This is a genomic window from Bradyrhizobium sp. SZCCHNS1022, assembly GCF_032484835.1.
Lineage (GTDB): Bacteria > Pseudomonadota > Alphaproteobacteria > Rhizobiales > Xanthobacteraceae > Bradyrhizobium.
On sequence record NZ_JAUETT010000004.1, the window covers coordinates 230,393 to 461,078 of the forward strand.

Annotated in this window: 201 protein-coding genes and 1 riboswitch (2 of these 202 cut by a window edge); of the genes, 106 read left to right on the forward strand and 95 right to left on the reverse strand. The window is 63.7% G+C overall.

Annotated elements, in window-relative coordinates:
• A protein-coding gene (locus QX071_RS23920; RefSeq protein WP_315706251.1) for an alpha/beta hydrolase crosses the window boundary here: on the reverse strand, positions 1–226 show its start. 470 nt of this gene lie to the left of the window's left edge; only the first 226 of its 696 coding nucleotides appear in the window; it begins with the start codon at positions 224–226; its stop codon lies beyond the left edge, outside the window.
• 503 nt (positions 227–729) lie between these two features.
• On the opposite strand from QX071_RS23920, the gene QX071_RS23925 reads away from it, so the two are divergent.
• Complete coding sequence (locus QX071_RS23925) at positions 730–1,725, forward strand: MBL fold metallo-hydrolase (protein WP_315706250.1); 996 nt, start codon at positions 730–732, stop codon at positions 1,723–1,725.
• A gap of 33 nt (positions 1,726–1,758) precedes the next feature.
• Complete coding sequence (locus tag QX071_RS23930) at positions 1,759–2,892, forward strand: J domain-containing protein (protein ID WP_315706249.1); 1,134 nt, start codon at positions 1,759–1,761, stop codon at positions 2,890–2,892.
• Between the two features lie 48 nt (positions 2,893–2,940).
• Here the strand turns inward: QX071_RS23930 and QX071_RS23935 are convergent, their stop codons facing one another.
• Entirely contained in the window at positions 2,941–4,479 is a 1,539-nt protein-coding gene (locus tag QX071_RS23935; RefSeq protein WP_315706248.1) for an acetyl-CoA acetyltransferase, read from the reverse strand.
• 177 nt (positions 4,480–4,656) lie between these two features.
• Between QX071_RS23935 and yghU the strand changes: the two genes are divergently transcribed.
• On the forward strand, positions 4,657–5,532 hold the full coding sequence (gene yghU, locus QX071_RS23940; protein WP_315706247.1) for a glutathione-dependent disulfide-bond oxidoreductase: 876 nt from the start codon (positions 4,657–4,659) through the stop codon (positions 5,530–5,532).
• A 380-nt stretch (positions 5,533–5,912) separates the two neighbouring features.
• On the opposite strand, the gene QX071_RS23945 is transcribed toward yghU, so the two are convergent.
• Positions 5,913–6,524 (reverse strand): flavin reductase family protein, encoded by a 612-nt coding sequence (locus tag QX071_RS23945; RefSeq protein ID WP_315706246.1) that lies wholly within the window; start codon positions 6,522–6,524, stop codon positions 5,913–5,915.
• Between the two features lie 175 nt (positions 6,525–6,699).
• Between QX071_RS23945 and QX071_RS23950 the strand changes: the two genes are divergently transcribed.
• Positions 6,700–6,987, forward strand: a complete 288-nt coding sequence (locus tag QX071_RS23950; RefSeq protein ID WP_315706245.1) for a hypothetical protein — start codon at positions 6,700–6,702, stop codon at positions 6,985–6,987.
• Between the two features lie 69 nt (positions 6,988–7,056).
• On the opposite strand, the gene QX071_RS23955 is transcribed toward QX071_RS23950, so the two are convergent.
• Positions 7,057–7,350 carry a hypothetical protein gene (locus QX071_RS23955; protein ID WP_315706244.1) on the reverse strand — a complete coding sequence of 98 codons (294 nt, stop codon included), beginning with the start codon at positions 7,348–7,350 and terminating at the stop codon, positions 7,057–7,059.
• Positions 7,351–7,694: 344 nt separating this feature from the next.
• Between QX071_RS23955 and QX071_RS23960 the strand changes: the two genes are divergently transcribed.
• Positions 7,695–8,795, forward strand: coding sequence for an IS4 family transposase (locus tag QX071_RS23960; RefSeq protein WP_315701243.1), 1,101 nt, complete (start codon positions 7,695–7,697; stop codon positions 8,793–8,795).
• Positions 8,796–9,075: 280 nt separating this feature from the next.
• On the opposite strand, the gene QX071_RS23965 is transcribed toward QX071_RS23960, so the two are convergent.
• The gene (locus tag QX071_RS23965) at positions 9,076–9,918 is read right to left on the reverse strand and encodes an alpha/beta hydrolase (protein ID WP_315706243.1); all 843 of its coding nucleotides are present in this window, start codon (positions 9,916–9,918) and stop codon (positions 9,076–9,078) included.
• A gap of 228 nt (positions 9,919–10,146) precedes the next feature.
• Complete coding sequence (locus tag QX071_RS23970) at positions 10,147–10,926, reverse strand: SDR family oxidoreductase (protein ID WP_315706242.1); 780 nt, start codon at positions 10,924–10,926, stop codon at positions 10,147–10,149.
• 171 nt (positions 10,927–11,097) lie between these two features.
• On the opposite strand from QX071_RS23970, the gene QX071_RS23975 reads away from it, so the two are divergent.
• From QX071_RS23975 to QX071_RS23985, 3 genes are read left to right on the forward strand one after another with little or no spacing between them, the layout of a single operon-like run.
• A complete protein-coding gene (locus QX071_RS23975; RefSeq protein ID WP_315706241.1) occupies positions 11,098–11,889 on the forward strand; it encodes an enoyl-CoA hydratase/isomerase in 792 nt (263 codons plus the stop codon).
• Positions 11,886–12,872: a phosphotransferase family protein gene (locus QX071_RS23980; RefSeq protein WP_315706240.1), complete on the forward strand. Its 987-nt coding sequence runs from the start codon at positions 11,886–11,888 to the stop codon at positions 12,870–12,872. The genes QX071_RS23975 and QX071_RS23980 overlap by 4 nt, the downstream gene beginning before the upstream one ends.
• Positions 12,873–12,874: 2 nt before the next feature.
• Entirely contained in the window at positions 12,875–13,255 is a 381-nt protein-coding gene (locus QX071_RS23985; RefSeq protein WP_315706239.1) for a DUF6285 domain-containing protein, read from the forward strand.
• A 127-nt stretch (positions 13,256–13,382) separates the two neighbouring features.
• On the opposite strand, the gene QX071_RS23990 is transcribed toward QX071_RS23985, so the two are convergent.
• The gene (locus QX071_RS23990; protein WP_315706238.1) at positions 13,383–14,162 is read right to left on the reverse strand and encodes an enoyl-CoA hydratase-related protein; all 780 of its coding nucleotides are present in this window, start codon (positions 14,160–14,162) and stop codon (positions 13,383–13,385) included.
• Between the two features lie 181 nt (positions 14,163–14,343).
• Here QX071_RS23990 and QX071_RS23995 point away from each other — a divergent pair, with 181 nt between their 5' ends.
• Complete coding sequence (locus tag QX071_RS23995; protein ID WP_315706237.1) at positions 14,344–15,618, forward strand: acyl-CoA dehydrogenase family protein; 1,275 nt, start codon at positions 14,344–14,346, stop codon at positions 15,616–15,618.
• 17 nt (positions 15,619–15,635) lie between these two features.
• Here the strand turns inward: QX071_RS23995 and QX071_RS24000 are convergent, their stop codons facing one another.
• Positions 15,636–16,511: an SDR family oxidoreductase gene (locus QX071_RS24000; protein WP_315706236.1), complete on the reverse strand. Its 876-nt coding sequence runs from the start codon at positions 16,509–16,511 to the stop codon at positions 15,636–15,638.
• Positions 16,512–16,612: 101 nt separating this feature from the next.
• Here QX071_RS24000 and QX071_RS24005 point away from each other — a divergent pair, with 101 nt between their 5' ends.
• On the forward strand, positions 16,613–17,422 hold the full coding sequence (locus QX071_RS24005; protein WP_315706235.1) for a crotonase/enoyl-CoA hydratase family protein: 810 nt from the start codon (positions 16,613–16,615) through the stop codon (positions 17,420–17,422).
• A 99-nt stretch (positions 17,423–17,521) separates the two neighbouring features.
• Positions 17,522–20,326: a phosphoenolpyruvate carboxylase gene (gene ppc, locus QX071_RS24010; protein ID WP_315706234.1), complete on the forward strand. Its 2,805-nt coding sequence runs from the start codon at positions 17,522–17,524 to the stop codon at positions 20,324–20,326.
• 59 nt (positions 20,327–20,385) lie between these two features.
• Here ppc and QX071_RS24015 read toward each other — a convergent pair whose 3' ends face one another.
• The 4 genes from QX071_RS24015 to QX071_RS24030 form a co-directional block, all read right to left on the reverse strand.
• Complete coding sequence (locus tag QX071_RS24015; RefSeq protein WP_315706233.1) at positions 20,386–21,498, reverse strand: SMP-30/gluconolactonase/LRE family protein; 1,113 nt, start codon at positions 21,496–21,498, stop codon at positions 20,386–20,388.
• 131 nt (positions 21,499–21,629) lie between these two features.
• Positions 21,630–22,544: an SDR family oxidoreductase gene (locus tag QX071_RS24020; RefSeq protein ID WP_315706232.1), complete on the reverse strand. Its 915-nt coding sequence runs from the start codon at positions 22,542–22,544 to the stop codon at positions 21,630–21,632.
• A 99-nt stretch (positions 22,545–22,643) separates the two neighbouring features.
• Positions 22,644–23,783, reverse strand: coding sequence for a thiolase C-terminal domain-containing protein (locus tag QX071_RS24025; protein WP_315706231.1), 1,140 nt, complete (start codon positions 23,781–23,783; stop codon positions 22,644–22,646).
• A 4-nt stretch (positions 23,784–23,787) separates the two neighbouring features.
• On the reverse strand, positions 23,788–24,201 hold the full coding sequence (locus tag QX071_RS24030) for a Zn-ribbon domain-containing OB-fold protein (protein ID WP_315706230.1): 414 nt from the start codon (positions 24,199–24,201) through the stop codon (positions 23,788–23,790).
• A 225-nt stretch (positions 24,202–24,426) separates the two neighbouring features.
• Between QX071_RS24030 and QX071_RS24035 the strand changes: the two genes are divergently transcribed.
• The 8 genes from QX071_RS24035 (at position 24,427) to alkB (ending at position 32,023) form a co-directional block, all read left to right on the forward strand.
• Positions 24,427–25,674, forward strand: coding sequence for an ABC transporter substrate-binding protein (locus tag QX071_RS24035; protein ID WP_315706229.1), 1,248 nt, complete (start codon positions 24,427–24,429; stop codon positions 25,672–25,674).
• 43 nt (positions 25,675–25,717) lie between these two features.
• Positions 25,718–26,644: a branched-chain amino acid ABC transporter permease gene (locus QX071_RS24040; protein ID WP_315706228.1), complete on the forward strand. Its 927-nt coding sequence runs from the start codon at positions 25,718–25,720 to the stop codon at positions 26,642–26,644.
• Between the two features lie 16 nt (positions 26,645–26,660).
• Entirely contained in the window at positions 26,661–27,557 is an 897-nt protein-coding gene (locus tag QX071_RS24045) for a branched-chain amino acid ABC transporter permease (protein WP_315706227.1), read from the forward strand.
• Positions 27,547–28,278, forward strand: a complete 732-nt coding sequence (locus tag QX071_RS24050) for an ABC transporter ATP-binding protein (protein ID WP_315706226.1) — start codon at positions 27,547–27,549, stop codon at positions 28,276–28,278. The genes QX071_RS24045 and QX071_RS24050 overlap by 11 nt, the downstream gene beginning before the upstream one ends.
• Positions 28,268–28,978 (forward strand): ABC transporter ATP-binding protein, encoded by a 711-nt coding sequence (locus QX071_RS24055; RefSeq protein WP_315706225.1) that lies wholly within the window; start codon positions 28,268–28,270, stop codon positions 28,976–28,978. The genes QX071_RS24050 and QX071_RS24055 overlap by 11 nt, the downstream gene beginning before the upstream one ends.
• 125 nt (positions 28,979–29,103) lie before the next feature.
• Positions 29,104–30,456, forward strand: coding sequence for an amidase (locus QX071_RS24060; RefSeq protein ID WP_315706224.1), 1,353 nt, complete (start codon positions 29,104–29,106; stop codon positions 30,454–30,456).
• 166 nt (positions 30,457–30,622) lie between these two features.
• Positions 30,623–31,363 (forward strand): 2OG-Fe(II) oxygenase, encoded by a 741-nt coding sequence (locus tag QX071_RS24065; protein WP_315706223.1) that lies wholly within the window; start codon positions 30,623–30,625, stop codon positions 31,361–31,363.
• A 6-nt stretch (positions 31,364–31,369) separates the two neighbouring features.
• A complete protein-coding gene (gene alkB, locus QX071_RS24070; RefSeq protein WP_315706222.1) occupies positions 31,370–32,023 on the forward strand; it encodes a DNA oxidative demethylase AlkB in 654 nt (217 codons plus the stop codon).
• 6 nt (positions 32,024–32,029) lie between these two features.
• On the opposite strand, the gene QX071_RS24075 is transcribed toward alkB, so the two are convergent.
• From QX071_RS24075 to hpaH, 5 genes are read right to left on the reverse strand one after another with little or no spacing between them, the layout of a single operon-like run.
• On the reverse strand, positions 32,030–33,655 hold the full coding sequence (locus tag QX071_RS24075; RefSeq protein WP_315706221.1) for a thiamine pyrophosphate-dependent enzyme: 1,626 nt from the start codon (positions 33,653–33,655) through the stop codon (positions 32,030–32,032).
• 23 nt (positions 33,656–33,678) lie between these two features.
• Entirely contained in the window at positions 33,679–34,554 is an 876-nt protein-coding gene (locus tag QX071_RS24080) for a fumarylacetoacetate hydrolase family protein (RefSeq protein ID WP_315706220.1), read from the reverse strand.
• A gap of 10 nt (positions 34,555–34,564) precedes the next feature.
• Positions 34,565–36,103: a 5-carboxymethyl-2-hydroxymuconate semialdehyde dehydrogenase gene (gene hpaE, locus QX071_RS24085; RefSeq protein WP_315706219.1), complete on the reverse strand. Its 1,539-nt coding sequence runs from the start codon at positions 36,101–36,103 to the stop codon at positions 34,565–34,567.
• On the reverse strand, positions 36,096–36,494 hold the full coding sequence (locus QX071_RS24090) for a 5-carboxymethyl-2-hydroxymuconate Delta-isomerase (protein WP_315706218.1): 399 nt from the start codon (positions 36,492–36,494) through the stop codon (positions 36,096–36,098). Before QX071_RS24090 ends, hpaE begins: the two co-directional genes overlap by 8 nt.
• A 38-nt stretch (positions 36,495–36,532) precedes the next feature.
• Entirely contained in the window at positions 36,533–37,339 is an 807-nt protein-coding gene (gene hpaH, locus QX071_RS24095) for a 2-oxo-hept-4-ene-1,7-dioate hydratase (RefSeq protein ID WP_315706354.1), read from the reverse strand.
• Between the two features lie 113 nt (positions 37,340–37,452).
• Here hpaH and hpaR point away from each other — a divergent pair, with 113 nt between their 5' ends.
• The 4 genes from hpaR to QX071_RS24115 all read left to right on the forward strand — a co-directional run bounded on the left by hpaR (position 37,453) and on the right by QX071_RS24115 (position 41,690).
• The gene (gene hpaR / locus QX071_RS24100; protein ID WP_315706217.1) at positions 37,453–37,974 is read left to right on the forward strand and encodes a homoprotocatechuate degradation operon regulator HpaR; all 522 of its coding nucleotides are present in this window, start codon (positions 37,453–37,455) and stop codon (positions 37,972–37,974) included.
• A 142-nt stretch (positions 37,975–38,116) separates the two neighbouring features.
• On the forward strand, positions 38,117–39,202 hold the full coding sequence (locus QX071_RS24105; RefSeq protein ID WP_315706216.1) for a malate/lactate/ureidoglycolate dehydrogenase: 1,086 nt from the start codon (positions 38,117–38,119) through the stop codon (positions 39,200–39,202).
• A gap of 73 nt (positions 39,203–39,275) precedes the next feature.
• Positions 39,276–40,055, forward strand: a complete 780-nt coding sequence (locus tag QX071_RS24110) for an HpcH/HpaI aldolase family protein (protein WP_315706215.1) — start codon at positions 39,276–39,278, stop codon at positions 40,053–40,055.
• A 111-nt stretch (positions 40,056–40,166) separates the two neighbouring features.
• The gene (locus QX071_RS24115; protein ID WP_315706214.1) at positions 40,167–41,690 is read left to right on the forward strand and encodes an altronate dehydratase family protein; all 1,524 of its coding nucleotides are present in this window, start codon (positions 40,167–40,169) and stop codon (positions 41,688–41,690) included.
• Between the two features lie 120 nt (positions 41,691–41,810).
• Here QX071_RS24115 and QX071_RS24120 read toward each other — a convergent pair whose 3' ends face one another.
• Complete coding sequence (locus QX071_RS24120) at positions 41,811–42,008, reverse strand: hypothetical protein (protein ID WP_315706213.1); 198 nt, start codon at positions 42,006–42,008, stop codon at positions 41,811–41,813.
• A gap of 751 nt (positions 42,009–42,759) precedes the next feature.
• Here QX071_RS24120 and QX071_RS24125 point away from each other — a divergent pair.
• The 4 genes from QX071_RS24125 to QX071_RS24140 all read left to right on the forward strand — a co-directional run bounded on the left by QX071_RS24125 (position 42,760) and on the right by QX071_RS24140 (position 50,008).
• Complete coding sequence (locus tag QX071_RS24125) at positions 42,760–46,068, forward strand: transglutaminase family protein (protein ID WP_315706212.1); 3,309 nt, start codon at positions 42,760–42,762, stop codon at positions 46,066–46,068.
• A gap of 30 nt (positions 46,069–46,098) precedes the next feature.
• Positions 46,099–48,642 (forward strand): circularly permuted type 2 ATP-grasp protein, encoded by a 2,544-nt coding sequence (locus QX071_RS24130; protein WP_315706211.1) that lies wholly within the window; start codon positions 46,099–46,101, stop codon positions 48,640–48,642.
• Positions 48,639–49,517, forward strand: coding sequence for a transglutaminase family protein (locus QX071_RS24135; protein ID WP_315706210.1), 879 nt, complete (start codon positions 48,639–48,641; stop codon positions 49,515–49,517). The genes QX071_RS24130 and QX071_RS24135 overlap by 4 nt, the downstream gene beginning before the upstream one ends.
• Positions 49,518–49,627: 110 nt before the next feature.
• Complete coding sequence (locus tag QX071_RS24140) at positions 49,628–50,008, forward strand: hypothetical protein (RefSeq protein ID WP_315706209.1); 381 nt, start codon at positions 49,628–49,630, stop codon at positions 50,006–50,008.
• Between the two features lie 837 nt (positions 50,009–50,845).
• Here the strand turns inward: QX071_RS24140 and QX071_RS24145 are convergent.
• The 8 genes from QX071_RS24145 to QX071_RS24180 all read right to left on the reverse strand — a co-directional run bounded on the left by QX071_RS24145 (position 50,846) and on the right by QX071_RS24180 (position 59,859).
• Complete coding sequence (locus QX071_RS24145) at positions 50,846–51,355, reverse strand: methyltransferase family protein (RefSeq protein WP_315706208.1); 510 nt, start codon at positions 51,353–51,355, stop codon at positions 50,846–50,848.
• The gene (locus QX071_RS24150) at positions 51,355–52,251 is read right to left on the reverse strand and encodes an SMP-30/gluconolactonase/LRE family protein (RefSeq protein WP_315706353.1); all 897 of its coding nucleotides are present in this window, start codon (positions 52,249–52,251) and stop codon (positions 51,355–51,357) included. The genes QX071_RS24145 and QX071_RS24150 overlap by 1 nt, the downstream gene beginning before the upstream one ends.
• A gap of 354 nt (positions 52,252–52,605) precedes the next feature.
• Positions 52,606–54,657, reverse strand: coding sequence for a PQQ-dependent sugar dehydrogenase (locus QX071_RS24155; RefSeq protein WP_315706207.1), 2,052 nt, complete (start codon positions 54,655–54,657; stop codon positions 52,606–52,608).
• Between the two features lie 12 nt (positions 54,658–54,669).
• On the reverse strand, positions 54,670–55,950 hold the full coding sequence (gene nhaD / locus QX071_RS24160) for a sodium:proton antiporter NhaD (RefSeq protein WP_315706206.1): 1,281 nt from the start codon (positions 55,948–55,950) through the stop codon (positions 54,670–54,672).
• Between the two features lie 88 nt (positions 55,951–56,038).
• The gene (locus tag QX071_RS24165; RefSeq protein ID WP_315706205.1) at positions 56,039–56,629 is read right to left on the reverse strand and encodes a sigma-70 family RNA polymerase sigma factor; all 591 of its coding nucleotides are present in this window, start codon (positions 56,627–56,629) and stop codon (positions 56,039–56,041) included.
• Between the two features lie 70 nt (positions 56,630–56,699).
• A complete protein-coding gene (locus QX071_RS24170; protein ID WP_315706204.1) occupies positions 56,700–57,359 on the reverse strand; it encodes a ChrR family anti-sigma-E factor in 660 nt (219 codons plus the stop codon).
• Positions 57,356–57,901 carry a sigma-70 family RNA polymerase sigma factor gene (locus QX071_RS24175; RefSeq protein ID WP_315706352.1) on the reverse strand — a complete coding sequence of 182 codons (546 nt, stop codon included), beginning with the start codon at positions 57,899–57,901 and terminating at the stop codon, positions 57,356–57,358. The genes QX071_RS24170 and QX071_RS24175 overlap by 4 nt, the downstream gene beginning before the upstream one ends.
• A 230-nt stretch (positions 57,902–58,131) precedes the next feature.
• Positions 58,132–59,859 carry a HAMP domain-containing methyl-accepting chemotaxis protein gene (locus QX071_RS24180; protein WP_315706351.1) on the reverse strand — a complete coding sequence of 576 codons (1,728 nt, stop codon included), beginning with the start codon at positions 59,857–59,859 and terminating at the stop codon, positions 58,132–58,134.
• Between the two features lie 328 nt (positions 59,860–60,187).
• Here QX071_RS24180 and QX071_RS24185 point away from each other — a divergent pair, with 328 nt between their 5' ends.
• From QX071_RS24185 to QX071_RS24200, 4 genes are all read left to right on the forward strand, one after another.
• A complete protein-coding gene (locus tag QX071_RS24185; protein WP_315706203.1) occupies positions 60,188–61,570 on the forward strand; it encodes an ethanolamine ammonia-lyase subunit EutB in 1,383 nt (460 codons plus the stop codon).
• A 179-nt stretch (positions 61,571–61,749) separates the two neighbouring features.
• Entirely contained in the window at positions 61,750–63,336 is a 1,587-nt protein-coding gene (locus QX071_RS24190) for a B12-binding domain-containing radical SAM protein (RefSeq protein ID WP_315706202.1), read from the forward strand.
• A gap of 7 nt (positions 63,337–63,343) precedes the next feature.
• On the forward strand, positions 63,344–64,174 hold the full coding sequence (gene eutC / locus QX071_RS24195) for an ethanolamine ammonia-lyase subunit EutC (RefSeq protein ID WP_315706201.1): 831 nt from the start codon (positions 63,344–63,346) through the stop codon (positions 64,172–64,174).
• A gap of 243 nt (positions 64,175–64,417) precedes the next feature.
• Entirely contained in the window at positions 64,418–66,775 is a 2,358-nt protein-coding gene (locus tag QX071_RS24200; RefSeq protein WP_315706200.1) for an efflux RND transporter permease subunit, read from the forward strand.
• 181 nt (positions 66,776–66,956) lie between these two features.
• On the opposite strand, the gene QX071_RS24205 is transcribed toward QX071_RS24200, so the two are convergent.
• On the reverse strand, positions 66,957–67,454 hold the full coding sequence (locus QX071_RS24205; protein WP_315706199.1) for a hypothetical protein: 498 nt from the start codon (positions 67,452–67,454) through the stop codon (positions 66,957–66,959).
• Positions 67,455–67,880: 426 nt separating this feature from the next.
• On the opposite strand from QX071_RS24205, the gene QX071_RS24210 reads away from it, so the two are divergent.
• The 5 genes from QX071_RS24210 (at position 67,881) to QX071_RS24230 (ending at position 72,371) form a co-directional block, all read left to right on the forward strand.
• The gene (locus tag QX071_RS24210) at positions 67,881–68,123 is read left to right on the forward strand and encodes a hypothetical protein (RefSeq protein WP_315706198.1); all 243 of its coding nucleotides are present in this window, start codon (positions 67,881–67,883) and stop codon (positions 68,121–68,123) included.
• Positions 68,124–68,310: 187 nt separating this feature from the next.
• The gene (gene hpnC, locus QX071_RS24215) at positions 68,311–69,189 is read left to right on the forward strand and encodes a squalene synthase HpnC (protein ID WP_315706197.1); all 879 of its coding nucleotides are present in this window, start codon (positions 68,311–68,313) and stop codon (positions 69,187–69,189) included.
• The gene (gene hpnD, locus QX071_RS24220; protein WP_315706196.1) at positions 69,186–70,025 is read left to right on the forward strand and encodes a presqualene diphosphate synthase HpnD; all 840 of its coding nucleotides are present in this window, start codon (positions 69,186–69,188) and stop codon (positions 70,023–70,025) included. Before hpnC ends, hpnD begins: the two co-directional genes overlap by 4 nt.
• A complete protein-coding gene (gene hpnE / locus QX071_RS24225; RefSeq protein ID WP_315706195.1) occupies positions 70,025–71,287 on the forward strand; it encodes a hydroxysqualene dehydroxylase HpnE in 1,263 nt (420 codons plus the stop codon). Before hpnD ends, hpnE begins: the two co-directional genes overlap by 1 nt.
• A gap of 319 nt (positions 71,288–71,606) precedes the next feature.
• Positions 71,607–72,371: a phosphorylase gene (locus tag QX071_RS24230; RefSeq protein ID WP_315706194.1), complete on the forward strand. Its 765-nt coding sequence runs from the start codon at positions 71,607–71,609 to the stop codon at positions 72,369–72,371.
• 28 nt (positions 72,372–72,399) lie between these two features.
• On the opposite strand, the gene QX071_RS24235 is transcribed toward QX071_RS24230, so the two are convergent.
• From QX071_RS24235 to ispH, 8 genes are all read right to left on the reverse strand, one after another.
• Positions 72,400–73,137: a TonB family protein gene (locus QX071_RS24235; RefSeq protein WP_315706193.1), complete on the reverse strand. Its 738-nt coding sequence runs from the start codon at positions 73,135–73,137 to the stop codon at positions 72,400–72,402.
• 27 nt (positions 73,138–73,164) lie between these two features.
• A complete protein-coding gene (locus QX071_RS24240) occupies positions 73,165–73,548 on the reverse strand; it encodes a biopolymer transporter ExbD (RefSeq protein ID WP_315706192.1) in 384 nt (127 codons plus the stop codon).
• Positions 73,541–73,969, reverse strand: coding sequence for a TonB-system energizer ExbB (exbB, locus tag QX071_RS24245; protein ID WP_315706191.1), 429 nt, complete (start codon positions 73,967–73,969; stop codon positions 73,541–73,543). Before exbB ends, QX071_RS24240 begins: the two co-directional genes overlap by 8 nt.
• Before the next feature lie 30 nt (positions 73,970–73,999).
• Positions 74,000–75,724: a ShlB/FhaC/HecB family hemolysin secretion/activation protein gene (locus tag QX071_RS24250; protein ID WP_315706190.1), complete on the reverse strand. Its 1,725-nt coding sequence runs from the start codon at positions 75,722–75,724 to the stop codon at positions 74,000–74,002.
• A gap of 56 nt (positions 75,725–75,780) precedes the next feature.
• A complete protein-coding gene (locus QX071_RS24255) occupies positions 75,781–79,152 on the reverse strand; it encodes a beta strand repeat-containing protein (protein ID WP_315706189.1) in 3,372 nt (1,123 codons plus the stop codon).
• A gap of 242 nt (positions 79,153–79,394) precedes the next feature.
• Positions 79,395–80,255: a molybdate ABC transporter substrate-binding protein gene (gene modA / locus QX071_RS24260; RefSeq protein WP_315706188.1), complete on the reverse strand. Its 861-nt coding sequence runs from the start codon at positions 80,253–80,255 to the stop codon at positions 79,395–79,397.
• A gap of 500 nt (positions 80,256–80,755) precedes the next feature.
• A complete protein-coding gene (gene hpnH / locus QX071_RS24265) occupies positions 80,756–81,910 on the reverse strand; it encodes an adenosyl-hopene transferase HpnH (RefSeq protein WP_315706187.1) in 1,155 nt (384 codons plus the stop codon).
• A 34-nt stretch (positions 81,911–81,944) separates the two neighbouring features.
• The gene (gene ispH, locus QX071_RS24270; RefSeq protein ID WP_315706350.1) at positions 81,945–82,871 is read right to left on the reverse strand and encodes a 4-hydroxy-3-methylbut-2-enyl diphosphate reductase; all 927 of its coding nucleotides are present in this window, start codon (positions 82,869–82,871) and stop codon (positions 81,945–81,947) included.
• Between the two features lie 460 nt (positions 82,872–83,331).
• Between ispH and QX071_RS24275 the strand changes: the two genes are divergently transcribed.
• Positions 83,332–85,923: an MMPL family transporter gene (locus QX071_RS24275; protein WP_315706186.1), complete on the forward strand. Its 2,592-nt coding sequence runs from the start codon at positions 83,332–83,334 to the stop codon at positions 85,921–85,923.
• A 75-nt stretch (positions 85,924–85,998) separates the two neighbouring features.
• Here the strand turns inward: QX071_RS24275 and QX071_RS24280 are convergent, their stop codons facing one another.
• Positions 85,999–86,604 carry a DUF2147 domain-containing protein gene (locus QX071_RS24280; protein WP_315706185.1) on the reverse strand — a complete coding sequence of 202 codons (606 nt, stop codon included), beginning with the start codon at positions 86,602–86,604 and terminating at the stop codon, positions 85,999–86,001.
• A gap of 101 nt (positions 86,605–86,705) precedes the next feature.
• Between QX071_RS24280 and hpnO the strand changes: the two genes are divergently transcribed.
• The gene (hpnO, locus tag QX071_RS24285; protein WP_315706184.1) at positions 86,706–88,097 is read left to right on the forward strand and encodes an aminobacteriohopanetriol synthase HpnO; all 1,392 of its coding nucleotides are present in this window, start codon (positions 86,706–86,708) and stop codon (positions 88,095–88,097) included.
• Positions 88,098–88,276: 179 nt separating this feature from the next.
• Here hpnO and QX071_RS24290 read toward each other — a convergent pair whose 3' ends face one another.
• From QX071_RS24290 to QX071_RS24305, 4 genes are all read right to left on the reverse strand, one after another.
• On the reverse strand, positions 88,277–89,041 hold the full coding sequence (locus QX071_RS24290) for an anti-sigma factor (RefSeq protein ID WP_315706183.1): 765 nt from the start codon (positions 89,039–89,041) through the stop codon (positions 88,277–88,279).
• The gene (locus QX071_RS24295) at positions 89,038–89,592 is read right to left on the reverse strand and encodes a sigma-70 family RNA polymerase sigma factor (protein ID WP_315706182.1); all 555 of its coding nucleotides are present in this window, start codon (positions 89,590–89,592) and stop codon (positions 89,038–89,040) included. Before QX071_RS24295 ends, QX071_RS24290 begins: the two co-directional genes overlap by 4 nt.
• A 91-nt stretch (positions 89,593–89,683) precedes the next feature.
• Entirely contained in the window at positions 89,684–90,016 is a 333-nt protein-coding gene (locus QX071_RS24300; RefSeq protein ID WP_315706181.1) for a cupredoxin family copper-binding protein, read from the reverse strand.
• Positions 90,017–90,027: 11 nt separating this feature from the next.
• Positions 90,028–90,972 (reverse strand): metallophosphoesterase family protein, encoded by a 945-nt coding sequence (locus tag QX071_RS24305; RefSeq protein WP_315706180.1) that lies wholly within the window; start codon positions 90,970–90,972, stop codon positions 90,028–90,030.
• A gap of 504 nt (positions 90,973–91,476) precedes the next feature.
• On the opposite strand from QX071_RS24305, the gene QX071_RS24310 reads away from it, so the two are divergent.
• On the forward strand, positions 91,477–93,213 hold the full coding sequence (locus QX071_RS24310) for an adenylate/guanylate cyclase domain-containing protein (RefSeq protein ID WP_315706179.1): 1,737 nt from the start codon (positions 91,477–91,479) through the stop codon (positions 93,211–93,213).
• A 65-nt stretch (positions 93,214–93,278) separates the two neighbouring features.
• Here QX071_RS24310 and QX071_RS24315 read toward each other — a convergent pair whose 3' ends face one another.
• Both QX071_RS24315 and QX071_RS24320 read right to left on the reverse strand, forming a co-directional pair.
• Positions 93,279–94,235 carry an IS110 family transposase gene (locus tag QX071_RS24315; RefSeq protein ID WP_315701447.1) on the reverse strand — a complete coding sequence of 319 codons (957 nt, stop codon included), beginning with the start codon at positions 94,233–94,235 and terminating at the stop codon, positions 93,279–93,281.
• Positions 94,236–94,487: 252 nt separating this feature from the next.
• Complete coding sequence (locus QX071_RS24320; RefSeq protein ID WP_315706178.1) at positions 94,488–96,107, reverse strand: GMC family oxidoreductase; 1,620 nt, start codon at positions 96,105–96,107, stop codon at positions 94,488–94,490.
• A 170-nt stretch (positions 96,108–96,277) separates the two neighbouring features.
• Between QX071_RS24320 and QX071_RS24325 the strand changes: the two genes are divergently transcribed.
• Positions 96,278–97,447 carry a M20 aminoacylase family protein gene (locus QX071_RS24325; protein ID WP_315706177.1) on the forward strand — a complete coding sequence of 390 codons (1,170 nt, stop codon included), beginning with the start codon at positions 96,278–96,280 and terminating at the stop codon, positions 97,445–97,447.
• Positions 97,448–97,548: 101 nt separating this feature from the next.
• Here the strand turns inward: QX071_RS24325 and QX071_RS24330 are convergent, their stop codons facing one another.
• From QX071_RS24330 to QX071_RS24340, 3 genes are all read right to left on the reverse strand, one after another.
• A complete protein-coding gene (locus QX071_RS24330) occupies positions 97,549–97,788 on the reverse strand; it encodes a hypothetical protein (RefSeq protein ID WP_315706176.1) in 240 nt (79 codons plus the stop codon).
• Between the two features lie 373 nt (positions 97,789–98,161).
• On the reverse strand, positions 98,162–99,664 hold the full coding sequence (locus tag QX071_RS24335; protein WP_315706175.1) for a UdgX family uracil-DNA binding protein: 1,503 nt from the start codon (positions 99,662–99,664) through the stop codon (positions 98,162–98,164).
• 106 nt (positions 99,665–99,770) lie between these two features.
• Positions 99,771–101,009 (reverse strand): putative DNA modification/repair radical SAM protein, encoded by a 1,239-nt coding sequence (locus QX071_RS24340; protein ID WP_315706174.1) that lies wholly within the window; start codon positions 101,007–101,009, stop codon positions 99,771–99,773.
• Between the two features lie 163 nt (positions 101,010–101,172).
• Here QX071_RS24340 and QX071_RS24345 point away from each other — a divergent pair, with 163 nt between their 5' ends.
• From QX071_RS24345 to QX071_RS24365, 5 genes are all read left to right on the forward strand, one after another.
• Positions 101,173–101,967, forward strand: a complete 795-nt coding sequence (locus tag QX071_RS24345; RefSeq protein WP_315706173.1) for a DNA repair protein — start codon at positions 101,173–101,175, stop codon at positions 101,965–101,967.
• On the forward strand, positions 101,861–103,453 hold the full coding sequence (locus QX071_RS24350; protein ID WP_315706172.1) for a DNA polymerase Y family protein: 1,593 nt from the start codon (positions 101,861–101,863) through the stop codon (positions 103,451–103,453). Before QX071_RS24345 ends, QX071_RS24350 begins: the two co-directional genes overlap by 107 nt.
• Positions 103,450–106,977, forward strand: coding sequence for an error-prone DNA polymerase (locus QX071_RS24355; protein ID WP_315706171.1), 3,528 nt, complete (start codon positions 103,450–103,452; stop codon positions 106,975–106,977). The genes QX071_RS24350 and QX071_RS24355 overlap by 4 nt, the downstream gene beginning before the upstream one ends.
• 140 nt (positions 106,978–107,117) lie before the next feature.
• Positions 107,118–108,644 carry an FAD-dependent monooxygenase gene (locus QX071_RS24360; protein ID WP_315706170.1) on the forward strand — a complete coding sequence of 509 codons (1,527 nt, stop codon included), beginning with the start codon at positions 107,118–107,120 and terminating at the stop codon, positions 108,642–108,644.
• A gap of 505 nt (positions 108,645–109,149) precedes the next feature.
• Positions 109,150–109,788: a VOC family protein gene (locus QX071_RS24365; RefSeq protein ID WP_315706169.1), complete on the forward strand. Its 639-nt coding sequence runs from the start codon at positions 109,150–109,152 to the stop codon at positions 109,786–109,788.
• 72 nt (positions 109,789–109,860) lie between these two features.
• Here QX071_RS24365 and QX071_RS24370 read toward each other — a convergent pair whose 3' ends face one another.
• The 4 genes from QX071_RS24370 to QX071_RS24385 are packed head-to-tail and all read right to left on the reverse strand — an operon-like array spanning position 109,861 to position 116,599.
• Positions 109,861–111,981, reverse strand: coding sequence for a tetratricopeptide repeat protein (locus QX071_RS24370; RefSeq protein ID WP_315706168.1), 2,121 nt, complete (start codon positions 111,979–111,981; stop codon positions 109,861–109,863).
• Positions 111,974–113,215 carry a hypothetical protein gene (locus QX071_RS24375; protein ID WP_315706167.1) on the reverse strand — a complete coding sequence of 414 codons (1,242 nt, stop codon included), beginning with the start codon at positions 113,213–113,215 and terminating at the stop codon, positions 111,974–111,976. The genes QX071_RS24370 and QX071_RS24375 overlap by 8 nt, the downstream gene beginning before the upstream one ends.
• A gap of 28 nt (positions 113,216–113,243) precedes the next feature.
• Positions 113,244–114,371 (reverse strand): serine protease, encoded by a 1,128-nt coding sequence (locus QX071_RS24380; RefSeq protein ID WP_315706166.1) that lies wholly within the window; start codon positions 114,369–114,371, stop codon positions 113,244–113,246.
• Positions 114,372–114,409: 38 nt separating this feature from the next.
• The gene (locus tag QX071_RS24385; protein ID WP_315706165.1) at positions 114,410–116,599 is read right to left on the reverse strand and encodes a DNA/RNA non-specific endonuclease; all 2,190 of its coding nucleotides are present in this window, start codon (positions 116,597–116,599) and stop codon (positions 114,410–114,412) included.
• A gap of 519 nt (positions 116,600–117,118) precedes the next feature.
• Here QX071_RS24385 and QX071_RS24390 point away from each other — a divergent pair.
• The 4 genes from QX071_RS24390 (at position 117,119) to QX071_RS24405 (ending at position 124,041) form a co-directional block, all read left to right on the forward strand.
• Positions 117,119–118,336: an efflux RND transporter periplasmic adaptor subunit gene (locus QX071_RS24390; protein WP_315706164.1), complete on the forward strand. Its 1,218-nt coding sequence runs from the start codon at positions 117,119–117,121 to the stop codon at positions 118,334–118,336.
• A 45-nt stretch (positions 118,337–118,381) separates the two neighbouring features.
• Entirely contained in the window at positions 118,382–121,504 is a 3,123-nt protein-coding gene (locus QX071_RS24395) for a CusA/CzcA family heavy metal efflux RND transporter (RefSeq protein ID WP_315706163.1), read from the forward strand.
• Between the two features lie 183 nt (positions 121,505–121,687).
• On the forward strand, positions 121,688–123,127 hold the full coding sequence (locus QX071_RS24400; protein ID WP_315706349.1) for a hypothetical protein: 1,440 nt from the start codon (positions 121,688–121,690) through the stop codon (positions 123,125–123,127).
• An 11-nt stretch (positions 123,128–123,138) separates the two neighbouring features.
• A complete protein-coding gene (locus QX071_RS24405) occupies positions 123,139–124,041 on the forward strand; it encodes a hypothetical protein (protein WP_315706162.1) in 903 nt (300 codons plus the stop codon).
• Positions 124,042–124,423: 382 nt separating this feature from the next.
• Here QX071_RS24405 and QX071_RS24410 read toward each other — a convergent pair whose 3' ends face one another.
• Positions 124,424–125,524, reverse strand: coding sequence for an IS4 family transposase (locus QX071_RS24410; protein ID WP_315701243.1), 1,101 nt, complete (start codon positions 125,522–125,524; stop codon positions 124,424–124,426).
• Positions 125,525–126,098: 574 nt separating this feature from the next.
• Positions 126,099–127,064, reverse strand: a complete 966-nt coding sequence (locus tag QX071_RS24415; protein ID WP_315706161.1) for an amidohydrolase family protein — start codon at positions 127,062–127,064, stop codon at positions 126,099–126,101.
• 378 nt (positions 127,065–127,442) lie between these two features.
• Between QX071_RS24415 and QX071_RS24420 the strand changes: the two genes are divergently transcribed.
• The 3 genes from QX071_RS24420 to QX071_RS24430 all read left to right on the forward strand — a co-directional run bounded on the left by QX071_RS24420 (position 127,443) and on the right by QX071_RS24430 (position 130,548).
• Positions 127,443–127,895, forward strand: a complete 453-nt coding sequence (locus QX071_RS24420) for a (2Fe-2S)-binding protein (protein WP_315706160.1) — start codon at positions 127,443–127,445, stop codon at positions 127,893–127,895.
• 1 nt (position 127,896) lies between these two features.
• A complete protein-coding gene (locus QX071_RS24425; protein WP_315706159.1) occupies positions 127,897–130,212 on the forward strand; it encodes a xanthine dehydrogenase family protein molybdopterin-binding subunit in 2,316 nt (771 codons plus the stop codon).
• Between the two features lie 72 nt (positions 130,213–130,284).
• Complete coding sequence (locus tag QX071_RS24430; protein WP_315706158.1) at positions 130,285–130,548, forward strand: hypothetical protein; 264 nt, start codon at positions 130,285–130,287, stop codon at positions 130,546–130,548.
• 52 nt (positions 130,549–130,600) lie between these two features.
• On the opposite strand, the gene QX071_RS24435 is transcribed toward QX071_RS24430, so the two are convergent.
• The 3 genes from QX071_RS24435 to QX071_RS24445 form a co-directional block, all read right to left on the reverse strand.
• Complete coding sequence (locus QX071_RS24435; RefSeq protein WP_315706157.1) at positions 130,601–132,019, reverse strand: TolC family outer membrane protein; 1,419 nt, start codon at positions 132,017–132,019, stop codon at positions 130,601–130,603.
• 289 nt (positions 132,020–132,308) lie between these two features.
• Positions 132,309–133,088 carry an enoyl-CoA hydratase gene (locus QX071_RS24440; RefSeq protein ID WP_315706156.1) on the reverse strand — a complete coding sequence of 260 codons (780 nt, stop codon included), beginning with the start codon at positions 133,086–133,088 and terminating at the stop codon, positions 132,309–132,311.
• Positions 133,089–133,199: 111 nt separating this feature from the next.
• Positions 133,200–133,604: a hypothetical protein gene (locus QX071_RS24445; protein WP_315706155.1), complete on the reverse strand. Its 405-nt coding sequence runs from the start codon at positions 133,602–133,604 to the stop codon at positions 133,200–133,202.
• A 283-nt stretch (positions 133,605–133,887) separates the two neighbouring features.
• On the opposite strand from QX071_RS24445, the gene QX071_RS24450 reads away from it, so the two are divergent.
• Both QX071_RS24450 and QX071_RS24455 read left to right on the forward strand, forming a co-directional pair.
• The gene (locus QX071_RS24450) at positions 133,888–134,433 is read left to right on the forward strand and encodes a sigma-70 family RNA polymerase sigma factor (RefSeq protein ID WP_315706154.1); all 546 of its coding nucleotides are present in this window, start codon (positions 133,888–133,890) and stop codon (positions 134,431–134,433) included.
• Between the two features lie 2 nt (positions 134,434–134,435).
• The gene (locus QX071_RS24455; RefSeq protein ID WP_315706153.1) at positions 134,436–135,074 is read left to right on the forward strand and encodes a DUF1109 domain-containing protein; all 639 of its coding nucleotides are present in this window, start codon (positions 134,436–134,438) and stop codon (positions 135,072–135,074) included.
• Positions 135,075–135,082: 8 nt separating this feature from the next.
• Here the strand turns inward: QX071_RS24455 and QX071_RS24460 are convergent, their stop codons facing one another.
• On the reverse strand, positions 135,083–136,198 hold the full coding sequence (locus QX071_RS24460; RefSeq protein ID WP_315706152.1) for a DUF2336 domain-containing protein: 1,116 nt from the start codon (positions 136,196–136,198) through the stop codon (positions 135,083–135,085).
• A 485-nt stretch (positions 136,199–136,683) separates the two neighbouring features.
• Between QX071_RS24460 and QX071_RS24465 the strand changes: the two genes are divergently transcribed.
• From QX071_RS24465 to QX071_RS24475, 3 genes are all read left to right on the forward strand, one after another.
• Complete coding sequence (locus QX071_RS24465; protein WP_315706151.1) at positions 136,684–137,253, forward strand: sigma-70 family RNA polymerase sigma factor; 570 nt, start codon at positions 136,684–136,686, stop codon at positions 137,251–137,253.
• Positions 137,250–137,996 carry a hypothetical protein gene (locus tag QX071_RS24470; protein ID WP_315706150.1) on the forward strand — a complete coding sequence of 249 codons (747 nt, stop codon included), beginning with the start codon at positions 137,250–137,252 and terminating at the stop codon, positions 137,994–137,996. The genes QX071_RS24465 and QX071_RS24470 overlap by 4 nt, the downstream gene beginning before the upstream one ends.
• 548 nt (positions 137,997–138,544) lie before the next feature.
• Complete coding sequence (locus QX071_RS24475) at positions 138,545–139,072, forward strand: TIGR03809 family protein (protein ID WP_315706149.1); 528 nt, start codon at positions 138,545–138,547, stop codon at positions 139,070–139,072.
• Between the two features lie 5 nt (positions 139,073–139,077).
• On the opposite strand, the gene QX071_RS24480 is transcribed toward QX071_RS24475, so the two are convergent.
• Positions 139,078–140,451 carry a TIGR03808 family TAT-translocated repetitive protein gene (locus QX071_RS24480; protein WP_315706148.1) on the reverse strand — a complete coding sequence of 458 codons (1,374 nt, stop codon included), beginning with the start codon at positions 140,449–140,451 and terminating at the stop codon, positions 139,078–139,080.
• Positions 140,452–140,705: 254 nt separating this feature from the next.
• Here QX071_RS24480 and QX071_RS24485 point away from each other — a divergent pair, with 254 nt between their 5' ends.
• Entirely contained in the window at positions 140,706–140,993 is a 288-nt protein-coding gene (locus QX071_RS24485; protein ID WP_315706348.1) for a GlsB/YeaQ/YmgE family stress response membrane protein, read from the forward strand.
• An 18-nt stretch (positions 140,994–141,011) separates the two neighbouring features.
• Here the strand turns inward: QX071_RS24485 and QX071_RS24490 are convergent, their stop codons facing one another.
• The 11 genes from QX071_RS24490 to QX071_RS24540 all read right to left on the reverse strand — a co-directional run bounded on the left by QX071_RS24490 (position 141,012) and on the right by QX071_RS24540 (position 150,722).
• Positions 141,012–141,710, reverse strand: a complete 699-nt coding sequence (locus QX071_RS24490; RefSeq protein WP_315706147.1) for a pyroglutamyl-peptidase I — start codon at positions 141,708–141,710, stop codon at positions 141,012–141,014.
• Positions 141,707–142,702, reverse strand: coding sequence for a methylmalonyl Co-A mutase-associated GTPase MeaB (gene meaB / locus QX071_RS24495; RefSeq protein WP_315706146.1), 996 nt, complete (start codon positions 142,700–142,702; stop codon positions 141,707–141,709). The genes QX071_RS24490 and meaB overlap by 4 nt, the downstream gene beginning before the upstream one ends.
• 31 nt (positions 142,703–142,733) lie before the next feature.
• On the reverse strand, positions 142,734–143,510 hold the full coding sequence (locus QX071_RS24500; RefSeq protein WP_315706145.1) for a DUF3298 and DUF4163 domain-containing protein: 777 nt from the start codon (positions 143,508–143,510) through the stop codon (positions 142,734–142,736).
• A gap of 130 nt (positions 143,511–143,640) precedes the next feature.
• Entirely contained in the window at positions 143,641–145,797 is a 2,157-nt protein-coding gene (gene scpA, locus QX071_RS24505; RefSeq protein ID WP_315706144.1) for a methylmalonyl-CoA mutase, read from the reverse strand.
• An 18-nt stretch (positions 145,798–145,815) separates the two neighbouring features.
• A complete protein-coding gene (locus QX071_RS24510; protein WP_315706143.1) occupies positions 145,816–146,280 on the reverse strand; it encodes a GFA family protein in 465 nt (154 codons plus the stop codon).
• A 2-nt stretch (positions 146,281–146,282) separates the two neighbouring features.
• The gene (locus tag QX071_RS24515; RefSeq protein WP_315706142.1) at positions 146,283–148,151 is read right to left on the reverse strand and encodes a methylmalonyl-CoA mutase subunit beta; all 1,869 of its coding nucleotides are present in this window, start codon (positions 148,149–148,151) and stop codon (positions 146,283–146,285) included.
• A gap of 95 nt (positions 148,152–148,246) precedes the next feature.
• A complete protein-coding gene (gene folK, locus QX071_RS24520; protein WP_315706141.1) occupies positions 148,247–148,741 on the reverse strand; it encodes a 2-amino-4-hydroxy-6-hydroxymethyldihydropteridine diphosphokinase in 495 nt (164 codons plus the stop codon).
• Positions 148,741–149,106 carry a dihydroneopterin aldolase gene (gene folB, locus QX071_RS24525; RefSeq protein ID WP_315706140.1) on the reverse strand — a complete coding sequence of 122 codons (366 nt, stop codon included), beginning with the start codon at positions 149,104–149,106 and terminating at the stop codon, positions 148,741–148,743. Before folB ends, folK begins: the two co-directional genes overlap by 1 nt.
• The gene (gene folP / locus QX071_RS24530) at positions 149,103–149,966 is read right to left on the reverse strand and encodes a dihydropteroate synthase (protein ID WP_315706347.1); all 864 of its coding nucleotides are present in this window, start codon (positions 149,964–149,966) and stop codon (positions 149,103–149,105) included. The genes folB and folP overlap by 4 nt, the downstream gene beginning before the upstream one ends.
• Before the next feature lie 72 nt (positions 149,967–150,038).
• The gene (locus QX071_RS24535) at positions 150,039–150,446 is read right to left on the reverse strand and encodes a DUF4332 domain-containing protein (protein WP_315706139.1); all 408 of its coding nucleotides are present in this window, start codon (positions 150,444–150,446) and stop codon (positions 150,039–150,041) included.
• Between the two features lie 39 nt (positions 150,447–150,485).
• A complete protein-coding gene (locus QX071_RS24540) occupies positions 150,486–150,722 on the reverse strand; it encodes a hypothetical protein (RefSeq protein WP_315706138.1) in 237 nt (78 codons plus the stop codon).
• A gap of 341 nt (positions 150,723–151,063) precedes the next feature.
• Between QX071_RS24540 and QX071_RS24545 the strand changes: the two genes are divergently transcribed.
• The 4 genes from QX071_RS24545 to QX071_RS24560 all read left to right on the forward strand — a co-directional run bounded on the left by QX071_RS24545 (position 151,064) and on the right by QX071_RS24560 (position 156,348).
• Positions 151,064–152,674 (forward strand): helicase HerA-like domain-containing protein, encoded by a 1,611-nt coding sequence (locus QX071_RS24545; RefSeq protein WP_315706137.1) that lies wholly within the window; start codon positions 151,064–151,066, stop codon positions 152,672–152,674.
• A gap of 34 nt (positions 152,675–152,708) precedes the next feature.
• Positions 152,709–154,034 (forward strand): glycosyltransferase family 87 protein, encoded by a 1,326-nt coding sequence (locus QX071_RS24550; RefSeq protein WP_315706136.1) that lies wholly within the window; start codon positions 152,709–152,711, stop codon positions 154,032–154,034.
• Positions 154,035–154,048: 14 nt separating this feature from the next.
• The gene (locus QX071_RS24555; protein ID WP_315706135.1) at positions 154,049–155,452 is read left to right on the forward strand and encodes a M20/M25/M40 family metallo-hydrolase; all 1,404 of its coding nucleotides are present in this window, start codon (positions 154,049–154,051) and stop codon (positions 155,450–155,452) included.
• A 149-nt stretch (positions 155,453–155,601) separates the two neighbouring features.
• Entirely contained in the window at positions 155,602–156,348 is a 747-nt protein-coding gene (locus tag QX071_RS24560; protein WP_315706134.1) for an SDR family oxidoreductase, read from the forward strand.
• A gap of 85 nt (positions 156,349–156,433) precedes the next feature.
• Here the strand turns inward: QX071_RS24560 and QX071_RS24565 are convergent, their stop codons facing one another.
• Both QX071_RS24565 and QX071_RS24570 read right to left on the reverse strand, forming a co-directional pair.
• Entirely contained in the window at positions 156,434–157,651 is a 1,218-nt protein-coding gene (locus tag QX071_RS24565; protein ID WP_315706133.1) for a GGDEF domain-containing protein, read from the reverse strand.
• 154 nt (positions 157,652–157,805) lie between these two features.
• Positions 157,806–158,903 carry a trypsin-like peptidase domain-containing protein gene (locus QX071_RS24570; protein ID WP_315706132.1) on the reverse strand — a complete coding sequence of 366 codons (1,098 nt, stop codon included), beginning with the start codon at positions 158,901–158,903 and terminating at the stop codon, positions 157,806–157,808.
• Positions 158,904–159,238: 335 nt separating this feature from the next.
• Between QX071_RS24570 and QX071_RS24575 the strand changes: the two genes are divergently transcribed.
• From QX071_RS24575 to QX071_RS24585, 3 genes are all read left to right on the forward strand, one after another.
• A complete protein-coding gene (locus tag QX071_RS24575) occupies positions 159,239–159,688 on the forward strand; it encodes an Hsp20 family protein (RefSeq protein ID WP_315706131.1) in 450 nt (149 codons plus the stop codon).
• Between the two features lie 73 nt (positions 159,689–159,761).
• Positions 159,762–160,256, forward strand: a complete 495-nt coding sequence (locus QX071_RS24580) for an Hsp20/alpha crystallin family protein (protein WP_315706130.1) — start codon at positions 159,762–159,764, stop codon at positions 160,254–160,256.
• 85 nt (positions 160,257–160,341) lie between these two features.
• Positions 160,342–160,887 carry a hypothetical protein gene (locus tag QX071_RS24585; protein ID WP_315728563.1) on the forward strand — a complete coding sequence of 182 codons (546 nt, stop codon included), beginning with the start codon at positions 160,342–160,344 and terminating at the stop codon, positions 160,885–160,887.
• A gap of 123 nt (positions 160,888–161,010) precedes the next feature.
• Here the strand turns inward: QX071_RS24585 and QX071_RS24590 are convergent, their stop codons facing one another.
• A complete protein-coding gene (locus QX071_RS24590; protein ID WP_315706128.1) occupies positions 161,011–162,006 on the reverse strand; it encodes an NAD(P)-dependent oxidoreductase in 996 nt (331 codons plus the stop codon).
• Positions 162,007–162,217: 211 nt separating this feature from the next.
• On the opposite strand from QX071_RS24590, the gene QX071_RS24595 reads away from it, so the two are divergent.
• A complete protein-coding gene (locus QX071_RS24595; RefSeq protein ID WP_315706127.1) occupies positions 162,218–163,609 on the forward strand; it encodes an NAD-dependent succinate-semialdehyde dehydrogenase in 1,392 nt (463 codons plus the stop codon).
• An 82-nt stretch (positions 163,610–163,691) separates the two neighbouring features.
• Here the strand turns inward: QX071_RS24595 and QX071_RS24600 are convergent, their stop codons facing one another.
• Positions 163,692–165,344, reverse strand: a complete 1,653-nt coding sequence (locus QX071_RS24600; protein ID WP_315706126.1) for a glycosyltransferase family 39 protein — start codon at positions 165,342–165,344, stop codon at positions 163,692–163,694.
• A gap of 447 nt (positions 165,345–165,791) precedes the next feature.
• Here QX071_RS24600 and QX071_RS24605 point away from each other — a divergent pair, with 447 nt between their 5' ends.
• Positions 165,792–166,658, forward strand: a complete 867-nt coding sequence (locus tag QX071_RS24605) for a hypothetical protein (protein ID WP_315706125.1) — start codon at positions 165,792–165,794, stop codon at positions 166,656–166,658.
• Positions 166,659–166,887: 229 nt separating this feature from the next.
• Positions 166,888–167,304, forward strand: coding sequence for a MucR family transcriptional regulator (locus QX071_RS24610; RefSeq protein ID WP_315706124.1), 417 nt, complete (start codon positions 166,888–166,890; stop codon positions 167,302–167,304).
• Between the two features lie 4 nt (positions 167,305–167,308).
• Here the strand turns inward: QX071_RS24610 and QX071_RS24615 are convergent, their stop codons facing one another.
• Positions 167,309–167,734: a SufE family protein gene (locus QX071_RS24615; RefSeq protein WP_315706346.1), complete on the reverse strand. Its 426-nt coding sequence runs from the start codon at positions 167,732–167,734 to the stop codon at positions 167,309–167,311.
• 72 nt (positions 167,735–167,806) lie between these two features.
• A complete protein-coding gene (locus tag QX071_RS24620) occupies positions 167,807–168,259 on the reverse strand; it encodes a DUF5330 domain-containing protein (RefSeq protein WP_315706123.1) in 453 nt (150 codons plus the stop codon).
• Between the two features lie 384 nt (positions 168,260–168,643).
• On the opposite strand from QX071_RS24620, the gene QX071_RS24625 reads away from it, so the two are divergent.
• From QX071_RS24625 to QX071_RS24635, 3 genes are read left to right on the forward strand one after another with little or no spacing between them, the layout of a single operon-like run.
• Positions 168,644–170,473 carry a PAS domain-containing sensor histidine kinase gene (locus QX071_RS24625; RefSeq protein ID WP_315706122.1) on the forward strand — a complete coding sequence of 610 codons (1,830 nt, stop codon included), beginning with the start codon at positions 168,644–168,646 and terminating at the stop codon, positions 170,471–170,473.
• Entirely contained in the window at positions 170,466–171,158 is a 693-nt protein-coding gene (locus QX071_RS24630) for a peptidoglycan-binding domain-containing protein (protein ID WP_315706121.1), read from the forward strand. Before QX071_RS24625 ends, QX071_RS24630 begins: the two co-directional genes overlap by 8 nt.
• Positions 171,159–171,210: 52 nt before the next feature.
• Positions 171,211–171,552 (forward strand): DUF1491 family protein, encoded by a 342-nt coding sequence (locus QX071_RS24635; RefSeq protein WP_315706120.1) that lies wholly within the window; start codon positions 171,211–171,213, stop codon positions 171,550–171,552.
• Positions 171,553–171,627: 75 nt separating this feature from the next.
• Here the strand turns inward: QX071_RS24635 and QX071_RS24640 are convergent, their stop codons facing one another.
• The 3 genes from QX071_RS24640 to QX071_RS24650 all read right to left on the reverse strand — a co-directional run bounded on the left by QX071_RS24640 (position 171,628) and on the right by QX071_RS24650 (position 173,207).
• Positions 171,628–171,924, reverse strand: coding sequence for a hypothetical protein (locus tag QX071_RS24640; RefSeq protein ID WP_315706119.1), 297 nt, complete (start codon positions 171,922–171,924; stop codon positions 171,628–171,630).
• 129 nt (positions 171,925–172,053) lie between these two features.
• Positions 172,054–172,605, reverse strand: coding sequence for an inner membrane-spanning protein YciB (locus tag QX071_RS24645; RefSeq protein WP_315706118.1), 552 nt, complete (start codon positions 172,603–172,605; stop codon positions 172,054–172,056).
• 26 nt (positions 172,606–172,631) lie between these two features.
• Complete coding sequence (locus QX071_RS24650; protein ID WP_315706117.1) at positions 172,632–173,207, reverse strand: hypothetical protein; 576 nt, start codon at positions 173,205–173,207, stop codon at positions 172,632–172,634.
• Positions 173,208–173,473: 266 nt separating this feature from the next.
• Between QX071_RS24650 and QX071_RS24655 the strand changes: the two genes are divergently transcribed.
• Positions 173,474–174,205: a TetR/AcrR family transcriptional regulator gene (locus QX071_RS24655; protein WP_315706116.1), complete on the forward strand. Its 732-nt coding sequence runs from the start codon at positions 173,474–173,476 to the stop codon at positions 174,203–174,205.
• 43 nt (positions 174,206–174,248) lie between these two features.
• On the opposite strand, the gene QX071_RS24660 is transcribed toward QX071_RS24655, so the two are convergent.
• Positions 174,249–174,884 carry a hypothetical protein gene (locus QX071_RS24660; RefSeq protein ID WP_315706115.1) on the reverse strand — a complete coding sequence of 212 codons (636 nt, stop codon included), beginning with the start codon at positions 174,882–174,884 and terminating at the stop codon, positions 174,249–174,251.
• Positions 174,885–175,032: 148 nt separating this feature from the next.
• Between QX071_RS24660 and QX071_RS24665 the strand changes: the two genes are divergently transcribed.
• Positions 175,033–175,662: an SET domain-containing protein gene (locus tag QX071_RS24665; protein ID WP_315706114.1), complete on the forward strand. Its 630-nt coding sequence runs from the start codon at positions 175,033–175,035 to the stop codon at positions 175,660–175,662.
• Positions 175,663–175,756: 94 nt separating this feature from the next.
• On the opposite strand, the gene QX071_RS24670 is transcribed toward QX071_RS24665, so the two are convergent.
• Both QX071_RS24670 and QX071_RS24675 read right to left on the reverse strand, forming a co-directional pair.
• Positions 175,757–176,374, reverse strand: a complete 618-nt coding sequence (locus tag QX071_RS24670) for a class I SAM-dependent methyltransferase (protein WP_315706113.1) — start codon at positions 176,372–176,374, stop codon at positions 175,757–175,759.
• Between the two features lie 96 nt (positions 176,375–176,470).
• Positions 176,471–176,695, reverse strand: coding sequence for a hypothetical protein (locus QX071_RS24675; RefSeq protein ID WP_315706112.1), 225 nt, complete (start codon positions 176,693–176,695; stop codon positions 176,471–176,473).
• 100 nt (positions 176,696–176,795) lie between these two features.
• Between QX071_RS24675 and QX071_RS24680 the strand changes: the two genes are divergently transcribed.
• Both QX071_RS24680 and QX071_RS24685 read left to right on the forward strand, forming a co-directional pair.
• Positions 176,796–177,614 carry a helix-turn-helix transcriptional regulator gene (locus tag QX071_RS24680; RefSeq protein ID WP_315706111.1) on the forward strand — a complete coding sequence of 273 codons (819 nt, stop codon included), beginning with the start codon at positions 176,796–176,798 and terminating at the stop codon, positions 177,612–177,614.
• A 66-nt stretch (positions 177,615–177,680) separates the two neighbouring features.
• Positions 177,681–178,358 (forward strand): DsbA family oxidoreductase, encoded by a 678-nt coding sequence (locus QX071_RS24685; RefSeq protein WP_315706110.1) that lies wholly within the window; start codon positions 177,681–177,683, stop codon positions 178,356–178,358.
• Between the two features lie 9 nt (positions 178,359–178,367).
• Here QX071_RS24685 and QX071_RS24690 read toward each other — a convergent pair whose 3' ends face one another.
• The 3 genes from QX071_RS24690 to QX071_RS24700 form a co-directional block, all read right to left on the reverse strand.
• Complete coding sequence (locus QX071_RS24690; protein ID WP_315706345.1) at positions 178,368–179,552, reverse strand: GNAT family N-acetyltransferase; 1,185 nt, start codon at positions 179,550–179,552, stop codon at positions 178,368–178,370.
• A 145-nt stretch (positions 179,553–179,697) separates the two neighbouring features.
• Positions 179,698–180,747 carry an HD-GYP domain-containing protein gene (locus QX071_RS24695; RefSeq protein WP_315706109.1) on the reverse strand — a complete coding sequence of 350 codons (1,050 nt, stop codon included), beginning with the start codon at positions 180,745–180,747 and terminating at the stop codon, positions 179,698–179,700.
• Positions 180,748–180,910: 163 nt separating this feature from the next.
• Positions 180,911–181,345 (reverse strand): hypothetical protein, encoded by a 435-nt coding sequence (locus QX071_RS24700; RefSeq protein ID WP_409977698.1) that lies wholly within the window; start codon positions 181,343–181,345, stop codon positions 180,911–180,913.
• A gap of 372 nt (positions 181,346–181,717) precedes the next feature.
• Between QX071_RS24700 and QX071_RS24705 the strand changes: the two genes are divergently transcribed.
• Complete coding sequence (locus tag QX071_RS24705; protein WP_315706108.1) at positions 181,718–183,187, forward strand: caspase family protein; 1,470 nt, start codon at positions 181,718–181,720, stop codon at positions 183,185–183,187.
• A gap of 122 nt (positions 183,188–183,309) precedes the next feature.
• Complete coding sequence (locus tag QX071_RS24710; protein ID WP_315706107.1) at positions 183,310–183,543, forward strand: hypothetical protein; 234 nt, start codon at positions 183,310–183,312, stop codon at positions 183,541–183,543.
• A gap of 52 nt (positions 183,544–183,595) precedes the next feature.
• On the opposite strand, the gene QX071_RS24715 is transcribed toward QX071_RS24710, so the two are convergent.
• The 3 genes from QX071_RS24715 to QX071_RS24725 all read right to left on the reverse strand — a co-directional run bounded on the left by QX071_RS24715 (position 183,596) and on the right by QX071_RS24725 (position 185,782).
• A complete protein-coding gene (locus QX071_RS24715) occupies positions 183,596–184,771 on the reverse strand; it encodes an aminotransferase class V-fold PLP-dependent enzyme (protein WP_315706106.1) in 1,176 nt (391 codons plus the stop codon).
• A gap of 96 nt (positions 184,772–184,867) precedes the next feature.
• Complete coding sequence (locus QX071_RS24720) at positions 184,868–185,122, reverse strand: PilZ domain-containing protein (RefSeq protein ID WP_315706105.1); 255 nt, start codon at positions 185,120–185,122, stop codon at positions 184,868–184,870.
• A 219-nt stretch (positions 185,123–185,341) separates the two neighbouring features.
• Positions 185,342–185,782 (reverse strand): PaaI family thioesterase, encoded by a 441-nt coding sequence (locus QX071_RS24725; protein WP_315706104.1) that lies wholly within the window; start codon positions 185,780–185,782, stop codon positions 185,342–185,344.
• 319 nt (positions 185,783–186,101) lie between these two features.
• Between QX071_RS24725 and QX071_RS24730 the strand changes: the two genes are divergently transcribed.
• Together QX071_RS24730 and QX071_RS24735 are read left to right on the forward strand one after the other, a co-directional pair.
• The gene (locus QX071_RS24730; RefSeq protein ID WP_315706103.1) at positions 186,102–186,395 is read left to right on the forward strand and encodes a hypothetical protein; all 294 of its coding nucleotides are present in this window, start codon (positions 186,102–186,104) and stop codon (positions 186,393–186,395) included.
• A 135-nt stretch (positions 186,396–186,530) separates the two neighbouring features.
• Positions 186,531–186,728, forward strand: a complete 198-nt coding sequence (locus tag QX071_RS24735; protein WP_409977536.1) for a hypothetical protein — start codon at positions 186,531–186,533, stop codon at positions 186,726–186,728.
• A gap of 410 nt (positions 186,729–187,138) precedes the next feature.
• Here the strand turns inward: QX071_RS24735 and QX071_RS24740 are convergent, their stop codons facing one another.
• The 3 genes from QX071_RS24740 to QX071_RS24750 form a co-directional block, all read right to left on the reverse strand.
• Positions 187,139–187,378 (reverse strand): DUF6894 family protein, encoded by a 240-nt coding sequence (locus QX071_RS24740; protein WP_315706101.1) that lies wholly within the window; start codon positions 187,376–187,378, stop codon positions 187,139–187,141.
• A gap of 189 nt (positions 187,379–187,567) precedes the next feature.
• Entirely contained in the window at positions 187,568–187,762 is a 195-nt protein-coding gene (locus tag QX071_RS24745; RefSeq protein WP_315706100.1) for a hypothetical protein, read from the reverse strand.
• Positions 187,763–188,618: 856 nt separating this feature from the next.
• Positions 188,619–189,401 (reverse strand): IclR family transcriptional regulator, encoded by a 783-nt coding sequence (locus QX071_RS24750; protein ID WP_315706099.1) that lies wholly within the window; start codon positions 189,399–189,401, stop codon positions 188,619–188,621.
• A 181-nt stretch (positions 189,402–189,582) separates the two neighbouring features.
• Between QX071_RS24750 and QX071_RS24755 the strand changes: the two genes are divergently transcribed.
• The 10 genes from QX071_RS24755 (at position 189,583) to QX071_RS24800 (ending at position 201,481) form a co-directional block, all read left to right on the forward strand.
• Positions 189,583–190,410 carry a transporter substrate-binding domain-containing protein gene (locus tag QX071_RS24755; RefSeq protein ID WP_316172089.1) on the forward strand — a complete coding sequence of 276 codons (828 nt, stop codon included), beginning with the start codon at positions 189,583–189,585 and terminating at the stop codon, positions 190,408–190,410.
• A gap of 17 nt (positions 190,411–190,427) precedes the next feature.
• Positions 190,428–191,144, forward strand: a complete 717-nt coding sequence (locus tag QX071_RS24760) for an amino acid ABC transporter permease (RefSeq protein WP_315706097.1) — start codon at positions 190,428–190,430, stop codon at positions 191,142–191,144.
• A gap of 2 nt (positions 191,145–191,146) precedes the next feature.
• Positions 191,147–191,959, forward strand: coding sequence for an amino acid ABC transporter permease (locus QX071_RS24765; protein WP_315741452.1), 813 nt, complete (start codon positions 191,147–191,149; stop codon positions 191,957–191,959).
• Positions 191,956–192,702 (forward strand): amino acid ABC transporter ATP-binding protein, encoded by a 747-nt coding sequence (locus tag QX071_RS24770; RefSeq protein ID WP_315706095.1) that lies wholly within the window; start codon positions 191,956–191,958, stop codon positions 192,700–192,702. The genes QX071_RS24765 and QX071_RS24770 overlap by 4 nt, the downstream gene beginning before the upstream one ends.
• A gap of 114 nt (positions 192,703–192,816) precedes the next feature.
• Complete coding sequence (locus QX071_RS24775) at positions 192,817–194,133, forward strand: FAD-binding oxidoreductase (protein WP_315741450.1); 1,317 nt, start codon at positions 192,817–192,819, stop codon at positions 194,131–194,133.
• A gap of 1 nt (position 194,134) precedes the next feature.
• Positions 194,135–195,583: an aspartate ammonia-lyase gene (locus tag QX071_RS24780; RefSeq protein WP_315807317.1), complete on the forward strand. Its 1,449-nt coding sequence runs from the start codon at positions 194,135–194,137 to the stop codon at positions 195,581–195,583.
• A 34-nt stretch (positions 195,584–195,617) separates the two neighbouring features.
• Positions 195,618–196,934 (forward strand): FAD-binding oxidoreductase, encoded by a 1,317-nt coding sequence (locus QX071_RS24785; RefSeq protein WP_315706092.1) that lies wholly within the window; start codon positions 195,618–195,620, stop codon positions 196,932–196,934.
• 1,090 nt (positions 196,935–198,024) lie between these two features.
• Complete coding sequence (recA, locus tag QX071_RS24790) at positions 198,025–199,116, forward strand: recombinase RecA (protein WP_315706091.1); 1,092 nt, start codon at positions 198,025–198,027, stop codon at positions 199,114–199,116.
• Between the two features lie 250 nt (positions 199,117–199,366).
• Entirely contained in the window at positions 199,367–200,398 is a 1,032-nt protein-coding gene (locus tag QX071_RS24795; RefSeq protein WP_315706090.1) for a hypothetical protein, read from the forward strand.
• Between the two features lie 27 nt (positions 200,399–200,425).
• Positions 200,426–201,481 carry a DUF1835 domain-containing protein gene (locus QX071_RS24800; protein WP_315706089.1) on the forward strand — a complete coding sequence of 352 codons (1,056 nt, stop codon included), beginning with the start codon at positions 200,426–200,428 and terminating at the stop codon, positions 201,479–201,481.
• Between the two features lie 5 nt (positions 201,482–201,486).
• On the opposite strand, the gene gcvP is transcribed toward QX071_RS24800, so the two are convergent.
• The 3 genes from gcvP to gcvT all read right to left on the reverse strand — a co-directional run bounded on the left by gcvP (position 201,487) and on the right by gcvT (position 206,037).
• Positions 201,487–204,360 (reverse strand): aminomethyl-transferring glycine dehydrogenase, encoded by a 2,874-nt coding sequence (gene gcvP, locus QX071_RS24805; RefSeq protein WP_315706088.1) that lies wholly within the window; start codon positions 204,358–204,360, stop codon positions 201,487–201,489.
• Positions 204,361–204,510: 150 nt separating this feature from the next.
• Positions 204,511–204,876, reverse strand: coding sequence for a glycine cleavage system protein GcvH (gene gcvH, locus QX071_RS24810; protein ID WP_315706087.1), 366 nt, complete (start codon positions 204,874–204,876; stop codon positions 204,511–204,513).
• A gap of 9 nt (positions 204,877–204,885) precedes the next feature.
• Complete coding sequence (gene gcvT, locus QX071_RS24815; protein WP_315706086.1) at positions 204,886–206,037, reverse strand: glycine cleavage system aminomethyltransferase GcvT; 1,152 nt, start codon at positions 206,035–206,037, stop codon at positions 204,886–204,888.
• Between the two features lie 140 nt (positions 206,038–206,177).
• Positions 206,178–206,289: riboswitch (glycine riboswitch) on the reverse strand.
• 178 nt (positions 206,290–206,467) lie between these two features.
• On the opposite strand from gcvT, the gene alaS reads away from it, so the two are divergent.
• From alaS to QX071_RS24865, 10 genes are all read left to right on the forward strand, one after another.
• Positions 206,468–209,152: an alanine--tRNA ligase gene (gene alaS, locus QX071_RS24820; protein ID WP_315706085.1), complete on the forward strand. Its 2,685-nt coding sequence runs from the start codon at positions 206,468–206,470 to the stop codon at positions 209,150–209,152.
• A 23-nt stretch (positions 209,153–209,175) separates the two neighbouring features.
• Positions 209,176–210,402, forward strand: coding sequence for a cyclic nucleotide-gated ion channel (locus tag QX071_RS24825; protein WP_315706084.1), 1,227 nt, complete (start codon positions 209,176–209,178; stop codon positions 210,400–210,402).
• Between the two features lie 964 nt (positions 210,403–211,366).
• Positions 211,367–211,810, forward strand: coding sequence for a hypothetical protein (locus QX071_RS24830; protein ID WP_315706083.1), 444 nt, complete (start codon positions 211,367–211,369; stop codon positions 211,808–211,810).
• Between the two features lie 201 nt (positions 211,811–212,011).
• Positions 212,012–212,494 carry a flavodoxin family protein gene (locus QX071_RS24835; protein ID WP_315706082.1) on the forward strand — a complete coding sequence of 161 codons (483 nt, stop codon included), beginning with the start codon at positions 212,012–212,014 and terminating at the stop codon, positions 212,492–212,494.
• Between the two features lie 261 nt (positions 212,495–212,755).
• Positions 212,756–213,133 (forward strand): hypothetical protein, encoded by a 378-nt coding sequence (locus tag QX071_RS24840; RefSeq protein ID WP_315706081.1) that lies wholly within the window; start codon positions 212,756–212,758, stop codon positions 213,131–213,133.
• Complete coding sequence (locus tag QX071_RS24845; protein ID WP_315706080.1) at positions 213,130–213,327, forward strand: hypothetical protein; 198 nt, start codon at positions 213,130–213,132, stop codon at positions 213,325–213,327. The genes QX071_RS24840 and QX071_RS24845 overlap by 4 nt, the downstream gene beginning before the upstream one ends.
• Positions 213,328–213,746: 419 nt before the next feature.
• The gene (locus QX071_RS24850) at positions 213,747–215,090 is read left to right on the forward strand and encodes a carbohydrate porin (protein WP_315706079.1); all 1,344 of its coding nucleotides are present in this window, start codon (positions 213,747–213,749) and stop codon (positions 215,088–215,090) included.
• A 142-nt stretch (positions 215,091–215,232) separates the two neighbouring features.
• A complete protein-coding gene (locus QX071_RS24855) occupies positions 215,233–216,432 on the forward strand; it encodes an adenylate/guanylate cyclase domain-containing protein (protein ID WP_315706078.1) in 1,200 nt (399 codons plus the stop codon).
• Between the two features lie 279 nt (positions 216,433–216,711).
• A complete protein-coding gene (locus tag QX071_RS24860) occupies positions 216,712–216,921 on the forward strand; it encodes a cold-shock protein (protein ID WP_315706077.1) in 210 nt (69 codons plus the stop codon).
• A gap of 211 nt (positions 216,922–217,132) precedes the next feature.
• Complete coding sequence (locus QX071_RS24865; protein WP_315706076.1) at positions 217,133–218,236, forward strand: fatty acid desaturase; 1,104 nt, start codon at positions 217,133–217,135, stop codon at positions 218,234–218,236.
• An 83-nt stretch (positions 218,237–218,319) separates the two neighbouring features.
• Here the strand turns inward: QX071_RS24865 and ilvD are convergent, their stop codons facing one another.
• A complete protein-coding gene (gene ilvD / locus QX071_RS24870) occupies positions 218,320–220,161 on the reverse strand; it encodes a dihydroxy-acid dehydratase (RefSeq protein WP_315706075.1) in 1,842 nt (613 codons plus the stop codon).
• Between the two features lie 342 nt (positions 220,162–220,503).
• Between ilvD and QX071_RS24875 the strand changes: the two genes are divergently transcribed.
• Positions 220,504–220,866 carry a copper resistance protein CopC gene (locus tag QX071_RS24875; RefSeq protein WP_315706074.1) on the forward strand — a complete coding sequence of 121 codons (363 nt, stop codon included), beginning with the start codon at positions 220,504–220,506 and terminating at the stop codon, positions 220,864–220,866.
• A gap of 10 nt (positions 220,867–220,876) precedes the next feature.
• On the forward strand, positions 220,877–222,535 hold the full coding sequence (locus QX071_RS24880) for a copper resistance D family protein (protein WP_315706073.1): 1,659 nt from the start codon (positions 220,877–220,879) through the stop codon (positions 222,533–222,535).
• 4 nt (positions 222,536–222,539) lie between these two features.
• On the opposite strand, the gene QX071_RS24885 is transcribed toward QX071_RS24880, so the two are convergent.
• Together QX071_RS24885 and QX071_RS24890 are read right to left on the reverse strand one after the other, a co-directional pair.
• A complete protein-coding gene (locus tag QX071_RS24885; RefSeq protein WP_315706072.1) occupies positions 222,540–223,040 on the reverse strand; it encodes a DUF3455 domain-containing protein in 501 nt (166 codons plus the stop codon).
• Positions 223,041–223,136: 96 nt separating this feature from the next.
• On the reverse strand, positions 223,137–224,351 hold the full coding sequence (locus QX071_RS24890; protein ID WP_315706071.1) for an NADP-dependent isocitrate dehydrogenase: 1,215 nt from the start codon (positions 224,349–224,351) through the stop codon (positions 223,137–223,139).
• A gap of 327 nt (positions 224,352–224,678) precedes the next feature.
• Between QX071_RS24890 and QX071_RS24895 the strand changes: the two genes are divergently transcribed.
• The 5 genes from QX071_RS24895 (at position 224,679) to QX071_RS24915 (ending at position 229,975) form a co-directional block, all read left to right on the forward strand.
• A complete protein-coding gene (locus tag QX071_RS24895; protein ID WP_315706070.1) occupies positions 224,679–225,878 on the forward strand; it encodes a TrmJ/YjtD family RNA methyltransferase in 1,200 nt (399 codons plus the stop codon).
• Positions 225,879–226,176: 298 nt separating this feature from the next.
• Positions 226,177–227,241: a tetratricopeptide repeat protein gene (locus QX071_RS24900; protein ID WP_315706069.1), complete on the forward strand. Its 1,065-nt coding sequence runs from the start codon at positions 226,177–226,179 to the stop codon at positions 227,239–227,241.
• Between the two features lie 398 nt (positions 227,242–227,639).
• Positions 227,640–228,374 carry a hypothetical protein gene (locus QX071_RS24905; protein ID WP_315706068.1) on the forward strand — a complete coding sequence of 245 codons (735 nt, stop codon included), beginning with the start codon at positions 227,640–227,642 and terminating at the stop codon, positions 228,372–228,374.
• 233 nt (positions 228,375–228,607) lie between these two features.
• On the forward strand, positions 228,608–229,726 hold the full coding sequence (locus QX071_RS24910; protein ID WP_315706067.1) for a DUF2336 domain-containing protein: 1,119 nt from the start codon (positions 228,608–228,610) through the stop codon (positions 229,724–229,726).
• A gap of 30 nt (positions 229,727–229,756) precedes the next feature.
• Positions 229,757–229,975, forward strand: coding sequence for a hypothetical protein (locus tag QX071_RS24915; protein WP_315706066.1), 219 nt, complete (start codon positions 229,757–229,759; stop codon positions 229,973–229,975).
• 154 nt (positions 229,976–230,129) lie between these two features.
• Here the strand turns inward: QX071_RS24915 and QX071_RS24920 are convergent, their stop codons facing one another.
• A protein-coding gene (locus QX071_RS24920) for a TetR/AcrR family transcriptional regulator (RefSeq protein ID WP_315706065.1) crosses the window boundary here: on the reverse strand, positions 230,130–230,686 show its 3' portion. The gene runs 124 nt beyond the window's last position; only the last 557 of its 681 coding nucleotides appear in the window; the start codon falls outside the window, past its right edge; it ends in the stop codon at positions 230,130–230,132.

Consider the following 230,686-nt stretch of genomic DNA (forward strand, 5'->3'; position numbering starts at 1 on the left):
GACTGGAGTGCGCAAGATGCCCTGAGCTGTCGCCGTGGCCGGAGAAGTCAAAGCAGAACAGGCTCGATCCGCCCGAGACTAAATGTTCCGCTAGATACCTGATGCGCTCACGGCCCGCAGGACCCGCGCCATGCAACGAAAGCGCCACCTCGTGAGGGGCGTTCGGTGGGATATAGTGTGAATAGGCGAGGGTCTCGCCGTCGGCCTGAAAAATTCCGGTCAACATGTTCTAGATTTCGGAGTGTTAGGCGGCGGTCGATCCTCGCGGAAGCACCTTACCACTCGTTGCTCTGGTGCGCCATTGCCGGTCACGATGATCTCTAACCAGACCGGCGCGCGAACCATGCTCAGCGGATATGCGAGTGCGATCTTATGACCCGCTGGACTATGACGAAAACGTCAGCGCTCGACGCGCCGAAGGCAAGTTGATCGGCTGCGAACGTAATGAAGACCCCCACTACGCTATCGAGCGCCGTCCAAGTCTCGGAGGATCGACTACGTATACTCCTCACTAATCTCGCCGATTTGAAGGCAAAGCCGTGCTGATCGCGATCGCTACCGGTTGATCGCATCGATCGGCATGGACCTGCATAAGCGTGTGATGAGCACGCGGCCAACAACCTTCTCGTCGAAGGGCCGCCATGGCGCCATATTCCCGGTTACGTTGCGAGCTTGCCTCCCAAGTCGGGGCCTATTCGATTGACGGTCCAATATTCGTGGTAGTGGCTCATGACATATTGTCCTTCGCGACGGAGGCTGCTGCTGTCGGCTTCCAGCGCTGCGGCCGCATTCGGCCTTGATGCGCAGCTAGCGGTCGTTGCGGCGCGGCCGCATCGTCGTACCGAGGATCCGGAGCCGGGCTATTTCCGCGCGCGGATCGGCGAGGCAGAGATCATTGCATTGTACGATGGCGTCTGGGAGAAGCCGCACGAAACGGGCTTCATCAGCAACGCGAGCGTGAGCGAGACCAAGCAGGCGCTCGCCGCGGCCGGCCTGCCATCCGCATTCGTCACGATCCCGATCACGACCTATGTCGTCAGGTTGAAGGGCAAGACCGTGCTGTGTGATGCCGGCGGCGGGGGCCAGGTGCAGGGCTTCAATCCCGATTCGGTGTTCGTGTCCGGCCGCATGCTCGGCAATCTGAAAGCGGCCGGCATCCAGCCCAGGGACATCGACACGATCCTGGTGTCGCATTTTCATCCCGATCATATTTTCGGTCTGCTCGGCGAGGACACCAACGCGCCGGTCTTTCCCGATGCCGAGATCATCGTCGCTGCGACGGAATACAAATGGTGGACCGATGCGTCACTCACTGGCCGGTTGCCGCCGGGCCGGCAGCCGCTGGCCCACCGCATCCAGACCGTGATGCCGAACTGGAAGAATATCTTGCCGGTCGAGGGAGAGGATGAGGTCGTTCCCGGCATTCGCTTCGTCAGCGTGCCCGGCCATACGCCTGGGCACACGGCCTTTCATCTCAGCTCCGGAAACGAGCAGCTGATGATCTCGAACGATACCGCCTACGTGCCGGCGCTGTGCGCGCGGCATCCCGGCTGGCACGGCGCATTCGATCAGGACGGCCCGATGGCGGAGGCCAGCCGCCGCAAGCTGCTCGACCGTGTGGTGGCGGAGCAGATGCTGATCTGCGGTTCGCACTTCCCTTGGACCGGCTTCGGCCGGCTCACGCGCGACGGCGGCAGCTATGCGCTCGACATGCTCCACGCATGACCCCATGCGGGTCGTTGGAGCAGGGTGCCGCGCATGACGATGAAAACCCACTACGAGGTTCTCGGCGTCTCGCCATGTGCCGATATCGAGACCATCAAGCAGGCTTTTCGCAAGGCCGTGAAGGCGCATCATCCGGACCTGCGCCGCGGCCATGACGCCGATGCCGATCGGCACGTCAAGATGATCATCGCCGCCTACAGGGTGCTGCGCGACGCTGGTCTGCGCGCGGAATACGACGGCCTGCTTGCCGAGGCGCGCGAGCGCGCGCGACTGGAGCGTTGGAACGCGATCGTCCAGTTCACGGCGATGGCAGCCGTCCTGAGCATCATCCTGATCGGATTGGAAGTTCTGTTCCTGCCCTCGATCCGGGACTGGGTCTCGATCGACTCGATCCGGTCAATGGCGTTGCGATTGCAACTGCAGTCGCGGTCCGAGCCTGCGCATGAGCCGAGCGCCGACGCGGCATCGGCCTGGAGCGCGCAGGAGACCGGTGCTGTGCCGCCGGCGGCGCACCGAGCGGAGACCGATGATCACGATCTTGCGCGAACGCCGAGGTTTCCGCTCGGTGTCGCACCGGCGCAAGACATGCTCATGAGCCTCAGTGTGGAGGAGCCTTCCACGGCTGCCGCCTTTCTCGAACGGGCTCTGGATTTCAGCCGCAAGGGTGAGCTCGATCGCGCCATCGCCGACTTCGACGCGGCGATCCGCCTCGCGCCCGCCAATGCGGAAGCCTATGGCGATCGCGCCCGCGGATGGAGCCGCAAGGGCGACCTCGATCGCGCGCTCGCCGATTACGATCAGGCGATCCGGCTCGATCCCAAGAATCCGGGGCTGTTTCACGATCGCGCCCTGATCCGGCAGCAGAGAGGGGAGTTCGACGAAGCTCTGCTCGATCTGGACCACGCCGTGCGAATGAGCTTCAGCGATGCCGACGTCTATAGCGATCGGGGCGCGGTGTGGCTCGCCAAGGGCCGCTACGATCGCGCGTTGGCCGATCTGGACCGGGCGCTCGCGCTCAACCCGCAGCTACCGAGTGCGCTGGCGCGTCGCAACGCGGCGCTCGCGCGCAAGCGCGAACTCGCGGGCAGTGGCCGCGAGCCGCCTCCGGCGCCCGGTACTGATATGACCAGCTCGGTGCCGAAGACGACACCGGGCGGAATGCGTTGAACCGACGGCGACCTGACACGGGAGACGTGAGGTAAACCGAAGCTGCAGCTACGACAGCTGCCACTCCGGCACGCCGTCCCCGGCGGTGGTGATCTCGCCGATCGACCCGACCGGCGTGCGATCGAGATCCATCAGCGCTGCGAGTGTCGTCGTGTCTCGTCCCGGCACGCGGGCGAGCGTTCGTGCATTCGCTTCGGTGCGCAGCATGACGGCGCCATGCTCGATCTCGCCATCGCGATCATAGAGTACGGTGAAGCTTTCGACCTTGCCCTTGCCGCTCGCCTCGGTCACGAAGTCCGGCACCGCGCCGCGGCTGCGGTCGGCGATGGCCTGCACGCTCGTCTCCTGCGCAAGCGGCGCGCGCGGCGCCTCGCGCGACAGCACCAGCGCGTGGTGCTTGGTGACGAAGCCGCCCTGGCCGTAGAGCAGGCCGCGCCCGGCGCCGCCGCGCACTCGGCGCACCATCGCACAGGCGGCATGCGTCATGTAGGTGTTGAGCGGCGCGCCGAAGAAGGTCAGGCCGCCGGTCACGGTCGGCTCGACATCTGTCCCAAGGCCGAGCGTCCGCCGCGCCATCTTCGGCACGCAGGGAAAGCAGCTATAGAGTTCGATGACGTCGAACGCGCTGCCGTTATTGCCGCCTTGGCCATCGACCAGATCCAGTGCCGCGTGCAGCACAGCGTTTTGCGGATGGCTTTCCACGAACTGGTCGCGGGCGAGGTAGTCGCGCGGGTCTTCGGCGGCCGCGCCGCCGAGCGGATACACCATGCGGTTCTCGGCAATCCCGGCGGCACGTGCGCGGGCGAGGCTGGTCAGGATCAGCGCCGCGCCCATGTTGACCATGGGATTGGCCACCATGAGCTTGGTATAGGGCCAGGCGATCGGACGGTTGTCGGCGGAGGGCGTGATGATTTCGTCGGACGAAAAATGCCGCTTCAGCCAGGCATTCGGACTGTAGGCCGCCACCGCCGAGTAGCGCGACCACAAGTCGCCGGATTCCTGCAGCGCTTTGCGCGGAGTCTGGCCCCAGGCCGCCGAGGTCGCGACCTCGTAGAAGGGATAGACCGATACCGGGCGGAAGACGCCGAGCTTCACCGCAAGCGGCTTCTGGAATGCAGCGCCGCGCTTGGGCTCCTCGACATCATGCGCGAACGGGGTCCAGGGCAAAGTCACTCCGGCGCGCTCGGCCTTGGTCGCGGTCGATTGCGCTTCCGCGCCACAGACCACCGCCACCTCGCATTCGCCGCGCGCGATGCGCAAGGCGGCCTCGTGCAGGAAACGGATCGGACTCTCGCCGCCGACCGGGCCGTAATGGGAATGCGCGGGCGTCATACCCAACCGCTGCGCCAGGAGCTTGTCCGGATCGCGGTAGCGCCAGCTCAGGAAATTGACCACGTCGAGCGAGCCGGTGTCGCCGATCAGCTTTGCCCCGGCGTCGAGCTCGGCGCGCCGCGCTGCCTGTTCGAGCAGGGCGAGCGGCTCGAGTCCCTCCAGGATGTCCTTGGGGCGGTCGACGATCTCGCCGACGCCGACGATGACGGGAATGCGCTCGGCAGGAAGCGAACCGGCGGCCGAAGTGGTCAACATGGCGTTTCCAAAGGTGCGGCCGATTGCGGCCGTCATGTTCTGTCGTTACATCGTTCTGTCATTGCGATGCGGCGCAGGCAATGCAGAAATGCGCAACGCAGACGCGCAAGCCGGACTTCCGCCTGGTCCGGTCAGCGCATAAAACGAGGCTCACGCCCGTGATGTCCGGAGGATGCCGTGTCGGAAGAGAACGTCTACATCCCGCCCAAGGTCTGGACCTGGAACAAGCCGAGCGGCGGCCGCTTCGCCAACATCAATCGGCCGATCGCAGGTCCGACGCAAGAGAAGGAATTGCCGGTCGGTCGTCATCCCTTGCAACTCTATTCCCTGGCGACGCCGAACGGCGTCAAGGTCACGGTGATGCTGGAGGAGCTGCTCGCCCTCGGCCACTCCGGCGCCGAGTACGACGCCTGGCTGATCCGCATCGGTGAGGGCGACCAGTTCGGCTCGGGCTTCGTGGCGGTCAATCCGAATTCGAAGATCCCGGCGCTGATGGACCGCAGCGGCGAGGTGCCGATCCGCGTCTTCGAAAGCGGCTCGATCCTGGTCTATCTCGCCGAGAAGTTCGGCGCCTTCCTTCCGACCGCGGCCGCGGAGCGGGCCGAATGCTTCAACTGGCTGTTCTGGCAGATGGGCGCCGCACCCTATCTCGGCGGCGGCTTCGGTCACTTCTATGCCTATGCGCCGACCAAGATCGAATATGCCATCGATCGTTTTGCGATGGAGGTGAAGCGCCAGCTCGACGTGCTCGATCGTCGCTTGGCGGAGAGCGAATATCTCGCCGGCAGCAACTACACGATCGCGGACATGGCGGTGTGGCCGTGGTACGGGGCGCTCGCCAAGGGGCTGCTTTATGACGCTGGCGAATTCCTCTCGGTTCATGAATACAAGAACGTGCAGCGCTGGACCGACCAGATCGCGCAGCGACCTGCGGTGAAGCGCGGCCGCATGGTCAATCGCGTCTCCGGCGACCCGAAGAGCCAGCTGCACGAGCGGCACGAGGCGAGCGACTTCGAGACCAAGACGCAGGACAAGATCGGGCAGGGCGGGTAGTCATTGCGTAGGGTGGGCAAAGCGCCGGCGTAAGGCGGCGCCTGCCCACCGACTTGCATCACGCCTGCAATGGTGGGCACGCTGCGCTTTGCCTCCCCTGCCGACCAGAGCGATCGCATATGGGGGAAAACTCGGCCGACGATCTCTCCCGCGGCCGTCCTTCGAGACGCTCGCCTCCGGCGAGCTCCTCAGGACGAGGGCTCGTTTGCGGCAAAATGGCAGACCCTCATGGTGAGGAGCGCCGCATGCGGCGGCGCGCCTCCGGACGATGCTACGCATCGCCGGGAGAACCATGAGGCCCCGGTCCAGTTTGCGCCATATGCGATCGCCCTGCCTACCGACCGGATCCCGCCTTCCCAGGGATGACAGCCCGTATGCTGCTATTCCATCCCCTTCGCCGGCGGGAAATCCATCCGCTCATTGGTGCGGCAATAGCGGTCGGCGAACATGCGCCCGACCGGGTGGAATAGCTCCATGTGCACCCGCATCTTGTCGCGATCCCATAATTCGTCACGAATGTAGAAATTGACGCCTTCGCCGAACACCAGCTGACGGTCGCCGTTGACGTCGATGATCTTCCAGGTCCGGCATTCCATTGCGAACGGGGCGTCGGCCAGCCGCGGCACCAGCACCGTGCTGGAGGGCGCTAGCTTCAGGCCGAGGTGATCGGGCTCGCTGATCTCGGGCGGGAAGTCGCCGCCGGTATCGTGCATCGCCTGCGCCAGCGGCTCGTCGGTGATGTGCACCACGAATTCCCCTGAGCGGCGGATGTTGACCAGCGTGTCCTTGATGCGGCCGTCCGGGCGCAGATTGATCGCGAACACGCAGAGCGGCGGGTCCTCGCCAAGCACGTTGAAGAACGAAAATGGCGCCGCATTGACTACGCCGGTCTCGCGCATGCTCGTCACCCAGGCGATCGGCCGCGGCAGCACGAAGGAGGTCAGGATCTTGTAGCGCTCGCGCGGGGACAGATCGGCGGGAAGATATTCCATGGTAGGTCCTGTTTGCTTGCGACGCCGGCGAGCGTAGTGCGCCGCAGCGTGGCGACCAAGCCGATAAAGCGGGCAGGAGCTGCGCGGAACGGAGCCGCTTAATTTGCCGCTTGCCGGAACGCTGCGGCGGCCGCGACGTTCGAAACTGCACAGAACACAGATCTGGAGGATCGCCATGAAAGCGATGATCAGTGCAGTTGCGATTGCGTGTCTGCTGGCGGCAGGCGCGGCGTCGGCACAGAGTGGATCGCAAAGCAATCCGCCGAGCGCGCAGAATTCCGGTGCCGGCATCCAGGGCGCGCCGGGGAACAAGAACGGGCCGCCGGCGGACAAGGGCACGGTCGGCTCCAGCACGTCGATGGATCGCCACAATCCTGACGTCAGCAACCAGGATCCGGCCAACGTCAAGGGCATGCCGGGCAACAAGAGCGGCCCGGCGGTCAAGTCGCCGTCGAAGCAGTGACCTGTCGGTCCGTCAGTCCGGGCGCGCGCGTTTGCTCGCGGCCGGACTGACAACAGGTAGGCGTCGCCATCAAACGCAAACGCTGCCTGTCAGGCAAATCACTTGCTCAGTCTCCTGCCGAGTGCGGGTGACCTTCGTGGCCGTGGCCCCGGCGATCGGAATGCGTGGAAAGCCGGATTTTGCCAATCGCTCCAAGCCGATCACCCATCCGAGCCTAGCCGTCACATCCGGCGGTGAAAATTCTTCTTTCGTTTTTTCAGAAATCATGTTTAACTCGCGCTGTCCCGCCTCATGCAGAGGGCGTATCGCGATCGTCACGGCACGTAGGGCGCGGGATGCGGTGGGCGCATCGGGCTGCAGCATGATCCGATCATGCGGACGAACAGCCTGGTGCGTAACGTGAAGTCGTGTGGTCCTGGCGTCCCGGTGCTGACGCCGTGCGCAACGTGTTCAACGCGTTGCCGCAGACGCGGTGATGCTCGCATCGTCGCGGATACGGGGGCAAGAAAGCCGGTCCCCGGGGAGATCACGTATAAACGTTCAAACCATCGCGCAGGGAAGGCCGGTCGATCCCGGTTGGACCTGTGGTGACTGCCGCCTGCTTTTTTTCTGCAGGCGGGCCGCAGGGCGTCAACCGGCGCCCGGCCTTCCCCATAGGCGTTAAGTTTATGCTTGAGTGTTGGAATCCGCCGTGATTCGAACAGGGGATGGCAGACGAATCGCTCCTGAACGAGGACTGGACGAGAGTGGTTGCGCAGCTGGGCGGGGCTGCGCAGCTCGAGAAAACTGCGCGCCAGACGAAGGCCTTCGCGCGTCGGCGGCAGATTCCAGATGCGGTGACGTTACTTCGGCTGATGCTGGCCTATTGTTTGGGTGAAAGAGGGCTGAGATCGACAGCCGCATGGGCGGCTTCTGTTGGCCTTGCCGACCTCACCAGCGTGGCGTTGTTCTATCGGCTGCGTCAATGTGGTGATTGGTTTGCGGTGCTGGTGGAGGGCTTGCTCGCTGCGGCAGCTCCGAAGGCGAGCCAAGGCCGCCTGATCCGCATCATCGATGCGACGACAGTGCCTCAGGCGGGACCGGCTGCGCGCAAGAACAGTGAGCTTTGGCGCGTTCATAGCGCATTTGATCTGCCCTATGAGCGCTTTGGTCACTTCGAGCTGACAGATCAGCAAGAGGGCGAAACGTTTGACCGGATACCAGTGGTCAAGAACGAGATCCGCATTGCTGACCGCGCTTATCTGCAACCTGACCGCATTGCGGCCGTCCGCGAAGCCGGGGCCGACGTTTTGATCCGAGCGGGCTGGAAGAACGCACGTTGGCTTGACGCCAAAGGCCTTCCGTTCGATCTGATGGCCCAATTGCGTGCCGCGAAGGCGCGCGGACTGGTCGATCGGGAGATTTGGATCAAGCGCAAGGGCGGCGCGCCTCTGGCTATGCGTCTGGTCGCAATCAAGAAGCCCACCGGTGCGGCTGCTGCTTCTCGGCGTAAAGCCCGGCAAGACGCAAAAGATGAAAACCGCATCATCTCCAAAGAAACTTTGGAGGCTGCGGATTGGGTCATTCTGATCACGTCGCTCGCGCGGGACGAGTTCTCCACCAAAGATGTGCTTGCGCTCTATCGATTGCGATGGCGGATCGAGCTTGGGTTCAAGCGACTGAAGAGTCTGATTGGCCTCAAGACGCCGCCAGGAACCGATCCGCGCTCTGCCAAGCCCTACCTGCTGGCCCACCTCCTGATCATCCTGTTGCTCGAGCCGCTTGCCAGCGACTTCGAGGACTCTCCCCACTGGACGCAGGCCGCTTAACGACGCCTGGCGCTTGGCGGGTCCTGCAGCAGCTCGTTGCATCCTTGCTGCAAGCAATCATTCCACAACCAACCATCCGTTGCTTGCGCCGCAGAAAACGCGCGTTGGGGCGCCACCTTCGCGAGCCTCCTCGAAAACGCAAGTATCAATCGATGCTCGCGCTACCTTAACGCCTATGCGGCCTTCCCTGCGCCCTCTCGCTCCCGAGTGGGTCTTGATCAGAACAACTCGGGCGCTCGAGCCGCGCCGCGGGGAGGTGGACGCGCGTCCGCGCCTTGCATCATGGCAGCGCGGCTGCAGCGTTGCTGACGAGCAGGTTGCTCGGGTCGGTCGGCGCGGGTGCGAGATCGCTGGATGTGTCGCCGCCCAAGAAGTTGTCGAGCGTCGCCTGGATGCGCTCCTTGACGGTGGTGGGGCCCCGGTCGCTCATCCAGGTGTGCTGGAACTCGGTTTTGACGATGTCGATTCCGTCCTTCTTTGCCACCTGGGGGGCCGGCAGCACACCCGGGTCGGTCTTGAACACGGGGTCATCGGAGCGGAACGACAGGATCTTGAGCTTGTCGCGGATGACGAAGGGAACCCGCAGATTATCGAGCGTCACGATCTGAGAGACGATGTCCGGATGTTCCTTGGCGAAATACATCGCAGTGTCGCCGCCATTGGAATGGCCGACCAGGGTCAGATGCTTGTAGTCGGCATTGGGGTGTCTTTTCTTCAGCTCGTCCAGCACGAACAGGATGTTGGCTTCCCCCTTCTTGTAGACAGGGAGCCGTCCGACATAGGGCAGGCCGATCTTGGTCACGAGCGGCGGATCGGTCGGCAGATCCTGCTGGATGCTGGCGACGAGATAGCCTCGCGCGGCAAATACGTTGGCCAGGAAGGAATATTCCGTGTTTCTGACAGTATTGCCATTACTGATGACGGCGACCGGCAGCCGCCAGACGCCGGCATCGGCCTTCATCTGGTAGTCCTTGCGCACGGCGACATCGACCGTGACCGGCCGTTGTCGTGCTGCGTCATAAAGGTCGAGGCTCTCATGCTCGATCCCCAATTTGCTCATCGCGACATAGCCCGCAACCGCCAGGGCAGAGACGCACGCCAGAACCGTTATTCCCCGTCTCATCGCTTCCGTCCCGATCAAATCTTCTTCTTATCTAAGAGGAGGAAACGCGGAGATCACGGAGCCGTCACACCGCGATGTTCATTAAATTTACGAAACGTGACGGAACGTCGCAGGAACTGCCGGCTGTTCCGAGAATGTCGATATGAACGCCCGGGGATATCGGAAAGGAGTGCGCGCGACCAGCCCGGCGGGGCTGGCTGCGTTCCTGCTCGTGTTTCAAGTTCGGGGTCAAAAGGCGGTGTAGCCGCCGTCGATCACGAAACAATCGGCTGTGTGATAGGACGAAGCCTTGCTCATCAGGTAGACGGCGATACCGCCGAAATCCGAAGGCTCGCCGAAGCGGCGCATCGGAATCCGCGGCATGACATTGGCGACGAATTTGTCGTTTGCCATGAGGCCCGCGGTCATGTCGCTCTTGATCCAGCCGGGCAGGATCGCATTGGCGGTGATGCCGTAGCGCGCGAGCTCGACCGCCAACGCACGGCAGAGCGCGTTGATCGCGGCTTTGGTGGCGGCATAGTGCTCGTTACGCGCCGTGCCGAACAGCGAGGCGAGGCTGGAGGTCGCAACCAGCCGGCCGAATGCGTCGCCTTTTTCTGCGCGCTCGGTCATGTGCTTGGCCGCGGCCTGGAACGCATGGAAGACGCCATCCAGATTGGTGGCGAACATCGTGCGCCATTCCTCCTCGCTGCGCTCGATGAAGGGTTTTCGGCCACCGCCGCCGATGCCGGCATTGGCAAAGCAGCCGTCGACGCGACCGAACCTGTCGAGCGTCGCTTTCATGGCCTCGTTCACGGACACAGGATCGGTGACGTCGCAGACGCGGGTATCGACCTGGCCCGGAGCTGCCGCCATCGAGGCCGCCGCCGCCAGGTTCTTCTCGGCATTGCGGCCCCAGATCGAGACATTGCAGCCACTCGACGCAAGTGCCTGCGCGATGCCGAGGCCTATGCCACCATTGCCGCCGGTGACGACGGCCACGCGGCCGGTGAGATCGAATATGCTCATGGGCGATCCTCCGAATTGATGGCGCGTCTCAGCTGCGCGCTTTCGCAACTCTCTTCCGATAGTCCGACCATGGACAAGGTGCGTACAAAAATCAAATATGCAGAAGGATCCGGCTGACCTTGGAATTCCACCACGGAGAATGCAGCCTTGGAAATGCTTTGAGAGGAAACCATGCAGTTCAAGCACGTCACGCTCGATTTCGACGGTTCGGTCGCCGTTCTGACGCTCGACCATCAGGAGGTCATGAACGCGGTCTCGATCGACATGCTCGGCGGCCTCGTCGAGGCGCTTGAGGAGATCGAGGACAGGAAAGCGGAGGTTCGTTGCCTGGTTTTGACCGGCGCCGGCCGTGCCTTCTGCACCGGCGCCAATCTGCAAGGGCGCAATCAGCAGAAGCCCGGCCGCAGCAATGCCGGTGCGGCGCTGGAGACCGCGTTTCATCCGTTCCTGCGTCGCTTGCGCAACCTGCATTGCCCGATCGTCGCCGCGGTGAACGGCCCCGCCGCGGGCGCCGGGATGAGCTTCGCGCTGATGGGCGACATGATCCTGTGCGCGAAGTCAGCCTATTTCCTGCAGGCGTTCCGCCGCATCGGTCTGGTGCCCGATTGCGGCTCGACCTGGCTGTTGCCGCGCCTGGTCGGCAAGGCGCGCGCGATCGAGCTGTCGCTGATGGGCGAGAAGCTGCCGGCGGAGAAGGCGCTCGAATGGGGCCTCGTCAATCGCGTCTTTGAGGACAGCGTGCTGATGGACGAAGCCATGAAGCTCGCCCGTGAACTCGCCAATGGTCCCACGGTGGCGCTCGCACTGATCCGCAGGCTCTATTGGGACAGCCCGGAGAATTCCTTCGAGGATCAGCTCAACCTCGAATATCAGCTGCAGCGCGTGGCTGGCGCGACCGGCGATTTCAAGGAGGGCGTCAGCGCCTTTCTGGAAAAGCGTCCTGCCAAGTTTCAGGGCCAATGATCGAGGCGGCGCTGTCCCTCTGCGTGGCGCGCTTCATGCCGGCGGCGACCGGCGTGAGGGGCGCTGTGAAGCTGTCGGGCGGCGCCAGCCAGGAGACCTGGCGCTTCGACATTCTTGGTCCCGGCGGCGATGTCGGCGCGATCCTGCGCCGCGCGCCGAAGGGCTATGGCGCCGCGCCGGGACGTGCGGCGGGCCTCGCCAATGAAGCGGCGCTGATGCAGCTGGCTTATGAAGCCGGTGTGCCGTCGCCGCGTGTATTGCACGTGCTGACGCCGGAGGACGATCTCGGCACCGGATTCATCATGCTGCGGGTCGAAGGCGAGACCATCGCGCGCAGGATCCTGCGTGATGCCGAATTCGCGGCCGTGCGCCCGCGACTTGCGCGCCAGCTCGGCGGCATCGCGGCCGGCATTCACGGCATCCCCCGCGACAAACTGCCGAGCCCGCGCGAAATGACGTCCGCGAGAGAGCTTGCCGAGCTGAGACGCGAATACCAGAGCTTCGGCTGGCCGCGTCCGGTGTTCGAGCTGGCCCTGCGCTGGCTCGCCGACCACGATCCCGGACCGCCTGACGAGGTGACGTTGGTGCATGGCGATTTTCGCCACGGCAACCTGATCATCGGGCCCGGTGGTGTTCGTGCCGTGCTCGACTGGGAGCTCGCTCATCTCGGCGATCCCATGGAGGATCTCGGTTGGATCTGCGTCAACTCCTGGCGCTTCGGCGAAATCGACAAGCCGGTTGGCGGCTTCGGCTCGCGTGAGGATCTTTTTGCCGGCTACGAGGCTGCGGGCCGCAAGGTCGACCCTGCGCGTGTGATGTTCTGGGAAGTGATGGGGACCCTGCGCTGGGGCGTGATGTGCTGCGGCATGATGCAGCGCTTCCGGGAAGCGCCTGATCATTCGATGGAGCGCGCGATGATCGGTCGCCGCGCTTCGGAGACGGAGATCGATCTGCTGCGGCTGATAGCGCCGAGGGGAGCCTGATCATGCAGGATGAACCGACACCGGCTGAACTCGCCAAGGCGGTCGCCGACTTCCTGCGCAGCGACATCATCCCGCTGATCTCCGGCCATGAGGCGTTCAAGCTGCGCGTCGGCATCAACGCGCTTGATCTTATCGTGCGGCAATTGGCAAAGGCCGGGCAGGACGAGGTCATGGAGCTGGAGCGGCTCAAGGCTTTGCTGGGTTCGGACGGCTCACTGTTCGAATTGAACCGTTCGCTCGCCGGGAAGATCGCCACTGGCGCGATCGATCTTTCGACCCCCGGGCTGAAAGAGCATCTCTGGCAGACCACGCTCGACAAGCTCGCCGTCGATCAGCCGAACTATGCGTCGTATAAGCGGGAGACAGAGAGGGAGAATGGCTAGCGCATCTCTCTCGCCTGTCATTCCGGGGCGCCGCGCAGCGGTGAGCCCGGAATCCATAACCACGATCGCGAGTATGGATTCCGGGCTCGCCCTCCGGGCGCCCCGGAATGACGAGATCCTGGAGAGCTTACCTCCCCAGCCATTTCGGCGGACGCTTCTCGGCGAAGGCCTTCGGACCCTCGACGTAATCCTGCGAATGGATCATCGCTTGCACCGCCGGATAATCGCGCTGCTCGGTGATGGCCTGCTCCAGCGATACGGCAAGGCCTTTTTCGATCGCCTGCTTCGACGCGCGGATCGACATCGGCGAGTTCTTGCAAATCGTCTCGGCCCAGCGTTCTGCGGCCGCCAGCGCCTCGCCTTGTGGCACGACCTCGTTGACGAAGCCGAGCTCGAAGCCTTCGCGCGCGCTGACATGGCGCGCGGTCAGGATCATGCCCATCGCGCGCTTGAGCCCGATCTGTCGGGGCAATCGCTGCAGTCCGCCGGCAAGCGCGGCGAGACCGACCCGCGGCTCGGGCAGGGCGAAGGTCGCATTCTCCGAGGCAATGATCAGGTCGCAAGCGAGTGCGATCTCGAAACCGCCACCCATCGCGACGCCATTGACGGCGGCGATCAGCGGCTTGTCGCAGTCGAACCGCGAAGTCAGCCCGGCGAAGCCGCCCTTGTCCCAGCCGCGCGCGCCGCCGGCGGCTTGCCATTTCAGGTCGTTGCCGGCGCAGAAGGCCTTGTCGCCTTCGCCGGTGACGATCGCGACCCATTGCTCGGGATCGGCGGCAAAGTCGTCGAACACCCTGTTGAGCTCGTAATGGGCCTCGATATGCAGCGCATTGTACACCTCAGGACGCGCCAAGGTGACGATCGTGATCGGGCCCTTGCGGGTTACTTTCGAATATTTCAGCTCCATCGGCGGTCCCTCCAGTTTTTTGATGATGCGAAACGATTACACGCGACACTAGCGCAAGCGTGGCTCGTGTGGAGCTGCAAATACGCAAGGACGTCGCGCGTCACGAGCAGACCGCCGCTGATCACCTTAAGATGCGCCGACCGCGCGGCGAAGCGAACAACAAAATGCCGGGAGATACGCCATGGACTTTTCCTTGCCTCAGGATCTCGTCGCCTATCTCGATGAGCTCGACCGTTTCATAGCGGCCGAGATCAAGCCGCTGGAAGAGTCCGATGACAACATCCGTTTCTTCGATCACCGTCGCGAATGGGCGCGCACCGATTTCGACAATGGCGGCCTACCGCGGCACGAGTGGGAGGTGCTCTTGCGTCAGGCCAAGGACCGTGCCGACGGAGCCGGTCACCTTCGCTTCGCGATCCCAAAACGCTATGGCGGCAAGGACGGCTCCAATTTGTGGATGGCCGTGATTCGTGAGCACTTCGCCTCGAAGGGGCTCGGCCTGCACAACGATCTGCAGAACGAGCATTCCATCGTCGGCAATTTTCCGATCGTGACCATGCTCGACCGCTACGGCACCGATGCCCAGAAGGAGATGATCGATGGCGCGATCACCGGCAGATATCGCATCACCTTTGGGCTCACCGAGCCGCATCACGGCTCCGACGCCACCCATATGGAAACCCGGGCGGTGCCGGCTGTGCGCGACAGCGTCAAAGGCTGGCTGATCAATGGCGAGAAGATGTGGACCACCGGCATGCATGTCGCGACGCATTGCGCGCTGTTCGCCCGCACCTCCGGCCATGACGGCGACGCCCGCGGCATCACCTGTTTCCTGGTGCCGGCAAAAGCGGAGGGGGTGAAGGTCGAAGAATATCTCTGGACCTTCAACATGCCGACCGACCATCCGCGTGTCTCTTTCACCGATGTGTTCGTGCCGGAAGACGCTGTGTTCGGCGAGGTCGGCCGCGGCCTGTCGCTCGCCCAATGTTTCGTGCACGAGAACCGCATCCGCCAAGCCGCGAGCTCGCTGGGCGCCGCGGTCTATTGCATCAATGAGAGCGTGAGTTACGCGCGCGAGCGTAAACCGTTCGGCAAGGCGCTGGCCGAGAACCAGGCGATCCAGTGGCCATTGGTAGAGCTCGCCACCCAGGCTGAGATGCTGAGACTTCTGATCCGCAAGACGGCCTGGGAGATGGACCGGATGACGCAGGCGGAGGTGGAGCACTCGCTGTCTGACAAGGTCTCGATGTGTAATTACTGGGCCAACCGTCTCTGCTGCGAGGCCGCCGATCGCGCCATTCAGGTCCACGGCGGCATGGGCTATTCGCGCCACAAGCCGTTCGAGCACATCTATCGCCATCACCGCCGCTACCGCATCACCGAGGGCAGCGAGGAGATTCAGATGCGCAAGGTCGCGGGCTTCCTGTTCGGCTATATGGGAGCGGCAAAACGGTGAAGCCGGGCGCGGTCACCTCAACCGTTTCGCGCCGCGCGGTCCTTCTCATTCTGCGCCTTGATCGATTCCTTGGCCTTGGTCCAGTCGTCGTCGGTCCAGTCGCGCAGCTGATAGAAATTGCCGCCCATCGCGAGTGCCTGGCCGCCATCCATCGCGATCGTCTCGCCATTGATCCAGTCGCAGCCGCCGGAGATCAGGAACACGGCAAGGTTCTGCAATTCCTCCATCGTGCCGACCCGGCCCATCGGGTTCATCGCCTTGGTGCGCGCGCCGGCCTCGTCGCCGGGCTTGATGCGCTTGCTCATGCCCTCGGTCGGAATCTCGCCCGGAGCGATCGTGTTGAGGCGGATGCCGTAGCGGCCCCATTCGGTCGCCAACGACATCGTCATCGCGTGAATAGCCGATTTGCTCATCGCCGACGGCACCACATAGGGCGAGCCGTTGCGCACCCAGGTCACGGTGATCGAAACGACATTGCCCGGCTGCTTGGCCGCGATCCAGCGCCGGCCGACCGCATGCGTGACGTAGAAGGTGCCGTGCATCACGATGTTCGCGACCGCGTCAAAGCCGCGTGGACTGAGATCCTCGGTGCGGGAAATGAAATTGCCGGCGGCGTTGTTGATGAGATCGGTGAGGCCGCCTTCCTGGAAGATGTTTTCGATCATCTCCTCGACGGCCTGAGCGTTCCGGATGTCCACGCCATGGCTGGTGACGCGGCCGCCATGGAGGTCCATCAGTTCGGTCGCCGTCTCGTCGCAAACGATTTTCCGTCGCCCGCAAATATGCACTTCGGCGCCGAGCTGCAGGAAACGCGCGGCCATGGCCTTGCCGAGCCCGGTGCCGCCACCCGTCACAAGAATCCGTCGACCTGCGAGGAGATTGTCCTTGAACATCGTTCCTGCCTCAAAATCCCATCGTTAATTGGTTGATTGACTAAATCGCTCTGCCGGTTTCCTGTAAAGCCGGAAAGAAGATGAACAGGGAGAGCCGTTCGATGGAACGAGTCGCGATCGAGATCAAGGACGGCGTCGCCGACGTCCGGTTGGTCAGGGTCGACAAGATGAATGCGCTGGACATGGCGATGTTCGAGGCGCTGGTGAAGGCGACCGAGCGGCTGTCCAAGGAGAAGGGCCTGCGCGCGGTCGTGCTCTCGGGCGAAGGGCGGGCGTTCTGCGCCGGCCTGGACATGGGGCGCTTTGCGGCGATGAACGAGAACGGCGGCAACGGCATTGCCGGCGGCGAGACGCGCGATCTCACCGTCCGCACCCATGGTCAGGCCAATTTCGCCCAGCAGGCGGTGTGGGGCTGGCGCCAATTGCCGGTACCGGTGATTGCTGCGGTGCATGGCGTGGCGTTTGGCGGCGGCTTCCAGCTCGCGCTCGGCGCCGATATGCGCTACGTCGCGCCCGACACCAGGATGTCGATCATGGAGATCAAATGGGGCCTGGTGCCTGATATGGCGGGTACGCCGATCCTGGCGACGCTCATGCGCGACGATATCCTGCGTGAGCTGACCTATACGGGACGAGTCTTTTCCGCTGAGGAAGGGCAGTCCTACGGCCTGGTGACGCGCATCTGCGACGATCCGCGCGGCGCCGCGCTCGCGACGGCGCTTGAGATCGCGGGCAAGAGCCCGGATGCGATCCGCGCCGCCAAGCGCATGTTCAACAGCCTCTCGGTCGATCCCGGTCCGGCGCTGCTGGCCGAGTCGGTCGAGCAGCAGAAGCTGATTGGCAGCCCGAACCAGCTCGAGGCCGTTCGCGCCAATATCGAGAAGCGGGCGCCAAGGTTCGTTGACGTCTGATGCCCCTAGGCCTTCCCGAGCGGCCTCCATCTTCATCTTGCGCTGCGGCAAAAAAGTTGCAGACTGAGTGTTGCCGGGCCGCTTCTGGGGAGAAGAGCCATGTCGCCGCAGCCCATGCCTTCAGACGTTGATCCTTCCGACGCCGAGATCAGGCGCGATCGGGCCCAAGAGGCTCAGGCGATGGAGGACGATGCGAGGCTGCGGGAGGATATCCGGTTGCTGGGACGGATCCTCGGCGACACCGTCCGCGACCAGGAAGGTGCCGACGTGTTCGATCTGGTCGAGCGTATCCGGCAGACGTCGGTACGCTTCCACCGCGATGAGGACCGCCAGGCTAGGCGCGAGCTGGAGCAGATCCTCGACAGCATGACGATCGCCGAGACCGTGCGCATCGTCCGCGCGTTCAGCTATTTCTCCCATCTCGCCAACATTGCCGAGGATCAGAACAACATCCGCCGCATGCGCGCCCGCGCCGATTCCAATGGCGGGGGCGGCATGCTCGCCGAGACCTTGTCGCACGCGAAGGCAGCCGGCTTTGGCGCGGCCGATTTGCGCAAGTTCTTTGCGACCGCCTTGGTCAGCCCGGTGCTGACTGCGCATCCGACCGAAGTGCGCCGCAGGAGCACGATGGATCGCGAGATGGAGGTCGCCACGCTGCTCGATCGCCGCGAGCGGGTCCAGCTCACGCCCGACGAGCGCGAGGCCAATGACGAAGCGCTGCGGCGCGCGGTGCTGACCCTGTGGCAGACCAACCTGTTGCGCCGGACCAAGCTCACGGTGCTCGACGAGGTCACCAACGGCCTGTCGTTCTACGACTATACCTTTCTCCGCGAGGTGCCGGCACTGTTGTGCTCGCTCGAGGATCGCCTCAACGACGGCGAGGCCCTGGCCGGCGATCTCGCCTCGTTCTTGCGGATGGGCAGCTGGATCGGCGGCGATCGCGACGGCAACCCGTTCGTGACCGCTGAGGTCATGCGGGGGACCTTAAAGCTGCAGTCCAGTTTGGTGCTGCATTACTATCTTGAAGAGCTGCATTTGCTCGGCGGCGAGCTGTCGATCGCCGCGCATCTGGCGGAGATCTCCGAGGATCTGCGGGCGCTTGCCGAGCGTTCGCCGGATATCTCGCCGCATCGCAGCGGCGAGCCCTACCGGCTGGCGGTCTCCGGCATCTATGCGCGGCTGGCCGCGACCGCGAACAAGCTCGGCATTCAGATCAGCCGGCCGCCTGTCGGCGAAGGCGCGCCCTACAAGAGCGTCCGGGAATTCCAGGATGACCTCGATGTGCTGCATCGCTCACTGATCGCCAACAACGCCCGGGTGATCGCGCGCGGCCGCCTGAGGATGCTACGCCGCGCGGTCGATTGCTTCGGTTTCCATCTGGCCCGGCTGGATATCCGGCAGAACTCGGCCGTCCATGAACGCACCGTCGCCGAGCTGTTCGACACCGCGATGCCCGGGATGTCATATCTTGCACTGAGCGAAGAGGCTCGCATCGCGCTGTTGACGAGCGAGCTGCGCAATGCACGGCCGCTGGTGTCGCAATTCATCAAATACAGCGACGAGACGGTCAGTGAGCTTGCGGTGTTCCGTGCCGCCGCCGAGGCACATGCTACGTTCGGCGCGGACGTAATACCGCAATGCATCATCTCGATGTGCAAGGGCATGTCGGACATGCTGGAAGTCGCGCTGCTCTTGAAGGAGGTCGGGTTGATCGACCCCGCGGGGCGCAGCGCCGTCAACATCGTGCCGTTGTTCGAAACGATCGATGATCTGCAGGCCTCCAGCGGCATCATGGACCGAATGCTGGCGCTCCATGATTATCGCCGGCTGGTCGACAGCCGCGGCGCCGTGCAGGAGGTCATGCTCGGCTATTCCGACAGCAACAAGGACGGCGGTTTCGTCACCTCAGGCTGGGAGCTCTACAAGGCCGAGATAGGTCTGGTCGAGATCTTCGAACGCCATCATGTGCGGCTGCGTCTGTTTCATGGCCGCGGCGGCTCGGTCGGCCGAGGTGGTGGACCGAGTTATGATGCGATCATCGCGCAGCCCGGCGGCGCGGTGAATGGTCAGATCCGGATCACCGAGCAGGGCGAGATCATCTCCAGCAAATATTCCAACGCCGAGGTCGGCCGCAGCAATCTGGAAATCCTTGCGGCGGCCACCTTGGAGGCGAGCTTGCTGCACCCGCGGCAGCCGGCGCCGAAACGCGAATATCTGACCGCGATGGATCGATTGTCGGAACTCGCCTTCAAGGCCTATCGCGGCCTCGTTTATGAGACCGACGGCTTTGTCGAATATTTCTGGGCCTCGACCGTCATCAACGAGATCGCGACGCTCAACATCGGCAGCCGGCCGGCCTCGCGCAAGAAGACCCGCGCCATCGAGGATTTGCGTGCCATTCCTTGGGTGTTCTCCTGGGCGCAGTGCCGCTTGATGCTTCCCGGCTGGTACGGGTTCGGCAGCGCGGTCGAGGCCTGGATCGCGGAGCATCCGGACCAGGGGATGCCGTTCCTGAAGGAGCTCTATCGCGAGTGGCCGTTCTTCCGCATGCTGCTGTCGAACATGGACATGGTGCTGGCCAAGAGTTCGATCGCGATCGCCTCGCGCTATGCCGAGCTGGTGGCGGACGAGGACCTGCGCGAAAAGATCTTCGGCCGCATCCGCCGCGAATACCATCTGGCGATCGAGACGTTGCTCGACATCATGGGGCAGGACCGGCTCTTGCAGGGCAATTCGCTGCTTGAGCGCTCCGTGCGCAACCGCTTTCCTTATCTCGACCCGCTCAACCACGTGCAGGTCGAACTTCTCAAGGAGCACCGCGCGCAGAATCCCGATGAGCAGATTCTGCGTGGGATACAGCTCACGATCAACGGCATTTCGGCGGGCTTGAGGAACACGGGATAGTCGCGAAGGGCGAGTAGCGAATGGATCGTCCGCTATTCGCTCTTCTCGTTCGCTATTCGCTAACAGAAATGCGCGCCCATCGTCTCCACATAGACCGCGTAGAGTGACTGGCTCGCAGCCATGAACAGGCGATTGCGCTTCTTGCCGCCGAAGCAGAGATTGGCGCAGGTTTCCGGCAGGCGGATCTGGCCGATCCGTACGCCGTCCGTCGGCGCAAACACCTGTACGCCGTCATAACCCTCGCCGACCCAGCCGGAACCGACCCAGATGTTGCCGTCGATGTCGACGCGTACGCCGTCGCCAAGCCCTGACTTGCCGTCGAGCGTCATGTCGATGAACTGCTTCGGATTGGAGAGTTTATCGCCATCAATGTCGTACGACCACACAACGTTCTTCGCTTGCGGATAATGCGTGCTGCCGGTATCGCAGACATAGAGCTTCTTGTAGTCATTGCTGAAGGCAATGCCGTTGGGCTTGAAGGGATCGTCGGCGACCTTGCTGATCTGGCCGGATTGCGCGTCTATGCGATAGACCGCTTCCTTCTGGTAAGGTTGCACGGAACCCATGTTCACGCGCTGACCTTCGTAGATGCTGAGCGCGCCATAACCCGGATCGGTGAACCAGATCGACTTGTCGTTCGGGTGCACGACCATGTCGTTCGGCCCGTTGAGTGGCTTGCCGTTGGCCTGCTCGGCCAAGGTCGTGACGGAGCCGTTATGCTCGTAGCGGACCAGGCGGGTGCGCTCGGCGGTAATCTGCCGGAACTCGGTATCGAAGGTGCTCCCATTGGCTTCGTTCGACGGCTTGTGGAACTGTTCGGAGATGTGGCCGTCGTCATCGAGATAGCGCAGTTGTCGATTGGCCGGGATGTCGCTCCAGACCAGATATTGCCCCTGCGCATTCCACGCCGGCCCTTCAGCCCATAGGCAGCCGGTATAGAGCCGGTGAATCGCGGTGTTGCCGACCTTCGCCTTGAAGCGCTTTTCGTCGATCACAACGATGTCAGGATCAGGATAGCGCTGCGGCTGCGTGCCTCTCCCGTAGTCGCGCGCGGTGGCGGGCGAGACCGCCGCGGCCGCGGCGGCAAAAGCCGCTGCGCCCTTCAGCAGGGCACGGCGGTCGAAGTGATCTGCTTCGCCCGCCGCGTCGGAGTCGTGTCGTGGATTTGTCATATGTGTCCTCCCACGTTCTTGTTGGGAGGAGATCATACGCCATAATTCGGCACAAAGCGGGCAGTGTGAGAATAAAACAACTTATGATAGTTTGCGCTGCAAGGAGCCGTCGACGGCGCATCGGGCGCCAATCAGATCGGATCCCAGCTGAAGATGTCGGCGGAGCGGTCGAGCTTGTAGAAGGACGGCCTCAGGGCCGGCATCGCGTGTTCCGCGACGGTCTGCGGTGTCCACCCTTCGCCGCGGTGGACAGAGCGGATCGGGCGCGACTGGCTCATCAGGAAGATCTCGTTCATGCGCACCGCAAAAACCTGTCCGGTGACATCCTTCGCTTCCTCGCTCAGCAGATAGGCGACGACGGGTGCGATCTTCTCCGGTCCCATCCGCTTCATCCGCTCCACGCGCTCCTGTTCGGCGTCTGTTTCGGTCGGAATGGTGCCGATCATCCGGCTCCAGGCGAAAGGTGAGACGCAGTTCGACCGCACATTGAAGCGGTGCATGTCGAGCGCGATCGATTTGGACAGTCCCACGATGCCGAGCTTGGCGGCAGCGTAATTGGCCTGTCCGTAATTGCCGACCAGGCCGGAGGTGGACGTGAAGTGCACGAAGGAACCGCTTTCCTGCTCCCGGAAGAGCCGCGCAGCGGCATGGGCCACGTAGAAGGAGCCCAACAGATGTACCTTGATGACGGCCTCGAAGGCTTCGACGCTCATCTTGTGGAAGATCATGTCGCGCAGGATGCCGGCATTGTTGACCACGCCGTCGAGCCGGCCGAAGTGATCGGTCGCGGTCTTGACGATCCGGCTCGCCGGAATGGCTTCGGCGACCGACTCGAAATTGGCGACCGCCGTACCGCCGCGCTTACGGATCTCCTCGACCACTTCCTCGGCCGGCGCGGCGCTGGTGCCGGAACCGTCGGAGGCGACTCCAGGATCATTGACGACCACCTTGGCGCCCTCGGCGGCGCAAAGCAGGGCGATCGCACGACCAATGCCGCGGCCAGCGCCGGTGACGATGATGACTTTGTCTTGAAGTAGTTTGGTCAATGCTGCCTCCTGCTGTCGTTCCGGGGCAAGCGAAGCGTGAACCCGGAATCTCGAGATTCCGGGTTCGGTCCTGCGGACCGCCCCGGAATGACGAGCGTGCTACTTCTCATTCGTAAAGATGATCGTTCCCGACGCGGCGAACATGCCGCCGACACCGTGGCAAACCGAGATCTTCGCGTTCGGGACTTGGGCCGGGGCAATGCCGCGCATCTGTCGCACGCTCTCCTGCAACGCGTACATGCCGTACATTCCGGAATGCATGTAGGAGAGGCCACCTCCGTTGGTATTGAGCGGCAGCTTGCCGCCGGGGCGCGTATGGCCCGCCGCGATGAATGGCCCGGTTTCCTCATGCGGCATGAAGCCGAGATCGCCAAGCCCGAACAAGGGCAGATGCGCGAAGGCGTCATAGATCATCAGGTGATCGACGTCGCGATGCGTGATCCCGGCCTCCTTGAAGGCGAGGGGACCTGCGACCTTGAACGCGCGCGAGGAGGTGAAGGTCTCCATCTGGCTCACCATCGGCGTCTCCACGCTCTCGCCGGTGCCGAGAATATACACCGGCTGCTGCGGGAAGTCCTTGGCGCGGTCAGCGGAGGCCAGGATCAGCGCGCCGCCGCCGTCGGTAACGAGACAGCACTGCAAGAGCCGAAACGGATAGGCGATCATCCGCGAATTGAGCACGTCCTCGACGGTGATCGGCTCCTTCATCATGGCGCGCGGATTTTTCGCCGCCCATTCCCGCTGCACGACCGCAACCATCGCCAGCTGCTCATGGGTAATGCCGTAGGTCTTCATGTAGCGCAGTACGGGAATCGGAAACATGCTGGGCGGCCCGAATATGCCGAACGGCGCCTCGAATTGCCCCTGTAGGCTGTCGGCCGGAATCGACCGCGGCGGCTTGCCGATCATCGACCTGCCGCTCTCGGCATGCGTGATCAGCACGGTCTTGCACAGACCGGCTTCGATCGCGGCTGCGGCATGACGGACATGCAGCATGAACGAGCAGCCGCCGACCGAAGTGCCGTCGACCCAGGTCGGGGTGATGCCGAGATAATGGCAGATCTGCTGCGGCGTTTCGACGGCGGTGGCGAAACCGTCGATGTCGGACAGCTTCAGGCCGGCATCGGCCAGCGCGTTCAGCGCCGCGTCCGCATGCAACTGGATCTGCGACATGTCGGGGATCACGCCGAGCTTGGTGGTCTCTGCCGCGCCCACCACGGCAACCTGGTTTCTGCGCATGCGCTTACCCCTTGGCCGGTCGGAACAAGGGCAGGGTGATCTGCTCGTCGAGCTTTTCGAAGGTCACCTCGAGCGGCATGTCGAGTTCAAGTGCCTCCGGCGTTTGCGGGCAGCCGGTGATGTTGCTCATCATGCGCGGGCCTTCATCCAGTGCGACGACAGCGATCGCATAAGGCGGCGTGAAGCCGGGTGCGGTCGGGCGATGATTGATGACATAGCTGTAAAGCGTGCCCCTCCCGGAGGCCTTGAACACGCTGACCTCGCGGCTGGCACAAGACGGACAGAACGGCCGCGGCGGGAAGTAGACATGGGCGCAGGCGTCGCAGCGCTGCAGCCGCAATTCGCCAAGCCTCGTGCCGTCCCAAAAGTGCTGCGTCTCGGGTGTCGGTTTCGGGCGCGCACGCGCGGCTTCGGCCATCTGTCTCGTCCTCCCGAAAGGCGGGCTCGGCCACCCGCTTGTTTGCAAAGGTGATGCGCCATTTGACTATTGGGCGTCAACGGTCCATCACTGCATGCATGCCGGCCAACGGCATGCGCATAAGCGGACGACACGGCGCGCCTGTCACCTGACAAGCGCACGCTCAATTGCCGCCATGCGAAAAAAGACCAAAAGGTCATACAAAAAAGATCAAGGGAGGAACGGATGTTCAAGCTGATCGGTGCGGGCTTGGCCGCGTGCATCGCGTTCGCGGGTTCGGCTTTCGCTGCGCATGCTCCGGCCGAAATCAAGATTGGCACGCTCTATGCTTCATCCGGCCGTTATGCCTCGATCTCGATGCCCGTCCATAGCGCACTGAAGCTCTGGGCCGACCAGAAGAATGCCGAGGGCGGCGTCTACGTGAAGGCCTTCGACAAGAAGATCCCGGTCAAGCTGGTCGCCTATGACGATCAGAGCAACACGGCCACGGCGTCGACGCTCTATAATCAGCTCGTCACCCAGGACAAGGTCGACCTTCTGGTCGCCGATTCCGGCTCGGTCCTGACGGCACCGGCGGTGACGATCGCCCGCGACCACAAGATGTTCCTGTTCGATCAGACCGGCACCGGCGCGAGCTTCTTCTCCAAGGACAATCCCTATATCGCGCTGATCGCAGACCCCGTCTCGACCGTCTGGCCGAAGCCGGTCGCCGATTTCATCACCCATGACGGGCCCGGGCTCGGCATCAAGAAGATCGCGATCCTCTACGCCACCAACGAGTTTACGGGAACGCAGGCCAACGCATTCCGCAAGTTCGTCAAGGACTCCGGTGCGCCGATCGAGATCGTCTATGATCAGGGCGTGCCGACCGAGACCACCAACTACACGGTGATCATCAACAACATCAACAACGCCAATCCGGATGCCGTGATCCATTTTGGCTACGCCCCCAACGACATCGCTTTCCTGCGCAATGTCCAGGACGTCGGCGTCAATTTCAAGATGCTGTTTGCAATCTATGCCGGACTGGAAACGGAGCTGTTGGAGAAGAACATCGGCGCCAAGGGACTCGAGCACATCTGGACCTATGTGCCGCCTTCCGAGATCGACTATCCCGTCAATTTCGGAATGACGATGAAGGAGTACAAGGCGGCCTGGAACAAGAAATATCCCGACGGCAAGATCGAGTTCGGCTTCAACGCGGTCGCCGGCTACACCACCGGCCTTGTGATCGAGAAGACGCTTTCGGTCGCCTCCTCGCTCGATCAGATGGAGTTGCGGCGCGCGGTGTTCTCGCTCTCCAATCAATTGAAGACACTCGACGGCACCTTTGCGCTCGACGAGATGGGCGGCCAGATCGGCGAGTTGACGCCGCTGGGCCAGCTTGCGCTGGACGAGCATGGGCACATCAAGTTCGTGTCCATCTATCCGCACGAGACCGCCACCGGCAAGCCGGTCTACCCGGCGCCGTAACGCCGCAAGAGCGGAGAAAGGACGCCGGGGGGCTGGGCTGGAGATGCTGAGTTACGCGCTGATCGCCGGCGTTCTGTTCGGCCTTTATTTCAGCCTGGTTGGTATAGGCCTCAATCTGGTGTTCGGCGTCATGCGCATCGTCAATCTCGCGCATGGCGATACCATCATGCTGGGCGCCTTCATCGCGCTCGGCGTGGTGACGCTCGCCGGCATCGACCCACTGTTCGCGGTGCCGCTCGCCTTCGTCGTATTCCTGCTCGCAGGCGTGCTGCTCTATTGGGTGCTGGTGCCGCGGCTGCAGGGCTCGGCCAATCCGGAGATGCTGTCGATCATCCTGTTCTTTGGCCTGTCGCAGGTCATCGAAGCCATCACCACGATCTTCGCCGGCACCAGCGAGCGTTCGATCCAGAGCCGGCTGCTCGGCACCGTCTTCACCACCATCAAGGTCAAATGGTTCGGCGGCACGCCGGGCCGCGGCGGGCCGATCCAGATTTTCGGCCAGGGGTTTCCGGCGCCATGGGTGATTGCGGCCGTCACCAGTCTGGTCGCGATCGGCCTCGTCTATCTCTATCTCTATCGGACCCGGCTCGGGACGTTGACCCGCGCGGTGATGTCCCGGCGTGACGAGGCCTTTGCAACCGGTATCGATGTCGACCGTGTTTCGGCCGTTGCGTTCGGCATCGGGCTGGGACTTGCGGCGATTGCCGGCGTGTTCGCGCCGTTCATGTTCGGCTCGATCACGCCGGCGTTCGGAGCGGATGCGACCGTGACATCGTTTGCGATCGTCGTGCTCGGCTCACTCGGAAATCCGCTCGGTACCGCCCTCGGCGGTGTCGTGTACGGCGTCTGCTACATGCTGGTGCAGACATATTTGAGCTCTTGGGCAGACCTTCTGCCCTATGTGCTCCTGATCCTCATTCTTCTCTTGCGCCCGAGTGGACTGCTCGGAAGGCGGGTGCGCGTTGCATAGCGGCCTCAAGCACACGTTGACCATTCTGGCTCCGTTGCTCATCCTGTTCGCGATCGCGCCCGGGGTCTATCAGAACCATTTGTTGCTGTTCAACTTCGTGATCTTCCTGATCCTCGCTCAGGGCGTGAACATCATCTATGGCTTCTCCGGTTATCTGCCGTTCGGCTATGTCGGCTTCTTCGGGGCGGGCGCCTATGGCTTTGCCATCATGGTGATGCATTTCCAGGCGCCTGCGGTTGCGGCTGTGCTCGCCGCAGGTCTGGTCGGCGTGGCGCTTGGGCTTGTGCTGACGCCGCTATTGCGGCTGACCGGGGCTTATTTCGCGATCGCCAATCTTGCAGCCTCCTTGGCGGTGCTGCATCTCGTAGCCAATCCGGCGCTGGAGAGCATCACCAAGGGGCCTTACGGCGTCTCGTTGAGCGGCACGTTCGATCCGGCCTTCGCCTATGATGCCGCGCTGGCCGTGCTCGCACTGACCGTCGGCGTCGTCATCTATTTGCGCAATTCGAGTTTCGGCCTCGCGCTGCAGGCGGTGCGCGAGGACTCCGTCAGCGCCGCGATGGCCGGGGTCGATGTCGTGAAGATGCGGGTGATCGCCTGGCTTGCCTCGGCGCTGGTGGCGGGTCTCGCCGGCGGCGTTTACGCTTGGTATGTCTCGGTATTCTATCCCGACAACGTGTTCTCCGGCGAGTTCTCGATCTTCGCCATCGTGTTCGCGCTGTTCGGCGGGGTCGCCACCATCCTTGGCCCCATCGTCGGCGTTCTCATTCTCTATGGCATCTACAATCTGATCGGCTTCACCACGCCGCAATATTTCCAGCTCGTCTACGGGCTCTTGATCATGGGACTCGTGCTGTTCCTGCCGGCCGGCCTGATGTCGCTGGCAACGCGGAGGGGATGGCATGTCCCCTGAGGCCAAGCCGATCCTCGAGGTCAGCAAGCTTGTGAAGCGCTTCGGTGGCTTCACGGCGCTCGACGGCCTGAGCTTTCATGTCGTGGCCGGCGAGATCCTCGGGCTCGTCGGTCCCAATGGTTCCGGCAAGACGACCGCAATCAACGTGATCTCCGGCCTCTACGCGCCCGATGGCGGCGAGCTCACTTTCGACGGTGGCGCGATTGGCGGCGTCGCTTCGCACAAGCTGGTCCATCGCGGCATCAACCGCACCTTCCAGGTGCCGAAACCGTTCATGTCGCTCTCGGTGCGCGAGAATGTCGAGGTGGCGCTCGCTTATGGCCGCGCGGACGGCACGCCGCCGTCGCTGGATGCGCTGCTCGAGGAATACCGGCTCGCCGATGTCGCCAACCGACCGGCGGCCGATCTCAACAGCGCTCAGCAGAAGATGCTGGATCTGACCCGGGCGCTCGCCACCGCGCCGCGCCTGCTGCTGCTCGACGAGCTCGCAGCTGGCCTCAACCCGGCCGAGCTCGATTGGATCGCAGGCCGGATCAAGGCGCTCGCCGCCAACGGCATGGCCATCATCGTGGTCGAGCATCTGATGGGCTTCATCGAGCACATCACCGACCGCGTCATCGTGATGAATGCCGGCAAGGAGATCTTCGAAGGCAAGCTGGCCACGGCGGTGAAGCAGCCGCAGGTGATCGAGGTGTTCCTGGGAGGCGAGCATGCCGCCTGATACGCCATTGCTCCAGGCTTCCGGGATCGACGCCGGCTATGGCACCATGCAGGTGCTGTGGGGCGTCGACCTCGACGTGCGCGCCGGCGAGACGGTGCTGCTGCTGGGCGCCAATGGTGCCGGCAAGACCACCTTCTTGAAATCGCTGGTCGGTCTGATCGAGGCGCGTCATGGCAGCATCCGGCTCGGCGGCGACGACATCACGCGCATGCGTTCCAGCGACCGGATGCGCCGCGGCATGACCTATATGTCGGAGCTTGCCGTCTTCCCGGATCTCTCGATCGAGGAGAACATCCGCATCGGGGCGCAGGCGCTGGGACACCGCGCTGCGGATGTGGAGCAGCTCTATGCGCAATTCCCGGTCTTGCGCGACAAGCGAAAGGATCCGGCGTCCAGCCTGTCGGGTGGCCAGCGCAAGATGCTCGGCATGGCCAAGGCACTCGCCGCCGAACCGAAGCTGCTGGTGCTGGATGAGCCGTCCGCCGGCCTGTCGCCGCTATTCGTCAAGGAGGTGATCCGGATCCTGAAAGAGCTGCAGAGCCGCGGCATCGCGCTCCTGGTGGCGGAGCAGAACATCGGCTTTCTCGAGGTCGCGACGCGGGTGTTTGTTCTGGAGGGCGGACATATCCGCTTTTCCGGCACGGTGGCGGAGATGACCGACAACGAGGCGCTCCGGCGGGCCTATTTCGGGCTGAAGTGATCCGCCCCGGTCAGGCGAGGGTTCCGCGGGGCTAGGTCCCATCTACCGGCATTGTCGCGGGCAAACCGGTCCGCTATGAGCAGCCGAACGTTGCGGCGCAGCCGCGGATTGGGACGATGGGAATCATGACCGCAGCAAATCCGACCCTTGTTTCGTTGGCCGACGACCTCGAAGCTGGCCGCACCACATCCCGCAAGCTGGTCGAGGAGTGCCTGGCCCGGATCGCCGATCCGGCGGGGGAGGGGGCGCGTGCCTTCGTCCATGTCGACAAGGACGCGGCCCTTGCCGCTGCCGACGCCATGGACGGCCTGCGCAAAGCCAATGCGGTGCCGTCGCGCTTTGCCGGCATTCCTGTCTCGGTCAAAGACCTGTTCGATATCAAGGGGCAGGTGACCCGCGCCGGCTCGCGCGCGCTGGAGGATTCCGCACCGGCAGACGCCGATGCGCCCGTTGTCGCGCGGCTGCGCCGCGCCGGCTTTGTGGTGATCGGCCGCACCAACATGACCGAGTTTGCTTATTCCGGCATCGGCATCAATCCGCATTATGGCACGCCGAAGAGCGCCTGGAAGCGCGAGATCGGCTTTGTTCCGGGTGGCTCGTCCTCGGGTGCGGCGGTCTCGGTCGTTGACCGCATGGCTTACGGCGCGCTCGGCACCGACACTGGTGGCTCCTGCCGCATTCCGGCGGCCTTCAACGGCATTGTCGGCTACAAGCCGACGCAGCGTCGCGTGCCCCTGGAAGGCGGCGTACCGCTCTCGACCTCGCTCGACAGCTTCGGGCCGCTTGCCAACACGGTCGAATGCTGCGCGATCCTCGATGCGGTGCTTGCGGATGAGCCGATCAGGCCGTTGCCGCGGCGACCGGTGAAGGGACTGCGGCTGGCGGTTCCCACCACGGTCGTGCTCGATCAGCTTGATGCGGAGGTCGCGCAGACCTTCGAGCGTGCGCTGCAAGCGCTCTCCAGGCAGGGCGCGCTGGTTGAGCGCATCGAATTTCCCGAGTTCCTCGACGTCGGCATCATCGGCATGAAGGGAGGCTTCGCGGCCGCCGAGAGCTACGCCTGGCATCGTTTCCTCATCACCAGCAAGGGGGATGTGTACGATCCGCGTGTCTCGGTCCGCATCATGCGCGGCGAAGCCATCACCGTGCCGGAATATATCGAGATGCAGGCCGGCCGGCGCTCGCTGGTGGCGCGTGCCGCTGCGCGCATCGCCCCCTATGACGCATTGGTGCTGCCGACCACCGCCAATGCACCGCCGAAGATCGCCGACCTCGAAAGCGACGAGGCGTTTGGCCGCGAGAACATCCGCGCCTTGCGGAACTGCACCATGATCAACATGATGGACGGTTGCGCGATCTCGCTGCCGGCGCATCGCGCCGGCGAGGTGCCGGTCGGCTTGATGCTGGCGCAGTCTGGAGGCAACGATCGCAAGCTGTTCGAGGTGGCCGCGGCGATCGAGGGCGTGATCCGGGGCTGACCTGCGCTGGTTCTGTGATCGCGAGCGAAGCAACCCTGCTTAGGATGAAGGGACTGGACCGGTCGCCTTTGGCGTCTCCCGGTGAGGGAGGGGGGCGCGGACCTGCAGGCTCAATTTTGCCGGAAATCGGGTGGCGCCGCGTTCTTGCCGGTGCCATCTTGTCGGTATGAGAGCCGCAACGAAGACAGTTAGTCCGACTCCAGATGCTTTCTCCCGCATCGACACGCTCGACTGGGCGCAGGTCGAACGTGATCTCGACGCACAAGGCTGCGCGGTCCTGGCGAGCCTGCTCTCGCCGGACGAATGTCAGGCACTGGCTGCGCTCTATCCCGATGACTCCCGTTTCCGTAGCCGTATCGTCATGGCGCGGCATGGCTTCGGCCGCGGCGAATACAAGTATTTCTGCTATCCCTTGCCGGAGCCGATCACGAGTTTGCGCCCACGGCTCTATGCGCGCCTGGTGGGGATCGCCAACCGCTGGAACCGGACGATGGGGATCGAGATCGAGTACCCTCGGGATCACGAGGCATTCCTCGCTCGCTGCCATGCGGCAGGGCAGACGCGGCCGACCCCATTGCTGCTGCAATATGTGGAAGGCGACTACAACTGCCTGCATCAGGATATCTATGGCGAGCACGTGTTCCCGATCCAGGTCGCGATCCTGCTCTCCGAGCCCGGATGCGATTTCGAGGGCGGCGAGTTCGTGCTGACCGAGCAGCGCCCGCGCATGCAGTCGCGTGCCGAGGTGGTGCCGCTCAGGCGGGGCGATGCGGTCGCCTTCGCCGTGCATGTCCGCCCCGTGCAGGGCACGCGCGGCAGCTACCGCGTCAACATGCGCCATGGCGTCAGTCGGCTCAGGTCTGGGCGGCGTCACACACTCGGCGTGATCTTCCATGATGCGAAGTGATCCGCATTGACCGCCGATCTGTTTGAAAACCTCGATGCCTCGGCGCCGATCCGCGAGCAACTCGCGGTCGGCGCGGTGCTGCTGCGTGGTTTCGCCCGTCCGCGCCAGCATGAGTTGGTTGCGGCAATCCAGACGATCACTGCGCAGGCGCCGTTCAGGCGCATGTTCACGCCTGGCGGCCACCAGATGTCGGTCGCGATGACCAATTGCGGAGAGGTCGGCTGGATCACCGATCGCAGCGGCTACCGTTATGACGCGATCGATCCTGACAGCGGCCGGCCCTGGCCATCGATGCCGCCGCTGCTTCGTGACCTCGCTGAGCAAGCCGCAGCCGAGGCCGGCTTCGCAGGTTTCGCGCCTGACGCCTGCCTCATCAATTGCTATGAGCCGGGCGCGAAGATGTCGCTGCACCAGGATCGTGACGAGCGCAACATGGGCGCGCCGATCGTGTCGGTCTCGCTGGGCCTGCCGGCCACGTTCCTGTTCGGCGGGCTGAAGCGCAGCGACAAGCCGCAGCGCTATCGGCTGGCGCATGGCGATGTCGTGGTGTGGGGCGGACCGGCGCGGCTGGCCTTCCATGGTGTTGCGCCGCTCGCCGATGGCGAGCACGGGTTGCTCGGCCGCAGGCGGATCAACCTGACCTTCCGCCGCGCGCGTTGATCCCGGTCACGGCTTCGCCGGGTGAATGAACGCCCACGGCGAGACTTCGCTGTCTTTGGGAACCTCGATATCGATAAGATACGGTCCGCCATGCTCCAAGGCCTTCTCCAATGCCGGGCGGAACTGATCGGGCGCAGTGACCCGGCTCGCGGCGACGCCGAAGGACTCGGCGAGCTTGACGAAGTCGGGATTGACGAGGTCGGAGGCGACGACGCGGCCATCGAAGCGTTCGCGCTGGTCGCGTCGGACATTGCCATAGGCATTGTTGTTGAACACCAGCGTCACTACGCCGATGTTGTATTGCACGGCGGTCGCGAGTTCTTGTACGGCGAACATGAAGCCGCCATCGCCGGTGATGGCGACGACCGGCTTGTCGGGGCAGGCGACCTTGGCGCCGAGTGCAGTCGGAAAGCCCGCGCCGAGCGTGCCCTGATAGCCTGAGGTGATGAAGGTGCGGGGCTCATAGACCGGGAAGCCGTACCACGAGGCGAAACCGACCTGCGACAGCTCGTCGGTGACGATGGCATCGTGCGGCAGCACCTCGCGCAACACATTCAGGTAGGCCATCTGCGGCTGTACCTTCTGGATCTCCTGCTGGGTCATAACGGTGGCCTCGCGAATTGTTGCGCGTCGGCCGGCGGTCTTCTTATGACCCGCCTTACTGACGGCGCTGACGAGCGCAGCCGTCCCGGTCTTGGCATCGCTGACGATGCCGACGTCGACGGTGACTCGCCGCATTTCGGCCGGATCGATATCGATGCGGATGGACTTCAGCCCGTCGGGCCGGAACGGCCAGCGGAAGGTGGTCGGCAGCTCCATGCGACTGCCGATGCCGATCATCAGGTCGGTCTGCGGCCAGAGTCTATAGGCCGCCGCCATCGTCAGGCCGAGCTCATGCGCGTTGGAGACGATGCCGCGGCCGGAGCGGAAGGCGACCACCGGCGCGTCGATCATCTCGGCCAGTTCGAGGATCTCCTCGCGCGCATCGATCGCGCCGGCGCCAACGAAGATCATCGGCGCCTTCGCGCTGGCAATCAGGGCTGCTGCTTTTGTGATGCGATCCGGATCGGGCATCGGTGCCGGGAACGGCGCAAATGGCTTGGCTGCTGCCGTCTCGGCCCGCTGCGTGAATACGTCCCACGGCATTTCCAGCGCGGCCGGTCCGCGCCGGCCGGAGAGCATCTCCTGAAAAGCGCGTGCCACCAGCGTCGGCGCGGCATCCGGGTATTCGATCCGGTCCGCCCATTTGACGAAGGTGCGCAAGGTCGCGAGCTGATCCGGCATCTCGTGAAGGTGGCCGCGGCCCTTGCCGAGATAATCGGTCGGCACCTGGCCGGTCAGGCACAGCACCGGCTCGTTGCAGCCGAACGCGGTGAGCAGCGCAGCGCCGGCGTTGAGCACGCCGGGGCCAGGCACCACGCTGAACACGCCGGGGCGGCCGCTCGCACGCGCATAGCCGAACGCCATATAGCCGCAGGCCTGCTCGTGACGGGCGCCGATCACCTTCAACTGGGCTTGGTGAAAGGCATCGAAGAGGCCATAGACCTGCGCGCCCGGCAGGCCGAATACGGTGTCGACGCCGTGGACGAGGAGGCCGCTGACGATCGCTTCGCCGCCGGTCATTGTGGTCATGGGCAGTTCCAATTCGAAGGGGGTTACAGAGGTTCGTCGATGACGCCGTTGCGCAGGATGCCCATGCCTTCGGCTTCGATCTCGACGATGTCGCCGGGCTTCAGATAACGCGGCGGATCGAAGCGCGCGCCGGCTCCGGTCGGCGTGCCCGTCACTATGACGTCCCCCGGCACCAGCGTGGTGAAGGTCGAGATGTAGTTGATGAGATAACGGAAGCCGAAGATCAGCCGCGAGGTGCGGTCATCCTGGCGCAGTTCGCCATTCACGCGGGTGGTGAGCCTGATGTCCGCGATCTGCGCCTCATCCGTATAGGGCACGATCCATGGCCCGAGGCTGCCGGTCGAATCGAAATTCTTGCCTTGGGTGACGTTGAATTTGGCATGTCGGACCCAGTCGCGGATCGTGCCTTCGTTGCACAGCGTCAGCGCGGCGACGTGGTCGAGCGCATCCTTCTCGGCGATATGGCGGCCGGCCTTGCCGATGACGATGACGAGCTCGCCTTCATAATCGAGCTGCAGCGAGGCGTGTGGGCGCACCAGGGGCGTGTTGTGGCCGACGAACGAGCGCGGCGTGCGCATGAACATCGATGGATATTTCGGGGCGTCCTGGCCGTCCTTGTACTCCGCATTGCGATCGGGATAGTTGACGCCGATGCAGATGATCTTTTCGGGCGACGGGATCGGCGGCAGAAAGGTGATCGCCTCGAGCGGGTGATCCGGCGCGCGGCCAGCCGCGGCCTCAGCCAGCTGCTGCAGGGTGCCGGCGGCGATCACCTCGCGCAGGCTCGGATAGTCCTTGGCAAAGCGCGAGGAGAGGTCGACGATGCCGCCGTCCGTAACGGCCCCGTAATGAACGGTCCCATCGATGGCGTAGGTTGTGAAGCGGGCAGGGGCGGGCATGGGTTTCTCCTTACACGCCGAGCCGCTGGATCTTGTGGGTGCCGCGCGCCAGCGAGACGTGCTTGGTCTCCATATAGAAGTCGAAGGAGTAGTCGCCGCCGTCGCGGCCGATGCCGGACGCCTTCATGCCGCCGAACGGTGTCGGCAGATGGCGCACATTCTCGGAATTCAGCCAGATCATGCCGGCCTCCAGCGCGTCCGCCACGCGCAACGCGCGGCCCATGTCATTGGTCCAGACATATCCAGTCAGGCCATATTTGATATCATTCGCGATCTCGATCGCATCCGCCTCGTCGCGGAACGGGATGACGGTGAGAAACGGGCCGAACACCTCTTCCTGCGCGACGCGCATCTTGCTGTTGGCGCCGGTGACCAGGGTCGGCTGCACATAATGTCCGCCACCCGGTCCATCATGCGAGCGACCGCCGACGGCGATGGTCGCACCATCCTGCCGCGCGATCTCGAAATAGGAGCACACCTTCGCAAGATGCCGCTCGTGGATCAGCGGCCCAATTTCGGTAGCAGGGTCGAGCGGATGGCCGACCTTCAGCGCCTTCACGCGTGACGCAAGCTTATCGATGAAAACATCGGCGATGCCTTGCTGGATCAAGAGGCGGCTCGACGACGTGCAGCGCTCGCCATTCAGCGAGTAGATCATGAACATCACGGCGTCCAGTGCGCGATCCAGGTCAGCGTCGTCGAACACGATGACCGGGTTCTTGCCACCGAGCTCGAAATGTACGCGCTTCAGGGTCGGCGCGCCTTGCGCCATGATGGCCGAGCCCGTCGCGCTCTCGCCGACAAAGCCGATCGCCTTGATCGCGCTGTGTTGTGTCAGCGCCTTGCCGGCCTCTTCGCCGAAGCCGTGCACGGTGTTCAGGACACCATCGGGAATATCGGCCTCTTTCACGATCTTCGCCAGCCAATACGCTGTGATCGGCGACCATTCCGCCGGCTTGTGCACGACCGTGCAGCCGGCCGCCAGGGCCGGGGCGATCTTCCAGGTCGATAGCATGAACGGTGTATTCCAGGGCGTGATCACCCCGACGGGGCCGATCGGGACGCGTGTCGAGACATTCCAATGTTCCTCGCTCGGCATGTTGCGGCCGTCGCGGGCCTCCGTACATTTGTCGGCGAAGAAGCGGAAGTTCTCGGCGGCGCGGATCGCAGCCTTGGCCATGAAACGGTAGGCTTGTCCCGTGTCGATGCATTCGAGCACCGCGATGTCTTCGGCGTGATTCTCGATCCCGTCGGCAACGCGGTGCAGGAGCTTGCGTCGAAGCGATGGTGTCATTTCGCGCCAGCTTCTGAAGGCCAGTGCGGCGGCTGTCGCGGCGCGATCGACGTCCTCTGCATTGCCGCGTGCCACGGTCGTGAGCAATGCGCCGTCGATCGGAGAGCGCGTCTCAAAGGTCGCGCCGGAGACCGAAGGCACGACCTTGCCCTCGATGAGATGGCCGATGCCGTCGGCCTTCAGCTTGGCGAGCAGGGGAGCCGCGCGGTCCAGATTGGCCTTGAAGATGTCTTGTTTGGGCGTGGCTTTATCCATGGGCTGCGTCCGCTTTCAGGGCGTCGTGGATGTTGTTGCGCTTCCAGCTCGTCGCAGCATCGTTGATCTGCATGTCGAATGACAGCGCGAATTTGCTGCTTGCAAAGATGGGCTCGAGATGGCCCGAGAGAGCCTGGAAGACGTGTTCGCCGGCCTTCTGGCGGGCGGGGAGATCGCGGCCTTCGCCGAGCCGCAACAGCATCGCAAGGAAGCCGTAGTCCGGCTTGCCGTCGGCGATCGCATAATGCTCGCAGCGGATGGCGCGGACGCGGATGCCGCCGACCGGAAAGATGCCGGTTTCCGCTGCCGCTTTGCGGACGACCTCGCAGAGGTCCCTCATATCGACGCGCGGCTCAAGATTGGCGGAATATTCGATGCTGAAATGCGGCATGATTGGATCGCTCCAGGAAACCTCTCAAGCGAAAACGCTCAAGCGAAGTAACAGCTCACAGTCCCATACGCTCCATAGTCGGCCTGGATCGTGTCACCTTTCCGCGCCTCGATCGCGCGGATGAACGAGCCCGCCAGCACCACCTGGCCCGGCTCCAGCGCGAGCCCCTGGGCGGCAATCCTGTTGGCGAGCCAAGCCACGGCGATGGCGGGATGATTGAGCACGCCGGCGGCAAGCCCGGTCTCTTCGATCTGGCCATTCTTGGAACACAGCGCGCCCACCCAGCGCAGATCCGCGTCCAGGGGCCGCAGCGGGCGGCCGCCGAGCACGATGCCGGCATTGGCGGCGTTGTCGGCGATCGTGTCGAAGATCTTGCGCGTGGTCTTGGTATCCGGGTCGACCCGCTGAATTCTCGTATCGAGGATCTCCAGCGCCGGCACCACGAAATCGGTCGCATTCAGGACGTCGAACAAGGTGCAGTCCGGACCCGAGAGCCGCTGCTTCATGACGAAGGCCAGCTCGGCTTCTATCCTGGTGGCGATGAAGCGATCGGAGGGAACAATCCCGCCATCCGCAAAGAACATGTCATCGAGCAGGACGCCAGAATCCGGCTCGTCGATGCCGAGCGCGCTCTGCATCGCTTTCGAGGTCAGTCCGATCTTGTGGCCTTTGACGGTCCGGCCTTCGGCAACTTTGATCTCGATCCACGCCTTCTGGATGGCGTAGGCGTCTTCGATCGTGATCTGCGGATATTCCTGCGACAGCTGGCGGATTTGGATGCAGCTTTTCTCCGCTGCGTCCAAGCGTTTGGCAGAGAGCGCGATATCGTGAGATGCGAGTGCCATGTGCGGATATTTTTGCTGGCTGAACTTGACCGGTCGGAGCTGCGGGCACATGATTAACATGTTAAGTTTATTGAGGCAAACCGACCGTTTGTTGTGCGGTGCAAACTCTTGTGATGGCGAAGAAATCAAAAAACATAAAAGCCGCGATTGCAAAGGACGCGCATCCGGTTCCAATGCGGGACTTTTCGCGCTCGCTGCCGATGGCGCTGTTGCGGGCGAGGGAAGCCGTCATGCGGCAGTTTCGTCCCAATTTGCGCAGACACGATCTCACCGAGCAGCAATGGCGGATTCTGCGCGCGCTGGCGGCCGTCGATGCGATCGAGGCGACCGAGCTGGCTCGCGTTGCCTTTCTGCTCGGACCGAGCCTGTCCCGCATTTTGCGCGACCTCGAAGGTCGCGGCCTGGTCGCGCGGACGGTTGACGAGAACGATCTGCGCCGCCGGTTGCTGACCATTTCACCGAGAGGGCTCAAGCTGATAGCGAAGGTCGCGCCGGACTCCGAGGCCGTCTATGGCGCCATCGCCAGCCGCTACGGCGCGCGCAGGCTTGCCGCGTTGCACAAAATGCTTGAGGCGCTGGAACGGAGCGTTGAGGGGTTCGATGATGCAAGGGACGACGCAAAGAATGAGGACTGAGCGGCATTGCCGTTGCTGCGCTTGGCAGGTTCTTGACCAGTTTGATAAGAAGCAATGCAACTGAGCGGAGACCGGCTGCGTCGCCTGCATGGGCATTCATGCTAACCGTGTTCTGTCTGCCCGATCGTCTCAGCGAGTTCTCATGGTCACCATCAAGGTCGCAAACCTCATCGATTTCGTCGCCGACATTTTTGAGCATGCCGAATCCTCGTCGGATGAAGCGCGTCGGATCGCAACCTACCTCACCACCGCGAACCTCACAGGACATGACAGTCACGGCGTCATCCGCGTGCCCGTCTACATCCGATGGAAGAAGATGGGCTCGATCGTGCCCAACCAGACGCCCGAGATCGTGGTTGATACGCCCTCGCTCGTGGTCGTCGATGGCAAGTTCGGCTACGGGCAGACGGTGACGCCGCAGGCCGTGAAACTCGGCATCGCGAAGTGTAAGAAGGCAGGGTTGGCCGCGCTCGCGCTACGCAATTCCGGCCATCTCGGCCGGGTTGGCGATTGGGCCGAGATGGCTGCGGCCGAGGGGCTGGTGTCCGTGCATTTCGTGACCGCCGCCGGCTCGCTTCTGGTCGCGCCGTTTGGCGGCGTCGAGAAGCGGTTTTCCACCGCGCCTTATTGCGTCGGGATCCCGCGCCCCGGGCAGGACCCGATCGTGCTGGATTTCGCGACTTCGGTCGTCGCCGAAGGCAAGGTGCTGGTCGCAAGCCGTGGCGGCAAGAAGCTGCCGGAAGGCGCGCTGATCGATGCGGACGGCAGCTTGAGCGAAGATCCAGCCGTGCTTTATGGACCCTATGAGGCGGAAGGACCGCGCGACCATACCAAGGGGACCGGCGCGATCCGCGCCTTCGGCGAGCACAAGGGCTCGGGGCTGGCGTTCATCTGCGAATTGTTGGGCGGCGCGCTGACTGGTACTGGAGCAACCTCCGCCAATCGACGTTTCGCCAACGGCATGCTGGCGTTCTATATCGACCCCAAGGTGGTCGACCCGTCCAGCTTCTTCGACGAGGAGGTCACGCGCTACACGGATTTCATTCGGGCGACCAAGCCGATCGCAGGCGTCGATCAGGTGCTCGTTCCCGGCGATCCCGAGCGGAAGATGCGCGCAGAGCGTACCGCGAACGGCGTGCCCTTGCCGGATGACACCTGGGCGGCGATAGTGAATGCGGCGCGCGAGGTCGGCGTCAGCGAAGCGAGCATCCAGCGGGCAACCGCGTAGCGCCTCCATTATGCACGGATCGAAGTCATCTGCGCAGTGACCGCGGAGACAATAGGGGAAGGAAATACGGAAAGTGGCAAATAACAACGTCAAGCAACTCTGGGCGCAGGGCAAAGCCGTCGTGAACGCATGGCTTGCAATTCCCTCGGGCTTCTCTGCAGAGGTCGTGGCGCAATGCGGCTTCGATAGCGTCACAGTGGATATGCAGCACGGGGTGCAGGACTATCTCTCCATGGTGCAGTGTTTCCAGGCCATGCACGGCCACCCGGTGACGCCGATGGTGCGTGTGCCCTGGAACGAGCCCGGCATCATCGGCAAGGTGCTGGATGGCGGCGCCTATGGGGTGATTTGCCCGATGGTGAACACGCCGCAGGAAGCCAAGAATCTCGTCTCGTACTCAAAATATCCGCCGCATGGCGTGCGCTCGAACGGACCGATCCGCTCCGGCATGTATGGTGCGGCCGGCGCGTATCAGAAGACGGCGAATGACGAGATCGTACTGCTGCCGATGATGGAGACCAAGACGGCGGTCGAGAACATGGAAGCCATCCTCGACGTCGAGGGCATCGACGGCGTCTATATCGGTCCGTCCGATCTTGGCTTCTCCTATGGCTTGGTGCCGAAGCTCGATCGTGAGGAGCCGGAAATCCTCAAGATCTACGAGAAGATCGTGAAGGAATGCGGCAAACGCGGGCTCAATCCTGGGATTCACTGCAGCGGGGCTGAGGGCGCGGTGCGCGCGATCAACATGGGCTTCAAGCTTGTCACCCTGTCGAACGAGGTCGGGCTGATGGCGACCTACGCGAAGATGCAGGTCGCGCAGACGCGGAATGATTCCGGCGGCAAGGCTTGAGAGGCGAATTGCGAATAGGCGGTAGCGAATAGGGAGGCTCTTCCATTCGCTACTCGCTACTCACCATTCGTCGGCGTTCGGCGATCTATGTATCTACTGAGAGATCTCTCCATGGCACCCGTTCCCGTTATCCATCTGCATCCCGACGACAGCGTGCTGATCGCGCGCGCGAGCCTGCCACCCGGCACGGTCCTTGCCGATGGAATCGTGGCCTCAGAGCGGATTCCGGCCGGCCACAAGGTTGCGATCCGGCCGATTGCGCAGGGCGAGCCGATCCGTCGCTACGGCCAGATCATCGGCTTCGCAAGCGCGCCGATTGGGCCGGGGCAGCACGTCCATACCCAGAATTGCAGCATGGGGGATTTTGCCAAGGACTACGCGTTCGGTGTTGACGTTAAGCCGACACCGAATTTCGATCTGCCGGCAACCTTCGATGGCATTCGTCGGCCGGACGGCCGTGTCGCGACCCGCAACTATATCGGCATTCTCACTTCGGTGAACTGCAGCGCTCATGTCGCGGGTCTGGTCGCAGACGTGTTCAAGAAGAACCCCTTCACCGGCGACAATCCATTGGCGGACTATCCAAATGTCGACGGTGTCGTGGCGCTGACCCACAAGACCGGCTGCGGCATGACACTCGACGAGCCCTTGCGGCTGTTGCGACGAACGCTCGGCGGCTACGCGCGTCACGCGAATTTCGCTGCCGTGATCGTGCTGGGGTTGGGCTGCGAGGCCAATCAGATCGGCGGGCTGATGGAGGAGCAGAAGCTTGCGGGTCGGCTTCGTGCGATGGACATCCAGGAGGTCGGTGGTACCCGCAAGACGGTGGAAGCCGGCATCGCCTTCGTGAAGGAGGCGCTGACTGACGCCAATAAGGTCAGGCGCGAGCCGGTCCCCGCGAGCGAGTTGACCGTAGCCCTGCAATGTGGCGGCTCCGACGGATATTCCGGTATCTCAGCCAATCCCGCGCTCGGCGCGGCGAGCGATCTTTTGGTCCGCCACGGTGGCACCGTGATTCTGTCGGAAACGCCTGAAACCTATGGCGCCGAGCATCTCCTGACCCGGCGCGCGGTGAGCCGCGAGGTCGGCGAGAAGCTGGTCTCATTGATGCGCTGGTGGGAAGAATATACCGCGCGCGAGGGCGCGGAAATGAACGCCAATCCGAGCCCGGGAAACAAGGCAGGCGGGCTCACGACCATTCTGGAGAAGTCACTGGGGGCCATGGCCAAGGCCGGCAGCAGCAACCTGGTCGATGTCCTGCATTACGCCGAGCCCGTCACCAAGAAGGGCTTCGTGTTCATGGATACGCCCGGCTACGATCCCGTCGCAGCCACCGGTCAGGTTGCGGGTGGCGCCAATCTGGTCTGCTTTACCACCGGACGCGGCAGCGTTTTCGGCTGCAAGCCTGCGCCGTCGATCAAGCTTGCCACCAACACGCCGATGTATACGCGGATGGAAGACGACATGGACGTCAACTGCGGCACCATCCTCGATGGTGAGGAGACGGTGCAGGAGTGCGGCCAGCGCATCTTCGACTTGATGCTGAAAACCGCCTCCGGTCAGCCGACCAAGAGCGAAAGCTTCGATTTTGGCGGCGCCGAATTCGCTCCCTGGGTGCTGGGAGCGACGATGTAACCGAGAGCCATGTAACTCAGGCCCGACGTAACTGCGGCGTGGCCCGGTAGCTGCCGCGTGGCCTAGTAAGGAGCGGCGCAGCCCGGCGCAATGTCCGGGCTGCCGCGCGCCCCCAAAGCTTCAGCGCTGGTGACCGAGGCCGATTCCGAGCGCCAGGGCCTTCTGCCGCAGCGAGCCTTCGGTCCGCTTCATCTGCTTGGCGATCTTCGAGACCGGGGTCTTTGATTTCGAATGCTGCTTCAACAGCTTGATGTCGGCTGCCGTGTAGGGTTTACGCGCCAGCTTCTTCTTCGCTGCCTTCTTGGTTGCCTTGGCCACCTGATTCTCCTTTGATGGTTCGCTCTAAATAACACGCCTTTGCCGGCTATCAAGCAACTGAGGCGCGTGAAATCGCTATTAGTCGCTGTTAGTTGGTGTCATGGTTGTTGATATAACACCAGAGGACGAGGTCAATCTTATGTGAGGGGCGGTCTCCGCCTGTGGACAACTCGCCTTCGGCCGGGACACTGGTAATTCCATCTTCGAACCAGATCAACTCCAATATGTTACCATAGGCCGTGCCGTAACCTGCGATGGCAGGCGCTCATTTCCGGTCTAATTAGATGGAACCGGCGCGGCAGGTCGGCAATTTCGGCTGTGCTTTAACCATCCATCTCGCCGGCCAGTGAGTTACGAACTACACTGTTACTCGATCTTCCGGGTATGAGGATGGCGGCCGGGAATTAGCTTCGGTTCCTCGAGCCAAGCTCCTGCAAGCTACCGGCGAGCTAACGTCTGAAACAAATCAGCCCGGATTTGAGGACTTCTAAGGCCGCCGTTCGATCCAGGAGCGCGCTTCCGAGGTCGCTGCGAGGTCGGCGAATCCCGAATTCCGGATCCCGGCAAACTTATGATTTTAGTAACGCTTTTCGATCTGACCTCCTGGAAAGCCAGGGAAGCTCTTCGCGGAGCGGAGTTGGGAGCGGCGGTACCGGAGCGGGTAGTTCGTAGGCAGGATTGCCCGTTGTTAATGCTTGATCCTGCGGCACGGCAATGTTCTGCTTAAAAAAGCTGCTGGAGCAATCAGTCCGTGTCAATCTACGTCGCGTTACATCACGTTACTCATTATAAGTATGACCGTTCAATCGACGTTGGCCCACAGACCATCCGATTGAGGCCGGCGCCGCACACCCGTACGCCGATCCTGAGCTACTCGCTCAAGGTGACCCCGCCGAACCATTTCGTGAATTGGCAGCAGGACCCTCAGGGCAACTGGCTGGCCCGCTATATCTTTCCGGAAAAGGTGAATGAACTCAAAATCGAGGTCGATTTCACGGCCCAGATGACCGTGATCAATCCCTTCGACTTTTTCGTCGAGCCTTATGCGGACAGCTATCCTTTCAACTACCCGGATGGGCTCAAGGCGGAGCTCGCCCCCTATCTCGAGACCACCGAGCCTGGTCCCTTGCTTGCGGACTATCTGAGATCGATTCCGCGCGAGGCGAGTAACACGGTCAGCTTCCTGGTCGATCTCAATGCCGAGCTGCAGAAGAAGATTCGTTACATCATTCGGATGGAGCCGGGCGTTCAGACTCCGGAGGAGACGCTGTCGACCTCGGCCGGATCCTGCCGCGATTCCGCCTGGCTCCTGATCCAGATCTTGCGGCACCTTGGATTGGCGGCGCGCTTCGTGTCCGGCTATCTGATTCAGCTCCGCCCCGACATCGACCCGGTCGAGGGACCGCGCGAGGTCGAGAGCGACTTCACCGACCTGCATGCCTGGGCCGAGGTCTACCTGCCCGGCGCCGGCTGGATCGGCTTCGACGTGACCTCCGGCATGCTGGCGGGCGAGGGCCATATCCCGGTGGCTGCCACGCCGCACTACCGATCGGCCGCACCGATCTCGGGCAGTGCCGGCATCGCCGAGGTCGAATTCAGCTTCGAGATGAATGTGAGACGCATCCGCGAAGCGCCGCGGATCACCAAGCCGTTCTCCGACGAGGCCTGGACCAAGCTCGATCGGCTTGGCGAAGCCGTCGATGCCGATCTTGCTGCGCATGACGTGCGCCTCACCATGGGCGGCGAGCCGACCTTCATCTCGATCGACGATATGGAATCGGCGGAATGGAACACGGCGGCGGTCGGCCCGGCCAAACGCGGGCTGGCCGACGATCTCATCAGGCGGTTGCGGACACGCTTCGCGCCCGGCGGCCTGCTGCATTACGGCCAGGGCAAATGGTATCCGGGCGAGAGCCTGCCGCGCTGGGCGTTCGGGCTCTATTGGCGCAAGGACGGACAGCCGATCTGGCGGAATGGCGATCTGATCGCAAGCGTGGACGGCCCGCGCAATGTCACGATCGAAGACGCCGAGCAATTCCTCGATATGGCCGCCGAGACGCTCGGGCTCAGTCCTGATTACGTGCAGCCGGCCTTCGAGGATCCCGCACATTGGCTGCAGAAGGAAGCCGCGCTGCCGGAGAATGTCGACGTCCTCGATTCCAAGCTCGCCGATGCTGAGGAGCGCGCGCGCATGGCGCGGGTGTTCGACGAAGGCTTGCATATTCCGCGCGGCTTTGTGCTGCCGATCCAGCGCTGGAATGCGGACGCCCGCCGCTGGCGCAGCGAGCGCTGGAAGCTGCGGCGCGGCCGGCTGTTCCTGGTGCCGGGCGACTCGCCGCTCGGCCTGCGGCTGCCGATCGGCTCGCTGATGTACATCCCGCCGGAGGATTATCCCTACGTCCACCAGCAGGATCCGCTCGAGGCGCGCGGTCCCTTGCCGGAGTTTATGTCTGGGCGCACGGCGATCGCCCCCTCGATCCCGCCGCTGGAAAGAGTAGACCGTCCGCCGCAGCAGGACGTGCAGTATCAATCGTGGACCGGGCCAGGGGTGCGCACCGCGATGTCGGTCGAAATTCGCGACGGCGTCCTCTGCGTGTTCATGCCTCCGGTCGAAAATATCCAAGATTACTTGGAGTTGATCGCAACTGTCGAAGCGACGGCAGAGGCGATGCAGATCAAGGTTCATGTGGAAGGTTATGCGCCGCCTTACGATCCTCGCATCGAAGTGATCAAGGTCACGCCCGATCCCGGCGTGATCGAAGTCAACATCCAGCCGGCGCAAAACTGGCGGCAGGCGGTCGACATTACGTTTGGCCTTTATGAGGACGCGGCCAAAGTCAGGCTCGGCGCCAACCGCTTCCTGATCGACGGCCGCCACACCGGCACCGGCGGCGGCAATCACGTCGTGGTCGGCGGGAGCAGTCCGCCGGACTCGCCGTTCCTGCGCCGGCCCGACCTGTTGAAGAGCCTGGTGTTGTATTGGCAGCGCCACCCGTCGCTGTCCTACCTGTTCTCCGGCATATTCATCGGACCCACCAGCCAGGCGCCCCGGATCGACGAGGCCCGGCATGACAGCCTGTACGAACTCGAGATCGCGCTCGCCCAGGTGCCGCCGGCCGGTCAGAGCGTGCCGCTGTGGCTGGTCGACCGTCTGTTCCGGCATCTGCTGGTCGATATCACCGGCAACACCCATCGCGCCGAGATCTGCATCGATAAGCTCTATTCTCCGGAAGGCCCGACCGGCCGGCTCGGCCTGGTCGAATTCCGCGCGCTCGAGATGCCGCCGGATCCCCGCATGTCGCTGGCGCAGCAGCTTCTGATCCGGGCGTTGATCGCAAAGCTGTGGCGCGAGCCGCAGGAGGGCAAATTCGTGCGCTGGGGCACGGCGCTGCATGACCGATTCATGCTTCCGCATTTCATCTGGGAAGATTTTCTTGATGTGTTGGATGAACTGCGGCAGTCCTGCTACGAGTTCTCGCCGGAATGGTATCTGGCGCAGCTGGAGTTCCGTTTTCCGACCTTCGGCCGGGTGCAGCATGGCGGCGTGACGTTGGAACTGCGCCAGGCGCTCGAGCCCTGGCACGTGCTGGGCGAGGAGGGCGCGGCCGGTGGCACTGTCCGCTATGTCGATTCGTCGGTCGAACGGCTGCAGGTGAAGGCGGAAGGTTTCGTCGAGGGGCGCCACGTCGTGACCTGCAATGGCCGGCGGCTGCCGATGACCCCGACCGGCCGTTCGGCGGAAGCGGTGGCAGGCGTCCGCTTCAAGGCCTGGCAGCCGGCTTCGGGCCTCCATCCGACGGTCCCGGTGCATTCGCCGCTGACATTCGACCTCATCGATACCTGGAACGGCCGCTCGCTCGGGGGCTGCGTCTACTACGTCGCCCATCCCGGCGGTCGCAACTATGACACCAAGCCGGTCAATTCCTACGAGGCGGAGGCCCGCCGACTGGCGCGCTTCCAGGATCACGGCCACACGCCCGGCAAGGTCGATTCGCCGCGCGAGGAACGCACAATTGAATTTCCGATGACCCTCGACTTGCGACGGCCGCTCCGTCATTGAGATGAGACAGCTTTGTGCAGGAGAGCAGGCATGGTCGATGCGACCGGCCCGAAGCAGCAGGGGAACCGTCAGGCCGCCAACAGCCTGGCTGCCGAGGCGCGTCCGGCCTCGCGGCGGGTGGCGCAATGGTTGCGCGACTATCATCCGCTGCCTGGAATCCCCGACGAGTTCATCGCCGGCGATGGCAGGGCACGCCCGGTGTGGTCCCGCTTCATCGATAGCTTTGCTGCGCTCGCGCCTGCCGACATCGAGCGGCGCTTCGCTTCCGCCGACCGCCATCTGCGCGAGGCCGGCGTCACCTATCGCGCGCCGGGCGAGGGCACCGAGCGGCTGTGGCCGCTCAGCCATCTGCCGCTCCTGATCGACGAGGCGGAGTGGGCTCAGCTCTCCGCCGGCATCATCCAGCGCGCCGAACTGCTCGAACGCATCCTGCAGGACCTCTATGGCGAGGGGCGGCTGGTGGCGGAAGGCGCCATTCCCGCGGCCGCCGTTGCCGGCTCCAGCGAATATCTGCGTCCGATTGCGGGCATGAAGCCGCCCGGCGGGCGGTTTCTCGGCGTTTACGCCGCCGATATCGGTCGCGGGCCCGACGGGCGCTGGTGGGTGTTGAGCGACCGCACGCAGGCCCCGTCGGGAGCCGGCTATGCGCTGGAGAACCGCTTGGTGCTGTCGCGCGCTTTCTCCTCGCTCTACAAGTCCATGAACGTCGCTCGGCTGGCGCCGTTCTTCGAAGCCTTCCGCGATTCCTTGCGCGCCAGCGCCGACCGGGACGAGCCGCGCATCGGCCTGCTGACGCCGGGTGCGTTCAGCGAGACCTATTTCGAGCACGCGACCCTGGCGCGTTATCTCGGTTTCCTGCTGGTCGAGGGTGACGATCTTACCGTCAGTGGCGATCGCGTTCATATCCGCACCGTTGCCGGTCTGAAGCGCGTCGATGTGCTGCTGCGGAGGGTCGATTCCAACTCGCTCGATCCGCTCGAACTCGATGCCGCCTCGCGGCTCGGCGTGCCCGGGCTGGTCGACGTGCTGCGCAAGGGCGGGGTGGTGGTCGCCAACATGCCCGGCTCCGGCGTGCTGGAGGCGCGGGCGCTGCTCGGCTTCCTGCCGAGCTTGTGCCGGCGCGTCCTCGGCGAGGAGCTGAAGGTGCCGCATATCGCGACCTGGTGGTGCGGCCAGAAGGCCGCGCGTGAGGAGGTGTTGGCGCGGCTCGATGACTTCGCCATTGCTGGCGCGTACGGGCGCGGCGTGCCGGGCTTCGCCACGGACGGTCCAGTGCTTCCGGGCGAATTGTCGGCTGCTGACCGTGAGCGGCTGCGGGCCGCCATCGCCGAGCGGGGCGTCGACTATGTCGGCCAGGAGGTGGTGCGATTGTCGACGACGCCGGTCTGGGAGCAGGGCAAGATCACGCCGCGGCCGTTCGTGCTCCGCGTGTTCGCTGCCGCTACCGCCGACGGCTGGGCGATCATGCCGGGCGGCTTCTGCCGGATCGCCGACAAGTCCGATGCGCGCGCGGTCACGATGGGGGACGGCGCCCGCGCCGCGGATGTCTGGGTCGTCGCTGACAAGGCGGTAGCGGCGCATACGCTTTTGCCTGGTTCGGACAGCGTGCACATCCGGCGCATTGCCGGCGTGCTGCCGAGCCGTGCCGCCGATAATCTGTTCTGGCTCGGCCGCTATCTCGAACGCGCGGAAGCCACGTTGCGGCTGATCCGCGCACTCGGCGCGCAGCAGCGCGATCCCGGCAGGGGCTCGCCCGCAACGCTCGCGGCCGCCGAACGCATCCGCCGGCTGCTGCTCGCCTGGGGCGCGATCGCGCAAGGCTCGCGCGGGCAGGATCCGCGCGCCGCCGCCGAGGCGCTGCAAGCCGAGGCGCAATTCGGCTCGGCGCTGTCGCTGTTGCGCGCGGCCCAGCGGACCGCGACCTCCTTGCGGGAGCGGCTGTCGCCGGATGCCTGGCAGGTGATCGCCGAGATGCCGACGCTGCTCACGCAGGAGATCGTCGATGATGACGGCCTCGTCAGCGCGACCGAGGCGACCCTCAGCGCGCTCGCGAGCTTTGCGGGGCTTGCGCAGGAGAACATGAATCGCGCTGCCGGCTGGCGCTTTCTCGAGATCGGCCGCCGCGTCGAGCGCGGCATCAACACGCTGCGCTTCGCCCGCCAATTCGGCTATGACGAGGCCACGCCCGAGGATCTTGACGTCCTGCTCACGCTGGTGGATTGCCAGATCACTTATCGTTCGCGCTACCTGATCGGACCATTGCTCGCGCCGATCAGGGATCTCGTCGTGCTCGATCCCTATAATCCACGCTCCGTCGCGTTCCAGGTCGAAGCTTTGAACGAGCACATCGCGAGCCTGCCGGTCCTGAAGGAGAACGGACTGATCGAGCGCCCGCAGCGGCTCGCCGTTTCGGTTCAAGCGGCGCTGACCACGGCGGAGGCCGCGCATCTCGATACCAGGATCATGTTCGCGCTGGAGCAGGATCTGCTCGCGCTCTCTGACGCGATCGGGCAGCACTACTTTCCGCATGGGGCTCATGCCAGTCGCCCGGAAAAGCTGACGGGACTGGCGTGATCTACGACATCCGGCATGTCACGACCTATGAGTACGAAAGCGCGGTGAGCTTCGCGCGCTGCACGCTGCGGCTGGAGCCCTCGAGCGGCAGCGGCCAGGAGCTGATCTCGCATAGCGTCGACATCCGCCCACGCCCGGTCGAGCGCACCGCGCGGCGCGATTTCTTCGGCACGCTGACCGAAAGCATCGTGATCGACAAGTCGCATCGCAATTTGCGCATCGATTCTCGTTCGCGCGTGAAATTGTCGCGCACGCCGCCTGAACGCAGCGCCCCGAGCCCCGCTTGGGAGACCGTGCGCGACGCCGCGTTCGCCGCGACCAGCCTCGGCCCGTCGTCGCCGATCGGATACGTCTTCGCCAGCGCGCTGGTGCCGATCCAAAAGCCGGTCACCGACTACGCGGCTGTGAGCTTCCCTGTGGGCGCCGGCATCATTGCCGGAGCTGCCGAATTGATGCACCGCATCCGCAGCGAGTTCAGATACGATCCCAAGGCGACCGTGATCTCGACGCCGCTTCGCGAGGTGTTCGCCAACCGCCACGGCGTTTGCCAGGATTTCGCTCACGTGATGATCGCCGGCCTGCGCGGGCTCGGTCTGCCGGCCGCCTATGTCAGCGGTTACCTGCGCACGACTGCGCCGGAAGGACAGCCGCGCCTGCAGGGCGCCGACGCGACGCATGCCTGGGTGTCGCTCTGGTGCGGCGAAGAGCTCGGTTGGCTCGGCTTCGATCCGACCAATGACCTCATCGTTGCCAACGATCACATCATCCTCGGCACGGGTCGCGACTTTGCCGACATTTCACCGGTGGACGGCGTCATCGTCGGCTCGCCCAAGCAGAAGCTCGGCGTTGCCGTCGACGTGATTCCCGTGGCGTAGGCGCGCCGCAAAGTCGGTTTCGATCGCCGGAACCGGCGGAACGAATTGCTGCAGTCGCGCTTGATCAGGCCGAGGGCGGGGGACCGCCAGGTTCCATTCCGAACAATGGAGTGATCGTCATGACACGTGTATCGGTTGTAGTTGGCTTGTTGGCCGCCTGTGTTGCCGGCAGTGCGTCCGCGCAACCTCTTCCCAATCTCACCGGCACCTACCGCTGCATCCAGATGTGCCGCGACGGCATGATCGGTGCGCCGGCCTTCGTGACCCAGAACGGAGATGCTGTGAATCTCACCACCGAGACCGGTGAATCCTATCAGGCTTGGCCCGACTGGAATGCTCCGGACAGCCGGCTGTGGATCGATGCCCGCGACGAGGGCGCCGTCTATTCGCCCGATGGCGTGCGCATCCAGTTCGATGACGGCCGCGTCTGGCAGCGCGACCTGCCGCCGCCAATGATCGTGCGGCGCGCGCCGGTCGTGTACGGCCGGTAGATCATACATGACGGCGGAGCCTGATAGAGACGGCACGAATTGAGTCGACACGACGAGTACCTGCGTTCTCGCGACGCGACGCGTCCGAGTGATGCTGATCGGCTCGCCCCTCTTGTCAGGAAGAGGGTGCAGGGAATGCCGGGTGATGGCCTCACCCATGGCCCGCCTGCGAAAAAAATGCAGGCGGCAGGTACCACAGGTGCAGCCGGATCAACCCGGCATTCCCTGCGCGATGGTCTGACGGCTTATACGTGGTCTCCCTGGTGCGCCGGGCTTTCTGGTCACCATGTCCGCGCGGAGCGAAGCTCCGTCGCGTCAGCGACAACGCGCCGAGAGCGCGTTGCGCTGGATACCAGCGTCGGGGTATCAGGACATCACGATTTCACCGTGCGCGTCGTGCTGTTCGTCCGCGTGCATGATCACGCTGCAGCCAGATGCGCCCACCGCTCCCCGCACTCAACGTTCGTGACGATCGCGATACGCCCCCTCAATGAGCGCGGGATGCCGAATAAGAACACGATTTCTGAAAAAAAGAAATCTAAAAATTTTGGCCGATCGGCTTGACTGCCACAATCAAATTGATCGGCTTGAATAAATGAGTTTTTCGGCGCGGGAAAAATGAAGCCTCGGCGACGTGTTTACAGGGCGGTTTTACGCGTCGTTCGCAGGAATCCCCAGCATCGATTTGGCCGACGGGCAATCGCAGAACAGGTGTTGTGCCGCGCTTGTTCCTCTCGCTTGTCGGGCGGCAGCAGAACGAGCCCCATGGGGCCGCGACGTATCGTCATAGTACGAACGGCAGCAGCATCTTTGTCCGCTGCATGTAAGCCGGGGGAATTATTCGGACATCAGCGCCTCCTCGCGGCGGGCGCTATAGATGCAATAGGGGGCCGACAGCAACAGTGGCAGCAGCCACACCAGACCGTATCCGATCGCCGAGCCGAGCAGGGCCAGGAGAATGCCGGCGTAGATCGGATGCCGGACGATCGCGTAGGGGCCGCCGCTCACCAGTTCGGGATCTTCCTTCCGCGACATCGGCATGCCCCAGTTGTGCCCGATATAGATCCGCGCCGCAATCGCAAAGCCGATGCCAAGTCCGGCCAGCAATGTTCCGATCGCTTGCACCAGCATGCTGCGCGGATATTCGCGCAGTGCCGCCTGAAGGGCATGGCGAATGGTAGGGACCTGGACTGCGATGATGATCAGCACTGCGGCCGCCAGCCGAACGGCCAAGTGTCGCCACCAGATCGTGCCGCCGACGCTGCGCTTGGCGCCCAAGGCCGCTATCGCCCAATAGACGATGAACACGAGCCAGAGGGCGAGGATGATCCAATGAAAGATCGGCATCAGCACGCGCCTCTCTGCAGGCAATGTTCACGGCCCTCGACGTCGGTACGGAAGGATTCGATGAAGCCGCCCTGGCGCTGACTGACGAACACGGTCTTGCCGTCCTCGCCGCCGAAGGCGAGATTGGTCGGCTCTTTTGCCGTCAAATGAATCTCGCGCAGCGGGTGGCCGTCCGGCGTCAGCACGGCGATGGCGCCCTTGAGGATGCGGGCCACGAACAGACGGCCGCTGAGATCGGTGCGCAGGCCATCGATCGTGTTCGGCTCGAACGTCTTGATCAGCTGCGGGTTGAGCAACGCGTTGCCGGCCAAGGTGTAGGACCAGATCTCGCCGCTGTTGGATTCCCCGACATAGAGCGTGCGTCCGTCCGGACTGAGATCGATGCCGTTGGTCGTGCCCATCGCACGCGGCGCGGTCATGACCATGCCTTGCATGGCGCCGTCTGCATCTCTCGCGATGCGCCAGATCTGGCCGCTACGGCCCTTCCAGTTCGGATCGCTCGCATAGATCGCGCCGTCATGGCCGAGCGTGATGTCGTTGGGTTGGCTCATCTGGTCGGAATGAAACACGACCCGAGGCTCGGTGCTGCCCTTCTCGATCGCAAAGATGTTGTGCTTCTTGTAGTCGGCGATGAACATCGTGCCGCTGCGATCAAACCGGATCGCATTGCCGATGCTGCCCTCGGGCAGCGCGGTGAAGCTCTGCGAGACCGTGGCTCCCGGCGCCAACTTTCCGATCGTGCCGGGCTTGCCGAGATTGACGACGAAGAGATTGCCGTCGCTGTCGACCGCCGGGCCTTCGATGCCGAAGGTGTATTCGCCCGACGGGGTGAGTTGCTTGCTCTCGAACAATTTCGGTGCGGCTGTCGCGGGAATGGCTGCTAGCACGAGGACCATGAGCAACGTAAAGCGCGGGATGCGCAGCGTGGGCAAAGGCGCGATGCGATGCTGCGTTCGCTTGAAGGCGGTGCGTGGATGGCTGTCGCGCATCGGGGCCTCATGGTTCTCCCGGCGATGCGCAGATCGTCCGGATACGCGCGGCTTGGCCGCGCCCTCACCATGAGGCTCTGTCATGTTACCGCAAAACCGGCCCTCGTCCTGAGGAGCTCGCCGGAGGCGAGAGTCTCGGAGGACGGTTGCGGGAGAGATCATTGGCCGAGTTTTTCCCATATGCGAAGGCCCTGTCCGCAAGGGGGAGGGGAGCGCGACGCGCTTGTGGATGGTGCGTGCCTGATGGGATCGCCGAGTCCGTCACAATGGCACCAGAAATTGCTGCTGGATGTAGTAGCCATCGTCGTCCGTGCAGGTGCCGTTCAGGTAAGTGTCGGCCGGCCGGAAGAACCGGCTGAACCCGGGCTTACCGTCAGCGCTTCTTTGTGTCACCACGACGACCTTCCCGAAGGGAATCTCGCCGCACTCCTTGCCGTCGCGCGCGAAGAATTTGCGGTGTGGCGGGCCGCCGGATTTCACCCGCATCCGGACGCCCGGCACCATCGTCGCGATCAGCTCATCGGCGACATCAAGCAGCTTGGTGTAGCCGGGTTCCGTCCTGGGGAGATTTTCGCCACCCGGCGGCATCAGCCGTTCCGCGCCGAGCCCGCGCAGTCGCTGGCGTAGGCGGCCGGCGTCGGGATCGCCAGGATAGATCCAGCCGTCCTGGGCCAGCATGAAGCGCAGCACGGTCTGATCCTTGTCCTGATCGGACTGGCCGGGCTTCAGGCCGAACTCGGAATGGCAGCCCGCACAATGTGTCTCGATCAGGCCCTTGCGGATGGATGTGAGCCGGGCACGGTTTGCCACGTCATCGGCAACGAAGCGCGCAAGCTGATCGATCAGCGCGGCGCTCCTGGTGTCGCAGGGCAGGGCGGGCGGCGGATCATCGCTGGTGCGGTCGATGCGGATCACGGTCTGGTTCTTGTCCTCGACCAGCCAGATCGCGCCGTCATCGGCGACCGTCATGCCGACCGGTGCGCCTTGCGGCCTGATGCCGTTGACACGGTGCCAGCCCGAGATGATCTCGTCAAAGGCGGCCGCGGGGACGAGACCGGATTCGGTCTGGAAGGCGCGTGTCGGCTCGGCGGCGCAGCTGACATGATAGCGCACTGGCGCTGGGCTCAGTTTCGGAAAGCCGTGGTCATCGACCTCGTAGGCGAGCAGGCGGCTGCCGGTCGGCCGATAGCCGTGCAGGCCGACGAGCAGCCTGCCGTCGAGCTCGGGGAATTTGTCTCCTTTGTAGTACAGCATGCCGAGCGGCGCGCCATGTGGCGGCAGCAGCGAGAAAGGCCGTTTGTACACGGCGCTGGTGCTGCAGAAATTTTTGTAAGGTCCGGCCTGCAGCACGCGCTTGAACTCCGGGCTCGGCGTGGTCAGGTCGTAGCAATAGGGCCAGCCATAGTGCCGGCCGGGCTCTATCGCGTTGATCTCCTCGTTGGGGGCGAAGATGTCCTGCAGGTCGCGGGCGTTCTCCGCTTGCAGAAAAGCGTAGCCGTCGTCGGGAAAGCGCGGATGCAGCGCGAGCGCCATCGAGTTGCGCAAGCCCCGCGCGTAGACCTCGTGCAGCGGATTGGGGTCGGTCGCCTTGAGTGCAGGGAAGATGCCGCCCGCGGGCGGTGTGAACATCCAGATCGCGGCGAGTGGCGCGTTACCTTCGGTCACCGCGCAAGGCTGCGTGATCGGTGCCGGCGTGAGGCAATTGTCGCTGTGCGAGCCGACATTGACGAACAGCCGTCCGGTCCTGTCGAACACGAACTGCTTCAACGGGTGCGCGCTCTCCTCGATCTGGGTGCCGTCAGGCAGGGTCAGCCGCCGGCCGGGGAGATCGTGGACGATGGTCTCGATCGTGGTCTTCGGCTGCGCAGCCAGCGGATCGAAGCGGAAGATGCTGGTGTCGGTCGAAGCATAGACCCTCCCGTCCGGCCCGGTCGCCAGGCCGAAGGGGTAGGCGATGCGCGTGATCAGCTCCTTGAGGCGCTGGCCTTCCGCTGCGGTCGGATCGAGCAGCAGCAGACGGCCGTCCTCATGGCCCCAGCCACCCATGTCCGCGACCACGAACAGCTTCTGTCCTGGAACCTGGAGGATGGCGCGCGGGAATTTCAAGCCGTCGTCGCGGCTCGCGACGAGGCCGGCGCAGAAGCCGGCCTTCATATCGAGCTGGAGCCGTGGGAAGGCCAGGGCGGCGCTGCCGCATTGCGCCGGGCCGAGCGCATAGCCGTTCTTGGCCGGCTGTGCAGAGGCGAGACCGCTCGCTGTCGCGAGCAAGGCGAGCGCGCCGCCGAACACCAGCTGCTGCCATGTCCGGCTCATCGGCCATCGCCCTCAATGGATGAGATGGTATTGCAGGATATAGGCGCCGGCGCCCGCGAGATAGCCGAGCAGCGCCAGGGCGCTGATCCGCCTGACGTACCAGAAGAAGTGAATGTTCTCGAGACCCATCGCCGCGACGCCTGCCGCCGAGCCGATGATCAGGATCGAGCCGCCGGTGCCGGCGCAATAGGCGACGAACTCCCAGATGAAGCTGTCGGGCGGATACTGGGCCAGGCTGTACATGCCCATCGAGGCCGCGACCAGCGGCACGTTGTCGATCACGGCGCTGGCCAGGCCCAGCACGATGACGATCAGATCAAGCCGCCCCACGGTCTTGTTGAGCCAGGCCGCGAGGGCCTCGAGGATGCCGGTGTGTTCGAGCGCCGCCACCGCCAGCAGGATGCCGACGAAGAACACGATCGAGGGCATGTCGATCCGGGTCAGCGCATGGGCGAGCGTCAGCCGGTGCTTGTGTTCGTGCGGCTTTTCGCGATGCACGATCTCGCCGACCATCCAGAGGATACCCAGCCCGAACAGAATGCCCATGAAGGGCGGCAGATGGGTGAGCGCCTTGAACAACGGGACCAGGACCAGAATGCCGAGACCGAGGAAGAACATCAGGTTACGCTCGAACAGGGCGATCGGACTGGTCGTCGGCCGCTCCGCGGCGGGCGGAGCGAGATGCTTGCCGCGCAGCGCGAAGCTCACCACCAGGAGCGGGACCAGCAGATTGAACAGCGACGCAATGAACACGCCCTTCATGATCGCCAAGGGCGTGATCTGGCCGCCGATCCACAGCATGGTGGTGGTGACGTCGCCGATCGGTGACCAGGCACCGCCGGCATTGGCCGCGATGACGATGATGGCCGCAAAGAACAGCCTGTCCTCGTCGCGCCCCGACAGCTTCTTCATCAGCGAGATCATCACGATCGCGGTCGCGAGATTGTCCAGCATCGCGCTCAGGAAAAACGTCACGATGCCGATCATCCAGACCAGCGTGACCTGTCTGGAGGTGCTGACCAGCGAGGTCACGACCTCGAAGCCGTTATGGGCGTCGATGACCTCGACGATGGTCATGGCGCCGATCAGGAAGAAGATGACCTGGGCCGTCGCGGCGACGGAGTCGTTGAGCTGACCCGTGACGTCATGCGTATCGCCGCCCAGGACCGCGTAGATCGTCCACATCAGGCCGGCGCCGACCAGCGCCGTGGCGGCCTTGTTGACGTTCAGCGGATGTTCCAGCGCCACCACGGCGTAGGCGAGCACAAAGACGAGGACGACGGCTGCGGTCATGGCCAGGCGGGTTCGAGGGACGCTCGCCGCAGGTATGACCGATCAGGGTGCGAGCAGCAAGCGGCGCAGGGCGGCCTGCGCGTGCCGCTCAGGCTGCCGCAAGCTCGGGCGCGCTGGAAAGGCAGTCCTGGCGCACCGCGCGCAGGCTGCGATGCAGCCAGGTCTTGATGGTGCCCACCGGGACGCCGAAGCGCTGCGACAGCCGGGTCCGGCTTTCGCCTTCGAGATAGGCCGCCGCCAGGAGCTGCCGCCGCTCTTCGGGAAGCCGCAGCAAGGCCTGGTGCGCGATCGGCTCGGCCCGCGCGTAGTCGAAGTCGTCGTCGTTCTCATCCGCAGGATCGGGCACCGACAACGCCTGGTCGAGCTCGGAGGTCGGAACGCCCCCGCTGCGCATCGCATCGATCGCGGTGTTTCGCATGATCGTGCACATCCAGGTGATCGGGGAGGCGCGGGCCGGATCGAAGCTCCTGGCGTGGCGCCAGATCTTCAAATAGCCGTCCTGCAGGACGTCATCGATATCGGCCAAGGCGGGCAGCAATGCGCGTACCGTCTTGCGCATCTTGGTCTTGGTGAGCGCGTGGAGCTCGGCGAAGGCCGCGTCGTCACTGGCCGCTACGGCCTTCAGCAACGCACCCAGATGTGCCACGCCTCCGGGCGGCGCCAACAGCTCCGATCGCATCGTCCGTCTCCCTCATTTCTCGATACGAAACGAGCGGGGCGGCACCGTGGATCACTACGGCGCGGACTGGTCAGAGCCGGACGAAGGGGCTGATCAACCGCCCGAGCAGGCCGTGAATGCGCAAATCGCCGGTCATGGCCACCAGGCACAGACACGGCCCTTCGTCGCCCACGATGGGACGATGATCGACCTCGTCATCGCCATAATCGAAATCACCCGGACCGTAGCGGCGGCCGGTGTGACTGAAGCTGCCCCGCAGCACGCAGGTGAGCTCGGTGCCGGAATGGGTATGGTCGAGCATCCGCGTACCCGGCTCGGCCCGCAGCAGGAAAGCGCGCGAGTTGCCCCCTCCGGAGAGCAGGATCGGCCGCATGCTGAGGCCCGGCGCGACGCGCCTGCGCTTGCCGATCGTGCAGCGCCGAACCAGTTCCGGCAGATCGGCCAGCTCGGGATCGAGGCTCGCGGGCTCGCTGATCCGCGGCGCGATCTTCGGGGCTTTCGGCCCGTTCTCGATGCGGGCCATGACCGCATCGAAGGCGCCGCTGGCCATCGCGACCGGCGGGGCGGCCTCGAGCGAAGCGCCGGCGAGCTGTTCGATGGCGTGCACGAAACGCCGGCATCGCGGACAGCCCGCGACATGGACGCCGACCACGAGCTGCTCGGCTTGGTCGAGCTTGCCGGCCGCGAAGTCGGCGAGCAGGTCTTCCGGCGGGTGATGGCTGATCGTCATGTCGGCTCGTCCAACAGTTCTCTCAGGCGATTCATCGCCAATCTGATCCTCGACTTGACGGTCCCCAGCGGCAGGCCGAGCACCGTTGCAATTTCCGAATGGGGCCGCTCCTCGACGAACGACAGGCGGATCACCGTGGATTGCTCGGTGGACAATCTTTCGATCGCTGCGGCAACGTGCCTCGCGTCTTCAGCCCGCGACATGATCAGATCCGCCGCCAGGGCCGGGTCGGCCTCATCGTCCAACGCTTCTGCGTCGACGAGTCGGCCAGCGCGCGCCGCGCGCCTTGCCGCATCGATCCGCAGGTTGCGGGCGATGGTGAAGATCCAGGCGGATGCCCCGGCGCTCGCCGGATCGAACTGGGCGGCCTTGGTCCAGACCGCGACCATCGCGGACTGCGCAATCTCCTCGGCGTCGTCGGCGTTCGAGCCGGTCTTGATCAAAAACCCTCTGATCCGCGGCGCAAAGTACTCGAACAGGGTTTTGAACGCCTCGCGGTCTCCGCGCGTTGCGACGCGTCCAATCAATTCCGCCCAGTCCACCTTAGCCTTCGGCCTTCTGCTCACGTCGCGCAACCGTGCGCCTAGAGGCGAACGTGGCGCTCTCCGCCGGGGGGATGCGATGTTCCATCCCGCAAGTTTAGCAGCTCGAACTCCGGTGGTCATCGTCCTGGCGCGCCTGGTTCCATCTGCCCAGAACGCGTGAATGCGTGGGTTGGATCACCGAAGCCGGGATTTTGTCGGGCCTCGGTCGGGCACCCAGGCCAGGGGGTCTAGCTGGCCTTGCGGACGTCCTGCGGACCGGACCGGAGGTTCTGGAAGAACTTCTCCACCTCGCGTGCCAGGCTTTCGGCGGTGGCGTCGAGGTCGCCGGACGCGGTCAGTACCGAGACCGCGGCGCTGCTGGTCTCGCCGATCGCATCGCGCAGCGAACCGATATTGACGACGAGGGTCTGGTTTCCTTGCGCGGTCGACTGTGCATTGACCGAAATCTCGCGCGTGGCGGTGTCCTGCTGCGCCACCGCATTGGCGATATTGGACGTGATCTCGTTGATGCCGCGCACGGCGTGACCGATCTCGCGCACGGCGTCGACGGCGGTCTTGGTCGAGGTCTGGATCTGGCCGATATTGGTGCTGATTTCCTCGGTGGCCTTGGCGGTCTGGCCGGCCAGCGCCTTCACCTCGTGGGCGACGACGGCAAAGCCGCGCCCGGCCTCGCCGGCCCGCGCCGCCTCGATGGTTGCATTCAGCGCCAAGAGATTGGTCTGCTCGGCGATGGTCTGGATCAGGGTCAGGACGCCATCGATGCGCTGGGTCGCGGCGGCGAGCCCCTCGATCTCCGAGATCGACCGCTCGGTGCGCTGGCCGGTCTGCTCGACCGCACTGGCAGACTGCCGGATCTGCCGTCCGATCTCCTCGACCGAGGCCGACAGCTCTTCGGCAGCGCTGGCAACGGCCGAGACGTTGCTGGAGGCTTGCGTGGTGGCGCCAGCGGCCGCCGCCGCGCGCTCATTGGCATTGGTGGTGAGCTGGTTGATGGTCTCGGCGGTGCGGCGCATCGCAGCCGCGTTCTGGTTGACCGTCTGCATCACGGTGCCGATCGCCTGCCTGAACTCCTCCACTGCCTGCTCGATGTGACGGGCACGGGCCTCGCGAATCTTGGCGTCATCGGAGACTTGCGCGTTGAGGTCGCGGTTGTGCGCCATCGCCTCCTGGAACACGCGGATCGCGCGGGCGAGCTCGCCGATCTCGTCGGCGCGCTCGGCGTGCGGCACGACGATGTTCTTTGCCCCGGTTGCAACCTGACGGATCGTGGTGGTGATCACCGACAGCGGCTTGGCAATCGAGCGTGCGATGATGACGACGCCGGCCACGACCAGCAGCATGGCGAGCCCGCCGAGGCCGGTCAGCAGCAGGGAGAATTTCCGATTGGTCTCGGTGTCGTCGGCGATGCGGCGGCCGCGTTCGGCATAGACCTTGGAGAGCGCCTCGAGATCCTTGTTCAGCGCGGAACGCACCGAACGATTGGCGTCGTTGTCGCCCCATTCGCGACCTGCCGCCGGGCTGATCTCGTTGGCACGGCGCACCAGCTCCTTGCGGAACTCCACGAACTGCTCGATGCGCTTCTTGAAGGTGGCGAACTGCTCGGCGTCATCTGTCTGAACGATCGCCTCCCATTTGCCGACGACGTCGAGAATTTCCTTGTTGAACTTCAGCAGACCCTCGCCGTACTTGCGGACCACGGCAGGGTCGGTCGACATGTAGACGCCGCGCGATTCCATCACCACGGCATAGACCAGCGAATTCACGCGCTCGACATTGAGCGCGGCGAGATTGGCGGTCTGGATCGCGTGCGTCAGTTCGCCGGCGCGGCGCGAATTGTAGTCGGACAGCCAGGTGATCGCGGCAGTGAGCAGTGCAAACAAGGCGAAGATCGCATAGAGCTTCACCGCAAGCGAGTGACGGGGCGGGATTGCTGAGGTCGACGGACTGGACATCATGGGCTCGGTCATGCGGGCTCGCTTCCGGGGCCGGGCAAGCTCGGTCGTCAAGACCTTATGCATCGGTGGTCATGGACAAAGCGTTAAGGTGAGTGCTCCACTACCATGCAACCATAAGATCTTTTTGGAAGCAGTTTCAGTCGCTTCGGCGGGGCGCGAAGGCGTAGGGATGAGCCCCGGCCTGGCCTGTTCGGAAAGCCGGCAATGCAGCTTGTGGAGGCCGCCATCGCATCGCATCGCATCGCATCGCTGCGCTGCGGTCATGACCAGATGATAGGCTGCGGCCTTGATCCGTCGCGCGACGCCTTTCGAAGATGGATGAGAACCCATGGTCTATCGCCACGTCATCGCCTCCACCGTCCATGTCTTCGACGATCTTCGCGATCTGTTGGCCAAGGCGACGCCGCCGCGTTCCGGCGACCGGCTCGCCGGCGTCGCGGCCGATAGCGCCGAACAGATGATCGCGGCGCGGATGGCGCTGGCAGACTTACCGCTCGCGCAATTTCTGCAGGAGCAGGTGATCCCTTACGAGCGCGACGAAGTGACCCGGCTGATCGTCGATTGTCATGATGCGACGGCGTTCGCGCCGCTGGCGTCGATGACGGTCGGCAGCTTTCGCGACTTCCTGCTCTCGGACGCCGCGACATCGGAGACGCTGGCGCGGCTTGCGCCCGGCATCACGCCGGAAATGGCGGCGGCGGTGTCCAAGTTGATGCGAAACCAGGATCTGATCCTGGCCGCGAAGAAGTGCCGGGTGACCACCGCCTTCCGCAACACCATCGGTCTGGCGGGTCGCATGAGCGTGAGGCTGCAGCCCAACCATCCATTTGACGATGCCAAGGGCATCACGGCCTCGATCGTCGACGGCCTCGTGCTGGGGGCGGGCGACGCCTGCATCGGCATCAATCCGGCCAGCGACGATCCCGCCGTGATCGGCGGTCTGCTGCGCCTGCTGGACGAGATCATCGCGCGCGGCGCGATTCCGACCCAGGCGTGCGTGCTCACGCATGTGACCACGACCTTGCGGCTGATCGAGCAGGGCATGCCTGTCGATCTGGTATTCCAGTCGATCGCCGGCACGGAAGCTGCGAATGCGAGCTTCGGCGTCAGTCTCGCGCTGCTGCGCGAGGGGCTGGATGCGGCGCACGCGCTGCGCCGCGGCACGGTCGGTGACAACGCGATGTATTTCGAGACCGGGCAGGGCTCGGCGCTGTCGGCCAATGGACATCACGGCGTCGACCAGCAGACCTGCGAGGCGCGGGCTTATGCAGTTGCACGCGCCTATCAGCCGCTGCTCGTCAACAGCGTGGTCGGCTTCATCGGGCCGGAATATCTCTATGACGGCAAGGAGATCATCCGCGCGGGGCTGGAGGACCATTTCTGCGGCAAACTGCTCGGCCTGCCGCTCGGCGTCGACATCTGCTACACCAACCATGCTGAGGCCGATCAGGACGACATGGACGTGCTCCTGACCTTGCTCGCGGCCGCCGGCGTCACGTTCATCATGGGGGTTCCCGGCGCCGATGACGTGATGCTGAACTACCAATCGACCTCGTTCCAGGACGCGCTCTATGTGCGCGATTTGTTCGGCCTCAAGCGCGCCCCTGAGTTCGAGGAATGGCTGGTGCGGGTCGGCCTCTGCGACGGCAACGGCCGGCCTGCCGCGGGCAACGGCCTGTTGCCTGATTTCGCCGCGCGCCTGATCGCCTGATCCGCGGGGTGCAGGTCTTAGTTCCGAACGGCAATGAACATAGGCTATTCGTCGTGCGTCAAAGCGTCGCCGAGCCGCTGTCGAATCTCCCGCAAGTCAAATCTCAAGGAAGTGGTGGCGCGTCGGGCGTGACGGCCTTATGCTGGCGTTGCTTTGCATGATGTCGCAAGGGACGATCGATGAGATTCGAATGCATCGAGACCGTACGTCGCATTCTTTGCGTGTTCCCGCGCTATACGTCCTCATTCGGCACATTCGAATACGCCTATCCGCTCACCGACGGCGTGCAGGCCTTCATGCCCCCGCAGGGGCTGCTCCTGATCGCGGCCTATCTGCCGAGAGAATGGCAAGTCCGTTTCATCGATGAGAACATCCAGCCCACGAGCAGGGATGATTTCGAATGGGCGGACGTCGTGTTCGTCAGCGGCATGCATATTCAACGGCAGCAGATCAACGATGTCTGCAGCCGTGCCCACGATTTCAATCTGCCGGTCGCGCTCGGCGGGCCCTCGGTGAGCGCCTGTCCGGATTATTATCCCGATTTCGACTATCTGCATGTCGGCGAACTCGGCGACGCGACGGACGAACTGATCAGACTGTTGTCGCACGACGTGTCGCGGCCGGCGCAACAGGTCGTGCTGCAGACCAAAGAGCGCGTGGCCATGACCGATTTCCCGGTCCCTGCCTACGAGCTTGCCGAGGTGACGAAATATTTCCTCGGTAGCATCCAATATTCCAGCGGGTGCCCATACCAGTGCGAGTTCTGCGACATCCCGGGCCTTTACGGCCGCAATCCCCGCATCAAGACGCCGCAACAGATCATCGCCGAGCTCGACAAGCTCAGGGAGTGTGGTGTCACCGGCTCTGTCTATTTCGTCGACGATAATTTCATCGGCAACCGCAAGGCGACGTTGGAGCTGCTGCCGCATCTGATCGAGTGGCAGAAGCGCACGGGTTATGTGATGCGGCTCGCCTGCGAGGCCACGCTCAACATCGCCAAGCGACCCGAGATCCTGGAGAAGATGAAGGAGGCTTATTTCATCACCATCTTCTGCGGCATCGAGACGCCTGATCCCGACGCGCTGACGGCGATGCAGAAGGACCACAACATGATGGTCCCGATCATGGAGGGCATCAAGACCATCAACAGCTACGGCATGGAGGTGGTGTCCGGGATCATCATGGGATTGGACACCGACACGCCGCAAACTACGGACGCGCTGTTGCAGTTCATCGGGCAATCGCAGATCCCGCTGCTCACGATCAACCTCTTGCAGGCGCTGCCGAAGACACCGCTGTGGGACCGCCTGGAGCGTGAAGGCCGTCTGGTTCACGACGACGGCCGCGATTCCAATGTCAAATTCCTGATGCCCTATGAGCAGGTGCTCGACTCCTGGCGCCGCTGCATGGAGGAGGCCTACGAGCCGGAAAAACTGTTCGCACGTTTCCAGTATCAATGCGATCACACCTATGCCAACCGGATCAAAGTCCCGGTCAGCGACGAGATGAAGAGCTGGCCGAACGTCAGGCGCGGCCTCATCATGATCGCAAAGATCGTTTGGAAGGTCGGCGTGCTAGGCGACTATAGGCGGCCGTTCTGGAAGTTCGCTCTCGGCCAGCTCAAGCGCGGCGAGATCGAGAATTTCATCGCGGTGTCGCTGATTTCCCATCATTTGATCATGTTCGCGCGCGCCGCCTCCCGCGGTCACCAGAACGCCTCGAACTACTCGCTTCGGCTACGCGAGGCCGCCGTTCCCGCCGAATGAGCCGCCGGTGAAAGACACACCCGCATCATCGACGTCGGACGGGCCGGAACCGGTCGCCCAGGCCCCTAAGGCAGCATCGGTCAAGCCGCTCTCCTTGGCGGATCTGCGTCACCTGACGCCGGCACGCCTTGCGCTGGGACGCGCCGGCGCCAGCCTGCCGACCCGGCCCTTGCTCGCGTTCACGCTCGATCACGCGCGCGCTCGCGATGCGGTGCATGCGCACTTCGATGCTGCTGCGGTTGCTGAAGATCTGGCGCAGCTCGATCTGACCGCGTTCACCGTTGCAAGCCGTGCCGCGAACCGCAGGGATTATCTCAGCCGCCCTGATCTCGGCCGCCGGCTCGATCCTGCTTCGGCTCAGGCGCTTTCAAGTCAAGCCCTGACCGGGGGACGAGCAGGGGATGTCGTGATCGTGATCGGCGACGGGCTGTCCCCGAAAGCGGTCCAGGGGCACGCCGTCGCCCTGATCCGGGCGCTGGCGCCCCGGCTGGCTGCCGCCAAGCTCACGCTCGGGCCGATCGTGATCGCCACGGGCGCGCGCGTCGCGCTGGGCGATGAAATTGGCGAGCTGCTGGGGGCGCGGTTGGTCGCGATGCTAATCGGCGAGCGGCCGGGCCTGTCGGCGCCGGACAGTCTCGGTGCGTACATCACCTTCGCCCCTCGAATCGGCCGCAGCGACGCCGAGCGGAACTGCGTCTCCAACATCCATCGCGCCGGGCTCAGCTATGACGAGGCTGCAGCCAAGATCGCCTGGCTGATCCGCGAGGGCTTGGCACGCCAGCTGACCGGCATTGCATTGAAGGACGAGAGCGACGGTACGCCGCAACTATCGGCTTAAATCCGCAGTGGCCGAATCGCGACGTAGGCGGAAATTATGGCCTCTCTCCGACTTGTGTCGCGGTGTGCGCTTGCGAGCAGCGCGAGAGACCTGCTAAACGGGCCGAAGAATTTTCGTATGTTTTCAAGGGTTAAGATCGGCTTCGGGCCATAATGCGGCCAATCATTCTGCGCTGAGCGGCCCTATTTTCGCCCTCTCTGCTCAGGCTTGAGCCAGGACCGAGCTTCAACGACTGGACAGGGCATGCTCGAAGTCAGACGCGACAATGAAGTCCATGTCGAAAAGGTCGAGACGCGGCCGCTTGGCAGCATCGCCTTCGGCCTGGAGCGGATTGGCTTGCTCGCGGTCAAGGCGCCGGTCATCTCCTGCATCGTGCTCTTGGTCCTGATCGTCGGCGCCGTGTTCGGCATCCACCGAATCAAGATCGATGATTCGCTCAGCCAGTTGTTCCGGTCCGACACCCAGGAATTCCACCAGTACGAAGAGGTGACGAAGAAATTCCCGGCGGAGGAGTTCGACGTCCTGGTCGTGGTCGAAGGCAAGAACCTGCTGTCGCGCGACAATCTGCAGAAGCTGCGCGACTTCGTCACCGACCTGCAATTGGTCGATGGCACGCGCGGCCTTGTCTCGCTGTTCTCGGCCCGCCAGGCGCCGGCGCCCGGCAAGCTGCCGGCAGCGCTGTTTCCCTCCGACCTTCCTGAAGGGGAGGCCTACGACAAGTTCATCGAGACGGTGAAGTCCAACGAGATCATCCGCGGCAAGCTGCTCTCCGAGGACGGTACGCTCGCGCTGGTCGTGCTGTCGCTCGATCCCAAGGTGGTTGCCAGCAGCGAACTTGGCAAGGTCGTCGGCGACATCCGCAAGCTGATGACGGAGGATCTGGCCGATACCGGCCTCAATGCGGATCTCTCCGGCGTTCCGGTCATGCAGCTGGAAATCCGCAACGCGGTCGAGCGCGACGGGCTCACCTACAACGTGCTCGGGATCCTCGCCGGCTGCATCATCGCGATCATCTTCTTCCGCAAGATTTCCTTCATGATCGTGGCGGCGTTTCCGCCGCTGATCGCGATTCTGCTGGCGCTCGGCGCGCTCGGCTGGGCCGGTTTCAATCTCAACATGTTCCTGAACGTGATGACGCCGCTCATCATGGTGATCAGCTTCTCCGATTCGATGCAGCTGACTTTCGCGGCGCGCGACCGGCTGATCGCGGGGCAGGACAAATATACCGCGTTCAAGAATGCGGTCCTGGTCGTCGGCCCGGCCTGCGTGCTGACCCATGCGACGGCCGGCATTTCCTTCATCGCGCTGCAATTCTCCGATTCCGACCTGATCCGGAAATTCGGCGAGGCGGGGCTCGCCGCGACGATCATCGCGCTGCTCGCGGTGTTGTCGCTGGTGCCGGTGTTCGGCGTGCTGCTGGTCCGCAATGAGCGGATCTTTGCCGTCAAGTTCCAGAGCGCGGACGCCGGCGTGCAGGGGCTGCGCAATTTCTGCTACTGGATCGCGGTCCGCATGGTCGGCCGGCCGGGGCTGTTCAGCTTGATCGCGGTGCTGTTCGTAGGTTCGCTCGCCGTGATCTATGCCAATCTCCAGCCGCGCTATCGGCTGGCCGACCAGGTGCCGGACAAGCGGCAGGCGGTCGCCGCGAGCAACCGGCTCGACGCAAAGCTGACCGGCGCCAATCCCGTCAACGTGCTGATCCAGTTTCCGAAGGGCGCTTCGCTCTATGCGCCGGAGACATTGCAGACGATCGCCGACGTCCACGCCACCGTGGAGAAGGCGGCCGGGGTCGGCAATGTGTGGTCGGTCGAGACGCTGCGACGCTGGCTCGCCGAGAAGGCGGGAAGCGACGACGTCGCGACGCTCAAGGAATATGTCAACCTGATCCCCGAGCATCTGGTACGCCGTTTCATCGACGCCCAGCAGGATGCGGTCGTGGTGGCGGGCCGGGTGCCCGACCTTGACTCCAGTCAGCTCCTGCCCGTGGTCGATAAGCTCGACCATGAGCTCGACGCGGTCAGGAAGAAGCATCCGGGTTACGAGGTCGCAGTCACCGGGCTGGCTGCGATTGCCGCACGCAACTCCGCCAGCATGATCGAGAAGCTCAACCATGGCCTGACCATCGAGTTCGCGCTGGTGGCGATGTTCATCGGGCTTGCCTTCCGCTCCTGGGTGGTGATGCTCGCCTGCATCCTGCCCGGCATCTTCCCGGTGGTGATGTCCGGTACCCTGCTGTGGGCGATGGGGGAGGGCCTGCAGTTCGCCAGCGTCGTGGCCTTGACCGTGTCGTTCGGCCTCGGGCTGTCGGCGACCATCCATTTCCTCAACCGCCTCCGGCTGGAGGGCAGGCCGGATGTCAGCGCGGCGGTCGCGGTAGAACGCGCCACCGTGCTGGTCGGACCCGCGCTGATCCTGACCACGGTGGTGCTGGCCTGCGGCTTGGTCGTGACGGTGTTTTCCGATCTGCCCTCGCTGCGCCTGTTCGGCTGGCTCAGCGCCTTCTCGATGGTCGCGGCACTGTTCGCCGACCTCTTCATCCTGCGCCCGACGGCGATGTTCCTGATCAACATCGCGCAGAAGTTCGGACGCAAGGCAGTGTGATCGCGGCCGCTCGAATGACGGGGCCGATGGGGGATATCGGCGGCGTACGCCCGCGCAGATGTGACAGGTTGAACGAAGCGCTTGGCCGCAGGCGTTGAGCAAACCACCGCTAAAAACGAACGGCCCTGACGAGGTCAGGGCCGTTGGCGAATTCGGATGTGTCGGATCGCGTCCGGGACCATCAGGTCTTCGACATCGTGATATTGACGCCGCGGATTTCGCCCTTCGAGCTGATGCTCACGGTCTGCTTGTTGCCGCTCGTCCGCAGCGACAGGCTGGCGGCAAAGCCGGCGGCCTGCACGAACACCTCGATCTGGCCGCGGCCGGCGGTGCCCTGCAATTCGCCGTTCAAGTTGCGGCTGGCCTCGCTCCAGTTGCCGGAAATGCGGTCGCCCTCGCTGGTCACGTCGCTCGACAGGATGAACTTGTAGCTGTCGCTGGCGCATTGCAGGCTCTGCTTGAGGGTCACGCCGGCCACTCGGTAGTTGGCCTTGCAGCGGATACGCTCGGTGGTCCCATCCGACAGCGCGACCGTCCCGATGCCCGACCAGTTGCCGTCGAAGCCGGCAAACGGGCCGCCGGATTGGGCGTAGCTTGCGGACACGGACAGCATCAACGCAGCGGACAGACCTGCGGCCTTGATCACGCGTCCAGAGAGACTTGAGCCAAACAGTTTCATATCGAGTTTCCCATCCAAATTGACGCTCTTCCGCAAGACACGTCTCGCCGCATCGACCACTTAGTGTCTCCGCACCCAGTGAGGTTCAAATGACGGACGAGCGGCGCGGTTCGAAGGCTGCGGTTGGCGAAGCCGCAAACCGCTCCTCGTGGTTTCGGCGGCGGCGCATCTAACGGTGTGCGCGGCATGCATGCAACAGCCAAATGCGAAAAACCGCGACTGTAAAATAATGCCCTAGTATCAAAAGCTTGTTTATGCGAAATGATCGACCCCGAGCCGGTTCGGTTCGGAACTTTTGGACGCAAATCTGGCCGCATTTGGCAGCGTTTCGGGCGCTGGGAGGGCGTGCGGCTCTTGCAAACCGAACGGTCGTTTCCTGACGCCATCGGTCGTCGGGAATGTCCGGCTGTCGAATGAAGGAACAAGATGCGTAAGATCTTTCTTGCACTTTCCCTGCTGTCGCTCTCCGTCTCCACCGGTGCTTACGCACAGCAGGCCGCTGGGCGCAGCGGTACTCCCGAGGAACAGGCGGCTTGTACGCGTGACGTGCAGAAATACTGCCGGCCCGTGATGGATCAGGGCGATTTCACCGTCTTGGCCTGCCTGAAGGAGAATCGCACCAAGATCAGCCAGGCTTGCGATCAAGTCCTGAAGACCCACAACCAATAAGCCCTCGTCTTCCGAAGTTGGGTTAACGGCCCGCCCGCACCGTTTGAGGCGCCGGCGGGCCGGATTGTGCAGTTTGCATTGGTTTTGGCTGCATCTTCGCCTATATGAGACCGGCAATCCTTCGCGATCGGCGAGGGACGGGCATTGTTCGCCACTGCGCCTGTCAACCTGATAGTTTGTTTTCCCTATGACCACCGCGAGCGATTTGCGATCCGGCAAGACACACCGGGACGAGAACTTTCCAGTGGCCTCCTGGATCATCCGCCCAGAGCACCGGCCGCTGATCCTCTCCTTTTACAACTTCGTCCGAACCGCAGACGACATCGCCGACCATCCGACGCTCGCGGCCGATGAGAAACTGCGGCTGCTCGATCTGCTCGAGGCCGAACTGACCGGCACGGGCGACACGCAGGACGTCGCGGTCAATTTGCGTCGCGCCTTCGCCGAACGGGCGATGTCGCCGCGCCATGCGCTCGATCTGTTGGCCGCCTTTCGCATGGACGTGACCAAGCTGCGCTACGAAAACTGGGACGAACTCATTCACTACTGCCGTTATTCCGCCATGCCGGTCGGGCGCTTCCTGCTCGATGTCCACGGCGAGAGCACCGCGACCTGGCCGGCCTCGGACGCGATCTGCGCGGGCTTGCAGATCAACAACCATCTTCAGGACTGCGGCAAGGATTATAGGGCGCTCAACCGCATCTATCTTCCGCAAGACGTGCTGGCCGACCATGGCGCCACCGTCGAGATGCTGGGCGAGCCGAAGGCGCCGGCGCCGCTGCTCGCCTGTCTGCACAAGCTTGCCGAACGCAATGAAGCGCTGCTCGACGAGGGCAGGGATTTGAACAGCGGCGTGAAGGATTTCCGGCTCGGGCTCGAGATCGCCCTGATTCAGGCCTTTGCGGATCGTATCGTGCGCATGTTGAAGGAGCGCGACCCCTTGAGCGAACGCGTCCATCTCAGCCCGCTCGAACTACTTGGCTGCAGCGTCGGCGCCGTCACCGGCGAAATCGGCCGTCGCCTGGCCGGACGTCATCCGGCCTCGAAAACGGCGGCCGGCGCATGACGTTCGAAGCCACTGCCGAGACTCCCGATTACGAGGCTGCCGCGTCCGGCAGCTCGTTCTACGCGGCCATGCGGATCCTGCCGCGCGCGCAGCGCGAGGCGATGCTGCAGATCTACAGCTTCTGCCGCCAGGTCGACGACATCGCCGACTCCGAGGGGCCACGCGACGAGCGGCTCGCCGCCCTGCAGCGCTGGCGGGAGGATATCGACGCATTGTATCAGGGCCATCCGCCGGCGCGGCTGCGCGATTACGTCCGCACGGTCAAGACGTTCGGCCTGAAGCGCGAGGACTTCCTTGCGGTCATCGACGGCATGGAGATGGATGTGCCGCAGGACATCCGCGCGCCCGATTTCGCGACCCTCGATCTCTATTGCGATCGGGTGGCGAGCGCCGTCGGACGCCTCTCTGTTCGTGTGTTCGGCATGCCGGAGCAGGACGGCATTCTGCTTGCGCATCATCTCGGCCGCGCGCTGCAGTTCACCAACATCCTGCGCGATATCGACGAGGACGCGCAGCTCGGAAGGCTTTATCTGCCGCGCGAAGCGCTCCTGCATGCCGGCATCACCGGCGACGATCCGGCCAAGGTGACCGCAGAGCGCGCCTTGCCGAAGGTCTGCAACTCGCTCGCCGTTCACGCCAAGGCACATTTCGAAAAATCCGACGAGATCATGCAGCGCAATCGCCGCCGGGCGGTGCGCGCGCCGCGGATCATGTCCAAATACTATCGTGCCGTGCTCGATCTGCTGCTCGCGCGCGGCTTCAATGCCCCTCGCGAGCCGGTGCATGTGAGCAAGCTCACCAAGCTCGGCATCATCCTCCGTTACGCCCTCATCTGATGCAGAAAACCGCTCACATCATCGGTGCCGGGATCTCCGGTCTTTCGGCCGGCGTGCGGCTCGCCAATGCCGGCTATGTCGTGCATGTCCACGAGGCGACGCAGCAGATCGGCGGTCGCTGCCGCTCCTATTATGATGCCGCGACCGATCTGGTGATCGACAACGGCAATCACCTTTTGCTGTCGGCCAACCATCATGCGCTGGCTTACGCGCGCACCATTGGTTCGGAGGCGGGCCTGGTCGGGCCCAAACAGGCGCAATTCGCCTTCGTCGACATCAGGACGGGTCAGCGCTGGCTGCTCGATCTCGGCGATGGCCGGTTGCCGCTGTGGGTGTTCGATGCGAGCCGGCGCGTGCCGGATACGGCCTTGCGCGACTATCTCGCGCTGTCGCCGCTGATTTGGGCCGGCACGAACAAGACGATCGGCAGCACCATTCCCTGCAAGGGCACTTTATACGATCGCCTGGTTCAGCCGCTGCTGCTGGCGGCGCTGAACTGCGACCCGCCGGAAGGCTCGGCCGGACTTGCCGGCGCGATCGTGCGGGAGACCTTGCTCGCCGGCGGGCAGGCATGCCGGCCGCTGATCGCGCGCGACGGTCTCTCCGGCGTGCTGATCGATCCTGCGGTCAAATTCCTGGAAAGCAGAGGCGGCAGCGTGCGCACCGGGCGCGAGCTGCGCAGCTTGGAAACCTCCGGCGGCCGCGTGTCGGGGCTGGCCTTCGGCGGGGGCGAGACCATCGCAGTGGGTCCGAACGATGTGGTCGTGCTGGCAGTGCCGCCGAGGGCGGCGCAGGCGCTGCTGCCGGGCCTGCCGGCGCCGACCAAATTCCGCGCGATCGTCAATGCGCATTTCCGCGTCGACCCGCCGCGCGACGCCGCGCCTATCCTGGGCGTGGTCGGCGGCCTGGTCGAATGGCTGTTTGCTTTTCCGCAGCGGTTGTCGGTGACGATCAGCAATGGCGACCGCCTGGTCGACCAGCCGCGCGAGGAGCTCGCCGCGGCGATCTGGGCCGATATCCGCAAGGCCGCCGGGATTTCGGCCGACCTGCCGGCGCAATTGCCCCCTTGGCAGATCGTCCGCGAGCGGCGGGCCACCTTCGAGGCGACCCCGGAACAGAACGCGCTCCGGCCGGGCCCGAAGACCGCGTTCCAGAATCTGGCGCTTGCCGGTGATTGGACCGATACCGGGTTGCCAGCCACCATCGAAGGCTCGGTGCGCTCCGGGGACCGCGCGGCGGATCTCATGCTGGCGAGCGGTTGAGCTCGGCTACCCTCGGGCCGGTATTGGCGACGCCTGAGTCGATTTTGCGGCTCGGTTCTGCTAGAATGGCATGAATTTTGCTATATAACGGGCCGGGCGCTGATGAAGGCATGCCCTCCATCGCTTTCGCACAGCACGCAGGACCAAATGGCAACACCGGGCAAAAAACGCATGTCGGACGGCCGCACTGCGGCGTAAACGGGGTTTCCTGACGAATTCTTTCTGCGTAATCGTAGGATTTGTGAATGCTTCTCGCTTCGGGTGTCCCCCGCGGCGGAGAAATTGGGACAAGAGATAGCAGGGTGTCAGGGGTCGGATTGTGAAATTGGGGACGGGGGACAGAACGTCCGCGGATCGCCCGATCGATCCGCGGCCAGTCTTGGTTGTGACTGGCCTGGTACAGGAAGCCCGTATCGCGGCTGGTCCTGGGATGATGGTCATCTGCAGTTCGAGCGATCCGCAGCAATTGCGCTCGCTGCTCACCGTGTTCGACCCGACCTCGATTCGCGGCGTCATCAGCTTCGGCGTGGCTGGCGGACTGGATCCGTCACTGAAGGCCGGCGATATCGTCGTGGCGACGGAGGTCACCGCCGGTGACGCGCGCTGGTTTGCCGGGCTGTCCTTGAGCGAGTCGCATATCGCGCGCGCGGCCCTCGGCCGACGCCGGGTGGTTCGCGGCGTGCTTGCCGGGGCCGAGGAGGTCGTGGTGGCGCAGGCGCGCAAGGCGGCGCTGCGGATGAGCACGGGCGCGGCTGCGGTCGATATGGAGAGCCATATCGCGGCGGCCTATGCCACCGAATACGGCCTGCCTTTCGCGGCGCTGCGCGTGATCTCCGATCCTGCCCACCGCACGCTGCCGTCGCTGGCCAAGGACGCCATCAAGCCGAATGGCGACATCGATCTGCCGTTGATCCTGCGCGGTGTAGCGCGCAATCCCGGCGTGCTGCGGGGCTTGGTCTCGACCGGCATCGAGTTCAATCTTGCTCTGCGGTCGCTGCGCGGTTGCCGCGATTTTCTACTGAACAGCCTCTTGGGGGCTGAGGCATTTGCCGGCACCACGGAGCTTGCTGCCGCCGAGGGCTGAGTTCAGTCCCGGCCTTCGGAGCGGGACGTCAACGCTGGCGCCCGAACTCGACGGCAATGGCGATGGGCATCTCGGCCGGTGCGGGATCGAAAGGCACGCTGGCGCGAATGGTCTTCAGCGCGCTGGTGTCGAGAAGCGGTTGGCCGCTGCTGGTAACGATTTTCAGGGTTTCCGGACGGATATCTCCGCTTGGCAGAACGACGAAGGATACCTTCGCGGTGCCCTGAAGCTTGGCCTTGCGAGCGTCGTCGGGATACACCAAGTGGGCCTGCACTCTCTTCGACAACCGCGCGCCATATTCGCGGCGCAGAGCGATCTCCGCCTTGCGATCGGGCTGGACGGTATGGGCGACCTGACCCTCCTGAGCACCAGCGATGGTGTCGTCGCTGGTGCCGGCTGATTTTGTGTCGGCCTGCGGCTCCGGCTTCTGTTCCGTCGGTCGAGGCGCGGGCGGCGGCATCGCCGCATCCTGGTCATCGATCGGATGTTGTTCGGCGGCTTCCGAAGCGGGCGTTTGCGCGGGCTTCGTCGGTTCTGGCTTATCCTGCTCGACGGAGCCCTTGATCTCCTGCTGCACGATCGCTTCGGTTTGAGTGTCCGCGACGGCGCCTTGCAATTCGACCACCAGGCTCGACGGTTCGTCCGGTGGTGCGGCCCACGTGGACCAGACGTACGAAGCGGCCGGCGCGGCATGGAGCAGCAGCGAGGCTGCAAGACCATGCCAGATCGTGAACCAGGATCTTCGGCTGGTGTTGTCTGCAGGCATGGCGGTCTTCCTTCCCGGAGAACGCCGCTACCGGGACAGAGTCTGGGTCTGCACGGCGGTCTTGCTGAAGTTGAGCCGCTTGAGAAGGTCGGCGACGTCCACGAAGTTCTGGAACGGCGTGGCGCGATCGGCGCGGATCAGGAACGACGTCTCGGGCGGCAGCGCCTTGATCCGGCTTTCCAGCTCGTCCTTCGTCACCAGCGCGCTGTCGAATGCCAGCGCGCCGGTGGCGGAGATCTCGATGATGATGTCCTTGTGCTTTTCGACCTTGGTCTGCGAAGCCTGAGGCAAGGCGAGGGGAATGCGTCCGGTGGCGATGAAGTTCGCCGTCGTCAGCACCATGGTCAGCAGCACCAGCATGATGTCGACGAAGGGAATGACGTTGAGGGTCTCGAATGGTTTCTCATCCATGGGCGATCTCCCACCGCACGAGCAATACCTTGGTCTTGCGCAGCAGCGCGTTGTAGGAGACCACCGACACCAGGGCGACCACGAGGCCGACCGCGGTGGCCTTCAACGCCAGTGCAAGGCCGACCATGATCTTGCTGGCATCCGCCGAGGCATCGAGTCCCATGTTGTAGAACGTCAGCATGATGCCGAGTACGGTGCCGAGCAGGCCGATATAGGGAGCGTTGGAGGCGACGGAGGCGACGACGATAAGGCGCCGGGTCAGTTCCAGTTCAAGCGCCTTGATATTCGTGAAGCTGTCCAGATCCACGGCGCGGAAGAAGAAGATCCGCTCGAGCACGATGGCGACGACGACGACGCTCAGCGCGATCAGAACCCCGATGATGCCGTAGTCGATTGCGGCCGACAGCCATTGCATCTCCATGTGGATCTTCCCGGAGGTTGAGCGGTTTGGTCAGAAGGTCACGCCGATCTGCACCAGGGCCTTGGTGCCGCGGTCATAAGTTTGCGCGCCGGCATTCGAGCCATAGCTGTGGGCGACCTGGGCCTTGAGCAGCACCAGCCGCCTCGGCGAATATTCGTAATTCGCGTAATAGCCGAGGCCGACGGCATTGAGTTGGGTGTAGCCCTTCTGCAGCGTCGTGAACGCCGGGTTCTCCAGCCAGACCGCACCGACATCGGTGAACAGGCCGACCGAGTGGCGATAACTCTGAATCTCGGGCAGGGCGTATCTCAGCTCTGGCGTGAACAGATAGCCGCTATCGCCGGCCAATCCCTCGTCATAGGACCGCACGCCGTAATAGCCGGTCAGGCCGAGTTGTTCGCTGGAATCCAGATTGCCGCGCAGGAATTTTTGCGCCCGGACGCTGGTCGCAAGCGACAGCTTGTCCGTGAAGGCCAGCACCGCATTGAGGTTCAGATTGATCTTCGCAAAGTCGCCCGCAGTGTGGACGCCGGCAAGATTCGTCGCCCGTTGCGCCGGATCGGGAAAATCCACCGTGCCTCCGGAGATGGAAAACATCGCACTGGTGATCAATGGCAGCCCTGCAAGGGCGCCTACTGTGTCGCGGGTGACGCTGAGGAGTCCGACGTCCATGTTGCGGTCGGCGATGGACACGCCGAGGACGTTGTCGTTCAGCTTCTTATGGGTGTATCCGCCTGAGATATAGATGCTCTCGTCGCGTCCGCGCAGTACGGGATAAGTCAGGGCGGCGCTGAACGCGTCGGCAGTGCCGGTCGCGTTGAGGCTCTGATAGATGCTTCCGAGCGTATAGGTGGTACGATAGGCTGCGATCTCGCCGCGCAATCCATTATAGCCAAGCGGAGCAGAATAGGCGATCCGCCCGTTCAAGAGATGTTTGTCGTCCGTCACGATCCCGAACGCCGAGAGCCGGTCGCCGAAGCCGAGCGGCGAGTTCAGGTTGATGCCGCCGGTGAGCCGGTCGCGGCCGGTGTAGGGCGAGCCGAAATTGTCAGCGAGCAGGTAGCCGTCGACGCGCCGCGCTTCCGGCACGCCGAACACGAAATCGGACGTCTCAGGCTGCTGCCCGCGCGCGATCGCAACCCGCGGCATGCCGGCGCCGGGCAGATCGGAGGTCAGCAGCATGGCCCGTTCGAGCTCGTCCTGGTGGATGAACGGCGAGGCGGCCAGCGCCTGATCGATCACGCCGCGCAGGAAATCGTCCCGGACCAGCGACTCGTTCTTCAGGGTGATGGTGCCGTACTTGCCGACGACGATCTTGAAGCGCAGCACGCCTTTGCGCGCGTTCTGGGCCGGAACATAGGTCTTGGCGACGAGATAGCCGCGGTTGCGGTAAAGCAGCGTCACCTTGTCGGCGGCCTCGTAGATTTCGGCCAAGGTGAGCCTGCGGTTCTCGTAGGGCGCCAGGATCGCGCGCAACTCGGCCTCTCCCGTCAGTTTCGGGCCGTCGACCTGAATCGAGCGGACCAGCAGCTTTTCGTGGTCGTTGAGCGTGAATGGCGGGTCGACCAGCCGCGGCAGCACGGGCTCGGCATTGGTCTGAGGGGACGGAGCATGCTTGCGGGTTTCGTCCGCCTGCCGCACCGCGTCGCCAATGCCCGGCAACGTCTGTGCTTGTGTCTGCGCCTGCGACGGTTGGGCTGAGATCAGCGTCGTGGAGAGCACGCCACAGCAAACGAGAATTGCGGCTGACTTCATGGACCAACTACCTTTGGAATTTGCTGTGATGAGGACGGCCGGTTCACCAATGGCGGTCATTGGGGCTTCTCAGCCGGAGCGCCTTTCTTGCCGCCGCCCTGCAGGTCGAACCGCTCGCCGTCGACCTCGATGCTGCGGATGGTCGCGCCCAGATCGGAACCGCCATTGCCATTGTTGCCACGGCCGCGGCGTGCAGCTAACGCGCCGGCGACTGCCGCGGTCGTGCGGCGGCGGGCGCGATCGTCGTCGGCCTTGACGCGGTTCCCGATTGTCTTGAGGCTGTCGTCCATCCTCTCGCCGGCCGGAGAGCTCGTTGCCTGCGTGCCGGCCGTGGAAGACGCCGGGTTTGGCGGTGTCGCGGCGGACGTTGCTGCATTGCTCGCCACAGTGTTGGCGGATCGCGAAGCGGCCTGGGCAGTTTGGGCAGCTGCTTCCTTGGCAGCTGCCTCCTTGGCAGCGGCTTCCTTGGCAGCGGCTTCCTTGGCTGCTGCTTCCTTGGCGGCAGCGGCCCTGGCGGCTGCCTCCGCCGCAGCCTGGGCAGCGGCATCTGCTGCGTCCTGCGCTCTGCTGGCAACGGTCGACACGCGCCCAGATCCGGCCGAGTTGGTGACGGTTGTGTTGTCGGACATGCCGACCAGGCTGCCGGTATTTGCACTGTTTGGATCGTTCGACGTGACGTTTCCCGAGGCGTGATCCCCGCTGAACGTGCTACCCTTGCCGCTCGGGAAAGCCACGCCCGTACTTCTGCCAACGAGTCCGCCGACTGCCGATCGCCCGATAACGTTGCCCGTCGCATACGAATCCACGATGGTGACTCCGCCGGTGTCGCCCACCAGGCCGCCGACGGAACTGCTGTCTGGCGCCGTCACATTGCCGGTCGCGTGCGAGCCCGAGATGGTGCTTCCGCCGCCGAGGATGCCGACAAGGCCGCCGATGCCGCAACGGTTGTTCGGACAAGATCCCGCGGCCGCCCCTGTCACGGTAACGTTGCCGCTCGCATAGGAATCGGAGATGGAGGTGGAGCCCGAACTCGTCCCGACCAGTCCGCCGATCCCTGTGCCACCGGAAACTGCGGCGACGACGGTTATGTCGCCAGTGGCGTGTGAACCTGTGATCGTAGCTGAGTTGTAGCCGACAAGACCTCCGACGTTGAGGCTGTTCGTCGCAGAAATGGCAGTGTCCGCGTAGGAGTTGCTGATCGAACCGGATGCGCCTCCAGCGAGCCCGCCGACGGCATTGCCGCCTGTGACGGTGATTTGCGCCACATCGGAGTGGGAGTTCGAGATCGTACCGACGCTATAACCGACCAGTCCTCCGATCCCTACAACGGTCGAACTGACTGCGTTCACGGTCCCTGTTGCGTAGGTGTTGTCCAAAGTGCCGGCATTGGATCCCGCAAGCCCGCCGATGTACTGTTTGCCAGAAACTGCCGCGCTGGTCGCGTGACTATCCTTGACAGTACTGCGTGCAGACGTGGCCCCGACCAGACCGCCGACGGCAGTCGCGGTCCCGGCCACCGTGACACCATCCGCGTAGCTGCTTTGGATCACGCCGCCCGAATTGTTCCAGCCGACCAAGCCGCCCAGATTGCCGCTCCCGGATATATTCGAGACCGCGATGTAAGAATTACTGATCGTCCCACTATTTTTTCCGGCGAGACCGCCCACAGTGCCGGCGGACCCCACAATCGTGGCATTTGTGATGCCGATGTCGTGGACTGCCGCGTTCAATCCGACTACGCCGAACAGGCCGACATTGGAGGTCGCCGCGTTGATGGTCAGGCCCCTGATGGTATGGTTGCCGCCGTCGAAAACGCCTGAGAACGCCGTCGTCAAGTTTCCGATCGGCGTGAAGCCGGCACCGCTGTTCCAGCTTGCCGTTCCGCTCGCGTCCACGTCATTGGCCAGCACGACCGAACTCCCCAACAGGGAGGTCGAGCCGATACCCTGCAGGCCGTAGACGTCGGCGATCTGATACGGGTTGGCGCTGCTGCCATCGCCGCCCAACGCACGAATGAATGTCCCGCCGGCTATCCGGAAGTCAGCCGCGCTGAAGCTTGCCAGGGCCGTGCCGACCTGTCGCCATGTGCCGCTCGCCAGCGTGAAGGTGCCGACATTGACGGCGGCGATCGTGCTGATCTGGCCGGTCGCATTCAATGTCAAGCCGCCGCTGGCGGCCGTGATGGCCGAATTGATGTTGATGCCGTTGGTGGCATTCAGCACGAGGTTTGAGTTGGTCGACCAGCTGATCGTGTCGTTGACGTTGATGTTGCCGTCCGTCCCGTTCCCGCTGGTCGAAGCAATAGTCACCGTTCCGTTGGTGGCGAGCAGGGCTGATAGGGCGGCGCCCGTGGTGTCGCCACCGCTCGATGCGATGGTGTAGCCATCCGGATCGATCAGCCACGTTCCGCTCTTGCCGCTCGGAGCCAGAGTGGTGATGACCGCGTCATCCGCGATCTTCACCTTGTTGCCGCTGGTCTCGATCGCTCCGCCGTCGCCGCCTTTCGGCGCCGAGGCGTCGAGCTTGCCCGAGACTGTGGTGGTGCCGCCGTCGGCGATCAGCTTGATCGAACCGGTTTTGGCGGCGCGCGTCTTGCCCGAGCCGCCCGTGAGGGCGGCCATGGTGCGCGCCTGGATGATGCCGGAATTGTTGACCTGCGCCGACAGCACGCCATCTGCCGCCTTGGCGGTCATGATGACTTGCCCGCCGTCGGCGATGATGGCGCGCTTGTTCTCGACCAGCGCATTCAAGGTGCCGCGGTCGATGGTGACGTCGAGCAGCGAGTTGCCGCCGAAATTGAGGGTGATCTGGCTGCCGGCGGCCATGGCGACGGTGCCGAGCCTTGCGGAAATCACGCCGTCGTTCGCAACCGTGTTGCCGAGCAGCGCGACGTAGCCGCCGCCATGGGCGTGGATGCTGCCCTGGTTGACGACGGACGCCGCCGAATTGCCGGAGAAGGTGTACTTGCCCGCCATGAAATTGGCGTTGGAGATATCGAGCGTCGACGCGACCAAGCCGCCGACATTGACCTGGGCGTTCTTGCCGAACAGAACGCCGGCCGAATTGACGATGAAAACCTGTCCATTGGCATTGAGCGCGCCCGAAATGACACTGGTCTCGTTGCCGATCACCCGGTTGAGGGTGACTGACGAACTGCCTGGCTGGTTGAAGTTGACGGTTTCACCCGTGCCGATTGAGAAGCCTTGCCAGTTGATGATCGCTTTATTGGAGGATTGATTGATGTTGGTGGTGCTTCCGGCCTGGGAGATGCCGGCTGAGCCTTCGACCACTGTGCCGCCGAGGGGAGCGGCGAATGTCGCGCGTTGTCCGATCAATAACGCCGTCACCGCAGTCATGGTGGCGAAACAAACGGGAGGCCGGCGACGCTCTGTCCGGCGGATGCGGACAGTCAGGAACTGATCGAACATCACGGAAACTCACTACTAACGACATGCGCTATATATAAGTAAACATATCGTTAAAGGAGCTGCGGTGGGTAAGTCAATACTCAGTCGGCAACACTGCTCGTCAGATACTGCTGATTTTTTCCGCCGACAGCTGTGTTCATCACAAAGGTACGCGCGCGCATGCGATCATGCCATGATGTGCCTCGAAGACGAGCTACAGCGTTGCCGAAGCAGCGCCGTAGCTCGATGCGGACGGCTGTTTGCTATGGAGTGCTGTAGCAATAGTTCGTCAGGGTGGTGATCATCTGCGACGGCGGCAACGTCGTATAATCGGTCAGATAGGCGACAAAAGCGTCAAGTTCGGTGTTCTGGTCCGTCGTGCGGGTACGCGCAATTCTGATGCCGGCTTGCACGATAGGGTTATAGTTGAAGATGACAGGAGATACGCTGGTATCGGTCGGCGGATAGACCAAGGCGCTGCCCGATGTCGGGTAGCTTCCGTTCTGGCAGATTTGCGACAAAGCCACGAAACCGACAGTCGCAGTCTGGTTCTTCACGGCGGCAAGTGTCGTGTCGATGTTGCTGTACTCGCTGACCAACGGATTGGTCGAAAGCGGCGCTGTCAGGCCGTAGCGACCGGTCAGCACCGTGTTGGCCGCGAGGCCATAGGGAGCCGTGCTCGGATTGGCGATCGCCACGTTGTGATAGGTGCTCGAATTATAGCCACAGCTTCCGCCGCTGCTGCAGGTCACGTTCACATTCGGCGTATTGCTCCAGAACACGAGCGTGCCGACGGCGTAGTTGAATGGGCTGCCGACCACCAGTGATGAATAATTGGTCGCGAGATCCTGGGGATGCGCGGTGTCGGCGGCCAGGAAGAGGTCGACGCCGAGCCCATTGCCGCCCGTGATTTGACTTTCGAGCGTGCCGGTCGCCCCGTTTTGGACGACTGTGACCGTGCTTCCAGGGTTGGCGGTCTGGAAGGCGGCGATGAGATCCGCGATCGCGCTGCTGCCGGCCTGGCCCGAATTGTAGAAATTCGATGCAACCGCGATGTTGATATTGGCTGCCTGTGCCCCGAACGACGATGTCGCCAGCAAAGCCGCGGCGAGGCCGCCTTGCATGACACGCCTTATATTATTGCCTCTGTTCAACGTGATTCCCTTTCATTTCTTTCCATGCGCCCAAGGTCAGTATCAATCCTTGGAGCCACCAACGGTAGACTCAACCCCAGGGTCTACCTAATTAGTTACATATACCGCTATAGTTGCGCTTATATGACGGTAAGCAATGCGGGTGCGGGAGATATCGCTATATCACAGCATATATAATGGGCAGCGCGGTGCCGGCTCGCGTCGTCACGAGCTTGGATAGTGGGTCGGTGAGGCGATGATCGCGTTGGGGGGCGGGCGGCCGTGTTGCTGAGCGCCGGCTACGCTCTGCTGTCGTCGTCAGGGCGATCGAGATGTCCTGGCGGACAGCCTCCTTGGCCTGACGCATTGATGGGGGCGGGCTGAGTTGGCGCGACGGATTTCTGCTGGCACACGAAAAAAGCCGCCGGTTTGCCGAGATCGTCTCGGCAAACCGGCGGCCCGTGTGGCTCGCGGACCGTTGCGTCGTGGCTTTAGGCCGCCGTCGATGCCTTTTTCGGCTGCTGCGCTTCCAGCGCTTCGTCGCGGCGGATCTCGGACAGGCGCTTCTGCACCTCGGCCGAGAACACGTACTGCGCCGGGCGCTGCTTGGAGAGGTCGATCTCCGGTGCCATCGGGCCCGTGGTCTTGATGCCGCGCAGGCTGACCCACATCGCCTTCAGCGGGTTGGTCAGCGCGGCGTTGGCTGCCGTCGCCTCGTAACCGCAATGGGCCATGCAGTCGGCGCACTTCTCGTACTTGCCGGTGCCGTAGGAATCCCAATCGGTGGTTTCCATCAGCTCCTTGAAGGTCTTCGTATAGCCCTCGCCGAGCAGATAGCAGGGCTTCTGCCAGCCAAAGATGTTGCGGGCCGGCATGCCCCAGGGCGTGCACTCGAATTCCTGATTGCCGGCCAGGAAGTCCAGGAACAGGCCGGAGTGCATGAAATTCCACTTCTTGCCCTTGCCGCGCGCGAACACGTCGCGGAACAGCTGCTTGGTCTTGGTGCGGTTCAGGAAGTGCTCCTGGTCCGGCGCGCGCTCGTAGGCATAGCCGGGCGACATGGTGACGCCGACGCCGAGCTCGGTGGTGAAGTCGAGGAACTTGGCGATCTCCTCGGCCGGATGACCGTCGAAGACAGTGGCGTTGACGTTGACGGTGAAGCCGCGCGCCTTCGCCGCCTTGATCGCGGACACCGCGCGATCGAACACGCCCTTCTGCGACACCGCCTTGTCGTGGTGGTCGCGCAGACCGTCGAGATGCACCGAGAAGAAGAGGTAGGGCGAGGGCTCGAACAGGTCGAGCTTCTTCTCCAGGAGCAGGGCGTTGGTGCACAGCGAGACGAACTTCTTGCGCGCCACCAGGCCGCGCACGATCTCGCCGATCTCCTTGTGGATCAGGGGTTCGCCGCCGGGGATCGCCACCATCGGCGCGCCGCATTCGTCGGCGGCGTCCCAGCACTCCTGCGCCGTCATGCGACGGTTCAGGATCGCATCCGGATAATCGATCTTGCCGCAGCCGGCACAGGCGAGGTTGCAGCGGAAGAGGGGCTCCAACATCAAGACCAGCGGGTAGCGTTTGCGGCCGAGAAGCTTCTGCTTCATCAGATAGGCCCCGATGCGCAGTTCCTTATGGAAGGGGATTGCCATTGCGTGTCTTCTTTCTGGACCAAACGGATTGCGATTAGCCCGCGACCAGCTCGGCCGGCAGGCGGAATTCGATGTTTTCTTCCCGTCCCGGGAGCACGGAGACCTCGACCGGTCCGATGCGCCGCAGGGCTTCGATGACGTCGTCGACAAGAACTTCCGGCGCCGAGGCGCCGGCAGTGATGCCGACGGCCTTGGCCTCCTTCAGCCATTCAGGATTGAGCTCGCTCCCGTCTGCGATCAGATAACTCGCGACCCCGGCCTCGGTACCGATCTCGCGCAGCCTGTTCGAGTTGGAGCTGTTGGTGGCGCCGACCACCAAGATCACATCCACCAGCTTAGATAGGTCCCTTACCGCAGATTGGCGGTTCTGTGTCGCATAGCAGATATCCCGGATATCCGGACCTTGAATGTCTGTAAAGCGGGCCTGGAGGGCGGCGATGATATCCTTGGTATCATCGACGCTGAGTGTGGTCTGGGTGATATAGGCCATTGGCGTATCGGCCGGCATCGGCAATTCCGCCACCTCTGCCTCATTCTGGACCAGGTGGACCGGGCCGGGAACCTGGCCCATGGTGCCCTCGACCTCGGGATGCCCGGCGTGGCCGATCAGGACCAGGGTCCGGCCTTTGGACATGTAACGCTTGCCCTGGTTGTGGACCTTGGTTACGAGCGGACAAGTTGCATTGAGCACCGGCAGGCCCCGGACGGCTGCTTCCTCTTCCACCGAGCGGGCCACGCCATGGGCGCTGAACACGGTCACCGCCAGCGGCGGCACTTCGGAGAGGTCCTCGACGAAGATGGCGCCCTTGTTCTTCAGGTTTTCGACGACGTATTTGTTGTGCACGATCTCATGGCGCACATAGACGGGCGGCCCGTATTTCTCCAGCGCGCGCTCCACGATCTCGATCGCGCGCACGACTCCTGCACAAAAACCGCGTGGTTGCGCGAGATAGACCTGCATCGGACGTCCGTTACCCACGTTGCCTCACTGTCATCCGTCACCCCGCGGCCGGATCAACGCTTGACGGGGTGCAATATCCACACCAGCGATGTGCCCCGGTTTAGGCCAGTTTCCGGCCGTTCAAGCGCAATGGAGGCGCAGGGCTTTGTGTCAAAATTTCCGGGAAGAGGGAAGTCTGTTTGCAAATGGCTCGCATGTGACTGGAAATACACAGTCGGATCAATTGTGGTATTTTAATAAGGATGAATAATATAAGTAATTACAACATATTATAATCTCACCCGTTCGTCACTTTACCGCCGAAGAGCGCCGCTATATCAGCCGCCCCGGGCAGGGCCGTCCGTGTGTGATCCAGCCCGCCTTCCGCAGCAGAACATCATCCTGTTGGGCTAGCCCGGACGATGGAACTCCGATAGGCAGCGGACGTTTCAGCCGAGCTCAAATATGAGAAAGTCAAGAAGTGCTCACAACTATTGTTGTCTCGATCGTCAGGGCCAGTACCCGGTTTGCATGGCCGACCTTGATTGTGGGACTCCTCCTTGCGGTGGGCGCCGGGTTTTATACGGCGCATCATTTCGTCATCAATACTGACATCAATACGCTGATTTCCCCCAATCTGGACTGGCGTCAGCGCGATCAGCAATACGAGCAGGCCTTCGATCGCGATCGCTCCATCCTTGCCGTGGTGGAAGCGCCGACACCGGAGCTGACCGGCGTTGCGGCCAACGCGCTGGTGGAGAAACTCAAGGGCGATACCACGCATTTCTCCTCGGTCGAGCCGCTCGGCACCGGCGAGTTCTTCGCCAAGAACGGCCTGTTGTTCCTGCCGACCGACGAGGTCAAGCAGTTGACCGAGCAGTTCACATCGGCTGCGCCGCTGCTCGAGATCATGGCGGGCGACCCTTCGATTCGCGGGCTGACCGGCGCGCTGGAGACCGGCCTTGCCGGCGTCAAGCGCGGCCAGGTCAAGCTCGACAGCACGGCGCGGCCGTTCGACTACATTTCGGAGACCGTCGAGACCGTGCTGAACACGGGTGACGCCACGTTCTCCTGGCGTCAGCTGATCAGCGACAAGCCGCTTCAGGACAGCGACAAGCGCGCCTTCATCCAGTTCAAGCCGATCCTCGACTACCAGGCCCTGGAGCCTGGCAAAGCGGCCACCGATGCCATCCGCCAGGCGGCGGCCGAGCTCGACTTTGCCGGCAAGTACAAGGCGCGAGTGCGCCTGACCGGGCCGGTCCCGATTGCGAACGAGGAATATGCCACCGTGCAGGAAGGCGCGGTCACCAACGGCATCGGCACCGTCGTGGTGGTGCTGGTCATTCTCTGGCTGGCGCTGCACTCGGCCAAGATCATCTCGGCCGTGTTCGTCAACTTGTTCATCGGCCTGTCGCTCACCACCGCGGTCGGGCTGATGATGGTCGGTTCGCTCAATCTGTTGTCGGTGGCGTTTGCGGTGCTGTTCATCGGGCTGGGCGTCGATTTCGGCATCCAGTTCAGCGTGCGCTACCGCTCCGAGCGCTACAAGAACGACAATCTGCCGGAGGCGCTGGCGGAAGCCGCGCGCCGTTCGGCGGTGCCGCTGTCGCTCGCGGCGATGGCGACTGCGGCCGGCTTTCTGTGCTTCCTGCCGACCGACTACAAGGGCATTTCCGAGCTCGGCGAGATCGCCGGCGCCGGCATGCTGATCGCTTTCATCTCCTCGATCACGGTGCTGCCGGCGTTCTTGAAGATCCTCAATCCGCCCGGCGAAATGGAGCCGGTGGGCTACGCGTTTCTCGCGCCGTTGGACCGCTTTCTGGAGAAGCACCGCGTGCCGATCATCGTCGGCACGCTGGGCATCGTGATCGCAGGCCTGCCGCTGCTCTACTACATGAAGTTCGACTTCAACCCGATGAACCTGCGCAACCCGAAGGCGGAATCGATCGCGACCTATCTCGATCTGCGCAAGGACCCCAACACCGGTGCCAATGCGATCGACGTGCTGACGCGCTCGGAGGCGGAGGCCAAGGCGATCGAAGACAAGCTGTCAAAGCTGCCGGAAGTGGCGCGTGTGACCTCGCTCGACACCTTCGTGCCTGCAGACCAGCCCACCAAGCTGAAGCTGATCGCACAGGGGGCGAAGGTCTTGGGGCCGGCGATCAATCCGGATCAGATCGACGCTCCGCCGACCGACCAGGAAAATGTCGAGGCGCTCAACTCGACGGTCGCCAATCTGCGCCGGACGGCGGGCGAGGATAAGGGACCGGGTGCGGTGGCCTCGCGACGGCTGGCCGACGCGCTGGCCAAGCTTGCATCCTCCAATGAAACGGTGCGCAATAAGGCGCAGGCGGTGTTCGTCGAGCCGCTCCGCATCGTGCTGGAGCAGCTGAACATGGCGCTGCAGGCCCAGCCCGTCAGCCTCAGCAACCTGCCGCACGAACTGGTCTCGCAATGGAAGAGCAAGGATGGCCTGATCCGGGTGGAAGCGGAGCCGAAGGGCGATCCGAACGATAACGACAATCTGCGCCGCTTCGCCAATGCGGTGTTGGCGGCGGAGCCGATGGCGATCGGCGGGCCGGTGTCGATTCTCAAATCCGGCGACACCATCGTAAAGGCGTTCATCCACGCCGGCATCTATGCGCTGGTCGTGATCAGCCTGCTCTTATGGGCGACGCTGCGGCGCCTGACCGATGTGCTCATGACCATCGTGCCGCTGTTGGTGGCGGGGGCTGTCACGCTCGAGATCTGCGTGCTGATCAAGCTCCCGCTCAACTTCGCCAACATCGTTGCTTTGCCGCTGCTGCTCGGCATCGGCGTGGCGTTCAAGATCTATTATGTCGTGGCCTGGCGGTCAGGCAGGACCAACCTGCTGCAGACCAGCCTCACGCGCGCGATCTTCTTCAGCGCGCTGACGACGGCGACGGCGTTCGGCAGCCTGTGGCTGTCGAGCCATCCGGGGACGTCCAGCATGGGCAAGCTGCTGGCGCTGTCGCTGGTGACCACGCTGGCTGCCGTGCTGCTCTTCCAGCCGGCGCTGATGGGCAAGCCGCGCGTGATCAAAGAAAATTAGCGCCGAAGAGCTAACCAAAAAAATGAAAGCGGTCGAGGATCTCGGCCGCTTCCACCTCTTGAGCATCGGCCCGTCTTAGTGGGTGTGCTCGATTTCCGGAAGCAGACAGATATCGCCGATCTGATCGCCCGGTTTTTTGGCTGCCGTCGTCGCCGCGCCAGTGGTTTTCGGCGCCGGAGCGATCGGTTTCTGCGTACCTTTGGCCATGCTGTTGACCGGGCTCGACGGGATCGGCGGACCGACGCGCGTCCAGGTTTCGCCGCCGCACAGGAAGCCGAGCACACATCCCTGGATTTCAAGGTGGTCTTGATCAGTCGGGGTGATTGTAGAGCTGTAGAGCTGGCCGTCCTTGGCGTTGTAGACTTGGCCTTCCCACTGATCCGTGCCTGCCTTTTTCTTCATGTCGATCAGAATCGACATGCCCAGCGTCGGCCGGCTCTGCTTGGCCGGATCGGGGTTGTGGGTATCGCGGCCACCGGGTGTCTTTTCCCAGGCCACCACGCCCCACATGCTGCCATTACATTGTGCGACTCGGATGTTAGCGACGCCATCTGCCACTCGCCAGTCTCCGGTCGGATCGGCGGCCAAAGCGGGCGACAGAAAGGAAGAAAATCCTACTGCGAACAGCACACCAGAACATGATATGACTGTGCGCATGAGAGATTTGGGGCGATGCAACATTGGCTGAAACCCGTGCTTGCTTTGATGGTGCGAATGGGGGCAAAACGCCGCATTGCGCGTTTTCAGTTGACGAAGCGTCCATCAACCGAAGTATGTAGCCGATGCTAAAATCCAATCTAGACGTTTCCGAGATGTTTGTGGAGCGCCAAGCGCAGCGCAGTTCCATGCATTCTCGGCATCTGAACGAGCAGTTGGTCCGCGTTCTCAAAACGATCGGATACGATGTCGGTTTCAAAAGAGGGCAGGGGCAGTACCTCTACGACCGCGAGGACGTCCGTTATCTCGATCTTTTGAGTGGATTTGGCGTTTTCGCAATCGGCCGCAATCACCCGACGCTCCGTGATGCGCTCAAGAGCGTGCTCGACAGCGACCTGCCGAACCTGGTGCAACTCGACGTTTCGACCTTGGCCGGCGTGCTCGCCGAGCGCCTGCTCGAACATGTGCCATACCTGGACAAGGTGTTCTTTGCCAATTCCGGCGCCGAGACGGTGGAAGCGGCGATCAAGATCGCGCGTGGCGCGACTGGCCGCCCCGGGATCGTCTATTGCAGCCATTCCTATCACGGTCTGACCTATGGCGCGCTGTCGCTGACGGACGATTCGAACTTCCGCGCGGGTTTTGAGCCGTTGCTGCCGGGCTGCACCGCGATCCCTTTCAACGATCTCGCAGCACTCGAGCAGGCGCTGTCGTCACGCGAGATCGCGGCCTTCATCGTGGAGCCGATCCAGGGCAAGGGCGTCAATATGCCCACCGACGAGTTCCTGCCCGGGGCTGCGGCGCTCTGCAAAAAATACGGCACGATCTTCATCGCCGACGAGATCCAGACCGGCATGGGCCGCACCGGCCGGTTCCTTGCCGTGGAACACTGGAATGTCGAGCCCGATATGGTGCTGCTGTCCAAGGCGCTGTCGGGCGGGCACGTCCCGGTCGGCGCGCTGCTGACGCGCAAGGCGATCTTCGACAAGATCTTCAACCGCATGGATCGCGCCCTCGTGCATGGCTCGACCTTCGCGAAGAACGACCTCGCGATGGCCGCGGGTATCGCCACACTGGAAGTGCTGAAGGCCGAGAAACTGATCGAAGCCGCCGCCAAGCGCGGCGCCGAGCTCCGTCTGGCACTGACCCGCATGGTGCCGGGTTATGAGCTGCTCAAAGAGGTGCGCGGCAAGGGCCTGATGATCGGCGTCGAGTTCGGACCGCCGAAATCGCTGCGGTTGAAGGCGTCCTGGAACGTGCTGGAAAGCGCCAACAAGGGGCTGTTCGTGCAGCTGATCACGGTGCCGCTGTTCAAGGATCACAAGATCCTGACTCAGGTTGCCGGTCACGGTCTGCACACGGTAAAGTTGTTGCCGCCACTCACCATCACCGAAGAGGATTGCGCCTGGATCGAGCGCGCCTTCGACGACGTGATCGCCCAAAGCCACAAGGTGCCCGGCGCGATCTGGTCGCTGGGCAAGACCCTGGTCGACAACGCCATCCGCAAATCGGCGTGAGGCGGATTTGATCGTAGGGTGGGCAAAAGCGCGAAGCGCTGTGCCCACCGCAGAGTCTCCTGAAACGGCGCTGTAACGTAACGGTGGGCACGCTTCGCTTTGCCCACCCTACGAATATGACCAGGATGACTTCGCCCTTGGGATGCGGCGGAGAAGCGATTTTGCTTACCCTGCGTTTTTCACCCCTCCTTATTCCCCCGCATCGCGGTCTCGAATTTCTCGCCGAACTCGTTGAGCTCGTCGGCGCCGATGTCGCTGATCGCCCAGAATTTCAGCCCGCGCTCGCCCCAGCGGCGGATGTTGAAGCCCTGAATGGTATCCATCTTCGCGGCGTGTTGCGCGGTGTCGGCGGTCTGCGCGACGAACAGGTTGATGATGTGCTGCCGACGGCGATAGATCACGGCCCCGATCGGGCGGGCATCGACATAGTCGAGCCGGCCGCCGATCAGGGTGAAGCCGAGCGCGGTCAGGTCGATCACCGGCGGAGCCACGTCGAGTTTGCCGTTGAACCAGGGCTTGACCGTATGCTGGTCGGTCGACAGCACGTCCGCGAGATGGCCGGCCTGCAGCGAGCGCAGATGGGCCGAGACGATCTCGGCCTCGATGCGCTGCTGACCGTCCTGGCGCAGCACGATGGCGACCAGCCCGGTCGCGGCCAGCGCCGACACCGCGGATCCCAGGGCAAAGCCCTTCAGCACCGAGCGGCGGTTCGGCGGCGTGGCTACCGCCGGCAGCGCATCTTCGATGCGACGGCGCAATTGCGGCGGCGCCTTGAAGCCGAGATCGGCGCGAGCGATGGCCTCCTTCATCTCTCTGATGGCCGCTAACTCGGCCGTGCAGCGTGGGCAGCCGGCGACATGGGTTTCCACCTCGCTGGCGTGGCCGGCGTCGAGCTCGCCGTCGGCGAGGGCATGGATCAGGATGTCGGCCTCCTCGCAGGTCATTCCGAAGACTCCTCTTCCGCGAGCCACGCAGTGCGCAGCATCGCGCGGGCGCGGGCAAGCCGCGACATCACCGTGCCGACCGGCACGCCGGCGCTGTCCGCGATCTCGCGATAGGACAGGTTGTTGATCTCGCGCAGCACGAAGGTCTCACGAAATGGTTCGGCGAGCCGGTCGATCAGCTTGCGGATCGCCGAGGCGTCGCGCTCGCGCAGGACGGTGCCTTCCGGCGTCTCCTGGGCTTCGTGCCAGAGCGGCGGCTTGTCCTCGGCTTCCGGCGCGTCGTCGATCGCCTGGATCTTCGCACTGCTGCGGCGGGTGAATTCAGTGTGGCAGACATTGCGCAGGATCGCAAACAGCCAAGGTTTCATCGCCGGGCCGCGATAGGTGTCGAAATGCTTGAAGGCGCGCAGGTAGCATTCCTGCACGGCATCCTCCGCATCCGTCGGATCGCGCAACAAATAGCGCGCCAGCGTATAGACGTCGTCGAGATAGGGCAGCGCCAGCTCGCGGAAGCGCCGGTTACGCGCGGCATCGTCGGTGTTCAGCGGCATCGTCTGCGGACCGGCTTTTGGGGAAGCGGGAGACGCCTGGCCGGAGGCGAGCCTCCGGCCAGGGAATATGCTGATGCCCTGGTTTGGCGCGCTACTCAACCCTGATCAGCCCGGTCATGTGCGGGTGCAGCGAGCAGAAATATTTGTAGTCGCCGGCCGCGGTGAAAGTGAAGGAGAAGCTGTCGTCGCTGTCCAGCGCCTTGGAGCGGAACTTTCCTGCGGATACCACCGTGTGCGGAATGTCGTCATGGTTGGTCCAGGTCACGGTGTCGCCGAGTTTCACGGTCAGCTCGGGCGGATTGAACGTGAAATTGTCGATCACGACCGCAGCCGTCTGGGCGTTCGCCTTGCGGGTTTCCGATGGCAACAAAATAGCGACCGCGGTGAGACGCACGCCGCGGAGGAGAACATCGCGTCGGTTCATGGGAAGGTCCTTCAGCCCTGCAGCGGCGTGTCGATAATGGCGAGCCGTTCGTCGCCGAGCTTGAAATTGATGCTGGCGATGCCGAGCAGGCTGCGCAGCCTGGCATCCTCCACCTTCATCGGGCCGGGCGAGGGCGCCGTGCCGGGCGCCGGCTGCGGGAAGGCGGTGGAGCGCGCGGTGTGGAAGGTGACGTTGCCTTCGACCTTCTGCATCACTTGGTGAATATGGCCGTTGAGCACGGTGACCGAGCCGAAGCCCTTCAGATAATCGAGCGCCCGCGCGCCGTCCTCGGTGCCCCAGCCCCATTGCGGATAGACGGTCCACAGTGGGATATGCGCGAACACGACGATCGGCGTCGATTTCGAACGGCCCTTCAGATCGCCCTCGAGCCATTCGAGTTGCTCGGCACCGAGATTGCCGAGGCCACCGGCCTTGAGGTCGACGACATTGACGAGACCGATGAAATGAACGCCGCTGGCGTCGAAGGAGTACCAGCCCGCGCCGCGCGTCCCCTTGCCGTAACGTTCCTTGTAGAGCTTGACCTCCTCGTCGAGGAAATCATGCTCGCCCGGCACATAATGCACGTCGAGCCTGGCCTGCGAGATGATGCGGTCGGCGTCGTCGAACTCGGACGCCTTGGACAGATGCGAGATGTCGCCGGTGTGGATCATGAAGGAGGGCTTGACCGGTATCGCGCCGACTTTCTGGATCGCTTCCTCCAGCGTGCCCAGTGCATTCGGATTGGCGGGTTTGTCGAAGCCGACATGGCTGTCGCTGATCTGCAGGAAGGTAAGGGGGGAGGCCTGTTGGGCGGCTTTGGCCGCATCGACCAGTCCAAGCGAGCGCGGCACGCCTCCCGCGATGGTCCAGAGCACGCCGGTACCGGCCCAGGTCATGCATTCCAGCACTTTGCGGCGGTTGACGCCGCTTTCCTCGTCGTGATCGTGATGGCTCATCGCGCTCTCCTTCGGCCCAGCATTGGGCTAGCGGGCGAGGAGATCGGTCGGAGAGCTGCTTTATTCCCGCCCGGCTGCTTTGAGCCGCGGATGACGTGCTTGTGAGGTAACGCGGACCTCAGGTCAAAGGAGGTGGGCCCGCCAGGCACATCTCGTTGACATGCCGATGATGGACGAGGTCTTTTCCCCGATCTTCTCGTCAGTCTGCCGGCCTCCCGCCTGTCGTGCAATTGTCAGCCGATTGTCAGCTCCGTCGGCTAAGCCTCGCGCGTTCGGAGCTCAGTATCGCGTCATGCCGCCCGTGTCGTACGGGCGGCATTGTCGTCTGGTCCAGGCTGCTGCGCTCGTTTGGCGCTGACGGGTCGGTTATCAGGGAAGCCGCGGCGAAGGCACGGTCCCAATCGATCTTCCTTAACGATCAATGAGTTGTTAGCGCTCTTCGATAGTTCGCAAACGGGTTTGCCGCGATAGGATGCGAACCTCGGAATCGGGGGGGCGCTCGTCATGTTTCGCAAATCGATCAGGCAGAAGATCATCGGCATCGCGGCCGGACTGATCGTCCTCGCGGTGATCACGTCCATCCTGTCGATGGTGTTGGCCAGCAGGGTCGGCCATCTGCTCGAAGAGCTGACCGGCAGATACATTCCGGCCTACGGCCATCTGGCGCGGGTGAACATCAAGTCGCTCGAACGTTCGGTTGCGCTGCGTCGCATGATGGGCGCGCGGATGATGGAAGCCGCACCGGACCAGGCCTCCTATGCCGAGCAATTGAAGCGATTCCAGGAGCTCGATGCCGATGTTGCCCGTGAGGCCGCGGCGGCGCGTCAGCTCATCAACGCGATCATCGAGGATCCCAGCACGCCATCGGACAACGCCGCGCTGGGGCGGCTGGACGCCCGGATCGAGGCGACCATGAGCGATCTGCGCCGCCGCGTGAACGAGGACAGTGCGCGGGTGATCGAGCGGCTCGACGCGCATGATTTTCCCGAGGCCGCTCGCATGATGGCGGAAGTCGACCAGTTACGGGACGAGTTCAACGGCCGGATCGACGGCATCCGCGCCGACATGCTGGGCCAGGTCGAAGCCAGCGCCGCCACCGTTGTCAGTGAACAGCGGCACGCGATCGCGATTTCGGCCGCGGTGACGGCGATCGCCTCGGTGCTGGGCTTCGTCTTCGCGATGCTGGTCGGCAGCGGCATCACCCAGCCGGTGATGCGGCTGCTCGAAGGGACGCGGGAGGTCGAAGCCGGCCGGCTCGATCAGCCGATCAGCATCACCACCAGGGACGAGATCGGCCAGCTTTCGGCCGCCTTCAACCGCATGATCGAACGTCTCAGGCAGAATCAGCAGATCAGGGAGACCTTCGGCAGGTATATCGACCCGCGGGTCGCCGAAGGATTGCTCGATCAGCCGGCACTTGCGGCCGCCGACGGCCAGCGCCGCACCATGACCGTGATGTTCTGCGACATGAAAGGGTTCACGACGCTCAGTGAAGGCGTGACGCCGCAAGGCCTCGTCAAGATCATGAACCTGTATCTGTCGACGATGTCGGAGCCGATTCACGCCCATCGCGGCATCATCGACAAATATATCGGCGACGCGATCATGGCCTATTGGGGCCCGCCCTTCGTTGAAGAGGCTGAGCAGGCAAACCTCGCCTGTCTTGCGGCGGTTGACATGGTGGGACGCGTCGCCGGCCTGCGCAAGGCGCTACCCGAGCTGCTCGGCGTGCGTACGATTCCGGCCGAGTGCGACCTTCGGATCGGGATCGCGACCGGTGAGGCCCTGGTCGGCAGCATCGGCTCGGCGTTCATGATGAACTACACGGTCATGGGGGCCACCGTGAATCTGGCCTCGCGCCTGGAAGGTGCCAACAAGCTCTACGGCAGCCGCTGCCTGATCTCGGAGGCGACCGCCGAAGCGGGGGAAGCAGTGATCGAGGTCCGGGAGATCGACAGGATCGTCGTGCTCGGCCAGACCCAACCGCAGACCGTGTTCGAGATCATGGGCGCGAAAGGCGGCCTGACGCCGGAGCAGGAACTGTTGCGCGACCATTACGACGAAGGCCTCGCCGCCTACCGGGCGCAGCGCTGGGATGAGGCGCTCGCCGCTTTTACGGCCGCGCTCGAGGTGGCGCCTGGAGATGGTCCCTCGCTGGCTTTGGTCGCGCGCATCGAAGGCCTGAAGCAAAATCCGCCCGGGTCGGACTGGGACGGGGCCTGGAGGCTGGAGCGGAAATAGGGGGCTGGCGGAGCTTTTTGAGATCGTCATTCCGGGGCACGCGAAGCGTGAACCCGGCGACTGTCTTAGCTGTCAAGCGATTGCTGGGTATATCGGGTGTTGTTTTTGACCATGGTGTTTGCGGTGACCAACAGCTTTCGGGCGATGGCAATGAGGGCGAGCTTGGCGGGCTTGCCCTGTTCTCGCAGGGCTTGGTAGGCGGCTTTCATTCGGGGATTGTGACGGCTGGCGACGAGGGCGGCCATGTAGAGCGCCGTGCGCACGCAAGGGCGGCCGCCCGAGATGGCGGCACGGGGCGGCGCATTGCCGGACTGGCTGACATGCGGCGCGAGGCCGGCCAGGCTGGCGACAGCCTTGCGATCGACGCGGCCAATCTCAGGCAGTTCGGTGATCAGCACAGTGGCCACGCGCTCGCCGATCCCGGGGATCGAGGTGAGGATCTCGAAGCTGCAGGCAAGCTGCGGATCGGCGGCGATCCGGCGGTCGAGTTCGGTCTCGATCTGGCGGCACTGGGTCGTCAGAACAGAGATGGTGGCACGGTGATTGTCCAATAGGAGTGGCTCGGCGGTTTGTTTCAGCCGTGTCTTCTCCATGGCGATCATTTCCGTGAGCTGGCGACGACGTGTGGTGAGGGCCTTGAGCGTCAGCTGCTCGGCGGATGGCAATGGGCGAATGGCGTCGGTCATGGCGAGAGCGAAGCGCGCAATCAGCCGCGCGTCCAGCCTGTCGGTCTTGGCACGGCGCCCTTCAAACTCACGGAATGCCTTGATGCGGCGCGGATTGACGAGACCGACCTCGAACCCGGCCGCGCCGAGAGCGCTGACGAGTTGCCGGGCATAGGGGCCGATCGCCTCCAGCACGACACGGCCGACGCCGGCCTGGGTCAACCGCTCGACCACGGCGGCAACGCCTTCGGCAGCGTTGGCAACCCGGAAAGTCTTGCCCGAGGGAGCAAGGCCGACATCAAGAAAGCGCTGACCGACATCGATGCCGGCCGCGAGCGCAAGAGACTGAGCTGTCATGGGGATCAGACCTGTATGCGAGCTACCGGAAATCGGCGCTCATGCGACTGTTCGATCAGACAAGGCAAGCGGAGACGCCCAAGCCGGGTTACGGTCGCCGAGGCAACCGGGAATCCAACGAGCTGTCTCTACCCGCCGCCACTATGACAGTGACACCCGGTCAGATACAGGAATCCATTTGGCCTTGCAGACGGTGGTGAAATGGATTCCGGGTCCGCCCTGCGGGCGCCCCGGAATGACGATCGAGAGAGACTACTTCGCATCCTCCAAAATCATTGCCGCGGCTTTCTCCGCGATCATCGCGGTCGGCGTGTTGGTGTTGCCCGAGGTGATGGTCGGCATGATCGAGGCGTCTGCGATCCGAAGCCCCGCGATGCCATGGAAGCGCAGACGTTCGTCGACGACGGCCATGGGATCGTCGCGGGTGCCCATCTTGGCCGTGCCCACGGGGTGGAAGATCGTGGTGCCGATATCGCCGGCCGCCTTCGCCAGCGACGCGTCGTCGTCGCCGACGGCAGGGCCGGGGAGGAATTCGACCGGGTTGAAGCGCGCCAGCGTCTTCTGCTTCATCAGCCTGCGCGTGACGCGGATGGCGTCGGCCGCGACCTGGCGGTCTTCTTCGGTCGCCAGATAGTTCGGCGCGATCGACGGCGCCTCATCCAGCTTGGCCGAGCGGATCCGCACGGTGCCCCGCGAGGTCGGACGCAGATTGCAGGCGCTGACCGTGATCGCGGGGAAGCGGTGCAGGGGATCGCCGAACTTGTCGAGCGAGAGCGGCTGCACGTGAAACTGGATATTGGCGCGGTCGCGCGTCGAGTCCGAGCGGGTGAAGATGCCCAGCTGCGATGGCGCCATGGTGAGCGGGCCGCGGCGGCGGAGGGCGTAGTCCAGCCCCATCAGGCCGCGGCGGAATAGCGAGTAATAGGTCTCATTCAGCGTGCGGACGCCCGTGACCTTGTAGATCGCGCGCTGCTGCAGATGGTCCTGCAGGTTGCGCCCGACGCCAGGCTTGTCGAGCGTCACGTCGATCCCCAGCGGGCTGAGCCACTCCGCCGGCCCGATGCCGGAGCGGTGCAGCACCTGGACCGACCCGATCGCGCCGGCGCTGAGGATGACTTCTCCTCGCGTGCGTGCCTCGATCGTCTCGCCGTTCTGGATGAAGCGCACGCCGACCGCGCGTCCGTTCTCGACGATCAGCTGCTCGACCAGCACATGCGTCTCCAGCCGCAAATTGGGACGGCTCAGTGCCGGCTTGAGGAAGCCCCGTGCTGACGACCAGCGCCGCCCGCGCTTCTGGTTGACATGGAAATAGCTGACGCCCTCGTTGTCGCCGGTATTGAAATCAGGAATCCGGCGGATGCCCATCTCCTCCGCGGCGTCGCCGACCGCGTCAAGGACGGCCCAGGACAGGCGCGGAGCCTCGATCCGCCAGCCGCCGCCGGTGCCATGGTGTTCGCTTTCGCCGAGGAAGTGGTCCTCCAGCCGCCGGAATACCGGCAGTACGTCCTGATAGGACCAGCCGGCCAGGCCGAGCTGGCGCCAATGGTCGTAATCGGCCGCCTGGCCGCGCATGGAGATCATCGCATTGATGGCGGAGCAGCCGCCGATCACCTTGCCGCGGGGATAGGCCAGCGAGCGGCCGTTGAGCCCCGGCTCCGGCTCGGTCCGGAACATCCAATCGGAGCGGGGATTGCCGATCGCAAAGAGGTAGCCGACCGGAATATGGAACCAGATCCAGTTGTCGTTGCCGCCGGCTTCCAGGATCAGGACGCGCTTGGTCGGGTCGGCCGAGAGCCGGTTCGCCAGGATGCAGCCGGCCGTGCCGGCGCCCACGACGATATAGTCGAATTGTCCCTCGAGCTGCCTTGGCATCGGCGTCCTTCCCTGGTCTGCTTGCGGCGGTTTTAGTCAGCGGGATGGCCGGGGGACAAGTCCATCTTCATGCGCATGGCCGCATTGCTCGCGGACGTCTATCGGTTGGGCGGTGTGCATCTTGCATGCTACACAGGCCTCAATGCCAACAGGGATCACGAGAATTTCCTATGCCTATCGTCAATCGCGTCGCCGATCTGCAGCCCGATATCCAGGCCTGGAGGCGGGATATCCATTCTCATCCGGAGCTGCTCTACGACGTGCATCGGACCGCGGCGTTCGTGGCCGAGCGGCTGCGCGAATTCGGCTGCGACGAGGTCGCCACGGGCCTCGGCCAGACCGGCGTGGTCGGCGTGATCAAGGGCAGGAAGCCGGGCAACGGTGAGGTGAAGGTGATCGGCTTGCGCGCCGACATGGACGCGCTGCCGATCGAGGAGGCCACCGGCCTGTCTTATGCCTCCAAGACACCCGGCAAGATGCATGCGTGCGGCCATGACGGCCACACCGCGATGCTGCTGGGCGCGGCCCGCTACCTCGCCGAGACCCGCAATTTCGCCGGCGAGGTCGCCGTGATCTTCCAGCCGGCCGAGGAGGGTGGCGGCGGCGCCCATGCCATGATCAAGGATGGCCTGATGGAGCGCTTCAAGATCGACCAGGTCTATGGAATGCACAACGGCCCCGGCATCCCGGTCGGTGCGTTTGCGATCCGGCCGGGTCCGTTGATGGCCGCGACCGACAACATCGACATCACCATCGAAGGCCATGGCGGCCACGCGGCCAAGCCGCACAACTGCATCGATTCGCTTCTGGTCGGCGCGCAGCTGGTCACGGTGTTGCAGCAGATCGTCTCGCGCAATGTCGACCCGCTGGAGTCGGCGGTGGTCTCGATGTGCGAATTCCACGCCGGCAACGCCCGCAATGTCATTCCGCAGACGGCGACTTTGCGCGGCACGGTGCGAACGCTGACGCCGAAGATCCGCGATCTCGTCGAGAAACGCGTGCGCGAGGTGGTTGCGGGCACGGCCCAGATCACCGGCGCCAAGATCAACCTCACCTATACGCGTGGCTACCCGGTGACGGTCAATCATGCCGAGCAGACCGAGATCGCGTTGCGCGCCGCCAAGGAGGTCGCGGGCGAGACCAATGTACATGAGATGCCGCCGATGATGGGCGCGGAAGATTTCTCCTACATGCTGGAGGCGCGGCCCGGTGCCTTCATCTTCATCGGCAATGGCGACTCGGCCGGGCTGCATCACCCCGCCTACAATTTCAACGACGAGGCGATCGTCTACGGCACGTCCTACTTCATCAAGCTCGTGGAGAACACGCTGGCGGCGTGAGCCGGAGCGGTCTCAAGCTCGCCATCACCTTGCGACGTCCCGTCGGCATCGTAGCGGTGCCGATGGGGTCGATCGCTTTGTCGGTCCGAGGAGTCGCGCACTCACGCCGCGTTCTTGATCTTGTCGTCCAGTTCGCCGCGCTCATGATGATGCACCAGCTGCGAGAGCGACTCCTCGTCGATGCGGTGTAGCACGTCTGCGAGCCTGTCCGAGTCGGCGGCTCCCTTCGCAAAGCCGGGGCCGTAGATCGTGCGCAGCGTGCGGATCAGGGTGTTGCCGTGCTTTCTGCTGATTTCGCCATTCTTGTCACGATGGCGGTGATCCAATCCAGGCTGTCTCATCCGTCTCTCTCCGCTGATTCGCTGCTCATGTGAAAAGGCGCCGAGACTCGCACAGTGGCTCCGCGCGGCCGTCGTGCCCGGATGCTGATGACGCGCTTACTCTGGACTGCTCGTGGCAGATCGCACGGCGGAGCTCCCGGCGAACAGCAGGCGAGCTGCATCGAAGCCAGCCTCGCCCGTGTGCCATTCGCCCTGTCCTGCGGTTCGGAATGATCCGACCCCGCGATCCGAGCACCTTGCAGGCCGTTCGGATCTGAACTGGACGATAGTTCGTGCTGGCGGCGGGGTTTTGACCCAACTCAAAGATAAAGACCGAACAGGACACGGGCCGGCGAGCTCATTCCCGGTATTTGGCTACGAAGATTTTCGACGACTACGCTGCCCGAACCGACCGCTTCATCGCATGCGCAGCGATCTGCAGGTCCTCGACGAAGCGCTGATATTCGCGCGCCTTGGCATCCGCGTCGGGCAATCGCAACAAATAGGAGGGATGGACCGTCACCATCGCCTTGACCCCGTCGGGCAGGTCCACCACATGGCCGCGGCTCTTGTTGACCGGAGTGATCTTGCCGAACACGGATTGCGCGGCGGTCGCGCCGAGCGCGACGACGAGGGCTGGGCGGATTGCGGCAAGCTCGCGCTCATACCATTGCCGGCAGGCCTTGATCTCCGGCGTCGTCGGCTTCTGATGCAGGCGGATCTTGCCGCGGGGCACGAATTTGAAATGCTTCACCGCGTTGGTGACATAGACCTTGGTGCGGTCGATACCGGCTTCGTCCAGCGCGCGGTCGAGCATCTGCCCGGCCGGGCCGACGAACGGCTGGCCCGCGAGGTCTTCCTTGTCGCCGGGCTGCTCGCCGACCAGCATGATCGGGGCGTGCGCCGGCCCTTCCCCGAACACGGTCTGGGTGGCGTTCTTCCACAGTGGGCAGGCGCGGCAAGAGGCAGCTTCTTCACGCAACGTCTCAAGAGCGGCGGCATCGGTCTCGTGCGGCTTGGATGCATGAGCCTTAGTTTCGTGAGCCTTAGTTTGAGCTTTGGGCTTGCGGGCCATCACTGTCTCCTCAACCCGTTTCTGCGCTTTGTGCGCTTCGGTGCCGGGCTCGGCGATCATCGCGCTCGCCCGCTGGGCGGCGGTTTCGATCAGCGGCTTGATCAGGGAGGCTTCGGGCAGGTTGTGCCAATATCGCTTCGGCATCTCCTTCTCCATCGCCTTCACTTTCAGCCGTGCAGGATTGAAAATGCTCGCATAATAGCGCCGCCAGACCTCCTCGAGCCGATCTTCAGACGGCGCCTCAGCTTTGCTCACGCCGGGCGTGAAGCTGACTCGGCTGCCGTCCCAATGCGCGCAGAGGTCGGGGGTGAGGATAGACCAGGGCATGTCGGCGAAGCGGCGGGCGAAGAAGGGGGCGGCGAGTTCGACGATGTGGTGCTCCGGCTCGAACCAGGCGACGTAACGCGTCTCGCGTTCCCGGCCGATCTCGCGGAAGCGGACGAAGGCGTGCATCTTGTGCTCGTCGCGGCGCACCGCCCGCGCTATCGCATTGACCTGGGCGACATCGGGATCGGTCGCGATGGTCATGAGGTCGTGATTGGCGCGCAAGCGCCACAACAGCCGATAGAGCAGGCCGAAGCGATTGGGATCGCGATGCAGGATGGCGGATTGCGCCAATTCGACGAATGACGCCGGCACCGAGAACGTGCCCTCCGGGACCTCCGGCAGCGTCGTCTCGGCCTGATCGTCGAACAGGTCAGCCGTCGCGCCTCGCACGCGCCAGGTCACCTCCGCCGGCTTGACGTCGTTCGTCGCCAACGCCCGCGCCGCCTTGCGCCAGCCGTCGAAGTCGGTGTTGCTGTCGAGGGTGACGATGTGCATCTGTCTCCTCCCGTCATTCGAGGAGCCGAAGGCGACGAAGCAATCCAGAATCGTTGTCTGGCTCCTGGATTGCTTCGGGGCTTCGTCCCTCGCAATGACGGCTCGGTTAGAATCCAAATCCCAATTGCTGCGGCTTCGGCTGAAGCCTCGTCCGCAGCCCGGCGGCATCAAGCAGCCCGCGAGACGGACGATGGTCTGAGAGAACGATGAACGGCAGCGCCTTGTTCCGGGCCACGTGCAGTCGGGTGAGGTCGGCGAGCCGGATCGAGGTCGCGCGGCGCATGGTGAGAATGCGCTCGACCGTGCGGGTGCCGAAGCCCGGCACGCGCAACAGCTCCTCGCGGCTCGCCGTGTTGATGTCGAGCGGAAAGCGGTCGCGGTGGCGCAGCGCCCAGGCGAGCTTGGGGTCGATGTCGAGCGGCAGCATGCCTTCGCCTTCGTCGACGATTTCCTCGGCGTCGAAGCCGTAGAAGCGCATCAGCCAGTCGGCCTGGTAGAGCCGGTGCTCGCGCGCGAGGGGCGGCGCCTGCAACGGCAGCGCGCGGCTGGCATCCGGGATCGGACTGAAGGCGGAATAGTAGACACGCCTCAGCTTGTAGGCGCCGTAGAGATTGGCCGAGGTCGCCAGGATGGTGCGGTCGTTAGCGCTGTCGGCGCCGACGATCATCTGCGTGCTCTGGCCTGCGGGCGCAAAGCGCGGCGGCCGGGCCTTGCGGATCGCCTTTTTGGCTTCATCCGCTTCGTCGAGCTTGAGCCGGAGCCGCCCCATGGTGCGGCGGATCGCGCGCTGGTTCTTTTCCGGTGCGAGTTTGGCGAGGCTCGTCTCCAGCGGCATCTCGATATTGATGCTGAGCCTGTCGGCATATTTGCCGGCTTCCGCGATCAGCGCTTCGTCCGCTTCGGGAATCGTCTTCAGATGGATGTAGCCGCGGAAACGATGCTCCTCGCGCAATTTGCGCGCGACCGACACCACTTGCTCCATCGTGTAGTCGGGGCTGCGGATGATGCCGGAGGAGAGGAACAGGCCCTCGATGTAGTTGCGGCGATAGAAGTCGATGGTGAGCTTGACGATCTCATCCACCGTGAAGCGTGCGCGAGGGACGTTGGAGGAAGCGCGATTGACGCAATAGAGGCAATCGTAATTGCAGGCATTGGTAAGAAGGATCTTGAGCAGCGAGATGCAGCGGCCGTCGGGCGCATAGGAATGACAGATGCCCATGCCGGGCGCGGTCGAGCCGAGACCCTTGCCGTCGCTGGAATCCCGCATCTCGGTACCGCTGGAGGCGCAGGAGGCATCGTATTTGGCGGCATCGGCCAGGATCTCCAGTTTGCGTAGCAGCTCCATCGGCCTGAATCCCTTTGATTCCGTTGCGTGAATCTCGTCCGGGTCAATCCCGATTGACTCATCGCAAGGCGTTAGCTTTATATTAGAACGTATCATGAACAAAGAGGTTCGTTGCGGGTTCAACCGCAAGGACCTGTAACGGGGCGAGAAGGAGCGGCGACGCATGACCGGCGCACGCATGGACACGCTTGCGCGCCTGCGCAGCGGCATCGCCCGCCTCGAGGCGGGCGAGGGCACGCTGGAGGGGCGCCGTGTCGCGCTCGGCCATGACGAGGTCGACGCGACCTTGCAGGGCGGGCTCGCCACCGGCGCATTGCACGAAGTGTTTGCGCCGAGCGGAACGCAGGCGGCAGCCGCAACCGGCTTTGTCTTTGGGCTTGCGGCGCGCGTCTCGGCGCGGCGGCCGCTGATCTGGATCAGGCAGGATTTTGCCGAACGGGAGAGCGGCGCGCTGTCGCCATGTGGATTGGCCGAACTCGGCCTCGATCCACGCCTGCTGGTGACGGTGCGTGCGCCCGATCTCGAAACGGCGCTGCGCACAGGCGCGGATGCGCTCGCCTGCGATGCGCTCGGCGCCGTGATGATCGAGGTCTGGGGCGAGACCAAGAAGTTCGATCTCGTCGCCAGCCGCAAGCTGACGCTGGCGGCACAAGCGTCCGGCGTCGCCGGGTTGATGTTGCGGATCGCCGCCGAGCCCGTCCCTTCGACCGCCGAAACGCGCTGGATGTTGCGCACCGCGCCGTCTTTGCCCGGGGCGTCTTGGACCGCGTGGGGCGCGCCGCGCTTCGATGCCGAGCTTGTTCGCAACCGTCACGGCCAGACCGGGCGATGGATCATGGAGTGGACCTGCGATGACCAGTGTTTCAGCCAACCGGCGGCGGATCCTCAGCCTGTGGCTGCCGCGCCTGCCGATCGATCGCATCAAGCGAAAGCTGGCATCCACAAGCGCCACGCCTGATGACGGCAAGCCGAACGTCGTCGTCATCAAGGACGGCAACGCGCTTTTGATCCATTCGCTCGACGAGGCGGCGGCCCGCTGGGGCCTGACGCATGGCCTGCCGCTCGCCAATGCCCGCGCCATCTGTCCGGACCTCCTGGTGCACGAAGCCGATACCGCGGCGGATACCAAGACGCTGGAGGACATCGCCGATTGGTGCGACCGCTTCACGCCGCTGGTGGCGCTCGACCCGCCGCATGGTCTGGCGCTCGATGTTACCGGCTGCGCCCATCTGTTCGGCGGTGAGGCCATGCTGATGAAGCTCTTGTGCGACGCGCTGACCGCGCGCGGCTTCACCGTGTCGGCTGCGATCGCGTCGAATGCGATCTGTGCGCGCACCTTGAACCACCATGTCCACGGCCGCATCGTGCTTGACGGTGAGGAGGCGGCTGTCGTCAGTCCGTTGCCGGTGGTGGCACTCGGCGCCGGCGAGGCGATCACGCTGGGGCTGCGCCGCGCGGGGTTGAAGACCATCGGCGATGTCGCATCCCGCGGCCGCCACGAGATCACCGCGCGCTTCGGCGCGGTCTTCACGCGCGTGCTGGCCCAGGCGTTGGGCGAAGCGGATGCGCCGATCAGTCCGCGCAAGCCGCCGCCGGACTACATCGTCGAGAAGCGCTTTGCCGAACCGGTGGCGACCGACACCGTCATCGCCGCGAGCCTGTCGAGCCTCGCATCCATGCTGGTGGCTGCGATGGCGCAGCAAGGCAAGGGCGCGCGGCGGCTGGAGGCTTATTTCTTCCGCACCGACGGTGTGGTGCGCATGATCGCGGTCGATACCGGCCGGCCGGTGACGGAGATGCGCGTGATCGACCGGCTGTTTCGCGAACGGCTGGACGCCTTGAGCGATCCGCTCGATCCCGGCTTCGGCTTCGACCTGATCCGGTTGTGCGCCAGCCGCAGCGAGCTCGTGGTGCAGGAGCAGCGCGATCTCGACGCCCATGTTCATGATAATGACGAGATCGCCGCGCTGATCGATCGTATTGCTGCGCGGATCGGGGGCAAGCGCGTCATCGTGCATCTGCCTGTGGATACCCACATTCCCGAGCGCGCAAGCCTGCCGGCTCCAGCGCAGCAGCAGCTTGTTGCGGCTTCGAAGGCCGACTGGCCCGCGCGCGTCGAGGGCGAGCCGCCGCTGCGGCCCTTGCGGCTTTTTGACTGTCCTGAGGAAATTCAGGTGATCGCGCAGGTGCCGGATGGGCCGCCCGCGCGCTTCGTCTGGCGGCGTGCCGCACATGCGATCGTGCGTGCCGAAGGGCCGGAGCGGATCGCGATGGAATGGTGGCGGCCGGATGGGCAGGGGCTGACGCGCGACTATTTTCGCGTCGAGGACGAGAACGGTTTGCGGTTCTGGCTCTATCGCGACGGCCTCTACGACCGCGAGATCGAGCAGCAGCCGGGCAGAGTCGTGCAGCCCGCCTGGTACATGCACGGTCTATTCGCATGAGCATCGAATATGCCGAGATCGGCATCACCACCAATTTCTCCTTCCTGCGCGGCGGCTCCCATCCGCAGGACTATGTGCAGCAGGCCGCCATCTATGGCTTGAAGGCGATCGGGATCGCCGACCGCAACACGCTCGCCGGTATCGTCCGCGCCTATGCCGAACTCGACAATGACAAGCTCCCTTACCGGCCGAAGCTGCTCTATGGCGCGCGCATCGTCTTCACCTGCGGCACGCCAGACATCCTGGTCTATCCGCGCGATCGCGCCGCCTATGGCCGGCTGTGCCAGCTCCTGACCCGCGGCAAGCGCGGCGACGACACCGACAAGGTCGAGAAGGGCGCCTGTTATCTCGCTTTCGATGATCTCCTGGAGTTTGCCGAAGGCCAGCTCCTGGTGGTGATGCCACCACATCGCTTTGAGGAAGCCGGCTTGCGCAAGGTCCTGGTGCGCCTGCAAGAGAGCCAGGCTGAGGGCGTGTGGTTGGCGGCAAGTTTGCTCTATCGCGGCGATGACCGCCGGCGTTTGGCTCGGCTTGCGCGGCTTGCCGCCTCAGCTCACGTGCCGCTGATCGCGACCAATGACGTGCTCTATCATCATCCCGCGCGACGTCCGCTCCAGGATGTGCTGACGTGCATCCGCGAGAAGACCACGATCGAGGCGGGCGGCCGCAAGCTCGAGGCCAATGCCGAGCGTCATCTCAAGCCGGCGCAGGAGATGGCGCGGCTGTTCCGCGACCACCCGGATGCGATCGCGGAGACCGTCCGTTTTGCCGACCGCATCACCTTTTCGCTGGATCAGTTGAAGTATCAATATCCGGACGAGCCCGTGCCGCCCGGCAAGACCGCGCAGCAGCATCTGGAAGACCTGACTTGGGACGGCGCGGAAAAATATTTCGGTGACGGAATCGACGAGAAGCTGCGCGCCACCTTGAAGAAGGAGCTCGCGCTGATCGCCGAACTCAACTACGCGCATTACTTCCTCACCGTCCACGACATCGTGCGCTACGCGCGCAGCCGTGGCATCCTGTGCCAGGGCCGCGGATCTGCGGCCAATTCCGCGGTCTGCTACGTACTCGGCGTGACCTCGGTCGATCCCACCAAGGTCGATCTGTTGTTCGAGCGCTTCATCTCCAAGGAGCGGCTGGAGCCGCCTGACATCGACGTCGATTTCGAGCATTCCCGGCGCGAGGAGGTGATGCAATATGTCTATCGCCGCTATGGCCGCCACCGCGCCGCGATCATCGCCACCGTGATCCATTATCGCCCACGCAGTGCGATCCGCGATGTCGGCAAGGCGCTGGGCTTGACGGAAGACGTCACATCGCTGCTTGCCGACACCGTGTGGGGCAGCTGGGGCGACGGGCTGTCGGAGATGCAGGTGCGGCAGGCCGGGCTCGATCCCAAAAATCCGATGGTCGGCCTTGCGGTCGAGCTCGCCGCCGAGCTGATCGAATTTCCCCGGCATCTCTCCCAGCATGTCGGCGGCTATGTGCTGACCCAGGACCGGCTCGACAGCTACGTGCCGATCGGCAATGCCGCGATGGAGGACCGCACTTTCATCGAATGGGACAAGGACGATGTCGACGCGCTGAGCATGATGAAGGTCGACGTGCTGGCGCTTGGCATGCTGACCTGCATCCGCAAGAGCTTTGACCTGATCGAGCGGCACAAGGGCGAACGCCACGAGCTTGCGACCGTGCCGCGCGAGTTGCCGGCGGTCTACGACATGCTGTGCAAGGGCGAGTCGCTTGGCGTATTCCAGGTCGAGAGCCGGGCGCAGATGAACATGCTGCCGCGGCTCAAGCCGCGCAAGTTCTACGATCTCGTCATCGAGGTCGCGATCGTGCGCCCCGGGCCGATCCAGGGCGACATGGTGCATCCCTACTTGCGTCGTCGCAACGGTCTCGAAAACGTCAGCTATCCGTCGCCATCACCCGATCGAGGCCCAAAGGACGAGCTCTACAAGGTACTGCACAAGACGCTCGGCGTGCCCTTGTTCCAGGAACAGGCGATGCGGATCGCGATCGAAGCCGCGAAGTTCTCGCCCGAGGAGGCCAACGGCCTGCGCCGCTCGATGGCGACCTTTCGCAATGTCGGCACCATCGGCTCCTATGAGGACAAGATGGTGAACAGCATGATCGCGCGCGGCTACGACCCGGCCTTCGCGAAAAGCTGCTTCGACCAGATCAAGGGCTTCGGCTCTTACGGCTTTCCGGAAAGCCACGCGGCGAGCTTCGCGCAGCTTGTTTACATCTCCTCCTGGCTGAAATGCTTCCATCCCGACGCATTCTGCTGCGCGCTCCTGAACTCGCAGCCGATGGGCTTCTACGCGCCAGCGCAGATCGTCGGCGACGCCCGCAAGAACGGCGTCGAGGTGTGCGACATCGACGTGTCCTACAGTTTCGCGCAGAACACGCTGGAGGAGGGAGACGGCAAATATTGTGCCGTGCGGCTCGGCTTTCGCCAGATCGACGGCTTTTCCTGGATCGATCCGGACGAGGAGGGGTTGAAACGATCGAAGCAGCTCCAGGCATCATTCGGGGATAAGGCTCCCGCTATCTCCACGTCGCCATTCCTGGGCGATGCGCCGCAACAAAATGGCGGAGCTATTTTGCAAGGCGCATCGAACCGGGAAGCTCGAGGTTCCGGGGGCGCACTGCATGCGTCCCGGAACGACGAAGTGAACACAGCGCACAACGACAACCACGATCTCGACGACTGGGGCGAGCGCATCGTCAAGGCACGTGCGCGCCGGCCGTTCACCTCGCTGGAGGATTTCGCCCGCGACACTGGCTTGCCCAAGCGTGCGCTCCTGCTGCTCGCCGATGCCGATGCGTTCCGCTCGCTCGGGTTCGACCGCCGCGCCGCGCTATGGGCTGTCCGCCGGCTGCCGGATGACGTGCCGCTGCCCTTGTTCGAGGCTGCGGTGGCGCGCGAGCAGCCGGACGAGTGCGCAAAGCCGCTGCCGCAGATGCCGCTAGCGGAGCAGGTGGTCGCCGATTATCAGACCATCCGCCTGTCGCTGAAGGGGCATCCGATGGAATTCTTGCGGCAGCGCTTCGCGCGTGAGGGTGTGATCGCCTGTCGCGATGTCAATGATGCCAATGACAGGCGCTTCATGCGCTGCGCCGGCGTGGTGCTGGTGCGCCAGCGGCCCGGCAGCTCCAAGGGCGTCGTATTCATGACCTTGGAGGACGAGACCGGCATCGCCAACATCGTGGTGTGGCCGAAGGTGATGGAGCGCTTCCGGAAAGAAGTGATGGGCGCGCGGCTCGTGCTGGTCGAGGGCCACATCCAGAGCAGCCCCGAAAAGGTCGTACATCTTGTCGCTGAACGGCTGATCGATCGCTCCGCCGATCTGTCATTGCTCTCAGACGATCGCCTCGGCCCACAGGCCGTGCCGCATGGTCCGATGCCGGCCGAACCGCTGCAGGATGATCGCCGGCAGCATCACGACAATCCCGCCCAGAAGGTCGGCCATCCCCGCAACGTTCGCATTCTGCCGCGCTCGCGCGATTTTCATTAGCGGGGGATCGTCTCGATCGCGGCATCGCGGAGAGAAGCATCGCTCCTCCCAGCTTGATATGGGGCGTGCAAGGGGCTTGCTTCAAGCCCCGGCTCATCCCGTAGAACCGCCGCCCCTGCCACAACCCATGGGGTGACGAAATGCGTGCATCATTGTCGACGTCTGCAGCGCGCGCCGCAGAGCGGAGCGACGTGACCAATCATGCGGTGGTGATCGTCGGCGCAGGCCCGACAGGGCTGATGCTGGCGGCCGAACTGGCGCTGGCGAAGGTCGACGTCGTGATCGTCGAACGTCGCGCCAGCCAGGATATTGTTGGCTCCCGCGCAGGCGGTCTGCATGCGCGCACCATCGAGGTGCTCGATCAGCGCGGCATCGCCGATCGTTTCCTGGCACAGGGCCAGATCGCGCAGGTCGCAAGCTTCGCCTGGATCCGGCTGGACATCAGCGACTTTCCCACCCGGCATCCTTACGGGCTCGCGCTGGGGCAAAGCCATATCGAGCGCATCCTGGCCGACCGGGTCGGCGAACTCGGCGTTGAGATCCAGCGCGGACGCGAGGTGACTGCGATCGCGCAGGACGACACCGGCGTCGATATCGCGCTGGATGACGGCCGCTCGCTGCGGGCGGATTATCTTGTCGGCTGCGACGGCGGGCGTAGCCTCATTCGCAAGTCAGCCGGCATCGATTTTCCCGGGTGGGATCCGACCATCAGTTGTCTGATCGCCGAGATCGAAGTGACGAAAGAGCCGGCGTGGGGCTTACGCCGCGACGACAAGGGCATTCATTCCTTCTCGCGCCTGGAAGACGGCAAGCGCGTGCGCCTTCTCGTGACCGAGCCGCACGTCGGACAGCGTGGATACGTCAGCGAGCCCGGCTTGCGCGATCTCAGCGAGGCACTCATCGCTGTCTATGGGACAGATTACGGAATCCGCACCCCGACCTGGATCTCCAGGTTCACCGATATGACGAGGCAAGCGGCATCGTACCGGAATCGACGGGTCCTGCTGGCCGGCGACGCCGCCCATGTGCATTTTCCGGTGGGCGGGCAGGGGCTCAACGCCGGTGTGCAGGATGCGGTGAATCTCGGATGGAAGCTGGCCCAGGTGGTCAAGGGCACATCGCCGGACAGCCTGCTCGACAGCTACCACGCCGAGCGTCATCCGGTCGCGGCGCGCGTCCTGCGCAACACGATGGCGCAGACCCCGCTGCTAGGCCACGGCGACCGCATCGATGCATTGCGCGATACCGTGTCCGAATTGTTGACGATGGACGAACCGCGCAAGCGGATCGCCGGCATGATCTCCGGTCTCGACATCCGTTACGATCTCGGCGAGGGACATCCGCTCCTCGGCTGCCGCATGCCCGATCTCGATCTCGTTACCGCCAATGGATCGCTGCGGCTCTACGCTCTGTTGCACGACGCCCGGCCGGTGCTGCTCAATCTCGGTGAGCCCGCGGGTCTCGACATCACAGCCTGGGCTGACCGGGTGCGACAGATCGATGCCGCATATGCCGGTGCGTGGGAGCTTCCGGTCCTCGGCGCTGTCACTGCACCCATGGCTGTTTTGATCCGGCCCGACGGATATATCGCGTGGGTGGGAGATCGGGCCGGGCACGGGCTTGCCGATGCGCTGACCACTTGGTTCGGAGCGCCCAGCCGCGTATAGCGCAGCGCAGCTTCTTACTCGGCAAGCTCTTTCAGGATGCGGTCGCGGTCTTGCAGATGCAGGGCCTGACTTGTCCGAAGCGTCTGCAGAATGGCTCTGGCGTCCTTCGTATCGTGGCCGTCCCGGTCCAGCTCCGCGATCAATTCCTCTTGCCGCACGAGATGCCATACTTGCTCAGGTCAGGCTTGTCCTCCGATTTCGACGTCCTCGGCGCGCGCGGACCCATCCGCAGCGCGCGGGGGAAACTCGCGAATCGAATTGGGATTGTGGCGAAAATACAATTGGCTCGCGCAGGATATTCCTCATACTCATGAGAATGATTCGGGGGGTGAGGCGTCAAATGATGATCCAGTGGGACAAGGTCTCGACGACCGAAATTCTATTCATCGCAGTCATGCTCGTCAGTGTCGCCGCGATCGTCGGTACCGGCCTTGAATGGGCCATGCTGCGTTAGTCGCTCCGCGACAGGCTACTGTCCGTCACCGCTGCTGGCGGTCCGGCAGACATGCTCAAGCTCGACCATCTCACCGTTATTGCTCCGAATTTGGCCGAAGGTGTCCTGCACGTTCGAAACTGCCTCAATCTCGATGTCCCGTTTGGGCAACGCCACGCCTATATGGGCACTCACAATCACCTGCTTCAGCTGGGTGACACGGTCTACCTCGAGATCGTTGCTCTCGACCCGGAGGCGGGGACGCTGAGTCGCCGACGCTGGTTCGGTCTGGATGACCTGGCCAAGGTCGAGTTGGATTGGGACGAGGGCCGGCGTTTGCGAGCCTGGGTCGCGCGAACCGATGCGATCGACGCGATCTTGGCAACCCACGGGCACATCTTTGGAGAGAAGGTCCCGCTTCCGACCGTCGACTCGTCCTTTGATTTCGCCATTCCGGACGACGGCTCTCTTCCCTTGGACGGAGCGGCGCCTTCCATTATCGATAGGCGTGGCAGGCCACGTGCGATGGCGACAATTGCCGATCTCGGTGCGCGCCTGCGATCCTTCGCTCTCGAACATCCGAACCCCGCCGCCATAGAGACGCTGTATCGCGCGCTGAAGGTGGACCGCGCGCCCGACATCGTGAGAGGTTCCAAGCTGCGGTATCGTGCGCAGATCGAAACACCGGCCGGGGTGAGGGAACTCACGTGAGCATAAGGCCGCTCAGGTCAAGAGGTTCAACGGGGCTCGGGTGAGGCCAAAGCCCGCGCACGTCTTGCAGCTTCACTGCGCGATTGATGTCAGAGCATCCATCTTCTTCCGCAGCCGGTCGCGCGCCGGTTCCAGGCGGCTGCCCGGGTCCTTGCGCAGGAATGCTTCAATGACGGTCAGTCCGGCTTGATAGGCATCGCCAGCATCCCGGAGGTCAGATTGACTCTTCTGCGCCTTTCCTCGTGTCGCCAGCGCGTCCCCTTTATGCTCATATGCGGTGGCGAACTGAGATTGGCGACTGCGATCGTCGGGAAACTTCGCCGCGAGGTCTTTCCGCTGCTCAAGAGCCGCGTCGTATTCCTTCAACGCGCTATCAAATTGCTGATCCTGCATAAGAGCGCTGGCCAATCCATCATGGGTGCTGGCAAGATTCGCTTTCCACGCGGCGTTATTGGGATCTTTGACGACCAGTGCCTGCCGAATATCGAGCGCCGTTCGGTACTTTTCCATGGCTCCCGCCAGGTCCTGCTTCCGTAAGAGCGCGTCCGCAATCGCGAGTTCCTCTTGCTGGAGCGAATCCTGCCAGGAGGCATTGCCGGGATCCACGTTCGCACGCGCCTGCCTGATCTTGAGCGCTGCACCATATTGTTGCAGCGCCTTGTCCAGCAGGTCATCATTCTTGGTCGCGCTGTAATAGTTCCGATATACGCCGCCCATGAAATGATAGGCCGCTGCAAGATTGCCTTGATATACGCCTTCCTCCGGATGCTCGTCGGCCAAGGACTTCCGTATGTTGAATGCTTCCTGATATTGCTTGAGGGCCTCGTCATAACGTCCCTGGGCGGCGGAAAGTCCTCCGAGTCTCGCCCACGCGTCGCCTACGATCTTTCGCGCGGCAGGATTTTGCTGCGGCTCCCCTCCCTTCAACGCCTTGCCGATATCGAGTGACTTTTGGTACCGGGACAGCGCAGAATCCCAGTTGCCCTTCATAAGGTCAAGGTCGCCTTCCTTGTTCATCACCAAGGCGACGTCCGCCTGTCGGTCGACGTTGCTGGGATCCTTGTCTGCAAACGTTTCCGCGACCTTGAGCGCAAGGTCATATTTTACTTTCGCTGCTCCAATATCGTAGTTCACGACGATGTCCCCGATACGAAATGCGGTCTTGTAAACCAGGCTCTGCCAGGCGTCGTTGCCGGGATCTTGCCCGGTAAGTTGGCCCGCCAGTTTCTCCGCTTGTTCGGCGAGCGCAAGCGCCGTCCGGGAATCGCCTGCATCCAGGTATACATCCGAAAACTGTATGAGCAGCTTGGCGTGCGCTTCGATCACTTCAGGCCGCTTTCCGTCGGGCTCCTGGTCGCCGGACGAAAGAATACTCTCTGCGCCCTTGAACAATTCCGCTGCGGCCGCAATCGGGATGGCTCGGTCACTGGTTTGCTTGGACAGCACCTTCAGGATGCGTTCGACGGCGTTGATGGACGTGGCCGCGCTCAGTTCTGCTTCACGCGTACGTAACTCCTGAGCGGCTGCTTTCCTATCCGCCTCACGCAGGCGGGACTCTTGAAAGAGCGTGACCCCAAGCATCCCAATGATCATCAGGCCCAGAATTCCGACGATGGCGAGGAAGCGCTGGGTCGTTCGTTTCTTGCTGAGGGCGATCTTGCTCTCCGCGACCAGTTCGAAGACATCCGGGTCCTGGTGTTTGAAGCGCGACGCCTGAGCAATGGATTCCTCGTCGTTCAGCAGATAGCCGGGCTGCCTGTCAGAGTCTCGCCACAGCCGCGCGGTGGCCACAAAGCGGATCAGCTCGCGCGCTTCTTCCTCCGGCAATTTCTCTGAGCGGGTCGGCTCGCCGGCGGCGGGAGGAGTCTGCGAGCTATCGAAGGGCTCCAGCAGCGCCGGAGTGAAGTCCTCTGCCGCCGCAGCCGGAAGGCTGAGCAGTTCGGTCGACCAGTAGTCCAGGATGCCTTGAGCGGTCTGACGTTCGTTCTTGTCCGTAAGAATGGTTCCGGTCGCGCGCGCGTGCACGATGAACGCGCGAATGTCGGATGCCGTCCGAGGTGCCTCCGCAGCACCCCTTTCGGCATTCGAGAGGGTGTATCGCAAGTCGAGATGCGCGCGCCAGAGTTCGGCCATCGATGAAAAGGGTTTGTTCAACGCTGCCGCGCGCGCTGCATCGCCGGGTAGTTCAGACATCGCCGATCTCCTCGACTATCGATTTCAGCGGCTCGTGGAATTTGCCGAGCGAACCGCAATCTTCCTTCAGCTTGGCATCGACCTCGAAGAAATGGAATTTGAGGACACGACAGAAGGCGTCGAACGATGGCTTCATCGTATCGCTGAGTGTCTCCCGGGTCAGCTCCGTGTCGACGCGGTCCGAATAGGTCATCGCCTCCTTCGCCCACGCGGCCCCGGGATCGAGCGAGGCGAGCAACTGGACGTGCGAGTGCAGCCGGTACCAATTCTGCGCGATGAGTTTCTGGGCGCTCGTTGCGGGCGTGCTGAGCACATCCTCGACCAGCGAGAGCTCGTTTTCGGCATCCTGCCAGATTTTGTGCACCAGTGCGCGTGCCATGACCGTAGCCTTCAGGTCACGGATCGCATGCGACAGTTGCTCAAAGGACTCTTCGAGCATGATCACGCTCGGCAAGACGAGAATCAACTCGTCGAGCGACAGCTTGTCAGCGGCATCGAAGATCCGTGCGTTCAGGCGTGAGAGCTGAAGGCGGACGAGGCGTTGCACGCCGCCGAATCCTTCTTGCGTGGCGGACGAATTCGCCGTCTTGATCGCCGGGCCGAGCCCATCCGCCAAGCGGTCGAGCTCGGCAATCCAGACGAGTTCGGCGCTTGCGGCGGCGCCGAGCGGCACCGCTGCGGCGCGCGCGGCCGTACAAGTGTTCCCGATGTTCTTCAGGCCCTCGAGATCGTCGACGGCGACGGACCTGAATGCGAGCTTGAGATGAAGCGCATGCAGGCATTCGTGCAGGTTCTTGAAAGCCGCTAGCGTGCGTATCTGCTCGGATATGGCGGCTATCTTGTCGCGCGACGGCTGGAGTTCGGGCAGGAATTCGGGTTTCAACACCATCGCCGTCACGAGAGTGAGGCTTTGCAGGGCGCGATCGACCCCGTTATCCACCTTCGGCAGCGCCGCGAGCGTCTCCGGCGAGGCCTTGATGATCAGTCGACGCAGTTGCTCGTTGGCGACCGCGGATACGAGCACTTGGATAAGCAGCCAGCGTTCCGTTCCATCCTCGATCAAGCGGTCCAGCGTCCGGCGGACCGCGCGATGGAGAGGATCGGTGGGGCTGGCATATTCCTTGTAAAGTTCGTGGCCGGTCGCGGCCAGCACGATCTCTGCGAATTGCTCCGTGGAAAAGGCCTTGGCAATCTCGTCAGACACGAGATCGAGATATTTTGCCGGTATGGCCATCGCTTGCTCTCCCCGCGATTGCACGTCCTCACTTGCCGAGCGCGTTCCCGAAGCCCTGCGCCTCGATGCGCTGGCGGATCAGGTTGATCGGCACCCCTTGATTGAACAGCGGCCTCTGCCAGTTCGGGTCGCCATAATGATGCATGGCGACGATCTCCCACTCCATCGTGAAGCAGGGGGAACCCGACGAGCCCGGATCGGTGTTCGCTAGGTATTTGATCCGCGTTCCATTGGCGTTCGGACCGATCACGGCCTGTGTATCCATCGCCATCTTCATCGGCCCGCCTTCAGGATGCTGCACGATCAAGAGTGGCGCGTCCCGCGGTAGTGGAGCTGCATCACGCGGCAGCGCGATCCATCCGCGACACGCACCATCAACCTGCTGCTGCCCGGCAGTGGCTTCCAACTGCAGCAGCGCAAAGTCGAGCTCTTCTGGGGTCGGCGAGGGTACCTCGGGATTGGCCGTCGTTTCAGCATTGCTGTAAGGCGAGAACGTGAGGCAGCCGTCCGGGCGTAGCGCCACGAGGTGACCGGGATTCAGCGTGCCGTTCGCAAGCCTGACGTAGTCGAACCGGCAGCCGATCTCCGCCAGCTTGCCCTCGGCCTTGATATCCTTGACGACGTGCCAGTTGGTCAGCACGGTATCCGGGCCGACCAAAAACCCGGTGCCGAGGCCATTTCCGCCGCGCTCGATCCGGCAGACGCGGTGGTAGATTTCAATTGCCCGCTCGAGCCACACGCGCACGTCGGGCTTGGCGAGGTAGGGCCGTATGTTGCGCTGCAGGCCCGGAGCGAGGGCGTTTGCCGGTGCATCGGCCTGCACCTGACCTGCCTTCTGCAATGACAGCGTAATGCTTTGGTCCGGTACTGCGCCGATCGCTTCCGGACAGAGCTGTTCGATCAGGTGCTGCAGATCGGGTTTCCCGGGGCGGCGCGCATGAACGTAGTGAAGGAAAAGCGGGGTCGTGCCGTGCTCTTCGAGCGCGTTGAGCAGATCGCTGATCGTTGGCCTTAGTGGCTTTCCCTTACCGACATATTCCACGTAGAGGCGGTCGCCCGTGCTGGCTTGGACGAAGTCCTCGAGATCGTCGAAATTCAGGGAGCTTGCGAGCGACTTGCTGAGCTTCGTGATGTCCTCGCCGCGCAACTCGGGCATCTGGCTTCCTCCATCGCCTCGGCACGGATCGCCGGCTTTCAACGTCGCTCGAGCCGCCGGCGCTTGGCGCCTGAGCGCATCGACACCTCGGCGCCGCGCAGCGTGTCGTACTGGTCGGCAGCGCGCACGTTGGCTGGAAACCGCACACCCGTCATCGCCTCGATCTCGGAGAGCGGATACATGTGCGGCGCGAACTCGGCGGGCACGACGAATTCGAACTCCACGGAGGACAGGTCCTGCTCGAGCACGAAACCGAACGCCGCCAGCCCGTCGGCCGTCGAGGCCACGATGACTTTCCAGAAGCGCGCCGGAATCTTGGCTCTGATCTTGTTGCGGCCGCCGCCCGCTCCGACAAACACCTCGTCTGCTGCATCGAGAACCGGCCCGGCAAATTGCGCGAGCTTCTCGCTGGCGGCGGATGCCAGAACATGGTTTTCGAGATCACCCCAATTGTCCACGCCGCTGCCCGACCGGTTGTATTCGGCGGTCTGCGGCGAACAGTTGGTCACGTGATAGCTATCCCCATTGCCGCGCCGCAGATCATCATAGGTCTCGCCCCAGGCGACATCCTCACGGCGGACGATATGCCCCTTGTCGAAGGCGCCGCGATCGCGCGTGAAGAATACGTCCGGAAGTTGGAACTTCTCTTCGAGTCTCGGATCGACGAACCAGCGCTCCTGGTCGCGGTCGCCGAGCCCGGACAATGCCTTGCGGGTGTACTTCTTGCTGGGATCCGGGCGCTTCAGCCGTGGGTCGGCGGTGACGTTGGAGGCCGTGAACAGCGCAAGGCGGCGCGCGGCATGCATTGCTATCGAAAAGTTCTGATAGGGCAGGATGTTTCCACCGAGACGCGTTGTGGCCAGCACGCTCGGATCGGCCGCTTCCGGCATCGGGATTTCGGCGCCGAGAAAGTCTTTGTCATATCCGGTGCGGGATGCGTAGTTCGTATCCCGGAACGGTTCCACCATGGCCTCGGTGAGGGCCCCGCCGCCGGCCGGGGCAGCCTCAGTGCCGCTCGGCTTGCCGACGATGGATGGCGCGCCGAGCCGTATCGTGATCTGCAGCGGTACTTCCAGCGTGATCCCGTCAGCCGTCGCCCGTACCACGCTCTGACTCACGTCGGCGGATGGGCGCGGTGCGGGCGCCTGAGCAGTCTGATCCGCCGTCACATCTTCATCGGAAAACCCGGCGAGATCGGCCTTGCTCCACCAGTCGGACCAGGCCGGCGTCCCGCCCGGCGCGCCGCTCGCAAAATTGACTCCCAGATCAACCACGCGTCCGTCGCGCGCCAACTCGAACATCGGCACCGCGTAGTTCTTGTCCTGGTAGCGGCCGCCGAAATGCAGCGCGACAATCTCACCACTCGCGAGGTCGATGACGCATGAACCCGAATTGCCGCCGAGGGTGGAACAATCGTGCGTTCCCGCAGAAACAATCTTGCCGAAACTCTCGGTCGGCGACACCCCGTGGAGTTGTCCCGGCTGGAGACGTTTGACCCCATACTCCTTGTCGAACAGTTGGTCCTGCTCCGCCGCATCGTTGCGCGGGTCGAAGGCCGGGTAGCCGATGACGGCGATCTCGTGTCCGTCCATATCGGAAATATCTGCAAGCGACATCTTCAGCGGCTTGCGGCCGGCCGGCAAGTTCTCGACTTCCAGGATTGCCATGTCCCAATAGGGATGGATCATCACTACGCGCCGCACCACCAACGTCGGTCCGGTCGGCCGGCCGCGTTCGTGCAGGAAATCGACCCCAGCCTTGCAGCCCGTCCGGAAGGCGATCGCCCGATTGCCCAAGCCGCGAGCAAAGATCGCGGCAACGTGGCGATTGGTCATGATGAGGTTGGTGCCGACCACGAAACCGGTCCCGCCATAGGGATAATCCGGGTTGTCCGGCAGTTCGATGCGGCCGACCGACGGGATCACATCCTCGATGCGGGTGCGGATCGCCGCGTCGGTCGTGAGCTTCTGCCACAGATGGTGGGAGACCTCGAACTTGCCGTCGATGATATCGATCGCGGGTCGAAGCTTGGGAATGATAATGGCCTCCATGCCGACCAGTTGATCGGGGGAGGGCTCGCGCTTGTTCAGCAGCATCTCGAAGCCGGCTCGCGCATTCCTCGCTTCGGGGGCTTCGGCCATTTCGAGGCCACTCACCGCCGGTTCCGCCGCTTTCAAGAGGCTGTCCGGATCCTTCTTGCGCGAAATCAGCTCCAGGTACGACTTCACTCGCTCTGCATTCGAACGCTGCATAGTTCACCTTCGGTGCGAATCCTAAGGTTGAGCCTCCATACTAATGCAATCTTCAATTTGACGTGGATCAATAGTTAGTCGTGAGACAATGCGAGTTGGAATTAAACGACTTGGTCGTTGCGCCTTTGAGTTCGAGGCAACGGACTTTCGGATGCAAACTCGCTCCGCGCGGCACCTGCGGGTCGACGCTGATGGAGGGAGAGACGTTCGAATCCGCCGCCTATACCGCCGGCGACGTGGCCGCCCCGAGGCGTTCGCGTGATGCGTCGCAACGGCGGCCCAGGGGGCAAGCCAAATGAGCTGAACGGTGGATGAACGCCTGTCATTGAAGTTTCAAATTTTTAACCCAGAACGGAGGTGATTTTGGCGATTTTTAGGTTGTTTAGAACAACGGTTCCGCACTATTAGCGCAGAAAGAACGGTCATCGCCGGCGTCCCCGTAAGGCGAATGTAAGGTGGATGGGCCATAGTGCCGACATGAACCAATCTCCGCAGATGCTGAGTAAAAAAGGGCTGATCATCGGCTTGGCGGCCTTTGCGCTCGCCGCTGCGGGCGCCTATGGCTTCACGCAATTCGGTCAAACACCGAAAAAAGACAGCCTCGAGCTGTCCAGCCAGTCGCGCAAGGGAGGCCAGACGTTCACGCCGTCGCCCTCCGAATGGGCCACGCTGACCGTCGAGCCGGTGTGTGACAAGATCTTTCGGGCGGAACACGTGACTGAGGGCAAGGTCGCGGTCGATGAGGATCGCTCGACCCCCGTATTTTCCCCGTATGCGGGCCGCGTGACCAAGCTGCTGGTCAAGCCGGGCGAGACCGTCAAGCAGGGCCAGCCGCTGTTCGTGATCGAAGCCGCCGATACCGTGCAGGCGCAGAACGATTTCATCACTGCGATCACGGCGATGAACAAGGCCAAGTCGGCGCAGGACCTGGCGGAGATTCAGTACAAGCGCGCCAAGGACCTGTTCGAGGGCAGGGCAGTTCCGCTCAAGGATTTCCAGCAGGCGGAAGCGACCTTCGTCCAGGCCCAGAACGACATGCGTTCGGCCCAGACCGCGCTGGACGCCGCCCGCAACAAGCTCCGCATCCTTGGCTACTCCGATGCGGCGGTCTCCGAATTCCAAGCCAAAGGCACAATCGACCGCGAGATCACGGTCAACTCGCCGATCACGGGCACCGTCGTGCAGCGCAAGGTCGGCCCCGGCCAATATGTCCAGGCCGGCGCAAGCGATCCGGTCTTTGTGATCGGCGATCTTTCGACGGTCTGGCTGATCGCCTTTGTCCGCGAAAGCGATGCGGCAGTCGTCAATGTGGGGGAGGAGATTTCGGTCAGCGTGCTGGCGCTGCCGGGCCATCCGCTCAAGGCCAATATCGACTATGTGGCGGCAGCGATCGATCCGACCACCCGCCGGCTCCTGGTTCGCGCCACCATCGACAACAAGGACGGCCTGCTCAAGCCGGAAATGTTCGCCAATGTGACGATCTATTCGCCGGGCGATCGACCCGCCGCGGCGGTGCCTCGGCAGGCCTTGATTTACGAAGGTAACCAGGTGCGTGTCTGGGTCGCGCGTCCGGATAAGTCGCTTGAGCTGCGCAAGATCAAGACCGGCCTCGTCAATGGCGATCTCGTCGCCGTCGAAGGCAATCTGAAGGCCGGCGAGCAGATCGTCACCAAGGGCAGCCTGTTCATCGACCGTGCCGCGTCCGGTAGCTGACGTGCGGGTCCAACTCTTCCCAACGCGGTGAAAGCCTGAACCTGAATGGATCGCCTGGTCGCCATCGCCGTGCAGCGGCGCTTCCTCATGGTGGGGATGTTCATCGCGATCCTGGCCGGCGGCCTGATCGCGTTCAAGCAGCTCAACATCGAGGCCTATCCCGATCCGACGCCGCCGATGGTCGACGTCGTGACGCAAAGCCCGGGCCTGTCGGCCGAGGAAATCGAGCGCTACATCACGATCCCGATCGAGACCCAGGTCGCCGGCATCAAGAACCTGCGCACCATCCGCACGATTTCGCTGTACGGCCTGTCCGACGTCAAGCTGCAGTTCTCGTTCGATTATACCTATGACGAGGCGTTGCAGCAGGTCCTGAACCGGCTCTCGCAGCTGTCGCCGTTGCCGGGCAACGTGACGCCGCAGATTTCGCCGTTGAGCGCGATCGGCGAGATCTATCGCTATCGGCTGAAAGGCCCGCCTGGTTACAGCGTGCTGGATCTGAAGACCCTGCAGGACTGGGTGCTGCAGCGGCGTTTTCGCGCCGTGCCCGGCGTGATCGACGTCACCGGATGGGGCGGCAAGACCAAGACCTATGAGATCCAGGTCGACAACAACAAGCTGGTCGCCAACGGGCTGACCCTGCCGCAGCTGTTGCAGGCGGTGAGCAATTCCAACATCAATGTCGGCGGCAACACGGTCGAGATCGGCACGCAATCGGCTGTGGTGCGCGGCGTCGGCCTGATCCGCTCGATGGACGATCTCGCCAACACGATGGTGTCGCAGACGAGCGGCAATCCGGTGCTGGTCAAGGATGTCGCGACCGTCACCGTTGGCGAGAAGCCGCGGCTTGGCATTGCCGGCCTCAATGACAATGACGACATCGTCCAGGGTATCGTGCTGATGCGGCGCGGCGAGCAGAGCTCGCCGACGATTGCCCGGGTCGAGGCACTGGTCGACCAGATCAACCACTCCACCATTCTGCCGCCGGGTGTCCGGATCGAACGGATCTACGACCGCAAGGACCTGATCGACACCACGACCCACACCGTGCTGCACAACATGGTGGTCGGCATTCTCCTGATCGTGCTGTTGCAGTGGATATTCCTGGGCGATCTCAGGAGCGCACTGATCGTCGGCGCCACCATTCCGTTTGCGCTGTTCTTTGCCGTGATCATCCTGGTGCTGCGCGGGGAGTCCGCGAACCTGTTGTCGGTCGGCGCAATCGATTTCGGCCTGATCGTGGACGCCACCGTGATCATGGTGGAGGCGATCTTCCGAAGACTGACGCAGACCACGCCGCTGTCGGAGGTCGAGGAAAGTCACATCTCGCCCGAGACGATGATGGGCATGAAGAGCCACGCGATCCTCTCCGCGGCGGCCGACGTCTCGCGCTCGATCTTCTTTGCCGCCGCCATCATCATTGCCGCCTTCCTGCCGCTGTTCACCTTGAGCGGCGTCGAAGGCAACATCTTCGGCCCGATGGCGCGCACCTATGCCTATGCGCTGGCCGGAGGCCTGCTGGCGACCTTCACGGTGACGCCGGCCTTGAGCGCCATCATCCTGCCTGCTCATGTCCAGGAGACCGAGACGCGCCTGATGCATCTGTTGCATCGGCTCTACGGGCCGGTGCTGCGTTGGGCGGTCGGCAACCGCAAGCTGGTGATGATGGGCGCCGTCGGGCTCGTGGTCATGACGGGTGTGTTCGGCCGGCTGCTCGGCCTCGAATTCCTGCCCAAGCTGGAAGAGGGCAATCTCTGGATCCGCGCCACTCTGCCGCCGACCATCTCGCTGCAGGAAGGCAATCAGTACGTCAACGAGATGCGCAAGCTGATCCGCGCGCGGCCCGAGGTCGAGGCCGTGGTCTCGCAGCACGGCCGTCCCGACGACGGCACCGACGCGGCCGGCTTCTTCAACGCCGAGTTCTTCGCGCCGCTCAAGCCGGTCAGCCAGTGGCCGGGCACCAAGGACAAGGACCAGCTCACCGCCGAACTGCTGAAGCAGCTTGATGACCGCTTTCCGGGCGTCGAGTTCAACTTCTCGCAATATCTGCAGGACAACGTCTCCGAGGCAGTGTCGGGCGTGAAGGGCGAGAACTCGATCAAGCTCTATGGCAACGACCTGCAGGCGCTCACCGACACCGCCAACAAGATCAAGCAGGTCTTGTCGACCGTGCAGGGCGTGACCGATCTTGCGGTGTTCACCTCGCTCGGCCAGCCGACCGTACAGATCGACATCGATCGCGCCAAAGCCGCGCGTTACGGGCTCGCCCCCGGCGACATCAACGCCACGATCAAGGTCGCGGTCGGCGGCGACACTGCGGGCGACCTCTACGAGCCCGGCAGCGACCGGCATTTTCCGATCATCGTGCGGCTGGCGCCGGCATATCGCAAGAGCGCCGAGGCGATCGAGAATTTGCGTATCGGCGCGCAGGGGCCGAACGGCGTCACCCAAATTCCGCTCAGCGAAGTCGCCACCATCAAGCTGGTCTCCGGTGCGGCGTATATCTATCGCGAGCAGCAGGAGCGCTATCTGCCAATTAAATTCTCGGTGCGCGAGCGCGACCTCGGCAGCGCCATCCAGGAAGCGCAGCAGAAGGTCGCCGAGCAGGTGCAGCTGCCGCCGGGATCGCATCTCGAATGGGTCGGCGAATTCGGCAATCTGCAGGACGCGATCAAGCGGCTGTCGATCGTGGTGCCGATCAGCCTGGCGCTGATCGCGATCCTGCTGTGGTTCAATTTCGGCTCGATGGTCGACACGCTGCTCGCGATGAGCGTGATCCCGATGGCGATCTTCGGCGGCGTCGTCGGTCTCGTGCTGTCCGGCATCCCGTTCAGCGTCTCGGCGGCGATCGGCTTCATCGCGCTGTTCGGGATCGCCGTGATGGACGGCATCATCATTCTGTCCCAGTTCAACCAGCTGATCGACGAAGGCTACGACCGCGTCGCCGCGGTGATCCGCACCGGCGAGTTGCAGCTCCGCCCGGTGTTGATGACCTGCGTGGTGGCCGGCGTCGGCTTGTTGCCCGCGGCACTGTCGAGCGGCATCGGCTCGCAGGTGCAGAAGCCGCTCGCGATTGTGGTGGTCACCGGCATGATGCTGGCGCCGATAGTGATCCTGATCACCTTGCCGGTGTTGATCTCGTTCTTCTCGCGCCGCGGTGCGCGCTAATTGCCTTGGGCATGTGGGCACATGCCCATAAATCTTGCCCACTCCCTTTGTGGTTGACGACCCCTGGCCGGTGCGCCTTGATTGATGCCAATCAAGAAAACGGCCAAGGAGGTCGCCATGCGCGCCGAACAGCGCCAGCACAGGGTGGATGAGCCGGCGGTCGCGCGCGCCAAGGCGGATCACATGTCGGGCCACAAGCCGGGTCCCAGCGCCGATCATGCACGGCTCGAGATCGGCACCTCGGAGCAGGTGCTTGCCGAGATCAGGGAATTCTGCCGCGCCACCAAGACCTCGGAATCCACCTTCGGCCGGCTGGCGGTGAATGACGGCAAGCTGGTGTCGCGGCTGCGCGATGGGGCCCGGATCACCACCGGCACCCTGGACAAGGTGCGCGGCTATCTCGCGACGCATGGACGGAATGGTCATGACAGCCCGGCCGATCAGGCCCTCGTTCCGATCGCGCCGCGCAGCGAGGTTTCTGCGGATACCGGCGCAGCGCCGTCCGGCTTCCGCTTCTTCGACAACCGGCAGAAATATCTGCTGTTCGTCTCCACCTGCAGCGAGAAGACCGAGGTCGCCAACCGGATTTCGCTCGAGCTTTCCAATCTGCAGCCGGCGCCGCCGGCGCTGCGGCTGTTCGATGCCGGCGTCGGCGATGGCACCGTTCTGTCTCGGGTGATGCGGGCGCTGCATGCGCGCCTGCCCACCATGCCGCTCTATGTCGTCGCCAAGGAGATCTCCTACGAAGACGTGCGGATGATGCTGGAGAAGATGGCCGATCGGCTGTTCGAACATCCGGCGACCGTCGTCGTCGTGACCAACCTCTATTATGGCGAAGCGCCGTGGCTGACGCCGCGTTCGGCCACCGCAGCCCAAAGCCTGTTGTGGAAGGACGTCGCGCTCGCCGGCAACACCGCCCACGGCTTTGCCGAGCAGATCGGCGCGCTGGAGCCGTTCCTGGCCGAGAACTGGCGGGCCGGCATCAGCCCGACCACCGGCAATCCCGTCTACAAGCGGCCGGTGATCCTGACGCTGTCGCGCGAGGATCACTCGTTCCTGCTCGATCCGATCATGCCGCGGCCGGGGCGGGTGAGGGCCGACTATGATCTCGTCATTGCATCGCAGCCCTATCGCGCCCGCGCCAGCGTCGCGTTCAAGGCCTCGAAGGTCGTGACGCCGCTGGTGCGCGCGCTGCGTCCGGGCGGGCGGCTGATCGGCATCCATTCCCACGGCCACGATCCCGGCATGGAGATCATCGATCAGGTCTGGCCGGGCGACAATCCCTTCACCACCGACCGTTACGCCATCCTGCGGCAGGTCAAGCACGAGCTCGGCGCTGCCGCGCGCCATTACAATTTCAACGCATCCTCGGACGCGCGGTCGATCTTCCGCTACCGCATGCACACGCTGCCCGACGAGGTGTCGGGGCCGATCGGCACCTCCACGCTGTTTGCAGCCTGGAACGCGGCGATCTATGTCGCCCAGATCGAGGACAACAGGCTGTCCGAGGTGGTTCGCGACGGCCGCTATCTCGAAGCCACCGACCGCGTGCTCAAGAAGCATGGCGGCCTCTGGTTCAATGACGAGACCTATGTGATCTCGCGCCGCCGCGCGCCAGCCTGAGGGAGCCTCCGATGCTTGCGCAGGACCAGCTCTCATCCCAGCGCCTGATGCGATTGCTCGCTGCGGCGTCCGTCGAGATCTCCTCGCGCGGTCACCAGCTTGCAGAGCTGCGAGACAATTTTGCGCCGGGCACCAGCGTCTCGATCACGTTTCTGCCCGGCGACGACTATCATCATAATGTCGAGACGGCCGCCGCCTTGCGCCGCGCCGGCTTCAATCCGATCCCGCACCTTGCTGCGCGCGAGATCAGTTCCAAAGATGCGCTCGCGGACTTTCTCGCCCGCTTGCGCGGCGAAGCCGACGTGACATCGCTGCTGCTGATTGCGGGCGACGTGCTGGCTGCAAAGGGCCCGTTCAAGGCGAGCCGCGACATCGCCGAGTCCGGCCTGATCGAACAGCACGGTTTTGCGCGCGTCAGCGTGGCCGGCCACCCGGAAGGCCATCCTTACCTCGATCCAACCGGCGTCTTGAAGCTGCTTTTGGATTGGCAGGACTGGAGCGACCGGCGCGGCGTTCCCATCAACATCATCACCCAGTTCTGCTTCGAGAGCGCGCCGATCCTGGACTGGTTGTGGCAGCTCCGCGCCCACGGCGTGCTGCTGCCGGTCACGATCGGGCTGGCCGGTCCTGCCACCCCTGCGACGTTGGTGAAGTTCGCCTTGCGTTGCGGCGTCGGCAATTCCTTGCGCGCGGCGCGCAACCGGATTGGACGCTACGGCCGACTGATGACCGAAACGGGACCAGACGAGGTGGCGTGCGGGCTTGCCGACGCGCCGCCTGCGGATACGCAAGCCATCACAGGCTTCCACCTGTTTCCCTTCGGCGGTCTCCGCAAGGCGGCCCGCTGGCTGCGCGACGACAAGGCCGATGGGACGAGGGCACCTCCTGCCGGGCCAGGGGCTGGAAAGTCGTAGCTCGAAAAGAGAAAGGAGACGACAGCGAGCAGGGCACCGGTTTCGTAGCGCGATGGCCGCAGGCATGCGATTGGGATTCATCAGCATGGTCGTTGTCTCCGACGACTGCGGACGCGTATCGGCAATCCCGCGGCGCTGGTTGCGTCCGGGTGATCCGTGAAGTTCATGCCCTCTTCGAAAGTGATGAGGGCGCAGGGAATGCCGCATAGGCGTTAAGGTAGCGCGAGCATCGATTGATACTTGCGTTTTCGAGGAGGCTCGCGAAGGTGGCGCCCCAACGCGCGTTTTCTGCGGCGCAAGCAACGGATGGTTGGTTGTGGAATGATTGCTTGCAGCAAGGATGCAACGAGCTGCTGCAGGACCCGCCAAGCGCCAGGCGTCGTTAAGCGGCCTGCGTCCAGTGGGGAGAGTCCTCGAAGTCGCTGGCAAGCGGCTCGAGCAACAGGATGATCAGGAGGTGGGCCAGCAGGTAGGGCTTGGCAGAGCGCGGATCGGTTCCTGGCGGCGTCTTGAGGCCAATCAGACTCTTCAGTCGCTTGAACCCAAGCTCGATCCGCCATCGCAATCGATAGAGCGCAAGCACATCTTTGGTGGAGAACTCGTCCCGCGCGAGCGACGTGATCAGAATGACCCAATCCGCAGCCTCCAAAGTTTCTTTGGAGATGATGCGGTTTTCATCTTTTGCGTCTTGCCGGGCTTTACGCCGAGAAGCAGCAGCCGCACCGGTGGGCTTCTTGATTGCGACCAGACGCATAGCCAGAGGCGCGCCGCCCTTGCGCTTGATCCAAATCTCCCGATCGACCAGTCCGCGCGCCTTCGCGGCACGCAATTGGGCCATCAGATCGAACGGAAGGCCTTTGGCGTCAAGCCAACGTGCGTTCTTCCAGCCCGCTCGGATCAAAACGTCGGCCCCGGCTTCGCGGACGGCCGCAATGCGGTCAGGTTGCAGATAAGCGCGGTCAGCAATGCGGATCTCGTTCTTGACCACTGGTATCCGGTCAAACGTTTCGCCCTCTTGCTGATCTGTCAGCTCGAAGTGACCAAAGCGCTCATAGGGCAGATCAAATGCGCTATGAACGCGCCAAAGCTCACTGTTCTTGCGCGCAGCCGGTCCCGCCTGAGGCACTGTCGTCGCATCGATGATGCGGATCAGGCGGCCTTGGCTCGCCTTCGGAGCTGCCGCAGCGAGCAAGCCCTCCACCAGCACCGCAAACCAATCACCACATTGACGCAGCCGATAGAACAACGCCACGCTGGTGAGGTCGGCAAGGCCAACAGAAGCCGCCCATGCGGCTGTCGATCTCAGCCCTCTTTCACCCAAACAATAGGCCAGCATCAGCCGAAGTAACGTCACCGCATCTGGAATCTGCCGCCGACGCGCGAAGGCCTTCGTCTGGCGCGCAGTTTTCTCGAGCTGCGCAGCCCCGCCCAGCTGCGCAACCACTCTCGTCCAGTCCTCGTTCAGGAGCGATTCGTCTGCCATCCCCTGTTCGAATCACGGCGGATTCCAACACTCAAGCATAAACTTAACGCCTATGGGGAATGCCGGGTGTTGGCCTCACCCATGGCCCGCCTGCAGAAGAAAAAGCAGGCGGCAGTCACCACAGGTTCAGCCGGGACATCCGGCATTCCCTGCGCGATGGCTTACGGCTTATACGCGCTCTCCTCGGGGACCGGCTTGATTGCCCCCGTGTCGCGACGACGCGCTATGCGCGTCGCGCTGGGCGCCAGCACCGGGGCGCCAGGACCACGCGATTTCGCCGTCCATGAAAGCATTGCTCGTCCGCGCAAGATGCGCGCGATGCTCTCACGTCCACCGCATTGCCGGTCCAACGTATCGTGACGACGCGTACGTCCCTCATCCGGACCGGAACGGTGCGTAGCATACGACTGATTTGCTGATTTTCAGAAGCGATTTATTTTTCCTGCGGCCTCTTGAAGCAGGTCTTGTCATTGAAGTCGTTCATGAAATGAGCGCTTCAGCGCCGATGGCCGTCATTGCGAGGAGCGCAGCAACGAAGCAACGACAAAGCAAATCTTGCTGGCTGCATCAAATCTCAAAACCCATAGAGCCGGGCCGGATTGTCGACCAGGATCTTCTTGCGGATCGTAGCATCCGGCGCCCACACCGGCAGCTGGTTCATCAGCCGGCCGTCGTCGATCTGATAGAGCGGGGCGATGTCGGTCGGCTTGCGGTCGGGACGAATGGTGGAGTCCGGATGCGGCCAGTCGGTGCCCCAGACGATGCGATCCGGATTGGCTTCGATCAGTGCCTTGGCGAAGGGAATGACATCCCGATAATCGGGGGCGAGCTTGGAGGCGCGATAGGCGCCGGAGATCTTCACATAGGCCTTGCCGCTCTTCACGAGTTCGATGAGGTCCGGAAAGCCGGGCTGCTCCAGTCCGAGCTCGGCCTGTGCGCCGCCGAAATGATCGAACACGGCCGGCACCGGCGAGGCCGTCACCAGATCCTTGATCGCCGCGATCATCGGCGTGTTGGTGTAGAGCTGGATGTGCCAGCCCCGTGCCTTCATGCGTTCGACCGCGGCGGAGAACCGCGCGCGTCCGACCGAGGGATCGTTGATGCCGCCGGTCGCGAGATTGATGCGGATGCCGCGGAAGCCTTCTTGTTGCATCCGGTCGAGATCGGCTTCTGGCGTCTTGTCATCGATCACAGCGACGCCGCGCGCATTCGCCCCCCGTGCCTTCATGCCGAACAGCGTCGCTGAATTGTCGGTGCCGTAGACGCTCGGTGTCACGATCACCACGCGCTCGATATGCAACGCCTTGTGCAGCGCAGCCATTTCCTCGGGCGAGGCCTGTTCGGGCGTATAGACGCGCCCCGCGAAGAACGGAAATTTCGCGGGATCGCCATGAATATGGGTGTGGCAATCGCAGGCATGCGCCGGCACGTCGAAGTCGACCGGCGTCGACGGCTGCGCCGCCTTCGCCTGCGCGCGTTGTTGAGGCATTGTCATTCCGGCCGCGATGCTTGCGAGCAATAGGGTGCGTCGATTCAGCACGATCAGGTCCTCCCCGCAGGATGCGGCGCATTCGTTGTTGCGGATGATGCGTCATTCTGCGGATAAGCGTGACCGCTTCCACGACAGGAAACAAGGGACAAAGAAGACGATCAGGACTGCAATCAGGTCGGCGCGAAGTTCCATCAGGTCACGGGATGCAAGCATATGCGGTATGGATGATGACCATCACGTGAACATTGTCGTGAGGTCTATGCAACGTCCATGTCTCTGATAGCCTCAGCAGGTGCAGAGACGTCGAGCAGCAATTTTCGACACGACCGACCGTCTGCTGTCGGGCAGGTGTGCCTTACAGGAGCGCGGGCGGGAGGGGACTTTGGATCCTTTTTCCGAGATGCTTAAGAAGAGCGAGGAACGATCATGATCAAGCTGAAAATCAACGGTCAGGAACAGAGCTGGGATGGCGACCCCGATCTTCCGCTGCTTTGGTTCCTTCGCGACGAGGTCGGCCTGACCGGCACCAAATTCGGTTGTGGCCAGGCGCTGTGCGGGGCCTGCACCGTGATGGTCGATAACAACGCAGTGCGCGCCTGCATCACCTCCGTGTCCGACGTGGCCGATCGCCAGGTCACGACGATCGAAGGCTTGCACCCGACCGGGGACCATCCGGTGCAGAAGGCCTGGCGTCAGGTCAACGTTCCGCAATGCGGATTTTGCCAGGCTGGCCAGATCATGCAGGCCGCCGCGCTGCTCGCCAGTAATCCCAAGCCATCGCACGACCAGATCCGCGAGGCGATGTCGGGCAACATCTGTCGCTGCGGTTGCTATCAGCGCATCGAGAACGCCGTCCATCTCGCATCTACGGGAGTGTGACATGAATTTCATCGCCAGTTCGAACAAGCCTCGCGGCTTTGAAAAAGCGATCAGGGTCGAGAACGTATCGCGCCGCAACATTCTGAAGGGCCTCGGCTTGGCCGGCAGCTTCGTGCTCGCCGCTCCGATCCTGTCGCGTCCCGCCTTTGCCTATGAGACCGGCGCCGCGAAGATGCCGCACGGCGTGGTGGTCGATCCGAAAGTGTTCGTCGCCATCGCGCCTGACGGCGCTGTCACCATCCTTGCGCACCGGGCGGAGATGGGCACAGGCGTTCGCACCAGCCTGCCGCTGATCGTCGCCGAGGAAATGGAGGCGGAGTGGACCCGCGTCCATGTTCAGCAGGCCCATGGTGACGAAACCAAGTTCGGCAACCAGGATACCGACGGCTCGCGCAGCACCCGGCACTATCTGCTGCCGATGCGGCAGATCGGCGCAGCGGCCCGCACCATGCTGGAGCAGGCCGCGGCCAAGCGCTGGGGCGTCCCGGCGACTGAGGTGAAGGCGGTCAAGCACGAGGTCGTCCACGACGCGACCGGTCGGCGCCTCGGCTTCGGCGATCTCGCCGCCGACGCAGCCAAGGAGTCCGTGCCCGGCATCGAAGGGCTGAAGCTGAAAGACCCGAAGGACTTCCGCTATCTGGGCAAGGGCGAGATCAGCATCGTCGACCTGCACGACATCACCACGGGCGCGGCGCATTATGGTGGCGACATCCGCCTGCCGGGCATGAAATACGCTGTCATCGCGCGGCCGCCGGTGACCGGGGGCAAGCTCGTCTCGTTCGATGCTGCGGCGGCGCAGAAGATCTCCGGGGTGGAAAAGGTGATGGAGGTCAAGGGCTGGCCCTGGCCCTCCAAATTCCAGCCGCTCGGCGGCGTGGCAGTGATCGCACGCAACACCGGCGCGGCGATCAAGGGACGCGATGCGCTCAAGATCGTCTGGGACGATGGCCCCAATGCGAAATACGACTCCGTCGCCTATCGCGCCGAGCTCGAGCAGGCGGCACGCAAGCCGGGCCTTATCGTCCGCAAGGAGGGCGATGTGGACGGCGCGCTGAAGACGGCCGACAAGGTGGTCGTCGGCGAGTATTACATTCCGCATCTCGCGCATGTCAGCATGGAGCCTCCGGTTGCGGTGGCGAACGTGACGGGCAACAAGGCCGAGATCTGGGCACCGGTGCAAAGTCCCGGCGGCACGCGCGAAGACGTCGCGAAGACGCTCGGCATCCCGCTGGAGAACGTTACCATCAACGTGACGCTGCTCGGCGGCGGCTTCGGCCGCAAGTCCAAGTGCGACTTCGCGCTCGAAGCGGCCCTGCTGTCGAAGGAGCTGGGCACGCCGGTGAAGGTGCAGTGGACGCGCGAGGACGACGTCCAGCATGACTTCCTGCACACCGTCTCGGTGGAGCGCATCGAGGCAGGCCTCGACAAGAACGGCAAGGTGATCGCCTGGCGCCACCGCAGCGTCGCGCCCAGCATCGCCTCGACCTTCGCCGCCGGCGCGGTGCACCAGGCGCCGTTCGAGCTCGGCATGGGGCTGATCGACGTGCCGTTCGAGATCGCCAACATCCAATGCGAGAATCCGGAAGCCGCCGCGCACACGCGGATCGGCTGGTTCCGCTCGGTCTCGAACATCCCGCACGCCTTTGCCGTGCAGTCGATGGTCGGCGAGATCGCGCAGGCGGCGGGCCGCGACCAGAAAGACATGCTGTTGGAGATGATCGGCTCGCCGCGGCACGTCGATCTCTCCTCGGTCAAGGATCCCTGGAATTACGGCGAGCCTTACTCCAGCTATCCGATCGACACCGCGCGGCTGCGCAAGGTGGTCGAGCTGGTCGCGGAGAAGGGCGAGTGGGGCCGCTCGCTGCCGAAAGGACACGGGCTCGGCATTGCCGTGCATCGCAGCTTCGTCAGCTACATCGCGACCGTCGTCGAGGTCGCCATCGACGACAAGGGCAAGCTGACCGTGCCGCGGGTCGATACGGCGATCGATTGCGGCACCTACGTCAATCCCGAGCGCATCCGTTCGCAGATCGAGGGCGCCGCGATCATGGGTCTCAGCCTCGCCAAGTACGGCGAGATCACCTTCAAGAACGGCCGTGTGCAGCAGAAGAACTTCGACGACTTCCCGGTGCTCCGCATCGACGAGGCGCCGCTGGTCACGAACGTGTACATCGTGCCGCCGGCGGCGGACACACCGCCAAGCGGAGTCGGCGAACCCGGCGTGCCGCCGTTCGCGCCGGCGCTCGTCAATGCCATCTTCGCCGCGACCGGCAAGCGCATTCGCGCGCTGCCGATCGGCAAGCAGCTGGAGGCGTAAGAGGGAACGGACCTTCGCAATCCCTGTTCATTGATCTGACCACTGCACTCAGTGCACTTGGAGGGACAGACGATGAGCAGCGCCTTCAAGGCGCTCGCGGCGATATTCATCCTCGCGGGCGCCGTTTGTTTCGTCACGCAGCCGGCCGCGGCAGAGGACAAGACGCCGCCCGCGACGGCCAGCCGGCCTTCGGCCAGCGGCCCGGATCAAAGCTCCGTGCCGAACGCGGCGCCGCCGGCCTCGCGCACCCAGACCACCGGGCAGTCCGGTCAGGATCAGACGGTCAAGGAGATGAACGAGCGCGAGCGCAGCAAGGTCGAGCGCGAGGGCAAGTGAAGCGCCAATCAAGTGAAGCGCCAATGACGGGACGGCGCTCGACGCGCCCTCGTCACTGCCCCGACGGCGTGCGCAAGCCGTGCCAGGCGTCGCGCACCTGGTGGTAGTGCACCTCGGGCAGATAGTCCGGCGTATTGAGGTTGAGGTTCTTGACGTCGAGCCGGCCGACCGCGCTGAGCAGCGTGTAGGAGGCGATCACGCGATCGCGCTGGGCGCCGATCAGCCGCGCCTTGGCCTGGATCAGGTCGGCCTGCGAGTTCAGCACATCGACCGTGGTCCGTTGCCCGCCCTGTGCCTCGCGGGAGACGCCCTGCAGCGCCACGGTGGCGGCGCGTACCTCGGCTTCCGAGGCACTGACCGCGATCTTGGCGCCCTCATTGGCAACCCAGGCGCTGACCGCGGCGGTGCGCGCCTGGTTGCGGACCTGATCCAGCACGAGCCGGCTTTGCGCCGCGACCTCCTTGGCCTGCCGGGTCTGCGATGCGGCCATGCCGCCGTCATAGATCGGCGCGTTGATGTTGGCGACGATCGAGGCCTGGTCGGTGCCGCGGGTGCCGAGCGTCGGATCGTTATCGCGGCTCTTGCTCGCGCTGCCCTGCAAGGTGACGGTCGGCAGCAGGCTGCTCTCGGCGACCCGGATCGAGGTGGAGGCCACATCGACATCGAATCCCGCCGCGGTGACGGCCGGGTTTTCCTTGATCGCGAGTGCGATCGAATCTTCGCGGCTGCGCGGCAGCAAGCGGTCGATCGGATCGGCGGTCTTCAATGCCCCGGGCGGCATGCCGATCACCTGCGCATAGGTGGCTTGGCTGACCGCAAGATTGACCTCGGCGCTGTTGAGATCGGCCAGCCCACGCTGCAGCCGCGCTTCAGCCTGCGAGGCGTCGGTCGGCGTGACATCGCCGGCATTGAGTCGCCGCTGCGTGACCGCCAGCGTCTCGCGCAGGAAGGCGACGTTGGAGCGCTGCGCTTCGACCAGCGACTGATTCGCGAGCACGTTGGTGTAGGCGGTCACGGCATCGAGCAGCACGCCCTGGCCGGCATTGCGCAGCGACTCCCGCCCGGATTGCACCTGCAGCTCTGCGACGCGGACGCTGTTGGCCGTCTTGAAGCCGTTGAAGAGTGTCTGCGTCACGGTGACGCCGATCACCCACGGCTTCAAGTTCTCGGATTGGATGGTGTTGGTCGGCAGAAGGTCGCGCACGGCCTGAAGGCCGGCGCTCAGCGTCCCGACGATCTGGGGTCGATAGCCGGACAGCGCTTGCGGTACATTCTCGTCGGTGGCGCGCTGACGCGCCCGCTCAGCATTGAGCTGCGGACTGGTCTGATAGGCCTTGGTCAGCGCCGTGGCGAGATCTTCCGCGCGCGCCGGCACGGTCAGACCGGCAAGGCACACGATCAGCGCGAGAGACAAGCCTGTGCAAGGTACATGTCTCCGGCCGCCGCCAAGTTCTTTGGCTCGCCTCACCATCCCGACTCCGCCGCATCCCGTTTATTGTTCCAATCCTGTTTACATGTTTATGCCGCAGCATCGCCACAGGCAAAGCGTCGCTGTGAAAAACCCCAGATATTTCCGGGATTTGTTGTTGCTGCGACGCCACAGACTCATTGTCGCAGCGCTGCGGCATAGCGGCGCGATTTACGAGGTGTGCGAGTAGGGTGCGATCAACCTGGGGGCGACAGCCTCGCCAGCAAGCTCGCAAAGAAGCTCGCCAAGAAAACCGATTGCGACACAGATCGCGGATTCGCGGCGGGCAGGGCTATTTGTTCTTGTTCACCGGCTTGCGCTTCTCGATGAAGGCGGCCATGCCCTCGGCGCGGTCTTCCAGGGCAAAGGTCGCGTGGAAGAGGTTGCGCTCCACGCTCAATCCTTCCGCCAGCGTGGTCTCGAGCGCGCGGTTGACGGCTTCCTTGGCCATTGCGGCGGTCGGGCGCGACATCGACGCGATCTTTTCCGCCGCCGACATGACCTCATCCATGAGCTTGTCGGCCGGGACCACGCGACTCACCAGGCCGCTGCGTTCCGCCTCCTGGGCATCCATCATGCGCCCGGTCAGGCACAGATCCATGGCCTTGGCTTTGCCGATCGCGCGGGTCAGGCGCTGGGTGCCGCCAATGCCCGGGATCGTGCCCAAGGTGATTTCCGGCTGGCCGAACTTGGCCGTGTCGGCGGCGATGATGATGTCGCACATCATCGCGAGTTCGCAGCCGCCGCCCAGCGCGTAGCCCGCCACGGCCGCGATCGTCGGCTTGCGGCACTTCGCGACCCGATCGCCGCCGATCGCGGTGAAGTCGCTGGAGAACATGTCAATGAAGCTTTTCGGCTGCATCTCCTTGATGTCGGCGCCGGCCGCGAACGCCTTGTCGCTGCCGGTGATGACGATGCATCCGATCGCGTCGTCGGCCTCGAGGTCGTCGACGGCCGCGGCAATTTCCCGAAACACGCCGAACGACAGCGCATTGAGCATTTTCGGACGGTTGAGGGTGATGATCCCGACCGCCCCCTTGCTCTCGACGATGATGTGCTCGAACACGCTCATGCTCCCACCCCGCAAATCGTTCAGCGGACAATTTGCCCGCTGCCGGCATGCGCATCAAGTGGAAGGTCGCTGAAAGAGCTGCGCGTCCGCCAGACAGGCGGGCGCAGGGTCTCAGAGCATGAACATGCGAGCGGCGGAGCCCAAGGTGAGCAGGGTGCCGCAGGCGATGAAGATCTTGCCGACAATGGACGCCTTGTCCCAGCCGGAGCTGTCGTCGCTACTGACCGTCGCAACGCTGGCCGGTGCATCCTCGGCCGGGGTGGACGCTGCCACGGCGGCGTTGTCAGTCGCTCCGCTGGCGTCGGCGGGCTGAGCCATGGGAGCGGCCTGCATCTCGGTCGCGGGGGTGGCAGGCGCGCTGCCGTCGGAGCTTGCCGCAGCGTTGTCCGATGTCATGGCCGGGGCGGGAATTGTGCCCCAGTCGGTGGCAAATGCAGGGGCAGAGCCGATGACGCCCAGGACGAGCGCGGCTGTAAGAATCAATGCCGAACGTGCACTACTGGCTTGGATTGTCATTTGGTCATCTCCCCATCCCGCCAGTCCCGCCGGAAGTGAGACCCCGACGCGTGTCGGGAACGGGGCGGAAAAAGGGAATTTTTCCGTCCGCGAAGGCCAAAACGGGGCACCGCACAGCGAGGCTGCCCGCGCGCCAATTCGATGCTAAGACCCGACAGGGCCATGCTGACAGGACTCTTGCCGGGATTTGCCATGAAGATATTGCCGTCACGGCTTCGTGATTTTTCCGGCAACCGGCGTAACAACCTGAAACTTGGGGCGAATAGCTCTTGTAGGTGCGCGTGTGCGCGAACGTGACGACGAATGGACCGGCTTGATGCGGCAGGCGATCGCCGGCAACGACGAGGCCTACCATCGTCTGCTGAAAGCGGTCACACCGGTGTTGCGGGCCGCGGCGCGCCGTGGCTTGGCGCGTGCCGGCCAGCCGGCCGACCAGTCCGAGGACATCGTGCAAGAGATTTTGCTGGCAGTGCATTTGAAGCGACATACCTGGGACGCCAGCGCCCCGTTCGCGCCTTGGCTGTTTGCCATCGCCCGCAACAAGCTGATCGACACGCTGCGTCGTCGCGGGCGGCGCATCTTCGTCAATGTCGATGATTTCGCCGAGATCCTGGCGGAGGAGCCGCCGGCGCCCACCGTTTCGGCCGCCGAGCTCGAGGCGCAGCTGAAGACCCTGCCGCAGCGTCAGCGCGAGGTGCTGCAGTCGATCGCGGTCGAGGCCAGCTCGATCAGGCAGACAGCTGCGAAGTTTTCGATGAGCGAGGGCGCCGTCCGGGTGGCGCTGCATCGCGCCCTGACGGGCCTCAGTGCCAAGCTACGGGAACAGTGACCATGGAGACCGATCAACTGATCCGGACCTTGGCCGCCGACAATGCGCAACGCGCGCTGCCGGTCGGCATCGTGCTTGCGCTGGCCTTGCTTGCCGCGACGCCGCTCTCCACCGCGATGTTCCTGCTTGGGCTCGGAATCCGGCCCGACATCATGGTTGCGGTGCGCAACCCGTTTTTCGACCTGAAATTCGCCGTGACCTTGGCGCTTGCGATTCCCGCAACGATCATCAGCCTGCATCTGTCCCGACCAGAGGCCTCGCTGCACGGCTGGGGCTGGCTGTTGCTGGCGCCGGTTCTCGTGCTTGCCGGCGCCATCGTGAGCGAGATGATGCTGCCGCAGCGGCTGCCGATGCTGACGCGTCTCGTCGGGCATAACTGGCTGCTCTGCATGAGCGCGGTCCCCGTGTTGTCGCTGCCGCTGTTGGCCGCCGCCATGTTCGGTTTGCGTCACGGTGCCCCCCGCCGCCCCGCAGTGGCAGGGGCAATTGCTGGCCTTTTGTCGTCGGGATTCGCGGCCACGCTCTACGCCGCTCACTGCACCGACGATTCCCCGCTGTTCGTGGCCACCTGGTATACGATCGCGGTCGCCTTCGTGGCCGGCCTCGGGGCGCTGATCGGCAGGAAAGTCTTGCGCTATTGAGGAGAGCCTCAGGCCGTCGGGGCCGAGGCGGAGAACTCCTGCATGCGATGAAAGCGCAGCACCTGCTGCGCGGTCGAGGGGCGCAGCCTCTCATAGGCGGCCTTGGAGACCGACAGATCGACGGGGTTGCTGCCGTTCAGCGCGTCGCGCATGTCGATGAGCAGCGCGACCGTTGACCATGGCAGTCCCGCGACCTTGCCCAGGATCATCACCCCTTCGGCACGACCCTCGACCATAATCGTTTCGGCCACATCCACCGACACATGGGCCAGCGCCGCAATCGCTGCATTGGCCTCGTCGAATTTCTTCTCCTCGGCAAACTGCTCGATGAGCGGACCATCCAGCCGGCCGTCCGCATGGAGCGAACGGACCAGGGCATGGGCGATTTCGGTCTGTTTCGTCTGGGCGACGGATGCTGAGCGGGCCCGCCTTGCGCCCGCGCGCACCGCAACGCAAATCTGGCTGACCTGATCGGGCTGCGCCGCCTCGAGCCGCTGTCGTACCGTCTCGGAGGCCTTGGTCACCAGCTTGAGATAGACGTGCCGCGGCAGGTTCGGCCGGAGCGCAAGGCAGTCCGCAAGCTCCTCGTCCTGCTCGGCCCGGTCGACAAGTTGTTCGAAGCCACCCTCGGAGAACTCTGCGCCTGGATTGGCTGCGGTGCTTCGGACGACCTCATCATTGCCGCGCAGGAGCAGCACGTCGGTCACGGCCCGGCTCAATACGCGGCGGATCGAGATCGCCAACAGATGCGCTTGGCTCTTGGTTCGGGCGGTCTCGATCAGCACGTCGTCGTCGAGCCGTTCGGATTTGGACAGCACGGGTCCTGCGACTTCAATGGCGTCGTCTTTCGCCAGCCTGTGCATGGTCTGGAATGGGGCGGTGTCGACCGCCGCCAGACGTCGCGCGAGGAGAGCCTTGGCCGAGACCTCGATATGTTCGATCAGGCATTGGAAGACGTCGTCGAACAGCACGATCTGTTCGGCGGAGAAATCCAGCGCATTGCGGACGAAGAGGTCCGTCACGCGCTGCAACGTTTCGACCCGCCGTGCGACCGTCCCATGGGTGAGCGTGCTCTCGAGTTCGTCGAGCAGGCTCCGGGTGCGGTGGACGGGCTTCAAATTCATTACTAAGAGACCTGACGCATTCTACGAGCCTCAGAGGCTCGAACTGAAATCGAAATACAAAGTCGCCTTTCAGCGGCCGGCGGCGCCATGCCGCCTCCGGGAGCGAGTGCCCTTGCGCTGGCGAGCCCATGTTCTTGTCAATCGTGGAACTCGGGCCGAAAAGCTAGGTCGTAAGCCTTTCGTTTTAGTATCCAAGGAAACCGCCGGGTATTCGTGCCCGACATGGGTCCATACCCGATACCGCAAGGCGCCCACCGATAGGATGCGCCGTCAGGCGCCGTCGTTTGGGCTGAGTTTTGGGGAGATTTCACCCGAGTGCGGTATGGCCAGCGGCCCGATGCCATCCTGCGGACGAGGGCTGCGGAAAATGCTGTAATGTGCGCTAATTCACAGAGCGGATCGGCGCTTTCCAATACCTTGAAGATTTTTGCACGGCCCATCGAACCGCGTACGGCTTACCCCCGACCAAACATGCGAGACGGCCATTGAGCGTGACCCAGGCGGAATCGGACGAAACCCTGATCGCCCGGATCGCTCGAGGCGACCGGCTCGCCATGCAGGTGCTGTATGGGCGGCACCACGTCAGGGTGTACCGTTTCGGGTTGCGACTCGTGCGGCACGAACAGATCGCTGAGGACCTGATCAGCGAGGTGTTCCTCGACGTGTGGCGTCAGGCTGGCAAGTTCGAAGGCCGATCCGCCGTCTCGACTTGGCTCCTGGCGATTACGAGATTCAAGGCCCTCTCGGCACTGCGGCGCCGCAAGGACGTCGAATTGGAAGACGAGGCTGCCAATGCGATCGAGGATACCTCCGATGATCCGGAAGTGGCGGCGCAGAAGAAGAATACCGGGGAAGCCTTGCGGAAGTGCCTGACGGCACTTTCGCCCGACCACCGGGACATCATCGATCTCGTCTACTACCACGAGAAATCCGTGGAAGAGGTGGCTGAGATCGTCGGAATCCCGGAAAACACCGTCAAGACGCGCCTGTTCTATGCGCGCAAGAAATTGGCCGAACTCTTGAAGGCGGCCGGCGTTGAGCGAGGCTGGCCATGATCGCTTTGAGCAAGAAGATGCTGGACCATGAGCCCAGTGAGATCGAACTCCTGTTGCCCTGGTATGCAGCAGGCACCCTGAATCTGCGCGACAAGCAGCGGGTGGAGGAGGCGCTGGCCCGCGATCCCGAACTCGCCGGGCAATATGCCGTCATCCAGCAGGAATATGCCGAGACCATCGGCCTCAACGAAAGCCTCGGCGCGCCTTCGGTGCGGGCCATGCAGAAATTGTTCGCTGCGATCGATGCCGACCCCACGCAAAGTGCCGTGGTATCGCGCGGCATGTTCGCGCGCGTGCTTGGCTTTTTCGACGGCCTGTCGTCGCGGACGCTGGCCTGGTCGGCGAGTCTCGGCGCGTTGCTTGTGCTGTTGCAGGCCGGCCTGATCGGCGCGCTTCTGGTGAGTGGTCAGACCGCGACCTACCAGACGGCCTCTCTGAGCACGAACGAGAGGGCGGCGGACAACCGCGCCGTAGCGCCCAGCGCGAGCCAGCCCTTGACGCGTTCCCTTGGGACGCAGCCGGCGGCTCCCGTGCATGTATTGGTGCGCTTTGCGCCGGATGCGCGCATCTCCGACATCACGGCGTTGCTCGACCGCTACCAGGCATCGATCATCGGTGGCGCCAAGGGTGGCATGTTCCAGCTGCAATTCGGTGATGGCCCGATGTCGAAGGCCGACGCTGACAATCTGATCGGTCGCCTGCGGCGAGAGAAGATCGTCGGCCTCGCGACGGCCGTGCCGTAACCGTCTGGAATAAGGCGAGGTTCGAGCGCCCGTGGTCGGTGCCGAACCGACCGCGCGGCGGGGAAAGCCGCTTCGCACTCTTCGGATCATGCTTTTGGCGCAGCAGCCAGATTTTTCGCGAATGCTCGAATAATTCGCCGGGTCGCTTGAACGTGGGCCGGACCGGTCGCGACAAAAGAATGTGGGAGCGGTTAACCCTCCCCATAGCTGTATCTGGGCGCGAGCGCCCATCCACCCCAAGCGCCCATATAGCTAGACCCGTCCGGTTGTCCCCCCGGACGGGTCTTTCGTATCGGCTTCAGAAAGCCGGTCAGTCAGTAATATGCAATTTATAGTTGGTTTGCTGCGCGTGAACGTGCGCAAAGATTGTAGTTCTGACGGCATTCTCGCCGTCGCATCGGCCAGGGAGCCGGCGCAGCTACGGTCCGGCCGACATAAATTTGGGCGTTAGCTAGACTTTATTAACCTTCTCCACAAAATATTGCCGTCACGTCGTGTTGATTCGTGCCGAGTAAGTTGCGTCCGTCCTCTCTCCTTGCGGGCTCCTTATGACACATCGACTGAACGTGGCGTGCAGCCGCGAGCTGTCTGAGCGCTGGTGTGCGCTCGCCCAGCGGCGTCTGGATCATCTCACCGAGCTATTCGAGAGCGGCCGCTGGCGCCGCTATCACACCGAGCGATCCCTTCTCGAAAACATCCGGGAAGCGAAAGCGGCGGTGAAGACGTGGCGGGCGCTGGCGCTGGGCGAGAGCGTCGGCCGGGAGACCGGCTCTGCCCAAATGGATGTCGAGGCCGTACCGGCGCCACGGCCGCGCTTTCGGCCTCCTGTCGATCGCCACAAGCCGGTTCTCCAGCCCATCGAAGTCCCGCCGACGATCGAGACCGTTTTGGCGGAATCCGATATCGTGGTCCCGGAGAAGATGGTCGCGCCTGAGCCGGTGCCGAGCACGCCGCGGATCGATATGGCCGCGCTTGAGGAAGCTTTGAGCGTTGGGATGAAGGCCGATGTCGGGCCGCCGCTGCTCGATCTCGACGAGATCGAGCGCCGCTATCCGGCGCTGCGCCACGCGCTCTGAGACGACTATCGCACGACGGCGTTGCCGGTGACGACAAGCTGTGCATGGGCCTTTGTGCCATCCTGACAGAGGTCGTCCGTGACCGGCTTGAGGTGATCGAGCCCGAGCACCGCGCCGCGCGGCGCACCTGAGATCATGTTGTTGCTGATGAGAGCACTGCCGGCGCCGGAAACCACCGACACACCGACGCCAGCCAGCGCATTGCGGATGACGTTGCCGGAGATCACGACGTCGCGCAGATATTGGCCCCAGCCGGCGACGATGCCGAACGACGGCGCGTTCTCGATCACATTGCCGGTGACGGACGTATCAGCCTCGACATAGATGCCGATGCCCGCATCGTCATCGGGGGCGGTCCCGATCGGCCGCTTCGGAAGCAGGTTGCGGATGATGTTGCCCTGGACCACCGCGAGGCGGCCGCCTTCGTTGAAATTGCAGACGGAGACGCCGAACGCGGCGCCGTCCACCGTATTGCCGCTGATGACGGCGCCCTCGAACGCGAATTCGGAATAGAGCGCGACTTCGCGCACGTCGGAGACACTGTTGCCTGTGATCTGAATGTTCGACGCCGAATTGCCGCGCACGGCGGAGTAATCGCAGTTCCTGATGCGGTTGCCGCGCACGATCACATTGCCGGCGCGGAACGCGTTGATGGCATTGCCGTATTGGCCGGAGCCGCCGGGGCCAGCCTTGATGTTCTCGATGCGGTTGTCGAGCACCAGCGAGCCGTCGTCGCCAATGGCGGTCCGCAGGATTTCGATGCCGTTGTCGCTCGTATCTGTAATCGTGTTGCGCGAGACGATCAGTCCCTTCGCATCGAAGGAGACGATCGCCGTAGCCGCGATATGGGTGATGATGTTGCCGATGACGTCGCCGGAAACCTGCTCGAACCAGATGCCGCTGCCGCCTGCGTTGGTGATCTCGCAATCGATGATGCGGACATCGCGTCCACCGAGGCCATGCACCAGGCCGCGCCGCGCGGGGAGCGGGATGTTGCCGCCATCGAGCGTGAGTCCGGTCAGGCCGATGCCGTCGGCGCCTTCGCCCGATAGCAGGGAGGGGCCGCCGCCGGCGAAGAGCAGTTTCGTCGCGCCCCTGACGCCGATGAGCTGGCTGCCGCTCGGAAGGTGCAACAGGGAGGTGCGGTAGTTGCCCGGCGGCAGCGCCAGCGGCACTTGCGCACGCGCAGCCTCGTCGATCGCGCGCTGCAGCACACGGGTCTGGTCGTCAGGACTATTGGGCCGCACGCCAAATTGCGTGGCATCGCGGCCGAGCGTCGACGTCAGCGGGGCGGAACGTGCGGAATCGGCCGGCAGGGTTAGAGCACCGGCGGTACCGGCAACGGAGGCGCCCAGAATAGCACGGCGATTGACGTCCATGACCAGCATCTCGCGCGAAAGTGGCGTGCTGCCACCACTTAAGCCGAAACGCTGAACCTGGACGGTAATGGCTGAGGAAGGTGGAGGTGTTTGTTGCCCGTAGGGTTAAATCTTTACTGGAGGCCACAGCTGCAAGGCCGTCACCTCGACAAGCAACAGGCGGGCGACAATTTGCCGATATGCCGCCATCGTGCGGGAACCAATAACAGGCGCCGAACTTGGTCCAGAAGAATCGCTCGGCGAGGAGAAGGGTTATGCATCTGTCCAGTCAAAGTCTGCTGGTTATTCTTTTTGTCGGCATCATCGCGGGGTGGCTCGCGGGGCGTGTCATGGAAGGCGGCGGTTTCGGCCTGATCGGCGACTTGCTCGTTGGACTCGTCGGCGCATTCATCGGCGACTGGCTGCTGCCGAAACTCGGAATTCATCTCGGTGTCGGCCTTGTCGCCGCGATCCTCAACGCCTTCATCGGCGCGGTGGTGCTGCTGCTGATCCTCCGTTTGATCAATGGTGGATTTGGTTATCGCCGCCGCGGCGCGTGGTAACCGGTTACGGCCATCGTCTCAGCTTGAACCACGGCCATCGATTGCAAAAGAAGCCAGCCCGCGAATGCGCGTGCTGGCGTCCTGCCTCGTCAGCTTCACCAGCTCCATCAGCATGGCTTCGCCGGCGTCGACCAGGTGTTCCACGCTGATGGCGCGATAGCCTTTGCGCAGCATGGCGCCGTCACGGGGTGGCAGCGGGATATGGACGAAGGCGGCAAGCGCCGGCCCATCCGCGGTCCTCGTCGCCTCGATCGCCCGCCAGCTCAAGTAGTTGCAGAGATAGCTGCCGGCGTCGCGCGATGGCCTTGCATCGATGCCGGCCATGCGCGCGGCGCGCAGCAGTTTGGCCGTATGCGGGCCGAACAGCATGGGCGCTGCGCCAGGCACGATCGAGCCTTGGCGCGCGACGTCGCGGTCGGCGTCGGGAAAGGTCGTCGTGATTGCGTTGCGGGCGCGGGTCTCGATCCGGACGTGCGCCGTGCGGCTGGCAAGCCCGAACATCAGCATCGCGTCGGGGCGCCGCTGCGCGATTAGCTCGGGCAGCTTGCGATCGACGGTGCGGTAGGTCACATGGAAGATGTGGCTGGTCAGCTCGACATCGTCCAACGCGGGGCGGCGCAGGGCCGCGAGCCGCTTGACCAGCGGCATGGTCGGATTAAACGGCGCGCCCGGGAACGGGCCGAAGCCGGTGATGAGGATGCGAAGGGGCTTGCTCATTGGAGCATCTCCGCGAGCTTTTCGGCTGCGACCGCGGGTGCAATGTGGCCTTCCGCCACCTCGGTCTCCAGCTTCCTCACCTTGGCGCGAACAGCGGCATCGCTGCGCAGCCGCGCCATGATGCGGCTTTCCAGCATCGACCACATCCACTTCACCTGCTGCTCGCGGCGGCGTTGCGCGAATTCGCCTGACGCGGTCATCGCCTTGCGGTGATCCAAGACCTTTTGCCAGAGCTCGGCGATCCCAGCGCCGGTCAGCGCCGAATAGGTCGTCACCGGCGGGTGCCAGTGTTCGGAGCGCGGGCTGAGCAGATGCAGCGCGCCGCGATAATCGGCTGCGGTGATATTGGCGCGCTTGAGATTGTCGCCGTCGGCCTTGTTGATCGCGATCATGTCGGCGAGTTCCACCAGGCCCTTTTTGATGCCCTGCAGTTCGTCGCCGCCCCCCGGCAGCATCAGGGCCAGGAAAAAATCGGTCATGTCGCAGACCGCGGTTTCGGATTGCCCGATGCCGACGGTCTCGACCAGGATCACGTCGAAACCGGCGGCCTCGCAGAGCAGCATGGCCTCGCGCGTTTTGGCGGCGACGCCCCCGAGCGTGCCGGAGGAGGGCGAAGGGCGGATGAAGGCGTGCTCGGCGTGCGACAGCCGTGCCATCCGCGTCTTGTCGCCGAGGATGGAGCCGCCGGTGCGCGCTGAAGACGGATCGACCGCGAGCACCGCAACCTTGTGGCCCTGTTCGATCAGATACATGCCGAGCGCGTCGATGGTGGTGGACTTGCCGACCCCTGGCGAGCCGGTGATGCCGACCCGGATCGCGCGCCCCGTCTGCGGCAGCACCGCCTGGACCAGCTCGCGCGCCGCGGCCTGGTGGTCGGCACGGCGGCTCTCGACCAGGGTGATGGCGCGGGCGAGCGCGGCGCGATGGCCGGCGCGAAGGTCGCGGGCGAGGCCAGCAATGTCGGGAGGCTGGACAGTCGAACGTGGGGACATGCCTTCGTTATAGCCGATCGAGGCTCGCCCGCTAGTTCTCTTCCGCATCCCCCTTCGGCCGGCTGCCGCCGAAGATCGCCTGGCCCTCCGCACTGAGATAAGGCTTCAACGTCTCCCACGGAACGAAGGCGACATAGTCCCCCTCGGCATAGGGGCCGACCGCGTAAGGCGGATAGTGGAAGGTGAGTCCTGAACTCTTGCCCGCTTCGGTCGACGGCGCCAGCGTCACGGCGCCGATCTTGAGCAATTTCGGTTCGAGCCCCTTGAACCATTCGTCGGTCGCGGTCTCGGCGGCATCGCGCTTCTTCTTCTCGGCCGTCAACGAGACGATGATCGCTTTCAGCATCGCCTTCATGGTCGGGCCGTTATCGGCGGTCTCCGTGAAGAAGGGGCGGATCGAGATGCGCTTGTTCTCCGCCCTGTCCCATAGGATGGTGTCCACCGTCCTGTTGGGGTGCGCCCCGTGGGTGTCCATATAGTCGTTTCGGACCACGCTGACATAGCGATCGGCCACGATCGAGCGCACCGAATAATCGCGCCCAAAGGAGTAGGGGCCGTCGCGGAACAGCTCCTTGTCCTCTTTGAACTCCTTGGCGGCATCCGCAGCCTGTTTGTCGATCCACTTCCGCCCCTCGGCGAGGCAGTTCGCGGCAAGCGCCGGATCGGCCTTGATCTGTGCGTCGAGCGTGACGGTGGCCTCGACGGCCTTGGTCTTGATCGACGCGTCCGGCTTGGGCTCCGCGGCAAAGCCCGGCGCGAGCGCGAGCAGCCCAAGCAGGAGGGCGAAAGAGAATCTGGAACAATGCATGGAAATACGATCCGGTTTCCTGGACATATGTGCGCCCAGTTACCTGAAAGGTTCGACCCTGCCCAGATCGAACGCGCGGCCAGGGGGAGCCGCGTGAATTTGTCCGCAGGAATGCAGTTGAGCCGAGCGGCTATTCCGCCGCCTCGCTGTGCCCAAGGCGGGCGTTGAGCTTGTGGATCAGCTCTTCCGCGGCTTCGGCGATCACCGTGCCCGGCGGGAAGATCGCCTCGGCGCCAGCCTTGTAGAGCGCATCGTAATCCTGCGGCGGCACCACGCCGCCGACGATGATCATGATGTCCTCGCGTCCCTGTTTCTTCAACGCGGCCTTCAACTCGGGCACGGCGGTGAGATGGGCGGCGGCCAGCGAGGAGACGCCGAGAATATGCACGTCGTTCTCGACCGCCTGGCGCGCCGCTTCGTCGGCGGTGGCGAACAGGGGCCCGATATCGACGTCGAAGCCGAGATCGGCGAACGCCGAGGCGATCACCTTCTGGCCGCGGTCGTGGCCATCCTGACCGATCTTGGCGACCAGGATGCGCGGCCGGCGCCCCTCCGCCTCTTCGAAGGCCTCGATCAGCGCCTGCAGCTTCTCGACCTGCTTCGACATGCCTGCAGTCTCCCGCTTGTAGACGCCGGTGATGGACTTGATCTCGGCACGGTGACGGCCGAACACTTTTTCCAGCGCGCCGGAGATCTCGCCGACGGTCGCCTTGGCGCGTGCGGCATCGATTGCGAGCGCCAGGAGGTTGCCATTGCCTTCGCCGGCCGAGCGGGTCAGCGCGGCCAAGGCGGCATCGACCTCGGCCTGCTTGCGCTCGGATCGCAGCCGCGCGAGCTTGTCGATCTGCAGCCGCCGCACGGTCGAATTGTCGACCTTGAGCACATCGAGCGGCGGCTCGTCGGTCGGCTTGTACTTGTTGACGCCGATCACCGACTGGCGCCCGGTGTCGATGCGCGCCTGGGTCTTGGCGGAAGCTTCCTCGATGCGCAGCTTGGGAACGCCAGCTTCGATCGCCTTGGCCATGCCGCCGAGCTCCTCGACCTCCTGGATGTGGCTCCAGGCCTTGGCGGCGAGATCATGAGTCAGCCGCTCGACATAGAACGAGCCGCCCCAGGGATCGATGATCCGCGTGGTCCCGCTCTCCTGCTGCAGGAACAGCTGCGTGTTGCGGGCGATGCGGGCGGAGAAGTCGGTCGGCAGCGCCAACGCCTCGTCCAGCGCATTGGTGTGCAGCGACTGGGTGTGGCCTTGCGTCGCCGCCATCGCCTCGATCGCGGTGCGTGCGACGTTGTTGTAGACGTCCTGCGCAGTCAGCGACCAGCCCGAGGTCTGGCTGTGCGTGCGCAGCGACAGCGAGCGCGGGTCCCTGGGGTTGAACGGCTTCAAGAGCTTCGCCCACAACAGGCGGGCGGCGCGGAGCTTGGCGACCTCCATGAAGAAGTTCATGCCGATAGCCCAGAAGAACGACAGCCGCGGTGCGAAGCGGTCGACGTCGAGGCCGGCGGCGATGCCGGCGCGCAAGTATTCGACGCCGTCGGCCAGCGTATAGGCGAGCTCGAGATCCTGCGTCGCGCCGGCCTCCTGCATGTGATAGCCGGAGATCGAGATGGAGTTGAACTTCGGCATCCGCTGCGAGGTGAAGGCGAAGATGTCGGAGATGATCCGCATCGAAGGCGAGGGCGGATAGATGTAGGTGTTGCGCACCATGAACTCTTTCAGAATGTCGTTCTGAATGGTGCCCGCGAGTTTTTCCGGCGGCACGCCCTGTTCCTCGGCGGCAACGACGTAGAGCGCCAGGATCGGCAGCACCGCGCCGTTCATGGTCATTGACACGCTCATCTGGTCGAGCGGGATGCCGGAGAACAGCGTCCGCATGTCGTAGATGGAGTCGATCGCAACGCCGGCCATGCCGACATCGCCGGCGACGCGCGGGTGATCGGAATCATAGCCGCGATGGGTGGCGAGATCGAAGGCGACGGAAAGGCCTTTCTGCCCCGCGGCGAGATTACGCCGGTAGAAGGCGTTGGAATCCTCGGCCGTGGAGAAGCCGGCATATTGCCTGACAGTCCAGGGCTGGTTGACATACATTGTCGGGTAGGGACCGCGCAGGTAGGGCGCGATGCCCGGCCAAGTCTCCAGGAAATCGATGCCGGTGAGATCCGTCTCGCCATAGGCCGGCTTCACCGGGATGCCTTCCGGTGTCAGCCAAGGCTCGGCGGAGCCTGCGGATGCGGGCACGGCCGTCGGCTCGAAGGCGATGTCGGCGAAGTTCGGAATGCGGGTCATTCCTGGCGTCCTCATCGGTCAATCGTGATCCGGATGCTGATGGCTGACGATCGTCGCCATCTTCTCCGGTCCGTAATTCTGCTGCGTGGTCTGGCTCGGCAGATTGGCAATGGCGACGACCCAGCCGAGCCGGGATTCCGTGCCGTATTGTCGTGTCGGCACTACGCGATCCGGCCGGTCGAACGCGCCGGTCATGATCTCGATCCGCGGCCCATCAATGCGTCCGAAGCCGAGCGGCGTGCCGCAGGCGGGGCAGAAGAATCGCTCGGCGATCGTGGACGAGCGGAACGCGGCGGGCTGACCGCGCGTCCAGGCGAAGTGCTCGCGGTCGATCTCGGCAAACGAGGCGAACGGCGCGCCGGCGGCCTTCTGGCACATCCGGCAATGGCAGATACTGACCTTGCCTGGCGTGGTCTTGAACGCGAAGCGGACCGCGCCGCATTGACAGCCGCCGGTCAGGAGAGGCTTGGTGTCGTCGGTCATGCTCACTCCAGAAATGTATAGGCGTCCTCGAGCGTCTTGGGCGCGTCACAGCCGGCAAAGATGAACCCATCGACACCGGCCCCGCGGAGCGCCGCTTCTTGTTCGCCGCCGCGCCCCGCCAGATAGATATGGCGGACACCGGCGTCTTTCAGGGCCTTGGTGGCCGGAACTGCCATTTCCGCATAGACCTTGTCCGAGGAGCAGAGGCAGGCCAGCGTCGCGCCGGACGCCTCGCAGGCCGCCGCCAACGCGGACGGATCGGATGCTCCTTCGCCGCCGATCGCAGCGATGCCGCCCGCCTCGAAGAAGCTCTTGGTGAAGGTCGCGCGTGCGGTGAAATCGGCAGGCGTGCCGAGATTGGCAAGAAACACGGACGGACGCTTGCCTTTGCTGTTCAGCAGGCTGTCGGAGCGATCGCGCAGGCGCTCGAACGGCTCGGCCAGCCGGATCGGGGCGAGGGGCTCGAACGTGACCTTCGCCTGATCGTTTGTCGCGGCCGCGATCGGCGTCACCGCCTCGACCGCGACATCGGCCTCAGTGAGGTTCGGAAACTCGCTGGCACCGGTCAGCACGTCACGCCGTTTGGCAATATTGGCCGCGCGCGCCTGTCGCGTCGCCGCCACCTTGCCCTGGATCAGCCCGGCCTGCAGCGCCGCGAACACACCGCCGGCTTTCTCGATCTCCTGGAACTGCACCCAGGCCGTTTCGCAAAGCTCTTGGGTCAATGCCTCGATGCCGCCCGAACCGGCCGCGGGATCGGCGACCTTGGCGAGGTTGCTTTCCTCCAGCAGGATCAGTTGTGTGTTGCGCGCCACGCGCCGGGCGAACGCATCCGGCAGGCCGAGGGCGAGCGTGTGTGGCAGCACGGTGATCGCATTGGCCCCGCCAATTCCGACCGCGAATGTCGCGATCGTGGCGCGCAGCATGTTCACATAGGGATCGCGCTGCGTCAGCATCCGCCAAGCGGTTTCTGCGGCGATGAAGACCGGCTTTGGCGCGAGGCCGCAAGCCGCTTCGATCCGCGCCCATAGCAGCCGAAGCGCGCGGAACTTGGCCGAGGTCAGGAACTGATCGGCATCGGCGCAGAGCCGGAACGAGAGCGCCGCGCGGGCGTCGTCCAGCGCGATGCCGCCGGCTTCGAGCGTGCGCAGATAGGCGAGGCCAGACGCGATCGCAAACGCCAATTCCTGCGCTTCCGATCCGCCGGCGTCATGAATCGGCCGGCCGTCGGCCAGGACCAGATGCCGACTGAAGCCGCGGTCCTTTAGGCCGCGCACCACCTTGGCGAACCCGCCCTCCATCTCGGACCAGGGCGCGGCGGCACTGCCGCGGACGGCCAGGGTGGAAAGGGCCTGATAGTTGATACGAAGATCGACCTTGGCGGGATCGACGTGCTGGGCTTCGATCAACGATGCGACCGCTTCGCCCGCATTGCCGCGGCCGAGCACCGGATTGAGCGCAATCGAGATCCCGGCATCGAACACGACACCGGCGAACAACCGCTGCAGCGTTGCCGGCTCGGCGTCCGGAATGCCGAAGCCGCGCGCGCCGGGGCCGTTCTGGAAGTCGAGTTCGATCCCGGTCGCGCCATTCTCGAGGTCGGTCAGGATCTGGGCATTGGCCTTGGTAACATCGGGATGGTCGACCCGCTGCATGATGAACCAGGGCGCGGCGGCGGCTCGTCCGGTAACCGGGGATGCACCCTTGGCGCGGGTGTAGATCGGCTGGATAGAGAGGCCGTCATAGGTCTTGCCGACCAGCTTCTCGAATGGCGCTCCCTTCAGTACGCCATCGACCAGCTTGCGCCAATCGTCACGACTGGCCGGCGCGAACTCGGCGGCCAACCGCAGGTCCTCGGTCACGGATGTCATTCGGCCTAAGTCTCCCGGGCGCCTGTTTTCACCATTGTTGGCCGCAAAATGCCACGTCGGAACGGCCAAGCCAAACGGTTGTTTCGGCTTTAGACCTATCGTTCGAGAGGGGGCAGACGCTCGATTCCGTCGCACGGGACATGCGCCAACGCCTCCTTGATGCGCCGGCCTGCGATCAGCCGCTCCGGTGCGATCTCGGCCAGCGGCACCAGAACGAAACCGCGCTCGAACAGGCGAGGGTGCGGCAGGGTCAGCTGGGGCGTGTCGATCGCGAGATCGTCATAGGCGATCAGGTCGAGGTCGAGCGTCCGCGGTCCCCAGCGGCTCTCGCGCGCGCGGTCTCGGCCAAACATCCGCTCGACCTCGTGCAAGGCGGCGAGCAGAGCGTGCGGATCGAGCTGCGTCTCGATCGCGATACAGGCATTGATGAAGGGCGGCTGCTGCGTCTCACCCCAGGGCGGCGTCAAGTAATCGGCGGATCGCGCTGCGAGCGTTGACTGAGCAGGGCGGCAGATTTCCGCGATGGCGCGTTCAAACGTGGTGCGGACATCGCCGACATTGCCGCCGAGGGCGATCAGCGCGCTCGCCATCAGTCGCGCGAGCGCGTCAGGACAACGCCCACATCCTCGAAGATCGCGGCGATCGGCGCGTGCGGCTTGTGCACCGTGACCTTCACGGCGCGGATCCGCGGGAAAGCCGCCAGGATCGCATCGGCGACCGCGCCGGCCGCGCGCTCCAGCAGCTTGTAGCTAGTGTCCTTGAAGGCTGATGTCGCGGTGGCCACCACGTTGGAATAGTTCACCGTGTCGGCGAGACGGTCGGAGCGCGAGGATTCGGACAGGTCGGTATCGAGTTCGAGATCGATCACGAAGCGCTGGCCGACCTCGCTTTCGTGCTCCAACATGCCATGGCGGGCATGAATCAGAATTCCCTTGATGAAGATGGTGCCGCTCATCCTTTTTGCGCCTCGATCGCTGCGGCCACGCGCAAGGCTTGCACGGTTTCGGCCACGTCATGGGCCCTGATGATCTTGGCGCCGCGCTCGGCGGCAATCAGATGCGCCGCAATCGAACCGCCCAGCCGTTCGCTCGGCTCCGAGGGCACGACGGAGCCGATGAAGCGCTTGCGCGACGCGCCGACCAGGAGCGGCAGGCCGAAGCACGAAAGCTCGCCGAGTCGCGCCAGCATCGTCATGCTCTGCTCCGTCGTCTTTCCGAAGCCGATGCCGGGATCGAGCACGATGTTGCCGTCGGGAATGCCGGCCTTCGCGGCGATGTCCAGCGAGCGGGCAAAGAAATCCAGCACGTCCTGCACGATGTCAATTGCGGGATCGATCGAGAGGCGGTTGTGCATGACGACCACCGGCGCGTTGTGTGCAGCCACGACCTTGGCCATCTCCGCATCGCGCTGCAGCCCCCAGACATCATTGGCGATCGCTGCGCCTTGCTCCAACGCAAACGCGACGACCTCGGCCTTCATGCTGTCGATCGAGACGGGTACACCGAGCGCCACGACATCAGCAAGAACAGGCCTCAGCCGCGCCAGTTCCTCATCAGCCGACACGGGCGTCGCCCCGGTATAGGGACGGGTGGATTCGGCGCCGATATCGATGATGTCGGCACCCTCGGCGATCATACGCCTGGCCTGTTCGATCGCGCGTTCCGGTGCATTGAAGCGGCCGCCGTCCGAGAACGAGTCGGGTGTGACATTGAGAATGCCCATCACGGCCGGGTAGGGTCTTGCGACCCATTCGCGCAGCAGCGGATGCACAGCCGAAGCTAGGCTCAGGCGGGATTTTGGCGCGGGCGCATTCATGGCGACGCTTTGCGCGGTCGCGGCGACGGAGTCAAGATGATGCACTGCACGCGCGCAAGGGCGCCGATGCCGTCAATAGCTGATCTTCGGTTCCAGCTTGCGTGCCTGCTCGATCATGTGCCCGACCGATTTCTCCGAAGGTAGGATGCGCACCAGCTTGCGCCTGGTGTTCACCTCCTTGATATTTTGGGCGAGGCGAGCCGGGTTGCGGTGAGCGAGTTCGCGCACCGTGGTGACGCCGGCGGCACGCACGAGGCCGACCTTCGCTTTGCCCATGCCCGGAATTCGCATGTAGTCGGCCACATTTGCCCAATCGAGCAACTGTTGCTCGGTGATGCCGGTCTGGGCGGCGAGCGTCTTGCGGCCTTTTGAGGTGCGAGCGGCTTCAAGCAGCGCGTCGGTGGTCCGGATGCCAAGCGCCTTCAGGTTGGACGCGGCAAAGGCCGTCATGCCTTCGATTTCGGAAATTGGGTATGTCATGATCTTCAATGGGTGCGAAAGTGCTTCAGGCGAGATGGGTCAGGCCCGGTGTCTTGCGACGATCGCGCCCATTCGATCGACTTCGATTGTGTCGCTGCAGAGCTTGAAAAGTTCACCTGTGTGGATGCAGATCCCAGCGCGGCAGAGATCTTGGATGTAGAAATCTTGCGCCATCAACCCGGTGCGAAGAAAGTCAAGTATGATGCCGATGGCATTTTCAGCCAAAGCTCTACCGATGCCAGCCTTTGCAGCCAGCAGCTCACTTAATTCGTCCATCTTGCCCCGTCCTCGATCCGGCCCCCCAAGACCGGACTTGTCCTTGAGGATTTATCTTGATCGGGCGACCGGTGAAAGACAAGTCATGAGCACACGCCGACGCGCGCAGATTCGCGATCGCGGCAAAAGTGTTGCAGCGATGCAAGACGGCGTGTGAAATTTGCGGATTGGCAGCGTAATATCTGCTCCTATCGCATTTCTGTTGACTGCAACGGGCTGATAGAGCGGATACGAGGCGGCTGCGGTTCCAGCAGAGCCAAGATAGAGCCAAGACCAAGTATGACGCCGGGCCGATTGCAGACCGCCAACTTAAGACGAAAACGAGCGAAAGACCTGTCGTAATGGCATTCTCCGGAACATCCTCGGCCGATACCGAGGACAAAATTCTCGTCGGCAAAGGGGAACAGCCGGCCTGGTTGACGCTTGCGCTTTCCAATCGCCACGGTCTTGTGACCGGTGCGACCGGCACCGGCAAGACGGTGACGCTGCAGGTGATGGCCGAGGGCTTTGCGCGCGCCGGCGTTCCGGTATTTGCTGCCGACATCAAGGGGGATCTGTCGGGCATTGCCGAGGTCGGTGAGGAAAAGGATTTCATCCTCAAGCGCGCGAGCGAACTGGGCCTGACATATCAGCCCGACCAGTTCGCGACGGTATTTTGGGACGTGTTCGGCGAGCAGGGGCATCCGGTGCGCGCCACCGTCACCGAGATGGGACCGCTACTGCTGGCGCGCATGCTCGACTTGAACGATGTGCAGGAGGGCGTGCTCAACGTCGCCTTCCGCGTCGCCGACGACAATGGGCTGACGCTGATCGATATGAAGGATCTGCGTGCGCTGCTCGATGCCATCATTCCCGAGGCGGCCAAGAAGAGCGCCGATGCCGAGGAGGATCCGTTGGCGCCGATCCGCAAGGCCGCACAGTCGTTCGGCAATGTGACGCGCGCAACCGTCGGAACGATCCAGCGCCAATTGCTCGTGCTGGAAAACCAGGGCGGCACCAAATTTTTCGGCGAACCAGCGCTGTCCCTGCAGGACTTCATGCGAACCGACCGGGACGGGCGCGGCATGATCAACATCCTGGTCGCGGACAAGCTGTTGCAGAACCCGAGGCTCTACGCGACCTTCCTGCTGTGGATGCTCTCGGAATTGTTCGAGGAACTGCCGGAAGTCGGCGATCTCGCCAAGCCGAAACTCGTGTTCTTTTTCGATGAAGCGCATCTGTTGTTCAACGACGCGCCGAAGGCGCTCATGGACAAGATCGAGCAGGTGGTGCGGCTGATCCGCTCCAAAGGCGTCGGCGTCTATTTCGTGACGCAGAACCCGCTCGACGTCCCCGATCGCGTGCTCGGCCAATTGGGCAATCGCGTGCAGCACGCCTTGCGCGCGTTCACGCCGCGCGATCAGAAGGCCGTCGCTGCGGCTGCCGAGACGTTCCGGCCCAATCCGAAGCTCGACACCGCCAAGGTGATCATGGAACTCGGTAAGGGCGAAGCGCTGGTGTCGTTTCTCGAAGGCAACGGCACGCCGGCGATGGTCGAGCGGGTGTTGATCAGGCCGCCGTCGGCGCGGATCGGACCGGTCACGCCGGAGGAGCGCAAAGCGATCATGGATGCGAGCCCGGTGAAGGGCAAATATGACACCGCGATCGATGCGGAGTCGGCCTATGAGATGCTGCAGAAGCGGATTGCGGGCACCGCGGCCACCGCAGAAGGCTCATCCGGCGGCGTGCTCGGCAAGATCGGCGACATCGCCGCTGCGATCTTCGGCACCAATGTCAAGCGCGGCCGGCTTTCGACGGGCCAGTTGATGGCGCGGAATATCACGCGCTCGGTCACCGACAAGGTGGTCGGCGGCGTGGCGGCTGATCTCGGCAAGCAGGTCGGCGGCTCCCTTGGCGGCTCGATCGGCCGCTCCCTGGTACGTGGCGCGCTCGGTGGGTTGTTGCGACGATGATGATGAACATGTTTGCTGATCGCGTGACCTGCTGATGTCCGAACCAATGCCTAGGTTGCGATGGCCGTCGTTGCGCGCGCCGGTCGATATCCTCTTCTTGATCTGCTGCGTGCTGCTGATCGGCGACGTGCTGGTCCCGGAGCTGTGGGGCAACGGCAAAACCAAGGACTATCCGCTCTGGTATTGGGCCGGACAGCAGGTACTCCTGGGCCAGGACCTGTATCCGCATAACCTCGCCGACTATTTCGCCTTCCTCTATCCGCCGTTCCCGGCCGTGCTGCTGGCGATCCCTGCCTGGCTCGGCAAGGTGGTGCTCTACACCTGTCTGGGGCTGCTCAATGTGGTGGCGTGGTGGATCACGGCGCAGCTCTCTCACGCCATGACCGGTTCGGGCAGGGAGCCCAATCAATGGCTCTATTTCCTGCCCGGCTTCGTGACGATCAGCTTCGTGTTCGACATGTTCGATCTCGGGCAGCCCAACCTCATGCTGCTGGCGTTGATGCTCTACGGCTTCTGGCTCCTGCAGCATGCGCGGCCGTGGCTCGGCGGCAGCATGTTTGCGCTTGCAACCGCCATCAAGGTGTTCCCGGTCGCCGTCTTGCCGTACCTCGTCTGGCGCCGGCAATGGTGGGCCGCGGTCAGCATGATCGTGTTCACATTGGTGTTCCTGTTCGTGGTGCCGGCGCCGGTGCGCGGCTTCCAGCACAACGTGGCGGAGCTGAAGACCTGGTATCGAGGCATGGTCGGCACCAGTTCCGAGAAGGGGTTTGGCCAGCGTGACGAGCAGAACTGGTCCTGGGTCAATCAGTCGATCATCGCGGTCACGCATCGTCTGACGCGTCCGGTGAACTACAACCAGGACGATCCGTCCAAGCCGGTGCGCACGATGAACGTCGTCGACATCTCGTTCCAGGAAGCAAACCTCGTGGTGCTCGCGGTCTCGCTCGCGCTGGGATTGGGCTTCCTGGCGGTGATGCCTGCGCAGAAACGGCGGACGCCGCGCTCCGACGCCGAGGAGCTTGGAATCCTGTTCTGCCTGATGACGGTGGCCTCGCCGCTTGCGCGGCAATATTATTTCATATGGCTGTTCTTTCCGATGACGATCCTGATGCATCGTGCAGCCTATGACTCCCGGCCGCGGGTGCGTCTGTGGACATGGCTTGCGCTGGCGCTCTCGGGCATCCTGCTGCTGCTGTCGTTGCCGCCATTCCCGAAAGATATCCAGGCATGGGGCAACAATCTTGCCGCAACCGCCGTCATGGCCGGCGCGCTGGTCTGGCATATCCTGCATCCGCCCCTGCAGGAGGCGGCTAGCTCGCCAGGGACAACGGGGTTAAAACCGGCGCAGCAATCAGCTTGAAGGAATTGGCGATCATGGCCAGCGCGCAGCTTCAGTCCGTCCTCGATCGTATCGACGCCGATTTCGACAACAGTCTGGAGCGGCTGTTTGCGCTGATCCGGATCAAGTCGATCTCCGCCGATCCGGCCTTTGCCGCGGACTGCAAGGCGGCGGCCGATCATCTTGCCAAGGATTTGGCCACGCTCGGTTTTGCCAGCGAAGTGCGGCCGACCGCGGGACATCCTGCCGTCGTCGGCAAGAGCAACGGGCACGGTGCTTCAAGGCCGCACGTGCTGTTCTATGGCCACTATGACGTGCAGCCGGTCGATCCGCTCGACTTGTGGCACCGTCCGCCGTTCGAGCCGGTCGTGACCGATCATGCCGATGGTCGCAAGATCATCGTCGCGCGCGGCGCCGAGGACGACAAAGGTCAATTGATGACCTTCATCGAAGCGTGCCGAGCCTGGAAAACCGTCACCGGCTCGCTGCCGCTCGACATCACCGTCCTGATCGAGGGCGAGGAGGAGGTCGGTTCGAAGAACTTCGTGCCGTGGCTCGAGGCCAACAAGGATGAATTCAAGGCCGACTGCGTGCTGGTCTGCGACACCGGCATGTGGGATCCGAACACGCCCGCGATCACCGTTGCGCTGCGCGGCCTCCTTTACGAGGAAGTGAAGATCAAGGCCGCCAATCGCGACCTGCATTCCGGCGTGTTCGGCGGCGGTGCGCGCAATCCGATCCGGGTGCTGACCGAGGTGCTGGGACGGCTGTTCGATGAGAATGGCCGCATCACCATTCCAGGCTTCTATGATGGCGTGAAGGATCTGCCGCCTGCGGTGCTGGAGCAGTGGAAGAGCCTCAACTTGACGCCGGAGACGTTTCTGAAGCCGATCGGCTTGTCGATTCCGGCCGGCGAAAAAGATCGGCTCCTGATCGAGCAGATCTCCTCGCGTCCGACCTGCGACATCAACGGCATCTGGGGTGGCTATATCGGCGAGGGCTCCAAAACCGTCATCCCGGCGCATGCGTCTGCGAAGGTCTCCTTCCGCCTTGTCGAAGGGCAGGACCCGGCCAAGATCCGCAAGGCGTTTCGCGATTTCGTCTTGGCGCGCATTCCCGGCGATTGCTCGGTCGAGTTCGGCGACCATTCGGCAGGGCCTGCGATCGCGCTCGACTGGAACATGAGGCCGCTTGCTGCTGCCAAGCAGGCCCTCACCGACGAATGGGGCAAGGAGGCGCTGTTGATCGGCTCCGGCGCGTCGATCCCGATCGTGGCCGACTTCAAGAAGACGCTCGGCCTCGACTCGCTACTGGTCGGCTTCGGTCTCGATGACGACAACATTCATTCGCCCAACGAGAAATATGATCTGAAGAGCTACCACAAGGGCATCCGCTCCTGGGCGCGCATCCTCGCTGCGCTGGCGGAATTGCCGCGTTAGGATCAGAAGCTGCGCACGCTCGATCGCGACACGTCAGAGCGGCGCTTCGCGGTCTCCGCGCTGTGGTTCGTCAAGCTACTCGCATGGCATTCTTGGAGGTTTACGAGAGGTTCCCGCTCAAGATCGTTGGCTGAACAGGAGAGTATGTCATGAAGATCGTCATGATTGGCGGCTCGGGCCTGATCGGATCGAAGTTGGTCGCCGTACTCAAGCAGCGAGGGCATGACGCTCTCGCCGCTTCTCCGCGGACAGGTGTCAACAGCGTGACAGGGGAGGGCCTTGCCGAGGCGCTCGCCGGCGCCGAGGTCGTCGTCGATGTTTCCAACGCTCCGAGCTGGGAGCCCGCCGCGGTGCTCGACTTCTTTCAGACATCGAGCCGCAATCTGGTCGCCGCAGAGGCCGTCGCTGGGGTCAAGCATCATGTTGCATTGTCGATCGTCGGGACCGACCGTGCACCCGGCAACAGCTATTTCCATGCCAAGCTCGCCCAGGAGCAGGTGATCAAGTCGTCCGGCGTGCCATACACGATCGTCCGCGCCACGCAGTTCTTCGAATTCCTGAGCGCGATCGCCGATGCGGGCGTCGTCGACGGCAAGGTCGTGGTTCCGACGGCCTCTTTTCAGCCGATTGCTGCTGATGACGTCGTGAGCGCGCTTGCCAGCGTTGCAACAGGCGCTCCACTCAACGCTACGATCGATATCGCTGGTCCGGAAAAAGCCCCCTTCAACACGTTCATCGCGCGCCGCTTGAAAGCGGCGGGGGACGTCCGGCCGGTCGTTGCTGACCCCGATGCGCAGTATTATGGAGCTGCGATCGATGATCGTTCGCTGGTCCCGCTTGGGTCGGCCCGCCTCGGTCCAACTGGTTTGGACGAATGGCTCGCGACAGCAACGTGAGCGCCGCTCCATTCCCCCCGAGTTCGCGTGCGCGTCCGAAAGCCGGTTTCCACTTTTCCGGATCGTGCTGCTCCATGCCGATATGTCAGGCTGCGGACAGAGCCGTGGCAGTAGCCTGATTGCTGCCGGCGAACTTGCGCAGGGCTGCGAGATTGGCCTCGGCGGAGGCCAATCTCCAGCATGACTTTCCGCTCGATTTCGCTTCGTAGAGCGCGGCGTCTGCTGCAGACAGCAGGGCCTCCGGGTCGGTGCCATGATCGGGCGAAGCGGCAATGCCGATGCTCATTCCGATGTGGACGTGCGCGCCGTCCGGCAGTTCCACGGGTGCCGTCATGACGGAAATGATGCGCTCGCCGAGTGCCAATGCATGATCGATCGCCGGGTCGCCGGCGAGCACGACGAACTCGTCGCCCCCGATCCGCGCGATGACGTCGGTCGGAGAGACGGTGTCCCGCAGCGTTGCGGCGACGATCTTCAGCAATTCATCACCCGCGGCATGACCAAAGGTGTCGTTGACCGGCTTGAAGCCATCGAGATCGAGATAGAGGACGGCGAAGCTCTGATGTCCAGAGGCTTTGCCATTGAGCCTGCTTTGCAGCGCGTCGATCAATCCGGCGCGGTTGCGCAGGCCCGTCAGCGCGTCGAGCCGCGCCAGCTCGTCGCTCTCGCGTTTGGAATGCATGACGGCCACCAGCATCTTGTTCAGCCGGAAGGCCGCGCCGGTCATGGCGAGGAAGTACACCGGCATCTGCAGATACATCACGAACAGCAGCGGCTCATGGGAGATGGCGACGCCCGGGATCACCGGGCCGATGCTGCACAGGATCATCGTTCCCGCGAGGTGGGGCGCGCTGAAATTGCGGAAGCAGATCCCGCCGACCATGGCCGCCGATGAAATGCAGGCGAGTGACGCTGCGATCCAGTCGCCGGACGCCAGGCTGATGCCGACACCGAAACCGACGCTGGCGCTCCATGCAACCGACAGCAGGATGTGGATATCGGTCGGAGTCGCGCGCTGCTCGCGCGCCCTGCGATAGGCGATCATCATCACGATCAGCCGCGAGAGGCAGATCACGACTTCCATCAGTAACCAGGTGATGAAGAGAACCGTGGGCGTGCGAAGTGCAAGCGCAGCAGCGACCGCGACGGTGTTGATGACGCCACCGGCGAAAACAGACCAGCAGCCATAGAGCTCGCCGATCAATGCGAGGCGAATGTCGGATGACACCGGATATCCCGGATCTGCCAGCCAGCGCGTCGCGCGCCAGCGTGGCAAACTGAAAGCCAGACCGTCACCCCGCATTTCAATACCTCCGCACGGGCGCACTAAGCAGCGGGGCACTTAACAGGTCTTTATGGACGTATCGGCGTCTCGTTGCATGCTTGATGTGCGGTAAAAATCTACCCCACGTCGTGAGCGTTGCCGGTAGCGGGACTGAAGGTTGAATCCGCAGCTCTCAGCCTGACGTTCGCACGCGCGCCCGCTCCTCCGGAACGGGAGCCACCTCGACCACCGCATTGCCCAGGGTGCGATCGCGCTCGAATGTGAGGCGGACGCGCTGGCCGACCGGCGTCAGCCCGATCAGGTTGCGCACCTGAGTGGCGCTGCGCACCGGCACGTCGTTGGCCTTGACGATGATATCGCCCTTGCGCAGGCCGGCGCGTTCCGCCGGAGAGCCGGCGCTGACGTCGGCGATCTGCGCGCCGTGAACACGGCCGTTGCCGGGCGTATCGAGGTCCAGCAGCGTCACGCCGATACGGCCGCGCTCGACCCGACCGCTCTGCACCAGTTGCTCCATCACCCGTCGCGCCATGTTGATCGGCACGGCAAAGCCGATCCCGACATTGCCGCCGCCCGGCGAGATGATCGCGGTGTTGATACCGACCAGCTCGCCGCGCAGGTTGATCAGCGCGCCGCCGGAATTGCCGGGATTGATCGCAGCATCTGTCTGGATGAAATCCTCATAGCCCTGCTTGCCGAGACCGGTGCGCCCTAGCGCGCTGACCAGGCCCGAGGTGACAGTCTGGCCAAGGCCGAAGGGATTGCCGACCGCGATCACGAAATCCCCGACCTCCAGCGCATCGCTGTCGCCAAGCGCAATCGCTTTCAGATCGACGGGATCGCGGATCTGGAGCAGGGCGATGTCGGTGGCAGGATCGCGGCCGACCAGGCGCGCGGCAAATTTTCGGCCGTCCTTGGTCCGGATCTGGACTGTCGTGACATGCTCGACGACGTGGTTGGCGGTCATCACATAGCCGCGCTGGGCATCGACGATGACGCCGGAGCCGGTTGCGCTGAACTGCTTCTCGACCTGCTTCGGCACGTCGAAGAATTCGCGAAAGAGGGGGTCGTGATAGAGCGGATTGTCTTCGCGAAGGCGGCCCTCGACCGAGATGTTGACCACCGCGGGCGTGACCTCCTTGACGAGCGGGGCCAGGGTCGGCACCCGCCCGAGCTTGAGGTCGGGGATCTGGGCTCCGGCCGGAGCCGCCAGTAGGCACAACACGATAGCCGGCGCGATTGCCAACGGCCGGACCCAACGCAGCAGCTGCATCGTTAATCCCCTCGAACAGGTTCAATCGGATTCTGGCGGCGATTTAGCTGGGAAAATGTCCAGGCTCGGTCAAGAGGGGGTCCGCAATCGATCGAGCCTGTGCCGTGAAATTTTCGGTCCCGCCAGCGGGCGCCTTGAGGGTCCCGAAAATTTTCTGATGCCCCCTTGAATTCGTCTTCCGTTTTTCTAACTCGCTTGTTGCCGCCGCAAGCGGCGCCGGGTGCCCTGTCGGGCCCGGCGGACTGCCTGGGCGCAGGACCGGTTTCTGTACCGAGCGGGTCCAGCACCGGCCTTGCGCTCCTTCGTATCCATCTTGCTCTTAGGAGGACTTGGCTATGAGGACTTACGATTTCACGCCGCTCTGGCGCTCGAGCATTGGCTTTGATCGTCTCCTTGGCCTGCTCGACGAGACGCAGCGCGCGGTCGACGACAACTATCCACCTTACAACATCGAGCGGCTCGGCGAAGACCGCTACCAGATCTCGCTGGCGCTCGCGGGCTTCGGCCCGGACGAACTCGCGATCACTGCAGAACAGAATGTGCTGACGGTGGAAGGCCGCAAGCCCGACAAGGAGGGGCGTGAATATCTCTATCAGGGTATCTCCGCGCGGCCATTCAAGCGGCAGTTCAACCTCGCCGACTATGTGCAGGTGACGAACGCCTCCTTTGACAACGGCCGGCTGCGGATCGAGCTGGTGCGAGAAATCCCCGAAGCCATGAAGCCGCGGCGGATCGCGATCGGTACCGGCCCGGTCGAGAAGATCGAGCAGAAGAAAGCTGCCTGAAACTGGGCGTGGCCGGCGCGCGGGGCGTTGAGCCCCCGCGCGCGCTGATCCCATGCAAGGAGGAGATATCCCTATGGCTATTCGCGACCTGATTCCGTGGTCCCGGCCGCAGCAACTGGCGTCGCGGGACACCTTTGATCCGTTTCTCGCATTGCATCGCGAGGTGAACCGTCTGTTCGACGACGCCTTCCGCGGCATCGGCTCTTTCGGCGGGCTCGGTCCGTCCCTGATGGAAGGCCAGTTCGGCTGGCCCAAGGTCGAGCTGCGCGAGACCACCGACACCGTGACGATCTCGGCCGAGTTGCCGGGCCTGTCGGAGAAGGACGTCAATGTCGAGATCGCCAACGGCGTGCTCTCGATCCGCGGCGAGAAGAAGACCGAGCGCAATGGGGAAGGGCGCTTCTTCACCGAGCGCTATTATGGCGCGTTCGAACGGCGGATTCCGCTCGAGGATGTGCAGGAAGACAAGGCCAAGGCCGAATTCAAGAACGGCGTCCTCACCGTGACCATGCCGAAAGCCGAGCAAGCCGCCCGCGCGGTCAGGCAGATTCCGATCCAGACGGCTTGATCCGTCGTTCAGGGGAGGCAGCCGGGCGGCCGCCTTCCCTATCCAACAATTGTTCCTACGAAGGAGTGGTACCAGGAGAAACGACATGAGCGAACGCAGTGTTTCGATCAACGTCGGCGATGCCGCGTTTCATCCCGTGTCGCATTATGATTCCCCCGCGGCGGTGCTCGGCGACGGCAGGCTTTCGACCGCCGAGAAACGGCTGATCCTGTCATCGTGGGCGTCCGACATGTATGCGGTCGAGGATCAGCCGTCCCTGCGCAAGATACCCGGGAGCGCCCGGCCGCTGCGGCTGCCCGACATTCTCGGCGCCTTGCGGCAGCTCGATCAGGAGGACGACCCGCCGCGGCCGCGCGGCGGTGCTGCGATGCGGATCATACGTCGTGGCGACGTCTGCGCGCACGGTGCGTCGACAGGAGGCGGCGGCCTTGCCGCGGGCGAGAGCCGCGTCGGCCCCTTGAGGCTATCGCAACGTGCGCGCTTTTCCCGCGAGGCCAATGTGCGGCGTTACCGCAAGCTGCTCACCACCAAGCTCGCCGATCATGAGCGGTGTTACATCGAGCGGCGGCTTGCCGAGGAACTGAGCACGCTTTCGGAGCGGCGCGGTCTGGCCGGCGCCGAGACGTGCTGAACTCGCAAAACAAAAACGCCGCCCGGAATTGGGCGGCGTTTCATTCCAAAACGTGTAGAGGGTGTGTGCTCATTCGTTAGCACATCGCCTCCGATGGGTCCAGTCCGGCACGCCTCGTGCAGCCTAGGCCGGTCCGTGTCCGACCGGGAAAGGACCGTCGGCAAAACTGCGGTCATGATAGCCCTTGCTGCCGATCGCCTGCGTCAGCGGACTGCGGAAATCCTCATCGGCCGCAAGACGCGTTACGATCGATCGGAAGTCATGGCGCGGTCGCCAGCCAAGCTCCGCCCGCGCTCTGTCGTTGACATAGACCCGGTCGATCTCGTCGAACATGGTCCAGCCGCGGCGTTGATATTCCCGCTCATAGTCCGGCACATGACGTCTCACGACCACCGGCGCATGCCGGCGTAGCCCCGCCAGGTCCTCCGGCGTGAATGGCGAGGTCGCGCTGACGACGTATTTTGCAAATCGCGCCGAAGGCGCGTGGATTGCTGCTTTCAGATGCGCGTCCACCACATCCTCGATGTCGATGCGGCGGTAGAGGAATTCGTTCACCTTGGCATTGGCATCGGCGTAGGCCGCGCGCACCTCGGCATTGTCGTCCGCTTCGGGAAAGAAGCGCGAGACCCGCAATATGATTGCGGGCAGGGAATGGTTGCGCGCGAACAGTTGGCAAAGATCTTCGGCCGCAGCCTTGGTCGCACCATAGATGTTCTTCGGCACCGGCGCGACGCTTTCGGTCACCCAGGCCGCGGGTTCGCCGGCCGGCGGGATCAACGCGTCGCCGAACACGCTCGTGGTGCTGGTGTAGATGAAGGCTCCGACGCCGGCGGCGGCTGCCTCTTCCAGCAGGTTCAGCGTGCCGGTGATGTTGACGTCGACGAAGGCCTGGCGGCCGTGGGTCGCCACATGCGGCTTGTGCAAGGTCGCCGCGTGCAACACGGTTGCGATGTCCCGCATCGATCGGCGCACGAAGTCGCGATCGGCGATCGAGCCGACCCGATGCGTGAAGGCGCCGGGCAGGATGTCGATGCCGAGGACGTTGCGCCCGCCCGCCTGCAGCGTGCGGACCAGCGCTTCGCCGAGATGGCCGGAACTGCCGGTCACCAGAAACGTCATGGTCTACTCCCTCACGTCCGCCGTCGGTTTCGTCGCGAAGATCGCGCGACATCCGAGCCATTGATTTTGGTCAACTTGCAGCTCCGTGCCGTCAATAGCATGCGGCGCGACATCGTGCGGACACGCACATCGTTCGGCCTGAACAATTTCGCCGCCTGATCTGCAGCACAGGCAAGAGAAGTTGTAACGGAAAGCTGCAAGGGAATGACAGATGACCTATCAGACGATCAACCCTTACACCGGTGAGACGCTTGCCTCTTTTCCAGATGCGACCGATGAAGAGGTCCGGGCAGCGATCAGCAACGCACATCATGCCTTTCTCGGTTGGCGGCGGACCTCGTTCGGCGAGCGCGGTCGCATTCTGCAGAACGCGGCCGATCTTCTGCGGCGTGACAGCGACGCCTATGCGAGACTGCTGACGCTGGAAATGGGCAAGTTGTTCGGCGAAGCCAAGGCCGAGGTCGAACTGTCCGCCAAGATTTTCGAATATTACGTCCGCCACGCCGAGGCGCTGCTCGCGCCGGAAAAACTGCCCGTACTCGATGCGGCCGAAGGCGAGGCCATCCTGGTCCACGAGCCGCTCGGCGTCCTGCTGGCGATCGAGCCGTGGAATTTTCCCTACTACCAGATCGCGCGCATCCTGGCGCCGCAGCTTTCGGCCGGCAACACGCTGCTCCTGAAACATGCCTCCAACGTGCCGCAATCGGCTGCGGCTTTCGAGCGGCTGATGGCGGAGGCGGGCTTGCCGCGGGGCGCATTCAAGAATCTCTATGCCACCCGATCCCAGATCGAGCTGATCCTCAACGATGACCGAGTTCACGGGGTTGCGCTCACAGGCTCGGAGGCCGCGGGCTCACTCGTCGCAGCCCAAGCCGGCAAGGCGCTCAAGAAGTCGACCATGGAACTTGGCGGTGCCGATGCTTTCATCGTGCTGGCGGATGCCGGGCTCGAAAAGACCAGCAAATGGGCGGTGTTCGGTCGCCATTGGAACGGCGGTCAGGTCTGCGTCTCCTCGAAGCGCATGATCGTCGTTGATCCGGTCTATGACGAATTCCTCACGCGGTACCGCAAGGGCGTGGCGGGCTTGATCGCGGGCGACCCGTTCGACTCCAGGACGACCTTGGCGCCGCTTTCGTCGCAGGGGGCCGCCGACGAGGTGAGGGAGAAAATCCGCGAGGCCGTGAAGCTGGGGGCGACGGCCGAGGAGGTTGGGCCGCCGGTCCCGAACCGCGGCGCATTCGTGCAGCCGACGATCCTGACGGAGGTCCGCGAGGACAATCCGGCCCGCTACTGGGAGTTTTTCGGACCGGTGTCGATGATTTTCCGGGCCAAGGATGAGGATGACGCCGTGCGCATCGCCAACGATTCGCCGTTCGGCCTCGGTGGATCGGTGTTCACGTCCAACCCCGCCCATGGCGCCGAGGTCGCTCACCGTATCTCGACCGGCATGGTGTTCGTGAACCATCCGACCAAGGTCGAGGCGGATCTGCCGTTCGGCGGCATCCGGCGGTCCGGCTATGGTCGAGAGCTGCTCGGGCTGGGGTTGAAGGAGTTCGTCAATCACAAGCTCATCGACGTCGTCGACATCGACGCGCATTTCTGAGGCGCGGCAGCAAAGGCCGAGGCCGGGACATCGGGGCATGATCCGATCGGATGGAATCGGATCATGATCCTTCAGCTACGGCTTATGGCGCCGGGATCGACAGCAGGCTGGAGATGCTCTTGCCCCGGATGTCATAGACCCGCGCAAACACGACGTCGTCGCGTTTGACCTCGAACATCACGGGCGCGGAGAGGCCCTTGCAATAGAATTCGCCGAGCGTCATCGCAAAATCGGCACCTTGGCTGTCCCAGCCAATCGTAAAGTCGGGCCCGAGCGCGACCTGCGCCGGCCGCTGCGGCCCGCAGACGGCGACCTTCCATTTGCGCCCAAGCGGCGGCACTTCCTCGCGCTCATCGAGCTGCTGCTTCAGGCCGTCGGAGGCCTGCTTGAGCGCGAGGCCCCAATAGTCCAGCATGAAGCGGTCATCCGCCTCGCGCACCGTTCCCGCGATATAGTTGAAATGGGCGTACTGATAGGGATGAAGCCGGATCATCTCGGCGAGCGGCAAGAGCAAACCGAAGCTGAACACGGTCACCGCGACCGGCTGCCAGGCCCGCCGATGTTCGGCACCGAGCCAATTCAAGAGTCTCGCGAAGGCGATGCCGCCCAGCAGCGCCATCGGCGGAATCACGAACACGAAATGTCGGATACCGTTGTAGAGCGCCGGGCGCTTTACGATCGCGATCAGGATCGGCAGGGTGGCGGCCACGGTCAGCATCAGCAGGATGCTTTTCTTGCGGGCCGTCATATCATCGCGGGATAGCCCCACGATCGAAGCCGCCGCGCCTGCAATGAACAGGCCGAGCATCAATTCGGGAAGCTGGAGAGCAAACAAGGTCGGCAGATAGGACCAGGGCATGTCCGGCACCGAGACCAGCGCGCCGTCGAACATCTCCTTCCAGGGCTTTTCGAAGAAGTGCGAGAAATAGGTCAGGGCGCGAAACGGATTCGCCGGCTCGATGATCGACCACGGCCAGATCAGGCCCATGATCAGATAGCCGAGGATCAGGCCGGGGATCAGCAGATAGAGCGACCGAACCAGACGGCGCACGGCTTCCCGTGCGCCCTGGGTCCGGAATTCCTCCAGGAACAGCGGCATGAATCCGACCACCGCATAGACCAGCGCGAGGCCGCCGAGGATCCGCGAACCGATCGACAGGCCGGCACCGATGCCGACGATCAGGATCGTGCGCGGCGAAGGGTAGGGATACTCCTCCGCGAGCCGAACCAAGCCCATCAGGAGGATCACCATGGCGACCGCGAAGGGGGCATCCTTCGGGTTCATGAACATGTGACCGTAATAGATCGGGCAGAGCGCGAGCAGCAGCAACGCGGCAAGGCCGGCCACGGCGCCGCCGATCCGGCGCGCCAACCGCCAAGTCACCGCAAGGCCGATCAGGCCGACGATCGCACCCACCAACCGCCGGGTCTCGAACAGTTCGAGCGGAATGACCTTGTGCAGCAACGCCGCGACCATGTCGAAGCCGCCGCCATACATGTAGAGATTGGCAAACGAGAGTGCCGCGGTGTCCTTGAAGCCGGAGCCGTACATGCGCAGCAGCAGGTCTGCATATTCGGCGTGGGTGTAATCATCCCAGCCGAGACCGTAGTCGCGGAACGTTAGGCTGGCGACCACAGCCACCGCTGCGAGCACGAAGATGGCAAGATCGTCGCAAGTCCGCTCGACCGTGCGCCGTATCGGCGTGTCGAGGGCCGAAGTTGTAATCGATGTCATGGCTAGTGGTGATCCGGCGTCCCTAACGATCCCCGCTGATGTGCCGAAGGCCTATTCCGTGGCCGCTCCGAACAGCGCGATTGTGTTTTCAAGCAATTGGCAGATCAGGCATAGTTTTCTGCTGCATCGCAGCAAGGATTGGATAATGGTGCGTAATTGTGCACTATGGACATACGACATGAATGCGCGCTGAACCATAGTGCCTGGAGATCAGGCGAGGGGCCGCGGCAGAAGCGGGACTGGCCCCATGTACATTATGACGGTATTGTGGCAATCTTGCCCTGGAGACATGCGGAGCTTGGGACCGCAACTTGATTCTCCACTGCAAGATATATCGTGCCCCATCGCCAAGAACCCGGGTCAAAAACGACACGCAACTGTTAGATTCTAATGTAGTTTTGGCTTAGGACTGCGCTCCTGAGGCCGCCACATTAGGGGGTGGGTTTGATGATGAGTGCCCTGTTGATCGCCGGGACTGTCGCCGTGCTGGCGGGTCTCGGAGCGATCGCATACGGAATTCCGGTCAAGGAATTCAGCTTCGGCAACACCATGGTCCTGGCCGGGACCATCACGGTGTGCACTGGGCTGCTCCTCTTCGGGCTCTCCGCCGTTCTGGGCGAACTGAAGATGATGTCGCATCGGCTCCGTCTGCGGTTGTCCCCCGACGGCAGTCCGAAGGCGCTACAGTTACCGGGCAGCGACCGCGACACCGACGAGCAGGTCGATCTTGCCGCCGCCCCGCCGATGGAAGATCTATGGCGGGAGGGCGGAACGCCGCGAGGCCGTGGCGGCCGTACGGTGGAGAGGCCGATGCTGCCCGAGCCGGAGCCCGAACCGGAACCCATCGCGCCGGAATCCAACAAGCCGCGGCGTAACCTGTTCTTTGAAGCGGCTGCGCGCAGGCAGCGCGAGCGCGCCGAAAAGCGCCCGGCTGAGTCGGGTCTGCCGGACTTCCGCGCGCCGCCCTTGAGCGAGCCAGCAGAATCCGCCGACGAACCCGCCCCGCCTGCATCGCCCCCCAGCTTCGAGGAGGCTTGGCCGAAGCCGGAGCGGGCGCGTGCGCCGGAGCCGGCTCTGCCACCTTTGCCGCCCTTGCCGCGCCGTCCGGCGCGAGCGGCGCCTGCCTTCAGCGAATCCCTGGTGCCATCGCGGCCGCCCGAACCTGCGGCTGTAACGGTCATCAAGTCCGGTGTTGTAGATGGGATGGCCTACTCGCTCTATTCCGACGGTTCGATCGAGGCGCAGATGCCCGAAGGCATGATGCGGTTTGCCTCCATCGACGAACTGCGGACGCACTTGGATCAGCGCAGCTGACTCCGGGATCGGCGCAGCCGACCCGGGGATCAGCGCAGTTGCCCCGGAATCTCCGTAGCAGAGCGCATCGCCTGCGCTCTACTTCGGTACCTCACGTTATTCGCAAGAATAGTGACTTGCTCTAGTTGTCACGCCCTCGCTTCCCGGCCCATAATATTGCTCGCGGCAAGATCAGGGGTGGTATTGGCCTGTCGCGATACTAGGGCGGCGGCGCCGCAGCGAGGGTCCGATGACAGACAGCGGAGGCAAGAGCTTTATTGACCTGACGGCCAGTATCGTCTCGGCCTATCTGAGCAATAACCCTACGCCGGCGGCGGAAATTCCGAACCTGATCAGCCAGGTCCACGCCGCCTTGCAGCGCGTGGCCAGCGGCCGCCCCGAAGGAACCCCGGAACCGGCAAAGCCGGCGGTGGCGGTGAAAAAATCGATTCACCCCGACTATCTGGTCTGCCTTGAAGACGGCAAGCGCTTCAAGTCGCTGCGGCGGCATCTGCGCACGCAGTACAATATGACCCCGGAACAGTATCGCGAGAAATGGAACCTGCCGCCGGATTATCCGATGGTCGCGCCGAACTACGCGGTGACGCGCTCGCAGCTCGCTAAGAAAATGGGACTGGGTCAGCAGCGCCCCGAACGGGGAAAATAGCTGTTTACGACACCCCGGCGAGCGCTTCGCGCGCGTCGGAGCGGATGCGCTCGACCATGGAACGCAAGCCGTTCGAGCGCTGCGGCGTCAGATGCTCGCGAAAACCCAATTCGTCGAACACGGCGAGCGCATCCGTCGCAAGAATCTCACGCGGGGTGTGGCCGGAGTAGAGTGTCAGCAGGATCGCGATCAGGCCGCGCACGATATGGGCGTCGCTGTCGCCGACATAGTTCAATACGGGTTCCGAGTCGCCCTGATCGATGTGCTTGGAGAGCCAGACCTGGCTCGCGCAGCCCTGCACCTTGTTCTGGGCCGAGTGATCCGCCTCGGGCATCGGCGTCAGAGTCCGGCCGAGTTCGATCACGTAGCGATAGCGGTCGTCCCAATCGTCGAGCAGGGCGAAGTTGTCGCGGATTTCGTCGATCGTCATGATGCTCTTTGGTCCCATCCAGGCCTCTATATAGGGACTTGGGAGAGCGAAAGCGATACGAGTTCCAGCCGCTTATTCGGTCGGCGGCAGATGCCATTCCGTCGCGAGATCGTCGGCCGAGAGCGTGTCGGCCGGCGCTTCTCCATCCGGCAACTCCTCGGTCACCGGCGCGTCGATCGAGCCGGTCCGATCGGCGTAGCGCTTGTCGGAGCCGGCCGGCTTTTCCGGACCGATCGCTTTCTCAGGCGCGGCCTGCTTCTCGTTCTTATCGGTGATGATCTGATAGAGCTTGCGCGCACCTTCCTGGGCACGGTGGCCGATCACCGTGGCCGCCTGACCACCGACCTCGCAGGCCTGCGGCTGGCGCTTACAGAACTGGCTCATGTCCGACACCGCTGCGGTCGCGGCCTGAACCGCTTCCTGAGGATTGATCTGCGGCAGCTTGTCGGACTCGGGCGTCTTTTCCCGTGGCAGCAGCACAAGCACCAGCCCGAGCCAGAACGCCATGCGAAGCAGAAAAAACATCACGCAACCCCGATCGTCTGGCCTGGTCCTGCGGTGCTTCCATTCCGCGCAAGGTCGGTGGCCACCCTTCTGTCTAAGCCGCAACTGCTTGCATTGAGCTTAATTGGTTGAGAAATCGCGAAACCGTGCGCTGATTTTGTATGTGTAAATAATTGCTTGCGAGTGCGCTCGCTCCGGAGCTCAGCGCGCCGGGCTTCTGCACGTCACTGCGCCTATGCCTGCGTGCAGCAACTTTGCGTTCACCATCCTGGCCGAATGCCGCAGTCCGCAGGGCATGGGCCTTAGCGTTCGCTTAATGCGAGTCTGAGACGTTGACGCACGACGACAGAGGGCGTCCCGGCGCGTCCTTCGATAGGACGACCGATAGGCCGAGGCGCGAGAGCCGTGAGTGTGTTGAGTATCATCCGCGATTGTCTTGATGCGTTATTGCATCCATCGGCTCGAAACGACGCGCTGACGTGCGCGCGCCACCGCGCCTTCATCGCACCGCGCCTGCTCGGCAGCTTGGGCGCCTTCGCGATCTTCCCCGCTTATCTCGCCATGCGCGGCGCGCCCAGCGCGCTCGAGGTCGGAGCATTGGCCTGGCTGATCGCGCCGATTCTGCTGTCCTGGTTTCTGTCGCGTACCGGCCGTTACGAAGGCGCCTATGCGCTGTCGTCGCTCGCGCTCTCGGCACTGATCATGGGGGTCGCGATCGAGACCGGGGGCATCGAATCCTTCGCCGCCGTCTGGCTGATCGTCATTCCGCTCGAAGCTGCGCTGTCCGCCTCGCGCAGGGTTGTCGTGTTCGCTGCCATGCTTGCTCTGGCCTGCGTGGCCACGCTGATCCTGATCGACCATTTCGAGTCGCTGCCGCGGGCGGAAAGCAATCCCGCGCTACGTGCGAGCTTGATCGGCTTTGGCGTCGCCTCGGCCACCCTCTATGCGGCAGTTCTCGCCTTTGCCGCGGACGCATTGGCACGCACCAGCGTTGTCCTGCTTTCAAAAGAGGAGGAGCGCTATCGCCTTCTCGCGCGCAACATGAGCGACGTGATCTCGCGGCATCGGCGCAACGGCGCCGTGATGTTCATCTCGCCGGCCGCGGAGACCTTGCTTGGCGTGCCGGCGATGCAGCTTCACGAGCATGGCCTGTTCGAGCGTGTCCATGTCGCTGATCGCCCGGCCTACCTGACGGCATTATCGGATGCCGCGCGTGGGAGCGAAGCCTCCAGTGTCGAGTTCAGGCTGCGCCGGAACGTTCCGGTCGATTCGTGCGGTTCAAACCATCTCGTCGAATTCATCTGGGTCGAGATGCGCTGCCGTCCGCTCGATCGGGCCGGCCCGACGGGCGTGGGCTCCGAGGCCGAGGTCGTTGCGGTGATGCGCGACGTCACCGACCGCAAGCTCCAGGAGCAGGCGTTGGATGTTGCGCGCGGTGCGGCCGAGCGGGCCGATGCCGCGAAGACGCGCTTCCTGGCGACGATGAGCCATGAACTCCGCACTCCCTTGAACGCGATCATCGGTTTTTCCGATATGCTCGTTCAGGAGCAGAACCTGATGCTGAACGCCGCGCGCCGCCGCGAATATGCCCAGTTGATCAATGATTCCGGTCAGCATCTGCTTTCCGTCGTGAACGGCATCCTCGACATGTCCAAGATGGAATCGGGCAATTTCGAAATCACGCCCGAACCATTCGCAGCCCGTACGGCGTTGATTAGTTGCTGCAACCTCTTGGCCCTGCGCGCCCGCGAGAACGGCGTCGATCTGTCGGCTGATGTGCCCCAAAATCTGCCTGACATCACCGGCGATCCACGCGCCTTCAAACAGATTGTGCTCAATCTCGTCTCCAACGCGATCAAGTTCACCGAACGTGGCGGCAAGGTGACGGTCGCTGCCGCAGCGGACGAGGCGCAACTGGTTCTGCGCGTCAGCGATACCGGGGTGGGGATCGCTCCCGACGACCTGAAGCGGATCGGGGATCCATTCTTCCAGGCCGGCAAGACCTATGAGCGTCGTCATGAGGGAACCGGGCTTGGGCTCTCGATCGTGAAGAGCCTTGTGAGCTTGCACGCCGGCGAAATGTCGATACAAAGCAAGCTCGATGAAGGAACGACGGTGACCGTGGTGTTGCCCTTGGCTTTCGCGCCGCCGGACGAAGGCAAGATCATGACCCTGGCTCCGGCTGGACGCACGCTGCCGCAGGGGCAGGCGTTTCAGGTGAAGAAGAGTGCCTAGACGAGCCGCAGATGAGGACGAGGCGCCGCGCCGTCGCAAGCGGACCGCGGCCGCCGCCGTGGAGGCTGCCGATGAGCGCGGCCTCTTGATGCGTGCGCTGCTCTATAGTCCGAAGGATCTGTTTGCGGGCCTGCTCGCCTGTGCTGCAGCGAGCGCCATCATTGTCAATGCGGTGTTCCTGCAATCGGGGCCGCATCCGGCACCGATGTTCGGCTCGTTCGTTGCTGTCCCGCCAGTCCTGCCCACTTCAAATCCATTGCCGCGTCCGCGTCCGATCGACGCCGAAGTCTCGCCATTCGACCCGAAGGTGATCGAGACGCGCCCGCCGGAAGCAAAGTCCGCCGAGACGAAGGCTGTCGATGCGAAAGTGGGGGAAGCCAAGGGAGATCAGAAATATTCCGATCCCCTGGCGGACCTCGTCAGATCGGTCAGCGGCGGGCAGGGATCGGCATCGCGGGCGCAGCAGCCCGTGGCTCAGAGCGGCAATCCGCGTCGTATCGCGGCCGTCCAGCGTGCGTTGACCGAATATGGCTACGGACAGCTGAAGCCGACCGGAATGATCGGGCCGGATACTCAGGCCGCAATCCAGAGATTCGAGCGGGAACGCAAGCTGCCGGTGACCGGACAGGTGTCCGATCGCATGGTGCGCGAACTCGCGATTGTCATCGGCCACCCGATCGAATAGAGCAGGCGCGCGCTGCGATTTGCGCGCCGATGTGGCGGTCTGAAGTTCTCCGATGCGATTGAAATCCAGCATATGGGTGGCGGCCTATTTGCGCCGCTGCCAGGCTGCGGGCATGTTCGGCGCCGTCCGTCGGCGGGGCGCCGAGGAAGCCGGTGCTGTTTTCGTCAAGATCGCCCTGATGGACGGCACCGCGGTGTTGTACGTGCCGGCGCCGCAGACGATGTATGACGACAGCCGCCCGATCGATCGCTATTTCGTCGCGGCTTCAGCGCAGCCCTTGCCGGAAGCACAGATCGAGGAGCGGCTCACCAAAGAGCTCCGCTTCGATCCGGACGCCTGGATCATCGAGATCGAAGACAAGGAAGGCCGCCACTTCCTCGAAGTCTCTCGATGATCGGCAGAAGGGGGCAAGGAAAAGGCCCGCTGTCGGGTGAAGCGGGCCCACAATCCGTCAAACGGAAATCGGTCTTCAGGCCCGCGCGCCGGTAAAGGGAAAGCTGCCCATAAAGCCGATGCCCATCTCGCCGGCGATTGCGTCGCCGGTGACCTTGCCCTTGAAGTCGAGCGTCAACGGCATCGGGCTTGTGATCGAGACCTTCCAGGCGACATCGTCTCCGTTCACGGTACCATCGAAAATCTCGGCTGAATCGCCCTCCGCGGCCTGCGTGCCGGTCAGCGTGCTGCCGGAGCTTGTCAGGCTCAAGGTCGCGGTCCGTTCGCCCATCGGCGTGTTCAGGGTAAGATTCCAGTTGCCGTCCACAGCCATCCGCTTGTTCTCCTGATGTTACCGCTCCGACGCGGCCGAGCCCGGAAAGCAAGTCTGATAGGCTGGTCCGGCCCAGGCGTCGCTCGGCGGCTCTATACCGCATCTTGAGAGATAAGCCCATTGCGGCGATCAGGCGCGCGCGGCCCGAATGCGGCTCGTTGTGACCAGCCGAAAGGTAATGAACTGGATCGCGAAGGCGGCGACCTTCGCTCCTGCTGCCACGACTGAGATATAGATCGCCCACAGCTTGAGATCGCCAGTCATCGCCACCGCGATGGTACCGATGCCGAGGACGAACATCAGGGCCGCCCAAGCATAGCCTGCTGCCATGACATATTCGGGGATGGTCTCGGCGACGACCGGCGGTACGTAGCGCGACATCCAGCCACGTTTGAGCATGATGACGCCGACCGCAAAATGCGCGATCGCGGGCTTCGCGAACATGAAACGGGGATCGTTGGTCAGCAGGGTCACGGTGCCGAGGACGACGACGAGCCCGAGACTGGCATAGGTCATGAAGCCGAGCGGCCGGCCCTTGGCGCGGGCATAAGCCACCTGTGCGATCGCTGTCGCGATCGCGACGCTCGTGCCCAGCACGGCGCTGCCGCTGACCAGATAGAGTACGAAAAAGACGATGGCCGAGAGAAAGTCGGTGCCCAGCTCGAGCAAGGCATCTTTCATGGTTCATCCTCGGTTGTCGGCTGCTATTATTTCGCCAGCGTGGCGGTAGCCAGCGCGGCCTCGTCCTTCAAACGTCGATAGGTCGGATACCAGCGCGTAAAGTAGAGCGCACTGTTTCGCGCGGCAAAGGCGACCGCAAGTCCGGTCCAGTAGGGCAGGCCGGGCACATAGAGCGTCATCAGATTGCCGACGATCATCAGCAGCGCCGCCAAGGTCCAGGCCCCCGTGATCACGTAATTGGCTTGCAGGAAGCCCGGCATGGCCGCGGTTTCCGCCGGCACCGCTTCGATCGCATATTGCAGCGTGAAGGGCATGCGCAGCAGAATCGAGCCGAGCGAAAGCGCGAAGATGCCGCCGTCGACGGCGAGCCGCACTGTGGCCGGGCTGATCGCCGGATCGATCAGGGCGCAGTAGCACGCGAGGATCGCGAATATGACCCCGGAACCCGCACCCAGGATCTTGACCGAGCGGCCGCGGCGCATATCGCTCGCGATCACCACGAAGCATAGGATGGCGCCGACCGACAGGCTCAGCGTGGCCGAGACGACCGTCAGCAGCGCGGCGTAGATTCCGTATGGGGCGAGGATCAGGAAGACCGTCATGAATGGCTGCTCCTGAGCCAATCTTTACATCGGAAAGATAACTATCGCCTGGGACCGGGCTCGGCAAGCAGAATCTTGACAGTGTCAAGCTTACGTGAACGCAGCAGGAGGGACGAGAGCGGTGGATGGTCGGCACCAAGCCGGCAGGCCAGCGCTGACCGAGGCTCGGCTGCTCCTTTATCCTCTCGGATGGCTCCCGCGCCTTTACGGATCGACCCAGCCCAAATAATCTTTCCACTGTCAAAATTATATAGTATCTTGTTCAGATGACAAGAAAAGCCGAGCCCGCAAAAACGCGCCGTCGCCGCAGCCTGACGGAGCCTGGGCGCGTTGTGCGGCCGAGGCGTCCGCGCCGTCCCGCGCGCGCCGGGGACGACGGGGAGGCCGCCCCGTATCATCATGGCGCCTTGCGCGACGCCCTCTTGAAAGCGGCTGAAACCGTGCTGGAACGGGATGGCCTCGCCGGGCTCACTTTGCGCGCTGTCGCGCGCGAGGCGGGTGTTTCGCACGCGGCACCGGCACATCATTTCGGCGATTTGACCGGGCTTGTGAGCGAGCTCGCCGCCATCGGCTTTCGTCGCTTCAATGCGACAATGGAGGCCGCCGGAAACAGCGCGGCCACGCCGATCGACAAGGCGCTGGCGCGCGCCCGCGCCTATGTCGCCTACGCGCAGGCCAATCCTGGCATGTATGGCCTGATGTTCCGGACCGAGCGCCTTGACTATACGCGGCCCTCGCTGCGCGAGGCGGCGGAGGCCTCTTTTGCCGGACTTGCCGGCGCGGTTGGAGCCGATCGTCAGGAGCAAATCAGCGACCGGACATTGTCGCTCGACCATGCTGCCGTTATCGCGCGTGCGTGGTCGCTCGTGCATGGCTACACGATGCTGCTGCTCGATGGGCGATTGGCCGATATTTTGCGGCGGTTGCCGGCCGGCACGAACGCCGAGATCTTGCTCGAGGCGATGCTGAAGACCACTGTCACCCGCCCGGAGCCGTGAGCGTAGATCGCGAAACCCGAATGAGAGTCGTGGGTTGGGGCGGCTAATGCTGGGTGGCCAGCTCGACGGCACGCCCGCGATTGCCGACGATCTTGACCTGGTCCTTGCCGCAGTCGAAGTCGCGCGCGATCTCGTCGGCCGCCTGACGGGCAAGCTCATTGGCGTCCGGATTCGCTGCGGCGTCGATATAGGCCACATGGCAGACTTGGCCGGGCGGTAGCCGCGTGACGATCAGCAACGGCTTGTCCTGGGCACGCCCGGCCGGGTCCGGATCGGATTGGTCGGCGATCTGCCAACGCTGGATCGTCGCGAAGGGCTCGCTGCCCGCCATGCGCCATTCGACCCTGGTCGAGGCGGAACTGAACGGACCGAACCAAGCCTGCGCAGCCGGCTGCTGGGCCGCTTCGGTTCGATTGCGACCGACCGAGAGCGTCTGTCGCAAATCATCGACGGTGACCGACACGACCAGGCCGGCTTTGCCGCGACAAATGCGTGATGCATGCTCGTCGGCGTCCTTGCTGCCGTTCGCGCTCCAGCAATTGGCGGCGGCCGTCGTGGAATAGGTGCTGCCGAACACCGGCTGGGCAAGGGCGCCGTCCAGGTGGGCTGCCAGGAAGATGAGCACAACGGACGTGTTCAAGGCCGCGTAAACGGCCGATCGTTTCCGATAATTCCTCATGGCTCTTTTCAGCCCTCCAACGGTGTCTTTTGTTCGACGTTCTCAAGTTGGGGACGGGGCGATAAAGCGCCCGGAAGGACCTGACATCGCCAAGAAATTGTCCTAGAACGGCGGCCCTGCGACGTCGTCACCTCCTGCCACCTCGATCATGCCTGTCATTCCATCGAACAAACCCTACCGTATCGGCCGCTCGAAGACTGGTCTTGGCTTGTTCGCCACCAAGCCGATCAAGAAGGGTGAGAAGATCATCCGCTATTTCGGGCCGCTGTTGGACTCCAGGAAGGAGAAGGACGACGCGATCGAGAACAAATATCTGTTCGAGCTCGACAAGCGCTGGACCATCGACGGTTCGATCCGAGAGAATATCGCCCGCTATATCAACCATTCCTGCAAGCCGAACGCCGAGTCCGACGTCAAGCCGCGCAAGAAGAAGATCTTCATCCGCGCCATCCGGAACATCGAGCCCGGCGAGGAGATCAACTACGATTACGGTACCGACTACTTCAAGTCCTATCTGAAGCCGATTGGCTGCAAGTGCGACGCCTGCGAAAAGAAGCGCAAGAAGAAGCGCGCCGAGGCCCGGGTGGAACGCCTCCGGCTGAAGGAGAAGGAAGAGCGCAAGGCCAAACGCAAGGCCGAGAAGCTGGGCAAGGCCAGCACGCGGCGCAAGACGAAGACGGACAAGGTCAGGGCAACCGCCAAGGTCAAGCGCGGCCTGAACGGCAGCGCCAAGCGGGCCAAGGGGCGCTCACTGAGCGGGCAGGCCCGGGCCGCCTGAACGGAGTTGGCAGCGGCGCCTATAGTCGGTGCGTTGTCGCCGTACGTTTGCGTCAGCAGCGCCGCTTTGCTCGATGCGCTTTCACTCAATCCGCTCAGTACGCCTTCATAAGGCCGAGCGTCGTCCAGGTCACGCCGGCGGCCTGGTTTCGCGCATCTTGCGAACCGGCATGCTCGTCGAAAACCAGCGTCATCTTTTGAGCGCCGGCCAGTGCGATGATCTCCTCGCTTGCGACCTCGAACATGCGTCGGCCGGGCGGGACCGGGCCGTGACGCAAGCGGATGATCAGCCGGCCACCAGGCGCAATCTGGCTCGCGATATTCGGCATCGCCCGCGCCCGCTGTTCAGCATCGAGATGCATGAACACGGCGGTCAGCATCACCAGGTCGAAGGTCTGTGCGCGCGACCGTAGCGCGGCAAGTTCCGGCAGGCTGTCGTCGATCCAGGTGATGGCCGGCGAAGGATGTAGCGCTATCGCCCGCAGCCGCAAGGTGTCGGTGGGCTCGACGGCGACCACCTGATGGCCCAGTCCAGCCAACCATGCGGCATCGCGGCCGGTGCCCGCGCCGATGTCGACCACGCGCGCCGGCTGCTTCGGGATGAGGTGGAGCACGGCACGATGCAGATCTTCCGCACGATGGGTCTCATAGCGGACAAAGAGATCGTCTGCCTCCTCGGCATAGCCCTCCGTCCCGCTCACGTGATCTGCCATGGCTACTCCTCGCATTTCTCCGGCAGATTTTATGCCGGAAAAACGCGCGCGCATCACCGGAATCCATGAACAGGCCCGCGGCTCGCGATCGCGTGTTCAGCGAAGCCATGATTGCAGACGGCGCGACAAACGTCGTGGCCGCAGCGTCTTGACCGCTCTGGCCTCGATCGCCTGCACATGCGCAAACACGAGGCTGCCGGTCGCCGTCACCAGCGGCTCCGGCATGTGGAATGAGCGCGCCAGCAGCCAGGTGGCAAGTCCGGTCAACCAGTCCAGGATCCCGGCAGAGGGACGAGCGTTGGGGGCGGTCGGCGTGCTCATGGTCATCTCCTTGGGCTACGAAGATGATCCGGCGGGTGAGGTAAATCGATTACCTTCCGCGTAATGGAAGCGCTGCAAGGCGCGTGATAGGTTTTTCAGCATGAACGCACACGCATCTCTGGCGCGCGCCGACCGCGCCAAGCCTGTTCATGTCGGCGAGCATTTGCGGCAGTGGCGGCAGCGGCGTCATTTGAGCCAGCTCGACCTCGCGCTCGACGCGGAAATCTCGGCGCGGCACCTGAGCTTCGTGGAAACCGGTCGCGCCGCGCCGTCGCGGGAGATGGTCCTCAAACTGGCGGAGCGACTGGACGTGCCCCTGCGAGACCGCAACGTGCTTCTGGTCGCAGCCGGCTATGCGCCGGCCTTTCCGCAGCGTTCGCTGGCGGACCCTGCGCTGACCGCGGCGCGCGAGGCCGTCGAGCTGGTGCTCAAAGCGCACGAGCCCAATCCGGCGCTTGCGGTCGACCGGCACTGGAATCTCGTCTCTGCCAATCGCATGGTCGCACCGCTGCTCGGCGGCGTCTCGCCACAGCTGCTCGGTCCTCCGGTCAACGTCTTGCGTCTTGCCTTTCATCCTGAAGGGCTGGCCCCGCGCACGGTCAATCTCGCCGAATGGTGCGGTCACCTGCTGGAACGGCTGCATCGTCAATGCGAGGCGACCGCCGATCCCGAGCTGCTCAAGCGGTACGAGGAACTGAGGACCTATCCGATTCCTGCACGATCGGGGCCGCTCGCGACTGACAATGTCGCGATCCCCTTGAGGCTACGGCATGGCGCGGACGTGCTGAGCTTCTTTTCGACCACCATGGTGTTCGGCACGCCGGTCGACATCACGCTGTCGGAACTGGCGCTCGAGACTTTCTTTCCGGCGGACGAATTGACCAGAGCGCAGCTGCGGGAGCTGGCGGCGAGCCTATAGCTCTGCTTGCGCTCGGCTGCAGCCGGCCTATCTTGGGCGGAGCACCCGAGCGCCGAGGATCCGCACATGGGCACGTCAACGAGTAGTCTGAAGCCGCTGGTGATCGACATCGTTTCCGATGTCGTCTGCCCCTGGTGCTATATCGGCAAGCGGCGGATCGAACAGGCGTTGCAACTGGTGCCGGACGTTCCGGTCGAGGTGCATTGGCGGCCGTTCTTCCTCAATCCCTGGGTGCCGCGCGAGGGGATCAGCCGCGAGCAGTATCTCACCACCAAATTCGGCTCGGTCGAGGCCTACAAGGGAATCGCCGGCCGGGTCGTCGCCGCTGCCGAGCAGGAGGGGCTGAGCTATCGGCCCGATCTCGTCGCGCGCCAGCCCAACACGATCGACTGCCATCGGCTCATTCACTGGGCCGGTGGAAGCGGCAAGGCGGCCGAGATGAAGCAGCGCTTGATGGAGCTGTATTTCCGCGACGGCGGTGACCTCACCGACATCAATGTTCTCGTGCAGGCCGCGGCCGATTGTGGGCTCGACGCAGGGGACGTTCGTCGTCGTCTTGCAAGTGAGGAGGACGTCGCGCTGGTTTCCGGACAGGCACAGGAAGCGGCGGAGAAAGGCATTTCCGGCGTGCCGACCTACGTGTTTGCGCAGAAATATGCCGTCTCAGGTGCGCAGGATCCGCAGCTCCTGGCCCGCGCCATCCGCCAGGTCTCGGCCGAGGTGAATGCGCAGGCGGCGGAGTAGGCGCTGCTTTCAGCGCCCTCGTGAGCTGCGCAGTGCGTGAACGCCGCGTCGGACGAGATCAAGCCCAGAGCGCCGCGCGAGCAGAGTGGCATGGATCAGGTCCACCACGGGATCGCGGGCGCGGAGCGGCAGCAGGATGTCGCCGATCGCAAGGCGCCCGCGCCAGATCGGATTGATCATCGGGTGATCGGGCCCGGCGGTGGAATCGACCGAGGTGATGGCGGGATCGGCGCAAAGATGCCGCGTGATCGCGATGGTGAGCTGCACGCCCGGAGAATATTTCGCATAGCGCTCATCGACGCCGAGCTTGAAGAAGAAGGCGCGATTCTGATGCCGTAGCACCACGCCTGCAGCTATGGCCGTGTCGCCGCTGCGCAAGGTCAGGATCTCGCACTGGCTGTTGGCGGCAAGGGCAGGTGCCGCACGGCGGATGAAGGCCGCGTCGCCTTCGTGCTGGATCAGCGCGGTGCCGCGCCGGCCTTTCCAGCCGCTGGCTTCCAGCCTCAGGAAGTTCTCGAGTGCGGGCGCCACCTGCTGCGGCGTGCGGGCAACCTCGAAGCTGACGGGGCCATGCTCCGCCAGCCGATGATGCTGCCGCCGCAACTCCTTGAGCTTCTTGGGCCCCAGCGCCTCGCGCAAGACGGCTTCGCCATCACCGCCGGCATCGAGGCACGCGCGCAAATGCGATTGCAGGGGCCGTGGTGCCAGGCTCTCGCGAGCCGATGCCGCCGTGATCGCTTGCATGACTGGGCCTTCAAGAGCCACATCGCGCAGCAGCAATGCCCGCGCGCCGGCCTGCCGCGCCGCCTGCAGCAGACCGGTGATTGCAGTGTCGATCACGTCGCGATCGATGAGCGGGGTACATAGCGTGCCGTAGGGATGGCCGCTCACCAGCACGGGCAGGGGCAGCTTGTACGCGCGCCACATGGAGGTGACCGGCATGAGCCCGATCAGGCGCGTGGTCGAGCCACCGCTCCAGGCGCATAGTGCCGACGTGCCGGTCCGGCCACGCGCGGAGCCGTTCACGGCGATGTGCCAGTCCGGAAGATAATAGCCGTTAGGCTCTACCATCCGACTGCAGAGCGCGCGCCACTCGTCGAGCGGAACGGTGCTGAGCGGCAGCAAGGTGTTCCCGAGGGTGGATGCTCGTTGTGAACCGCTAGCCTCGGTGCGCGGTCGCTCACAGACCGGCATTCGATCGATTACCTCGGCCACGTCCAAATCCCCTGCCAACCACATCCCTTGTGAGCGATGCTATCCCAGAGCTGGCAACAGAGACTTGCAGTTTGCCTGCAATTTGAGCGGTCGTGTTAACCGTCGGTGCTACGCCGGCCGAATTTCACCGCGCCAGCGCGACCTCGCGAAACGCGCCGACCAGCGGCATCTCCAGCTTTCCCTCCATGCTCTGGAGAATCTCGTAGGCTTTCTCGCGTGGCATGGCCGGCTTGTAGATGCGATACTCGATCAGCGCCGCGAAGATGTCCGAGATAGTCAGAATGCGGGTCAGATCCGAAATGCTCGCATCGCACAGCCCGTCCGGGTAGCCGCTGCCATCGAGAAATTCATGATGGTGCCTGACGACATCAAGCATCTCCGGCGTGATGGCAGCGTTGCCCTTGAGTGCGTCGTAGCCGGCAGCGGGGTGGGTTTCGACCAGCGCTCGTTCGTTGCTGTCGAGGCGACCGGGCTTGTCGAGGATCGCGAGCGGAATCCTAGCCTTGCCGATGTCATGGAACATCGCGGCCATGTAGAGGCGTTCGAGGTCGTAGTTTCGGACGCCGAGGCTCAAACCGAAATCGACCGCGATGCCGGTGACCAAGAGGCAGTGCTGATAGGTGCCTTCGTGATGGCGACGGACGTTGGCGAGCCACTCGGCCAATCCGTTCTCTGCAACGCAATCGGCGATGCGTTTGCCGGCGCGCCGCGTCTCCTCGACGTCGATCTCGCCGCCGCTCAGGACGGCCGCGAACATCGAGGCAATGCAGGTGGCACCGGCGAACGCCGCTTGCCGTCCGCCGTCCTGTGTGATGCTTGGCGCAAGCGACGATGGCCGGAGATCCAGCAGCTTGCTCAACAGCTGGTTACGGGTCGGCGTGCTGGACATCACGCTCGTCGCACCGAGCGCATAGGCCTGAACGGTAGATAGCCGCGACTTGTGGTCGGTGAGGAATATCCGTTTCGGAATGCGCGACAGCTGATCGGAGATTTCCTTCAGCGCCGTGATGTTGTCGACGCTTCGCAGATCTGCGGCGACAACGAGGGAGTCGATATTGCGGCCGCTTACATGCGCGCCATCAAGCAATTCGGATGTCAGCGAACAACGATCTTCCAGCATGCCACGAAGCACGGCGAGCTTGGCTACGTCGTCGCTCACGAGATGAATGTTCATGAAGAATCTGACCAGCCCGTCATATACATTTTGATATACGGAGGGGATGGTGCCGAAGATTCGTTAAATTTGCGCGGAGGGGTAAATCGCCGAGCGACGGCACGCGTTAATAGGAAGGTAAGGTTTTTGGGCCGGAGCGGTAATTCCGGCCGCGCGCCTGATCCTATTTGGTTGGCAGAAGCGGCGTGAAGGATTCGGACACGCAATTATCTTCGTTACCGACGCGACGCCGGTCCTTGATCCCGTCCTCTGTGATGAGGAGCCGGTAGGTCTGCGAGCCGAGCGGGGTCCCCGTCGCCGATGTCAGGTCGGCTCGAACGCACGCTGTCCAGCCGTCACCGCGGACGGCGCGATGCGGCTCGGAGACCCGCATGTTGCGCGGATAGGAACTGGCGAGAAAGATGCTGTCGAGGTTGGTGTTGACCAGGCGTTTGACATCAGGCGCCGGCTCGGGTCGCGGCGGGTCCGGCTCCCGGGCTCGCATGAACGCCGGAACGGACGCCCGGCTGTCGGCGGTGCCGCATCCGGAGAGCGTCAATGCCAACGCTGTCCATGCGATGGCCGTCATCAACGCCGAATGAGGGACCGCCGGCTGCACTGGCAAGCTAATGCTCCGCTTTCGAAGCTCGCATCGGCTCGCGGTAGGCTCGTTTGCGAGCTTCGGAATCGGAAAACCCATTGATTGCAGTATGGTTTTGATTGAACTCCGAGGGAGAGGGCATCGAGAACCGACCGGACATTCAACTGCGCTGCGCTGGTCCACGCATCTGCGCAGAGCCTATCCATGATCGCGGCGAAGACCCGGCCGGAGCGATCAACATTTGCTGATCGTGCGAACCCTGCCGCTCACCGTTTCGTGCCGACGAGCCGACTGTGCACCACCTCACATAGCCACCGACCGCCATGAACCAGGATCGGAATTGTTCCGACCAAAGCGCAACGAGGGTCATCGACGAGCAAGGAGATCGCCATGTTTCGCCAGCTGCTGTGTGTCGCCCTCGCTGTCGGCGGATTGTTGGTCGGTGCGAAGCCGGCCGCGGCCGAAAATCGATTGGCGCTGGTGATCGGGCAGTCCGCCTATCGTGCAGTGACGGCATTACCCAATCCGGCCAACGATGCCAAAGCCATGGCGCAATTGCTGACCGATGCCGGATTCGATGTGACGGCTGCTGCCGACCTGTCGCAGCGGGATATCAACAGGCAGGTCGGCGACTTTGCCGCGAGGGTCGCAGCGAAGGGGCCGGATACGGTGGCGCTCGTGTTCTATGCCGGGCATGGCCTGCAGATCGACGGAGAGAACTATCTGATCCCGGTGGATGTCGATCCGCAGCGTGAGGCGGACATTCCGCTGCAGGCGGTACGGCTCAACGACGTGCTGAATACCTTGAACTCGGTGCCGAGCCGGATGCGCATCCTGCTGCTCGACGCCTGCCGCAACAATCCGTTCCCGGCGCTCAATCAGACCGCGGGCCATGGCCTCGCGCTGGTGGACGCCAAGACCGGCGCACCCGGCACCTTCCTGTCCTATTCGACCTCGCCCGGAGCGGAGGCAGAGGACGGCAGCGGTAGCAACAGCCCCTATACAGCGGCGCTGCTCAAGGCCGCGCGGGAGCCGGGCCTTCCGATCGAGGAGACGTTCAAGCGGGTGCGTGTCGCCGTCAACAAGGAGACCGAGGGACGACAGACGCCATGGGAGTCCTCGTCTCTGACCGAGGATTTCCGCTTCATCGCCGCCACCGATGCGTCCGCGGCGAATGCCGCACCAAAGCTCGTGACAGCCAAGCTGAGTGTGGAGGAATGGCGGCGGACATTGCAGGGCAGGCCGGTCGAGCTCGCCCATGAGATGATCGTCGGCGACGGCAGCGTGGAGGCCTATGAGGCCTTTGTCACCTTGTATACCCAGCCACCGTTTGGACCGCAGGCCCGCGCCTGGCTCGATCTTCACAACCGGATGGCCGCGTGGAATGAGGCCGTGCTGATCAATACGGTGGCATCCTATCAGGCCTTTCTTGGCCGCTATCCCGAGAGCGATCTCACACCGACTGCGCGGAAATTGATCGAACGCTTACGCAACCGTCCTGTCGTGACGCCCGTAGCGGCGGTTGCCAGCACGTCGGTCGGGAGCACGGCACCTCAGGGGAGTCCCTCGATTGCACCGACCAATGCAGCGATCGGTCCCTGTTCAATGCCGCCCAGAAACAACGGGACAAATAAGGTCGAAGAAAAGCCTTCAAAGAAGCACGAGGCGAATCCGCCCCGGCGCGCAAGCCGTACGCCACATGTCCGCGACTTTGAGGATGTCGTGGTCTATGAGCCTCCGGTTCGCCAATATTACGCTCCGCCCGTTCGCGTGCCGCCGGTTGGCATCGGGATTGGTGGCGTATATGGCGGCGGCTACGGGCGCATCCCGCCACATTTTCCTAGCCGGCGTGACTATTAGCATATGTGGTCGTTGGCCGTTTTTTGACGGCGGCCGCCTCGGGAATCCCCGCCATGCAATATGCCGTTGCCCTGGAGGCGATAACGGGTAAGTTCGTCCGCATACGAGGGACGGAGCGTGCGATGAGAATCGTGCTGATTGCGGTGCTGGTCTGGCTCGTGGCCTGGCCGGCGCAGGCGCAGATGGGCGGCGGCAGACGGTCTCGCGGCGGCGATCAGCGCAGCAGCGAGCTGAAGAAACCGCAAATCGATGAGGGCGCCTACAAGGCGGCACTCGAGCGCATCCCGGAACCGAAGGAAAAATACGATCCCTGGAGTGGGGCGCGGCCGTCACAGCCGGACAAGAAGCAGAAGTAGCTACAGAAGCGGCCTGAGGAGTAGCAGTCCACTTGGTGCCACCGACACGGGCCTAATCTGTGCGCGCTTGGGTTTGCACAATCCTGGCGATCTCATCGGCACATCGGGCGAGGTCGTCGTTCGTTGTATAGATGTGAGGCGCGATCCGCGCGATCTTGTCGAGGCCGCGGGATTCGAGCTCCCAGCGCGCATAGTCGGGGCCGATCGATGCAATGGCGATATCTCGTGTCGCGAGTGCATGAACGAGCGCGTCGGCGGGAATTCTTGCATGATGGAGCGTCAGAAAGGCGCGATCACCGTGTTCACTTTCGAAGATCTGAAATCCTGGCACGGCGTGCAAGGCTGTCTCCAGGCGGCTGAGCTTATCGGCGAGATCGGCGCGAACACCGGCCACGCCGATCCCGTTCAGCTCCTGTAGCGCGGCACGCAGGCCGAGGCGTCCGGCCGCCGAGAATTCCCAGGTTTCGAACCGCCGTGCATCCTCCCGCAGCCGGAAGGTGTCGTTGGGTTGCCAGCTTCCTGCAATCTGGTCCAAGACAGGGGGCGCTCCGAGACGCCGCATTGCGCGGCCCGACAGTGCCATCATGGCTTGACCGCGTCCGCCTCTCAGCCATTTCCTGGCCGGCGCGACCATGACATCCGCCGATACACCGGGCAGCGTGACATCGAATTGTCCAACGGCCTGTGCGCCATCGACGAAATAGAGGCAATGCTCCGGGCGCGGCAGGGCGCCGAGCGCCGCCACCGGTTGCAGCGCTCCGAAACTGCTGGCGACTGCGGACACGCAAATAGCGGCCGTGCTGTCGTCGATCAGCGATGCAGTGCGCTCGACATCGATGAGTCCGGATGTGGACATCGGCAGACGGATGATCTCGGCGCCGCTCGCTTGCGCACGCTGCAGCACGTTCAGGATGTTGCCGCCCCAATCGTTGCGTGCGAGCAGAATGCGGTCGCCGCGCTCGAGGGGCATCGATGCGAAGGCGAGCGCCCAGAGCCGACTGGTCTGCTCGCCGAATGCGAGATGATGCGGCTCAACGCCAAGCAAACGCGCCGCGAGCAGGCGCGTCTCATCGAGCGCCGTTCCCGCTTCCTGCATAGCCCAATGTGCGCCGCGCCGGCGCTCGAGGTGGAGATGCGATGTGATCGCCGCGGTCACACTCTCCGGCATCAAGCCGGCTCCGGCGGCGTTCAGATGGACGATGTCGGTGCTGGCCGATCGGATCGTCATCGGGGCATCGCTCCGTGATCGCGTCCCGCGCTTATGGGCCCGATGACATCAGCCCTGGTCTGACCTGTCGATCGTCTGCAAACGTCCGCCGCGAACTCAGTCGAACGCTATCCCGATCCGCTTGTCGTGACTCCACACCGCGTGGCAGCGGCGGGTGAACTTGTCGGCCGGGATCACCAGGGTGAAGATTTCAGGCAGACCGACCGGGGTGACGACTTCGACGCGAGCGCCCGTGTCGGAAAGGTTGCGCACCATGCAATCGACGGCGCCGCCGCCGTCGAAGGCAAGCCGACCTTGTTTGAGCACCCGGTGGCGAGGCGCAATGCGTTTGTCCGTCGTGATGTCGCTCATGGCCGTAACCGATCTGATATCACCGCCTTCACTTCAAAATGTACCTAAAAGTACTGCGAAACTGTTTCGTGCAGATGAACGCAATACCATTCACCGCTGGCGCCACGGTTTACGCACCGTTAACGATGATGCTCGTGATCCGGCGCCAACATTCGCATCCCCCTTCAGGAAACACGTTTTCGGATGTCGGGCCATGGATCCGAAAGTGCACCAGGAGCCTCACAGCATCGCGAATGCGCTCGAGACCATCGCGACCGGCTTGGCATCGGCAGCGCTTGTGAGCGTCACCCGGCCGAAACTCATGGTACGGCCAAGGCGCACCACACGTGCGTCGGCCAGTACGTCGGAGGAGGCGACCGCACGCATGAAATGCGTGGTCTGATCGACCGTCGTCATCGGGCGGTAGCCGCGATTAGCCGCGACCATGGCAATCACCATCGCAGTGTCGGCAAACGCCATGAGCGCCTGGCCGCAGACCACACCATTGTCGCGGCAGAGCCGTTCGGAGAAGGGTAGGCGCAGGATTGCGCCGGGCTCCTGCCCATCTGCAAGCACGATGCTTTCGACCGACAGCGCCAGCTCTTTGATCCAGGGGGCGAATACGTCGTCGAGGACACGTCGTGCATCCTCGATGCGGAAAGCTGAACTCTCGTGCGGCATGGTGGGCGATCCTCCGATATTCGCTGGGTGGCGTCGAGAACGTGTGATCGAGCAGTATGCCGCAGACGCTCGGCTTGAAAACGCCGGAGTTGTCACTCTATGATCGCAAGCCGGGACGGGTACGCGTAAGGGTTTGCACGCCGTATCGGGTTATCGCCGTGTCGCCCGTAGTCTTGGTTTCAATGGCCCGGGTGCAGAAGCGGGGATCGACGAGCGCCGGGCCGAATGCAGGCGGGCGGGTCGTCTTCAGCCATAGGTCCGCGCTTGGCGGCAGAGCAGGCGGTGCTATAAAACGGCCGAGGCTTTAAGGGAGCATGCGATGAAAAAGCTTGGTTTGGCGGTCACCGTTGCAGTGTTGACGGCATGGATCCTGCCCGCTGCCGCGCAGATGCCGAACATCAATCTGCTCGCGGATAGCCCTTCGAAGACCGATGAGGAAAAGGAAGCCGATGCGGCCCGGGAGAAGGCCTACAAGGAGACCTTGAAGAAGATTCCAAACGCCCAGACGAGCTCAGATCCATGGGGTGGGGTGCGCGCGGCTGATGCGCCGAAAAGCCCGGCGGTGAAGACCACCACCGCCGCCAAGAAGAAGATGGGCGCCAGCGCCAACTGAACCAGTTCCGGGCTTCTGCAGGCAGCGAACGATCTTACTTCCGACTCGGATTCGACCAGCTCTTGTCTATATTAACAGGGGAGGCGTGTACGGAGGTCGTGAGTGAGATTGCGTCCACGAGATCTCGCCAGTCGGATGGCCGCCCGGCGCAAGGGCGGCGATGGCTACGTGCGTGATACATTCATGCTGCCGCGCGAGGCAGCCCGCGCCAAGGCTCGCGAATACCTCAGCCGATATCCCAAGGCAGGCTATATGAGTGCTGTCGAAAGCTGGCGGGAATTGCCGGACGGCACCATCGAATTCACCATGCGGCGGCTGCCCAATGCGGATTAGATCCGATCGGCGTCAGGAAACATCCGGACGTGGTTCGTTTTCTCCGAGGAGCTTCCGGGTGTGACGGTTGATGAAATGAAGCCGGGTGCAGGCCTTGCAGACCACGGTTTCATACGAGGTCGGATCGCCGGCCTTAGACTCTTCCAGCCAATGCTGCACGTTCATCCCGGTCCGGGGACATTTAAAGATCAGATTACCCATCTTTTGGGATAAGTCGGCCAGGATCGGACCGAATGTGTTGATCTAGATCAAGGTTCTGCGGTCCGCGCATCCGCCCTCGGACATGCACATTCAAATCGGTCGTGGAATCAACGGTTTGTCAGTACCCCTCGGTTCCGAAATTTGCAGGCACGCTTGCCCGGCCCGGATCCGATGCGAATGGCGGAATCGGAAGGCGCTGGGCGGTCGGATCAGGCTCGGTCGAGAGATTCGGCCACGATCCGGATACGGAACACCGGCTGTTTGGCCTCGTCGAGCAGCTCCATCTGCCATTCGGAATTTTCGGCAAGCTTGCGCGAGATGCTGCTCGCCATGTCGGCGCAGACGGTGGTCATCTCTTTCCAGGCAGCATTGCGATCGGGACATTCGGTCCCATATTCCGAGACCCCCGAATAGCAGCCGTTTCGAATACGAAAAAAATAGAGCGGCATTCCAAAACCGGTGAGCCGTGACCGCCCCAGGCCGCTGGGTTAATCCACGAATGCCGGACAATGGAGGCGCAAACAGCGCTCAGATCAATTCCGGGAAAATACGGTTGATCCGTTCAGCTTTTGGTTGCGGAGTGCGAGCCGTTCTGCCGAATTTAGCTGCCGTCGATATGGCGCCGGTTGGCGCCGAATTCATTCGCTTTCCGTGATCCGCAGCAATCCATCGCCTGTGACGACGGGAGCATTGTCGGCAATGGCGACATAGCCCAACGTCACCAGCCTGGTCACATGAGCCTGCGGTACGCTGGATTTGGATTCGCCGACTGCGATCTCGAGCAGTGATGCAAATTCTTCAGGCGTGAGCAGAGGAGGGGTATGGACAGTCATCGTTCAACTGGAGGCGTTCACGAGGTCGCGGAGCGGCAACCGATATGGCCATTGCAGCCGCTTCAGCGGAGCAATGTCAATCCATATGGCGCGCCGATCTGCGGCTGACGGACGCTGCAGTGACATGCGAAGGTGACTCGTGTCGTCCGGTTGCCACAGGCCGCGATACCCTCGCGCAAAAGTGACCGAGCCTCGGACCGCCGCGGGCCGAGGCTCGGCGTCAACGTCGTAGCTCCCTTTTCAAGGGCAGTTCGGCAATGACGACATAATTCTAGTGCGGGCTGTTCAACCACACCTTGAGTCAGGTCAAAGCAGTTCGCGTCCCCGGAAACACACGGAGATGCACGGCGTCAGCCGTTCTCGTCGGAGATTCGTTCCGGAGCGACCGTCAGCCGATATGCAACCTCGGTTGCGCCGTCGACCACTTCGAGAAGCTCGCCGCAAAGCGGGCACCTGATCTCGCCGGCGCTTCCGGTCTGCGACTGAAGCTCGATCCGGCGGAAGCCTGCCTTGCAACTGGGGCAGATCACATCGTCTGTTCGCATACGTCAATTAAGCGCAGTCCCGCTTGGCTATTCCGGGGTGCTGGCCGTGTGACCACCTTTTTTTGCTCGTCGTGTCGGACCTCAATGATCGAGCATCCTGTTGTGGTGGTTCGAAGCTGTACCTTCGTCAAAAGCCCGGCGTTGCAGCCAGGGCTTCCTTCGCGCGGAGGGAGTTCAGGGCCTTGCATTTAGAACATTGCGCGTCGCGCGGCTTTGAAGTCGAAGTTCCGATGGTGAGCGTGCGATCGAATTGATCGGAGCTTCAGGCTCGCCACCGCAGAGGTCGTCGTAAGTTTCCCGCTCCACACTTCCTATTGACCGACGATCGCGTCGATCTCCTCCTTCAGGAGCGAAGCGTAGTGTTCGACGACGCCTGGCGCCAGCTTCGCGCAGAGAAACGTGAAACTGAGGGCGGCGCCCGGCTTTTCGCCCGGCGTCATGATCGGCATCCCTATCCCCGCAATGCCAGGAATAAGTTCACCGATGTCGACCGCGTATCCGCGCCGGCGTGTATCGCTGATCAATTGTCGAACCTTGTCCTCTGTGAGATCGCGATAGGACGCGTAGCGCTGGAGGTTGGCGCGGATGATGTAGTCCTGCTCGTCCCCGTCGAGGAAGGCGAGCATCGCGATCGAGCCCGGACCGACGCCGAGGGGCACGGCACCGCCGATCGATCCCGTCAGTGTCGGTACGATGCACTCGCCGTCACGCCGGTCGAGACAGACCGAATCGTGGTTGAAGCGGGTCATCAGATGGGTCGTGTCGCCGGTGCGGCGCCTCAGGCGGGTCAGCGCGACCTCGCAACGGCTGATGAGGCCGGGGCCGCGGGCTGCGCGCAGACCGTAAATGGCCATGCGCGCGCCAAGCCGGTAGCGCCGCTTCTTGTCATCGCGGGCCAGCAGTTTGTGGCCGACCAGCGTGTTGAGGATGCGATGGCAGGTGGCCGTGTTGAGCCCGGAGCGGGCTGTCAGCTCTTTGAGTGAGAGGCCCTCGACCCCGCCGTCGGCGACAAGGTCCAGCAAGATGATTGCGCGGTCAAGGAGTTGCGCTCCTCCGGACGGCGAATGGTCGGCTCTCGGCACAGAAGTTCTCATATTATGAAAAATTTTCTTCTGGTAACTTGTATAATGAGAAATTTATGCCTTCAATGATGAAAAATAGGTCGCCACAAAGAATTGCATAAATTCTGGGCGATCCGCGCATCCGCAAAGCTGATGGCTGAAGCGGCGCTGTCGCAACAGCGCCGGCAGGTCATCATTGACCCACGGGGACCAAATGACGAACCTCAAAACGATAGGTGTTTCGGCTCTTGCGCTCGTCGCCCTTCTTGTCGATGGCGCCGCCATGGCCGGCACGCTCGATGACATCAAGGCGCGCGGCAAGCTCGTCGTCGGCGTCAAGAATGACTACGCGCCGTACGGCTATCTGAACGACAAGGGCGAAGTGGTCGGCTTCGAGGTCTCGCTCGCGAAATACGTCGCCAAGGAGTTGCTCGGCTCGGAGGACAAGATCGAACTCGTGCCGGTCGTCGCCGCCAACCGCATCGAATTCCTGACCGCCGGCCGCATCGATGCGATCTTCGCGACGCTCGGCGTCACCGCCGAGCGCGGCAAGGTGATCGACTTCACGACGGAATATGTCTCCGCCGCGGGCCCCTCGGTTCTGATGGCCAAGGAGGCCACGATCTCCAAGTGGGAGGATCTGAAGGGCAAGCAGGTCTGCGGCATCCAGGGCTCCTACTACAACAAGAAAATGACCGAGGAATTCGGCATCAATCTCATCGCCTTCAAGACGCAGCCGGAAGCCTATCGTGCGCTGAAGGACAATCGCTGCATCGGCTTTGTTTTCGACGATATGACGCTCCAGCAGAAGCTCAAGGAGGCCGACTGGACGAACTACAAGATCGCGGTTGCGCCCTATGAATTCCAGCCGATGGCCGGCGGTCTCCGCAAGGGAGATGCGACATTTCGCGAAGCTGTCGACAAGGCCATCGGGAAGGCCGAGGCCGAAGGCAAGCTGATCGCGTGGGAAACCGAATTCGGCATGCCGCATTCCGCTTACATCGCCGAGCGGGCCAAGGCTGCGGCCGCGAAGAAGAACTGACCGACGCGGAGCGACCCTTGTTCGGTCTCGACTATTCCTGGCTTGCCGACTCGACATACCAGCATTGGCTGCTGACCGGGGTCGTCAACACTCTGAAGCTGGCGGCGCTCTCATCGAGCGTCGCCATGCTCATCGGCATCCTCGGAGCCTTTGGCCTCACGCTGCGGATATTCTGGCTCGACGCTTTGATCGAGCTGTTCGTGGAAGTGTTTCGAAATACGCCGCCGCTGTTGCAGATGCTGTTCGCCTATTTCACCCTGTCTACCCTTGGCCTGCGGGTGATCGACCCTTCGACGGGATTATCGGTTCCGCTTCTCAGCGCGTTCGCTTGTGCCGCGATGTCGCTCAGCCTGTTCGGTGGAGCGCTGGCCATAGAGACGTTTCGCTCAGGCATCGAAACTATGCCCCGGTCGATTGTCGAGGCCGCGCGGTCGTTGGGGTACGGCCGATGGGCCAGGTTCTGGCGCATCGAGGCACCGATCGCGACCCGCATCTGCCTGCCGGGGCTGACCAACATCCTGACGAATCTGTTCAAGACGACATCGCAGGCATCCGTCATCACGGTGCCGGAGCTGATGTACTACGCCGGACAGATCTATAACGACACGTTCCGCACGCTGGAGGTCATGATCCTCGTGCTCCTCATCTATGTCACGCTCGTGTCCATCTTGACATTCGCAATGGCGAGGCTCGAAGCCTTCATGGCCTTTCCCGGTTACGGAAAGGGGCACTGATCGTGGGCTACACGTTTTCCTACGAGCAAAAGAAGCGCGCCGTTCTGTTGCTGATCGCCTTGGCTGTGGTGGTCTGGGTCGGAATCGATGCCGCGGCGGGCGGCTCGGCGTATTGGGCGCGGGTGCTGATGCGGCTTCCTCTGCTTCTGACAGGCTCCGGCAGCGGCTGGCCGGTGACAGGCGGCTTTGCGCTCAACATTCTCGTCTCCATCGCAGCGATGGCGCTGGCGACGGTCCTCGGTACGATCATCGGCATTGCCACGCTGTCCAAGTTCGGATTGGTCCGCATCCCTTCCTTGCTGGCGATGAATTTCCTGCGCAATGCGCCCTGGCTCGTTCTGCTCTTTGCGATGCTCTACATCCTGCCGTTCGAGATCCACGTCTTCGGCTGGATCGTTCCTTTCCCGCCTTTTGTGAAGGCAGTGATCGGTCTTGCGCTGCCGACCGCGGCGAATTTCTCCGAAGTGATCCGAGGCGCCGTCCAGTCCATCCACAGCGGACAGTGGGAGGCAGCGCGCTCGCTCGGCTATACCACCGGCCAGATCTATCGCCACGTGATCATGCCGCAGGCGCTGCGGCGCATGATCCCAGGTTGGATGAATCTCTACGCGTTGGTGATGATCGCAACCGCGCTTGCGACGGTGACCGGCATCCAGGATGTCCTGACCATCCTCAACACCTCGCTCGCGATCGAGAGCGAGCGTGTGATCGTATACTTCTATCTGACCATTCTCTTCCTGTTCTTCGCCTATTGTTATCCCATCGCGGCCGTCGCGCGCCGGCTGGAACGTGCCGTGAAAGGAGACAATCTATGAGTCGTTGCGGTGCTTTGATCGAAGTCGACGACATCAAGAAGTCGTTCGGCGACGTTCCGGTCCTCAAGGGCATCTCGATGTTCGTGCAAAAAGGCGAGGCGGTCTGCATCATCGGCCCCTCCGGGTCGGGGAAGTCCACCATCTTACGCTGCATCAACGGCCTGATCCCGGTGGACCAGGGCTTTGTCCGCGTCGGCGCACACCGCGTGCACGAAATGAAGTCGGAGAGGGCGATGCGGGCGCTACGGCGTCAGGTCGCGATGGTGTTCCAGCAATACAATCTCTTCCCGCACCGTACGGCATTGGAAAACATCATGATGGCGCCGATCCAGGTGCTCGGCCACGATCGGGCCGAAGTCGAGGATCGGGCCCGCAAACTCCTGAAGAAAGTGCGGCTCTTGGAGAAGGCGGACAGCTATCCCGGGCAGCTTTCCGGAGGCCAGCAGCAGCGGGTGGCGATCGCCCGTGCGCTCGCGATGCAGCCGGAGGTGATCCTGTTCGACGAGGTGACGGCCGCACTCGATCCCGAAACGGTGAAGGACGTGCTCTGGACCATCCGCGAACTCGTGGACGACGGCCTGACCTGCATCCTCGTGACTCACGAAATGAAATTCGCGCGGGAAGTCTCGCACCGCGTTTGCTTCACCGATCATGGATTGATCGTGGAAAGCGCGCCTCCGGCAGAACTCTTCGACAATCCGCAGGACCTTCGCACGCGTGAATTTCTCGGTCAGGTTCTCTGATCGCACCGCCGGGCCGGACGAACGCCGTCCGGCCCGGCGCAGTCGACGTTCCGGGAGTGGCTCCGTGCTCCATCCTACGTTCAATGAAAGGCGAGCCGCACGGCTCGATGCATCATGGCCCGTTTCGAAGATATCTACGCCAAGGACTTCAAGGAGGCGCCGTATTGGTGGGAGGCCGCTGAGCCAGAGACCGATCTCGATCCGTTGCCTGCGCGCGCCGACGTCGTGGTCATAGGTTCGGGCTATGCCGGCCTGAACGCGGCGACGCATCTGGCACGCGCCGGCCGCTCGGTCGTTGTCATCGACGGTGACCGGATCGGCGAGGGGGCCTCGACGCGGTCGGGCGGCATGGTGTCGAGTGGCCAGAAGCTGGTTGTCGGCGGCGCGATCCGGGGCATCGACCCCGCGCTGTTCTTGCGCCTGATCGGCGAGAGCAACGAGAGCTTCGACTATCTGAAAATGTTGGTCGAGACGGAAAAACTGGATGCGGGCCTTGCGCTGACCGGCCGCTTTTTCGGCGCCCATGCCGCTGGCGACTACGACATCCTGAAGCGGCATGGCACGCTGCTGGCGGAGAAGACCGGCGTCACGGTCCATTTCCTCGATCGCGCGCATCAGCGGGCCGCCATCGGCTCGGACTATTATCATGGCGGCATGGTGATCGACCAATATGGCGGTCTCCATCCGGGCAAATATCACAAGGCAATGCGGGACCGCGCGCGTGCGGCCGGCGTCATGCTGCGATCGCATGCGCGAGCTGGCATCGTGCAGGACGGGCGGCCGGGAGAAAAGATCGTGCCGACGGCAAGGGGCAGCATCCGCGCTGCCCACGTCGTCGCCGCGACGAACGGCTACACCGCAGCCGATGCCACGCCCGGTCTCGCCAGGCGCATCGTGCCGGTCAAGAGCTATCAGATCGCCACCGAGCCGCTCCCCGCAGATCTGTTGGCCGAGCTCATACCGCAGGCTCGCATGGTGTCCGACACGCGCCGCGATCTCATCTATGCACGGCCGTCGCCCGATGGAACGCGGCTTCTCTTCGGCTCGCGCCCGGGCATCTTCGATATGCCGGACAGGCTTGCTGCGAAGCGGCTTTATGCGCGCATGCTGGCGATCTGGCCGCAGCTTGCGGGCGTCAAGATCACCCATGCCTGGAGCGGACGCGTCGCCATGACCGTCGACAAGATCGCCCATCTCGGCGCGCGGGACGGGACGGATTTTGCGGCCGGCTGCAACGGCAACGGTGTCGCGCTGATGACCTATCTCGGTTACCAGACGGCGCGGAAAATTCTCGGCCAGCAGAACATGCCATCGGCATTCGACCGGGAGACGTTTACGGCCGTGCCCCTCTACTCGGGCAGGCCATGGTTCGTACCGTTTTTCGCGGGCTGGTATCGGTTGCGCGATTTGTTCGATCGGCCGGGGCGCTGAGATGGACGAGCCCGCCACTTCAGTCCGCCTGGAAGAGGACGCGCTTGGTACGCGTCTCATTCCCGATGATCTCGCCTATGGAATCCAAACGGTGCGGGCGGTCGAGAACTTCTCGATTTCCGGACGATCCATCGCCGATATCGAGGGGTTCGTTGCCGCGATCATCACGATCAAGCAGGCCGCGGCACGCGCCAACCGGCGCGCCGGCAATCTGGATGGGCGAATTGCCGAGGCGATCGACCGGGCCGCATCGGAGTATGCCGGTGCCATCAGGCGTGCGGATTTCCCCGTCGACATCTATCACGGCGGCGGCGGTACGGCCGCCAACATGAACGTCAACGAAGTCCTGGCGAACCGGGCGAGTGAAATCCTGACCGGGCGCAGGGGGCCGGATCCCGTTCACCCGAACACCCATGTGAACATGGGGCAATCCACGAACGATGTCATTCCCTCGGCCATGAAGATGGCGTTGGGTGGAGAGCTCGCCGCGTTGCGCGCCACACTGACCGGTCTTGTCGAAGCGCTTTCTGCAAAGGAGGAGGCATTCGCCGGCGTCGTCAAGCTGGCGCGCACCTGCCTGCAGGATGCTCTGCCGGTCATGCTCGGGCAGCAGATCTCGGGATATCGCGCGGCGCTCGAGCGCCAGATCGTGGATCTTGCCGGGCTCGAGGCCTCCTGCCTTCGGCTGCCACTCGGTGCGACGGCGGTTGGAACTGGCTTCGGTGCCTCGACGGGCTATCGTGCGGCGATTTTCGACGAGCTCGCTGTCCTGACCGGCAAGCGCTACGACGCGGAACAGGATCTGTTCGATGCACTTCAGAACGCGGATCACTGGGTGCACGTCTCTGCCGCTCTGAAGGCGACCGCGCTGGTCCTGTCGAAACTGTCGGCCGACTTGCGGCTGATGTCCTCCGGACCGAGGGCTGGTCTTGGGGAGATCGTGCTCCCTGCCGTGCAGCCCGGCTCTTCCATCATGCCCGGTAAGGTGAACCCCGTGATGCCGGAAATGATGATGCAGGTCGCGTTTCGCGTGATCGGTAACGATGCGACGGTGACACGCGCCGCGGAGGGCGAACTGGATCTGAACGTCTGGGAATCTATCATTCTCGAAGCGCTCAGCGAGTCCATCCGCCTGATGCGCCGCGCCGTGCCGCTGTTCGTCTCCAACTGCGTGGTGGGAATCGCGGCGAATGTCGAGCGCTGTCTCGCCGATGCGTCCGGCTCGCTTGCGCTTTCGACCGCACTTGCGGCGATCTACGACTATCCGACGGCCTCCGCGATCGCAAAGCATGCGGCCAAACACGGCCTGTCGATTCGGGATGCCGCGATCGCCCAAGGTCTCATGAGTGAGGCGGAGGCAGCTCTCCTTTTCGGAGACGTCTCTGCCTACACAGACCCTGAGCGGACCGAGCGCCTGATTGCCCATTTCAGGGCTGGACGGCGCACCTGATCCATACCGCCTTGTTCGTTTCCAGGAGGACGACGTGTCTAGAATTATTCCCGAGCTTGTCGTGACGCCGCAGGAACTGCCGGCGAAGGTGGATGTCGTCGTCATCGGCGGCGGCATCATCGGCGTATCCACCGCGCTGTCGTTGGTCGAGCGCGGCGTGAGCGTCGCCTTGTGCGAAAAGGGATTGATCGCTGCGGAGCAGTCGGCGCGAAACTGGGGCTGGGTACGTCAGATGGGGCGCGATCCGGCCGAGCTGCCGCTCGCCATCGAAAGTCTCCGGATCTGGCGCGGCATGAATGCGCGCATCGGCGGCGAGACGGGTTTCCGGCAGGCTGGAATTGCATATCTCTGCGACACGGACGCCGATGTTGCGATGTATGAGGATTGGCTGAAACATGCCAAGCAGCTCGGCCTCGACTCCCGTCTTGTCAGAGGTGAGTCTTTGAAGGCGCTCATGCCCGGAATGGCGAAATCCTTCCGCGCTGCCTTGCATACGCCGAGCGACGGCAAGGCTGAGCCGTTCATCGCGGCCCCGGCCATTGCCCGCGGCGCGGCCGCCAAGGGAGCGCACATCCTCACCAATTGCGCTGTCCGTACCATCGAACGATCGGCGGGCAGGGTGAGCGGCTGCGTCACCGAGCGCGGCGAGATCCGCTGTTCGTCGGTCGTTCTTGCGGGAGGCGCATGGTCGCGTCTCTTCGCCGGCAACATGGGTATCGATCTTCCTGTCCTGAAGATTCTCGGCAGTGTCGCCCGTGTGTCAGCGGTCGAAGGTGTTCCTGATTTCGCCGTCGGTGCCGGCAACTTCGCCTTCCGCCGTCGCCTCGACGGCGGCTTCACCGTTGCCCAGCGGAACGCGAACATCGCGCCGATCACGCCGGACAGCTTCCGTCTGTTCCGCGACTACACGCCGACTCTCATCAAGAGCTGGAGGGAGCTGACGCTTCGCATCGGCGGACAATTCTTTCGCGAACTGTCGATGGCCCGAAGCTGGAAAAGCGACGAGGTGACGCCTTTCGAACAGGTCCGCATTCTCGATCCCGATCCGTCGTGGCGACTGGTCCATGGCGGCCTCAGCCATCTGAGCGAAGCCTTCCCAGCGTTCCGCGGCGCCAAGGTTACGCAGATGTGGGCAGGCCTCATGGACGTCACGCCCGATGCCGTTCCGGTCATAGCGCCGGTCGGTTCAGTTCCTGGCCTTCATATCGCGACCGGCTTTTCCGGTCATGGCTTCGGCATCGGTCCCGGAGCTGGTGCGTTGATGGCTGATCTGGTGACGGGATCGACGCCTTGCGTCGACCCCGCACCCTTCCGTTTGGAACGCTTTAGGCGCTTGCAGAAGGCGGCCTGATTTCCGCAAGACCGCCCAAATCATCGGAACGTCACATTCGCTGCATGAGCCGCTCGCGCAGAAGTTGCCTAGACGGTAGCCAAGCGATGTTTGCGGTGTGGACGTCCGACACCGTGGTCGTGTTGCGGGCTGTTGCGAGCGCCGGGTCCGTGCGGCCTGCGAGTAGCGGCGTCCGGCTTCGGCGCCGCCCCCGCACCGAGCGAAAGCAGGTTGTTGGTTCGCGTGGCAGGCTTCGCCGCCGAACTCCATTCGCGCGGGAGAATTGTGGACATGGTTTGCGGCTGCCTAAACGGGTAGCGTTTGCATGCGAACAAAAGCGGAAGCTCGGCCGGAACTTCGTTCTTCTCAGGAGAACCACGGGCGATCTAAACGGGAAACTCTTGATCGCTTGTTCGTGCGGGTTGTGGCAGGGACGAGATCTGTTGAGAAGACCAATGCTCGCCATGAGTGACTTAGTTGGAGATCACACGCTCTAATGCGCGCAGCGGCTGCGCTTCATGTCACATCGTGTCATAATTCACAGCGCTTATGGCGATGATCAATTATTAGTTGTGTCTTCGTGGCGTGAGCTTTGCGCCGGTGCGGCGAAATGAAGTTCCGATCAAGTCGTTGCCGCACTCTCGTCATCGGAATTTCAAACTGAAGGCCGCATTCGGAGCGGAGCGAGGGAAGGCGGCTGCTTCGATCCCGCTCGCGAGCGAGATCGCGCGCGAGCGTCGGCGGCGGGCAAGCCTGGTTCTGGACGGGTTCCATCGGCGCAGTTGGCGCTCTTGCGCGCCGCGCGACACGCAACCTTCACAGGTGCGGAATGAGAGAGAGTCGCCGATCCGCCTTGCTGGCTATCGACGTCGAGCGCGAGACGCGTCGCGGTTGCTGCCGCAATCGACGGCGGGCCGCCTGCTCGCTCTCGGGTTAGGACGCGGAGGGGGGCCCATCGGGCGGACGCCTAAAAGTCGCGGGTCTGGCAACGGAACATATTGCGAACAGAGAACAGATCGGGTACATTGCGCGGCAGATGCACCAAAGATTACCGGCCCCAGTCTCGTTAACCGTTTGTCCATCCCGCGAATCCCCGCCATAAGGAGCGCCAATGTCCGCCACCGCCCTGCGTATCGTCGAAGGTTCCTCCATGGATAAAAGTAAGGCGCTGTCCGCAGCCCTGTCCCAGATCGAGCGCCAGTTCGGCAAGGGCTCGGTCATGAAGCTCGGCAAGAACGACCGCTCGATGGATATCGAGACGGTGTCGACCGGCTCGCTTGGGCTCGACATCGCGCTCGGGGTCGGTGGCTTGCCGAAGGGGCGTATCGTCGAGATTTACGGGCCGGAATCCTCGGGCAAGACGACTTTGGCGCTGCATTGCGTGGCGGAAGCACAGAAGAAGGGTGGCATCTGCGCCTTCATCGATGCCGAGCACGCGCTCGACCCAATCTACGCGCGCAAGCTCGGTGTCAATATCGACGAGCTCCTGATCTCTCAGCCCGACACCGGCGAGCAGGCTCTGGAGATCTGCGACACCTTGGTGCGCTCCGGCGCGGTCGATGTGCTGGTGGTCGATTCCGTGGCGGCGCTGGTGCCGAAGGCTGAGCTCGAAGGCGAGATGGGCGAGTCGCTGCCGGGCCTGCAGGCGCGGCTGATGAGCCAAGCGTTGCGCAAGCTGACCGCCTCGATCAACAAGTCCAACACCATGGTAATCTTCATCAACCAGATCCGGATGAAGATCGGCGTCATGTACGGCTCGCCGGAAACCACCACCGGCGGCAATGCGCTGAAATTCTACGCCTCGGTTCGTCTCGACATCCGCCGCATCGGTGCGATCAAGGAGCGCGACGAGGTGATCGGCAATTCCACCCGCGTCAAGGTCGTGAAGAACAAGCTGGCGCCGCCGTTCAAGCAGGTCGAATTCGACATCATGTACGGCGAGGGCGTCTCCAAGATGGGCGAGATCCTCGATCTCGGCGTCAAGGCCGGCATCGTCGAAAAGTCAGGTGCCTGGTTCTCCTATGACAGTCAGCGGCTCGGGCAGGGACGCGAGAACTCCAAAGCTTTCCTGCGCGCCAACCCGGACCTCACTGCCAAGATCGAAGCTGCAATCCGCCAGAACTCAGGCCTGATTGCCGAGCAGATCCTGGCTGGCGCAGAGCGCGATGCCGACAGCGACGGCGAAGAGCCGGCCGAAGAGTAAGTCTACGACGACAGCGGGCGCTAAGGATGTCGACTTGCCGTCCTGCGCCCGTTTGCGCGTGGGGCTCCGCCGAAACGTATCTTCAGGCTGATCCACCTCGATTCGGAAGGCGAGAACACCCGTTTTTCCGATGTTCAATACAAACAGATCTCGACTTGAAGAATTGACGACGAGCGCGCGGGCGAACTGACTGGATCCGCGCAACTATTTCGCACTTGTCTCTGTCATATGCGCTGCATGGTGGCGAGCGATGACGCGCCTTATCCTGACGCCGAACTATCTTTACTCGAAATCGGATACGACCGAGCAGACTGATCTGTTCCTGCATTTCGGTCACTGCTTCGGACGTCATCTGCAACGGCTGGTGTTTGGTCGTCCGCCCACCACGGATGAACTGGAGGACCGCTTCGATGTGCGATCCGAACAACGACACCAAAAGCGGGGTTCGCACTGGCTGGACTTCATTCCCTCGGAACGTCTCGACCAGTTCGAGGTGCGTGGCATTGGTCTGGCCCAGCTTTGCGCATGTTTTGAAACCGTTGAGGTTTGGGTCGAGTCGACCGCCAACGACCAGCTCGAGCTGATTTGGCTGCTGGACTATCTCAGACGTCGCAAAGCCGTTCCGCCGCATTTTTTCGTTCGCCCGGTCGAGTGGCTGGTCGGCCGTTCCACCGAGCAGTCGGCCGAAATGGAAGTTCCCCGGATTCCAATTACGTCCGCGCATGTCGATCTCGCCTCCAGAGCCTGGCAAGCCTATCGTTCGCCGACACCGCAAGCATGGTGCGATCTGCTACGAGAGGATTTGAGCGCGTTTCCGCTTATGCGCGACACCGTGCTGAGGTTGCTTATTGAATTACCAGCCCCAGGCACCGGCCTTGGGTCGACCGAGATGGGATTGCTGGAGTTGATCTATCCCGATCCTCCGCACCGGTTCAGCGTCATCCTCAACACGCTCGTCTATTTCAACGGCTATTACCGCCACACGATCTTCAACGACTGGGAGACCGCTGTTCTGGCTGAGCCGCTGGCTTTTGGCCCGGTACCTGCGATCATGGAGCTCAATCCCGAACTCCAGATCGTTGAGCTCGGAAATTTTCGGCGGCGCCTCGATATCTATCGGGAAAGTTGGCCTCGGTTGACCGATTTCGGTGAGGCAGTCCTGACCGGCCGTACGGATTTCAGCCGGCACAATCCGATCCATCGCTGGTGGGGCAGTACTGAACTGACCAACGGAAATTTGTGGCGGTGGGACCCGATCGCGAACGTCTTGATCGCGCCTTGAGCCGACCAGCTCTGCGGAGGCAGGAGCATGACGCGTTTGATTCTAACGGCCGATGATTCCAGCGCCGGGGCGCTTCGCAGGGGCGGCTTTGCCGACCTTGTGGTGCCAATTCTCCACCGGTTCGTGTGGGGACCGCTGCCGCCCGATGCCGACCTGTCGGCTTATCTCGGCACCCACACCACGCGGCGCGAGATCGGTCACTGGTTGGATTTCGCCTCGCGCCGCGACTTCATGGCGGTCGGAGGGCGGACGCACAGCTTCCTCGATCTCGTCGAGCGTTGCGACAGCGTCGAGCTATGGATGGATACCCGTCCGAATGACCAGTTGGTCTTGGTCTGGTTGCTGGATTATCTGCGCAATCATGCGCAGGTCGCAACGAAGATCGTGTTGCGGCATGTCGATGCAGCGCTGTTCGATGCGTCGACGAAGCAACTCGCCAGTCGAACGATTGCCGGGGTTGAACTCGCACGCGAGCATCTCGACTCGGCTCATTTGGCCTGGCAGTCGTTTCGGGCGCCGACTCCGCAACCCTGGTTCGATTTGTTGAACTACGATCTCAGCGCATTGCCGCAGCTGCGCCGCTGCGTGCAGGAGATGCTCGATGAGCTTCCGGGGGCAGCGACAGGGCTCGGAGCCTCGGAACTGCGCATCCTCGAATTGCTGTCGGCCGGTTATCAGCATCCGTTCGACCTGTTTCCGCATTATCGCGAGCGCTTTCAGCGGCGCGTCTTCGACTATTGGGAAGCAGGCGCACTCCTGGAAAATCTGGCGCTGGCGACGACGCCTGTAATTTCGGGCCTTGCCGAATGGCCGTTCTCGGTCGAGATGCACGACAGTCGCGAGCGCCTCGATCGCTACAAGGCCAGCACGCTGTCGCTGACGCCGCTCGGCAAGGCGATCCTGGCCGGGCAGGAGGATTTCAGCAGGCACAATCCGATCCGGCGCTGGTGGGGCGGCACCGAATTGACCAACGCCAATCTCTGGCGTTGGCATGCGGTGCTCATCGCTCCGGACCCCGATCCGCTGCATATCTTCGAATGCCGGGAGCCGTGGCGCTCAATCGATTTCCCGGAGTATGCGTGACCGGCTTACTCCGCCGCTTCCGCGTAGTCCGCCACCGGCGGGCACGAGCAGACCAGATTGCGGTCGCCATAGACGTTGTCGACGCGACCGACGGGGCACCAATATTTATCGGTGCGCGCGGAGCCGGCCGGGAAGCAGCCTTCGCTGCGGCGATAGGCGCGGTTCCAATCATCGTCGGCGACGTCATGCACCGTATGGGGCGCGTGCCGCAGCGGCGAGGCTTCGATCTTGAACCGGCCTTGCTCGACTTCGGCGATCTCCTTGCGGATCGCAATCATCGCGTCGCAGAAGCGATCGAGCTCCGCCTTCGATTCTGATTCGGTCGGCTCGATCATCAGCGTTCCCGGCACCGGGAAGCTCATCGTCGGCGCGTGGAAGCCGTAGTCGATCAGCCGCTTGGCGATATCGTCGACGGTCACGCCGCTGGTTTGCTTCAGCGGCCTCGGATCGATGATGCATTCATGCGCGACGCGGCCGCGCTCGTTGCGATACAGCACCGGAAAGTGCGGATCGAGCCGCGCGGCGATGTAGTTGGCATTGAGGATCGCGATCTCTGTCGCCTGCTTCAAACCCTCGCCGCCCATCAGCAGCATGTAGATGTAGGAGATGGTCAGGATCGACGCCGAGCCGTAGGGCGCGCCGGAGACCGGCCCCTGCGCGCGTGAGCTCTCGCCATCGGCAGCAGGATGTCCCGGCAGGAATGCTGCGAGGTGCGCCTTGACACCGATCGGGCCCATACCGGGACCGCCGCCGCCGTGCGGAATGCAGAAGGTCTTGTGCAGGTTGAAGTGACTGACATCGGCGCCGTAGTCGCCGGGACGCGCCAGCCCGACCTGCGCGTTCAGATTGGCGCCGTCGAGATACACTTGGCCGCGATGAGCATGAACGATGTCGCAGATCTCGCGGATGTGCTCCTCGAACACGCCGTGGGTCGACGGATAGGTGATCATGATGGCGGCGAGATCGGCCGCGTGTTTCTCGGCCTTGGCCCTGAGATCGGCGACATCGACGTTTCCGCCCGGATCGCAGGCGACGACCACCACCTCCATGCCCGCCATATGCGCAGAGGCCGGATTGGTGCCGTGAGCGGAGGAGGGGATCAGGCAGATCTTGCGATGGCTCTCGCCGCGCGAGGCATGGTAGCCGCGGATCGCGAGCAGCCCGGCATATTCGCCTTGCGCGCCCGAGTTCGGCTGCAGCGACACCGCATCGTAACCGGAGATCCTGCACAGCCAGTCTTCAAGCTTGGCAAACAGTGCATGATAGCCGGCTGCCTGCGCGCGCGGGGCGAACGGATGCAGGCTGGCGAATTCCGGCCAGGTCAGCGGGATCATTTCGGTGGTCGCGTTCAGCTTCATGGTGCAGGAGCCGAGCGGGATCATGGCGCGGTCGAGCGCGAGATCGCGGTCTGCGAGCTTGCGCAGGTAGCGCAGCATCTCGGTCTCCGAGCGATGTGCATGGAACACCGGATGGGCCAGGAACCGGCGCTGACGCTTCAAACCGGCCGGCAGCGCCTCGCGCGCTTCGGCCTCGATGGCCGCATAAGACAGTTTTCCGCCGAAGGCACGCCATACCGCTTCGACGGTCTCGGCCGTCGTGGTCTCGTCCAGCGCAATACGCAAGCTGCGCGCGCCGAGGCCAAGATTGATGCGCTCGCCGAGCGCGCGCGCAACGATCTCGTCGCGCCGGTCGCCGACCTCGACTGTCACCGTGTCGAAGAAGACCTCGTTCGACGGCGCAAAGCCGAGCTTGCGCAGGCCGGCCGCCAGCACCGCTGTGCGGCGATGGACGGTGCGCGCGATCGCGGTCAGTCCCTCCGGGCCGTGATAGATGGCGTACATTGCGGCGATCACCGCCAGCAGCACCTGCGCGGTGCAGATGTTGGAGGTCGCTTTCTCGCGGCGGATGTGTTGCTCGCGGGTCTGCAGCGCCAGCCGATAGGCCGGGGCGCCGCGGGAGTCTACCGACAGCCCGACGATGCGGCCGGGCAGCGAGCGCTTTAGCGCATCGCGCGCCGCCATGTAAGCCGCATGCGGCCCGCCGTAGCCCATCGGCACGCCGAAGCGCTGCGCCGAGCCGATCGCGATGTCGGCACCCAGTTCGCCAGGCGAGGCGATCAAGATCAGCGCGAGCAGGTCAGCAGCGAGGATCGCCAGCGCGCCTTTCTCATGCAGTTTCGCGATCGCCGTGCGCGGATCGCACAAGGCGCCGGTCGTGTCCGGATATTGCAGGATGCCGCCGAACACGTCCGCCTTGTCGAGATCGGTTGCGGGATCGCCGACGATCAGCTGCCAGCCGAGCGGCTCGGCGCGGGTGCGCAGCACCGCGAGCGTCTGCGGATGCACGTTCTTGTCGACGAAGAAGGCCTTCGCCTTGGCGCTGGCGGAGCGTTCGGCAAGCGCCATCGCCTCTGCCGCTGCGGTTGCCTCGTCGAGCAGCGAGGCATTGGCGACATCCAGGCCGGTCAGGTCGCAGATCATGGTCTGGAAGTTGAACAGCGCCTCCAGCCGGCCCTGGCTGATCTCGGGCTGGTACGGCGTATAGGCCGTGTACCAGGCCGGGTTCTCCAGGATGTTGCGTTGGATCACCGCCGGCATGATCGTGCCGGAATAGCCTTGGCCGATCAGCGAGGTGAACAGCTGGTTCTGGCCTGCAAGCACGCGCATGTGGTCGAGCGCCTCGGGTTCGTTGAGCGCGGGCCCGAGATCGAGCGGTGCCGTCTGCCGGATCGAGCCGGGCAGGGTCTGCGCCATCAGCTCAGACAGGCTCTTTGCGCCGACCGTCTCCAGCATCGCGGCGACGTCGCGCGGCGATGGGCCGATGTGGCGGCGGGCGAAGGTGGTAGCGGCGTCATCGAGCGGCTTGAACGGCGCGGTCATGAGAGGATCCTTGCTATGCCTCGTCATGCCCCGCGACGGCGGGGCATCCAGTCAACACTGACGTCGAAATCAAACGGAGGGAGCGCGGCGTGCTGGATCGCCCGGTCGAGCCGGGCGATGACAGCGGAGAATGATGCCGCGATCTTCCCATCACGCCGTGTGCGCTTTGTAGGCGGCCTCATCCATCAGCCCGCCGAGCTCGCCTTTGTCGGCGATCTTCACCTTGAAAAACCAGGCCTTGCCGACGGCATCGGTATTGACCAGCGCAGGCTCGTCCACGATCGCCTGATTGACCTCGACGACGTCGCCAGAGATCGGTGCGTAGACGTCGGATGCGGCTTTGACGGATTCGACCACCGCGGCGGCTTCTGCCTTCTTCAAGGTGCGGCCGACCTTGGGCAACTCCACGAATACGACGTCGCCGAGCTGCGCCTGCGCGTAATCGGTGATGCCGACGGTGGCGACATCGCCGTCGATGCTGAGCCATTCGTGGTCGGAGGTGTAGAGCGTGGTCATGGGCATCCTTCAGCGCTTGTAGGTGTTGGGGACGAAGGGCATGGCGGCGACGCGCAAGGGCAGGCGCTGGCCGCGCACATCGGCAAAAAGCCGTGTATCGATCGCGGAGAGAGACGTCGGCACATAGCCCATCGCCACTGGGCCGTTGAGCGTCGGACCGAACCCGCCGGAGGTGATCTTGCCGACCGGCTCCGTCGTATCGGGCGCCGCAAACAGCAATGCACCCTCGCGAACCGGCGCGCGGCCCTCGGCCTTCAGCCCGACTCGCCGGCGCGTGGTACCGTGCTCAAATTCGCCCAGGATCTTTTCGGCGCCGGGAAAGCCGCCGACCCGGGCGCCGCCGGTGCGGCGAATCTTCTGCACCGACCATTCCAGGGCCGCTTCGACCGGCGTGGTCGTGGTGTCGATGTCGTGACCATAGAGGCAGAGGCCGGCTTCCAGCCGCAGGCTGTCGCGGGCCCCTAACCCGATCGGCAGCACGTCCTTGTCCGATAACAGCGCGTCAGCGAGCTTCTCGGTCTGGTCGGCCGGAACCGAAATCTCGAACCCATCCTCCCCGGTGTAGCCGGAGCGCGACACGTAACAATCGAGCCCGTCGACGCTGCGCGGTCCCGCATCCATGAACCGCATCGACTCGACGTCTGCGCTCAGCTTCGCCAGCACGGATGCCGCTTTGGGTCCTTGCAGGGCCAACAGCGCGCGGTCAGTCAGCGGCCGCACCTCGCAGATGTCGGACAGCCCGGCGCGCAAAAGTGCCTCGTCGGCCTCCTTGCAGGCCGCGTTGACCACCAGCACCAGATGCTCGCCGAAATTCGCGACCATCAGGTCGTCCAGAATGCCGCCGGCCTCGTTGGTGAACTGTGCGTAGCGCTGGCGGCCCGGTGCGATGCCGACGATATCCTGCGGTACCAACCGCTCCAGCGCGAGCGCGGCGTCGGCGACCTGGCCGGATTTCGGAACCAGGGCAATCTGGCCCATATGGGAAACGTCGAACAAACCCGCGGCCGCGCGGGTATGGAGGTGCTCTTTCAGCACGCCCGCCGGATATTGCACCGGCATCTCGTAGCCGGCGAACGGCACCATCTTGCCGCCGAGGCTGACATGCAGGCCGTAAAGCGGGGTACGTTTCAGAGGAGCGGAATTAGCATCTGGAGCAGCCATCACAGGGACCCTCGAAGGTTCCCGGGACCATTCCCGGGCCAACCGATCGAAGCCCCATCTGTCGCTGTGCCTGAGAGTATTATCCCGTCGGCGGACGCGGTCCGGGCTGATGCCCGTCGGCGCCTCTTTCCAGATGCAGTTTAAGCCGCGCGGTCCTTTTGCCTGAGAGTTTCCGGGGCGGTTGCTCCTTCGGCGCCGATCCCTCAAGCTCAAGAAGAAGCTTGAAGACCGGTCTCTCCCGACGCGGCTGTCGTCAGTATGTGGGAAGAAACACGAGAGCATGCAAACTGTCAACGCGGCCCGCAAGCTTTCAACGGGCTTTCAAGCGCGTAGGCCAAGTGCATGATTTCCTGCACAGTTCCTGGACAGGGCAGGGGGGCTTGTCTAAAAGCGTTGCGCCGAATTCCCGGACTTTTTCGATTGGATTGCTATGAGCGGCGTCAACGAGATCAGGTCGACCTTCCTTAACTTCTTCGCCGAGAACGGCCACGAGATCGTGCCGTCCTCGCCGCTCGTGCCGCGCAACGACCCGACATTGATGTTCACCAATGCCGGCATGGTGCAGTTCAAGAACGTCTTCACCGGGGTCGAGAAGCGCCCCTACAGCCGCGCCACCACCTCGCAGAAATGCGTCCGCGCCGGCGGCAAGCACAACGACCTCGACAATGTCGGCTACACCGCCCGCCATCACACCTTCTTCGAGATGCTCGGCAACTTCTCCTTCGGCGACTATTTCAAGGAGAACGCGATCGAGCTCGCCTGGAAGCTCGTCACGAAAGAATTCGGCCTGCCGAAGGAGAAGCTGTGGGCGACCGTCTATATCGATGACGACGAAGCCTTCGGACTCTGGAAGAAGATTTCCGGCCTGCCGGAATCGCGCATCATCCGCATCGCCGGCTCGGACAATTTCTGGCAGATGGGCGACACCGGCCCCTGCGGCCCCTGTTCGGAAATCTTCTACGACCATGGCGACAAGGTCTGGGGCGGCCCGCCCGGCTCCCCGGAGGCGGATGGCGACCGCTATATCGAGATCTGGAACCTCGTGTTCATGCAATACGAGCAGTTCGAGGGCGGGGCGCGCACACCGCTGCCGAAACCGTCGATCGACACCGGCGCGGGGCTCGAACGCGTCGCTGCCGTGCTGCAGGGCAAGCACGACAATTACGACATCGACCTGTTCGTCGCGCTGATCCGGGCCATCGCCGACCTCACCAATGCCGATCCGCAAGGGCCGCAGAAGGCTTCGCTCCGCGTCATCGCCGACCACCTGCGCGCCTCCTCCTTCCTGATCTCGGACGGTGTGCTGCCCTCCAACGAAGGCCGCGGCTACGTGCTGCGCCGGATCATGCGCCGCGCCATGCGCCACGCCCAGCTGCTCGGCGCCCGCGAGCCGCTGATGCACCGCCTGGTCGGCGCGCTCACGCGCGAGATGGGCCAGGCCTATCCCGAGCTGATCCGCGCCGAGAGCCTGATCAAGGAGACGTTGCGGCTGGAAGAGACCCGCTTCCGCAAGACCTTGGAGCGCGGCCTTGCCATTCTCGATGAGAAGGCGGCTGGCCTGACCAAGGGCGACATGTTCGACGGCGATGTCGCCTTCACGCTCTACGACACCTATGGCTTTCCGCTCGACCTCACCCAGGACGCGCTGAAGTCGCGCGGCATCAGCGTCGACCAGGCTTCCTTCACCGACGCGATGGAGCGGCAGCGGGCGAAAGCGCGCGCTGCCTGGGCAGGTTCGGGCGACGCGGCGACCGAGAGCGTCTGGTTCCCGCTGCGCGAGAAGCTCGGCGCCACCGAGTTCCTGGGCTACGAGACCGAGACCGCGGAAGGCGCGGTGACCGCGCTGGTCAAGGATGGCGCGGAGGTCGAGAGCCTCAAGGCCGGCGAGACCGGCGCCGTCGTGCTCAACCAGACCCCGTTCTATGCCGAATCCGGCGGCCAGGTCGGCGACCTCGGCGTGATGCGCGGCGACGGCGTGACGTTCCGCGTCACCGACACCCAGAAGAAGGCCGGCGATCTGTTCGTCCACCTCGGCACGGTGGAGCAGGGCACACTCAAGCTCGGCACCGCGCTGCAGCTCGATGTTGATCATGGCCGCCGCTCCGCGATCCGCGCCAACCATTCGGCCACCCACATCCTGCATGAGGCGCTGCGCCAGGTGCTCGGTGACCACGTCGCCCAGCGCGGCTCGCTGGTCTCGCCGGACCGGCTGCGCTTCGACTTCGTGCATCCGAAGCCGATCACCTCGGACGAGCTCGCCCGCGTCGAGGACATCGCCAACGAGGTCGTGCTGGAGAATTCCGAAGTCACGACCCGGCTGATGGCGCTCGACGACGCCCGCGAGGCCGGCGCCCGCGCGCTGTTCGGCGAGAAATATGGCGATGAGGTCCGCGTGGTGGCGATGGGCAATGCCGCGCGCGACCACGGCAGCAACGCCCAGGCCGCAAATACCATGGGCTGGTCGGTCGAGCTCTGCGGCGGCACCCATGTCAAGCGCACCGGCGACATTGGCTTGATCTCGGTGACCTCCGAGAGCGCGGTCTCCTCCGGCGTGCGCCGCATCGAGGCGCTGACCGCGCGCGGCGCGCGCAAGCACGCCAACGACACCATCGCGCTCGCCAAGCACGCCGCCGCCGAGCTGCGTTCCACGCTCGACGACGTTCCGGCGCGAATCACGGCGCTGATGGAGGAACGCAAGAAGCTCGAGCGCGAGCTGTCGGACGCGCGCAAGAAGCTCGCGATGGGCGGTGGTGCTTCCGCGGGGGGTGGCGCTTCCGCGGTCCGCGAGGTGGCCGGCGTCAAGCTGATGGCGCGCGCTGTCGAAGGCGTCGAGGTGAAGGACCTCAAGAGCCTCGTCGACGAGGCCAAGAAGCAGCTCGGCTCCGGGGTGGTCGCGATCGTCGGCCGTAGCGAGGATGGCAAGGCCGGGGTCGTGGTCGGTGTGACCGCGGATCTCACCGCGCGCTTCAACGCGGTCGAGCTGGTGCGCGCGGCCTCGGAGGCGCTGGGCGGCAAGGGCGGCGGCGGCCGCCCCGACATGGCCCAGGCCGGCGGGCCCGATGGAGCCAAGGCCGATGCTGCGCTGGCCGCGATCGAGAAGGCCATGGCCGGGTAAACAATGAGCGCGAGTCTGTCGCGATGATCGGGCGTCACAGGACCATCAAGGATCCCGATCTGCGCGACCGGCTCTACGAGCTGCTCGAACACGATCATCTGCCGCTGTCGGTCGGCTCCCGCTTCGTGCGGATGATCGTGATCGTGATCGCCGTCGATGTGCTGGTGACGACCCTGGCCTCGGTGCCGCAGCTCGATGCGCGCTTCGGCCCGACCTTCACCGCGGCGAAGGTGATGGCCCTGCTGGTTTTCGCCTTCGAATATTTCGCCCGTCTCTGGAGCATCGCCGGCCACACGCCGCGCAGGGGCTCGGCCGTCCGCGACCGGCTCGGCTACGTCTTCTCCGCGCTCGGCATCATCGATCTCGGCGCCTTCCTGCCGGCGGCGATCGTGCTCGCGATCGGCGATCACGCCATGCTGGCGATGCTCTGTGTGCTGCCGTTCCTCAAGCTGGTGCGCTATTCGCCGGCGATGCGCTCGCTGCTGGCCGCGATCCAGGCCGAGCGGCGCACTTTGGTCGGCTGCATCGTCATCCTGATCGGCGCGGTGCTGTTGTTCGCGTCCTTGCTCTATGCGGCCGAGCGCGACGTACAGCCCGACAAATTCGGCACGCTTCCGGATGCGATGTGGTGGGCGATCGTCACGCTCGGCACCGTCGGCTATGGCGACGTGGTGCCGGTGACCACGCTCGGCAAGCTCATTACTGTGTTCGCGATCGTCGCGGGCTTCGCGATGATCGCGCTGCCGGTCGCGATCATCTCCAGCGCCTTTGCCGAAGAGGTGAAGCGGCGCGACTTCGTCGTCACCTGGGGCATGCTGGCGCGGGTGCCGCTGTTCGCGCGTCTGTCCGCCGGCGAGATCGCCGACATCATGCGGCTGTTGCGCGCGCGCACCATCGAGGCCGGCGAGGTGCTGGCGCGCCGCGGCGACACCGCGACGTCGATGTACTTCATCACCGCGGGCGAGGTCGAGATCGAGCTGCCGACCCAGCGCGTGCGGCTGGTCGACGGCGCCTTTTTCGGCGAGATCGCGCTGCTGCACCGGACCAAGCGGAGCGGCACGGTCAAGGCGCTGCGCAAGACGCGGCTGCTGGTGCTCGATGCGCAGGACTTTCATGCGCTGATCGAGCGCATGCCAGCGCTCGCTGCCCATGTGAAGACCGTCGCCAAGGCGCGGATGGCCGACAGCGGCGATCTCGCCGTCGTCGAGATCTCCGAAGGCGCCGCACATGACGACCAGCCGGAGACATAGGGACGGACAGCGCATCTCGCTGCGACCCTCCCCTGGAGGGGGAGGGTCGGCGCACATGAGCAACGCGAATGTGGGCCGGGGTGGGGGGATCTCTCCATGCGCACTGCCGTCTGTGGCTTCACCCCACCCCGCTCGCCCGCTTCGCGTGCGATCGACCCTCCCCCTCAAGGGGAGGGTAAGACTGTGATCGCAGCGTTAGCCATCGTACTCAACAGCTTCGCCTGTTGAGCGAGCGAGAGTCTGGTAGCTGCGAAGCTCTTTCATCTTCCGGGCGTGCCCCATCGCTCCCGCGACACGACGCGCCCGGGATGCGTGAAGCTCGAGCCCTCGAAATTTGTGAGGGCGCAGGGAATGCCGGGTATCCGCTGATACCCATGGCCCGCGTGCGAAAAAGAATGCACGCGGCGGAAACCACAGGTCCAGCCGGATAATCCCGGCATTCCCTGCACGATGGTTTACGCCTTATACGCGCTCTCCCCGGGGACCGGCGTTCTTGCCCCCGTCACTTCACGAGATGCGCCGAGCGCGTCCCGTGAAGCTTGGCCTCAGCACCGGGAGGCCAGGACCACGCGATTTCGCCGTCCGCCGCATTGCCAGTCGTCTGCATTTTGAAACGCGCCTGGCCTTGCGAGCGTCCATCGCATTGCCGGTCCAACGTATCGTGACGACGCGTACGCCCCTCATCCGGACCGGAACGCGCGAAGCATACGACTGATTTGCTGATTTTCGGAAGTTGTTTATTTTGGCCAGGCATCTTGAAATGAGCGATGGCTTTGGAATGGCAAGTGAAATTGGCTCTTTGGCGTAGGCGTGTTTCGGGCATGTCTGCTGTCGCTTCCATCCGCCAGGAGGACTCATTTTTGCCTGCCGGGCAAATCGGCCTAGGCGCATCAATCGCGATCCCTTAGTTGCTTTCGATTTCAAGCTTCCGCATGATCGCGTTCAGTGCGAGCAGAGACTTGAAATGCAAAAAGCATCCCTCAAAGGAATTGTAATAGGAAGCATCACGGATGTAGTATTCAGCTACGTTATTCTGATCCTTTTAGCTGTCTATTTCACAGTGGCATCAGGATCGGGAGTGCGTCCAGATCATGGTGCCGCCTCCGCAAGAATCCTGATGGGAAATGCCTGGTTTGTAGTCTGGGGCAGGATATTTGGCTCATTCGGCTCTGTGTTAGGTGGTTACGTCGCGGCGCGTATCTCCAAACATGACGAAGTGCTGAACGGCATACTTTCTTTCATCTATTCTGTGCGTCGGCAGCGCTCCATATGCCTTGATCAGCGGAACAGCCGCGGGCCATCAATGGTCTTATCTCGCCTGTTTGCTAATGAGCCCGGCGCTGGGTGCTCTAGGTGGCCTTTTGCGATCCCATCAGATGGCGTCGCAGGGTTGATTGGAACGCCGTAAGGCGGATCGGCCGCAGTGTAGTCGGCTACAAAATCTGTCGGAGGAGGCGTCGCGGGCTACGGCTTCGGTGAGCCCGCCGTACGATCGGTCAGTCATGTGTCTGCCTACGACCGTCGTACTCTTGACTCTTGATCTGACTCAAGGTCGACGACCGGTGCCACCCTATTGTGACTGGCGAGCATGCCGAGGAGCGTGAGAGCGATGCGAACGCTTGTCGTGTTCTATTCCTTGTCAGGGACGACGCGCGCGGTTGCGCAGGTGATCGCAAAGGCGCTCTCGGCCGATGTCGAGGACATCAGCTGCGCGCGATACCAGCGGAGCTTCGGCAGCTACCTCAGGGCTTCCTATGACAGCTGGTCGAACAGCCTGCCGCAGATCGGACGCTTGCAGCATGCGCCGTCGGATTACGACCTGGTCGTCGTCGGTTCTCCGATCTGGGCGTGGCGGCCCGCCACGCCCATCCGTGCCTATCTCCAGGCGCAGGCGGGCAAGTTGAACAACGTCGCCTTCTTCCTCACCCATGGCGGCTCGCCACCGGGCAGGTCGTTTCGCGAGATGAAAGACCTGGCCGGTGCCGCGCCGAAGGCCACCGTCGCCATACGCCAAATCGACGTCGCGAATTCCAACTTCGGTCCCGCCGTGTCGCGCTTCGCAGCTTCACTACAAGATGCCATGGCGGACTGAGCAGCTATCAGGCCTGGCACGTCGGTCGAATAGCGAAGCGTGATCCGCTGTGAAGGAAAAGCGGCGGGTTACGCCTTTGGCTCATCCGCCTCACGAGAGTCGAAACTGCGCAGAGAGCGGACCAGCGAGAGCCTGAGCCCGCATCGCCGGGGCAAATGGGCGCGAAGGTGAAGCGCGAAAGCGGGCGAGCAACCCGCCATTCGTCTCCGCATTATTTTCAATCGCATCGGTTCCGGGGTGGGCGTCACGGTGCGACGGCCCATGCGCTGCGGTCAGCGGCTTGCGGTGCAGGGGCGCGAGAAGCAGGCGATCGCGCGCGCCGCCATCGATCTGATCGAGGACGGCGACACGCTGATCCTCGACGCCGGCTCCACGGTCGCAGCCTTCGGCCGGCTGCTCCGCGAGCGTAGGCTGCGCATCATCACCAACAACCTCGCGCTCTTGCCCTTTCTCGCCAAGGCGCCTGCGATCGATCTCGTGGGGCTCGGCGGCACGCTGCGCCCGACCAGCATGAGCACCATGGGGCCGCTCGCGATCGAGGCGCTGCGCCGCATGACCGCCGACCGCGCCATCATGAGCGCGGATGGCGTGTTCATGGCCGTGGCCTGTGCGAAGCCGATCTCGATCAGGTCGAGTTGAAATCGCTGATGATGCAGCAGGCGCGGGAGCTGATCGTGCTCGCCGATGCGACCAAGCTCGGCCGGGCCGAGCAGTCGGCCTGGGCGCCGCTGCCGCCGCGCTGGACTCTGGTCACCGACGACGGCGCATCCGAGAGAGAGCGCACATGCCTGGCCGATGCCGGGGCGCGCGTGGTCGTCGCGCCTGCCGGCTGAGATCAGGCGAAGCGGCGCTACAGGCTGCTGTAAAGCTTTGCGTCGAACGGTGGAGACCTCCCTCTCGCCGCACGATATCGCGCAGAATTCGTCTGCGCCGGACACCGCTTCGGCGATATCGGCGGCCCCAGCCTGACCGCGTTCGGGCCGGCGCGCAGAGAGCAGTTCCTCGGTCACCGACATATCTGTGTCCGATCTGACACAGTTACGGTTTTACCGAGGCGTCTATATTGTATGACTATTCACGCCCGCTCAAATGCCCGTTAGGGTGACTGTCCAACCTGCAATTGCGATTCAGTCGCTTCTTGGGGCGGCGGCTGCGGGTGGCCGAGGGGAAGCGCGTTCCGGGACAACGGCTTTGGCCGGGACGCGACATAAAAACATCCAGAGCCTGGGAACGCTGCGAGGAGCAGAAGAAAATGAATTGGTGTGTGACGACCGCACGTGCGTGCGGCGTGGGGATCGTTTTGTCTCTGTTAGGCAGCGGCGCATATGCGGCCGATCTGCCGACGAAGGCGCCGCCCGTTCCTTATCCGTCGGCCGATGATTTCTGGACAAGACCGTATCTGTTCGGCGATCTCGGCCGGACATGGCTGAAGGAGCAGGGCGTTACACTGGCCCTGACGCTGGGCGACGAAGCTGTCACCAACCTCTCGGGCGGCTCCAGGAACACCTCAGCCAACGCAGGCCAGCTGTGGTTCGAGGCCAAGTTCGACATGGCCAAGCTTGCCGGCATCCAGGGCGGCATGGTCGGCCTTACCCTGGTCGACCGCTTCGGCGACAATCTGAATTCCGAGGCCGGCATTCCGGCGCTGCAGCTGACCAACGAAGTGTTCGGCCGCGGCAATATCGTGCGCCTCACCGAATTCTACTATCAGCAGAAGCTGTTCGATGATCGCTTGACCCTCAAGGGCGGCCGTCTTCCGGTCGGCAACGACTTCTTCTTCGGCCTGTGCGAGTTCATCAACCTGACCTTCTGCGGCGGCCAGCCCGGCAACATCCAGGGCGGCTACATCTTCAACTGGCCGGTGAGCCAGTGGGCCGGTGTCGCCCATTTCAACATCACCAAGGAACTGTCAATTTCGGCCGGCGTCTACGACGCCAATCCGCAATATCTGACGACTTCGGACGCCGGCATCTATCTGGCGCCGGGCATTCCCACCCGAAGCCCCGGCGCGGGTGTGCTGGTGCCGGTGGAGTTGAAGTGGGAGCCGAGCGGTCCGCTGAACGGCACCTGGCGCTTCGGCGGCTGGTATGACAACGCCTCGACGATCGATGGCGGCCTTCCCGGGATCATCATGACCATCCCCGGCGTCGGTGGAGTTCCGGATCAAAATATTGGCGATCAAAGAGGCCGCTACGGCGTCTACGAATCGATCCTGCAGCGCTTGACCGTCGACGGTCCGGACGCCCAGGGCTGGTACACGTTCCTCAATACGACTGTCGCCGATCACCGGACTGCGTTCCAGGACTACCAGATCGCGTGGGGCGTCAGGCACACCGGCACGTTCTCCTTCCGCCCGAAGGACGAAGTCGGCTTCGCGGTGGGCACCACCCACGTGAACTCGGCCGCGCTGAGCCCGAACGCAGGCGGGAACGAGGTTCCGATCGAAGCCTGGTACGGCTGGCAGGCGACTGGCTGGATGAACCTCAAGTTCGATGCCCAGTATGTGATCAATCCCGGCGGACGCGGCTTCAACGCCGCCGGCATCAAGACCAGCAATGCCTGGGTTCTCGGCCTGCGCACGGTGGTTCACTTCTGACGCGACGGCCAGGTCGTCATGCGTTTCGATCAAGACATGGCATGCCCGTTTGCGGGCATGCCATGACGTCGATTGACTCCGGCGCGCGGGGACACGACCTATCCAGTATCGGTTGGTCAGGTTTCGGGCCCAGGAGCAAGACATGAAGGCGTCAGCAGACCTCGATCCCGCCACCGTACAGTCCGACGGCGACATCGTGCACTGGCTGACGCACGGTACGCGTGACCAGCGCTTCCTCGACAACATCTTCGCCGAGATGTGCATCCGCCTGCAGCGTGCCGGGATTCCGGTCAAGCGGGCGACGCTTCATCTGTTGATCCAGCACCCGCAATGGCTCGGCGCCCGGATCCTGTGGAACGACGGGACGCATGAGGCCGAGATTGCGCGGGTCGATTACGATGTCATGGGACGGTCCGAATATATCGGCAGTCCCGCCAACGAGATCCATGATGGCGCCGCGCAGGTGCGTGAAAATCTCGAGCGCGATCCGGGGCAGGGGCGCAGACACGCCGTCTATGACGAGATGCGGGCACAGGGCTTGACCGACTATGTCGCCTGGCCACTGTATCATACGCTCGGCAAGCGCCACATCGTGACCTTCGCGACCGACCGGCCCGGCGGCTTCGAGGACGCGCATATCGCAGCTCTGTTCAAGCTGCTGCCGATGCTGGCGCTGGTCAGCGAAATCCGGATGAAGAACCGGCTGGCGCGGACCCTGCTCGAAACCTATGTCGGCTCGCACGCCGGCGAACTCATCCTGGCCGGCGCCACCAGGCGCGGCAGCGGGACCACGGTCCGCGCCGCGATCATGATCTGTGACCTCAGGGACTTCACCAGGATCTCCGACAACTGGCCGCGCGACGACGTGATCGATCTCTTGAACGGCTATTTCGACGCGATGTCGGAGCCGATCGTTTGCCATGGCGGGGAGATCCTGAAATTCATGGGCGACGGCCTGCTCGCCATCTTTCCGCTCAGCGAGCCACGCGCCTGCGCCAATCTGCTGCATGCCGTGGCCGAGGCCCGTCAGGCCATGCTTGCCCTGAACGAGAAGAACGGCGAAGCCGGCCGGGCGCCGCTCAATTACGGCGTCGGCGTCCATGTCGGAGATGTCATGTACGGCAATATCGGCTCGCGCGCGCGGCTCGACTTCACCGTCATCGGTCCTGCCGTCAACATGGCCTCGCGGCTCGAAACCCTCACCAAACAGGTCGGAAAGCCGGTGCTGCTGTCGCGCGCCTTCGCCGATCTCGTGAAAGACGAGTTCGCGCTCGAGCGCGTCGGTGAATACCCGGTACGCGGCTTCTCCGAGCCGATCGAACTGTTCGCGTATCAGGGGTGAGGGCGGATCTACCCGCTGCGGGTGTAAAGTTGCGGCTTAGATCGGGCCCGGCTACGGGGTACTACGGTCCGCAAGTGGCGAATCTTGACGCCGGCTCGATTTATGCCCATATAGCGGTCATCGACACTTGGCCGAACGACCTGGGCCGCTTCGCCTCGTCACAGACAGGCGCGCACGTTTCAGACCCCCTTCTCCAAAAATCGATCCATCGACGAAGGCCGCCGCACTCTCGGCGCCTTGAGTCTTACGTGCACGTTGTCAGGTGAAAGGACATCGACAGTGAATACAGGAACTGTGAAGTGGTTTAACGGCCAAAAGGGCTTCGGCTTCATTCAGCTCGACGGCGGCGGCAATGACGTCTTCGTTCATATCAGCGCGGTTGAACGCGCCGGCATGAGCACCCTCAATGAGGGGCAGAAGGTCAGCTTCGACATCGTGGCCGACCGCCGAACCGGCAAATCCGCCGCTGAAAACCTGCGCGCCGCCTGAGCGGCCGCGCGAAGGACCATGGTGCTTTGACCACGGATGTACTGGCAGAGCTTTCTGGTTTTCTGAGTCCCGCGTCCGATCCGTCGGCACGCGGGATTTTTCCATCTGGCCACAATCGCCACAAAGCAGGTGAAGATCACATTGCAAGTCAACAAGCAGATCGCGGCTGCGCCGAAGACGAAGCCCGCATCGGCAAGCCTCGGATATTCTCTTGAGCACTGAACATCATTCGGGCGCATCGAGGCCCGACTCGCGGCGCTGGACGCGCATTCTGGCCAGTTATGGCAAGCCAAATCGCGCGCGCAGCGCTGCCGAATTGGTGATCACCGCTGTGCCGCTCGCGGTATTATGGACCGCGGCCTGGTTCATGTTCTCCCTTGGCCATGCCTGGGCTTCGTTGCTGATCGCTGTTCCAGCTGCCGGCTTTCTCGTGCGACTGTTCATGATCCAGCACGATTGCGGCCATGGCACCTTTTTCGCCGGTCGTCGGGCGAACGACTGGGTCGGTCGCGTCATCGGTGTGCTGACGCTGACGCCTTACGACTGGTGGCGCCGCACCCATGCGATCCATCATGCCTCCACCGGCAATCTCGATCGGCGCGGTATCGGCGACATCGATACGCTGACGGTGCGCGAATACGCCGCCCGCTCATGGTGGGGCCGTCTGACCTATCGGCTTTACCGCCACCCGCTGGTCATGTTCGGGGTCGGACCGGCCTATCTGTTTCTGCTGCAACACCGGCTTCCGGTCGGCCTGATGCGCGACGGTTGGCGACTCTGGGCCAGCACGATGGCCACCAATCTCGCCATCGCCGCGACCGTCGCCGCTCTTAGTTGGCTCGTCGGGATCAACGCATTCCTGCTGGTGCATCTTCCGATCATGCTGCTCGCGGCCACGGCCGGCGTATGGTTGTTCTACGTGCAGCATCAATTCGAGCAGACCGCGTGGGAGCGCGACGAGCGCTGGAACCTGCATGATGCCGCCCTGTACGGCAGCTCCCATTACGATCTGCCGGTTCTGCTGCGCTGGTTCACGGCCAACATTGGCATCCATCACGTGCACCATCTGTGCAGCCGGATTCCATATTACCGGCTCCCGCGCGTGCTGCGTGACCATCCGGAACTGCGCGAGGCCTGTCGCATCACGCTGCCGCAGAGCTTTCGCTGCGTCAGGCTTGTGCTGTGGGACGAGGCGCAGCGCCGACTGGTCTCGTTCCGAGAAGCCAGAGCCGGAGCCTTTGAGCTTCGGACGGCCACAGTGAAGCGGCCGCACCGCTCGGTTTCGCGGGAGGCTGCCGCTGGGCGGCTAAGCTAAGCGCGCACCGTATCGCGCATATGAAAGAAAGGTGGGCACGACGCTCCGCGTCTTTGCCCACCTGACGTCATCGAACTATCAACTCAGTCCTTCAGCACGCGCACGGCACCCTTGGCGGCGCTCGAGGCGAACGCGGCGTAGGCCTTCAGCGCGGTGGAGACCTTGCGTGCGCGCTTGGCCGGCTTCCAGGCCTCCGTGCCCTTGGCCTCCATCGCGGCGCGGCGATGCGCCAGCTCCTCGTCGTCGACGGCAAGGTGGATGGTGCGGTTGGGGATGTCGATCTCGATGCGGTCGCCATCCTTGACGAGTCCGATCAGGCCGCCTTCGGCGGCTTCCGGCGAGACGTGGCCGATCGACAAGCCCGACGAGCCGCCGGAGAAGCGGCCGTCGGTGACGAGCGCGCACACCTTGCCGAGCCCTTTCGACTTCAGATAGCTGGTCGGATACAGCATTTCCTGCATGCCGGGGCCGCCGCGCGGGCCTTCATAGATGACGACGACGACGTCGCCGGGCTTGATCTTGTTGGTCAGGATCGCCTCCACCGCGGCGTCCTGGCTCTCCATGACGCGGGCGGGGCCTGCGAAGGTGAGGATGCTGGCATCGACGCCGGCCGTCTTCACGATGCAGCCGTCGAGCGCAACGTTGCCGTAGAGCACGGCCAAGCCGCCATCCTTGGAATAGGCATGCGCGAGGTCTCGGATGCAGCCCTTTTCGCGATCGAGATCGAGGTCCTCATAGCGGCGGTCCTGGCTGAACGCCACTTGTGTCGGCACGCCGCCGGGCGCGGCCATGTAGAAGTTCTTCACGCTCTCGCTTTGGGTGCGCCTGACGTCCCAGCGCTCCAGCGCAGATGCAAGCGAAGCCGAATGAACGTTCGGCAACTCCGTGTGCAACAGCCCTGCGCGGGCGAGTTCGCCCAGAATCGCCATCACGCCGCCGGCGCGATGCACGTCCTCCATGTGGACGTCAGGCACCGCTGGCGCGACCTTGCACAGCACCGGCACTTTGCGCGAGAGGCGGTCGATGTCCTTCATCGTGAACGGCACGTCGCCCTCATGCGCGGCGGCGAGCAGATGCAGCACGGTGTTGGTCGAGCCGCCCATCGCGATGTCGAGACTCATCGCGTTCTCGAATGCCTTGAAGTTGGCGATCGAGCGCGGCAGCACCGAGGCATCGTTTTGCTCGTAGTAGCGGCGGGCGAGATCGACGATCAAATGACCGGCCTCGACGAACAGTCCCTTGCGGTCGGCATGCGTCGCCAGCACCGAGCCGTTGCCGGGCAGCGACAGGCCGAGCGCCTCGGTGAGGCAGTTCATCGAATTGGCGGTGAACATGCCGGAGCAGGAACCGCAGGTCGGACAGGCCGAGCGCTCCATCACCTCGACGTCGGCGTCCGAGACCTTATCGTCGGCGGCCGTCACCATGGCGTCGATCAGGTCGACCTTGCGCAGCTTGCCGGCGAGGTTGACTTTGCCCGCTTCCATGGGCCCGCCCGAGACGAACACGGCGGGAATGTTGAGGCGCATCGCGGCCATCAGCATGCCCGGGGTGATCTTGTCGCAGTTGGAGATGCAGACCATCGCGTCGGCGCAATGCGCGTTGACCATGTATTCGACGCTGTCGGCGATCAGCTCGCGCGAGGGCAGGCTGTAGAGCATGCCGTCATGGCCCATGGCGATGCCGTCATCGACCGCGATCGTGTTCATCTCCTTGGCGACGCCGCCGGCCTTCTCGATCTCGCGGGCGACCAGCTGGCCGAGATCCTTCAGATGCACATGTCCCGGCACGAACTGGGTGAAGGAGTTGACCACCGCGATGATCGGCTTGCCGAAATCCTCGTTCGTCATCCCGGTGGCGCGCCACAGGCCGCGAGCGCCGGCCATGTTGCGGCCGTGGGTGGAGGTTCGGGAGCGGTAGGCGGGCATGACGGTTCCTCAGATGACGGCAATGTTGGTCCGGCGGGCAGGGAACAGGTCCGGGGCCGGACGGGCAGCAACGGATGACGCGTGGCATACCGCGAACAAGCCGATGATGCGACATGTAATTTTGTAGTCCAGCGATGCCGGCGTGATCGATCCGGCGGCCGCATCAGGGCCCGGCGCGCGCAATCCTGTCACTGCCGGGCCACACTTTGCCGATCGCAGCGTGGGTCACAACTTTGTGCCTATTTGCGGAATTTGCCGGCACCTAAATACAGTGCAGTGCAATGTTCAACCGGCCACGTCGCGTGTTTGAGACGTCGTCCTGAGCTGCCGGGTCTTGAAGCCATGGATTCTGCCCGAAAACGACATTACCTGCTGCCGTTATTTCTGCTGCTCACCGCGCCGCAAGGCGCCGCGGCCCATGCCATCATCATCTCGTCCCAGCCGGCGTCCGGCGCGACCGTCGCCAAGGATGCGATCGCGATCAGGCTGCGCTTCAACAGCCGCATCGATCATGCGCGTTCGCGGCTGAAGCTGCTCGCGCCCGATGGTACCGAGCAGACATTGACGCCGACGGCCGGCACACCGCCGGACGAGCTTGATGCCGAAGCCAAGGCGCTCGCGCCTGGCGCCTGGCGCCTGCGCTGGCAGGTGCTGAGCGTCGACGGGCACATCACGCGCGGCGATATCCCATTCACCGTCCGCTGAGCCGCCCGCCGTGTCGCTCTTTCTCGACATCTTCGGCTATCTGTCGGTGGTGCTGCGCGGGCTGACCCTGCTTGCGCAGTCGTTCACGCTGGGCGGCATCGCCTTCCAGGCGCTGCTGTTGCGGCCGCTGCAGGACAAGTTGTCAGCCGACGCGATCGTCGTGGGGAAAAAGTGCCAGCGCTTTCTGCGCCTCAGCGCGCGTGCATGGTTCTCGGTGACGCTCGCCTCGCTCGCGATCAATGTCGCGGCGCTGACCGGCACGCTCGACGTGTCATGGCGCGAAGCGGCTGGCGCGGATTTCGCGCGCTTCGAGCTTGCGGTGGCCGGCTGCGCGCTCGTCCTTTCGCTGCTGGCGCGGACAGGCACGTGGACCGCGTGGCGAACGACAGCCCTGATCGTCATCGCCGCGTTCGCGCTCGCGCTGCAGCTCAATCTGACGCATGCGGCAAGCCGCCTCGAGGTGCGCTGGCCACTGATGCTCGCCGATGCCTTGCACATGCTGGGGGCGGGCGTATGGATCGGCGGCCTGCCATATTTCCTGATGGCGCTGAACGGCTGCAAGGCTGCCGGTGACGAGCGGCTGATCGGACGCCGCTACTCGCTGATGTCGATGGCCGCGGTGGCAGCCATCGTGGTCGGCGGCACCGTGATGGCGATCGCCTATCTCGGCTCGTTCGAGGCGATCTACGGCACGGCCTATGGCGTGATGACGTCAGCCAAGGTCGCGATGTTGCTGATGCTGCTCGCGCTCGGCGCCGGCAACTTCCTCGCCGTGGAGCGGCTGCGCCGGCGCGATCCGGAAGCGCCGCTGCTGCGGCTGAAGCGCTTCGTCGAGGTCGAACTCGGCGTCGGACTCACGGTGCTCATGACCGCAGGATCGCTGACGTCGCTGCCACCCGGCGTCGATCTCAGCCAGGACCGCCTGAGCTGGCAGGAGATCGTGGAGCGCGCAGCGCCGCAATGGCCGCGCCTGATCAGTCCGCCGGCCGACCAGCTCACCATCTCGCAGCTCCAGGCCAAGATCGACGCCGCCGATGCGCAGCGCGTGACCGCGCCGCCGGCTTACGTCCCGGGCGAAGGCATCATCCTGCCGCGCAGCGCCGAGGACATCGCCTGGTCCGAATACAACCACCATTGGGCCGGCATCTTCGTCCTGCTGATCGGGCTGCTCGCGCTGATCGAACATTTCAGCTGGGGCAGATGGGCGCGGCATTGGCCGCTCCTGTTCCTGGTCATGGCCGCATTCCTGTTCTTCCGCGCCGACGAGATGGCCTGGCCGATCGGGCCGATCGGCTTCTTCGCCTCGCTGCGCGATCCCGAAGTGGCCCAGCACCGTCTGTTCGTGGTGCTGATCATCCTGTTCGGTCTGTTCGAATGGCGGGTGCGGCTGCGTGGCGAGGCCGCGGGACGGGCGGCGCTGATGTTTCCGCTGACGGTCGCGGTCGGCGGCGCGCTCTTGATGACGCACTCTCACGCCATCGCCAACGTCAAGGACCAGCTGCTGATCGAGATGAGCCACACGCCGCTGGCGCTGTGCGGCATGACGGCAGGCTGGGCGCGCTGGCTGGAATTGCGCCTGCCGGGGCGGACCAGCCGGATCGCCGCCTGGGTCTGGCCGGTTGCCTTCGTGCTGGTCGGGCTGATCCTGCTAGATTATCGCGAGGCGTGAGTTCTTAGTCCTTGCGCAGGAACACGTAGTCGGCCGAATAGGGCACGCTGCGATAGGTACCGGCCGTGTCGCAGGCGCCTTCCAGCACACCGCCCTTGGTATTTACCCGCTGCACGGTGGTGATGTTGGCAAGAATGCCGTCGCCGCGATGGCCGACGGCGTTGAGCTTGAGCCAGGCGATGTCGTTCTCGGTCGCACCGATCGCGGTGCCCACCACGCGGCCCGTGACCACGCTGCCGTCCTGATGCTCCCAGTTCGGCCCCGCGTAATGGCGGCCGACCGTCTTGCCGTCTTCCATCAGCGTCGCGATCGGCTCGCGGAACGTCCAGGCGAGCGTGCCGTCCTTGTCGGCCTTGCACTCATAGACCTGCGCGCCCTCGGCATGCAGCGTCAGCACCACCTTCTCGCCGGGGGCGATCAGCGCATCGGGGATCGTGGTTTCGCCGGCGCGGGCGCTGCCGGTCAGAGCTGCAACAAGGATGAGCAGGGCAGGGGTCGCGCGCATCGAAGGTGCTCTCTGGTTCGTGGAAACGAACGGGCCGCGCTGGTGGCGCGGCCCGTAATGATGCCAGTCGCACTCTGGCGAAAATGGGGAGGCGGCTTAGGCCGCCATCGCCTTGGTGAGGTTTTCCGCGATCTTGTCGAGGAAGCCGGTGGTCGACAGCCAGCGCTGGTCGGCGCCGACCAGGAGCGCGAGGTCCTTGGTCATGTAGCCGGCCTCGACGGTGTCGACGCAGACCTTCTCCAGCGTGGCGGCGAACTTGGCGAGCTCCGCGTTGTTGTCGAGCTTGGCGCGGTGGGCGAGACCCCGGGTCCAGGCGAAGATCGAGGCGATCGAGTTGGTCGAGGTCTCCTTGCCCTTCTCGTGCTCGCGGAAATGGCGGGTCACGGTGCCGTGCGCGGCTTCCGCTTCCACGGTCTTGCCGTCCGGCGTCATCAGCACCGAGGTCATCAGGCCGAGCGAGCCGTAGCCCTGCGCCACGGTGTCGGACTGCACGTCGCCGTCATAGTTCTTACAGGCCCAGACATAGCCGCCGGACCATTTCAGCGCCGCCGCCACCATGTCGTCGATCAGGCGGTGTTCGTAGAAGATCTTCTTGGCCTCGAATTGCGTCTTGAACTCGCGGTCGTAGATGTCCTGGAAGATGTCCTTGAACCGGCCGTCATAGACCTTGAGGATGGTGTTCTTGGTCGAGAGATAGACCGGGTAGCCGCGCTGCAGGCCGTAGTTCAGCGAGGCGCGGGCGAAGTCCATGATCGACTCGTCGAGATTGTACATCGACATCGCGACGCCAGCGCCGGGGGCCTTGAAGACCTCCTTCTCGATCACGGTGCCGTCCTCGCCGACGAATTTCATCGTCAGCGTACCCTTGCCGGGGAATTTGATATCGGTGGCGCGGTACTGGTCGCCATAGGCGTGACGGCCAATGATGATCGGCTTGGTCCAGCCGGGCACCAGGCGCGGCACGTTCTTGCAGATGATCGGCTCGCGGAAGATGACGCCGCCGAGGATGTTGCGGATGGTGCCGTTCGGCGACTTCCACATCTCCTTCAGCCCGAACTCCTTCACCCGCGCCTCGTCCGGGGTGATGGTGGCGCATTTGACGCCGACGCCGACCTTCTTGATCGCGTTGGCGGAATCGATGGTGACCTGGTCGTTGGTCCTATCGCGGTTTTCCATCCCGAGGTCGAAATACATCAGGTCGATATCAAGGAAGGGGTTGATCAGCTTGTCCTTGATGTACTGCCAGATGATCCGGGTCATCTCGTCGCCATCGAGTTCGACGACGGGGTTGGTCACCTTGATCTTTGCCATGCGGATAGGGCCTCTTGGGAACAGCGCACTTTTTCGAAGAGCGGGATGTGAAAATCAGCGCGTCATAGCACCGGTCCGGGGCGGGCGAAAGCCGAGCTGGTATGCATCCGGAGCTGATTTGCCGCGTGAGCCCGGCGTTCTTCGAGGCGCTCTCGGCCTGTGCGGCGGCTCAAGCTCCCCACAGCTTCGGTAAAACGGCAAAATCGGCCATTAACCGGGTTATTTTGCTTGAGAATTCTGCCCAGCCGGGTCAACGGGGGCAGAGTGGTCCAAAGCTGGGTGGCCGGGTAGGCACTCAGCCGCTTGATGAACTGGAGAAGGATCGACGTGTCCGGGACCGACAAGACCAAGACGGGGGTGGAGATCGACGGCCCTGTCGTCATCCTGGTCGAGCCGCAGCTCGGCGAGAACATCGGCATGGCTGCCCGCGCCATGGGCAATTTCGCGCTGACGCAGCTCCGCCTGGTCAATCCGCGCGACGGCTGGCCGAACATCGCCGCCCGGCGCGCGGCGGCGGGCGCCGACCACATCATCGAAAACGTCCGGCTGTTCGCGACCCTTGATGAGGCCATCGCCGATCTCGACCTGGTGTTCGCCACCACCGCCCGGTCGCACGACCAGGCCAAGCCGGTGATGGGGCCGGAGGGCGCCGCGCGCGAGATCCAGGGCCACGTGGCCGCCGGCGGCAAGGCCGGCATCCTGTTCGGCCGCGAGCGCGCCGGGCTGACCAACGAGGAGGTGGCGCGGGCCAACCGCATCATCACCTATCCGGTCAACCCGGGCTTTGCGTCGCTGAACCTCGCCCAGGCGGTGCTGCTGATGGGCTACGAATGGTTCAAGCTGATCACCTCCGGCGCCTTGCCGTTTTCGATGCCGGAGCGCTCCGAGCGGGCCTCCCAGCACCAGATGGAAGCCTTCTTCGAGAACCTGGTACGCGAGCTCGACCGGGTCGAATTCCTGCGGCCTGTCGAGAAGCGCGAGACCATGCTGGTCAACCTGCGCAACATCTTCTTCCGGATGGAGCCGACCAAGCAGGACGTGCACACGCTGCACGGCGTGATCATGGCCATTGCGGAAGGGCGGAAAGGCCCGGCCAAGGGCGGGGTGCTCGACAGCGAGCAGGCCACGCGGCTGCGGGCGCTGATCGCCGAGCAGGGCACGGTGGCGAGCCTGCCGGATTCACGCGGCTCGTTGCGTGGGCTGGCACGGCTGCTCCGCCGCAATCCGACCGATGCCGAGCGCATGCTCTGGCATGCGCTCACCCGCGACCGCCGCTTCGCCGGTCAATTCAAGCGGCAGACGCCGGTCGGGCGGCAGATCCCGGACTTCGTCTCCTTCGTTCATCGCCTCGCGATCGAGCTCGTGAACACCGAGGAGAGTGAGGCGATCGCCGCCGACCGCGCCGCGCGCCGCACCTGGCTGGAGAGCCGCAACTACCGCGTGGTCGACATCAACGTCGCCGATATCGAGGCCGACCTGGAGCAGGAGCTGGCGCGGCTGGCGGAGATCGTGGCGGAGGCGAAGTAGCTGATCGGCACCCTGAGCGGCGGTGCAGCCGTTGCCGCCGCCGCCGGACTTGGTAACATGATCCGGCTTGGAAATGGGGGCTGGGATGCAATCGGAATGGCGGGTGTTCGTCGCTGCGGCAATGGCGGCGGGACTAGGTGCGTTGACGTCGATCCCAGGTGCCCTCGCGCAATCGTCTCCGATCATATCGTTTCCGACCATCAAGTGCCACGGGACCGGGAATATCGCCCTGGACGATCGCATCGCCGGCTGCACCGCCTTGATCGAGAGTTCTGCGGCCACATTGAGAAGCCTGAATATGGCCCGCCTTCGTCGGGCGATGTTCCATGTTCAGAAAGGCGAAATGGAGCTCGCGATCGCGGACTATGATGCAATCCTTGCCCGCGATGCGGACAATGTCCCTGCGCGGCTTGCGCGTGCCTCCGCTCATCTGCGGAAGCACGACAATGATGCAGCCCTTGCCGACTACGACCGGGTCATCGAGTCTGACCCTCAGAGCATCTATGCACTCAACGGGCGAGCGCTGGTCTATCTGGCAACAGCGAACCCGGACAGCGCGATCGCCGACTACGGACGGGTTCTCCTAATTCATCCCGAGAATGTCGGCGCCTATGTCGGCCGCAGCGGCGCCTACAGGGCCAAGCAAGATCCGGAGCGGGCGCTCGCTGATTGCAACAAGGCGATCGAGATCAGCCCGGAGCGTGAGTACGGCTATCTCTGTCGCGGTGCAGCCTATCGGGACCAGGATCAGATCGATCGTGCGGTGGCGGATTTCGAGCGGGCGACTGAGCTCAATCCCAAAAATCTGCAGGGCGACCTCAATCTGGCCAGCGCGCATGAGCGGCGCGGCGACATGGAGGCTGCGTTGGCCCGGCTCGACCAGGCTTTCAAGATCGATGCGGACAATGCCGTCCTCCATCGGGCGCGGGGAGTTGCTCGGCTGGAAAGCGGCGGATCGCGCGAGGCCATCGAGGATTTCGGCCGAGCCGCCGAGCTCAGGCCCAGGGATTCTTACGTGCAGCTCTGGCTCGATCTTGCGCGTCGCCGCAGCGGCGAACCCAGCGAGCTGGCCGAAAGCAGCAAGCAGCTGGACATGTCGGAATGGCCCGCGCCCGTCGTTCGCTTCTATCTCGGTGGCCTGACGTTCGGGGCCTTGCTTGTTGCCGCCGAAGATCCCGATCCAAACAAGCGCAAAGGCCAAGTCTGCGAAGCCAATTTCTATGCGGGAGAGCTGACGCTCGCCAACGGCGCTCAGGACGAGGCTCTCAAGCTGCTGCGCGTTGCCACCGATGTCTGCCCGAAGCATTTTGTCGAATGGCCCGCCGCTCATGCCGAGTTGCGGCGGCTCGGCAGTGGCCGATAACGGCCGGAGTACCACGGTGGATCTCCTGCAGCCGGTCTGGCGATATGAGGACGATCCTTCCGTACCTTGCCGAAGTTCACACCATGATATGCGCGAGCGTGGACGCTCGCGTTCGGACGCGATCATGCTGCATCGAGCTTTTTCTGTTCGCGGCTGGAGGAGATGACCACGCGCGACGGCGGTTAGAGTCTGCGATTCCATTTACATCGCCTGAAGCATGATCTGCGAATGCAGCTAAAGATTGTGGCGAGATCGGCGTGTGTTGCTAGCATCAAGCAACACACAAGGAGACGATCATGGCTAGGCACCGATGGTACTCGCTTCCCGGTTGCGCGTTGATTTTGGCTTTAATCTCCGCCATCTCGGCGAGCGCCCAATCATCGGCGGCAAAGCGGTGCATGATCGCGGTGGGCGTCACTCCGGACGAGCGCATTGCCGGCTGCACCGCCGTGATCGAGCGCGGCAGGCCGGCGACCCCACAGGTGGTCACGGCCCGATTCAGGCGCGCCGAGGCCTATTTCCGCAAGGGAGATATCGATCACGCAATTGCCGACTACGACGATGTCGTTGGGCAGTCCCGGGCCGACCTTCGTGCCGCGTATGATTATGCCGACGCCGATCCGTCCGGAGCGGTGCCGACGAGGTCCGCGCGGACGTCGGAGCGCGTTCGGTACGTTGCGCAGGCCTATCGCGCACGGGGGATTGCGAGCTTCGAGGCGGGCCTGCTGGAGCAGTCGCAGGACGATTTCAAGCGGCTCAGCGCGATGGATCGGAAGGATGCCGAAGCCGCCTTGTGGCTGGACCTGGCGCGGCGCCGCGCCGGTCTGGCGAGCGACCTCGCCGACAGGGCAAAGCAGCTCGACATGAGCAAATGGCCCGCGCCGATCGTGCGCCTCTTCCTCGGCCAAGGGACGGCAGAGGCGGCGCTTGCTGCGGCCGAGGAGGGCAATCGTGTCATGCGAAGGACGCGGCGCTGCGAGGCGAGTTTCTTCGCCGGAGAGCTGATGCTGCAACAGGGCCAGGATGCCGGCGCCATGCGGCTGATCGATCGGGCTCTGGCTGAATGCGCGCCGGCGTCAGGCGAACGATCGGTCGCCGATGCAGAAGCGCGCATCCTCAGAGTCATGCCTTGATGATCGTCTGACGCTCGCATCGCGCTCTGGAGCAGGGGCTTCTGTGTTCGTGCGATCCCCCGTCGATCGGGCGCGGAGCACTTCGACCTCTTAAGAGGCTCCTAACGGACTCCGGCACATTTAAGGAACAACTCGCAGCAAAATGCCTGCGCGCAAGTTTACGGAACACTCGCGTTCGGCGGCTATCGTGCAGCATTGAATTTTCTCTGTTTGCGGGTTGCGGTTGTTCCATGATGAGCGAAACGAAATCGGTACTGCGGGATCTCGACGAGGCGATTGCGCGCGGCAGCGCCGAGAGCCGCGCCCGCGCGCTCTGGCACGCGACCGACCTCTTGATCGCCGGACGGTATTGTGAGGAGGAGATCGCGGTGTTCGGCGAGGTCATCGGCCGCCTGGCCGATGAGATCGAAACGGCTGCGCGCGCCACGCTGGCGGACCGGCTGGCGCGGATCGAATATTCGCCGGCGAGCGTCATCCGCAAGCTTGCCTTCGACGACGCGATCGAGGTCGCAGGCCCCGTGCTGCGTCACTCCGAGCGGCTCGACGATGCGACGCTGATCGAGAATGCCGAGACCAAGAGCCAGGACCATCTGCTGGCGATCGCCCAACGCGAGAGCCTGAGCGAGGCGGTCACCGATGTGCTGGCCTCGCGCGGCAATCGCGACGTCGCCAATGCGGTCGTCCGTAACGAGGGCGCCCGGTTCTCCGGCGCCGGCTTCCTGCATATGGTGACGCGCGCCGAGAACGATTCGATCCTGGCGGAGAATCTCGGGTTGCGCAGGGACATTCCCCGCCATCTGTTCCAGCAACTGATCGCCAAGGCTTCCGACGACGTCAAGAACCGGCTGGCCGGCGAACGTCCCGAGATGCTCGACGAGATCCATAGCTCGGTGGCGAATCTCGCCGGCGAACTGCAATCCAAATTCGGCCCCGGCTCGCGCAACTATTTCGTCGCCAAGCGGGTGGTTTCGATCCAGCACCGGCAGGGCAATCTGGATGAGCGCAGCATCGCGGGCTATGCGATGGCGCACAAGGTCGACGAGGTCACGATCGGCGTGTCGCTGCTGTCGGGCCTGCCGGTCGACGTGATCGAGCGCGCGCTATTCGACCGCAATCGCGAATTGCTGTTGATGCTGGCCAAGGCGCTCTCGTTTTCCTGGGATACGACCATGGCCCTGCTGTTTTTGGGCGCACGCGAGCATCGCATCAGTGCGGGCGAGCTGCAGGATCTGGAGCGGGACTACGGCCGTCTCAAGGTGCAGACCTCGCGCAGCGTGCTGGAGTTCTACCAGTCGCGCAAGAATCCCGCCGGCAAGCGCACGCAGCGTGTGCCGAGCCTGCTGGCCCATTGAGGCTGCGACGTTCATGCGAGGTGGTCAAGGATGAACAATATGAGCTTCCACTTCGCATCACGTGAGCGCGTCACGCCGGGCGGCGATGACCGCTCCGCCACGGAGGCCGCTTGGCTGGTGCTCGAAGCCGCCAACGATCTCGGCGATCAGGTGGCGGTGGCCGCCTGCCGGCGTGTCATCGATGCGAGCCTGAGCGGCCTCGCTCCGGCGCCGGCGGATGTGCATCTGGTGCTGGATTATTTTCGCTAAAGCGCACAATCGTAACCGCATAGACAGCGTCATACCCGCGAAGGCGGGTATCCAGTACGCCGCGGTCTCTCGGGACATCACGAATGTCTCGGAGTACTAGATCGGCCGGTCAAACCGGGCGATGACGCAGAAATTGCTGTAGGAGTAAGCGCCCTCACACCGCGGCGAACTGACCGTCCGCCTTGCTCGTCCGCTTCGCGGGTTTCTGTTTCGCCGGGGCGAACAGCGAGTTCGCCGCGATCCCGGCAGTGTCGGCGACATCAGGGTTGCGCGAGACCATGGCGGCGACGATCGCCCCGTCGATCAGAAGCGCCAGCTGATGCGCGAAGCTTTCGGGATCGAGCGCGCCCATTTCGCGCGCGAGCTTCTCGATATGAGTGAGCACCACCTTCTTGTGGCGCATCGCGATGGTGCGAAACTGCTTCTGATCCTTGTCGTGCTCGGCGACGGCGTTGATGAACGGGCAGCCGTAGAACCGATCTTCGCTGAACCAGCTTTTCAGCGCCGGGAAGATCCGTGACAGCTTGGTCTCGGCATCGCCGCCGCCGCGCTCGATCTCGCCGATGAACCACTCCCGCCACTGCCGGCCTTCGCTTTCGAGCACGGCGTGAACCAGCGCGGTCTTGGAGCCGAACAACTTATAGAGCGTGGTCTTGGCGGTGCCGGCCTCATTGATGATCGCGTCGATGCCGGTGGCGTTGATGCCGTCCT

Bases quoted from the DNA above. Each gene is read 5' to 3' on its own strand.
- QX071_RS23935 (WP_315706248.1), bottom strand. From the start codon at position 4,479: ATGTTGACCACTTCGGCCGCCGGTTCGCTTCCTGCCGAGCGCATTCCC.
- QX071_RS24185 (WP_315706203.1), top strand. From the start codon at position 60,188: ATGGTCTATCGCCACGTCATCGCCTCCACCGTCCATGTCTTCGACGAT.
- QX071_RS24290 (WP_315706183.1), bottom strand. From the start codon at position 89,041: ATGACCTGCGAGGAGGCCGACATCCTGATCCATGCCCTCGCCGACGGC.
- ilvD (WP_315706075.1), bottom strand. From the start codon at position 220,161: ATGCCCGCCTACCGCTCCCGAACCTCCACCCACGGCCGCAACATGGCC.
- QX071_RS23965 (WP_315706243.1), bottom strand. From the start codon at position 9,918: ATGAGACGGGGAATAACGGTTCTGGCGTGCGTCTCTGCCCTGGCGGTT.
- QX071_RS24600 (WP_315706126.1), bottom strand. From the start codon at position 165,344: ATGACATCGATTACAACTTCGGCCCTCGACACGCCGATACGGCGCACG.
- QX071_RS24695 (WP_315706109.1), bottom strand. From the start codon at position 180,747: ATGAACATTCATCTCGTGAGCGACGACGTAGCCAAGCTCGCCGTGCTT.
- QX071_RS24295 (WP_315706182.1), bottom strand. From the start codon at position 89,592: ATGCCGCTGAACACCGACGATGCCGCGCGTAACCGGCGCTTCCGCGAG.
- folB (WP_315706140.1), bottom strand. From the start codon at position 149,106: ATGAGCGGCACCATCTTCATCAAGGGAATTCTGATTCATGCCCGCCAT.
- QX071_RS24305 (WP_315706180.1), bottom strand. From the start codon at position 90,972: ATGAGCCATCACGATCACGACGAGGAAAGCGGCGTCAACCGCCGCAAA.
- QX071_RS24800 (WP_315706089.1), top strand. From the start codon at position 200,426: ATGACGCGTTTGATTCTAACGGCCGATGATTCCAGCGCCGGGGCGCTT.
- QX071_RS24835 (WP_315706082.1), top strand. From the start codon at position 212,012: ATGCGAACGCTTGTCGTGTTCTATTCCTTGTCAGGGACGACGCGCGCG.
- QX071_RS24745 (WP_315706100.1), bottom strand. From the start codon at position 187,762: ATGACTGTCCATACCCCTCCTCTGCTCACGCCTGAAGAATTTGCATCA.
- QX071_RS24850 (WP_315706079.1), top strand. From the start codon at position 213,747: ATGAATTGGTGTGTGACGACCGCACGTGCGTGCGGCGTGGGGATCGTT.
- QX071_RS23960 (WP_315701243.1), top strand. From the start codon at position 7,695: ATGGCAGACGAATCGCTCCTGAACGAGGACTGGACGAGAGTGGTTGCG.
- QX071_RS24255 (WP_315706189.1), bottom strand. From the start codon at position 79,152: ATGTTCGATCAGTTCCTGACTGTCCGCATCCGCCGGACAGAGCGTCGC.
- QX071_RS24620 (WP_315706123.1), bottom strand. From the start codon at position 168,259: ATGTTTTTTCTGCTTCGCATGGCGTTCTGGCTCGGGCTGGTGCTTGTG.
- QX071_RS24460 (WP_315706152.1), bottom strand. From the start codon at position 136,198: ATGAATTTGAAGCCCGTCCACCGCACCCGGAGCCTGCTCGACGAACTC.
- QX071_RS23925 (WP_315706250.1), top strand. From the start codon at position 730: ATGACATATTGTCCTTCGCGACGGAGGCTGCTGCTGTCGGCTTCCAGC.
- QX071_RS24425 (WP_315706159.1), top strand. From the start codon at position 127,897: ATGAATTTCATCGCCAGTTCGAACAAGCCTCGCGGCTTTGAAAAAGCG.
- QX071_RS24365 (WP_315706169.1), top strand. From the start codon at position 109,150: ATGCTCAAGCTCGACCATCTCACCGTTATTGCTCCGAATTTGGCCGAA.
- QX071_RS24090 (WP_315706218.1), bottom strand. From the start codon at position 36,494: ATGCCGCATTTCAGCATCGAATATTCCGCCAATCTTGAGCCGCGCGTC.
- QX071_RS24485 (WP_315706348.1), top strand. From the start codon at position 140,706: ATGCATCTGTCCAGTCAAAGTCTGCTGGTTATTCTTTTTGTCGGCATC.
- QX071_RS24580 (WP_315706130.1), top strand. From the start codon at position 159,762: ATGGCTATTCGCGACCTGATTCCGTGGTCCCGGCCGCAGCAACTGGCG.
- QX071_RS24105 (WP_315706216.1), top strand. From the start codon at position 38,117: ATGGTCACCATCAAGGTCGCAAACCTCATCGATTTCGTCGCCGACATT.
- QX071_RS24310 (WP_315706179.1), top strand. From the start codon at position 91,477: ATGTTTCGCAAATCGATCAGGCAGAAGATCATCGGCATCGCGGCCGGA.
- QX071_RS24720 (WP_315706105.1), bottom strand. From the start codon at position 185,122: ATGAGCGACATCACGACGGACAAACGCATTGCGCCTCGCCACCGGGTG.
- QX071_RS24345 (WP_315706173.1), top strand. From the start codon at position 101,173: ATGACCGGCGCACGCATGGACACGCTTGCGCGCCTGCGCAGCGGCATC.
- QX071_RS24585 (WP_315728563.1), top strand. From the start codon at position 160,342: ATGAGCGAACGCAGTGTTTCGATCAACGTCGGCGATGCCGCGTTTCAT.
- QX071_RS24190 (WP_315706202.1), top strand. From the start codon at position 61,750: ATGAGATTCGAATGCATCGAGACCGTACGTCGCATTCTTTGCGTGTTC.
- QX071_RS23970 (WP_315706242.1), bottom strand. From the start codon at position 10,926: ATGAGCATATTCGATCTCACCGGCCGCGTGGCCGTCGTCACCGGCGGC.
- QX071_RS23975 (WP_315706241.1), top strand. From the start codon at position 11,098: ATGCAGTTCAAGCACGTCACGCTCGATTTCGACGGTTCGGTCGCCGTT.
- QX071_RS24420 (WP_315706160.1), top strand. From the start codon at position 127,443: ATGATCAAGCTGAAAATCAACGGTCAGGAACAGAGCTGGGATGGCGAC.
- QX071_RS23950 (WP_315706245.1), top strand. From the start codon at position 6,700: ATGAAAGCGATGATCAGTGCAGTTGCGATTGCGTGTCTGCTGGCGGCA.
- QX071_RS24335 (WP_315706175.1), bottom strand. From the start codon at position 99,664: ATGCACATCGTCACCCTCGACAGCAACACCGACTTCGACGGCTGGCGC.
- nhaD (WP_315706206.1), bottom strand. From the start codon at position 55,950: ATGACCGCAGCCGTCGTCCTCGTCTTTGTGCTCGCCTACGCCGTGGTG.
- QX071_RS24315 (WP_315701447.1), bottom strand. From the start codon at position 94,235: ATGACAGCTCAGTCTCTTGCGCTCGCGGCCGGCATCGATGTCGGTCAG.
- QX071_RS24840 (WP_315706081.1), top strand. From the start codon at position 212,756: ATGCGCTGCGGTCAGCGGCTTGCGGTGCAGGGGCGCGAGAAGCAGGCG.
- QX071_RS24240 (WP_315706192.1), bottom strand. From the start codon at position 73,548: ATGGATGAGAAACCATTCGAGACCCTCAACGTCATTCCCTTCGTCGAC.
- QX071_RS24360 (WP_315706170.1), top strand. From the start codon at position 107,118: ATGCGTGCATCATTGTCGACGTCTGCAGCGCGCGCCGCAGAGCGGAGC.
- QX071_RS24635 (WP_315706120.1), top strand. From the start codon at position 171,211: ATGCGATTGAAATCCAGCATATGGGTGGCGGCCTATTTGCGCCGCTGC.
- QX071_RS24280 (WP_315706185.1), bottom strand. From the start codon at position 86,604: ATGTTGCATCGCCCCAAATCTCTCATGCGCACAGTCATATCATGTTCT.
- QX071_RS24390 (WP_315706164.1), top strand. From the start codon at position 117,119: ATGCTGAGTAAAAAAGGGCTGATCATCGGCTTGGCGGCCTTTGCGCTC.
- QX071_RS24900 (WP_315706069.1), top strand. From the start codon at position 226,177: ATGGCCCGCCTTCGTCGGGCGATGTTCCATGTTCAGAAAGGCGAAATG.
- QX071_RS24330 (WP_315706176.1), bottom strand. From the start codon at position 97,788: ATGAGACAGCCTGGATTGGATCACCGCCATCGTGACAAGAATGGCGAA.
- QX071_RS24665 (WP_315706114.1), top strand. From the start codon at position 175,033: ATGCCTGTCATTCCATCGAACAAACCCTACCGTATCGGCCGCTCGAAG.
- QX071_RS24885 (WP_315706072.1), bottom strand. From the start codon at position 223,040: ATGCGCGCGACCCCTGCCCTGCTCATCCTTGTTGCAGCTCTGACCGGC.
- QX071_RS24210 (WP_315706198.1), top strand. From the start codon at position 67,881: ATGCGTAAGATCTTTCTTGCACTTTCCCTGCTGTCGCTCTCCGTCTCC.
- QX071_RS24670 (WP_315706113.1), bottom strand. From the start codon at position 176,374: ATGGCAGATCACGTGAGCGGGACGGAGGGCTATGCCGAGGAGGCAGAC.
- QX071_RS24205 (WP_315706199.1), bottom strand. From the start codon at position 67,454: ATGAAACTGTTTGGCTCAAGTCTCTCTGGACGCGTGATCAAGGCCGCA.
- QX071_RS24350 (WP_315706172.1), top strand. From the start codon at position 101,861: ATGACCAGTGTTTCAGCCAACCGGCGGCGGATCCTCAGCCTGTGGCTG.
- QX071_RS24915 (WP_315706066.1), top strand. From the start codon at position 229,757: ATGAACAATATGAGCTTCCACTTCGCATCACGTGAGCGCGTCACGCCG.
- recA (WP_315706091.1), top strand. From the start codon at position 198,025: ATGTCCGCCACCGCCCTGCGTATCGTCGAAGGTTCCTCCATGGATAAA.
- QX071_RS24510 (WP_315706143.1), bottom strand. From the start codon at position 146,280: ATGACCGACGACACCAAGCCTCTCCTGACCGGCGGCTGTCAATGCGGC.
- QX071_RS24615 (WP_315706346.1), bottom strand. From the start codon at position 167,734: ATGACGATCGACGAAATCCGCGACAACTTCGCCCTGCTCGACGATTGG.
- QX071_RS24910 (WP_315706067.1), top strand. From the start codon at position 228,608: ATGAGCGAAACGAAATCGGTACTGCGGGATCTCGACGAGGCGATTGCG.
- QX071_RS24690 (WP_315706345.1), bottom strand. From the start codon at position 179,552: ATGCCGGTCTGTGAGCGACCGCGCACCGAGGCTAGCGGTTCACAACGA.
- QX071_RS24380 (WP_315706166.1), bottom strand. From the start codon at position 114,371: ATGCCCGAGTTGCGCGGCGAGGACATCACGAAGCTCAGCAAGTCGCTC.
- QX071_RS24235 (WP_315706193.1), bottom strand. From the start codon at position 73,137: ATGCCTGCAGACAACACCAGCCGAAGATCCTGGTTCACGATCTGGCAT.
- alaS (WP_315706085.1), top strand. From the start codon at position 206,468: ATGAGCGGCGTCAACGAGATCAGGTCGACCTTCCTTAACTTCTTCGCC.
- QX071_RS24545 (WP_315706137.1), top strand. From the start codon at position 151,064: ATGGCATTCTCCGGAACATCCTCGGCCGATACCGAGGACAAAATTCTC.
- QX071_RS24025 (WP_315706231.1), bottom strand. From the start codon at position 23,783: ATGCGCAGAAACCAGGTTGCCGTGGTGGGCGCGGCAGAGACCACCAAG.
- QX071_RS24570 (WP_315706132.1), bottom strand. From the start codon at position 158,903: ATGCAGCTGCTGCGTTGGGTCCGGCCGTTGGCAATCGCGCCGGCTATC.
- QX071_RS24650 (WP_315706117.1), bottom strand. From the start codon at position 173,207: ATGACGGTCTTCCTGATCCTCGCCCCATACGGAATCTACGCCGCGCTG.
- QX071_RS24780 (WP_315807317.1), top strand. From the start codon at position 194,135: ATGGACGAGCCCGCCACTTCAGTCCGCCTGGAAGAGGACGCGCTTGGT.
- modA (WP_315706188.1), bottom strand. From the start codon at position 80,255: ATGCAAGGCGGCCTCGCCGCGGCTTTGCTGGCGACATCGTCGTTCGGG.
- QX071_RS24590 (WP_315706128.1), bottom strand. From the start codon at position 162,006: ATGACGTTTCTGGTGACCGGCAGTTCCGGCCATCTCGGCGAAGCGCTG.
- QX071_RS24610 (WP_315706124.1), top strand. From the start codon at position 166,888: ATGACAGACAGCGGAGGCAAGAGCTTTATTGACCTGACGGCCAGTATC.
- hpaR (WP_315706217.1), top strand. From the start codon at position 37,453: ATGGCGAAGAAATCAAAAAACATAAAAGCCGCGATTGCAAAGGACGCG.
- QX071_RS24825 (WP_315706084.1), top strand. From the start codon at position 209,176: ATGATCGGGCGTCACAGGACCATCAAGGATCCCGATCTGCGCGACCGG.
- exbB (WP_315706191.1), bottom strand. From the start codon at position 73,969: ATGGAGATGCAATGGCTGTCGGCCGCAATCGACTACGGCATCATCGGG.
- QX071_RS24750 (WP_315706099.1), bottom strand. From the start codon at position 189,401: ATGAGAACTTCTGTGCCGAGAGCCGACCATTCGCCGTCCGGAGGAGCG.
- QX071_RS24710 (WP_315706107.1), top strand. From the start codon at position 183,310: ATGAGAATCGTGCTGATTGCGGTGCTGGTCTGGCTCGTGGCCTGGCCG.
- QX071_RS24300 (WP_315706181.1), bottom strand. From the start codon at position 90,016: ATGAACCGACGCGATGTTCTCCTCCGCGGCGTGCGTCTCACCGCGGTC.
- QX071_RS24400 (WP_315706349.1), top strand. From the start codon at position 121,688: ATGTCGGGCCACAAGCCGGGTCCCAGCGCCGATCATGCACGGCTCGAG.
- QX071_RS24445 (WP_315706155.1), bottom strand. From the start codon at position 133,604: ATGACAATCCAAGCCAGTAGTGCACGTTCGGCATTGATTCTTACAGCC.
- QX071_RS24250 (WP_315706190.1), bottom strand. From the start codon at position 75,724: ATGAAGTCAGCCGCAATTCTCGTTTGCTGTGGCGTGCTCTCCACGACG.
- QX071_RS24500 (WP_315706145.1), bottom strand. From the start codon at position 143,510: ATGCATTGTTCCAGATTCTCTTTCGCCCTCCTGCTTGGGCTGCTCGCG.
- QX071_RS24325 (WP_315706177.1), top strand. From the start codon at position 96,278: ATGCCTATCGTCAATCGCGTCGCCGATCTGCAGCCCGATATCCAGGCC.
- scpA (WP_315706144.1), bottom strand. From the start codon at position 145,797: ATGACCCGCATTCCGAACTTCGCCGACATCGCCTTCGAGCCGACGGCC.
- QX071_RS24560 (WP_315706134.1), top strand. From the start codon at position 155,602: ATGAAGATCGTCATGATTGGCGGCTCGGGCCTGATCGGATCGAAGTTG.
- QX071_RS24715 (WP_315706106.1), bottom strand. From the start codon at position 184,771: ATGACGATCCGATCGGCCAGCACCGACATCGTCCATCTGAACGCCGCC.
- QX071_RS24000 (WP_315706236.1), bottom strand. From the start codon at position 16,511: ATGTTCAAGGACAATCTCCTCGCAGGTCGACGGATTCTTGTGACGGGT.
- QX071_RS24875 (WP_315706074.1), top strand. From the start codon at position 220,504: ATGGATTCTGCCCGAAAACGACATTACCTGCTGCCGTTATTTCTGCTG.
- QX071_RS24050 (WP_315706226.1), top strand. From the start codon at position 27,547: ATGTCCCCTGAGGCCAAGCCGATCCTCGAGGTCAGCAAGCTTGTGAAG.
- QX071_RS24905 (WP_315706068.1), top strand. From the start codon at position 227,640: ATGATCGCGGTGGGCGTCACTCCGGACGAGCGCATTGCCGGCTGCACC.
- QX071_RS24480 (WP_315706148.1), bottom strand. From the start codon at position 140,451: ATGGACGTCAATCGCCGTGCTATTCTGGGCGCCTCCGTTGCCGGTACC.
- QX071_RS24535 (WP_315706139.1), bottom strand. From the start codon at position 150,446: ATGACATACCCAATTTCCGAAATCGAAGGCATGACGGCCTTTGCCGCG.
- QX071_RS24395 (WP_315706163.1), top strand. From the start codon at position 118,382: ATGGATCGCCTGGTCGCCATCGCCGTGCAGCGGCGCTTCCTCATGGTG.
- hpaE (WP_315706219.1), bottom strand. From the start codon at position 36,103: ATGGATAAAGCCACGCCCAAACAAGACATCTTCAAGGCCAATCTGGAC.
- QX071_RS24540 (WP_315706138.1), bottom strand. From the start codon at position 150,722: ATGGACGAATTAAGTGAGCTGCTGGCTGCAAAGGCTGGCATCGGTAGA.
- QX071_RS24130 (WP_315706211.1), top strand. From the start codon at position 46,099: ATGGTCGATGCGACCGGCCCGAAGCAGCAGGGGAACCGTCAGGCCGCC.
- QX071_RS24660 (WP_315706115.1), bottom strand. From the start codon at position 174,884: ATGAGGAATTATCGGAAACGATCGGCCGTTTACGCGGCCTTGAACACG.
- QX071_RS23930 (WP_315706249.1), top strand. From the start codon at position 1,759: ATGACGATGAAAACCCACTACGAGGTTCTCGGCGTCTCGCCATGTGCC.
- QX071_RS24340 (WP_315706174.1), bottom strand. From the start codon at position 101,009: ATGGAGCTGCTACGCAAACTGGAGATCCTGGCCGATGCCGCCAAATAC.
- QX071_RS23980 (WP_315706240.1), top strand. From the start codon at position 11,886: ATGATCGAGGCGGCGCTGTCCCTCTGCGTGGCGCGCTTCATGCCGGCG.
- QX071_RS24145 (WP_315706208.1), bottom strand. From the start codon at position 51,355: ATGCCGATCTTTCATTGGATCATCCTCGCCCTCTGGCTCGTGTTCATC.
- QX071_RS24030 (WP_315706230.1), bottom strand. From the start codon at position 24,201: ATGGCCGAAGCCGCGCGTGCGCGCCCGAAACCGACACCCGAGACGCAG.
- QX071_RS24435 (WP_315706157.1), bottom strand. From the start codon at position 132,019: ATGGTGAGGCGAGCCAAAGAACTTGGCGGCGGCCGGAGACATGTACCT.
- QX071_RS24755 (WP_316172089.1), top strand. From the start codon at position 189,583: ATGACGAACCTCAAAACGATAGGTGTTTCGGCTCTTGCGCTCGTCGCC.
- QX071_RS24115 (WP_315706214.1), top strand. From the start codon at position 40,167: ATGGCACCCGTTCCCGTTATCCATCTGCATCCCGACGACAGCGTGCTG.
- QX071_RS24055 (WP_315706225.1), top strand. From the start codon at position 28,268: ATGCCGCCTGATACGCCATTGCTCCAGGCTTCCGGGATCGACGCCGGC.
- hpnE (WP_315706195.1), top strand. From the start codon at position 70,025: ATGCAGAAAACCGCTCACATCATCGGTGCCGGGATCTCCGGTCTTTCG.
- QX071_RS24475 (WP_315706149.1), top strand. From the start codon at position 138,545: ATGACACATCGACTGAACGTGGCGTGCAGCCGCGAGCTGTCTGAGCGC.
- QX071_RS24440 (WP_315706156.1), bottom strand. From the start codon at position 133,088: ATGAGCGTGTTCGAGCACATCATCGTCGAGAGCAAGGGGGCGGTCGGG.
- QX071_RS24515 (WP_315706142.1), bottom strand. From the start codon at position 148,151: ATGACATCCGTGACCGAGGACCTGCGGTTGGCCGCCGAGTTCGCGCCG.
- QX071_RS24645 (WP_315706118.1), bottom strand. From the start codon at position 172,605: ATGAAAGATGCCTTGCTCGAGCTGGGCACCGACTTTCTCTCGGCCATC.
- folK (WP_315706141.1), bottom strand. From the start codon at position 148,741: ATGGCGAGCGCGCTGATCGCCCTCGGCGGCAATGTCGGCGATGTCCGC.
- QX071_RS24165 (WP_315706205.1), bottom strand. From the start codon at position 56,629: ATGCGATCGGAGCTGTTGGCGCCGCCCGGAGGCGTGGCACATCTGGGT.
- QX071_RS24735 (WP_409977536.1), top strand. From the start codon at position 186,531: ATGGCCGCCCGGCGCAAGGGCGGCGATGGCTACGTGCGTGATACATTC.
- QX071_RS24725 (WP_315706104.1), bottom strand. From the start codon at position 185,782: ATGCCGCACGAGAGTTCAGCTTTCCGCATCGAGGATGCACGACGTGTC.
- gcvT (WP_315706086.1), bottom strand. From the start codon at position 206,037: ATGGCTGCTCCAGATGCTAATTCCGCTCCTCTGAAACGTACCCCGCTT.
- QX071_RS24355 (WP_315706171.1), top strand. From the start codon at position 103,450: ATGAGCATCGAATATGCCGAGATCGGCATCACCACCAATTTCTCCTTC.
- QX071_RS24555 (WP_315706135.1), top strand. From the start codon at position 154,049: ATGGCCAGCGCGCAGCTTCAGTCCGTCCTCGATCGTATCGACGCCGAT.
- QX071_RS23985 (WP_315706239.1), top strand. From the start codon at position 12,875: ATGCAGGATGAACCGACACCGGCTGAACTCGCCAAGGCGGTCGCCGAC.
- QX071_RS24795 (WP_315706090.1), top strand. From the start codon at position 199,367: ATGACGCGCCTTATCCTGACGCCGAACTATCTTTACTCGAAATCGGAT.
- QX071_RS24770 (WP_315706095.1), top strand. From the start codon at position 191,956: ATGAGTCGTTGCGGTGCTTTGATCGAAGTCGACGACATCAAGAAGTCG.
- QX071_RS24155 (WP_315706207.1), bottom strand. From the start codon at position 54,657: ATGAGCCGGACATGGCAGCAGCTGGTGTTCGGCGGCGCGCTCGCCTTG.
- QX071_RS24640 (WP_315706119.1), bottom strand. From the start codon at position 171,924: ATGGCTGTGGACGGCAACTGGAATCTTACCCTGAACACGCCGATGGGC.
- QX071_RS24035 (WP_315706229.1), top strand. From the start codon at position 24,427: ATGTTCAAGCTGATCGGTGCGGGCTTGGCCGCGTGCATCGCGTTCGCG.
- QX071_RS24060 (WP_315706224.1), top strand. From the start codon at position 29,104: ATGACCGCAGCAAATCCGACCCTTGTTTCGTTGGCCGACGACCTCGAA.
- QX071_RS24180 (WP_315706351.1), bottom strand. From the start codon at position 59,859: ATGATGTCCAGTCCGTCGACCTCAGCAATCCCGCCCCGTCACTCGCTT.
- hpnC (WP_315706197.1), top strand. From the start codon at position 68,311: ATGACCACCGCGAGCGATTTGCGATCCGGCAAGACACACCGGGACGAG.
- QX071_RS24705 (WP_315706108.1), top strand. From the start codon at position 181,718: ATGTTTCGCCAGCTGCTGTGTGTCGCCCTCGCTGTCGGCGGATTGTTG.
- QX071_RS24740 (WP_315706101.1), bottom strand. From the start codon at position 187,378: ATGCCGCTCTATTTTTTTCGTATTCGAAACGGCTGCTATTCGGGGGTC.
- QX071_RS23995 (WP_315706237.1), top strand. From the start codon at position 14,344: ATGGACTTTTCCTTGCCTCAGGATCTCGTCGCCTATCTCGATGAGCTC.
- QX071_RS24065 (WP_315706223.1), top strand. From the start codon at position 30,623: ATGAGAGCCGCAACGAAGACAGTTAGTCCGACTCCAGATGCTTTCTCC.
- QX071_RS24005 (WP_315706235.1), top strand. From the start codon at position 16,613: ATGGAACGAGTCGCGATCGAGATCAAGGACGGCGTCGCCGACGTCCGG.
- hpnD (WP_315706196.1), top strand. From the start codon at position 69,186: ATGACGTTCGAAGCCACTGCCGAGACTCCCGATTACGAGGCTGCCGCG.
- meaB (WP_315706146.1), bottom strand. From the start codon at position 142,702: ATGTCCCCACGTTCGACTGTCCAGCCTCCCGACATTGCTGGCCTCGCC.
- QX071_RS24320 (WP_315706178.1), bottom strand. From the start codon at position 96,107: ATGCCAAGGCAGCTCGAGGGACAATTCGACTATATCGTCGTGGGCGCC.
- QX071_RS24075 (WP_315706221.1), bottom strand. From the start codon at position 33,655: ATGACCACAATGACCGGCGGCGAAGCGATCGTCAGCGGCCTCCTCGTC.
- hpnH (WP_315706187.1), bottom strand. From the start codon at position 81,910: ATGGCAATCCCCTTCCATAAGGAACTGCGCATCGGGGCCTATCTGATG.
- QX071_RS24680 (WP_315706111.1), top strand. From the start codon at position 176,796: ATGAACGCACACGCATCTCTGGCGCGCGCCGACCGCGCCAAGCCTGTT.
- QX071_RS24080 (WP_315706220.1), bottom strand. From the start codon at position 34,554: ATGCCCGCCCCTGCCCGCTTCACAACCTACGCCATCGATGGGACCGTT.
- QX071_RS24015 (WP_315706233.1), bottom strand. From the start codon at position 21,498: ATGACAAATCCACGACACGACTCCGACGCGGCGGGCGAAGCAGATCAC.
- QX071_RS24375 (WP_315706167.1), bottom strand. From the start codon at position 113,215: ATGGCCATACCGGCAAAATATCTCGATCTCGTGTCTGACGAGATTGCC.
- gcvP (WP_315706088.1), bottom strand. From the start codon at position 204,360: ATGACCGCGCCGTTCAAGCCGCTCGATGACGCCGCTACCACCTTCGCC.
- QX071_RS24605 (WP_315706125.1), top strand. From the start codon at position 165,792: ATGATGAGTGCCCTGTTGATCGCCGGGACTGTCGCCGTGCTGGCGGGT.
- QX071_RS24550 (WP_315706136.1), top strand. From the start codon at position 152,709: ATGTCCGAACCAATGCCTAGGTTGCGATGGCCGTCGTTGCGCGCGCCG.
- QX071_RS24655 (WP_315706116.1), top strand. From the start codon at position 173,474: ATGACAAGAAAAGCCGAGCCCGCAAAAACGCGCCGTCGCCGCAGCCTG.
- QX071_RS23990 (WP_315706238.1), bottom strand. From the start codon at position 14,162: ATGGAGCTGAAATATTCGAAAGTAACCCGCAAGGGCCCGATCACGATC.
- hpnO (WP_315706184.1), top strand. From the start codon at position 86,706: ATGCTAAAATCCAATCTAGACGTTTCCGAGATGTTTGTGGAGCGCCAA.
- folP (WP_315706347.1), bottom strand. From the start codon at position 149,966: ATGAATGCGCCCGCGCCAAAATCCCGCCTGAGCCTAGCTTCGGCTGTG.
- QX071_RS24730 (WP_315706103.1), top strand. From the start codon at position 186,102: ATGAAAAAGCTTGGTTTGGCGGTCACCGTTGCAGTGTTGACGGCATGG.
- QX071_RS24575 (WP_315706131.1), top strand. From the start codon at position 159,239: ATGAGGACTTACGATTTCACGCCGCTCTGGCGCTCGAGCATTGGCTTT.
- QX071_RS24775 (WP_315741450.1), top strand. From the start codon at position 192,817: ATGGCCCGTTTCGAAGATATCTACGCCAAGGACTTCAAGGAGGCGCCG.
- QX071_RS24200 (WP_315706200.1), top strand. From the start codon at position 64,418: ATGCTCGAAGTCAGACGCGACAATGAAGTCCATGTCGAAAAGGTCGAG.
- QX071_RS24855 (WP_315706078.1), top strand. From the start codon at position 215,233: ATGAAGGCGTCAGCAGACCTCGATCCCGCCACCGTACAGTCCGACGGC.
- QX071_RS24595 (WP_315706127.1), top strand. From the start codon at position 162,218: ATGACCTATCAGACGATCAACCCTTACACCGGTGAGACGCTTGCCTCT.
- QX071_RS24685 (WP_315706110.1), top strand. From the start codon at position 177,681: ATGGGCACGTCAACGAGTAGTCTGAAGCCGCTGGTGATCGACATCGTT.
- QX071_RS24170 (WP_315706204.1), bottom strand. From the start codon at position 57,359: ATGACGATCAGCCATCACCCGCCGGAAGACCTGCTCGCCGACTTCGCG.
- ispH (WP_315706350.1), bottom strand. From the start codon at position 82,871: ATGCAGGTCTATCTCGCGCAACCACGCGGTTTTTGTGCAGGAGTCGTG.
- QX071_RS23955 (WP_315706244.1), bottom strand. From the start codon at position 7,350: ATGCTGCAGCCCGATGCGCCCACCGCATCCCGCGCCCTACGTGCCGTG.
- QX071_RS24490 (WP_315706147.1), bottom strand. From the start codon at position 141,710: ATGAGCAAGCCCCTTCGCATCCTCATCACCGGCTTCGGCCCGTTCCCG.
- QX071_RS24565 (WP_315706133.1), bottom strand. From the start codon at position 157,651: ATGCGGGGTGACGGTCTGGCTTTCAGTTTGCCACGCTGGCGCGCGACG.
- QX071_RS24830 (WP_315706083.1), top strand. From the start codon at position 211,367: ATGCAAAAAGCATCCCTCAAAGGAATTGTAATAGGAAGCATCACGGAT.
- QX071_RS23945 (WP_315706246.1), bottom strand. From the start codon at position 6,524: ATGGAATATCTTCCCGCCGATCTGTCCCCGCGCGAGCGCTACAAGATC.
- hpaH (WP_315706354.1), bottom strand. From the start codon at position 37,339: ATGGCACTCGCATCTCACGATATCGCGCTCTCTGCCAAACGCTTGGAC.
- QX071_RS24430 (WP_315706158.1), top strand. From the start codon at position 130,285: ATGAGCAGCGCCTTCAAGGCGCTCGCGGCGATATTCATCCTCGCGGGC.
- QX071_RS24410 (WP_315701243.1), bottom strand. From the start codon at position 125,524: ATGGCAGACGAATCGCTCCTGAACGAGGACTGGACGAGAGTGGTTGCG.
- ppc (WP_315706234.1), top strand. From the start codon at position 17,522: ATGTCGCCGCAGCCCATGCCTTCAGACGTTGATCCTTCCGACGCCGAG.
- QX071_RS24675 (WP_315706112.1), bottom strand. From the start codon at position 176,695: ATGAGCACGCCGACCGCCCCCAACGCTCGTCCCTCTGCCGGGATCCTG.
- gcvH (WP_315706087.1), bottom strand. From the start codon at position 204,876: ATGACCACGCTCTACACCTCCGACCACGAATGGCTCAGCATCGACGGC.
- QX071_RS24405 (WP_315706162.1), top strand. From the start codon at position 123,139: ATGCTTGCGCAGGACCAGCTCTCATCCCAGCGCCTGATGCGATTGCTC.
- QX071_RS24370 (WP_315706168.1), bottom strand. From the start codon at position 111,981: ATGTCTGAACTACCCGGCGATGCAGCGCGCGCGGCAGCGTTGAACAAA.
- QX071_RS24040 (WP_315706228.1), top strand. From the start codon at position 25,718: ATGCTGAGTTACGCGCTGATCGCCGGCGTTCTGTTCGGCCTTTATTTC.
- QX071_RS24890 (WP_315706071.1), bottom strand. From the start codon at position 224,351: ATGGCAAAGATCAAGGTGACCAACCCCGTCGTCGAACTCGATGGCGAC.
- QX071_RS24455 (WP_315706153.1), top strand. From the start codon at position 134,436: ATGGAGACCGATCAACTGATCCGGACCTTGGCCGCCGACAATGCGCAA.
- QX071_RS24150 (WP_315706353.1), bottom strand. From the start codon at position 52,251: ATGGTCCTCGTGCTAGCAGCCATTCCCGCGACAGCCGCACCGAAATTG.
- QX071_RS24470 (WP_315706150.1), top strand. From the start codon at position 137,250: ATGATCGCTTTGAGCAAGAAGATGCTGGACCATGAGCCCAGTGAGATC.